The organism is Celeribacter baekdonensis B30 (assembly GCF_000299875.1).
Taxonomy (GTDB): Bacteria; Pseudomonadota; Alphaproteobacteria; order Rhodobacterales; family Rhodobacteraceae; genus Celeribacter; species Celeribacter baekdonensis_A.
Genome location: NZ_AMRK01000002.1, coordinates 1 through 230,686 on the forward strand (window position 1 = coordinate 1; position 230,686 = coordinate 230,686).

214 protein-coding genes and 5 tRNA genes (1 of these 219 cut by a window edge) are annotated in these 230,686 nt (G+C 58.8%); 104 read left to right on the plus strand and 115 right to left on the minus strand.

The features are described from left to right. The first annotated feature begins 290 nt into the window (after positions 1–290). On the plus strand, positions 291–1,109 hold the full coding sequence (locus tag B30_RS21245) for a hypothetical protein (RefSeq protein WP_157789781.1): 819 nt from the start codon (positions 291–293) through the stop codon (positions 1,107–1,109). A 51-nt stretch (positions 1,110–1,160) separates the two neighbouring features. Here B30_RS21245 and B30_RS03510 read toward each other — a convergent pair whose 3' ends face one another. The 8 genes from B30_RS03510 to B30_RS03545 all read right to left on the minus strand — a co-directional run bounded on the left by B30_RS03510 (position 1,161) and on the right by B30_RS03545 (position 8,404). Then, positions 1,161–2,144 (minus strand): ABC transporter substrate-binding protein, encoded by a 984-nt coding sequence (locus tag B30_RS03510; RefSeq protein WP_009570635.1) that lies wholly within the window; start codon positions 2,142–2,144, stop codon positions 1,161–1,163. Between the two features lie 67 nt (positions 2,145–2,211). Further along, positions 2,212–2,988, minus strand: coding sequence for an ABC transporter permease (locus B30_RS03515; RefSeq protein WP_009570636.1), 777 nt, complete (start codon positions 2,986–2,988; stop codon positions 2,212–2,214). Then, positions 2,985–3,854, minus strand: a complete 870-nt coding sequence (locus B30_RS03520; protein ID WP_009570637.1) for an ABC transporter permease — start codon at positions 3,852–3,854, stop codon at positions 2,985–2,987. Before B30_RS03520 ends, B30_RS03515 begins: the two co-directional genes overlap by 4 nt. Continuing rightward, the gene (locus B30_RS03525) at positions 3,851–4,279 is read right to left on the minus strand and encodes a GNAT family N-acetyltransferase (RefSeq protein ID WP_009570638.1); all 429 of its coding nucleotides are present in this window, start codon (positions 4,277–4,279) and stop codon (positions 3,851–3,853) included. The genes B30_RS03520 and B30_RS03525 overlap by 4 nt, the downstream gene beginning before the upstream one ends. After that, the gene (locus B30_RS03530) at positions 4,276–5,052 is read right to left on the minus strand and encodes an ABC transporter ATP-binding protein (RefSeq protein ID WP_009570639.1); all 777 of its coding nucleotides are present in this window, start codon (positions 5,050–5,052) and stop codon (positions 4,276–4,278) included. Before B30_RS03530 ends, B30_RS03525 begins: the two co-directional genes overlap by 4 nt. 63 nt (positions 5,053–5,115) lie before the next feature. Continuing rightward, positions 5,116–5,553, minus strand: coding sequence for a hypothetical protein (locus B30_RS03535; RefSeq protein ID WP_009570640.1), 438 nt, complete (start codon positions 5,551–5,553; stop codon positions 5,116–5,118). Positions 5,554–5,593: 40 nt separating this feature from the next. After that, positions 5,594–7,048: a dihydropyrimidinase gene (gene hydA / locus B30_RS03540; RefSeq protein ID WP_009570641.1), complete on the minus strand. Its 1,455-nt coding sequence runs from the start codon at positions 7,046–7,048 to the stop codon at positions 5,594–5,596. A gap of 105 nt (positions 7,049–7,153) precedes the next feature. Then, on the minus strand, positions 7,154–8,404 hold the full coding sequence (locus B30_RS03545) for a Zn-dependent hydrolase (RefSeq protein WP_009570642.1): 1,251 nt from the start codon (positions 8,402–8,404) through the stop codon (positions 7,154–7,156). Positions 8,405–8,745: 341 nt separating this feature from the next. On the opposite strand from B30_RS03545, the gene B30_RS03550 reads away from it, so the two are divergent. Continuing rightward, positions 8,746–9,360 carry a TetR family transcriptional regulator C-terminal domain-containing protein gene (locus B30_RS03550; protein ID WP_100220048.1) on the plus strand — a complete coding sequence of 205 codons (615 nt, stop codon included), beginning with the start codon at positions 8,746–8,748 and terminating at the stop codon, positions 9,358–9,360. Between the two features lie 334 nt (positions 9,361–9,694). Further along, positions 9,695–10,144, plus strand: a complete 450-nt coding sequence (locus B30_RS03555; protein ID WP_152003627.1) for a hypothetical protein — start codon at positions 9,695–9,697, stop codon at positions 10,142–10,144. A 258-nt stretch (positions 10,145–10,402) separates the two neighbouring features. On the opposite strand, the gene preA is transcribed toward B30_RS03555, so the two are convergent. After that, entirely contained in the window at positions 10,403–11,704 is a 1,302-nt protein-coding gene (gene preA / locus B30_RS03560; RefSeq protein WP_009570645.1) for an NAD-dependent dihydropyrimidine dehydrogenase subunit PreA, read from the minus strand. Between the two features lie 3 nt (positions 11,705–11,707). Continuing rightward, positions 11,708–13,045 carry an NAD(P)-dependent oxidoreductase gene (locus B30_RS03565; protein WP_009570646.1) on the minus strand — a complete coding sequence of 446 codons (1,338 nt, stop codon included), beginning with the start codon at positions 13,043–13,045 and terminating at the stop codon, positions 11,708–11,710. Between the two features lie 280 nt (positions 13,046–13,325). On the opposite strand from B30_RS03565, the gene accB reads away from it, so the two are divergent. The 3 genes from accB (at position 13,326) to aat (ending at position 15,899) form a co-directional block, all read left to right on the plus strand. After that, a complete protein-coding gene (gene accB / locus B30_RS03570; RefSeq protein ID WP_009570647.1) occupies positions 13,326–13,811 on the plus strand; it encodes an acetyl-CoA carboxylase biotin carboxyl carrier protein in 486 nt (161 codons plus the stop codon). 12 nt (positions 13,812–13,823) lie between these two features. Beyond that, positions 13,824–15,170, plus strand: a complete 1,347-nt coding sequence (gene accC, locus B30_RS03575; protein ID WP_009570648.1) for an acetyl-CoA carboxylase biotin carboxylase subunit — start codon at positions 13,824–13,826, stop codon at positions 15,168–15,170. 84 nt (positions 15,171–15,254) lie between these two features. Next, a complete protein-coding gene (aat, locus tag B30_RS03580; RefSeq protein WP_040401886.1) occupies positions 15,255–15,899 on the plus strand; it encodes a leucyl/phenylalanyl-tRNA--protein transferase in 645 nt (214 codons plus the stop codon). Here aat and B30_RS03585 read toward each other — a convergent pair. The 13 genes from B30_RS03585 to B30_RS03645 all read right to left on the minus strand — a co-directional run bounded on the left by B30_RS03585 (position 15,863) and on the right by B30_RS03645 (position 29,069). Further along, the gene (locus B30_RS03585; RefSeq protein WP_009570650.1) at positions 15,863–16,402 is read right to left on the minus strand and encodes a DUF2155 domain-containing protein; all 540 of its coding nucleotides are present in this window, start codon (positions 16,400–16,402) and stop codon (positions 15,863–15,865) included. The genes aat and B30_RS03585 overlap by 37 nt on opposite strands. Beyond that, positions 16,399–16,875 (minus strand): outer membrane lipid asymmetry maintenance protein MlaD, encoded by a 477-nt coding sequence (gene mlaD, locus B30_RS03590; RefSeq protein ID WP_009570651.1) that lies wholly within the window; start codon positions 16,873–16,875, stop codon positions 16,399–16,401. Before mlaD ends, B30_RS03585 begins: the two co-directional genes overlap by 4 nt. A gap of 42 nt (positions 16,876–16,917) precedes the next feature. After that, positions 16,918–17,301 (minus strand): NADH:ubiquinone oxidoreductase subunit NDUFA12, encoded by a 384-nt coding sequence (locus tag B30_RS03595; RefSeq protein WP_009570652.1) that lies wholly within the window; start codon positions 17,299–17,301, stop codon positions 16,918–16,920. 171 nt (positions 17,302–17,472) lie between these two features. After that, the gene (clpX, locus tag B30_RS03600; RefSeq protein WP_009570653.1) at positions 17,473–18,738 is read right to left on the minus strand and encodes an ATP-dependent Clp protease ATP-binding subunit ClpX; all 1,266 of its coding nucleotides are present in this window, start codon (positions 18,736–18,738) and stop codon (positions 17,473–17,475) included. A gap of 247 nt (positions 18,739–18,985) precedes the next feature. After that, complete coding sequence (locus B30_RS03605; RefSeq protein ID WP_009570654.1) at positions 18,986–19,609, minus strand: ATP-dependent Clp protease proteolytic subunit; 624 nt, start codon at positions 19,607–19,609, stop codon at positions 18,986–18,988. A 353-nt stretch (positions 19,610–19,962) separates the two neighbouring features. Further along, entirely contained in the window at positions 19,963–21,054 is a 1,092-nt protein-coding gene (locus B30_RS03610) for a DUF1513 domain-containing protein (protein ID WP_009570655.1), read from the minus strand. A gap of 40 nt (positions 21,055–21,094) precedes the next feature. Then, complete coding sequence (locus tag B30_RS03615; protein WP_085952013.1) at positions 21,095–22,135, minus strand: imelysin family protein; 1,041 nt, start codon at positions 22,133–22,135, stop codon at positions 21,095–21,097. 6 nt (positions 22,136–22,141) lie between these two features. Then, positions 22,142–23,731 carry a di-heme oxidoreductase family protein gene (locus tag B30_RS03620; RefSeq protein WP_009570657.1) on the minus strand — a complete coding sequence of 530 codons (1,590 nt, stop codon included), beginning with the start codon at positions 23,729–23,731 and terminating at the stop codon, positions 22,142–22,144. Positions 23,732–23,828: 97 nt separating this feature from the next. After that, entirely contained in the window at positions 23,829–25,088 is a 1,260-nt protein-coding gene (locus tag B30_RS03625; RefSeq protein ID WP_009570658.1) for an imelysin family protein, read from the minus strand. 198 nt (positions 25,089–25,286) lie between these two features. After that, complete coding sequence (locus B30_RS03630) at positions 25,287–26,432, minus strand: ABC transporter permease (RefSeq protein ID WP_009570659.1); 1,146 nt, start codon at positions 26,430–26,432, stop codon at positions 25,287–25,289. Next, a complete protein-coding gene (locus B30_RS03635) occupies positions 26,429–27,394 on the minus strand; it encodes an ABC transporter ATP-binding protein (protein ID WP_009570660.1) in 966 nt (321 codons plus the stop codon). The genes B30_RS03630 and B30_RS03635 overlap by 4 nt, the downstream gene beginning before the upstream one ends. A 3-nt stretch (positions 27,395–27,397) precedes the next feature. Next, positions 27,398–28,360, minus strand: a complete 963-nt coding sequence (locus B30_RS03640; RefSeq protein WP_009570661.1) for an HlyD family secretion protein — start codon at positions 28,358–28,360, stop codon at positions 27,398–27,400. Continuing rightward, a complete protein-coding gene (locus B30_RS03645) occupies positions 28,353–29,069 on the minus strand; it encodes a TetR/AcrR family transcriptional regulator (protein WP_009570662.1) in 717 nt (238 codons plus the stop codon). Before B30_RS03645 ends, B30_RS03640 begins: the two co-directional genes overlap by 8 nt. Before the next feature lie 301 nt (positions 29,070–29,370). On the opposite strand from B30_RS03645, the gene B30_RS03650 reads away from it, so the two are divergent. The 3 genes from B30_RS03650 (at position 29,371) to B30_RS03660 (ending at position 35,501) form a co-directional block, all read left to right on the plus strand. Continuing rightward, a complete protein-coding gene (locus tag B30_RS03650; protein WP_009570664.1) occupies positions 29,371–31,044 on the plus strand; it encodes an NAD(P)-binding protein in 1,674 nt (557 codons plus the stop codon). After that, positions 31,037–34,642 carry a pyruvate:ferredoxin (flavodoxin) oxidoreductase gene (gene nifJ / locus B30_RS03655; protein WP_009570665.1) on the plus strand — a complete coding sequence of 1,202 codons (3,606 nt, stop codon included), beginning with the start codon at positions 31,037–31,039 and terminating at the stop codon, positions 34,640–34,642. The genes B30_RS03650 and nifJ overlap by 8 nt, the downstream gene beginning before the upstream one ends. A gap of 190 nt (positions 34,643–34,832) precedes the next feature. Further along, a complete protein-coding gene (locus tag B30_RS03660) occupies positions 34,833–35,501 on the plus strand; it encodes a L,D-transpeptidase (protein WP_009570666.1) in 669 nt (222 codons plus the stop codon). A gap of 22 nt (positions 35,502–35,523) precedes the next feature. Here the strand turns inward: B30_RS03660 and B30_RS03665 are convergent, their stop codons facing one another. Together B30_RS03665 and B30_RS03670 are read right to left on the minus strand one after the other, a co-directional pair. Then, positions 35,524–35,805, minus strand: coding sequence for a hypothetical protein (locus tag B30_RS03665; RefSeq protein ID WP_009570667.1), 282 nt, complete (start codon positions 35,803–35,805; stop codon positions 35,524–35,526). Positions 35,806–36,040: 235 nt separating this feature from the next. Next, complete coding sequence (locus B30_RS03670; protein WP_009570668.1) at positions 36,041–37,003, minus strand: 2-hydroxyacid dehydrogenase; 963 nt, start codon at positions 37,001–37,003, stop codon at positions 36,041–36,043. A gap of 46 nt (positions 37,004–37,049) precedes the next feature. Here B30_RS03670 and B30_RS21250 point away from each other — a divergent pair, with 46 nt between their 5' ends. From B30_RS21250 to B30_RS03690, 4 genes are all read left to right on the plus strand, one after another. Further along, on the plus strand, positions 37,050–37,298 hold the full coding sequence (locus B30_RS21250) for a hypothetical protein (protein WP_157789782.1): 249 nt from the start codon (positions 37,050–37,052) through the stop codon (positions 37,296–37,298). Positions 37,299–37,429: 131 nt separating this feature from the next. Beyond that, positions 37,430–37,600 (plus strand): hypothetical protein, encoded by a 171-nt coding sequence (locus tag B30_RS22315; protein WP_176832834.1) that lies wholly within the window; start codon positions 37,430–37,432, stop codon positions 37,598–37,600. Next, the gene (locus B30_RS03685; RefSeq protein ID WP_009570671.1) at positions 37,597–38,226 is read left to right on the plus strand and encodes a ParA family protein; all 630 of its coding nucleotides are present in this window, start codon (positions 37,597–37,599) and stop codon (positions 38,224–38,226) included. Before B30_RS22315 ends, B30_RS03685 begins: the two co-directional genes overlap by 4 nt. A gap of 163 nt (positions 38,227–38,389) precedes the next feature. After that, on the plus strand, positions 38,390–39,334 hold the full coding sequence (locus tag B30_RS03690; protein ID WP_009570672.1) for a PHP domain-containing protein: 945 nt from the start codon (positions 38,390–38,392) through the stop codon (positions 39,332–39,334). Between the two features lie 17 nt (positions 39,335–39,351). Here B30_RS03690 and B30_RS03695 read toward each other — a convergent pair whose 3' ends face one another. Further along, positions 39,352–39,747 carry a RidA family protein gene (locus B30_RS03695; RefSeq protein ID WP_040401891.1) on the minus strand — a complete coding sequence of 132 codons (396 nt, stop codon included), beginning with the start codon at positions 39,745–39,747 and terminating at the stop codon, positions 39,352–39,354. Positions 39,748–39,999: 252 nt separating this feature from the next. Between B30_RS03695 and B30_RS03700 the strand changes: the two genes are divergently transcribed. The 10 genes from B30_RS03700 (at position 40,000) to B30_RS03745 (ending at position 48,842) form a co-directional block, all read left to right on the plus strand. Beyond that, positions 40,000–41,007, plus strand: coding sequence for an ABC transporter substrate-binding protein (locus tag B30_RS03700; protein ID WP_009570674.1), 1,008 nt, complete (start codon positions 40,000–40,002; stop codon positions 41,005–41,007). 90 nt (positions 41,008–41,097) lie between these two features. Then, positions 41,098–41,904, plus strand: coding sequence for an ABC transporter ATP-binding protein (locus B30_RS03705; protein ID WP_040401862.1), 807 nt, complete (start codon positions 41,098–41,100; stop codon positions 41,902–41,904). Then, positions 41,901–42,755, plus strand: a complete 855-nt coding sequence (locus tag B30_RS03710) for an ABC transporter permease (RefSeq protein ID WP_009570676.1) — start codon at positions 41,901–41,903, stop codon at positions 42,753–42,755. The genes B30_RS03705 and B30_RS03710 overlap by 4 nt, the downstream gene beginning before the upstream one ends. A gap of 9 nt (positions 42,756–42,764) precedes the next feature. Further along, positions 42,765–44,060: a cytosine deaminase gene (locus B30_RS03715; RefSeq protein ID WP_009570677.1), complete on the plus strand. Its 1,296-nt coding sequence runs from the start codon at positions 42,765–42,767 to the stop codon at positions 44,058–44,060. After that, the gene (locus B30_RS03720; protein WP_009570678.1) at positions 44,053–45,468 is read left to right on the plus strand and encodes an FAD-binding oxidoreductase; all 1,416 of its coding nucleotides are present in this window, start codon (positions 44,053–44,055) and stop codon (positions 45,466–45,468) included. The genes B30_RS03715 and B30_RS03720 overlap by 8 nt, the downstream gene beginning before the upstream one ends. Then, positions 45,465–46,070 (plus strand): NAD(P)H-dependent oxidoreductase, encoded by a 606-nt coding sequence (locus B30_RS03725; protein WP_009570679.1) that lies wholly within the window; start codon positions 45,465–45,467, stop codon positions 46,068–46,070. Before B30_RS03720 ends, B30_RS03725 begins: the two co-directional genes overlap by 4 nt. Continuing rightward, complete coding sequence (locus B30_RS03730) at positions 46,071–46,688, plus strand: NAD(P)H-dependent oxidoreductase (RefSeq protein WP_009570680.1); 618 nt, start codon at positions 46,071–46,073, stop codon at positions 46,686–46,688. It abuts the gene before it with no gap. Continuing rightward, on the plus strand, positions 46,689–47,615 hold the full coding sequence (locus tag B30_RS03735; protein ID WP_009570681.1) for an isopenicillin N synthase family dioxygenase: 927 nt from the start codon (positions 46,689–46,691) through the stop codon (positions 47,613–47,615). Further along, positions 47,612–48,415 (plus strand): creatininase family protein, encoded by an 804-nt coding sequence (locus B30_RS03740; protein ID WP_009570682.1) that lies wholly within the window; start codon positions 47,612–47,614, stop codon positions 48,413–48,415. The genes B30_RS03735 and B30_RS03740 overlap by 4 nt, the downstream gene beginning before the upstream one ends. A gap of 184 nt (positions 48,416–48,599) precedes the next feature. Next, on the plus strand, positions 48,600–48,842 hold the full coding sequence (locus B30_RS03745) for a hypothetical protein (RefSeq protein WP_009570683.1): 243 nt from the start codon (positions 48,600–48,602) through the stop codon (positions 48,840–48,842). 121 nt (positions 48,843–48,963) lie between these two features. Here the strand turns inward: B30_RS03745 and B30_RS03750 are convergent, their stop codons facing one another. From B30_RS03750 to B30_RS03765, 4 genes are all read right to left on the minus strand, one after another. Then, positions 48,964–50,154 carry an ABC transporter permease gene (locus B30_RS03750; protein WP_009570684.1) on the minus strand — a complete coding sequence of 397 codons (1,191 nt, stop codon included), beginning with the start codon at positions 50,152–50,154 and terminating at the stop codon, positions 48,964–48,966. Then, positions 50,151–51,074, minus strand: a complete 924-nt coding sequence (locus tag B30_RS03755; RefSeq protein ID WP_009570685.1) for an ABC transporter permease — start codon at positions 51,072–51,074, stop codon at positions 50,151–50,153. Before B30_RS03755 ends, B30_RS03750 begins: the two co-directional genes overlap by 4 nt. After that, positions 51,071–52,186, minus strand: coding sequence for an ABC transporter ATP-binding protein (locus B30_RS03760; RefSeq protein ID WP_009570686.1), 1,116 nt, complete (start codon positions 52,184–52,186; stop codon positions 51,071–51,073). The genes B30_RS03755 and B30_RS03760 overlap by 4 nt, the downstream gene beginning before the upstream one ends. A 77-nt stretch (positions 52,187–52,263) precedes the next feature. Then, complete coding sequence (locus B30_RS03765; RefSeq protein WP_009570687.1) at positions 52,264–53,409, minus strand: extracellular solute-binding protein; 1,146 nt, start codon at positions 53,407–53,409, stop codon at positions 52,264–52,266. A gap of 329 nt (positions 53,410–53,738) precedes the next feature. Between B30_RS03765 and B30_RS03770 the strand changes: the two genes are divergently transcribed. Then, a complete protein-coding gene (locus B30_RS03770; RefSeq protein ID WP_009570688.1) occupies positions 53,739–55,208 on the plus strand; it encodes an aminotransferase-like domain-containing protein in 1,470 nt (489 codons plus the stop codon). Here the strand turns inward: B30_RS03770 and B30_RS03775 are convergent. Beyond that, a complete protein-coding gene (locus B30_RS03775) occupies positions 55,205–56,695 on the minus strand; it encodes an aldehyde dehydrogenase family protein (RefSeq protein WP_009570689.1) in 1,491 nt (496 codons plus the stop codon). The two genes, B30_RS03770 and B30_RS03775, sit on opposite strands and share 4 nt — an antisense overlap. Before the next feature lie 167 nt (positions 56,696–56,862). Here B30_RS03775 and B30_RS03780 point away from each other — a divergent pair, with 167 nt between their 5' ends. Further along, the gene (locus B30_RS03780) at positions 56,863–58,236 is read left to right on the plus strand and encodes an aminotransferase family protein (protein WP_009570690.1); all 1,374 of its coding nucleotides are present in this window, start codon (positions 56,863–56,865) and stop codon (positions 58,234–58,236) included. Between the two features lie 32 nt (positions 58,237–58,268). Here B30_RS03780 and eutC read toward each other — a convergent pair whose 3' ends face one another. The 3 genes from eutC to B30_RS03795 all read right to left on the minus strand — a co-directional run bounded on the left by eutC (position 58,269) and on the right by B30_RS03795 (position 61,229). Then, positions 58,269–59,033, minus strand: coding sequence for an ethanolamine ammonia-lyase subunit EutC (gene eutC, locus B30_RS03785; protein ID WP_009570691.1), 765 nt, complete (start codon positions 59,031–59,033; stop codon positions 58,269–58,271). Then, entirely contained in the window at positions 59,030–60,412 is a 1,383-nt protein-coding gene (locus B30_RS03790) for an ethanolamine ammonia-lyase subunit EutB (RefSeq protein ID WP_009570692.1), read from the minus strand. The genes eutC and B30_RS03790 overlap by 4 nt, the downstream gene beginning before the upstream one ends. Positions 60,413–60,557: 145 nt before the next feature. Further along, positions 60,558–61,229 carry a TetR/AcrR family transcriptional regulator gene (locus B30_RS03795; protein WP_009570693.1) on the minus strand — a complete coding sequence of 224 codons (672 nt, stop codon included), beginning with the start codon at positions 61,227–61,229 and terminating at the stop codon, positions 60,558–60,560. A gap of 225 nt (positions 61,230–61,454) precedes the next feature. Here B30_RS03795 and B30_RS03805 point away from each other — a divergent pair, with 225 nt between their 5' ends. Both B30_RS03805 and B30_RS03810 read left to right on the plus strand, forming a co-directional pair. Then, positions 61,455–62,624, plus strand: coding sequence for an efflux RND transporter periplasmic adaptor subunit (locus B30_RS03805; RefSeq protein WP_009570694.1), 1,170 nt, complete (start codon positions 61,455–61,457; stop codon positions 62,622–62,624). 22 nt (positions 62,625–62,646) lie between these two features. Next, complete coding sequence (locus tag B30_RS03810; protein ID WP_009570695.1) at positions 62,647–65,754, plus strand: efflux RND transporter permease subunit; 3,108 nt, start codon at positions 62,647–62,649, stop codon at positions 65,752–65,754. Between the two features lie 80 nt (positions 65,755–65,834). Here B30_RS03810 and B30_RS03815 read toward each other — a convergent pair whose 3' ends face one another. The 10 genes from B30_RS03815 to B30_RS03860 form a co-directional block, all read right to left on the minus strand. Continuing rightward, positions 65,835–66,053 (minus strand): DUF6500 family protein, encoded by a 219-nt coding sequence (locus tag B30_RS03815; RefSeq protein ID WP_009570696.1) that lies wholly within the window; start codon positions 66,051–66,053, stop codon positions 65,835–65,837. Positions 66,054–66,122: 69 nt separating this feature from the next. Beyond that, positions 66,123–67,754 carry an alpha-D-glucose phosphate-specific phosphoglucomutase gene (locus B30_RS03820; protein ID WP_009570697.1) on the minus strand — a complete coding sequence of 544 codons (1,632 nt, stop codon included), beginning with the start codon at positions 67,752–67,754 and terminating at the stop codon, positions 66,123–66,125. A 12-nt stretch (positions 67,755–67,766) separates the two neighbouring features. Beyond that, positions 67,767–69,623 (minus strand): 4-alpha-glucanotransferase, encoded by a 1,857-nt coding sequence (gene malQ / locus B30_RS03825; RefSeq protein ID WP_009570698.1) that lies wholly within the window; start codon positions 69,621–69,623, stop codon positions 67,767–67,769. Beyond that, the gene (gene glgX / locus B30_RS03830; protein ID WP_009570699.1) at positions 69,623–71,707 is read right to left on the minus strand and encodes a glycogen debranching protein GlgX; all 2,085 of its coding nucleotides are present in this window, start codon (positions 71,705–71,707) and stop codon (positions 69,623–69,625) included. The genes malQ and glgX overlap by 1 nt, the downstream gene beginning before the upstream one ends. Beyond that, the gene (gene glgA, locus B30_RS03835; RefSeq protein ID WP_009570700.1) at positions 71,704–73,137 is read right to left on the minus strand and encodes a glycogen synthase GlgA; all 1,434 of its coding nucleotides are present in this window, start codon (positions 73,135–73,137) and stop codon (positions 71,704–71,706) included. Before glgA ends, glgX begins: the two co-directional genes overlap by 4 nt. Continuing rightward, positions 73,134–74,408 carry a glucose-1-phosphate adenylyltransferase gene (glgC, locus tag B30_RS03840; RefSeq protein WP_009570701.1) on the minus strand — a complete coding sequence of 425 codons (1,275 nt, stop codon included), beginning with the start codon at positions 74,406–74,408 and terminating at the stop codon, positions 73,134–73,136. Before glgC ends, glgA begins: the two co-directional genes overlap by 4 nt. 47 nt (positions 74,409–74,455) lie before the next feature. Next, positions 74,456–76,648 (minus strand): 1,4-alpha-glucan branching protein GlgB, encoded by a 2,193-nt coding sequence (gene glgB / locus B30_RS03845; RefSeq protein WP_009570702.1) that lies wholly within the window; start codon positions 76,646–76,648, stop codon positions 74,456–74,458. Positions 76,649–76,710: 62 nt separating this feature from the next. Beyond that, a complete protein-coding gene (locus tag B30_RS03850) occupies positions 76,711–79,104 on the minus strand; it encodes a glycogen/starch/alpha-glucan phosphorylase (protein ID WP_009570703.1) in 2,394 nt (797 codons plus the stop codon). 680 nt (positions 79,105–79,784) lie between these two features. Next, positions 79,785–79,871 (minus strand) — tRNA-Leu (locus B30_RS03855). A gap of 258 nt (positions 79,872–80,129) precedes the next feature. Beyond that, entirely contained in the window at positions 80,130–81,461 is a 1,332-nt protein-coding gene (locus B30_RS03860) for a peptidoglycan-binding domain-containing protein (protein WP_009570704.1), read from the minus strand. 125 nt (positions 81,462–81,586) lie between these two features. On the opposite strand from B30_RS03860, the gene lipB reads away from it, so the two are divergent. The 4 genes from lipB to B30_RS03880 all read left to right on the plus strand — a co-directional run bounded on the left by lipB (position 81,587) and on the right by B30_RS03880 (position 85,758). Then, positions 81,587–82,348, plus strand: coding sequence for a lipoyl(octanoyl) transferase LipB (gene lipB, locus B30_RS03865; protein ID WP_269771037.1), 762 nt, complete (start codon positions 81,587–81,589; stop codon positions 82,346–82,348). 118 nt (positions 82,349–82,466) lie between these two features. Beyond that, entirely contained in the window at positions 82,467–83,027 is a 561-nt protein-coding gene (locus B30_RS03870; protein ID WP_009570706.1) for a c-type cytochrome, read from the plus strand. 328 nt (positions 83,028–83,355) lie between these two features. Beyond that, on the plus strand, positions 83,356–85,047 hold the full coding sequence (locus tag B30_RS03875) for a cytochrome c oxidase subunit I (protein WP_009570707.1): 1,692 nt from the start codon (positions 83,356–83,358) through the stop codon (positions 85,045–85,047). Between the two features lie 162 nt (positions 85,048–85,209). Continuing rightward, a complete protein-coding gene (locus tag B30_RS03880) occupies positions 85,210–85,758 on the plus strand; it encodes a DUF2244 domain-containing protein (RefSeq protein WP_009570708.1) in 549 nt (182 codons plus the stop codon). Between the two features lie 57 nt (positions 85,759–85,815). Here B30_RS03880 and B30_RS03885 read toward each other — a convergent pair whose 3' ends face one another. Further along, positions 85,816–86,274 carry a GatB/YqeY domain-containing protein gene (locus tag B30_RS03885; RefSeq protein ID WP_009570709.1) on the minus strand — a complete coding sequence of 153 codons (459 nt, stop codon included), beginning with the start codon at positions 86,272–86,274 and terminating at the stop codon, positions 85,816–85,818. 198 nt (positions 86,275–86,472) lie between these two features. Between B30_RS03885 and carA the strand changes: the two genes are divergently transcribed. Together carA and B30_RS03895 are read left to right on the plus strand one after the other, a co-directional pair. Further along, entirely contained in the window at positions 86,473–87,636 is a 1,164-nt protein-coding gene (gene carA, locus B30_RS03890) for a glutamine-hydrolyzing carbamoyl-phosphate synthase small subunit (protein ID WP_009570710.1), read from the plus strand. 238 nt (positions 87,637–87,874) lie between these two features. After that, positions 87,875–90,358 (plus strand): glycosyltransferase family 2 protein, encoded by a 2,484-nt coding sequence (locus B30_RS03895; protein WP_193217700.1) that lies wholly within the window; start codon positions 87,875–87,877, stop codon positions 90,356–90,358. A 3-nt stretch (positions 90,359–90,361) separates the two neighbouring features. On the opposite strand, the gene B30_RS03900 is transcribed toward B30_RS03895, so the two are convergent. Then, entirely contained in the window at positions 90,362–91,006 is a 645-nt protein-coding gene (locus B30_RS03900; protein WP_009570712.1) for a GntR family transcriptional regulator, read from the minus strand. Positions 91,007–91,175: 169 nt separating this feature from the next. On the opposite strand from B30_RS03900, the gene B30_RS03905 reads away from it, so the two are divergent. From B30_RS03905 to B30_RS03915, 3 genes are all read left to right on the plus strand, one after another. Then, on the plus strand, positions 91,176–91,829 hold the full coding sequence (locus B30_RS03905) for a pyrimidine 5'-nucleotidase (RefSeq protein WP_009570713.1): 654 nt from the start codon (positions 91,176–91,178) through the stop codon (positions 91,827–91,829). A gap of 153 nt (positions 91,830–91,982) precedes the next feature. Further along, complete coding sequence (locus B30_RS03910) at positions 91,983–92,198, plus strand: hypothetical protein (RefSeq protein ID WP_009570714.1); 216 nt, start codon at positions 91,983–91,985, stop codon at positions 92,196–92,198. A gap of 122 nt (positions 92,199–92,320) precedes the next feature. Continuing rightward, complete coding sequence (locus B30_RS03915; protein WP_009570715.1) at positions 92,321–93,550, plus strand: FAD-dependent monooxygenase; 1,230 nt, start codon at positions 92,321–92,323, stop codon at positions 93,548–93,550. A gap of 86 nt (positions 93,551–93,636) precedes the next feature. On the opposite strand, the gene B30_RS03920 is transcribed toward B30_RS03915, so the two are convergent. Continuing rightward, positions 93,637–94,770, minus strand: a complete 1,134-nt coding sequence (locus B30_RS03920) for an aminotransferase class V-fold PLP-dependent enzyme (RefSeq protein WP_009570716.1) — start codon at positions 94,768–94,770, stop codon at positions 93,637–93,639. Between the two features lie 248 nt (positions 94,771–95,018). Here B30_RS03920 and B30_RS21255 point away from each other — a divergent pair, with 248 nt between their 5' ends. The 4 genes from B30_RS21255 to B30_RS03940 all read left to right on the plus strand — a co-directional run bounded on the left by B30_RS21255 (position 95,019) and on the right by B30_RS03940 (position 98,656). Beyond that, positions 95,019–96,158, plus strand: coding sequence for a Hint domain-containing protein (locus tag B30_RS21255; RefSeq protein ID WP_232616888.1), 1,140 nt, complete (start codon positions 95,019–95,021; stop codon positions 96,156–96,158). Between the two features lie 64 nt (positions 96,159–96,222). Next, entirely contained in the window at positions 96,223–97,737 is a 1,515-nt protein-coding gene (gatB, locus tag B30_RS03930; protein WP_009570718.1) for an Asp-tRNA(Asn)/Glu-tRNA(Gln) amidotransferase subunit GatB, read from the plus strand. A 108-nt stretch (positions 97,738–97,845) separates the two neighbouring features. Then, entirely contained in the window at positions 97,846–98,121 is a 276-nt protein-coding gene (locus B30_RS03935) for a hypothetical protein (protein ID WP_009570719.1), read from the plus strand. Positions 98,122–98,230: 109 nt separating this feature from the next. Continuing rightward, complete coding sequence (locus B30_RS03940) at positions 98,231–98,656, plus strand: DUF4177 domain-containing protein (protein WP_009570720.1); 426 nt, start codon at positions 98,231–98,233, stop codon at positions 98,654–98,656. An 8-nt stretch (positions 98,657–98,664) separates the two neighbouring features. On the opposite strand, the gene B30_RS03945 is transcribed toward B30_RS03940, so the two are convergent. Next, positions 98,665–98,922, minus strand: a complete 258-nt coding sequence (locus B30_RS03945; protein ID WP_040401905.1) for a BolA family protein — start codon at positions 98,920–98,922, stop codon at positions 98,665–98,667. A gap of 89 nt (positions 98,923–99,011) precedes the next feature. On the opposite strand from B30_RS03945, the gene B30_RS03950 reads away from it, so the two are divergent. Continuing rightward, positions 99,012–99,647, plus strand: coding sequence for a J domain-containing protein (locus B30_RS03950; RefSeq protein WP_009570722.1), 636 nt, complete (start codon positions 99,012–99,014; stop codon positions 99,645–99,647). A gap of 90 nt (positions 99,648–99,737) precedes the next feature. Here B30_RS03950 and B30_RS03955 read toward each other — a convergent pair whose 3' ends face one another. Beyond that, positions 99,738–100,715 carry a DUF808 domain-containing protein gene (locus B30_RS03955; RefSeq protein WP_009570723.1) on the minus strand — a complete coding sequence of 326 codons (978 nt, stop codon included), beginning with the start codon at positions 100,713–100,715 and terminating at the stop codon, positions 99,738–99,740. A gap of 158 nt (positions 100,716–100,873) precedes the next feature. Next, complete coding sequence (locus tag B30_RS03960; protein WP_009570724.1) at positions 100,874–101,434, minus strand: fasciclin domain-containing protein; 561 nt, start codon at positions 101,432–101,434, stop codon at positions 100,874–100,876. A gap of 290 nt (positions 101,435–101,724) precedes the next feature. Here B30_RS03960 and cobS point away from each other — a divergent pair, with 290 nt between their 5' ends. The 3 genes from cobS to B30_RS03975 all read left to right on the plus strand — a co-directional run bounded on the left by cobS (position 101,725) and on the right by B30_RS03975 (position 104,156). Further along, complete coding sequence (gene cobS, locus B30_RS03965; protein WP_009570725.1) at positions 101,725–102,693, plus strand: cobaltochelatase subunit CobS; 969 nt, start codon at positions 101,725–101,727, stop codon at positions 102,691–102,693. A gap of 185 nt (positions 102,694–102,878) precedes the next feature. Next, positions 102,879–103,547 (plus strand): metal-binding protein ZinT, encoded by a 669-nt coding sequence (locus B30_RS03970; RefSeq protein ID WP_009570726.1) that lies wholly within the window; start codon positions 102,879–102,881, stop codon positions 103,545–103,547. Positions 103,548–103,805: 258 nt separating this feature from the next. Next, the gene (locus B30_RS03975; protein ID WP_152003600.1) at positions 103,806–104,156 is read left to right on the plus strand and encodes a hypothetical protein; all 351 of its coding nucleotides are present in this window, start codon (positions 103,806–103,808) and stop codon (positions 104,154–104,156) included. Positions 104,157–104,228: 72 nt separating this feature from the next. Here the strand turns inward: B30_RS03975 and B30_RS03980 are convergent, their stop codons facing one another. Then, on the minus strand, positions 104,229–104,822 hold the full coding sequence (locus B30_RS03980; protein WP_009570728.1) for an NADPH-dependent FMN reductase: 594 nt from the start codon (positions 104,820–104,822) through the stop codon (positions 104,229–104,231). 197 nt (positions 104,823–105,019) lie between these two features. Here B30_RS03980 and cobT point away from each other — a divergent pair, with 197 nt between their 5' ends. From cobT to B30_RS03995, 3 genes are all read left to right on the plus strand, one after another. Beyond that, positions 105,020–106,894 (plus strand): cobaltochelatase subunit CobT, encoded by a 1,875-nt coding sequence (gene cobT, locus B30_RS03985; protein ID WP_009570729.1) that lies wholly within the window; start codon positions 105,020–105,022, stop codon positions 106,892–106,894. A gap of 63 nt (positions 106,895–106,957) precedes the next feature. Further along, positions 106,958–108,751: an aminopeptidase P family protein gene (locus B30_RS03990; protein ID WP_009570730.1), complete on the plus strand. Its 1,794-nt coding sequence runs from the start codon at positions 106,958–106,960 to the stop codon at positions 108,749–108,751. A gap of 60 nt (positions 108,752–108,811) precedes the next feature. Beyond that, on the plus strand, positions 108,812–109,153 hold the full coding sequence (locus B30_RS03995) for a DUF427 domain-containing protein (protein WP_009570731.1): 342 nt from the start codon (positions 108,812–108,814) through the stop codon (positions 109,151–109,153). Between the two features lie 61 nt (positions 109,154–109,214). Here the strand turns inward: B30_RS03995 and B30_RS04000 are convergent, their stop codons facing one another. After that, positions 109,215–110,900 (minus strand): chloride channel protein, encoded by a 1,686-nt coding sequence (locus tag B30_RS04000; protein WP_040401906.1) that lies wholly within the window; start codon positions 110,898–110,900, stop codon positions 109,215–109,217. Between the two features lie 155 nt (positions 110,901–111,055). Here B30_RS04000 and B30_RS04005 point away from each other — a divergent pair, with 155 nt between their 5' ends. Next, complete coding sequence (locus B30_RS04005) at positions 111,056–112,423, plus strand: FAD-binding oxidoreductase (protein ID WP_009570733.1); 1,368 nt, start codon at positions 111,056–111,058, stop codon at positions 112,421–112,423. A 62-nt stretch (positions 112,424–112,485) separates the two neighbouring features. Here the strand turns inward: B30_RS04005 and recN are convergent, their stop codons facing one another. From recN to ftsW, 14 genes are all read right to left on the minus strand, one after another. After that, on the minus strand, positions 112,486–114,138 hold the full coding sequence (gene recN, locus B30_RS04010; RefSeq protein ID WP_040401865.1) for a DNA repair protein RecN: 1,653 nt from the start codon (positions 114,136–114,138) through the stop codon (positions 112,486–112,488). Positions 114,139–114,157: 19 nt separating this feature from the next. Next, a complete protein-coding gene (locus B30_RS04015; protein ID WP_009570735.1) occupies positions 114,158–114,994 on the minus strand; it encodes an outer membrane protein assembly factor BamD in 837 nt (278 codons plus the stop codon). Positions 114,995–115,249: 255 nt separating this feature from the next. Then, entirely contained in the window at positions 115,250–116,185 is a 936-nt protein-coding gene (gene lpxC, locus B30_RS04020) for a UDP-3-O-acyl-N-acetylglucosamine deacetylase (RefSeq protein WP_040401866.1), read from the minus strand. A gap of 366 nt (positions 116,186–116,551) precedes the next feature. Continuing rightward, complete coding sequence (gene ftsZ / locus B30_RS04025; protein ID WP_009570737.1) at positions 116,552–118,201, minus strand: cell division protein FtsZ; 1,650 nt, start codon at positions 118,199–118,201, stop codon at positions 116,552–116,554. Positions 118,202–118,668: 467 nt separating this feature from the next. After that, the gene (gene ftsA, locus B30_RS04030; protein ID WP_009570738.1) at positions 118,669–120,000 is read right to left on the minus strand and encodes a cell division protein FtsA; all 1,332 of its coding nucleotides are present in this window, start codon (positions 119,998–120,000) and stop codon (positions 118,669–118,671) included. Further along, positions 119,997–120,983, minus strand: a complete 987-nt coding sequence (locus B30_RS04035) for a cell division protein FtsQ/DivIB (RefSeq protein WP_009570739.1) — start codon at positions 120,981–120,983, stop codon at positions 119,997–119,999. The genes ftsA and B30_RS04035 overlap by 4 nt, the downstream gene beginning before the upstream one ends. After that, positions 120,971–121,882, minus strand: coding sequence for a D-alanine--D-alanine ligase (locus tag B30_RS04040; RefSeq protein WP_009570740.1), 912 nt, complete (start codon positions 121,880–121,882; stop codon positions 120,971–120,973). The genes B30_RS04035 and B30_RS04040 overlap by 13 nt, the downstream gene beginning before the upstream one ends. A gap of 184 nt (positions 121,883–122,066) precedes the next feature. Then, on the minus strand, positions 122,067–123,038 hold the full coding sequence (murB, locus tag B30_RS04045) for a UDP-N-acetylmuramate dehydrogenase (protein WP_009570741.1): 972 nt from the start codon (positions 123,036–123,038) through the stop codon (positions 122,067–122,069). Next, entirely contained in the window at positions 123,035–123,307 is a 273-nt protein-coding gene (locus B30_RS04050) for a DUF2484 family protein (RefSeq protein WP_040401907.1), read from the minus strand. The genes murB and B30_RS04050 overlap by 4 nt, the downstream gene beginning before the upstream one ends. Positions 123,308–123,330: 23 nt before the next feature. Next, positions 123,331–123,606 (minus strand): DUF2484 family protein, encoded by a 276-nt coding sequence (locus B30_RS04055; protein ID WP_009570743.1) that lies wholly within the window; start codon positions 123,604–123,606, stop codon positions 123,331–123,333. Further along, positions 123,606–124,793, minus strand: coding sequence for an APC family permease (locus B30_RS04060; RefSeq protein WP_040401910.1), 1,188 nt, complete (start codon positions 124,791–124,793; stop codon positions 123,606–123,608). Before B30_RS04060 ends, B30_RS04055 begins: the two co-directional genes overlap by 1 nt. A gap of 123 nt (positions 124,794–124,916) precedes the next feature. Continuing rightward, entirely contained in the window at positions 124,917–126,320 is a 1,404-nt protein-coding gene (gene murC, locus B30_RS04065) for a UDP-N-acetylmuramate--L-alanine ligase (RefSeq protein WP_009570745.1), read from the minus strand. A 45-nt stretch (positions 126,321–126,365) separates the two neighbouring features. After that, the gene (murG, locus tag B30_RS04070; protein WP_009570746.1) at positions 126,366–127,466 is read right to left on the minus strand and encodes an undecaprenyldiphospho-muramoylpentapeptide beta-N-acetylglucosaminyltransferase; all 1,101 of its coding nucleotides are present in this window, start codon (positions 127,464–127,466) and stop codon (positions 126,366–126,368) included. A gap of 13 nt (positions 127,467–127,479) precedes the next feature. After that, on the minus strand, positions 127,480–128,646 hold the full coding sequence (gene ftsW / locus B30_RS04075) for a putative lipid II flippase FtsW (RefSeq protein WP_009570747.1): 1,167 nt from the start codon (positions 128,644–128,646) through the stop codon (positions 127,480–127,482). Positions 128,647–128,898: 252 nt separating this feature from the next. On the opposite strand from ftsW, the gene B30_RS04085 reads away from it, so the two are divergent. Then, positions 128,899–129,831 carry an L-lactate dehydrogenase gene (locus tag B30_RS04085; protein WP_009570748.1) on the plus strand — a complete coding sequence of 311 codons (933 nt, stop codon included), beginning with the start codon at positions 128,899–128,901 and terminating at the stop codon, positions 129,829–129,831. Positions 129,832–129,931: 100 nt separating this feature from the next. Here the strand turns inward: B30_RS04085 and B30_RS04090 are convergent, their stop codons facing one another. Beyond that, the gene (locus B30_RS04090) at positions 129,932–130,675 is read right to left on the minus strand and encodes an SDR family oxidoreductase (RefSeq protein WP_009570749.1); all 744 of its coding nucleotides are present in this window, start codon (positions 130,673–130,675) and stop codon (positions 129,932–129,934) included. Between the two features lie 98 nt (positions 130,676–130,773). Here B30_RS04090 and B30_RS04095 point away from each other — a divergent pair, with 98 nt between their 5' ends. After that, positions 130,774–131,706 carry an AraC family transcriptional regulator gene (locus tag B30_RS04095; protein WP_009570750.1) on the plus strand — a complete coding sequence of 311 codons (933 nt, stop codon included), beginning with the start codon at positions 130,774–130,776 and terminating at the stop codon, positions 131,704–131,706. A gap of 109 nt (positions 131,707–131,815) precedes the next feature. On the opposite strand, the gene murD is transcribed toward B30_RS04095, so the two are convergent. The 8 genes from murD to mraZ all read right to left on the minus strand — a co-directional run bounded on the left by murD (position 131,816) and on the right by mraZ (position 141,127). Next, positions 131,816–133,213 carry a UDP-N-acetylmuramoyl-L-alanine--D-glutamate ligase gene (gene murD / locus B30_RS04100; RefSeq protein WP_009570751.1) on the minus strand — a complete coding sequence of 466 codons (1,398 nt, stop codon included), beginning with the start codon at positions 133,211–133,213 and terminating at the stop codon, positions 131,816–131,818. Between the two features lie 196 nt (positions 133,214–133,409). After that, on the minus strand, positions 133,410–134,492 hold the full coding sequence (gene mraY, locus B30_RS04105) for a phospho-N-acetylmuramoyl-pentapeptide-transferase (RefSeq protein WP_009570752.1): 1,083 nt from the start codon (positions 134,490–134,492) through the stop codon (positions 133,410–133,412). Positions 134,493–134,505: 13 nt separating this feature from the next. Next, on the minus strand, positions 134,506–135,909 hold the full coding sequence (locus B30_RS04110) for a UDP-N-acetylmuramoyl-tripeptide--D-alanyl-D-alanine ligase (protein WP_009570753.1): 1,404 nt from the start codon (positions 135,907–135,909) through the stop codon (positions 134,506–134,508). Further along, positions 135,906–137,378, minus strand: coding sequence for a UDP-N-acetylmuramoyl-L-alanyl-D-glutamate--2,6-diaminopimelate ligase (locus B30_RS04115; RefSeq protein ID WP_009570754.1), 1,473 nt, complete (start codon positions 137,376–137,378; stop codon positions 135,906–135,908). The genes B30_RS04110 and B30_RS04115 overlap by 4 nt, the downstream gene beginning before the upstream one ends. Positions 137,379–137,457: 79 nt before the next feature. Continuing rightward, entirely contained in the window at positions 137,458–139,257 is a 1,800-nt protein-coding gene (locus B30_RS04120; protein ID WP_009570755.1) for a peptidoglycan D,D-transpeptidase FtsI family protein, read from the minus strand. Continuing rightward, a complete protein-coding gene (gene ftsL, locus B30_RS04125; RefSeq protein WP_009570756.1) occupies positions 139,254–139,610 on the minus strand; it encodes a cell division protein FtsL in 357 nt (118 codons plus the stop codon). The genes B30_RS04120 and ftsL overlap by 4 nt, the downstream gene beginning before the upstream one ends. Positions 139,611–139,623: 13 nt before the next feature. After that, a complete protein-coding gene (gene rsmH, locus B30_RS04130; protein WP_009570757.1) occupies positions 139,624–140,634 on the minus strand; it encodes a 16S rRNA (cytosine(1402)-N(4))-methyltransferase RsmH in 1,011 nt (336 codons plus the stop codon). Position 140,635: 1 nt separating this feature from the next. Beyond that, complete coding sequence (mraZ, locus tag B30_RS04135; protein ID WP_051130588.1) at positions 140,636–141,127, minus strand: division/cell wall cluster transcriptional repressor MraZ; 492 nt, start codon at positions 141,125–141,127, stop codon at positions 140,636–140,638. Between the two features lie 158 nt (positions 141,128–141,285). Between mraZ and B30_RS04140 the strand changes: the two genes are divergently transcribed. Further along, positions 141,286–141,528, plus strand: coding sequence for a hypothetical protein (locus B30_RS04140; protein WP_009570759.1), 243 nt, complete (start codon positions 141,286–141,288; stop codon positions 141,526–141,528). A 294-nt stretch (positions 141,529–141,822) separates the two neighbouring features. On the opposite strand, the gene B30_RS04145 is transcribed toward B30_RS04140, so the two are convergent. Beyond that, positions 141,823–142,917 (minus strand): Mrp/NBP35 family ATP-binding protein, encoded by a 1,095-nt coding sequence (locus B30_RS04145; protein WP_009570760.1) that lies wholly within the window; start codon positions 142,915–142,917, stop codon positions 141,823–141,825. 342 nt (positions 142,918–143,259) lie between these two features. Here B30_RS04145 and B30_RS04150 point away from each other — a divergent pair, with 342 nt between their 5' ends. Further along, positions 143,260–143,475 (plus strand): DUF1127 domain-containing protein, encoded by a 216-nt coding sequence (locus tag B30_RS04150; RefSeq protein ID WP_009570761.1) that lies wholly within the window; start codon positions 143,260–143,262, stop codon positions 143,473–143,475. A gap of 427 nt (positions 143,476–143,902) precedes the next feature. Here the strand turns inward: B30_RS04150 and B30_RS21260 are convergent, their stop codons facing one another. Beyond that, entirely contained in the window at positions 143,903–145,066 is a 1,164-nt protein-coding gene (locus tag B30_RS21260; RefSeq protein ID WP_009570762.1) for a Hint domain-containing protein, read from the minus strand. Between the two features lie 101 nt (positions 145,067–145,167). Beyond that, positions 145,168–147,675, minus strand: a complete 2,508-nt coding sequence (locus B30_RS04160) for an ATP-dependent helicase (RefSeq protein WP_009570763.1) — start codon at positions 147,673–147,675, stop codon at positions 145,168–145,170. Between the two features lie 171 nt (positions 147,676–147,846). On the opposite strand from B30_RS04160, the gene B30_RS04165 reads away from it, so the two are divergent. Continuing rightward, entirely contained in the window at positions 147,847–148,404 is a 558-nt protein-coding gene (locus B30_RS04165) for a DJ-1/PfpI family protein (RefSeq protein WP_009570764.1), read from the plus strand. Positions 148,405–148,482: 78 nt separating this feature from the next. After that, positions 148,483–148,881 (plus strand): ribbon-helix-helix domain-containing protein, encoded by a 399-nt coding sequence (locus B30_RS04170; RefSeq protein ID WP_009570766.1) that lies wholly within the window; start codon positions 148,483–148,485, stop codon positions 148,879–148,881. Here B30_RS04170 and B30_RS21265 read toward each other — a convergent pair. Beyond that, positions 148,878–149,483 (minus strand): MarR family winged helix-turn-helix transcriptional regulator, encoded by a 606-nt coding sequence (locus tag B30_RS21265; RefSeq protein ID WP_157789783.1) that lies wholly within the window; start codon positions 149,481–149,483, stop codon positions 148,878–148,880. The two genes, B30_RS04170 and B30_RS21265, sit on opposite strands and share 4 nt — an antisense overlap. 166 nt (positions 149,484–149,649) lie before the next feature. Between B30_RS21265 and B30_RS04180 the strand changes: the two genes are divergently transcribed. Together B30_RS04180 and B30_RS04185 are read left to right on the plus strand one after the other, a co-directional pair. Continuing rightward, positions 149,650–151,188: an MDR family MFS transporter gene (locus tag B30_RS04180; RefSeq protein WP_009570771.1), complete on the plus strand. Its 1,539-nt coding sequence runs from the start codon at positions 149,650–149,652 to the stop codon at positions 151,186–151,188. Positions 151,189–151,528: 340 nt separating this feature from the next. Continuing rightward, positions 151,529–154,972 carry a pyruvate carboxylase gene (locus B30_RS04185; RefSeq protein ID WP_009570772.1) on the plus strand — a complete coding sequence of 1,148 codons (3,444 nt, stop codon included), beginning with the start codon at positions 151,529–151,531 and terminating at the stop codon, positions 154,970–154,972. 44 nt (positions 154,973–155,016) lie between these two features. On the opposite strand, the gene B30_RS04190 is transcribed toward B30_RS04185, so the two are convergent. Then, complete coding sequence (locus tag B30_RS04190; RefSeq protein ID WP_009570773.1) at positions 155,017–156,183, minus strand: benzoate/H(+) symporter BenE family transporter; 1,167 nt, start codon at positions 156,181–156,183, stop codon at positions 155,017–155,019. Between the two features lie 126 nt (positions 156,184–156,309). Here B30_RS04190 and B30_RS04195 point away from each other — a divergent pair, with 126 nt between their 5' ends. Then, on the plus strand, positions 156,310–156,885 hold the full coding sequence (locus tag B30_RS04195) for a helix-turn-helix domain-containing protein (RefSeq protein WP_009570774.1): 576 nt from the start codon (positions 156,310–156,312) through the stop codon (positions 156,883–156,885). On the opposite strand, the gene B30_RS04200 is transcribed toward B30_RS04195, so the two are convergent. Beyond that, positions 156,882–158,015, minus strand: coding sequence for an NAD(P)/FAD-dependent oxidoreductase (locus B30_RS04200; protein WP_009570775.1), 1,134 nt, complete (start codon positions 158,013–158,015; stop codon positions 156,882–156,884). The two genes, B30_RS04195 and B30_RS04200, sit on opposite strands and share 4 nt — an antisense overlap. Positions 158,016–158,328: 313 nt before the next feature. On the opposite strand from B30_RS04200, the gene B30_RS04210 reads away from it, so the two are divergent. After that, positions 158,329–158,403: transfer RNA gene (locus B30_RS04210), tRNA-Gly, on the plus strand. 88 nt (positions 158,404–158,491) lie between these two features. Further along, positions 158,492–158,566: transfer RNA gene (locus B30_RS04215), tRNA-Gly, on the plus strand. Between the two features lie 82 nt (positions 158,567–158,648). Here B30_RS04215 and B30_RS04220 read toward each other — a convergent pair. Next, the gene (locus tag B30_RS04220) at positions 158,649–159,218 is read right to left on the minus strand and encodes a hypothetical protein (RefSeq protein ID WP_157789784.1); all 570 of its coding nucleotides are present in this window, start codon (positions 159,216–159,218) and stop codon (positions 158,649–158,651) included. Positions 159,219–159,535: 317 nt separating this feature from the next. On the opposite strand from B30_RS04220, the gene hisB reads away from it, so the two are divergent. Both hisB and hisH read left to right on the plus strand, forming a co-directional pair. Continuing rightward, the gene (gene hisB, locus B30_RS04225) at positions 159,536–160,123 is read left to right on the plus strand and encodes an imidazoleglycerol-phosphate dehydratase HisB (RefSeq protein ID WP_009570777.1); all 588 of its coding nucleotides are present in this window, start codon (positions 159,536–159,538) and stop codon (positions 160,121–160,123) included. Between the two features lie 42 nt (positions 160,124–160,165). Continuing rightward, positions 160,166–160,804 (plus strand): imidazole glycerol phosphate synthase subunit HisH, encoded by a 639-nt coding sequence (hisH, locus tag B30_RS04230; RefSeq protein ID WP_009570778.1) that lies wholly within the window; start codon positions 160,166–160,168, stop codon positions 160,802–160,804. A gap of 68 nt (positions 160,805–160,872) precedes the next feature. On the opposite strand, the gene B30_RS04235 is transcribed toward hisH, so the two are convergent. Together B30_RS04235 and B30_RS04240 are read right to left on the minus strand one after the other, a co-directional pair. Then, the gene (locus tag B30_RS04235; RefSeq protein WP_009570779.1) at positions 160,873–161,199 is read right to left on the minus strand and encodes an antibiotic biosynthesis monooxygenase family protein; all 327 of its coding nucleotides are present in this window, start codon (positions 161,197–161,199) and stop codon (positions 160,873–160,875) included. Beyond that, entirely contained in the window at positions 161,199–161,534 is a 336-nt protein-coding gene (locus tag B30_RS04240) for an NIPSNAP family protein (protein ID WP_009570780.1), read from the minus strand. Before B30_RS04240 ends, B30_RS04235 begins: the two co-directional genes overlap by 1 nt. Before the next feature lie 110 nt (positions 161,535–161,644). Between B30_RS04240 and B30_RS04245 the strand changes: the two genes are divergently transcribed. After that, a complete protein-coding gene (locus B30_RS04245; protein ID WP_009570781.1) occupies positions 161,645–162,334 on the plus strand; it encodes an ArsR/SmtB family transcription factor in 690 nt (229 codons plus the stop codon). On the opposite strand, the gene B30_RS04250 is transcribed toward B30_RS04245, so the two are convergent. Next, complete coding sequence (locus B30_RS04250; RefSeq protein ID WP_009570782.1) at positions 162,327–162,713, minus strand: DUF2147 domain-containing protein; 387 nt, start codon at positions 162,711–162,713, stop codon at positions 162,327–162,329. The two genes, B30_RS04245 and B30_RS04250, sit on opposite strands and share 8 nt — an antisense overlap. Positions 162,714–162,877: 164 nt before the next feature. Here B30_RS04250 and hisA point away from each other — a divergent pair, with 164 nt between their 5' ends. The 4 genes from hisA (at position 162,878) to B30_RS04270 (ending at position 165,434) form a co-directional block, all read left to right on the plus strand. Further along, positions 162,878–163,600, plus strand: coding sequence for a 1-(5-phosphoribosyl)-5-[(5-phosphoribosylamino)methylideneamino]imidazole-4-carboxamide isomerase (hisA, locus tag B30_RS04255; protein WP_009570783.1), 723 nt, complete (start codon positions 162,878–162,880; stop codon positions 163,598–163,600). A gap of 79 nt (positions 163,601–163,679) precedes the next feature. Next, a complete protein-coding gene (locus B30_RS04260; protein ID WP_009570784.1) occupies positions 163,680–164,132 on the plus strand; it encodes a DUF2867 domain-containing protein in 453 nt (150 codons plus the stop codon). Positions 164,133–164,311: 179 nt separating this feature from the next. Then, positions 164,312–165,109, plus strand: coding sequence for an imidazole glycerol phosphate synthase subunit HisF (hisF, locus tag B30_RS04265; RefSeq protein WP_009570785.1), 798 nt, complete (start codon positions 164,312–164,314; stop codon positions 165,107–165,109). A 10-nt stretch (positions 165,110–165,119) separates the two neighbouring features. Continuing rightward, positions 165,120–165,434, plus strand: a complete 315-nt coding sequence (locus tag B30_RS04270; protein WP_009570786.1) for a phosphoribosyl-ATP diphosphatase — start codon at positions 165,120–165,122, stop codon at positions 165,432–165,434. 22 nt (positions 165,435–165,456) lie between these two features. On the opposite strand, the gene B30_RS04275 is transcribed toward B30_RS04270, so the two are convergent. Together B30_RS04275 and rlmB are read right to left on the minus strand one after the other, a co-directional pair. After that, a complete protein-coding gene (locus B30_RS04275; RefSeq protein WP_040401870.1) occupies positions 165,457–165,888 on the minus strand; it encodes a CoA-binding protein in 432 nt (143 codons plus the stop codon). Between the two features lie 204 nt (positions 165,889–166,092). After that, positions 166,093–166,881, minus strand: coding sequence for a 23S rRNA (guanosine(2251)-2'-O)-methyltransferase RlmB (rlmB, locus tag B30_RS04280; protein ID WP_009570788.1), 789 nt, complete (start codon positions 166,879–166,881; stop codon positions 166,093–166,095). 168 nt (positions 166,882–167,049) lie between these two features. Between rlmB and B30_RS22105 the strand changes: the two genes are divergently transcribed. From B30_RS22105 to B30_RS04315, 7 genes are all read left to right on the plus strand, one after another. After that, positions 167,050–167,133, plus strand: a tRNA-Tyr gene (locus tag B30_RS22105). A 313-nt stretch (positions 167,134–167,446) separates the two neighbouring features. Beyond that, positions 167,447–168,406, plus strand: a complete 960-nt coding sequence (locus B30_RS04290) for a TAXI family TRAP transporter solute-binding subunit (protein WP_009570790.1) — start codon at positions 167,447–167,449, stop codon at positions 168,404–168,406. Positions 168,407–168,481: 75 nt separating this feature from the next. Next, positions 168,482–170,560: a TRAP transporter permease gene (locus tag B30_RS04295; RefSeq protein WP_009570791.1), complete on the plus strand. Its 2,079-nt coding sequence runs from the start codon at positions 168,482–168,484 to the stop codon at positions 170,558–170,560. A gap of 59 nt (positions 170,561–170,619) precedes the next feature. Further along, a complete protein-coding gene (locus B30_RS04300; RefSeq protein WP_232616889.1) occupies positions 170,620–170,937 on the plus strand; it encodes a DUF1850 domain-containing protein in 318 nt (105 codons plus the stop codon). After that, positions 170,934–172,703, plus strand: coding sequence for an ATP-binding protein (locus B30_RS04305; protein ID WP_009570793.1), 1,770 nt, complete (start codon positions 170,934–170,936; stop codon positions 172,701–172,703). The genes B30_RS04300 and B30_RS04305 overlap by 4 nt, the downstream gene beginning before the upstream one ends. Continuing rightward, on the plus strand, positions 172,700–174,001 hold the full coding sequence (locus B30_RS04310) for a sigma-54-dependent transcriptional regulator (protein ID WP_040401871.1): 1,302 nt from the start codon (positions 172,700–172,702) through the stop codon (positions 173,999–174,001). Before B30_RS04305 ends, B30_RS04310 begins: the two co-directional genes overlap by 4 nt. Positions 174,002–174,432: 431 nt before the next feature. Beyond that, on the plus strand, positions 174,433–175,617 hold the full coding sequence (locus B30_RS04315; protein WP_040401872.1) for a site-specific integrase: 1,185 nt from the start codon (positions 174,433–174,435) through the stop codon (positions 175,615–175,617). 19 nt (positions 175,618–175,636) lie between these two features. Here B30_RS04315 and B30_RS22110 read toward each other — a convergent pair whose 3' ends face one another. Further along, complete coding sequence (locus tag B30_RS22110) at positions 175,637–176,023, minus strand: hypothetical protein (RefSeq protein ID WP_157789785.1); 387 nt, start codon at positions 176,021–176,023, stop codon at positions 175,637–175,639. A 291-nt stretch (positions 176,024–176,314) separates the two neighbouring features. Between B30_RS22110 and B30_RS04320 the strand changes: the two genes are divergently transcribed. The 6 genes from B30_RS04320 to B30_RS04345 all read left to right on the plus strand — a co-directional run bounded on the left by B30_RS04320 (position 176,315) and on the right by B30_RS04345 (position 181,346). Beyond that, positions 176,315–177,016: a hypothetical protein gene (locus B30_RS04320; RefSeq protein ID WP_009570796.1), complete on the plus strand. Its 702-nt coding sequence runs from the start codon at positions 176,315–176,317 to the stop codon at positions 177,014–177,016. 105 nt (positions 177,017–177,121) lie between these two features. After that, positions 177,122–177,346 carry a helix-turn-helix transcriptional regulator gene (locus B30_RS04325; RefSeq protein ID WP_009570797.1) on the plus strand — a complete coding sequence of 75 codons (225 nt, stop codon included), beginning with the start codon at positions 177,122–177,124 and terminating at the stop codon, positions 177,344–177,346. Between the two features lie 150 nt (positions 177,347–177,496). Beyond that, complete coding sequence (locus B30_RS04330) at positions 177,497–177,718, plus strand: hypothetical protein (RefSeq protein ID WP_009570798.1); 222 nt, start codon at positions 177,497–177,499, stop codon at positions 177,716–177,718. 187 nt (positions 177,719–177,905) lie between these two features. Beyond that, a complete protein-coding gene (locus B30_RS04335) occupies positions 177,906–179,057 on the plus strand; it encodes a hypothetical protein (RefSeq protein ID WP_009570799.1) in 1,152 nt (383 codons plus the stop codon). A 397-nt stretch (positions 179,058–179,454) separates the two neighbouring features. Further along, a complete protein-coding gene (locus tag B30_RS04340; protein ID WP_152003553.1) occupies positions 179,455–180,405 on the plus strand; it encodes a retron St85 family effector protein in 951 nt (316 codons plus the stop codon). Next, entirely contained in the window at positions 180,402–181,346 is a 945-nt protein-coding gene (locus B30_RS04345; RefSeq protein ID WP_009570801.1) for a retron St85 family RNA-directed DNA polymerase, read from the plus strand. The genes B30_RS04340 and B30_RS04345 overlap by 4 nt, the downstream gene beginning before the upstream one ends. 295 nt (positions 181,347–181,641) lie before the next feature. Here the strand turns inward: B30_RS04345 and B30_RS04350 are convergent. Continuing rightward, positions 181,642–181,717, minus strand: a tRNA-Thr gene (locus B30_RS04350). Between the two features lie 74 nt (positions 181,718–181,791). Further along, positions 181,792–183,366, minus strand: a complete 1,575-nt coding sequence (locus B30_RS04355; RefSeq protein WP_232616899.1) for an ABC transporter permease — start codon at positions 183,364–183,366, stop codon at positions 181,792–181,794. Positions 183,367–183,692: 326 nt separating this feature from the next. Between B30_RS04355 and B30_RS04360 the strand changes: the two genes are divergently transcribed. After that, positions 183,693–184,571: a hypothetical protein gene (locus B30_RS04360; RefSeq protein ID WP_009570803.1), complete on the plus strand. Its 879-nt coding sequence runs from the start codon at positions 183,693–183,695 to the stop codon at positions 184,569–184,571. A gap of 45 nt (positions 184,572–184,616) precedes the next feature. On the opposite strand, the gene B30_RS04365 is transcribed toward B30_RS04360, so the two are convergent. Next, positions 184,617–185,309, minus strand: coding sequence for a hypothetical protein (locus B30_RS04365; protein WP_009570804.1), 693 nt, complete (start codon positions 185,307–185,309; stop codon positions 184,617–184,619). A gap of 11 nt (positions 185,310–185,320) precedes the next feature. Beyond that, positions 185,321–185,593, minus strand: coding sequence for a DUF2312 domain-containing protein (locus B30_RS04370; protein WP_009570805.1), 273 nt, complete (start codon positions 185,591–185,593; stop codon positions 185,321–185,323). 180 nt (positions 185,594–185,773) lie between these two features. On the opposite strand from B30_RS04370, the gene B30_RS04375 reads away from it, so the two are divergent. Continuing rightward, complete coding sequence (locus B30_RS04375; protein ID WP_009570806.1) at positions 185,774–185,989, plus strand: hypothetical protein; 216 nt, start codon at positions 185,774–185,776, stop codon at positions 185,987–185,989. 403 nt (positions 185,990–186,392) lie between these two features. Continuing rightward, positions 186,393–187,403 (plus strand): hypothetical protein, encoded by a 1,011-nt coding sequence (locus B30_RS04380; RefSeq protein ID WP_009570807.1) that lies wholly within the window; start codon positions 186,393–186,395, stop codon positions 187,401–187,403. Between the two features lie 8 nt (positions 187,404–187,411). Here the strand turns inward: B30_RS04380 and ureG are convergent, their stop codons facing one another. Genes ureG through B30_RS04395 form a run of 3 tightly spaced genes read right to left on the minus strand, consistent with a single transcriptional unit; the run spans position 187,412 to position 189,276 of the window. Next, on the minus strand, positions 187,412–188,026 hold the full coding sequence (gene ureG, locus B30_RS04385) for an urease accessory protein UreG (RefSeq protein ID WP_009570808.1): 615 nt from the start codon (positions 188,024–188,026) through the stop codon (positions 187,412–187,414). A gap of 43 nt (positions 188,027–188,069) precedes the next feature. After that, entirely contained in the window at positions 188,070–188,705 is a 636-nt protein-coding gene (locus tag B30_RS04390; protein ID WP_009570809.1) for an urease accessory protein UreF, read from the minus strand. After that, positions 188,698–189,276: an urease accessory protein UreE gene (locus B30_RS04395; RefSeq protein ID WP_009570810.1), complete on the minus strand. Its 579-nt coding sequence runs from the start codon at positions 189,274–189,276 to the stop codon at positions 188,698–188,700. Before B30_RS04395 ends, B30_RS04390 begins: the two co-directional genes overlap by 8 nt. A gap of 121 nt (positions 189,277–189,397) precedes the next feature. Here B30_RS04395 and B30_RS04400 point away from each other — a divergent pair, with 121 nt between their 5' ends. Both B30_RS04400 and B30_RS04405 read left to right on the plus strand, forming a co-directional pair. Then, a complete protein-coding gene (locus B30_RS04400) occupies positions 189,398–190,528 on the plus strand; it encodes a hypothetical protein (RefSeq protein ID WP_157789786.1) in 1,131 nt (376 codons plus the stop codon). A gap of 62 nt (positions 190,529–190,590) precedes the next feature. Continuing rightward, complete coding sequence (locus tag B30_RS04405; RefSeq protein ID WP_157789787.1) at positions 190,591–190,914, plus strand: hypothetical protein; 324 nt, start codon at positions 190,591–190,593, stop codon at positions 190,912–190,914. Between the two features lie 33 nt (positions 190,915–190,947). Here B30_RS04405 and ureC read toward each other — a convergent pair whose 3' ends face one another. From ureC to B30_RS04430, 5 genes are read right to left on the minus strand one after another with little or no spacing between them, the layout of a single operon-like run. Beyond that, positions 190,948–192,660 carry an urease subunit alpha gene (gene ureC / locus B30_RS04410; protein ID WP_009570813.1) on the minus strand — a complete coding sequence of 571 codons (1,713 nt, stop codon included), beginning with the start codon at positions 192,658–192,660 and terminating at the stop codon, positions 190,948–190,950. Positions 192,661–192,671: 11 nt separating this feature from the next. After that, the gene (locus tag B30_RS04415) at positions 192,672–193,046 is read right to left on the minus strand and encodes a lysozyme inhibitor LprI family protein (RefSeq protein WP_009570814.1); all 375 of its coding nucleotides are present in this window, start codon (positions 193,044–193,046) and stop codon (positions 192,672–192,674) included. Then, positions 193,043–193,348, minus strand: coding sequence for an urease subunit beta (locus B30_RS04420; protein WP_009570815.1), 306 nt, complete (start codon positions 193,346–193,348; stop codon positions 193,043–193,045). Before B30_RS04420 ends, B30_RS04415 begins: the two co-directional genes overlap by 4 nt. A gap of 10 nt (positions 193,349–193,358) precedes the next feature. Next, the gene (locus B30_RS04425) at positions 193,359–193,661 is read right to left on the minus strand and encodes an urease subunit gamma (RefSeq protein ID WP_009570816.1); all 303 of its coding nucleotides are present in this window, start codon (positions 193,659–193,661) and stop codon (positions 193,359–193,361) included. A gap of 23 nt (positions 193,662–193,684) precedes the next feature. After that, positions 193,685–194,521 (minus strand): urease accessory protein UreD, encoded by an 837-nt coding sequence (locus B30_RS04430; protein WP_009570817.1) that lies wholly within the window; start codon positions 194,519–194,521, stop codon positions 193,685–193,687. A gap of 162 nt (positions 194,522–194,683) precedes the next feature. Here B30_RS04430 and pyrC point away from each other — a divergent pair, with 162 nt between their 5' ends. The 12 genes from pyrC to B30_RS04490 all read left to right on the plus strand — a co-directional run bounded on the left by pyrC (position 194,684) and on the right by B30_RS04490 (position 206,262). Next, entirely contained in the window at positions 194,684–195,724 is a 1,041-nt protein-coding gene (pyrC, locus tag B30_RS04435) for a dihydroorotase (protein ID WP_009570818.1), read from the plus strand. A gap of 18 nt (positions 195,725–195,742) precedes the next feature. Further along, positions 195,743–196,423 (plus strand): orotate phosphoribosyltransferase, encoded by a 681-nt coding sequence (locus tag B30_RS04440; protein ID WP_009570819.1) that lies wholly within the window; start codon positions 195,743–195,745, stop codon positions 196,421–196,423. A 204-nt stretch (positions 196,424–196,627) separates the two neighbouring features. Further along, positions 196,628–198,151, plus strand: a complete 1,524-nt coding sequence (locus tag B30_RS04445) for a replicative DNA helicase (RefSeq protein WP_009570820.1) — start codon at positions 196,628–196,630, stop codon at positions 198,149–198,151. 99 nt (positions 198,152–198,250) lie between these two features. Continuing rightward, on the plus strand, positions 198,251–199,291 hold the full coding sequence (gene alr / locus B30_RS04450) for an alanine racemase (protein ID WP_009570821.1): 1,041 nt from the start codon (positions 198,251–198,253) through the stop codon (positions 199,289–199,291). Then, on the plus strand, positions 199,288–200,091 hold the full coding sequence (locus tag B30_RS04455; RefSeq protein ID WP_009570822.1) for an MlaE family ABC transporter permease: 804 nt from the start codon (positions 199,288–199,290) through the stop codon (positions 200,089–200,091). The genes alr and B30_RS04455 overlap by 4 nt, the downstream gene beginning before the upstream one ends. Then, the gene (locus B30_RS04460; RefSeq protein ID WP_009570823.1) at positions 200,088–200,837 is read left to right on the plus strand and encodes an ABC transporter ATP-binding protein; all 750 of its coding nucleotides are present in this window, start codon (positions 200,088–200,090) and stop codon (positions 200,835–200,837) included. Before B30_RS04455 ends, B30_RS04460 begins: the two co-directional genes overlap by 4 nt. Positions 200,838–200,845: 8 nt before the next feature. After that, the gene (locus tag B30_RS04465) at positions 200,846–201,325 is read left to right on the plus strand and encodes a paraquat-inducible protein A (RefSeq protein WP_009570824.1); all 480 of its coding nucleotides are present in this window, start codon (positions 200,846–200,848) and stop codon (positions 201,323–201,325) included. Between the two features lie 31 nt (positions 201,326–201,356). Continuing rightward, positions 201,357–202,727: a DNA repair protein RadA gene (gene radA, locus B30_RS04470; RefSeq protein ID WP_009570825.1), complete on the plus strand. Its 1,371-nt coding sequence runs from the start codon at positions 201,357–201,359 to the stop codon at positions 202,725–202,727. A gap of 28 nt (positions 202,728–202,755) precedes the next feature. Continuing rightward, a complete protein-coding gene (locus tag B30_RS04475; RefSeq protein WP_009570826.1) occupies positions 202,756–203,310 on the plus strand; it encodes a CvpA family protein in 555 nt (184 codons plus the stop codon). 201 nt (positions 203,311–203,511) lie between these two features. After that, on the plus strand, positions 203,512–204,978 hold the full coding sequence (purF, locus tag B30_RS04480) for an amidophosphoribosyltransferase (RefSeq protein WP_040401921.1): 1,467 nt from the start codon (positions 203,512–203,514) through the stop codon (positions 204,976–204,978). Beyond that, a complete protein-coding gene (locus tag B30_RS04485) occupies positions 204,979–205,485 on the plus strand; it encodes a DUF2199 domain-containing protein (RefSeq protein ID WP_009570828.1) in 507 nt (168 codons plus the stop codon). It begins immediately after the preceding gene. A 108-nt stretch (positions 205,486–205,593) separates the two neighbouring features. After that, positions 205,594–206,262, plus strand: coding sequence for an SDR family NAD(P)-dependent oxidoreductase (locus tag B30_RS04490; RefSeq protein ID WP_009570829.1), 669 nt, complete (start codon positions 205,594–205,596; stop codon positions 206,260–206,262). Positions 206,263–206,285: 23 nt separating this feature from the next. On the opposite strand, the gene B30_RS04495 is transcribed toward B30_RS04490, so the two are convergent. Further along, positions 206,286–206,687, minus strand: coding sequence for a VOC family protein (locus B30_RS04495; protein ID WP_009570830.1), 402 nt, complete (start codon positions 206,685–206,687; stop codon positions 206,286–206,288). 167 nt (positions 206,688–206,854) lie between these two features. Between B30_RS04495 and surE the strand changes: the two genes are divergently transcribed. From surE to B30_RS04510, 3 genes are all read left to right on the plus strand, one after another. Beyond that, positions 206,855–207,646 carry a 5'/3'-nucleotidase SurE gene (gene surE / locus B30_RS04500; RefSeq protein WP_009570831.1) on the plus strand — a complete coding sequence of 264 codons (792 nt, stop codon included), beginning with the start codon at positions 206,855–206,857 and terminating at the stop codon, positions 207,644–207,646. Then, positions 207,646–208,287, plus strand: a complete 642-nt coding sequence (locus B30_RS04505) for a protein-L-isoaspartate(D-aspartate) O-methyltransferase (protein ID WP_009570832.1) — start codon at positions 207,646–207,648, stop codon at positions 208,285–208,287. Before surE ends, B30_RS04505 begins: the two co-directional genes overlap by 1 nt. 88 nt (positions 208,288–208,375) lie before the next feature. Next, complete coding sequence (locus tag B30_RS04510) at positions 208,376–209,572, plus strand: LysM peptidoglycan-binding domain-containing M23 family metallopeptidase (protein ID WP_009570833.1); 1,197 nt, start codon at positions 208,376–208,378, stop codon at positions 209,570–209,572. 268 nt (positions 209,573–209,840) lie between these two features. Here B30_RS04510 and B30_RS04515 read toward each other — a convergent pair whose 3' ends face one another. The 4 genes from B30_RS04515 to B30_RS04530 form a co-directional block, all read right to left on the minus strand. After that, complete coding sequence (locus B30_RS04515; protein ID WP_009570834.1) at positions 209,841–210,683, minus strand: ATP-binding protein; 843 nt, start codon at positions 210,681–210,683, stop codon at positions 209,841–209,843. Positions 210,684–210,694: 11 nt separating this feature from the next. Continuing rightward, complete coding sequence (gene tatC / locus B30_RS04520; protein WP_009570835.1) at positions 210,695–211,588, minus strand: twin-arginine translocase subunit TatC; 894 nt, start codon at positions 211,586–211,588, stop codon at positions 210,695–210,697. Beyond that, positions 211,585–212,256, minus strand: a complete 672-nt coding sequence (tatB, locus tag B30_RS04525) for a Sec-independent protein translocase protein TatB (RefSeq protein WP_009570836.1) — start codon at positions 212,254–212,256, stop codon at positions 211,585–211,587. The genes tatC and tatB overlap by 4 nt, the downstream gene beginning before the upstream one ends. Positions 212,257–212,360: 104 nt before the next feature. After that, on the minus strand, positions 212,361–212,576 hold the full coding sequence (locus B30_RS04530; protein WP_009570837.1) for a twin-arginine translocase TatA/TatE family subunit: 216 nt from the start codon (positions 212,574–212,576) through the stop codon (positions 212,361–212,363). 216 nt (positions 212,577–212,792) lie between these two features. Between B30_RS04530 and B30_RS04535 the strand changes: the two genes are divergently transcribed. Both B30_RS04535 and B30_RS04540 read left to right on the plus strand, forming a co-directional pair. Beyond that, positions 212,793–213,119 (plus strand): hypothetical protein, encoded by a 327-nt coding sequence (locus tag B30_RS04535; RefSeq protein ID WP_009570838.1) that lies wholly within the window; start codon positions 212,793–212,795, stop codon positions 213,117–213,119. A 2-nt stretch (positions 213,120–213,121) separates the two neighbouring features. Next, the gene (locus tag B30_RS04540; RefSeq protein ID WP_009570839.1) at positions 213,122–213,832 is read left to right on the plus strand and encodes a helix-turn-helix transcriptional regulator; all 711 of its coding nucleotides are present in this window, start codon (positions 213,122–213,124) and stop codon (positions 213,830–213,832) included. Between the two features lie 7 nt (positions 213,833–213,839). Here B30_RS04540 and B30_RS04545 read toward each other — a convergent pair whose 3' ends face one another. The 3 genes from B30_RS04545 to B30_RS04555 form a co-directional block, all read right to left on the minus strand. Continuing rightward, a complete protein-coding gene (locus B30_RS04545; protein ID WP_040401873.1) occupies positions 213,840–214,919 on the minus strand; it encodes an ABC transporter ATP-binding protein in 1,080 nt (359 codons plus the stop codon). An 80-nt stretch (positions 214,920–214,999) separates the two neighbouring features. Beyond that, the gene (locus B30_RS04550) at positions 215,000–216,055 is read right to left on the minus strand and encodes a methyltransferase domain-containing protein (RefSeq protein WP_009570841.1); all 1,056 of its coding nucleotides are present in this window, start codon (positions 216,053–216,055) and stop codon (positions 215,000–215,002) included. A 120-nt stretch (positions 216,056–216,175) separates the two neighbouring features. After that, positions 216,176–216,955 carry an SDR family oxidoreductase gene (locus B30_RS04555; RefSeq protein WP_009570842.1) on the minus strand — a complete coding sequence of 260 codons (780 nt, stop codon included), beginning with the start codon at positions 216,953–216,955 and terminating at the stop codon, positions 216,176–216,178. 486 nt (positions 216,956–217,441) lie between these two features. Here B30_RS04555 and B30_RS04560 point away from each other — a divergent pair, with 486 nt between their 5' ends. Next, positions 217,442–218,422 carry a Hint domain-containing protein gene (locus tag B30_RS04560; protein WP_232616890.1) on the plus strand — a complete coding sequence of 327 codons (981 nt, stop codon included), beginning with the start codon at positions 217,442–217,444 and terminating at the stop codon, positions 218,420–218,422. A 293-nt stretch (positions 218,423–218,715) separates the two neighbouring features. After that, positions 218,716–220,323 (plus strand): peptide chain release factor 3, encoded by a 1,608-nt coding sequence (locus B30_RS04565; RefSeq protein WP_009570844.1) that lies wholly within the window; start codon positions 218,716–218,718, stop codon positions 220,321–220,323. Positions 220,324–220,422: 99 nt separating this feature from the next. Here B30_RS04565 and B30_RS04570 read toward each other — a convergent pair whose 3' ends face one another. Beyond that, a complete protein-coding gene (locus B30_RS04570) occupies positions 220,423–220,842 on the minus strand; it encodes an OsmC family protein (protein ID WP_009570845.1) in 420 nt (139 codons plus the stop codon). A gap of 211 nt (positions 220,843–221,053) precedes the next feature. On the opposite strand from B30_RS04570, the gene B30_RS04575 reads away from it, so the two are divergent. Beyond that, on the plus strand, positions 221,054–222,616 hold the full coding sequence (locus B30_RS04575) for a DEAD/DEAH box helicase (RefSeq protein ID WP_040401928.1): 1,563 nt from the start codon (positions 221,054–221,056) through the stop codon (positions 222,614–222,616). 117 nt (positions 222,617–222,733) lie between these two features. On the opposite strand, the gene B30_RS04580 is transcribed toward B30_RS04575, so the two are convergent. The 6 genes in view from B30_RS04580 to nuoL are tightly spaced (at most 12 nt apart) and all read right to left on the minus strand, a layout consistent with a single transcriptional unit that may run on beyond the window. Beyond that, positions 222,734–224,398: a ribonuclease J gene (locus tag B30_RS04580; protein ID WP_009570847.1), complete on the minus strand. Its 1,665-nt coding sequence runs from the start codon at positions 224,396–224,398 to the stop codon at positions 222,734–222,736. Next, positions 224,395–225,174 carry a type III pantothenate kinase gene (locus B30_RS04585; RefSeq protein WP_009570848.1) on the minus strand — a complete coding sequence of 260 codons (780 nt, stop codon included), beginning with the start codon at positions 225,172–225,174 and terminating at the stop codon, positions 224,395–224,397. Before B30_RS04585 ends, B30_RS04580 begins: the two co-directional genes overlap by 4 nt. Next, positions 225,175–225,951, minus strand: coding sequence for a biotin--[acetyl-CoA-carboxylase] ligase (locus tag B30_RS04590; protein WP_051130583.1), 777 nt, complete (start codon positions 225,949–225,951; stop codon positions 225,175–225,177). Then, positions 225,911–227,347: an NADH-quinone oxidoreductase subunit NuoN gene (gene nuoN, locus B30_RS04595; RefSeq protein ID WP_009570850.1), complete on the minus strand. Its 1,437-nt coding sequence runs from the start codon at positions 227,345–227,347 to the stop codon at positions 225,911–225,913. Before nuoN ends, B30_RS04590 begins: the two co-directional genes overlap by 41 nt. Positions 227,348–227,359: 12 nt before the next feature. After that, entirely contained in the window at positions 227,360–228,898 is a 1,539-nt protein-coding gene (locus B30_RS04600; protein ID WP_009570851.1) for an NADH-quinone oxidoreductase subunit M, read from the minus strand. After that, on the minus strand, positions 228,898–230,686 hold the 3' portion of the coding sequence (gene nuoL, locus B30_RS04605; protein ID WP_009570852.1) for an NADH-quinone oxidoreductase subunit L. The gene runs 311 nt beyond the window's last position; the window shows 1,789 of its 2,100 coding nt (coding positions 312–2,100); its start codon lies beyond the right edge, outside the window — the gene reads right to left on this strand; it ends in the stop codon at positions 228,898–228,900. The genes B30_RS04600 and nuoL overlap by 1 nt, the downstream gene beginning before the upstream one ends.

Consider the following 230,686-nt stretch of genomic DNA (forward strand, 5'->3'; position numbering starts at 1 on the left):
AATTGATCAGCAATTCGTTGTATCAAAAAGCCTAAGACAACGGTTTATGGCACAAACAAGGTCGCCCTTCCGGGCGGCCTTTTTCATGCGCTTAGCACCGGCTTGCGCCCCACCCGACGCTTGGCTTTGGGACATCTTACTCCATTTGTCTTGATCGGCTCAGACAGCAGAATTTGAGTATTTTCGCTGCCATGAAAAGGCTTTGTTAACGATGTTTGCCACATATTCCGCGCATGGATGTGCGACAGATCAGCGAGTGCGCCACATGGGAGGCGCTGGCGGACAGGGTGATGGCACCCTTGCCGCAGCGCTGGATTTATGGCGAAACTGCAAAACGATTGGGGCGCGAGGTTCGCAGGCTTTGCATTTTTGATGACACGGGACCGATTGCCACACCGATTGCCATCGCGCAGATCGTTATGCGCACAAAATTTGGCATGCGAACATCTTTACTCACCCGTGGCCCGCTGTTTCTACCAGAGTGTCCCCAGCATATCCAACGCGCCGCGCTCACATCTGTGCGCCGCGCCCTGCCCTTTGGCGTTCACCTGATGACCTGCGAGACGCGGCTCAGGCGGATCGGCCTGACTGCTGCCCCTGAGGTGGTGGAACTGGACCTCTCGCAAGAGCTTGCGAGTCTGCGCGCCGGGATGCATGGCAAATGGCGCAATGCCTTGAAAAATGCCGAGAGTACGCGGCTGAAAGTGGCGCAGTTGCAGCCGTCGCCCGGCGTGCTAATGCCGCTGTTGCGCACTGAAAAAAGCCGGCAGGCGAAGGGGCGGTATCGCGGATTGCCGCCCGAATTCATGCTGGCTGTGCAAGACGTTGCGCCCAAATCTCTGCGGCTGTTCAGCGCCTCGGATGCGCAGATGTTGTTTGTCATTCATGGCACCAGCGCGAGCTATCAAATCGGCCACACCGGCTCTGAGGGACGCGCGCTGAATGCGCATAACCTGATCCTTTGGGAGGCGATCCAACGTTTGAAATCCGAGGGCGTCCTGCGACTTGATCTTGGCACATTGGACCGGGACAAAGCGTCCGATTTGGCCCGGTTTAAGTTGCGCAGCGGTGCCCAGGCGCGTCACCTCGCCCCGGCAGCACTGATGTAAAAGGCCGCGCAAAGATTCCCCTGCGCGGCCTTTATGATCATGACGTCGGACTTATTTCATCGCAGCATCGGTGATCTCAAGTGTATAAGCCCCCATCGGTTCTTTGGTGATGACCGGATCGGAGCCGCCCGACAGCAACGAGGCCACCGTGCGCTCATAATCGGCCACATCCAAAGACCCGTCCGAGCCTTCAAGCAATTTTGCCACTTCGGTCATCATGCGGACCTGATGGGTCATGGTCTGCGCGCCGGTTTCATCATAGTCCAACACGATTTCCGCGGCCTCTTCCGGGTTGGCGGCGGCATAGGTCCAGCCCTCCATCGAGGCTTTCACAAAGCGTGCCATTTTGTCTTTAAACGCCTCATCCGTCAGGCTGTCTTCGAGCACATAAAGACCGTCTTCGAGTGTGGCGACACCTTGGTCTTCGTATTTAAAGGTGATCAGATCGTCGGCGGAAATGCCCGCGTCAATCACCTGCCAATACTCGTTATAGGTCATGGTGGAGATACAGGCGGCCTGTTTTTGCAACAGCGGATCGACGTTGAACCCCTGTTTCAAAACGGTCACGCCGCCCTCGGAGCCATCGGTCGCGAGGCCCAATTTGCCCATCCACGACAGAAACGGATATTCGTTGCCGTAGAACCAAACACCAAGCGTTTTGCCGGGGAAATCTTCGGGGCCGGTGATGCCGCTTTCTTTGAGACAGGTCAGCATCATGCCAGAAGATTTATAGGGCTGGGCGATGTTCACAACCGGCGCGCCGTTTTCACGCGCGGCCAAGGCCGAAGGCATCCAATCGACCATCACATCGGCCCCGCCGCCGAGCAAAACCTGCACAGGGGCCACATCCGGGCCACCCGGTTTGATCGTCACGTTCAGGTCTTCGGCCTCATAAAACCCTTTTTCCAGAGCCACATAGTAGCCGGCGAATTGCGCCTGCGTGACCCATTTGAGTTGCAGCGTCACATCATCGGCGGCAAAGGCGCCAGAGCTCATAGCGGCCAGAGCGGCAGCGCTCGTCAGTAGCTTTTTCATCGAAATACAACCTCCAAGTTGTCGGTAATGCCGGGAGTTTGTCCCCCGGTTCATCGTCTTTGCGGGATCACCCGCGTTGTGATGGGTGCCAGAAGGTCACCCGTTTCTCGATGGCCGACACGATCCCGTAAAGGGCCGTTCCGGTCACCGCGGACACGACAATTTCAGCCCAAACCATATCGGTTGCCAAGCGTCCCATCTCTGTCGAGATGCGAAAGCCCATGCCCCGGATGGGAGAGCCGAAATATTCAGCAACAATCGCCCCGATCAGCGCCAAAGAAGTGGCGATTTTGAGGCCATTGAACAAAAACGGCAGCGCCGCAGGGCCGCGTAATTTCAACAGTGTTTGTGTATGCGAGGCGGCGTAAGTGCGCATCAAATCCCGCTGCATCGTGTCCACTGCGGCCAAACCACCCAGCATGTTCACCAGCATCGGGAAAAATACCATCACCGCAACCACCGCCGCCTTTGAGTGCCAATCAAAGCCGAACCACATCACCATGATCGGCGCGAGGCCGACGATGGGCAATGCGGCAAAGAAATTGGCGACAGGCAACAGCCCGCGTTTCAAAAACACAAATCGGTCGATGATCACGGCCAAGATCAGCGCCGCCAATGTGCCCATCCAAAGCCCATTGAGCGCACCTTTGACGACGGTTTGCACCCAGTCTTCCCAAAGCGTCGGCCCAGAGGACAGGATCGCGGCCAAAATGGCCGAGGGCGGTGGCAAGATTGCGGGAGAGACACCGAACAGGCGCACGCCAAACTCCCACAAAGCAAGGACCAAAACCCCGAAGCCCAGCGGCCAAAGCACCTGTTCGGCGCGTGTGTCCAAGCGGCTCATAGCGCGCGCCCTCCCATGAGATGCCGAGCGGCTTTTTCAAAGCTGCCGACGAGGAAAATCAAAAGACCGGCCAAGATCGCCGCAGCAAACAGCGCCGCCCACATGATCATTGGCTCGCCAAACTGCGACCCAATCAACATCCGCGCGCCAAGCCCCGAGATCGCACTGGTCGACAATTCCGCCACCACCGCGCCAACAAAAGACGCCGCCACCGCCACTTTGAGCGAGGCAAAGAAATAGGGCATCGAAGAGGGCAAGCGCAGTTTCCAAAACACGTCGCTTTGACGCGCGCCATAGGTGCGCAACAGGTCAAGCTGCATCTGATCCGGGCTGGTTAAGCCTTTGACCATGCTCACCAAAACCGGATAAAAACTAAGATAGGCGGCGATGATGGCCTTGGGCACCATCAAAGTCCCGGTCCCCACCGCATTCGAGAGCACGACAATAATCGGCGCAAGCGCGACAATCGGAATGGTCTGAGAAATGATCGCCCAAGGCATCAAAGTCAGTCGCCCGACCCGACTCAATACGATCACCGTGGCCAGAGCCACACCGATGACAATGCCAAAGACAAACCCCAAAAGCGTGGTTTTGAGCGTGATCATGCCCTGATAGACCATCGAGCGTTTCGAGGTGATTTTCTTCTCGACCGTGGTGTTCCACAGCTCGCTGGCGATCTGATGCGGTGCGGGCAAAAGCGGGCGCGATTGCTGCATCGTATCACTGAGCAGATCGGAAAACGTCACCTCCGTGCCCGCCCGTGCGGCTTGGTCATAGGTCCAGGTACTGTTCATTTTAAACGCGGCACCGTACCAGATCACGATCAGTGCAAGCACGATGGTAACGATGGGGAGGATGTTTTTCATGCGCGCCACTCCATCCGATATTGCGCCGGTTCGCCTTCGGCTTCTGGTGCAATTTCTCCAGCAATATCAAAACCTTCACGCAGGTAAAACCGATGCGCCGCGATGTTCGGTTGATGGGTTTGCAACCATAAAAAATCACGCCCGGCTTTGGCGGTACCAACCAACGCTTTGCCAATCCCCTGTCCCTGACGATCGCAATAAAGCGCGCCAATCTTTTGGGTTGCGACATCAATGGACATATAGGCCACGACCGGATCACTCGCGACATAGATCTGACGGTGATCAAACACCTCGTCGATCATCCCGATGACATCACTCTCAATCGTGCCGTCCGGCATCCACTCTGTTGCGGCTTCCCAAGCCACGACAATGCGCGCCATGGCCGGAATATCTGCGCGGGTGGCGCGTCTGATCTCAATTGTCATGCGTCATGCCCCGCGCGCAGGCCCTCACGCACCCGATGGGCGATTTTGATAAACTCTTCGCTGTCGCGAATGTCCAAAGGCCGATCTGGTGGCAGGGTCGATTCAATCACATCGGTGATCCGCCCCGGACGCGGGCTCATCACCACGATCTTGGTCGACAGATACACCGCCTCCGGGATCGAATGGGTGACGAAACCGATGGTTTTTTGCGTCGCGGCCCAGAGTTTCAACAACTCTTCATTGAGCTTGTCGCGCACGATCTCATCCAGCGCGCCAAACGGTTCGTCCATCAACAAAATATCGGCGTCAAAGGCCAGCGCGCGGGCAATGGACGCCCGTTGTTGCATCCCGCCGGAGAGCTGCCATGGGAATTTTTTGCCAAATCCGCGCAGATCGACCAGATCCAGAACCCGATCAATATGGCCTTTCCACTCCGATTTCGGAAAGCCCATGATCTCCAGCGGCAATTGGATATTGCCGCGAATGGTGCGCCATGGATAAAGCCCCGCCGCTTGAAAGACATAGCCATAAGCCCTTGATTTACGGGCTTCTTCCGGGGTCATCCCATTGACAGTCAAACGCCCGCCCGTTGGCGTTTCGAGCCCGGCGATACAGCGCAAAAACGTCGTCTTGCCGCAGCCCGATGGCCCGATAAAAGAGACGAAATCGCCCTTGTTGATCTCAAGATTCACATTCTTGAGCGCATGAACCGGCCCATCATTGGTCTGAAAGGTAAGATCGACGTTCTGCGCGTCGATGACTGGCTTTTTCATTAGCTTATGTCTTCTCTTTTCTTATGCAGCGGCCCGCGAGCCCCCGCCTTTTCCCTGTAGATGTCAGAGCTTTTGGTATTTTGCCCCGTTGATAGCGCCGACCAAAACTGAAATCGCAAGCAAAACAAACATCGTCACTTCTCCACTTGCGAGAACGTCGAGATCCATACCGAAGGCAGCCACAAACGCCCCCCAAGCCACAAGACCGAGCGCCGCACCAGAGATGGCCGTTGCGCCGGACGCGAATCGTGAGGTGTTGAGTGTTCGGCGTACCAGATGGAACACAGGTGCCCCTATAATCCACGTCGCAAATCCGAAGCCCCCCGCAAGACCTAGGCCAACGAAAAAGACTATGAACCAGACGAAAAAAGCTTCGAGACTTAGTCCATGATCCCAAGCAGCAACACCCAAGGTGATGAGAGAAAATATCGTCAGGGTGTGTGCAAAGGACTTGACCACGAAACGCGTGAAGCGCGCGGACCATATCTCGAAAATCACCATGACGTTCCTCCCCGATCTAACGTGTCTTAGTGGCGCGTCATCACACCCCCGTCACCGGAATGCCCCTGCGCGCCACAGGACGCGGGGCGGACAGTTCTTTCCATTTTGAGAGCGCCCTGTTCACCGTCGCATTGGCGTCGCGGGCAACGAATTCACCATGGCCCTCTTTCGCCTTCAACTCGCCCCTATCGACCGCAACATAGCCGCGGGTCAAAACGTACCGCGGCAAGGCCGTGACCTCGATCCCCTCGAACACGTTGTAATCAATCGCGGAGGCTTGCGTATCCGCCGAAATCACTTTGGACATCGACGGGTCCATAACCACAATATCCGCATCCGCCCCGACCAGGATCGCGCCCTTTTTCGGGTAACAATTCAAAATCTTAGCGATGTTGGTTGAGGTCACGGCAACGAATTCATTCATCGTGATCCGCCCGGTCTCGACGCCCATGGTCCACAGCACCGGAAGCCGATCCTCAAGCCCGCCCGTGCCGTTCGGGATCTTGGAAAAATCACCGAGGCCATAACGTTTTTGATCGGTGGTAAAGGCGCAGTGATCGGTGGCGACACAGGACAGAGTGCCCGACGCAAGACCGGCCCAAAGGCTATCCTGATGTTTTTTGTTGCGGAACGGCGGCGACATCACCCGGCGTGCGGCGTGGTCCCAATCTTCGTTGAAATATTCCGTCTCGTCCAAGACCAAATGCTGGATCAAAGGCTCACCCCAGACCCGTTTGCCGTTCATTTTCGCCCGGCGGATCGCCTCATGCGCCTCTTCGCACGAGGTGTGCACAACGTAAAGCGGCGCGCCCGCCATATCGGCCAACATGATCGCGCGGTTGGTGGCTTCGCCCTCCACCTGCGGCGGACGCGAATAGGCGTGGGCCTCGGGGCCGGTGTTGCCTTCGGCCAAAAGCTGTGCCGTGAGTTCCGCGACCACATCGCCATTCTCAGCATGGACAAGCGGCGTCGCGCCCAATTCGGCGCAGCGCTTGAACGAGGCGTAAAGCTCATCGTCATTCACCATCAACGCGCCCTTATAGGCGAGGAAGTGTTTGAATGTATTGATACCTTTTTCCTCGGTGATGAGTTTCATCTCATCAAACACCTGCTCGCCCCACCATGTGATCGCCATATGATAGGAATAATCACAAGCCGCCTGCCCGGATTTGTTGTCCCAGACCTTGAGACTGTCGAGCAGGCTTTCCCCCGGACTCGGCAGGCAGAAATCCACCACCATCGTCGTCCCCCCCGCCAAAGCGGCGCGGGTGCCAGAGGCGAAATCATCGGCGGAATAGGTGCCCATAAACGGCATTTCGAGATGCGTGTGCGGGTCAATCCCGCCCGGCATCACAAAACACCCGGTCGCGTCCAAAATCTCATCGCCTGTCAGGTCTGGCCCGATCTCAACAATCACGCCATCTTCGATTTTCACATCGGCCTTATAGGTCAAATCGGCGGTGACAACCGTGCCGCCTTTGATCACCTTGCTCATGACTTCACTCCTTGTTGCTCGGACGAGGCCGCGCGCGCCTCAGTCTTCTTTGTCTTTAAATATCCTCGGGAGCACGAGGGGCGAGCCCCTCGTCCCTGCCCGCCCTCAGTCCACAATCTGAGCCGTTTCCAAAACCGCATGCAACAACACATCGGTGCCCGCCGCCGCCCATGCCGGGCTGATCTCTTCGGCCTCATTGTGCGACAGACCGTCCACACAGGGGCACATGATCATCGCGGTCGGGGCAACATCGTTGATCCAACAGGCATCGTGCCCCGCGCCGGAGACGATATCCATATGGCTATAGCCCAACCGTTCGGCGGCATTGCGGACCGCACCGACCAAGGTCTCATCAAAGGCAGGTGGTTCGAATTGGCCGGAAATTTCTGAGCTGAACGTGACCCCGATCTCCTCACAGAGTTGTGGCGCGCGCTCATAATACTCCGCCTCCATCGCATGCAAGACCTCCGGTAAATGCGAGCGGAAATCGACGGTGAACACCACCTTTCCGGGTATCACATTGCGCGAATTGGGATAGACGTCGATATGGCCGATGGCACCCACCGCGCCCGGCTGATGTTTCATCGCGATCTCATGGACCAATTCGGTCAACAGGGCCAAACCGCGCCCGGCGTTTTTGCGCATATGCATCGGCGTCGAGCCGGTGTGGCTGTCCTTGCCCTCGACCGTACATTCAATCCAACGCAGGCCCTGCCCATGGGTGACGACGCCAATATCCTTGCCCTCGGCCTCCAAAACCGGCCCCTGTTCGATGTGCAATTCGAACATCGCATGCATCTTGCGCGCACCAACGGGTTCGTCCCCGACCCAGCCGATCCGCTTTAATTCATCGCCAAATTTCAATCCCTTGGCATCCACACGATCATAGGCCCAATCCTGTTCATGCTTGCCCGCAAACACGCCGGAGGCCAGCATCGCGGGGGCAAAACGGGTGCCTTCTTCGTTGGTCCAGTTGGTCAACACGATCGGGTGTTTGGTCTTGATGCCCAGATCGTTCATCGTGCGCACGGCCTCTAATCCGCCCAGCACGCCCAAAATGCCATCGTATTTGCCGCCTGTCGGCTGCGTGTCCAGATGCGAGCCCATGTAAACCGGCAGCGCGTCCGGGTCCGTGCCCGCGCGCGTCATGAACATATTGCCCATGCTGTCGACGCCCATGGTCATCCCGGCCGCTTCGCACCAAGTCTGAAACAAGGCGCGGCCTTGGGCATCCTCATCGGTCAGAGTCTGGCGATTGTTGCCACCCGCGACCCCAGGGCCGATCTTGGCCATCTCCATGAGGCTCTCCCAAAGGCGTTCGGAATTGATTTTGAGGTTCTCGCCGGGTGCCGACATGGATCTTTCCTTTCGTTCATCAAATCGTTTGGGCGATGGACCCGCCCGCCTGTGCGCTGCATGTTCCTGATCACCGCCCTGGTCACCATCTTGATTGCAGTCTGCTCAGGCGGTGCGCGCGTTGCATCCCCTGTGACCTACCCTCAGCAGATTTGACCATTCGGTCAAGAGAAACACTAACAGCACTGTTCAGCCACAAAACCGTACATGTGCCAAAAAACCATGCAAACGGATCACAAGTCCGGTTTTAAGGCGATTCCCCCTTCGGTTTGGCGTTTTTTTTAGCAATTATAGACAGACTAACGCGAGAGGATCGGGGGCGGATGAGAATCGAACCAAAAATGCCGGGACGGCAACCACGCACAAGAATACAAAAAAAGAACACGGAGACCATATTAGAAGCCGCTTTAGAGGTGTTTTCTCAACATGGGTTTCGCGGGGCAACGCTGGATCAAATCGCCAAGGCCGCAGGTTTGTCCAAACCCAATCTGCTCTACTATTTCCCCTCGAAAGTCGCCATTCACCGCGCCTTGATCGACGGGTTGATGAAAACCTGGCTCGATCCTTTGCGTGAAATGAAGGCAGATGGCGATCCTGTCGAGGAAGTCATTGCCTATGTTTTGCGCAAATTGGAGATGGCGCGGGAGTTCCCGCGTGAAAGCCGCCTATTTGCCAATGAGATCGTGCAAGGCGCGCCAAACATCATGGACAAGATCGAAGGTGAGCTGAAAAATCTGGTCGAAGAAAAGGCGGCGGTGATCGAAGGCTGGATTGAACAGGGTAAAATCGCGCCGTGCAATCCCTATCACCTGATCTTTTCGATCTGGTCCACGACGCAACATTACGCCGATTTCGACGCCCAAATCCGGGGCATTCTGCACCCGGAGGGGGACGCGCATTTTGAACAGGCGCGACATCATTTGGAAACCCTGTTCCGCCGGATGTTGACGCCATAAAGGATTTGGAAACCAAGTCGCGCCACCTTGAGGCGCGACAGGATGAATCGTGTTAACCAAAAGCAAATATTTCTGTGGGTCTTAACCCTTGGAAAACCATAATCCGTTATAAAGGGCAATGTGGGGGCTCCTGAAAAGAAGGAGCACGAGCATGACCAATGTAGCGGGAGTGCCAGCCTTTGGGGGAGGTGGTTTTGCCTTTAGACAGCCACCCGATCCGCCAAGGCCCGCTGTGCCTCAGGTCGCTCAAACGGCGACAGATGGCTCAGCAACATTTACAAAAGGGAACGAACTTCCCGGCCAGAACGGCAGCAAATACACCAAAAGTGACCCTGTGAGCGACACCGCGAATGATGCGGCGGCGCCCAAATCAACGGATGCCAAATCTGAGGCGCAGAATCGGATCAAAGAAGATCTGCCAAAAGACATTCTGACCGGGCCTACGCCCGCGTTTCAGGCCTCAGTTCTTGAGGTCGAAAGCGATCTGCGCAATGTCATTGCCCAGTTCGAAGCCCGGCGCAATCAGGTCAGCGATGGGGCCGCCATTTCGGCCACGCCGCGTGGGTCTGAAGCCCGTTCGCAGGCCGCGCAGCCTTTGACATCAGAACGCACGGGGGCTGAAACCCACCACGCCGCCGTCGCAGACGCGACACAGGCCGAGGCGCAAAAAGACGCAACAGAGGCCACGCAGGCCTTGGTGCAGACCTCATCGGAGGCGATGGACCCCGAGACCCGCTATGCCGGTCCGGCGGCCAACCCGCGTAGCCCGTACGATCCGGTCTAATCTACAGCCCGCGTCAGGATGGTGCGGCCTAAGCATATGATATTTTGATGTTTTCTTGACTAGGGCTTCAACCCGGCAGGATATTCACACCGCGCGTGGCCGGTCAGGACACGCGCAGGGTGGCGCTTTGCCCACTCGGTGCGTGAAATCCGCGCGAGATCACATCATCCAAAGTTCTGGACAGGTAAGGTCTGTCCAGGCCGAATGAACTGTGCGCATCGGGACCCGCCCGATGCGCACTTTATTCTTCATTATGTTTCATTCCGCCGAAATGGCAGCCACATTGTTGGGATGCGTGGTCCAGTTGGCATAGTCGCCAACGGGTTTGCCCGTGCGTTCATCCACCTCACCTTTGTCCAATGTTTTCATGGTGATACAGCCCTCAACCGGGCAGACATTGACACAAAGGTTACAGGCCACGCATTCGTCATCCATGACGGTGAACACCCGGTCCGGCGACATCGAAATCGCTTGGTGCGAGGTGTCTTCGCAGGCGGCATAACAGCGCCCGCAATTGATGCAATCGTCCTGATTGATCACCGCTTTGGTCACATGGTTGAGATTGAGATACTGCCAATCGGTGACATTTGGCACCGCGCGGCCGGAAATCTCCGCGACGGAGGTGAATCCCTTTTCATCCATGTATTGCGACAGGCCGGAGATCATTTCTTCAACGATTTTAAACCCATAGGTCATCGCGGCGGTACAGACCTGAACGTTCGATGCGCCCAGGGCCAGGAATTCCGCCGCATCGCGCCATGTGGTCACGCCGCCGATCCCCGAGATCGGCAGGTTTGCCGTGGCCGGATTGCGGGCAATCTCCGCGACCATATTCAACGCAATCGGTTTCACCGCCGGGCCGCAATAGCCGCCATGGGTGCCTTTGCCGTCGATCATCGGTTCGGGCGCAAAGCTATCGAGGTTGACCGAGGTGATCGAATTGATCGTGTTGATCAGCGACACAGCATCCGCGCCGCCACGCAGCGCCGCCTCGGCGGGCAAAATGATATTGGTGATGTTCGGCGTCAGCTTGACGATCACCGGCAAACCCGTCGCCTCTTTGCACCAGCGCGTCACCATTTCGATATACTCGGGCACCTGGCCCACCGCCGCGCCCATGCCGCGTTCGGCCATGCCATGCGGACAGCCAAAGTTCAGCTCGAACCCGTCACAGCCGGTTTCGGCGATGCGCGGGATGATGCTTTTCCAGCTTTCGGCGTCACACGGCACCATGACCGAGGCGATCAGCGCCCGATCCGGGAAATCCTTTTTGACGCGGGTCATTTCCTCAAGGTTGACCTCAAGCGGACGGTCGGTGATCAGCTCGATATTGTTGAGACCCAAAAGACGGCGATCCGCGCCATGAATGGCCCCGTAACGCGGACCGTTGACGTTGACCACCGGCGGGCCTTCTTCGCCCAAGGTTTTCCAAACCACCCCGCCCCATCCGGCCTCAAAGGCGCGGCGGACGTTATATTCTTTGTCGGTGGGCGGCGCAGAGGCCAACCAAAACGGGTTCGGAGAGGTGATACCGCAGAATGTGCTTGTGAGATCGGCCATGTCTTAGCCCTCCATCAGGCTGGCGTGAATGTCTTCGGCCGCATCGCGACCCTCGGCAACGGCGGTGACGGTCAGGTCTTCGCCGCCAGAGGCACAGTCGCCCCCGGCCCAAACCCCCGCCATCGACGTGCGTCCAGTGGCGGATACGGCGATTTTGCCGCCCTCGATTTTGATCCCCTCAGGCGCCCCCACAAGGGTCTGCCCGATGGCTTTGAACACCTGATCCGCGGCCAGACGGAAGGTCTCGCCCGTCCCCGTCAGCTTGCCATCGACCTCGTGAGTGAATTCAAATTCCATCTCGGCACAGGACCCATTGCCATGCACGGCCACAGGCGAGGCGTTATAGATGATCTGCACGCCTTTCGAGGTCGCAAGCTCCTGTTCATACTCAGAAGCCGACATCCGGTCTTTGCCGCGGCGATAGACGATGGTGACGTTTTGTGCGCCCAAAAGTTTGGATTGCACCGCGGCGTCCACGGCGGTCATGCCGCCGCCGATCACCACCACGTTACGGCCCACGGGCAGGGTTGAGAGGTCGGTGGATTGGCGAAGATCGGCGATGAAATCCACCGCGTCCAACACGCCCTCCTTGTCCACACCTTCGGCCCGCAACGCATTCACGCCCGCAAGACCGATGGCCAAAAACACCGCATCATAATCGTCTTGCAGCGCCGCAAGTGTCAGCCCCTCGCCCAGCTTTTTACCATGCTCAACGGTGATCCCGCCGATCTGCAACAGCCAATCGACCTCGCTTTGGGCAAACCCGCCCGGCGCTTTGTAGGACGCGATGCCATACTCATTCAGCCCGCCAGATTTCGGCCGCGCATCAAACATCACCACATCATGGCCTTTCATCGCCAGACGATGTGCGGCGGACAGGCCCGCAGGCCCGGCACCGACCACGGCAACGGTCTTGCCAGTGGCCTCTGCGCGGGCAAAGGGATGGGCGTTTTTCGCCATCAGCGTGTCGGTGGCATAGCGCTGCAAACGACCGATTTCGACCGGCTTGCCTTCCGCCTTTTCACGCACACAGGCCTCTTCGCACAAGGTTTCCGTCGGACAGACCCGCGCGCACATGCCGCCCAGAATATTCTGTTCGAAAATCGTTCTGGCCGCCGCCTCCGGCGTTCCCGTGGCGATTTGGCGGATAAACAATGGCACGTCGATCGAGGTCGGACATGCGGTCATGCACGGCGCATCATGGCAAAAATAACACCGGTCCGAGGCCACAAGCGCCTCGTGATGGTCTAAAACCGGATGCAAATCGGAAAACTGTGCGGTATAGCTTTCCGCCGGCAGGCGCCCTGCGGCGATTGCGGGCGTCATCGGACTGTTGGACATCGGGCTCGCTCCCTGTTAGCTGGCTTTTGTTGGTGTCAGGGTGGCAGGGTTGATTTTTTTATCAAGTGGTAAAATTTACCAACCCGTTATTTTCGAACCTTTCAGGCCTCTCACGCCAAAGAATGATGCGCGAACGCCCAAATCATAGGCAAAGTTTGCGGCACTCCCCCTTGATCGGAGGCCGATATCGGGTTTTCACGCAGCGTAACAACGCCTATATACGAACGATATGAACAACAGCCCGCTTTTAATGACGGGCGGCAGAAACCGAGTTGAACACATGACCAAGCAAAACGACGCCGACGTGGCTTTCATTCAGGCTCTCGCCGAACTGCTGACCGCAAATGACCTCTCCGAAGTGGAAGTCATGCGCGAATATGGCGACAACGACAGCCTCAATGTCCGCGTCAGCCGTGCCCTACCGCAGATGATTCAGACGGTCGCCGCACCAGCCCCCGTGGCCGCACCCGCAGCTCCTGCCGCTGCCATGGCCGCCCCGGTTGTGGCCGCCGCTGCCGATCCGGCCAATGATCCAAACGCTCTGGCCTCACCGATGGTGGGCACTGCCTATCTGGCGGCCGAACCGGGCGCTGCCCCTTTCGCCAAGATCGGCGATCAGGTGTCCGAAGGTCAAACCGTTTTGATCATCGAAGCGATGAAAACCATGAACCACATCCCGGCGCCGAAATCCGGCACCGTCAAACGCATCCTCGTTGAAGATGGCACTCCGGTCGAATTCGGCGCTCCGCTGATGATCATCGAATAAGGGATCTGATCCATGTTCGATAAAATCCTCATCGCCAACCGTGGCGAGATTGCCCTTCGGGTGATCCGCGCCTGCCGCGAGATGGGCATCCAATCCGTTGCGGTGCATTCCACCGCCGACGCGGATGCGATGCATGTGCGCATGGCCGACGAAGCCGTTTGTATCGGCCCTAATTCGTCGACCCTCTCCTATCTCTCTTTCCCCGCGATCATCGCCGCCTGTGAAATCACCGGCGCGCAGGCTATCCATCCGGGCTATGGGTTTCTCTCTGAAAACGCCGCCTTTGTGCAGATCGTCGAAGATCACGGGCTGAGTTTCATTGGACCGTCGGCGGAACACATTCGTCAGATGGGCGACAAAATCACCGCCAAGGAAACCGCCGAACGTTTGGGCATTCCGATTGTTCCGGGTTCCAAAGGCGGCGTGCCGGACGTGGAGAGCGCCAAAAAAGCCGCCGCCGAGATGGGTTATCCGGTCATCATCAAAGCCACCGCCGGTGGTGGCGGGCGCGGCATGAAAGTGGCGCTGAGTGAGGCCGAGCTTGAGGTCGCCTTCCGTACCGCGCGCTCCGAATCCAAAGCCGCTTTTGGCAATGACGAGGTCTATATGGAGAAATATCTCCAAAAGCCGCGTCACATCGAAGTGCAGGTCTTTGGCGACGGCCAGGGTGGCGGCGTCCATTTAGGCGAACGCGATTGCTCGCTGCAACGGCGCCACCAGAAAGTATTTGAGGAAGCCCCCGGCCCCTCGATTTCCCCCGAAGAACGTGCCCGCATTGGCGGTATCTGCGCCAAGGCCATCGCTGAGATGGGCTACAAAGGCGCGGGCACCATCGAGTTCCTCTATGAAGATGGCGAGTTCTATTTCATCGAAATGAACACCCGCCTTCAGGTTGAGCACCCGGTGACCGAAGCAATTTTCCGTCAAGACCTCGTGCGCGAACAAATTCGTGTGGCTGCGGGCGAAAAACTGTCCTTCAGCCAGGAGGATTTGCTGCTCGATGGTCATGCCATCGAAGTGCGGATCAACGCCGAAAAACTGCCGAATTTCACCCCCTGCCCCGGCAAAATCACCCAGTATCACGCTCCCGGCGGTCTGGGTGTCCGGATGGATTCGGCGCTGTATGATGGCTACTCCATTCCGCCCTATTACGACAGTTTGATCGGCAAACTGATCGTACATGGCCGCGACCGCCCCGAAGCTTTGGCACGTCTCAAACGCGCCTTGGGTGAATTGATCGTCGATGGTGTCGATACCACGATCCCGCTGTTTCACGCCCTGCTCGAAGAGAAAGACGTGCAAACTGGCGACTACAACATCCATTGGCTCGAAAAATGGCTTGAGACCAACCTCGGCTAAGGTCTTTGGATCATGTCAAAAAAGGCCGCGCCCCATAGGAGTGCGGCCTTTTCTTTTGCCCAAACTCGCGCCAAAGTCGCCCCCATGGATCACCTTGCCCTCACGCCAGAACTCATCTTGCAGGCCTATGCCAATGGCGTGTTTCCCATGGCCGAGGGGCGCGATGATGATGAGATTTTTTGGGTCGATCCCCGAGCGCGCGGGATCATTCCGCTGGATGGGTTTCACATCTCCCGCTCCTTGGCCAAAGTGATCCGCTCAGGCCACTTTCGAGTCACCTTCAACCATGATTTCGAAGGCGTCATGGAGGGCTGTGCCGATCGCGATGAGACCTGGATCAACGACACGATTTTCGAACTTTACGGCGCGCTGCATGACATGGGCTTTGGGCATTCTTTGGAAATTTGGCAGGGCGAGCGGCTTGTCGGCGGCACCTATGGCCTCACACTCGGCACCGCGTTTTTTGGCGAAAGCATGTTCTCGCGCGCGCCGAATGCCTCAAAGGTCGCGCTGGCCTATATGGTCGCCCGGCTCAAACGCACCGGGTTTACCCTGTTTGACACGCAATTCCTGACGCCGCATCTGGCCTCGCTTGGCGGGATCGAGATCCCACGTGCCGAGTATCGAGACATGCTGCGAAACGCGTTACTGTCGCGCGCCGACATCACTGCGCTGGCGCAAGACCTGACGCCTCAGGACGTGGTGCAGGACAGCGGCCAGATATCGTAACGCTGATGGTCCATTGCATTCAACGCCGGGCTTGAGGCGACCATCCAACCGGAAAAGGCCGGGGCCTCCATGCCCTCGACACGCACCACAAGATAGGCATAGGCATCGCCCGACGGGTTGCCTTTGGGCGAGCGACAATCGCCCAAAAACACCTGAATGCGGCCAAAACTGGCGGTTCCGCCGACATCAAGCGACAGATCTTCAACCGCGCCCGTGAGCTTATCCAGCGCGCGCACCGTGGCACCTGAGGCAGACACCACCTCTTCTTGCAATTCGGTGGTGATGTCTTGCAATTCCTGTTGATAGCCATCGTTGGGCAGGCTTTGCAGATCTTCAAGCGACAAGCCCCCCGTGCCAAACCCGGCCACGTCGCCGTCATCCAAAGGTGTGATCACAATGGAATCCAGATCGGTTTCCAGATCATCGCCAAATCCGGCCTCTTGCGCCGAGATCGGCGTCGAGAGTGACAGCATCAGGATCAAGGCCGGAAGGTGACGCCTCATTCTGTGCTGCTCCCAGAGTCACTTCCTGTGTCGCTTCCGGTGACGAATTTCAACATCAGGTTGATCAGGCTGATCGAGCCTTGGGTGTCAGCGATCACTTGACCATCTTCGAAATTAAACATCGACCCGCCGGGCACAAGCTCGACAAAATTGCCGCCTAATAGCCCCTCAGAGGAAATCAAAGCGGCGGTATCGTCGGGCAAGACCACCGATTTATCAAGCGTGAGCTGCGCCTCAGCGCGGTAAGTCTCGGGGTTGAGATCCAGCGCGGTCACCGTGCCGATTTTCACCCCGGCCAAACGCACATCCGTACCCGCGGAAATACCTTCGGCAGAGCGAAAGGAGGCCGTAAGGTGGTAATCGTCCGTTGCTCCGGAGGCAAAGCCCGTAACCTGTCCGGCATAGATGAGAAAGCCCAGTGCGAGGGCGACAACGCCCGCACCAACGGCAACTTCTGTCATGTTTTCAGACATAAATGGTCCGCCCTTGTTCAGGTTGCTGCGGGTCGGGCGGCCTTATTCAGGCTGCCAAGCCTCATAATCCTGACGCAGAACCGGGTTGGCCTTGCGGATCGAACCCGCAGGCGCGTAAGCGGCGATGGTGCCCGTGAGGTTTTCGACATGAGGTTTCTCCCAAGTCTTGTGCTCAAGCGCCTCATGGCCCGGATGGTTGGCAAACGTGTGGTGCAGCCAGCCATGCCAATCAGGATTCACGCGGGAGGCCTCGACCTCACCGTTGAAAATCACCCAGCGACGGCTGTCATCTTCGTTGCGGAAATAGAAATTGCCTTGGGCGTCTTCGCCGACCTTGATGCCATGGCGCCAGGTGAACAATTGAGTGCCAATGGTTTGGCCCTTCCACCAGACAAGTGCGCGCAGGACAGTGTTCACGATACCCATGGATCCGGTCACCTTTCGTAATTCGCTTGTCGCAATCTATGACCCATCCGCACGCCAAGGTCCAGAGGGCAGCCGCCTGTGCCGGGCGAGTTTTCGCCGCAGAAGGCCAAAAAAAGCCCCCCGCCTCACGCGAAGGCAGGGGGCAAATGTCAGCACACAAGGATCAGCGGATCAGGCTGTCGCTTCCTTGGTCTTTTCGTCCGAGTAGATCATCAACGGCTTGGCCGACGACATCACAGCATCCTCGTTCACAACGACTTCGGTGACATTGTCCATGCCCGGAAGTTCGAACATGGTGTCGAGCAGGATGTCTTCGAGGATTGAGCGCAGACCGCGCGCACCGGTTTTACGTTCAATCGCCCGTTTCGCGATGGAGGTAAGCGCATCCTCGGTGAAGGTCAGCTTGGCGTTTTCCAACTCGAACAGGCGCTGGTATTGCTTCACCAGTGCGTTTTTCGGTTGGGTCAAAATCGTGACCAAGGCGTCCTCATCCAAATCTTCGAGCGTCGCCAGAACGGGCAAACGGCCAACAAATTCCGGGATCAAGCCGAATTTCAACAGGTCTTCCGGTTCGAGCTGCTTGAACATCTCGCCGACGCCTTTGTCTTCGTCGTTTTTCACATCCGCACCAAACCCCATCGCAGTCCCTTTGTTGCGCTGCGCGATGATCCGGTCGAGACCGGCAAAGGCCCCGCCACAGATGAACAGGATGTTGGTGGTGTCCACTTGCAGGAATTCCTGCTGCGGATGCTTGCGCCCGCCTTGCGGCGGCACGGAAGCCACGGTGCCTTCCATGATTTTCAGCAAAGCCTGTTGCACACCCTCGCCCGACACATCGCGAGTGATCGAAGGATTGTCGGATTTGCGGGTGATTTTGTCGACTTCGTCGATGTAAACGATGCCGCGCTGCGCCCGCTCGACGTTATATTCAGACGCCTGAAGCAGTTTCAGGATAATGTTTTCGACATCTTCCCCGACATAGCCCGCCTCGGTCAAAGTCGTCGCATCGGCCATGGTGAAAGGCACGTCGAGAATGCGCGCCAGCGTTTGCGCCAAAAGGGTTTTCCCGCAACCGGTCGGACCGATCAAAAGGATGTTCGACTTCGACAATTCGATGTCGCCATTGCCTTTGGCCGCATGATTAAGGCGCTTGTAATGGTTGTGAACCGCCACAGACAACACGCGTTTCGCGGTCGCCTGACCGATCACATAATCATCGAGAACCTGACAAATGTCGCGCGGGGCAGGCACGCCCTCGGAGGATTTCAGACCAGAGGATTTGGTTTCCTCGCGAATGATATCCATGCACAGTTCGACACATTCGTCACAGATGAAAACGGTCGGGCCCGCAATCAATTTGCGCACCTCGTGCTGGCTCTTACCGCAGAACGAGCAGTAAAGCGTGTTTTTGCTGTCACTACTGGACGAATTGCTCATCACATTCCCCTAAGGACCCGGAACTGGGCCGTCTTTATAAATCTGGCTGAGCCCCAAACGGCGCTCAACTTTGCCCTGAAATAGCAGCCCCCAAAGGGGCCGCCCATTGCCCTTGTTCCCCTGAGTGTAAGACAGCGATTTTTCGGGCACAATGGCAAAATCCCGATCGCACTTAACAGCATTGCGAGGCCAATGGCCCCGCCCCTGACCGGCCCGGATGCATCCAGACCGATCAGAGCCTTTGATCTTACTCTTCCGGCACCGCGCGGCTTTCGACGATTTCGTCGATCAAACCAAAGGCTTTGGCATCTTCCGGCGACATGAAATTGTCGCGTTCAAGCGCATCCACCACGGTACCCATGGTTTGCCCGGTATGTTTGACGTAGATCTCATTGAGCCGATCTTTGAGTTTCTGCGTCTCTTTGGCGTGGATCATGATATCCGTCGCCTGACCTTGGTAGCCACCGGAGGGTTGGTGCACCATGACGCGCGAATTGGGCAGCGAGAAGCGCATGCCTTTTTCGCCCGCAGTCAGCAAAAGAGAGCCCATCGACGCCGCCTGCCCCATCACAAGGGTCGACACTTTCGGGCGGATATATTGCATCGTGTCATAGATCGACAGACCGGAGGTGACGACACCACCCGGGCTGTTGATATACATTGCGATCTCTTTTTTCGGATTCTCGGCCTCAAGGAACAAAAGCTGGGCACAGATCAGCGACGACATGCCGTCATGCACTGGACCGTTGAGGAAAATGATCCGCTCTTTGAGCAGGCGCGAGAAAATATCATAGGCCCGCTCGCCACGGCTGGTCTGTTCAACGACCATGGGAACGAGGGTATTCATGTAGGTATCAATCGGGTCTTTCATATACGCCTGCCTATTGCTTCTATGTGAGGTGTTAGCGCGGAAGTGTTACTTGAGTCTTAGTGTCGGACCGGTGGGGCTGCAAGGGCACCCGGTTCTCAGATCGGCACTGCGCCCTGCCACGATGGCGCCCCCAGCCCCAAAGCCCTCCATGGATTTATCATTTTTTCCTTTTGCGTCAAATGGATGAGAAAATATCCACAGGTGCTTTTGCAGAGGCGCACAGATGTGTGATTTTGCTGTGTTGCCAGTTTGCCGCAAATTTCGATAAAATTTTAGGCAAAGTCTTCCGATCATCCGCCGCAGCTAGCGCCCTGCAATCTGCCAAACCTGCGCCCCGCACCCGCCCAAAGATGTCAGGCCACATGCGCGGGCAAAGCCACCAAATGATTGTCCCAGGCCAGCCCCGGAACCGCCGTCAAAGGCCGCATATCGTCTTTGAGCGCCAAAAGCGCGCCAAAGCCATCAGAGCCAAGATAGCCCGCACCAAAGGGTGCAAGACCACAGAGATCCGCTCGCAACACCGCGCCCAAAAACGTGCCGTCGGCGGCGAAACGTTGTAACCGACCGCCGCGTGGCGACGTGATTGCTACCTCAGAGCCATCGCCCGAAAAGGCAATCGACCCGGCATAGCCCTGCATCATCACATGCTCGGCCAAATCCGCCTCGGCCAAAACCACATCTTCACCACGTCGATGCAGCCCCAAAAGCGGCACGGCCTCGGCGGCATCGCCTTCCCATTGCATCGCAAAACCGACCTGATCGTCGGGGCCCACGGCCAGATGCCGGATCGAATTCTGGTGTAACTCGGGCGCAAGAACATGCTGCTCTGCGAGGCCGAAATCCGCGTTCAGATAGGTCAGAGACGGAGTCATATCTGCGATGTTCAGTTTTTCGCGCCCCTCGCCAATCTCAGGATGGGTGAAAATCCCGCCATTGGCGATCACAAGGCTGCCATCGGACAGCTCGCGAATGTCGTGGGGACCAATGCCATGGCTCGGCACTTCGCCCACACGTTTATAGCCTTTCGCACGATCCCAGATGCCCAAAACACCTTTTTTCTCAGTATAGTGGTTCTCTGGTGTCAGCATCAGATTGCCCTCGCCGACAAACACCCCATGGCCCATGAAATGATGGCCTTGAGGCGCATCCAAACGATGGGTGACGGAGCCGGTGGCGCAATTTACCACCACGGCAAAGGTGCCCGGACGACGAGCAAAGGCCACCGCTTCGGGTTTGCTCGGATGGGCGGCGGCGGCATGGCCGCGGGCGGGCAAAGGCACACGAAACAGAATCTGCGCCGCCTCATCCATGCCATAGAGCGCGTAATCGCCCGAGGCATCGCGCGCCGCCCCCAAATAGGCCGGAGACCCGGCATCGGCCCAACTCAGACGCGGGACAACTGTGGCAGCGATGGCGGCTTTGATGAATGTGCGGCGGGAGGTCATGGGTAGTCCTTTGAGAGGGGGAGAGAGGCGGCGGCAACGATCAATCGCCATCGGAGGCGTTGAACCCGGCGGAGACGCCCAAAGGCAGACCAACGTCATTGGCCAAAGCGCCCAAAAGCGCCTCGATCCGCTGGCCAACAATCTCGGTTTTGAGCCGCTGCATCGGCTCAATGACGCCAGAGAAATCCGGGTCATTCAAGGCCTCGGCCAAGCCGATCACCTCGGCAAACATCTCTTCGCTGGCGCTCATGTCGCCCGGTGCCATGGTGCGGGCCAAATCGCGCGCGGCACTCAGGGACAAGACCACATTGCGCTCGGAGCGGCCCGACCGATAGGCCTCGGCGCGGGTTGGGCGCGGCTTGTCAAACGTTCCCAACGGGCGGGCAATGCGTTTGCCTTTGGTGTCCTCAAGGCCGGACATCAACATGGTATAAAGCGCCTGAACGCTTTCCTGCGGCGTCAGATAGTGAGGTTTTGCCGCCGCTCCCGCCTCGCGCAACGTGTCGGCAAACCCGTCTGGCGCGGTCCATTCCGCGTCAATCACCTGCGCCATCCGGCCCAGATCATGGGTGATCGCCTGAACCAGCTCGCAGGAATAGCTGCCCGCCGCATAGTCATCAAAGGCGTCATCATAGAGCATGTATTCGAGCGCAAAGAACCCGCGTGCGGCAATGGAAACTTGCGAAAACGCCTGTGGGTCCTGCACAACCGGGTCTTTGGCCGCAATCATATCGGCCAGAGCGCGCGGGATCAGGCCCTTTTTATCGGGCCAAAAGGCGATGGTCAGAATACGGCCATTGGTCTCAAGCGGTCCCATATGCAGGTGTTGCAGCCCCATCCACGCGTCAAACGCGGCGTTATAGGCGGGTTTGACAGCCTCGGGCGTGCAATCTGCGGCGGCGGCATCCGACAGGGCCGTGGCGGCGTGATCAAACCGCGCAACCGCCGGAGTCGCATGCTGATCCACCGCCCGCGTAAGCGCGTCTTGCAACGGGTCGGCCAGAACCGGCGCCGCGACACTCAAGGACAGGCCCAGCCCAAGGGAGGTGACAAGCGAAGTGGCCAGAAATCTCATACGCATATGTCCTCACAGACTTTCTAGGAACCGGATCAAAGCGGCACGATCCGATTTTGACATCACCGTCACAGCATCGCGCGCCGCTTGCGCCTCACCGCCATGCCAGAGCACCGCTTCCAAAAGCGAGCGCGCCCGGCCATCGTGGAGGTAGGTCGTAGCCCCGGAAACCTGCGCCGTCAAACCGATCCCCCACAACGGCGGCGTGCGCCACTCGCGCCCGGTGGCGCGGCCCTCGGGGCGATTGTCCGCCAAATCCGGCCCCATGTCATGCAAAAGCAGATCACTATAGGGCCAGATCAGTTGAAACGACTGCGGGGTCGAGGTCGCGCCCTCAAGCCGGTGGGTGACAAATTTCGGCACATGGCACGACGCGCAGCCCGAGGTGTAAAACATCTCCTTGCCGCGCAGGACCTCTGGATCATCCACATCCCGGCGCGCGGGCACGGCCAGATTGCGGGCATAAAACGTCACAAGATCGAGACCGGATTGATCAATCTCATCGCCGCGCACGTCCCCCGCACCATCGGGAGCTGTGCGACAGGCGACCTGTTCCACCGTGCAATCACCAAACGTGGTGGGAAACAGCGGTGTGGAAATGCCAATGTCACCATGAAAGGCGGCGGCGGATTGGTGTTCCACGCGCGGCTCCCCGGCTTTCCAGCCAAACCGACCCAGCATCGGTGCCCCCTCCCGCTCTGACCATACCAGATTAGGCCTGCCCGAAATCCCATCGCCATTCTCATCCTCAGGGTCAGCATGGGCCAAAAGATCAGCTGCCGGAATCGCCTCCAACAGGCCCAGACCGATCATCGGAGTGGCCACACGCGGCGAGATTTGCAGATCCTTGGGCAAAGCACCGTAGCCCGGATTTGAAATGGTGTAATTCGGCCTGCGCAACATCACAACCTCACCGTCAGCTAAGGTCACGGGGATCTCGGTATAGGCGATTTCCATCCGCCCCTCGGCGGCATGGCCCGTGATGGCAAAATCCTGCAACTGGCCGCCATATCCGGGCGCGGGACGTGTGCGCGGCGTGGCGTTTGGCCCGTCAAGATCGGCCAGATAGGCCTCAATCTCGGTCAACGCCGCAGTTTGGGGTGCGGGCACCGAGAGGCGCAAAAACATCGACACGCGGCTGTCGTCTGGGTGTTCTGGCGGATGCCCGCGCCCATCCTTGACATGGCACCTCATGCAGGAACGCGCATTGAACAGCGGCCCCAAACCGTCCGACGCCTTGGTCGAAGACGGCGACGAGACCCAGAGCTTGGCGAACAGCGCATGGCCCAATTCGAAATCGAGCCGATCGTTCAAGGGCAACGTGGTGGGCGGCAGAGAAAACACCGTGTCATCGCCCGTATCCGCCACGGTCCCCGCCCCGCCTTGGTTGGCCTCAAACGGCTCTGGCGTGGTGAAATCAACCGTTGGGGCCGTCACCGCGTTGATCCGCGCCTGCTCCTGCGCCGTGCGGGGGTAGATCGGCAAAGCGGGATCATCTTTGGTTCCATCGGCCCCGCCCGCCTGCCCGGCCAACACCGATAAAACGCACAAAGCCCCGATCAAACGCGGGGCCTGTTTCACATGTGGGGACAGGATAAGCATAGATGTCCTTGCCAAATGGCGGGGGTCAACGCGCGGCGCTTCAGGGGGGCCATAGTGGGGGCCCGAATGCCCCCCACGCATTTGTTTTGCCTCGGGTTTATTCAAACACGGCGGAGGGGTTGTCCAAGCTGTCAGAGCCCTCAACCGAAACCTCGCCCGCTTGCAAAACCGTCACGGCCCGCTCAATCGAGCGTGTTTGCAGCACAAGGGCATCAACCGCCGACATGATCAACTCTTCGCCCGCCGCATTGCCGCGCGCAAGCATTTGGTCATAGGAAAATCCGGCTTCGGCGGCGGCTTTGATCTGACCCAATTCGGCCACGGAATGATCCACCGCCGCGCTCAATTCTGCACCCGCCTCCGGGTCTGCCGCAGTCAACAGATCGGCCAGGCTTTCGCCGCGGATCAACGTGCCATCGCTTCGTACATATTGGCCGGTAAAGACATTGCGCATCCCCAAACCGTCATAGAAATGTGAATTGTGGGTGTTGTCGGAGAAACAATCATGCTCCTCTTCCGGGTCATTGAGCATCAGGCCGAGCTTCATCCGTTCGCCGCCCAATTCGCCGTAGGACAAGGACCCCATGCCCGTGAGCATCGCCACAATACCGGCTGCCGGATCGGCCAGAACTGTCTCACGCGCTTCGCCGCCCTCGGCCCATTTCCCGACCATATATTCGAGGTCCGAGATCAACAGATCGGTGGCCGCAGTCAAATAGTGCCCACGCCGATCACAGTTGCCGTTGGTGCAGCCCTCGCCCACCACATAATCGGTGTAGGGGCGGTTGCCCGCGCCATGCTCAGTGCCGTTCAAATCCTGACCCCAGAGCAGGAATTCGATGGCATGATAGCCGGAGGCGACATTGGCCTCGACCTCATCCGCCTCATGCAATGTCTCGCCGATCAGCTCGGGCGTGATCTCGGTGGCGTCAATCTCGGTACCCGACAGGGTAAATTTCGGCGTGGCGATGACATTGAGCGCGGCATACTCGTTCTCGTCTGTCGGTCCGCCATAGGAGGCGTCGACATAGTCGATCAGCCCTTCGTCAAGCGGCCAGGCGTTCACCTTGCCCTCCCAGTCATCGACGATGGGGTTGCCGAAACGGAAGACTTCAGTTTGCTGATAGGGCACACGAGCGGCGATCCATGCTGTGCGCGCCGCTGTCAGGCCTGCCTCGGACGGCTCGGTCAACAGCGTGTCAATGGCTGTGCGCAACTCCTGCGCCTTGATCAACGCGTCCTCAAACGTGGCGTGGCCGATCTCGACATAGGTGTCCACCACCTCTTTTTCGCCCGCAAAGGCCGGTGCCAGCGGCAGGGTGGCGGCGAACAGTGCCGTCGTCGTCATGCGTTTCATCAGTCTTATCCCTTTCCTGTGCCCCACCGCCTCTTTGGGCGGTCAAGATCACGTTCCATTTGCCCCGCGTTCGGGCGGTGGCTCATGGGGTCAATAACTGACTTTTTTAGTATGTTATGTCAATCCCGATTGTTTTAATTGGAATTGAACACCGCATAGCCCCTGTCAGAAAACGTCGTAAACTACTGTTTTCGCGCCTCAATCCAAGGTCTGCCGATACCGCCGCAAGGCCACAATCACCACCACGACCAAGATCACAGCAATCGCCAACATATCCGGTGCCACCTCGCGCAGACCGCCATCTTTGAGCATCACCTTGCGGACAACCCGCAAAAAATGCGTCGCGGGAATCGCTGTGCCAAGCGCCTGCGCCCAGCCCGGCATCGCCGCAAACGGGAACATGAACCCGGACAAAAGAATGGTCGGCAGGATGGTGAAAAACGACAATTGCATCGCCTGCATTTGCGACCGCGCCATGGTCGAGACCAGAAATCCAATCGCCAGATTGACCACGATATAAAGGTTGAAACCAAGGAAAAACGCCAGAAATGCCCCCTCGAACGGCACATCGAACAACACCCGTGCTGCGATCAAAAACACCAGCGTTTGCACATAGCCGACAAAGACATAGGGGATGATTTTGCCCAACATCACCTCGGCGGGCGTCACTGGCGTGGCAATCAGGCTTTCCATCGTGCCACGTTCGCTTTCGCGCACAATCGCCACCGCCGTGATCATCACCATGGTCATCGACAGGATCACCGCCAAGAGCCCCGGTACGATGTTGGTCGAGGTCTTGCCCTCGGGATTGAACGCCCGGTGGATGACCATATCAAACGGCGCAGGCGCCCCCGCCGCAAAGGCCAGAGGCCCGGTCAGGCTTTGCGCAATCGCGGTGTTGACCACACCATTGATCGCCCCAATCGCGCCCCCCGCCGCCACCGGATCGGAGGCATCCACCGTCAACAAAATCTCGGGGCGCAGCCCCCGGATCATATCGCGATCAAACCCCGGCGGCACGGTCAGGATCACCGTGGCACGGCCATCTCGCAGCGCCAGATCACTTTCCGCCTCAGAGGTCGAAACCCCAATGAAATCAAAATATTCGGAGGTGTCCATCGCCGTCGTCAACGCATGCAAAATCGGGCTTTCCTCGGTCATTTCCACCAAGGTCGGCAGGTGACGCGGATCGGTGTCGATGGCATAGCCAAACAGCAAAAGTTGCACCACCGGAATGCCGATCATCATCGCAAAGGTCACGCGATCACGACGCATTTGGATGAATTCCTTGATCAGAACCCCGGCAAAGCTCGCCCATGAAAAGAACCGCCCCCGCCCGCTCATGATACGACCTCCAACTCAGCGCCAAAGTTGTCGCGCGCCCCCGCCATGAGGTAGATAAATGCCTCCTCAAGCCCGGCTTTTTTGGCGCGCCACTCATGGCTGCCGTGTGCGGTTTCGCGTTTGGCCAGCGCCTCAAGCGCCGCTTTGTCCGTGCCCGACACATGCAATTCCGCGCCAAAGCGGATCACCTGCCCGGCTGCGGCGTCTTGTTTCAAACGCTCTTCCAAAGGTGTCAAATCCGGCCCTGTCACCACGAATGTGTGCAATCCGATCTGGCCGGGGATCTCGGACGCCGCCCCGTCGATCAACTTTTTGCCATAGGCGATATAGGCGATGTGGTCGCATTGCACCGCCTCGTCCATGTAATGGGTCGACACCAAAACCGTCACGCCTTTGGCGCTCAACCGTCTGATTTCATCCCAAAAATCGCGCCGCGCCTTGGGGTCCACCCCCGCTGTCGGTTCGTCCAGAAGCAACAGGTCCGGCGCATGGATCATACAGGCCGCGAGCGCCAAGCGCTGCTTCCAGCCCCCCGACAACGTGCCCGCCAATTGATGCGCCCGGCCCTCAAGCCCGAGATCGCGCACCGCGTCTAAAACCTGTTGCTTGCGGTTCGGCATATCAAACATCCGCGCCACGAAATCGAGGTTCTCCGCGATGGTCAGGTCTTCGTAAAGCGAAAACTTTTGCGTCATGTAGCCGACGCGCTTTTTGATTTCGCGCGACTGTTTGACGATGTCGAGGCCAAGGCAATGTCCCTCGCCCGCATCCGGCGTCAACAACCCGCACATCATTCGAATGGTGGTGGTTTTGCCCGACCCGTTCGGCCCCAGAAAGCCATAAATCGCGCCCTTTTTGACCTCCATATCAAAACCATCGACGACCTTGCGGGTGCCAAAAATCTTGGTCAATCCGCGCACGGAAATGGCAATGTCATCGGCGTGACCAAACCCCGTTTCCATGGCCTATTTCCCCACCGCTGAGGCGGCATCGACCGTGATCGGTTGCCCCGGCAAAACGCCCTTTGGTTCGATCACATCGGCCTCGACCCGGTAAACCAAGCGGCCGCGTTGTTCGCGGGTGTAAAGGATCGGCGGAGTGTATTGCGGGTCCGAGGCCATGCGGGTGATTTTTGCTGTTAAATCAATTGGACAGCCGTCACACCTCAGCTGAACCACATCACCAGACTGCAAATCCGCGCGCTCGGATTCCGGCACGAAAAACAGCGCCGTCAAATCGCCCGGCGGCAACAGCGCCACCACAGGCACGCCTGTGGCGGCCACTTCACCGGCGTCGAAATAGACCTTATCGACCCGCCCCGCCTGAGGCGCGCGCACCTGTCGGTCCTCAAGGTTAGACTGTGCCAAATCGACCTGCGCGCGGGCCGCCTCAACCCCCGCCTCGGCGGCCACACGTTGGGCCGCGCGGGCGGGCAATTCCGCCACTTTCAACTGCGCTTCGAAATTGGCGACCGAGGCGGCGGCCTCGTCCACCGCCGCTTGCCCGTCATCGACCGCCGCCTGCGTGGTTGCCCCTTTGGCCAACAATGCCTTGGCCCGGTCGAGCCGGGTTTGGGCAATGTCATAGGCCACGCGAGCTTGGCGCAACGAGGCGCGGATGACCTCCGTTTCTGCCTCGCGCGATCCGGTGGACAGGTTTTCCAATTCGGCCTGAGCCTGTGCCAATTGCGCCTCGGCACTGCGCAAACTGGCTTTGGCTTGGCCATCCTCAAGGGCAAAAAGCAACGCCCCCGCCGCCACCTCCTGACCTTCCGTCACCGTGATTTGATCAATCCGGCCACTGGCAGCAGCGGCGGCATAGACGTAATCGCCTTCGATATAGCCGTCATAAACATAGGGCGGCGCGGGGGTGAATCCCGGATAAATCGCAGCAATGACAGCGACAATCCAGCTTGGGAGATCAGCCATGGGACATGTCCTTTTGGGGGGAGGGATCGGGCGATGGGTCAGGGTCCAGCCCGGCAAAGAAGATCGACAAATGGGTGTCGAGCAATGTGGCGAGTTTCAGTTCTCCGGGGGCGGCGCCAGAGGGGCGGATGCCAAACACATCCTCCAACATCACATGCATCAAAAATGGTCCGATCAGACAGCGCACTGCCATTTCCGGGTCGATTTTGCGGATATATCCGCCCTCCACCGCCTGCGAAAACAGCGCGGTGAGCGCGGGAAAGGCCGTGCCAATCACCTGTTCGCGGTACATTTCGGCCAGTTTCGGATGGCTCGGCGCCTCTCTGATGATCAGCTTTGGCACCGCCAAAACCCGCGGATCAGAGACGCGTTCCACAAAGATTGGCACGAGCCGGATCAACAGCGGGCGCGGGTCACCGCGCCACGCGGTGATGTGATCCGCCATTTTGCCGACGAAACTGCCGACCGCGCGATGCACCAGCGCTTCGATCACTGCGTCTTTGGACGGGAAATAAAGGTAAACCGCACCTTTCGAGACCCCCGCGCGGCGGGCGATGTCTTCGACCCGGGTGCGGTCAAACCCCTTTTCCGCAAACAGATCGAGCGCCGCGTCCAAAATCTCGTCTGGGCGCGCGTCTTTGCGGCGGCGGAATTTTGGTTCTGGCTCGGTCTGATCTGTCTCGGGCCGATCCTCAGGCTGCGCTGTCACGGGAGGCTCCTGTTGAGTCGCAAATATAAATAACTGACCAGTCATTTATTTATATTAAGCCACCAAGTAAAGATAAATCGTGTCGGGCCGGGTTTGCGCAACACCCCTGCGCCGCCAATAAGGCCTCTCTCGATCACCCTTCGGACCTCAATCGGGAGCGACACAAAACAGCAAATAAGGCCATTGTAAAATCATAAAGTTACAAGCCAAATCAAACCCATGCGAGCCTTGATTTATGTCAACGCCACGTCCGACGAACCCCGCGATGCTGTGTCAGGCCAGACCTCATAAGGCATCTGACATGTCCCATTCTGTAGACCCAAAAGCCGACTCAGCCCCCGGCAGCAAACGCAAAGATTTCACCCCTCTCATTGATCACACCAAGATCGGTGGCACGGGGCCTGTGCGCCGTCAAATCCCACAATATGTGACCTTGACCCCGCCCTGTGCAGCGGCCTGTCCGGCAGGCGAAAACATCCGCGAATGGTTGGCACGCGCAATGGCGGGCGACTACCGCGCCGCTTGGGACATCCTCACAGCCGACAACCCGATGCCCGCCGTGCATGGCCGGGTCTGTTACCACCCCTGCGAGGGCGGTTGTAACCGCGGTGAGGTCGACACCTCCGTGTCGATCCACGCGATTGAGCGGTTTTTGGGCGATATGGCCAATGCAAAAGGCTGGGCCTTCAAAGCGGTGGCCCCGCCCTCCGGCAAAAAAATCCTGATCGTCGGCGCGGGCCCATCCGGCCTGTCCTGCGCCTATCACCTTGCCCGTCTCGGCCATCACGTCGAAATGCGCGAGGCCGGTCCCGTGGCGGGCGGCATGATGCATTTCGGCATTCCCGCCTACCGGATGCCGCGCGCTGAATTGGCCCGCGATATCGCCCGGATCGAAGCGCTTGGGGTGAAAATCGCCCTCAATCATAAGGTCACCGACCTGATGGCGGAAAAGACCGAGGGCGGCTTTGACGCGGTCTATTTGGCGATTGGTGCCGGGGCGGGCAAACATGTCGATATCCCTTTGAGAGAAGCGCCGAAAATCCTTGATGCTGTGCGCCTGTTGTCCGATGCCTCCAAAGGCGACGCGCCGCTTTTGGGCCGTCGGGTCATCGTCTATGGCGGCGGCAACACCGCGATGGATGCGGCACGCACGGCCAAACGGCTGGGTGCAACAGAAACGCTGATCGTCTACCGTCGCGACCGCGCCCATATGCCCGCGCATCAATTTGAGGCCGACGAGGCCATGGCGGAAGGCATTAAAATCAAATGGTTGACGACGATCAAAGAGATCGACGGGGAAGATTTGAAAGTCGAGCGGATGGAAATCGGCGCAGAGGGGCGCGCTCTGCCCACGGGCGAATTTGAAACATTATCCGCCGATGCCGTGGTCTTGGCCTTGGGTCAGGAAACCGACAGCAGCTTTCTCAAGAACGTCCCCGGATTGACCTTCAGTTGGAATGGCACGGTCAAGGTCGATGCCACCCGGATGACCGGCGCGGCGGGCATTTTTGCCGGCGGCGATATGGTCCCCGACCAGCAAAGCGTCACCATCGCCACAGGCCACGGCAAACTGGCCGCCCGCCACATCAACGCTTGGCTTGCGGGCACGGCCTATGTGGCCGACGAGGCCCCCGCCTTGGTCACCGGCGACATGTTGCACCTGCCGGTTTACTCCGATGTTGATCCGAAAGAACAAGCCGCGCTCGCCACCAGCCAACGCCAAAGTTTTGACGAAGTCCTCAGCGGATTGTCCGAGCGCGAGGCCCGCTATGAGGCGTCGCGCTGTTACTCCTGCGGGTCGTGTTACGAATGCGACAATTGCTTTGCCGCCTGCCCCGAAGACGCGATTGTCAAACTGGGAACGGGCTTGGGCTATGAGATCGACCCGGAGAAATGCACCGGCTGCCAAAGCTGTTTCGATCAATGTCCCTGCCATGCGCTTGAGATGATCCCGGAGGATCTTCACCATGCTTGATCACCCCCATACGACGCCCGAACACGCCATCATGGACGGCAACGCCGCCGTGGCGCATGTGGCCTACCGCGTCAACGAGGTCTGTTCGATCTACCCGATCACGCCATCCTCGCCGATGGCCGAATTGGCCGATGATTGGACTGCTTTGGGGGTCAAAAACATCTGGGGCGACATTCCGGTGATTCAGGAAATGCAATCCGAAGGCGGCGCGGCCGGCACAGTCCACGGCGCATTGCAAGCGGGCGCTTTGACCACCACCTTCACCGCCTCGCAGGGCCTGATGTTGATGCTGCCCAATATGTTCAAAATCGCTGGCGAACTGACGCCGACGGTGTTTCACATCGCGGCGCGCTCACTGGCCACCCACGCCCTGTCGATCTTTGGCGACCACTCGGATGTTATGGCCGCGCGCTCCACCGGCTTTGCCATGTTGGCGTCAGCCTCCGTGCAAGAAGCGCATGACATGGCGCTGATTGCGCAGGCCGCCACGTTGAAATCCCGCGTCCCTTTCATGCATTTCTTTGACGGGTTTCGCACAAGCCACGAGGTCAATACGCTCAACCTGATCCCCGACGGGCAAATCCGCATGATGATTGGCGACGATCTCGTGCGGGCGCATCGCAAACGGGCTTTGTCGCCGGAAACCCCGTTTATCCGTGGCACTGCGCAAAACCCCGACGTGTTTTTCCAAGGCCGCGAAGCCTCGAACCTGTTTTACGCCGCCACGCCCGACATTGTTGCGCAGGAAATGACGAAACTTGGCGCGATGACCGGGCGGCACTACAAACCGTTCGATTATATCGGTGCGCCGGACGCCACCCGCGTGGTGATTGCCATGGGCTCGGGCGTCGATGTGATTTCGGCCACGGTGGCGGATCTGGTCGCGAAAGGCGAGAAAATCGGCCTCATCGTGGTACGGCTGTATCGCCCGTTTTCGGCCGCGCATTTCCTTTCCGCACTGCCCGATACTGTAACAAAAATCGCCGTTCTGGACCGCTCGAAAGAAAGCGGGGCCAGTGGCGAGCCGCTCTATCTCGACGTGGTCTCAACCCTGATGGAAGCGGTCGCCACAGGCATCCGCGCCACCCTGCCGCGTGTCATCGGCGGGCGCTACGGCCTCAGCTCCAAAGACTTCACCCCAGCCCAAGCCAAAGCGGTGTTTGACAATCTGTCCGAAGACCCGCCAAAGACGAATTTCACCGTCGGTATCCATGACGATGTGACCTTTACCTCTCTGCCCATTGATCCCAGCTATGACATCGAAAAAGACACCATCGTGCGCGCAGTGTTTTACGGCTTGGGCGCGGATGGCACGGTGGGGGCCAACAAGAACTCGGTCAAAATCATCGCCCATGAGCCGGGCCATTTTGCCCAAGGCTATTTCGTCTATGACAGCCACAAATCCGGCGCGATCACCGAAAGCCACCTGCGCTTTGGTCCCGAGCCCATCGCCGCACCTTATCTGATCGCTTCGGCCAATTTCGTCGCCTGTCATCAGTTCCATTTCCTGATGAAAATGGATGTGCTCAAACTCGCCGCCCCCGGCGCAACCTTCCTGTTGAATTCGCCTTATGGGCCGGAGACCACATGGGACCGCCTGCCGCGCTCCGCACAGCAAACGATCATCGACAAGCGGTTGAAATTCTTCGTCATCGATGCCTCGGCTGCCGCCCGCGATGTGGGCCTAGGCGCCCGCACCAACACCATCCTTCAGACCTGTTTCTTTGCCCTCTCAAACGTCTTGCCGCGTGAGGAAGCGATTGTCAAAATCAAAGCGGCGATTGAGAAAACCTACACCAAAAAGGGCCAACATATCGTTGATATGAACTTTGCCGCCGTCGATGGTGCACTGGCCGGATTGCATGAAATTGCGGTGCCGAGGGCGGCCACAAGCACACTCGAACGCCCCGCCTTGGTGCCTCATGACGCCCCTGATTTCGTCCGCGAAGTCACAGCGAAAATGATGGAGGGCCTCGGCGACGACATTCCAGTCTCCGCCCTGCCCGTCGATGGCACTTTTCCGTCCGGCACCGCCGCGTGGGAAAAACGCAATGTGGCTGAGGATGTGCCGGTCTGGATCGCGGACGAGTGCATTCAATGTGGCCAATGTTCCTTCGTCTGCCCGCATTCGGTCATTCGCGCGAAATATTTTGACGAAGAGCTGCTTTCAAACGCCCCCAAAAGCTTTAAATCCGCACCGATCAACACCCGCGGTTACCCCGGCGCGCAATTCGCGCTTGAGTTCTATTTGGAGGATTGCACCGGCTGCTCGCTATGTGTCGAGGCCTGCCCGGCGGTGTCGCCCGATGACCCGTCTCACAAAGCCATCAACATGGTGATCAAAGGCGATTTGCCCGAAAAGGAACGCGAAAATATTGCGTTTTTTGAAAGCCTTCCGGTCAATGACCGATCCCGCGTCGATTTCGCCAATGTGCGCGGCGTGCAGTTTTTGGAACCGCTGTTCGAATTCCCCGGCGCCTGCGCGGGCTGTGGCGAAACGCCTTACGTCAAACTGCTGTCGCAGCTCTTTGGCGACCGTCTCATGGTGGCCAATGCCACCGGATGTTCGTCTATTTACGGCGGCAATCTGCCCGTCACGCCTTGGACCAAAAACGTCGAGGGGCGCGGTCCAGCCTGGGCCAACTCACTCTTTGAAGACAACGCCGAATTTGGCCTTGGCTTCCGTTTGGCCGTCGACAAACAAACCGATGTGGCGCGCGCGCTATTGACCGGCATGGCAAGTGACGTAGGAGAGAATTTGGTCGACGCCATCCTCACCGCGCCGCAAATCCGCGAAAGTGAAATCCGCACCCAACGCGAACGGGTGGCGGAGCTGCGGGTCAAGCTATTAAGCCTGCCGCAAACCTCTGAGGTCGAGCACCTGTTGTCGCTGTCCGATCACCTCGTCAAACGCGCCATCTGGCTCGTTGGCGGCGATGGTTGGGCCTATGACATCGGCTACGGAGGCCTTGATCACGTCTTGGCCTCGGGCCGCAACGTCAACATTCTGGTGATGGACACCGAGGTCTATTCCAACACCGGAGGGCAGGCCTCAAAGGCCACGCCACTGGGCGCAATCGCCAAATTCGCCGCCGCCGGAAAACGCACCAACCGCAAAGACATGGCGCTGCAAGCCATCGCCTATGGCAATGTCTATGTGGCGCAGGTTGCCTTGGGCGCGAACCCGCAACACACCCTGCGCGCCTTCCGCGAGGCCGAGGCGTGGGACGGGCCGTCGATCATCCTCGCCTACTCTCATTGCATCGCGCATGGGATCGACATGTCGAAAGGCATGGATCAACAAGCCAAGGCAGTGAAATCCGGCTATTGGCCGCTGTTGCGCTATGATCCGGCGCTGCATGGCTCGGGCGAGCCGCCCTTCCGCCTCGACAGCCCGCGCCCGAGCCTGGCCTTCAAAGACTATGCCTACGGCGAGTTGCGGTATCGCGCCCTGACAAAATCGCGCCCCGAAGAGGCGGCGGACCTTTTGGCCTTGGCGCAAAAAGGCATCATCGACAAATACCGCACCTATGAGGAATTCGCCGAGATGGAAAAAGGCCCGGACCCAAGCCGGGTGATGGGCACGGGGTCGTTTTAACCAAACCCTCTGCGGTCAACACAGACAGTCACCTCATCCGACCCCGCGAGGATTTGGGTGAGGCCCTTCTTTATGGAAAAGTTAAAGAGATCGTGAACACGCCCGCAAAAACTTGCGTTTTTATGGGGTTAGCTTAAGTATGACAAAGTTGGGTTGCTGCCGCACCCTGCTGCCCCAAGGAGTCACGCATATGTTCACCCGTCGCCATTTCATTCAAACCTCCACCGCGCTGTTTTCCGCAACTGCCCTCGGCGCGGTGGCGACACCGGCCATGGCCGCGACAAAAAGCGATTGGGAGGCCTGGGATGCGCAGGTGACGCCCGCGAATTTCGATCTTGAAACCACCAACCCTTGGGATCTGCACGATCGGTTTTTGCCGCGCCGGGTTGAAGCCAATGCCGGTCTCGTCCCCGGTGACATCCATGTCGATGCGGTTGCGCGCTATCTCTATCTGATCGAAGAGGGCGGCACCGCGATGCGCTATGGCGTGGCGATTGGGCGGGACGGTCTCTATGAACCCGGCACCTATGCGATCAAACGCAAGGTGAAATGGCCCACTTGGACCCCGACCCCCAACATGATCAAACGCGAGCCGGAAACCTATGCGCAATACGCCGATGGGATGGCGCCGGGCCCGCGCAACGCACTTGGCTCGCGCGCGCTCTATCTCTACGTGGGCAACCGCGACACCTATCTGCGCATCCATGGCACGCCCTACCCGCGTTCTATCGGGTCGCGCGCCAGTTCGGGCTGTGTGCGGATGGTCATGGCCCATGTGATCGACCTCTATGATCGGGTCGACACCGGCGCCACCGCCCATCTTTATCCGGCGGAACGGGTCGTCACAGCGCAAAGCTGATACGACCCGACCCGCCCTCAGATCACATCGCCGTCAGTTGCGGTTCTTGTTGCTGTGCGCAAATCACATTGCCGCGCGGGGTGCGCAACGGCAACATTGTCGTCTCGACCGGGCCAACATGCTGATACCAGAAACAGCCGTCTTTGGGGTTGAGCTGAACGGCATTGAGGTTTTGATCCGGGGCCGCGAGGGCAAGGACGCTCTCGGGCACCTCTTTGAGAAACCCCTCCGGCGTCACCTGTGTCATCGGGTCCGCGCAGCCCGCCAAAGCCACCAATCCCGCCAGTACAAAACCATATTTCATCGACTTTTTCCTTTTGCGTCACTCATCGCCAAAGCGTTTCGAAACCAAGCTGAGACACAACTTATTTACGAAACACATGCAATACCTATAGGGTTTGTGCGTTTCACGCCAAAGCTTTAAGCCAAGTTTGTCGCGAAACGCTTTCACCTCCCCTTTAGGCGTTTCCCGCCCGCCTGTCCCGCAGAAAGACGCCACACCTCTTTCGAGAAAGACAGAGGGCCAGATGTCACCCGTGTCAATTCACGGGCGTGATCAACGCCTCACCGGCAAAAAACGCCGCCAAATTGGCGCATTGCGCCATGGACATATCGCGGCGGGTTTCGACAGTCGAAGACGCCTGATGCGGCTGTAACAACACATTGTCCATCGCGATCAACCGCGCATCGACATGCGGCTCATTGTAAAACACATCCAACCCGGCGCCAGCGATTTTGCCCTGTTGCAACGCCTCGATCAGCGCCTCTTCGTCAATGCATGTGCCGCGCGCGATGTTGATCACCACGCCCTGCGGCCCCAGTGCTTCGATGGCCGCGCGCGAGACATAGCCGCGCGTGCTGTCCCCGCCGACCACGGCGACCACAAGCCAATCGACCGCCGCCGCCAAAGCCACCACATCGGTGTGATAGGTCCAGCCGGGCGTGTCCTTTTCCCCCCGTGAGCAATAGTGGACCTCCATGTTGAATGCCGCCAAACGATCGGCAATGGCACGGCCGATCCGGCCCATCCCAGCAATGCCCACCTTGGCCCCGGACATTTTGCGATTGAGCGGCAATTCGCGCCCCGATGCCCATGTGCCATTGCGCACCCACGCGTCGCCTTGCGGGATTTGGCGCGCCCAGCCCAGCATCATCGCCACCGCCAAATCCGCCACATCTTCGTTCAACACATCCGGTGTATTGGTCACTTTGATCCCACGCGCCGTCGCCGCCGCGACGTCGATCGCATCATAGCCGACGCCAAATTGCGCGATGAGTTTGAGATTGGGAAACAGGTCCATTTGTGCGCCATCAATCGCCCGATGGCCCTTGTTCGCAATGGCTTTGATTGAGGCACGCTGATCCGCAGGCAAGGCTGCGCGGGCTTCTTTGGTTCCGGCACGCAGCGCCGGGGCGACGACCTCGATCCGCGCAATTTCATCCGGGGTGAAGCTGTCAGAAGAAATAAGGGTCACAGGATCAGACAGACGCAGGTCAGACATGTGGCGGGTCCTTTTCAAAACAAGAGAGCATGTATGGCGCGCGGCCTTGCGGACTGTGTCATTTGATCACGGCGAGGAAAAGCGCAAATTGCCCGATGTCCCCTCGGGCTTCCCCTGCGCTGAGCCGCCTTATTCGAAGAACTGGTCGGGATCGACCCGCCCAAATGGCGCTCTGGAGTCGCCATTGATTTGGGAAATGGGCCGGTTCGACAGGTGCATGATGGCCATGGGCGACATTTCCGGCGCTTTGGGGCTGGGCGTGGTCGGCCAGTGGATGACCGACTGCCGGGTCTGATGCTGGATCGGTTCGAAGACCTCACCGGCACGCCGATTTACTCTGTGGCTTTTCTAAAGGTTTTTCGGGAAAGGCGGTTGACGACCGCCTTAAAACGTATATACAAAGATCAACCCGAACCGAGACATCACATGCCCCCCAAAAGCAAAAAAGACAGCAGTTTGATCATTCGCCTGCCCAAGGCAGACCGGGATGACTTTGTCGCGCTTTGCGAGAAAACCGGCACCTCGGCTTCACGCGAATTGCGCGAGCATATTCAGAAATTCATCAAGAAAAACAGTAAGAAAGGATCGTCCTCGTGAAAACGCTACTGGTCGCCAACAGCAAAGGTGGATCCGGCAAAACCATGACGGCGATCACATTGGCCGCGGCGTTGAAAGCGGCGGGGTTCAAGGTCGCTTTGGCTGATGCCGACCCGCAACAATCGGCGCGCCAATGGGGCAAACGCCGCTCCGCCTATGCGCCACATATCCCCTTGCTCGATTGGTCCGGCACGGCGCGGCCTTCGGTGCCCAAAAAGACCGAATGGCTGGTGATCGACAGCGGCGCGGGGCTTGGCGCGGAAGAGGCAAAACCGTTTTTGAAAGACGCCGATGTCATGGTCACCCCGGTGATGGCCTCGATGTTTGACGAATTGGCGGCCAAAGGGTTTTTGAAATCCCTGCGCGAGATCAAACAGATCAAAAAAGGCAAAATCGACATCCTGCCCATTGGGTCACGGATTGATCCAAGGCGCAAAGATGCACGGTTGTTAAAGGAATTCCTGGCGGCCAATGGTCAAGAGCTTGTGACCATGATCTCGGAACGCGCCGCCTATGTCGATTTGGCCCGCGAAGGCCTGTCGATTTTCGACCAAAAACAGGCACGATTCACGCCGATCAAACAGCAATGGCAGCCGGTGCTCAAACGCATGGGTGTCAAACTCTAAATTCAGGCGCTCTGGCCCACAGATTTTGCCCTCTGGCCGCATGACGAAGCAGTAAGAATCGGCCAATCTGCCCCGGCAAAGACGGGTCAGTCGCGCGACTGTCATATTCGCGACACAGCTCGGCGCTACCTCCATGCAACACCGCTTAGAGGACACTACGCGCATGATCCCATCCGCCTTCACCGCCCCCGGCCGTTTTTATCGCGGCAATCTTCACACCCATTCCACGCTCTCCGACGGGATATTGGACCCTGCCGAGGTCTGCCGTCGCTATAAAGCCGAGGGCTATGATTTCATTGCCCTGACGGATCATTTCGTCGGCGTTTACAACTATCCACTGGCCGACACTGTGCCATTCCGCGATGACGCGTTTACCACGATCTTGGGTGCTGAATTGCATTCGGGCGCGATGGAAAATGGCGAGCTTTGGCATATTCTCGCGGTCGGCCTGCCCGCCGATTTCGCGCCCTCCAACAGCCCGGCCTTTGTGCCCGTGGAAGGCCAAGAAACCGGCCCCGAACTTGCCCAACGCGCCCGTGACGCAGGCGCTTTTGTCGCCGTGGCACATCCGCAATGGTCGGGCATGTCGCTCGCAGATGCGCGCTCCATCGAGGCCGCCCATGCGGTCGAGATTTACAACCACGGCTGTGCCATGGGCTGTGATCGCGCAGATGGGGCGTTTTATGCCGATTTGTTGCTCTCGGAAGGTCGCGACCTGACCCTGATCGCCACCGATGACGCACATTTTTCCGAGCCCGACCATTTCGGCGGCTGGGTCATGGTCAAATCCGAAGAGAACACCCCGGAAGCACTTTTGGAGGCGCTCAAACGCGGCGATTTCTATAGCTCGCAAGGCCCGGAATTGCGCCACGTCGAGGTAAGCGACAAAGCGATGACGGTGCAGTGCAGCGCCGTCTCCTCCGTGATCGTGCAGGGCCATGGCAGCGCCGCCACCGCCGTCCACGGCGCAAGCCTGACCCAAGCAGAGGTGCCGTTGGGGCGGTTTTTCAACAGCCCTTGGCTGCGTGTGACGGTGTTGGATCGGGCCGGAAAACGGGCATGGTCCAACCCAATGCCCAACCCGGCCTATAAAATGCCGAAAAAATAGTCATATCCGGTCGCGCCTCAAACGGGCGCGACCGCTGTCACTTCGACCTCGACCAAAAACTCTGCACGGGTGAAGCCCGTGACGATGATCAGGGTGGAGGCGGGTTTGACCGCGACCTGCGCCAACCACGCATCGCGCACCGCCATATAGGTCGCAAAATCTTCGCGCCGGGTGACAAACGCGGAGATGCGGATCACATCGGATCGTCCCGCACCCGCCTCTGTCAAAATCGCGTCAATATTGGCGAAACACTGTTCTGACTGGGCTTTGACGCCCTCGGGACAGGTGCCATCGGGGGCAAGGCCAAGTTGACCCGACGTCACGATGATCCGCCCACCCGGACCCGCATCAATCCCATGCGAATAGGCGCCAAAAGGCGCGGCAATACTCGGGGGCGTCAGGGCTTTTTTCATCGTCGGCACATCCATTTGAGATTCGGTCGCATGCCCTCTGCATGGCAGGTTGCACCGAAAAAGACCCGAATTGTGTACAATGGCGCATCCGAAATCCCCGTCTATCGCATGATATTTGACCATCCGGCCAGAAAATCGCCGCAGAATTGTGCAATTCACGTTTGCCCAATCAAAAGCGCCGCCCCGCCCTACCCTTCCCCCCGGAACCGCTCGCTAGGATGGTCTTCGGAATTTCACCCACGGAGAATTGACATGACACTCAAACGCGTCCTCGCGGGGCTGACACTTGCCGCGACCACGTCCACCGCCGCCCTCACGGGAGCGATGGCCGCCGATCTGACCCCGGTCACCTTTGGCACCAACTGGCTGGCTCAGGCCGAGCACGGTGGCTATTACCAAGCGGTCGCAGATGGCACCTATGCCGAATGCGGTCTGGATGTGACCATCCAATCTGGCGGCCCACAGGTGAACAACCGCGCCTTGTTGCTGGCCAATAAAATTCAGTTTCACATGGGTGGCGATCTTTTGCAGGCTTTCAATGCCGCCAAAGAGGGCATCCCGGTTGTGGCCGTGGCCGCCACGTTTCAAAAACACCCGCAGGTGATCATCGCCCACCCCGGCCAGGCGGACACATTCGCCGACCTGACAAAGCTGACGCTGTTGATCGGCGACAACGGCTTTGCCTCCTATTACCAATGGATGATGGCCGCCTATGGCTTTACCGCTGAACAGCGCGAACCCTACACGTTCAACCCCGCCCCGTTCCTGGCCGATGAAGGCAAGGCGATGCAGGGCTACCTGTCCTCCGAACCCTATGTGATTGAAAAAGAGGGTGGTTTTACCCCTGACGTGTTCCTGATCGCGGATGCGGGCTATTCGACCTATGCCACCACCATCGAAACCATGCAGAACACCATTGAGGAAAGCCCCGAATCTGTGGCCTGTTTCGTCGATGGCTCGGCCAAGGGCTGGTACAATTACATCTATGGCGATCACTCGGCCGCCGATGCGATGATCATGGCCGCCAACCCGGACATGACCCAGGACAAGATCGACTTTGCCATCGAGAAAATGAAATCAGAAGGCATCGTCGACAGTGGCGACGCGCTTGAGCTGGGCATCGGGGCGATGACCGATGAAAAGATCAAAGATTTCTACGACAAAATGGTCGATGCGGGCGTGATCGAGGCGGGGCTGGATTATTCTGCCGCGTACACCTTGGCCTTCACCAACAAAAAGGTCGGGATGGATCTCAAATAAGACCTTTGGCCTGAGACCCTCCCTGACATCTCACACGGGGGCGCGATCCGTTTGTCCCGCCCCCGTGATCTCTAAAACCAGCAGGTAAACATGACCTCCCCCAACATAATTCCGCCCATGGGCCAGCGCGAAAAGCTCTTGGATATGGTGAATGTCGATAAGGTGTTCAACGGCAATGTCGTGGCCCTCAAAGACATGAACCTGACCGTCAATCAGGGCGATTTCATTTCGCTTTTGGGGCCCTCTGGCTGTGGCAAATCCACCGCTTTGCGGCTGATTTCCGGGCTGATGCGGCCCACCTCGGGTCAGATTTCGTGGGAGGGCGGTCAAAACTCTGGCGATCTGGGCGTGGTGTTCCAAGAGCCCACTTTGATGCCCTGGGCCACGGTCGAGCAAAACGTCTGGCTGCCATTTCGCCTGCGCGGCAAATCGCTTTCGGATGTGCAGGACGAGATCATGTGGGCGCTCAACATGGTTGGCCTTGAGAAATTCCAACGCTCTTATCCGCGCGAACTCTCGGGGGGGATGAAAATGCGCGTTTCCATCGCCCGTGCTTTGGTCACAGAGCCGCGGCTGATCCTGATGGATGAACCTTTCGCCGCCTTGGATGAAATCACCCGGCACAAATTGAACAACGATCTGTTGGACCTCAGAGACAAATTGAAATGCACGGTGATTTTCGTCACCCATTCGGTGTTTGAATCGGTGTTTCTTTCGGATCGCATCGTTGTCATGGCGGCGCGTCCGGGGCGGGTGTCCTCGGAGGTCACGGTCGATGCGCCCTACCCGCGCACCGAAGACTTCCGCACCTCCGCCGCCTATGCCGACCTGTGCCGCAAGGCCTCGGACGCATTGCACGGCGCAATGAATCAACATGGCGCGAGGGCTTCCGCATGAGTTTGACCGATATGAACCCACCGCTGGTGGTCGACGAAGAAGAACTGCGCCACGCCCGCGCCCAAAAACGCGAGCGCATCGCCAAATGGGTCCTGCCCGTTGTGGTGATCGCTCTTGCGATTTTCATGTGGGATCGGATCGTGGTCTGGAATGACATCCCGCATTACATTTTGCCCGGTCCCGGCCTTGTGATCACAACCCTGATTGCCGATTGGGGCATGTTGTCCTCTGCCCTTGTTGTGACGTTGAAAATCACTTTGGCCGCTCTGTCGGTGGCGGTGATCGGCGGCGTGGGGCTGGCGATCCTGTTCACCCAATCGCGCTATTTCGAGATGTCGTTTTACCCGTTCGCGGTGATCCTTCAGGTCACGCCCGTGGTCTCGATCGCGCCGTTGATTTTCATCTATGTCGAAAACCGTCTGGCGGGCCTGTTGCTTTGTGCGTGGATCGTGGCGTTTTTCCCGATCCTGTCCAACACCACGCTGGGCCTCAATTCCACCGACCATAACCTGCGCGATCTCTATAAAATCTACGGCGCGACCCGGTGGCAACGCCTGCGCTATCTGCAACTGCCGACCGCGCTGCCGTATTTCTTGGGCGGGCTTCGCATTGCCGGGGGTCTGTCCTTGATCGGGGCAGTGGTGGCCGAATATGTCGCGGGCACGGGTGGCATCGGATCGGGTTTGGCGTTTCGCATCCTTGAGGCGGGGTATCGCCTCAACATTCCGCGCATGTTCGCGGCGCTTCTTTTGATCGCGGCCACAGGCGTCGTGATCTTTACCGCAGCCTCGCTTTTAAGCCACGCGCTGCTTCACAAATGGCACGAAAGTGCGATCAAACGGGAGTCATAAGGAACCTGAATGAGCTTTTGCGTTCTGCCCAGCGGCGCGAAGATACTTGAAAACGTCACCCTCCCGGCCTGCCTTATGGGCCTTGAGGGGGATCTTATCCAAACCAACCTGACCATTGCAGATGGCAAGATCACATCAACGGACGCTGGAGCCTCAGCCGAAACTGTGATCCCCAGATTTGATATGAAAGGCGCAATGGTCTTTCCCTGTTTTGTCGATATGCACACGCATTTGGACAAGGGGCACATTTGGCCACGGGCCTCAAACCCGGACGGCTCTTTCATGGGCGCGCTCAACACAGTGCGTGCAGATCACGGCAATTGGACGGCCGAGGATGTCGCCGCGCGGATGGATTTCGCCCTGCGCTGCGCCTATGCCCATGGCACCAAGGCGATCCGCACCCATATCGACAGCCTGGACAATCTCGCCGCCTCCTCCTTTGGCGTGATTGCCGAGATGCAGGACAGATGGCGTGGCAAGATTGAGCTTCAGGCCTCCTGTCTGGTGGCCGTTGACCGGATTTTCCGTGACGAGGGCGATTTCCCCGCGATTGCGAAAATTGTCGCGGAGGGCGGTCACACGCTTGGGTCGGTCACCTATCCGGTGCCAGACCTGAAAGAGCGGCTGTTGGATTTCTTTCACTTCGCGATACTCTATGATTTGGACGTCGATTTTCACGTCGATGAAACCGACGATCCCACCTCGGACACGCTGCGCACCATCGCCGAAACCGTTTTGGAACTGGGCTTTAAAAACGCCGTCACCGTGGGGCATTGTTGCTCAATCTCGGTGATGCCGGAGGAAACCGCGAACGAAATCATCGCGCTGGTGGCCGAGGCCGGGCTCAACGTCGTCTCCCTACCGATGTGCAACATGTATCTGCAAGACCGCACTCCGGGCCGCACACCGCGGTGGCGCGGTGTGACCATGGCGCATGAGTTGAAAGCCGCCGGGGTCAACGTCTCCTTTGCCTCGGACAACACCCGCGATCCGTTCTACGCCTATGGCGATCTCGACATGATCGAGGTCATGCGCGAAGCCACGCGGATTTGTCATTTGGATCATGGCCGCACCGATTGGGCCGAGGCGTTTTTGACCAATCCGGCCCGCGCCTGTGGCTTTGACGCCCCCTCATTGACCGTCGGCGCCCCTGCCGATCTGGTCCTGTGCAACGCACGAAACTGGACCGAGCTTTTCGCCCGTCCACAGGCCGACCGGGTGGTTTTACGGGACGGAGATCCCATCGACCGCAGCCTGCCGTCCTACAGTGAACTCGATCAAATTGTGAGCAAATCCCATGTCTGACATGAAACCCAATATCGCCGCCGCCAAGGCCGCGCTGTCCCATATTGAAATGGACGAAAGCCCCGTCACCATCCGCAACAAATCCCGCGATTTCTTTTGGTATTCGCCGGTTCTTAAGGCGGAAATGGACCATTTGGAGGCCGATTTCGTCGTCAATCCAAAATCCGAAGCCGAGGTGATCGAGGTCCTCAAGGTCTGCTATGCCCATGACGTCCCCGTCACCATGCGCGGCGGCGGCACCGGCAATTACGGCCAAGCCATGCCCTTGGCGGGCGGCTGTGTCATGCACATCACCGGCATGAATAGGATCAAAGAGATCGGCCAAGGTTATGTCATCGCCGAACCCGGCATCATCATCAAAGAGCTCGACGCCGAACTGAAAGAAAAATCCGGTCAGGAATTGCGCATGTTCCCCTCGACCTATTCCCAAGCCTCGCTTGGCGGCTTTGTCGCCGGTGGCTCCGGCGGGGTTGGATCGGCCAATTGGGGTGCGCTGCGCGATCTGGGCAACATCAACCGGTTGCGCATTGTGACCATGGAGGCCGAGCCGCGCGTGTTGGAGTTCACCGGCGAAGAATTGCACCGGGTCAGCCACGCTTACGGCACCAACGGCATCATCACCGAACTCGAAATGCCGCTCGCCCCCGCCTATGATTGGGTCGAGATGTTCGTGCGCTTTGACACCTTCCGCGCGGCCACAGAATTCGCCGGGACGCTGACCAAGGAGCCGGGCATCCTGATCAAACTCGCCTCGGTCTATGGCGCACCGATTGCGCATAAATATTTCCAGCGCGTCAAAGCCCATGTCACCGAGGACGATCACCTCTGCGGGTTGATGGTCGCGCCACAGTCGATGGACGGGTTCCTGACCCTGTTGGCGCGGTTTGACGAGGGCGAGGTGATTTACCGCTCCGACGATGTGGTTTGGGACCGCCACCCCGGTCCGATCTATGAATATGGCTGGAACCACACCACCCTGCGGGCGCTGAAATTTGAGAAAGACCTGACCTATCTTCAGGTCCGTTACGGTGGCGATGTGGACAAGGTCATGGCCGCCTCAGAGGCCTTTGCGGACAAGCTTTACATGCACCTCGAAGTCATGCGCGAAGGCGGTGGGATTTCCTTTGCTGGCTTGCCCATCGTGCAACCGATGAGCAAGGCGGAGCTGGATCAACTGGTCGCCGATCACGAGGCGATGGGCTGTATGATTTTCAACCCGCATCGCTACACCTTGGAAGAGGGCGGACGGCAATCCGCCGACCAGCGCCAGCTTGATTTCAAACGCGAAGCTGATCCCAAAGGCCTTTTGAATCCTGGCAAAATGATCACCTGGGATGAACCGGATTTCGACTATTCGGATATGTATTCCTACAAAGGCATCCTCCCAAAACCTGAGGCCGCCGAATGACCCAGCCCCGCACAGCCACCAAAGGCCGTGTGCTCGTGCTCTACGCCCACCCCTGCCCCGAAAGCTTTAACGCGGCGGTGCATGAGGTGGTCGTCGGCACGCTGACCGCATCCGGCTGGGAGGTCGATGATTGCGACCTCAATGCCGAAGGCTTTTTCCCGGTGCTCACAGAGATCGAGCGCCGGGGCTATCATGACGAACCCGCAAACATCGAACCGGTCAAAGACTATGTCGCTCGCGTCAAAGCTGCCGATGCGTTGGTCATGGTGTTTCCGGTGTGGAATTTCGGCTATCCCGCAATCCTCAAAGGCTTTTTAGACCGGGTGTTCTTGCCGGGGATCAGTTTCAAACTGGTCGATGGCAAGGTCCGCCCCGGCCTGACCAACATCAAAAAGCTCTACGCCTGCACCACCTATGGCGGCACCCGTTGGCGCGCGATCCAAAACGCCGATCCACCCCGTAAAACCGTCACCCGTGCGGTGTGGTATGCCTGTGGCATGCCAAAAAAGAAATACATCGGCCTCTACGACATGAACCGCAACACCAAGCCAAAGCTCAAAGCGCATCTCGAACGGGTGCGGCGCGAGATGGAGGCGTTTTGAATGCGCGCGCTTGTCATCTACTGCCACCCGCGCGAGACCTCGTTCAACCGCGGCATTCGCGATTTGGTCCTCACGCGGCTCAGCGCCGCCGGGGCCGAGGTGCGCCTACGCGATCTTTATGCCGAAGGGTTCAATCCGGTCATGTCGGCCTATGATCACGAGACCTACGAAACCGTGCCGGAGAACCGCAAGCGGGTCGAGCGCGATTGTACCGACCTTGAATGGTGCGACACGCTGATCTTTATCTACCCGACGTGGTGGTACGGCTTGCCCGCCATGCTCAAGGGCTGGTTGGACCGGGCTTTGGTGCCCGACGTGGCGTTTATCATGCCGAAATCCGAGGGCGAGGACATCAAACCCGGCCTCACCCATATCACCAAACTGGGCGTGTTCACCACCTGCGGCGCCTCCCGTTGGCTGACCTTTCTGGTCGGCGCGCCGGGCAAGCGCACGTTGACGCGCGGGCTGCGGATCATCTTGGCGAAACGCTGTAAAACCGCCTTTGCCGCGCATTTCCTGATGGACAGTTCCACGCCTGAAAGCCGCGCCAAACACCTGACGCGGGTGCAAAAGCGGCTCGACCGGCTCATTGCTGCCCCAACCCCAAAGGAGGGATGAATGGATATTCCTGTTCTCGATTGGCAACGCTTTGCCTCCGGCTCCGATGTCGACGGCTTTGTACGCGACCTGGGCCGGGCGTGCCGCGAAACCGGGTTCTTTTTGATCACCGGCCACGGCATTCCCGACGACTTGATCAAGGATGTCTTTGCCAAGGGTGACACGTTTTTCGCGCGTCCCATGGCCGAAAAATCAAAAGTCGACATTCGCAACAACCCGCACAATCGCGGCTGGGCCTGTGAAGGCTCTGAGGCGCTGGACGAAACCTCCGGCCAAATGGACCGCAAAGAGGCGTTCAATGTCGGGCTTGATCTGGCCGCCAACGATCCGCGTGTTCTCAATGGCGAGCCTTTCCGGGGCGTCAATATCTGGCCCGAAATCGACGGCTTTCGCGACACCATGCTGGCCTATTACGATCAGATCTGGGCCCTGTCGCGCGCGTTGCACCGGGCGTTTGAACTGGACCTGAACCTGCCGCAGGACTATTTTGCGCCCCATTTCACCGCCCCCTTGGCGACCCTGCGCGTGCTCTCTTATCCGGCCGCGACAGACGGGACGGGCATCGGCGCGGGCGCGCATACGGATTATGGCTCTGTCACCCTGCTGATGACCGATGGCGTCGGCGGGTTGCAGGTCAAACCGCGCGGTCTGGATTGGATCGACGCGCCGCATGTGCCCGGCGCTTTCGTGGTCAATATCGGTGACTGTTTGATGCGGTGGAGCAATGACATCTATGTCTCCACCCCGCATCGGGTTTTGCCGCCCAAAACCGCCCGCCGCTCAATCGCCTTTTTCCTCGACCCGAACCCGGACAGCGTGATCACCGCCCTGCCCGGCACCGGCGAGGCCAAATATGCCGCCATAACCGGCGCCGACTATCTGCGCTCGCGCCTGGACGCGACCTATACCCCAAAGGACATCACATGAGCCGTCTTGCAGAAAAAAGATACGACTGGGCCGAGTTCCGCACCACGGAGTTCGCCGATATGGACCCGGAAAAAACCATCGTCATCCTGCCCACCGCCGCCGTTGAACAACACGGGCCACACCTGCCCGTCGGCGTCGATCAGTACATCAACGAAGGCATGTTGGCGCATCTGCGCGCCACCTGCCCCGAGGACATCAATATCCTGATCCTGCCGGTGCAGGCGGTCGGCAAATCCAACGAGCATATCCACGCCAAAGGCACGCTGACCTATACGGCCAAAACCGCGCTTGACGCCTGGACCGAGATCGGGCTGTCGGTGGCGCGGGCGGGGTTGAAAAAGATGGTGATCGTCAATTCCCACGGCGGCAATCTGGACCTGATCTCGATCTTGGGCCGCGAGTTGCGGGTGCAGGCCGGGATGATGGTGGTGAAATGCCAATGGGGCAATTTTGGCAAGCCCGAGGGCCTGTATTCAGCGCAGGAAAGCACCTACGGCATCCATGGCGGTGATCTTGAGACCTCCCTGATGCTGCATTTCAAACCGCATCTGGTGGACATGTCCAAAGCCGAAGATTTCCGCTCAACGGCAGAAACCGCGCCGATCTCACCAATCGGTCCGGTGAACCTCGCGTGGGTGTCCAAAGACCTGAACCCCAAAGGCACAGTCGGCGAAGCGCATCTGGCCACCGCCGAGAAAGGCGTCGCCACCTGCGCCCATCAAGTTTCGGGGTTTATCGACATGCTCAAGGAGTTCCGTGACCTGTCCTCTGAGGGCTACGCGCGCACGATACCGGATTGATCCTGCGGGTGAGAAGCGATGACAAAGGGGGCCGATTGGTCCCCTTTTTGTTGGAGTGTTGTTATGACGCGAAGGGCGGGTTGAAGCCCTTCATTGGCATACCCTGAAGGCCAAAATATGTTTTTTTCAGGCAAAGAGAACTGATGAATTTGTCTCGCTTGCATTCTGATAGAAAGAAATAAAAATGACCACCGAACAACCTGTTGCACACTGGCGCATTATATTGGCAGCAATCTTGGACTTTCTGACTGCATTCTTTGTCTTAGGGTTTGTTATTGCGTCACTATTTGGTGGAATGACTGAAAGTGGCTTTCAACTTAGCGGGTTGCCCGCACTCCTACTATTTGGCCTAATATTTGCTTATTTTTGGGCCGGTAAAAGATATTTTGGTGGAACGCTTTGGAAGCGCATTCTGAAGGTCCGGTAAAGCTGCATCACGACCATACCTTCAAGTTTGGAACGGTAGCTTTGTCCTAAAAGCTGGTCCCCATTCCAAAAGCCCCCCGAATTCCCCTTCATGCGCCTTGCCGCACCTGATCCCCCAAACCTCACTCGCTTGGCGCGGGCGGTGCGATACCCCCGAAGGCGCCGCCAAAGCCGCCCTCGGGTTTCGGAGCTGCGGGCGTGGGTGCCGCTCCGCCCAGTCCCCCAAAAGCGCCACCAAACCCGCCTTCGGGTTTCGGTACGGTGATACCCTGCTCCGTCTCTTGCGCCTCGATCTTGGCCTTTTGCGCGGCGCGCAACTCGGCTTGGCGGTCGAGTTTGTCTTGCAAAATCGCGGCCTCACAGACCGAGCTGTCGTGTTTAGAGCCGATGTAGGACACCGTTGCCACAATCGCCACGAGGATCGCGAACACCACACCCGGATGGGTCAGCGCGCGCGTCACCGGATTGGCGTAGAGCGGCGAGCGGGACGCCTTGCCGCCCAGTTCCGCCTCTTTGCGCCGCTGCACTGCCTCGTTGGTCAAGGCCCCCACAAGCGTGATCGTGATGATGATTACGGCCAAAGCGGAGAGTGACGGGTCCGTGCCATGCCGCACCTTTGAGGCAAGCGCCGTGGTGAATGTGCTTTCCGAGAGGACGGTGAACACCGTGGTGTTGTAATTCTCGAACGACGCCAAAAGCGTGATGAAGGCCGCCGAGCCAATCGCCGGGGCCATAAAGGGCAGCAAAATTTTGCGAAACGCCTGACCCGGCGTAGCGCCAAGATCCAAAGCCGCCTCGGTCTGGGTGGCGTCGAACCGTTGCAACCGGGCGATGAACACCAACATCGCATAGGCGGAGACAAAGGTGATCTGGCCCACGATGGTCAGGAAATAACCGTTGTAGATCCCGGCCTGTACCGCCCCGCCCAGCCCGCGCGAAATCTGCCCCCACAGCACGATGGTCGAGATGCCCAAAACCACACCGGGGATCAGGATCGGCAGGATCAACACCGTGTAAAGCGTGGCGCGCAGTTTGGAGGGCAATTCGGACAAGGCCAAAGCGCCCGCAAGCCCGATCGGCACCGCCAGCGCGACCACGCCCACCCCGATGATCACGGAATTGAGCAAGCCGTCCATCAGCCGTTGGTTGCCAAAGAGTTCGGCAAACCAGCCCGTGGTGAAACATTCCCATGGCACCACGCGGGGGAATTTCGACGAGTTGAAGGCGGTGATCACCATGATGATCAGCGGGCCAAACAAAAAGGAGAAAAACGCGATGGCGTAAGCGCCACCAAAGACAACCGCCCGGCTCATTTTCCGATCTCCCCAACAGAGACCTTAAACACCCGCATCATCAACAAAACAAAAGAGATACAGGTCAAAAGCAACACCACGGCGTAGGCCGAACCACGTGGCCAGTTGGAGCTTTCATTGAACCATTGGTAGATGACTTGGGTGAACCACAGGTTTGACGGCCCGCCCAGAATTTGCGGCGCGGCCAGGGCCCCGGCTGTGAGCATAAACACCATGGTCGCGCCCGACACGATCCCCGGTTTGGCAATCGGCAACACCACCCGCCAATGCACCCGCCAGAGCGGCGCGCCCATGTCGCGGGCGGCTTCGACTTGGGTGTGATCGAGTGCCTCGATGGCGTTGTACATCGGGAAAATCATCAACAGGATATAGGCGTAGGACAGGCCAAAATAGAGCGCGACATCGGCGCGGATGAAATCCACCGGCACGTCCCAAAGCCCCATCTGCATCCCCACCGTGTTGACCACGCCCGTGGCCCCAAACAGCACCCGAAAGGCGAAAGCACGCAGGATCTCATTGATCCAATAGGGGAGGATCAAGCCGATCACCATCAACCGCGCGGCCACGCCTTTGGCCCCATGGGCAAGGATATAGGCGATGGGGTAACAGATCAGCACGTCAATCAGGGTGACGATGGCGGCGGCCAAGAGCGTACGCCCCAAAATGACCAAATCCAACGTGTTGAGCGACCCATCAGCGTTGAAGAAAAAGCTGTGAAAATTCGACAGCGTGTAGTGATCCGCATCCGTGCCGATCTGATCGGCGGGCAGGTTGAAGCGGAAGGAATAATCCAACATCGACAGTTGCGGCAGGGTGATAAACACCACCACCCAAAGCGTCACGGCAATGGCGACAAACAGCGCAGCACCCAAGCCATGCCGATTGGCCAGCGCGCGGTAGGCCTGTGTCAGATGTTTCATGCTTCGCTCGCGATCTGACCCACAGGCAGGATCGTGGCATTCATCGGCGCAAAGCCCAGCGAGAGCGTGTCGCCCTTGGAGCCAACGCTGCCCGCAAGGCCCGCGTTGACCATGGACACGCGCAATTCGGTGTCGCCTGCACGGGCGAACACATGATTGGTGGCACCTTCAAATTCTTGCCGCGACAGCGTGGCCTGAAACGCGTTTTCCGCCTGGCCGGGCACCAATTGTTCGGGCCGCACAAACAGCAACGCCTCATCGCCGGGCTTATATTTGCGCCCGCCACCGACGCGGGCCTCAAAGGTGCCCATCGGGGTTTCAAGCGCGGCCATATCTTCAGATTGCCTCTTAACAACACCCTTCAACGCATTGTTTTCCCCAACAAACGAGGCCACGAAAGACGAACGCGGGCGATTGTAAATCTGATCCGGTGCGCCGACCTGTTCGATCACGCCCTTGCTCATCACCGCCACCCGATCCGACATCGTCAAGGCCTCGCCCTGATCGTGGGTGATGTAGATAAAGGTCACGCCGACCTGTTGTTGAATGGCGCGCAGCTCGGTGCGCATATGTTGGCGCAGCTTGAGATCAAGCGCAGAGAGCGGTTCGTCCAAGAGCAAAATATCCGGCTGCACCGCCAAAGCGCGGGCAATCGCCACGCGCTGTTTTTGTCCGCCCGACAGTTCCGAGACCTTTTTGTCGCCAATCCCCGGCAGGGCAATCATATCAAGCAGCTCTTCGGCTTTCCTGCGGCGCTCTTTCTTGCTCACCCCACGTACTTCCAACGGAAACGCGATATTGTCAGCGACCGACATCAAGGGAAACAACGCCAGATGTTGAAAGATCAAGGCGGTCGGACGTTTGTTCGGCCCCACGCCCTTCATGTCTTTCGCGCCGATTAATACCCGACCTTCGGTGGGATCGGAAAACCCCGAAATACAGCGCAACAGCGTGGTTTTGCCACAGCCGGAAGGGCCGAGAAAGGAAAAGAATTCGCCGGAATTGATTTTGAGATTGGCGTTGTCGACGGCGGTGAAATTGCCAAATCGGATGGAAACATGATCGAGGAGAACGGAGCGGTCAGGGGAATTGACTGGGGAGGTCTCTGGCATGGTATCGCCTTATTATTGTGGGTCATCAAAATGAAAACCGCCCCACGCCAAAAGGCGCAGAGCGGTCGTGACCCAGATCAGGCCGAGAGGAATGTATTGGCATACTCGGTGCGCATTTCCGAATACCAAGGTGCCTCTGCTGGCCATGCATTCAAATTCGCCAAAGCCTCGCCCGGATAGGCATCGGCAAAGTTTTTGGCGTAAACCTCGCCCCCAAAAGCATCCGCGCCCAAAACCGGCGAGTTGTAGCCGTGGGTTTTGATCGCCTCGCCCGCCCATTCCGGGTTATAACAGGCATCGATAAAGGCATAGGCTTGGTCAATATTGGTCGCCCCCGTCGGCATCGCCATGCCATCCACCCACGCCATCGCGCCCTCAATCGGCGCACGGTACATCACCGGCTCGCCTTCGTTTTTCAACGCAATCGGCGGGCCATCCCAGGTCTGTCCCACAATGACACCTTCGTTCAAAAGACCGTTCTTCTGGGTGTCTGAATCGTTCCAAATCAGCTTGATATTGCCCTTCTTTTCAATCGCATGGGCCAAAACGACATCCCAAACTTCGGTCATCTTCTCAGGCGTGGTATAGGCGGCCCACATCGACCCCGGCTCCATCAGGCCAAGGCGCTCCATGCCCAGACCAAGCCCCAACATCATCGAATGCCCCCGGCCCATGGTTTTGCCCGCATTCGCATCATCCCAGATGTCGTAATAGGACGGAAATTCGCCCGCGGGCGTGAATTGATCGGTGCGCCACGCCACGCCTTCGGTGCCCCAGATATGCGGCACCCAGAACGTGCCTTTGCCTTCGAAATTCCAATGTTTCTCACCCAAAGCCATCGCCGGGTTGACTTTATCGATGGCGATTTTGGACATGTCAAACGGCTGCAACAGACCCAGTTCGGCCCACAACAGATTGCGGTTCACGGTCGGGGAGACGATGTCAAACCCCTCGCCGCCGGTGGCTTTGAGTTTGTTGATGATCTCATCGTTGGAACCGATGCCGGTAAAGTTGAGCTTGATGCCCGTAGAACTCTCAAAGGCGGTCACGAAGCTTTCCGGCAAATAATCGGACCACATCATCACGTTGAGTTCGCCCGAGGAAGCAAGCGCGGATCGGCTGACCAGCGCAGGTGCCGCCAGTCCGCCCAGCACTGCGGCGGAGCCTTTGAGGAAACCACGTCGTGCGACGCCTTCGGATTTGGTAAAATTGGGTGTCTTCATGTCACTCCCCGTGAACTTGGTTGGCTGGCTCGCCGCGCTTTTGCGTCATGTTTCTTTGGTCATTCGGTCGAACCACGGCGCAGGATCATCCCATCGCCGCTCATGAGAAAAGCCTAGGGGCGGCCTGTCTGGCGTATTTAGAGCCAGTTGTGCTAAATTATGGGTCCAGAGCGCGTTTCGCCCCTGTACCTTACCGTGATGCTCAATAGAGTGGCGCTATCGGGTCGCCCCTGCACAGCTTGCGGGCGGAGGTGTCATCGCCCTCGCGAAACACAGCGGCGGTGAAAGAGACGCGATGAATGAGACAATGAAAGAAACGGTGCGCCCTTATGTTGGAACGCTATTTTACCCCCGCCTTTGATCAAAGCGCGTCCTTGCAGCATCAGATCCAAGAGCGGCTCATTCAGGCGATCCTCGACGGCGCACTCTCCCCCGTCGATCCGCTGCCCTCCTCGCGCGCCTTCGCGGCCGCCATCGGTGTGTCACGCAACACCATTTCCATCGTCTACGAGCGGCTGAACCAAGACGGGTTCATCACCGCCAAAGCCCGGCGCGGCTATTTCATCGACGAAAACCTCGTGCGCGAAAAACTCAACGTCTCACCGCCACGCCGCTCGCAAGACCGCGCCGTTGCCCCCGATTTCACCCGCGCCTATGCCCGGCGCTACACCACCCAACCCAATATCGCCAAACGCAGCGATTGGCGCACATTCCCCTACCCGTTTGTCTATGGTCAGGTCGGGCGCGATGAGACCTCGGTGGCGCGCTGGCGCGATTGTTTGCGCCGGGCGGGCACCTCGCGCCATGTCGGCACATGGGCCGATGATTTGGTCGACAGCGACGATCCGCTTTTGTTGGAACAGATCGCGCGGCGCGTGCTACCGCAGCGCGGCTTTCGCGCCGATCCCGACGAGATGTTGATCACGGTGGGCGCGCAAAACGCGCTGTGGATGGTGGCGGAATTGTTTGCCGATGCCAGCAAAGAGATCCATATCGAAGACCCGGTCTACGTCGATGCCCGCAATATCTTTGCCGCTCATGGCGCGCAGATCGTCCCCACGCCAGTGGATCGCAAGGGGTTAAAACCCGGTCCAGAATTGGCGAACGCCGATATGGTCTACGTCACGCCGGGGCATCAATCGCCAACCAATGTGACCATGCCGATGGAGCGACGGTTGGCCTTGATCGAAGCGGCCTCACTCCATGATTTCCTGATCCTTGAAGACGATTACGAACATGAGTTGAACTTTTTGGGCGCTCAACATCCGACCTTGAAGGCGCTCGATCCCTGCGGGCGGGTGATCCATGTCGGCTCGCTCACCAAGCCGCTGTTTCCCGGCATCCGACTTGGCTTCATCGCCGCCGACCGCGCGGTGATCAAAGAGCTGCGCGCTCTGAGGCGGTTGATGTATCGCCACCCCTCGGCGCTGGCGCAACGCGCGATGGCGCTGTTCCTCGCGGAAGGCCATTATGACGCCCATATCCGCCGCCACCGCCGCGCCATGTCGGAAAAATGGCACATGATGCTGCGCGAGATAGACCGGCAATTGCCCGACTGTCAGGCGACGATGACCACCGGCGGGTCCGGCATCTGGATGGCCCTGCCCGAAGGCATGGATGCGGGCGACGTATTCACCGCCGCCGAGGCACGCGGCGTTTTGGTGGAAAACGGCACGCTACATTACCTGCGCCTCAACCCGCCGCGCAATCAATTGCGACTGGGGTTTGGGGCGATTGATCTGGCCAAGATCGCGCCGGGGATCGGCGAATTGAAACTGGCGATTGACAGCCTGCGTTAATCGAAATTCATCACGATGGTTTTCGAGCGGGTAAAATGCGCGAGCATCGCCTCCAAAGACGCCTCTTTGCCCAATCCCGATCGCCCAAACCCGCCGTAGGACACATTGGGTTGGATCGTCAGATTTTGGTTCACCTGCACATAGCCCGCGTTGAGCCGGGATGTCGCGTCCAAGGCCATCGACAGGCTTTGGGTCCACACCGTCGCGGCCAAGCCATAGCGGCTGTCATTGGCGCGCGCGATCACGTCCTCATAGTCGGACCACGGTTGGATCACCGCCACGGGGCCAAAGATTTCGTTTTGCACGCAGGGGTGGTCTTCGGGCAAGCCAAGCAGCAGCGTCGGCTGTGCAAAGAGATCAGGCGACAGGCCCGCGCCCTCTGGCATCTTGCCACAGCGGACGACCTTTGCCCCCGGCGCGGCCTCGGCCATGGCGACATAATCCGCCACCACCTTGGCCTGTTTGGCGTTGATGATCGTGCCAATATCTGTGGCCTCATCCAAGGGATCGCCAATCACCAGCCTATCCAATTTGGCGGTCAAGGCGGCGAGGAACCCGTCATACAGGCTGTCATGGACATACATCCGCGACGAAGCCGTACAGCTTTGGCCCTGACGGGTGAACCGCATCCCCGAAATGGCCCCCACCACGGCTTTGGTCAGATCGGCATCGGCACAGATGATCATCGGGCTTTTGCCGCCCAATTCCAAGGAGGCGGGCACGATCCGTTCGGCGGCGGCTTTATAGACGGTTTCACCCACCGCCTCAGACCCGGTAAAGGTGATTTTCGCCACATCTGGATGCGCGGTCAGCGCCGCGCCACAGTCCGGCCCCGTGCCGTTGATCACATTCAACACGCCCGCAGGCAGGTGGTCCATCACGATCTCTGCTGCCAAATAGGTGGCAAAGGGCGCCTCTTCGGAGGCTTTCACCACAACCGTGTTGCCCGCCACCAAAGCCGGTGCGATTTTCAGCATCATCAACACCAAAGGCACGTTCCACGGCACAATCGCCGCCACAACGCCCAAAGGTTCGCGCACCGTCATCGTCAACATACGCGGGTTGAACGGGATGGTTTCGCCTTTGAGTTCCGACCCCAGCCCGCTGTAAAATTCCATGATATCAGCGGACACGGCGACCTCGCCCCGGCATTCGGTGCGGATGGCCTTGCCGGTCTCGCGCGCCAAAACTTGCGCCACCAACTCGGCGTGTTCGGCCAAGGCGCGTCCGGCGCTTGCGACCCGTTTGCCGCGCTCGCGGGCAGGCATCGCAGCCCATGCTGCCCCGGCGGCTTTGGCGGCCTCAACGGCGGCGTTCGTCTCGGCGGCTTTTGACGCGGCAGCCTGTCCCAAAACTGCGCCCGTGGCCGGGTTCAACACGTCCAGTCCCGCCGCCACAGGCACGCGTTCGCCGCCCACAAGATTGAGGTTGCGATAGGCCACGATGACGGCGGCGGCGTCGGGGAATGGGGATGCGATGCTGTTCATCCCCCATCCATCGCCGGAAAGGTCAGACCCGGACAGAGCCAGCCAAATGATTCAATGGGTCCAGATTGGCTTCTTCCTTGAACTGGAGCGCCAAATCGTTTCCGCTGGCCGCATGCACCGCCTCAAGAGGCCGGCTTGAACACCCCATTTTGCCACGGAGTTCCCAAATGTATGACAATGATCTCTCTGCCGTCGTCAGCGCCGATCGCGCTCATGTGTGGCACCATATGTTCCAACACCAACTGCTCGAAAGCCGCGATCCGCGGATCATCGTCGAGGGCAAGGGCATGTTGGTCTGGGATCAAAATGGCCGCGAATTTCTGGACGCGGTGTCGGGCGGCGTGTGGACCGTCAACGTCGGCTACGGGCGCGAACGGATCGCCAATGCGGTACGCGATCAGTTGATCAAAATGAACTATTTCGCGGGCTCTGCCGGATCTATTCCGGCGGCGACCTTTGCCGAGAAACTGACCGAGAAAACCCCCGGCCTGAGCCGCGTTTATTACTGTAACTCCGGGTCGGAAGCCAATGAAAAGGCTTTCAAAATGGTGCGCCAGATTGCGCATCAACGCTATGGCGGCAAGAAATCCAAAATCCTCTATCGCGACCGCGATTATCACGGCACCACCATCGCTACGCTGTCGGCCTGTGGTCAACAACAACGCGCCACGCATTATGGCCCCTTCGTGCCTGATTTCGTCCAGGTGCCGCATTGCCTTGAGTACCGCAAACAATGGGATGTGGAGAATTACGGTCTCCGCGCCGCCGAGGCGATCGAAGAGGTGATCCTGCGCGAAGGCCCCGATACTGTGGGCGCGCTCTGTCTTGAACCCGTGACCGCCGGCGGCGGCGTGATCACTCCGCCAGAGGGCTATTGGGAAAAGGTTCAGGAGATCTGTCAGAAATACGATATTCTGTTGCACATCGACGAGGTGGTGTGTGGCATGGGCCGGACCGGAGAATGGTTTGGCTATCAGAACTACGGCATCAAACCGGACTTCATCACCGCCGCCAAAGGCGTGGCCTCGGGCTATGCCGCCATCGCGGTGTTGATCACCACGGATGAGGTGTTTTCGATGTTCAAGGACGCCCCCGAAGACCAACTCAACCACTTCCGCGACATCTCCACCTTTGGCGGCTGTACGGCGGGTCCGGCGGCGGCACTCGAGAACATGGCAATCATCGAGGAAGAGGGCTTGCTCGCCAACACCACAGCCATGGGCGCGCGCCTGATGGAGGGTTTGGCGATGCTCGAAGACAAACACCCGCTGATTGGCAATATTCGCGGCAAAGGCCTGTTCTGTGGCGCGGAATTGGTGGCGGATCGGGAGACCAAAGAGCCACTGGCCGAAAAGCTGGTGCAGGCGGTTGTGGCCGAATGCGACAAGCAGGGCGTGATCATCGGCGCGACCATGCGCTCGATCCCCGGCTTCAACAACACGCTGTGTTTCTCACCGGCGCTGATCTCTGGGCCGTCCGAGATCGACCGGATTTTGGATGCGGTGGATAACGGGTTGACCACGGTTGAGTCGGCACTTTAAGTTAAAACACTACTGCATTGATCTAAAACGAATTATGCCCCGCCTATGCGCGGGGCATTTTCCGTTTCAACCTGCGCGCTGTCTTCTTTCAATCCGGTGCCCGTGAGGCCCAATGTGAGCGCCGCGCGGGTCAGCCAGGCGATCTTGCGCGCCGCCTCATCCGGGCTCATCCCGCCCTTGCCATGGATGTTGGACAGGCAATTGCGGTCGCTGTCGCGTCGACCAATGCGCGGACCAAAGGTCAAATACGCGCCCAAACTATCGGCGACACTCAACCCCGGTCGTTCACCGACCAAGACCACCACCAACCGTGCCCCCAAGAGATCGCCAATCTCATCGCCAATCGCCACACGGGCCTGCGCAGAGATGACAACCGGGCCGATCCTCAGCCCTGACACTTTCGGCACACAGGCATGCACCACCGCCGCCGCATGGGTTTGCACTGCGGCAGAGGACAGCCCGTCGGCGATGACAAAGGCCACATCACAGGGTGCGCGGGCGTTGAGCTTTTCCGCCTCACCCGAAGCCAGCCTTCGCCCCAAATCCGGGCGGCGCAGATAGGTGCCGCGATCTGGCGCGGCGGAGGCGACGCGGATCACCTCTTGCGGTGCCAAATCCCGCGCCAAAGCCTCGACATCCAGCGCCGAATGCACCGCATCGCGGGCGCGGGCATGGGCGTATTGAAAGCCCAGGTTGGCCCCGGTCGGCAGACCCGCCCCCGTGCGGCCCAACCCGATCCGCGCCACCGTGGCGGCGCGCAGCTTGGCCCATGGATCATGGCTCGGGACATTGCTCATTGCGCCGCCTCCAAAAGCCGTAGCGCCCCTGCTCCGCTCTCCCCCAAATGTCCGGTCTCAGAGACGATCCCCATCGCCATGAGCCAGGCCTCAAACTCCGGCGCGGCCTTTAACCCAAGGCTGTTGCGCAGATAGGCAATGTCATGGAACGACAGGCTTTGGTAATTGAGCATGATGTCATCGGCCCCCGGCACACCGATCAGGAAATGTGCCCGCGCCTCTGCCAGAAGCGTCATCAACACATCCATATCGTTTTGATCTGCCTCGGAATGGTTGGTGTAACAGACATCACAGCCCATCGGCAGGCCTAAGAGTTTGCCGCAAAAATGATCCTCAAGCCCGGCGCGGATGATCTCTTTACCGTCATACAAATACTCAGGCCCGATAAAGCCGACGACCGTATTCACAATCAACGGATCATAGGTGCGGCAGACCGCATAGGCGCGGGTCTCAAGCGTTTGTTGGTCAATGCCATGATGGGCATTGGCGGAGAGCGCCGCCCCCTGCCCGGTTTCGAAATACATCACGTTTTGACCGACCGTGCCGCGCCTTAGTGAGAGCGCGGCCTCATGCGCCTCTTTCAGCATCGAGAGGGTCACACCAAAGCCCTCATTGGCGGCTTGGGTTCCAGCCACCGATTGAAACACCACATCGACCGGCGCACCGCGGTTGATGATCTCGATGGCGTTGGTCACATGGGTGAGAACACAGCTTTGGGTCGGAATGTGGTAGCTTTGCCGCAGATCATCCAACATTTGCAACAGCGCCATGGCGGTGGGAATATTGTCCGTCGCCGGGTTGATCCCGATCACCGCGTCGCCAACGCCAAAGGACAGCCCGTCGAGCGTAGAGGCAACGATGCCTTTGAGATCATCGGCGGGGTGGTTGGGTTGCAGGCGCGACCCCATGCGGCCCTCAAGACCCAAGGTGGTGCGAAACGCGGTGACCACGCGGATTTTGCGCGCCACAGCAATCAGATCGCGGTTGCGCATGAGTTTTGAAACGGCGGCGACCATTTCCGGCATCAACCCCGGCGCAAGCCCGCTCAGCGTCGGCGCGTCAGCCACGTCGGACAACAGCCAATCGCGAAATTGCCCGACGGTCATGTGAGACACCAGCGCAAAGGCCACCGCATCGTGACTGTCGACAATCAGCCGGGTGACATCGTCGATCTCATAGGGGATCAGCAGGTCGGTCAAAAACAGCTTGAGCGGCAAATCGGCCAGCACCATTTGGGCCGCGACCCGTTCGACATCGCTCTCGGCCATCACCCCTGCCAAAGCATCGCCAGAACGCGCGGGCGTGGCCTTGGCCATCACTTCCGCCAAAGAGCCAAAGCTGTGACGTTCACCTGCCAAAAGGGTTTGAAAACGGCTCATTCGGTCCTCTCACATGCGATCCAGTTAAGACCTAAAATGCGCCGTTGCGAAAGCCCCGTGAAAACCGCCCCTGACCCAATGACCGGAGCGCGCATTCTCGTCTGCGCCCTAAAATGAGGCACAGACGCATAATTTATCGCCGCGCCTATGGCCTATGTGTCAGGCAGCCGTTGAGAAAAATCTCAATCGCCGCCTCGCGGCGCAGGGCCATATCGCCCTCAACCGGATAGATATAGTCCGGGTCCAACAGGCTTGGCACCGGATCCCAAAACGCCATATCCATCAAAATCTCCGCTGCCAGCGCCAGCCGACCGGGAGCAATTTTCAACACCCCCTCGCGCACGGCCTCCTCCAACTCGGCACAGATGTACCCGCGCAAGATGCCGCGGCCATTCTGGCACATTTCACGCGCCAGATTGGGGTAGACATGCGCCTTGGCAATCAGGGTGCGCAGGAACTCCCGCTTGCGGTCTTCACTGACCGGCGGCTTGTTCAGCGTGAGCAAAAGCGACAAACGCTCCTTCAAAGGTTTGGTTTTCTCGACCTCATTCAAGGGCAGAAAAATCACCTTGCCAATCTCGGCCATGCTGCGGCGCAGGAGCGCTTCGAGACTGTCAAAATGAGCGTAGATCGTGCGCTTTGACATGCCGGTTTCGCGTGCAATCGCCGCCATCGTGACCTCATCCAAGGACGAACTCATCAACAGCGCTTTGGTGGCACGCACAATTTCCTCTTCGCGTGCAGCACTGTCCATTTGAACCGGGCGACCGCGACGGCGATGAGGCTCACACGCATTCATATCTGTCTCTTTCACCATATGCGCTTCTCCTGCTTGCCATGATCGCCACCATTTCGCCCACAACTGTCCTGCATTTGTGCACAGAGAGGGTGCCGATCACAAACTTTACAAAACCATCCCGTTTCTTTAATGAAAATTCAAGAGCGACATACACCTGTGTGATAAACAGAGCCATCGCAAACGCATCATTCCTGAGACTGGGCCGTTCCTACGCGTGCCCCAATCCCCTTGCCGGAGACCTCCATGCCCAACACCCTCCTCCCCCAAAGCCTGCCTGTGTCGCTGCGCCGGATGTCCACCGCCTTTGCGCTTGCCCTCTGCGCCGCGATGCCCGCCTTCGCGCAAGAATCACCCCCGCCAACGCCTGTGACCGTGGTCACGCTGGAGGCCAAAGACATCACCTTGACCGCCCCTCTGCCCGGTCGCGTTGCCGCCTCAAGTGCCGCCGAAGTGCGTCCCCAGGTCGATGGCATCATCCGCGCCCGTCTGTTTGAAGAGGGTCGCCCGGTTGAAAAAGGCGATGCGCTTTATGAAATCGACGCCGCCTCTTATGAGGCGCAAAAGGCAGTGGCCGAGGCCGGTTTGGCCCAGGCCAAGGCCGCGCTGAAATCGGCGATGATCGAATATGATCGCCAGCAGGAATTGAAATCGCGCAATGTCGTGGCGCAGCAAAACCTCGACAGTGCCATCGCCGCCCGCGATTCCGCAGAAGCCGCGATCAAACTGGCCGAAGCCAATCTTTTGTCCGCCGAGATTGATCTGGACCGCGCCACGATCCGCGCACCGATCGCCGGCGTGGTGGGTCTCAGCCAAATCACCCAAGGGGCGCTTGTCACCTCAGGGCAAGCCAGCCCGCTCACCGTGATCCGCGCGCTCGATCCGGTCTATGTCGATGTCACCCAGGCGGCGGCAGACATGCTGCGCTGGCAGCGCGCCGGAAGCGATGCGGTCTTTGCCGGCAACATCGGCCAAACGGTCGAGCTGCGGCTGACCGATGGCAGCACCTATGAGCAAAAAGGCGAATTGTCCGCCGCAGAGCCCCATGTCGATGAACAAACCGGCTCGATCCTGTTGCGCCTGTCCTTCCCGAACCCGGATCATTTCCTGCTGCCCGGCATGTATGTTCAGGTCGAGATGCCGCAAGGTCTGATCAAGGGCGCGATCCTGGTGCCGCAAGAGGCGGTGACACGGGATCGGCGCGGTCGCCCGATGGTCTTTGTCGTCACGCCCGAACATGTCGTCGAACAGCGCACGCTGACGGTGCAAAGCGATCAAGGCGCGAATTGGGTGGTGACCGAGGGTGTCGCCTCTGGTGAGATGGTGATCGTGGCCGGACTGCAAAAAGTCTCCCCCGGTATGACCGTCGCCCCGCAACCGCAAGAGGCCGTCCCCGCCTCCAGCGACAGCAACTGAGCAAAGCCCGGAAGGACCCCTCATGGCCCGTTTTTTCATTGACCGCCCGGTATTTGCCTGGGTTATTTCGATCCTGATCATGGGCATTGGTGCGCTGTCGATCGTCACCCTGCCCATTGCCCAATACCCGCAAATCGCACCGCCCTCGGTCTCGATCCACGCCACCTATCCGGGGGCATCGGCCGAAACCGTGGCCAACACCGTCACCCAAGTCATCGAACAACAGATGACCGGGTTGGACGGAATGCGATATATGTCATCAAGTTCGACCTCATCGGGGTCGGCCTCGATCACCATGACCTTTGAAACCGGGATTGACCCGGACATCGCGCAGGTTCAGGTGCAAAACAAATTGGCCCAGGCCACGGCGCTTTTGCCCGAAGCGGTGCAGCGCCAAGGCGTGACCGTTCAAAAATCCTCGGCGGGTTTCTTGATGGTGATCGGTCTGATTTCCGAAGATGGCCAGTTGGATCAGGCTGATCTTGCCGATTATCTCAACACCAATCTTGTCGACGCGTTCAGCCGCATCGAAGGTGTCGGCGGCACCCAGATTTTTGGGGCGCAATATGCCATGCGAATCTGGCTCGATCCGTCCAAACTGGCCGCTTTTGACATGACGCCCTCCGATGTCGTCAGCGCGATCTCTTCGCAAAACGCCCAGATTTCGGCGGGGGCCTTTGGCAGTCTGCCCTCCCCCGAGGGTCAGGCCCTGAACGCCACCATCACGGCGCAATCGCTTTTGAAAACGCCGGAAGATTTCCGCAATATCATCCTGCGCTCCGAAGGCGACGGTGGCATTGTGTTGTTGCAAGACGTGGCCCGTGTCGAAGTCGGTGCGGAAAACTACTCCACGATTGCCCAATACAATGGCAACCCCGCCTCCGGCATGGCGATCCAGCTTGCCCCCGGTGCCAATGCGCTCGACACGTCGAAATTGGTGCGTGAAAAAATTAGCGAATATGCACAGTATTTCCCCGAAGGCGTGAGCTACGTCATCCCCTATGACACGACGCCCTTTGTCGAAATCTCGATCCACGAAGTCCAGAAAACCCTGATGGAAGCCATCGTTTTGGTGTTCTTCGTCATGCTGTTGTTCTTGCAAAACCTGCGCGCCACGTTGATCCCGACCTTGGCTGTGCCTGTCGTTTTGCTCGGGACTTTCGCGATCTTGTCGATGTTTGGTTATTCGATCAACGTGCTGACCATGTTGGCGATGGTTCTGGCCATCGGTCTTTTGGTCGATGACGCCATCGTGGTGGTCGAAAACGTCGAACGGATCATGGAAGAAGAGGGCCTCAGCCCACGCGAGGCCACGCGCAAATCCATGGATCAGATCACCGGCGCGCTGATCGGCGTCGCCTTGGTGCTCTCTGCCGTGTTCATTCCGATGGCGTTTTTCGGTGGCTCCACCGGGGTGATTTACCGCCAGTTCTCGATCACCATCGTCTCGGCCATGTTGCTGTCTGTCGTTGTGGCTTTGACCCTGACGCCTGCGCTTTGCGCCACCTTGTTGCGTGGCAAAGACGCCCATCACACCAAACGCGGCCCCTTTGGCCTGTTCAACCGGATGTTTGATAAAATCACCGGCGGCTATGGTGCAACCGTAGGCTATACGGTGCGGCGTCCACTGCGGATGTTGATGATTTATGCCGTCATGGGCGGCGGCATTGTGTGGTTGTTCCTGCAAACCCCCACCGGCTTTTTGCCCGATGAGGATCAGGGCATCATGTTGGCGCTGGTGCAAGGTCCGGCGGGGTCCACCGCCGAAAACACCGCCAAAGCCAATATGCAAATTCAGGAGTATTTCCTCAACGCCGAAAAAGAGGCCGTGGATTCGATCTTTACCATTGTCGGCTTCTCCTTTGCCGGTGCCGGACAAAACAACGGCTTGGCCTTTGTGCGCCTGAAAGATTGGGAAGACCGTCCAAGCCCGGCGCAATCGGTTCAGGCCATCGCAGGCCGTGCCTATGGCGCCTTCATGGGCATCCAGGAAGCCATGGCTTTCCCGATTGTGCCACCTGCGGTCACCGAACTTGGCAACGTTTCGGGTTTTGACTTTTACCTGCAGGCCCCCGGCGGCCAGACCCATGAACAACTCCTGGAAGCCCGCAACATGTTGCTGGGCATGGCGGCGCAAAGCCCGCTGATCGCCTCGGCGCGCCCCTCGGGCCTTGAGGACGCGACCCAGTTCAAATTGGACATCGACTGGCGCGCTGCGGGCGCGATGGGCGTATCTCCCACCAATGTCGGCAACACGCTTTCGATTGCCATGGCCGGGACCTACGTCAACGATTTCGATGACAATGGCAAAACCAAACGCGTCTATGTCCAAGGCGAAGCCGATGCCCGCGCCACCCCGACCGATTTGCAAAAATGGCGGGTCCGCAACAGCACCGGCGATCTTGTGGCCTTTTCCAACTTCGCCTCTGAACGTTGGGTCTATGGTCCGCAGGGTCTGAACCGCTACAACGGCATCCCCGCGATGCAGATCCAGGGCTCCCCCGCCCCCGGTGTCTCCACCGGCGAAGCCATGGCGGAAATCGAGCGTCTGGTCGGCAACCTGCCGCCGGGATTTGCCGTGGCCTGGACCGGTCTGTCGCTGGAAGAACGCGACTCCGGCTCGCAAGCGCCGATGCTCTATGCGCTCTCTTTGGCCGCGATCTTCTTTTGTCTTGCGGCGCTTTATGAAAGCTGGGCGATCCCGTTCTCGGTCATGTTGGCCCTGCCTGTCGGTATCTTGGGCACGCTGTCCACGGCCTACCTGTTCAACTTCCAAAACGGCGTGTTCTTTCAGGTCGGCATGTTGACCGTGATCGGTCTGACCGGGAAAAACGCCATTTTGATCGTGGAATTCGCCCGCGAACAATATGACGCCGGGGCCAATGTGATCGACGCGGTGCTGACCGCCGCGCGCCAGCGTTTCCGCCCGATCATCATGACCTCGCTGGCCTTCTCCTTGGGGGTTGTGCCACTTGTCCTGTCCTCGGGCGCAGGCTCCGGTGGCCGCCGCGCGGTTGGCTCCGCGGTTCTGGGCGGGACGATCTCCGGCACAGTGTTTGGTATCATCTTCGTGCCGCTGTTCTTCGTGCTGGTGATGAAACTCTTTGGCCGTAAAAAACCCGCCGCCTAAGGCTCAGGCGACACACAGATATGAAAACGGCCGGGCTTAAACCCCGGCCGTTTTGGTTCTCTAGGTGGACTCACGCCCCCCTACATCCCCTTCACCACCATCTCCCTCACCTTCACCGCCTTCTCAAAATGATCCAACTGGTGGGTTTTAATCCACCATTCTGCCGCCTCCATCAGCGTCTCGGGGTCGTCGTTTCTATTGGCGAAAAACGCATAAAACGACAGGCCGACCCCCTCGCCTTTTTGGGTAATTTTGGCGTCACATGTGGCGATGATTTTGGCGCGAAGTGTTTGTCGCATTCTCTGCCCTTTCATATGAAAACGGCCGGGAACGCGCCCCGGCCGTGTATTGCGCAACTCTTGCGCGGTTTAGGTGATCACATCGGGCGCGTTGCGGCCCGTGCGGCTGCGGATCTCGGCCAAGCCGTCCGCCGCCGCGATCACCGCCGAGAGCGCATGTTGCGGATTGTCCTGAAGCACGGCCGCCGCCGTTTCCACCCGCTCAAGGTAGACCCGCAGCGTCGCGCCCTCGGTCCCTGTGCCAGACAGGCGGAACACGATGCGCCCGCCGCCGATGAACATAATCCGAATGCCCTGCCCCTCAGAGCGCGACCCATCGACCGGATCATCATAGGCGAACTCATCGGCGGCCTCGATGGTCATGCCCTCGATCACCTGCCCCGGCAAATGTTTCAGCTTGCCGCGCAGCGCCTCCATCACGCCATTGGCCGCCGCACTATCGACCGCCTCATAATCATGACGCGAATAGTAATTGCGGCCATAACGCGCCCAATGATCCGCCATGATCGCGGCCACGGATTGTTTCCGCTCGGCCAGGATATTGAGCCAAAACAACACCGCCCAAAGCCCGTCTTTTTCGCGCACATGGTCTGATCCGGTGCCCGCACTTTCCTCGCCGCACAGCGTCGCACGGCCCGCATCCAACAGGTTGCCAAAGAATTTCCAGCCCGTTGGTGTTTCATAACACGGGATGTCCAGCGCCTCGGCCACGCGGTCGAGCGCCCGCGAGGTTGGCATCGAACGCGCCACGCCTTTGAGCCCACCCGCATAGGCCGGGACCAAGGTGGCATTGGCCGCCAAAACCGCCAAACTGTCCGAGGGCGTCACATAGGCGTTGCGGCCCACGATCATATTGCGGTCGCCGTCACCGTCCGAGGCCGCACCGAAATCCGGGGCTTTACCGGAAAACATCAAATCCATCAAACTCTTGGCCCAAATCGGGTTTGGATCAGGATGCCCGCCGCCAAAATCCGGCAAGGGCACGGCATTGACCACAGAGCCTTTCGGCGCGCCCAGCGTGTCTTCCAAAATCGCCTTGGCATAGGGGCCGGTGATCGCATGCATCGCATCAAAGCGCAGGGTAAAGCCACCGGCAAACAGCGCGCGAATTTTGTCGAAATCGAAAATATCCGCCATCATCAGCGCGTAATCGGCGACCGGATCGACGACCTCGACCTCCATCTCGCCCAACATGGTGGTGCCGATGGTGGAGAGGTCCACATCCTGCGCGTCCACGATGGCATATTCAGTGATGGTTTTGGTGGCTTCAAAGATTTTCTCGGTCACGCCCTCGGCGGCGGGGCCACCATTGGGCGTATTGAATTTCACCCCGAAATCTTCTTTCGGCCCACCCGGATTGTGCGAGGCGGACATGATGATGCCGCCATCCGTGCCACGTTTGCGGATCAAATGCGAGGCCGCAGGCGTAGAGAGCAATGCGTTTTGCCCAACAATCACCTTTTTCGCGCCATTGGCGGCAGCCATGCGCAACATCACCTGCGCGGCGCGGTCATTGAAATACCGACCATCGCCGCCCAACACATAGGTTTTGCCCGCAGCGCCCCCGATCCCATTGAAAATCGCCTGAACGAAATTTTCCAGATACTGCGGCTGCATGAAGACCGGAGTTTTCTTGCGCAGCCCCGAGGTTCCGGGTTTTTGGCCGTCGATCGCATGGGTTTCAACCATGTGGCGGGTCATATGATGTCCTTCCTATCGGTCGTGTGTGCGCATGATCTCGGCCACGCGCACGATGTCACTGTTCATGGTGAGGGTATCAGAAGTTTCGGGCAAACGAATGCGCCAATTTGGATATTCGGTGGTGGTTCCGGGTAGATTTTGCTGGTCCACCATGTCGAGCATGATTTCGGCCTGAACCGCGACCAATCGCGAAGGGGTGCGCGCCAAAAAGTCGTGCAACGTGTCTTGTTCCGCATCCGGCAACAGCCGATCCATCGCCGCCACTTCGCGCGCCCGATGGTCCAATTCATGCGTGGTCTGCTCTGCGTCCAGCCCGCCTGCGGTTTGCCGCGCCGTCACATCTGCCCCCTGACGCCAGCCCTGCCATGTTGGCAAATCATGGGTCGAAAACGACGCAATTGCCGCCTCGTCATAGCGGTCTGCCGATTTGAATTCGGGGTCCTGCCAATTGTCACGCTCAAACACCATCACCCGACAGCCCAACACCCCAGACCCGGCCAAAGCCGCGTGCAGGCCGTCAGGGATCAGGCCCAAATCTTCGCCGACGATGATGCCGCCTGTGCGCGCAGCTTCAATGCGGGCCACGGCCAACATCGCATCGCGTGGCATTTGTACATAGGCACCGGGGGCTTGTTCCGGCACCCAAAACGTGCGCTCAAACCCAAGGATATGATCAATCCGCATCGCCCCCGCAAAACGCAGTTGCCGGGCAAAGGTGTCGCGCAGAGCGCCATAAGAATTTTTACGCAAATTCAGGGGATTAAACGGAGCAAGGCCCCAGTTTTGCCCCTCCGCCGAAAACGCATCGGGCGGGGCGCCCAGCGAGGCACCATAGGCGAAACTGTCGCGATCCTCCCATGTTTCCGCGCCATGCGGATGGGTGCCCACGGCCAAATCGAGGTACAGCCCATGCGCCATCCCGACGGCTTTGGCCTGTGCCTGCGCTTCGGACAAATCGGTATCCGCACGCCATTGCAGCCACGCGTGAAACAGAATTTCGTCGCGTAAATCGCGGCGTGCGGCCTGTGCGGCAGCGCTATTTGGACATTGCAAATCCGGAGGCCAATCGCACCAAAACGGGCCATGGATGGCGGAGAGCGCCTGATGCAAGGCAAAGGTTTCGAGCGACGTGCCCTCTTGCGCCAGATAGGCCAGAAATTCGGGCGATGTCGGGTGGGCTTCAAAGGCCTGACGCAACGCGGTCATCCGCGCGGGCGTGTCGGTTTGGTAGTCGATCAACGCCCCCGGCACGCCGGTCTCGGTCGCCAGATGCAAAACATTCAACCGGCGGCGATGCGACGGCGAATAGGGGCTGAACATATTTGGCACGGTCGGAAATCCGGCATGAACCGGATTGATGCCCAAAAACGCCGCCCCATGCGGCCCAAGCCCGCGCACCAGCGTGCTGAGGTCCTCATAGGTGCCGATGCCACGTTCGGACAGGCCATAAAGCGGCGCGATCAGCCCCCAACAGCGCTCCGGCAACGGAATGGTGGCAGGGGCGGCCAAAAGCGTGATGCGGATCGGCCCGGCAATCAGATGATGGATGCCCATCGGCAACTCCGGCAGGCTGTCCCCGCCCCGGCCCTCGCATGTCTGGCCATCTTCATAGGTCAACACCCACGCGCTGTCGCCAATATCGACCCAAGGCGCAGTGCCCGCCTCACAGACCACGTCCCACGGCAGGCCCGCATCCCAACCCGCCTCAAGATGCGCGCGCGCGGCCTCCTCAGTTTCGGCCTCAAACCCGAGCGCGCGCATCAGCGCCACGGCGGTCTCCACCGAGGTTTCGCGCAAAACCCCCAGTTGATCATAAAACTGGCGGTGAATGCCAATCTGTGCCGCGAGTTCAAGCCGCAGATCGCTCATCAAAAAGCCTCCAGTTCAAGCGCCAAAGTGGTTTCGCGCCCGGCAATAATGATGGATCCGTCGATCACTTCGCCATCAATGTCCGGGTGGCCCGTGTCGATCCAAAGCCGCCAGCGCCGCCCCGGCATACAGGCCGGAAGATGCACGCTCACCGCCTCGCCCCGGTTGAAAATCAGGAACAGAGCCTCTTCGCGTTGGGCATAAAGCGGTGTGCCGGAGGCAATGCGCATTTCGGCACAGAGCGTTTTCAACTCCGGTGCTGTCCAATCCTGGTCCCGCATCAAAACCCCGTCAGGTCGCCACCAAAACAGATCTTCGATCCCATCCATCAACCGTTCGCGCGAATGCAAAAACCGTTTCTGACGCAAAATCGGGTGGTCGCGGCGAAAGGCGATCAGGCGTTTGGTAAACTCCAAAAACTCCGGGTCCACCGCGTTCCAGTCAATCCAACCGATCTCATTGTCCTGACAATAGGCATTGTTGTTGCCCTGCTGGCTATTGCCCAGCTCATCCCCCGCCAAAAGCATTGGCGTGCCTTGGGAAAACAACAGCGTGGCCAAAAGGTTACGCCGCCGTTGCGCGCGAGCCGCGTTGATTTTGACATCCTCGGTCGGCCCGGCCACGCCCATATTGTCGGAGGCGTTGTCATTATGGCCATCGCGGTTGTCCTCGCCATTGGCCTCATTGTGTTTGCCGGTATAGCTGACCACATCCATCAAGGTGAACCCGTCGTGCGCCGTGACAAAATTGACCGACGAGGTGGCCGGACGGCCCGAATGATCGAATTGTAACGCCGATCCGGTCAAGCGATCGGCCAGGACCGGCACATGGCCCGCATCGCCGCGCCAAAACCGGCGAATACCATCGCGAAACTTGTCGTTCCATTCCAAAAACGGCGGAGGAAACCCACCCACGCGGTAACCGCCGGGGCCAATGTCCCATGGTTCCGCGATAAGTTTGACCTTGGTCAGAACCGGGTCCTGCCGGATCGCATCAAAAAAAGACGCACCGCGGTCAAACCCCGTGGGCGTGCGGCCCAACGTGGTGCACAGATCAAAGCGGAAACCATCGACATGCATCACCTCGACCCAATAGCGCAAGCTGTCCAAGACCATGCGCAGCACCATCGGGTGATCAATATTGAGCGTGTTTCCGGTGCCCGTGTCATTGATGTAATAACGCGGATTGTCGGTGAGGCGGTAATAGCTTTTGTTGTCGAGACCTCGAAACGACAGCGTCGGCCCCTGTTCATTGCCCTCGCCGGTGTGGTTGTACACCACATCCATGATCACCTCGATGCCCGCCGAATGCAGCCGCGCGACCATATGCTGGAACTCAGCGATCTGGTGATAGGCGAGGTAGCGCGGATCGGGGGCAAAGAAACTGAGCGTCTGATAGCCCCAGTAATTCACCAAGCCCCTTTCAATCAGAAACCGATCGTTGAGAAAGGCCTGAGCGGGCATAAGCTCGATCGCGGTGATGCCCAGATTCACGAGGTGATCCAAAATCGCATCGGACGCGAGCCCCAAGAATTTGCCCTTGTGCAACACATCCGGGTGCAGCTCGGTCAGGCCTTTGACATGGGCCTCATAGATCACCGTTTGCGAGGTGCGCCGATGCGGCGGTTGATCTTTGCCCCAGGCGAAAAGCACATCTTCGACGACGGAGCGCGGCATGTATTTGGCGCTGTCGCGGGTGTCAAAAGACAGATCGGCGGCCTCGTGCCCGACCTCATAGCCCATCAAGGCGTCATGCCAGTCAGGATGTTTGGTCACGCGTTTGGCGTAGGGGTCCATCAAGAGTTTGTTGTAATTGAACCGATGACCCTGGTCCGGCGCATAGGGTCCATCGGCGCGCAGGCCATACAGTTGCCCCGGACGCAACTCCGGCACAAACCCGTGCCAGACATCGCCGTCACGTTCCGGCAGATCAATCCTCTGGGTCTCGGTCTGACCGTCGTCCGAGAACAAACACAGGGTGATCCGGCGGGCGTGTTGGGAAAAAACCGCGAAATTGACACCTTCGCCATCCACTGTGGCCCCCAGCGGCGCGGCATGGCCGCCCAGGATCGAATATTGCCTCATTTAGGGTGCGCAGCTCCTGTCATCGTCTCAAAAAGATCGGCATAGGTTCCTGCAGAGCTGTCCCACCCCACAGGCTGCGCCATGGCATTGTCCATCATTTTGGTCCAGACATCGGGCTTGCGGTAGAGCGCACAGAGGCGGTTGAGCGCCTGCGTCAGCGCCAAGGCCGTCACCGGGTGAAATTGGATGCCCGTGGCCACGCCTTGCGCCAAGGCGGCGGCATTGGCGTTGATCACCGTATCGGCCAAACCGCCCGTCAGCGAGACCAACGGCAAGGTGCCAAAGCGCAGCCCGTACATTTGCGTCAAGCCGCAGGGCTCAAAGCGCGACGGCACCAAAATCGCGTCCCCGCCTTCGATCAGACGGCGGGCGAAAGCTTCGTCATAGCCGATCCGCACCGCAACGCCCGCATGGCGCAAGGCGGCATCACGAAACGCGGATTCAAACGCACTGTCGCCCGAACCCAAAAGCGCCAATTGCCCGCCCTGCTCCAACAGGGTCGGCAGCGCTTCGAGCAAAAGATCAAAGCCCTTTTGTCCGGTCAACCGTGAGATCACCACGCACAGCGGCCCCTCACTGGCCGGACCGGAATTCGGCAGGCCAAGCTCGTCGCGCAGCGCCGTTTTGAATTTGGCTTTGCCTTTCGGGGTTTTGTAACTTGGCGACCAGACCTCTTCGTCGATGCCATTGAGAATGCCGACAAAATCCGATCCGCGTGCGGCCAAAACGCCCTCCATCCCCATGCCGTATTCGCCCGTCATCAATTCGGCGGCGTAGGTGGGCGAGACGGTGGAGACCTTGGTCGCGCCGATGATCCCGGCTTTGAGCGCCGAAATCTGACCCCAATATTCATAGCCGCCTGGGCTAAATCCGGGGCGCGGCAGGCCCAGTGTGTCGATCAGATCGGCCGAACAACAGCCCTGAAAGGCAATGTTGTGGATGGTCATCAGGGTCTTGACCCGCTCCGCCGCCCCCAATTCGCGCAGGTACACCGGGGTCAATCCGGCCTGCCAATCATGCAGATGCAACACCTCTGGCGTCCAGCTTTCGATCCCATGGGCGGCAATCATCGCCGCCGCCAGCGAGAGCGCGGCAAAGCGTTGCGGGTTGTCGGCCCAATCATAGCCGCCGGGCCCGGTGTAAAGCGATCCGTCACGGTCATAGAGATGCGGCGCGTCCAGGATATAAAGCACGGTGTCGCCCAAGTGCCCGCGTCGAATTTGGGCCGAACCGCCGAAGAAATCATGGATGTCAAACACCGGCGCAGCGTCCGGTTGGGCCGCCAAAACCGCGCGGTAGCCCGGCAAAAGCGTGCGCATGTCTACGCCATGCGCCGCCAATGCACCAGGCAAAGCCCCGGCCACATCGGCCAATCCCCCGGTTTTCACCAAAGGCACACATTCGGACGTGACCGACAGAACCCGTGTCATAGGCCTTTGGCCCTCCGGTCCAACATGTCTTGGGTGATCAAGGTGATCCCGCCCGGCGACACCCGGAACCATTTGGCATCCACTTCGGGATCTTCGCCGACCACAAGCCCCTCTGGGATGTGCACGCCGCGATCAATCACCACATTTTTAAGCCGGGCATGACGCGCCACGTTGACATAGGGCAAGACCACTGCCCCCTCCAAAGAGGCATAGGAATTGGTGGTCACATGGGTGAACAACAGGCTTTCACGGATTTCCGTCCCCGAAATGATGCAGCCGCCCGAGACCATCGAACTCACCGCCGTACCGCGCCGATCCGGGCGGTCATGGATGAATTTTGCCGGTGGCGTGTTCTCGGAATAGCTCCAAATCGGCCAACTGCGGTCCCACAGATCCAGCTCGGGGGTGAAATCTGTCAGGTCAATGTTGGCCTTCCAATAGGCATCAATCGTGCCGACATCGCGCCAGTACGCAGGCGCATCGGGGTGCCGAATGCAACTGTCGGTGAAACGATGCGCCTGGGCTTTGCCCTTGGCGACGATGTCCGGGATCATGTCATTGCCGAAATCGTGGCTGGAGGTTTGATCCTCCATGTCTTCCAACAGCCGCTCACGCAGGAATTTCCAATTGAACACATAGATGCCCATCGAGGCGAGCGCGTTTTTCTCGTCGCCCGGTATGCCCGGCGGATCGGCGGGCTTTTCCAAAAACTCGGTGATCCGGTCCGTGCCGTCCACCGCCATCACGCCAAAGGCCGAGGCTTGTTTGCGGTCTACGGTCAGACAGCCGATGGTCACATCCGCGCCACTGTCGACGTGGTGTTGGATCATCAGCTCGTAATCCATCTTATAGATATGATCGCCCGCCAGGATCAGGATGTAATCGACATCATAACTGTCGATGATGTCGATGTTTTGTGCCACCGCGTCGGCGGTGCCACGATACCATGTGCTTTCTTCATAGCGTTGAGAGGCGGGCAAAATGTCCAAAAACTCATTACGTTCGGCGCGGAAAAATGTCCAACCGCGTTGGATGTGGCGGATCAGCGAGTGGGCCTTGTATTGCGTCGCAATCGCCATTTTACGGATGCCGGAGTTGAGCGCATTGGAGAGCGCAAAATCGACGATCCGGGTTTTACCGCCAAAATAGACCGCAGGCTTCACCCGCGAATTGGTCAGTTCCTGAAGCCGCGAGCCGCGCCCCCCCGCCAAGACGAACGCCATGGTCCGATTGGCCAACCTGTTGCGCGTCTGTGTTTGTGTCTGTGTCATTCCTCCACCTTTCCGCAGCCCGAGGCCTCGCCTTTCGGCTCTGCCCGTTATGCTTTGTCTTTGATAAAGACCATTGTTGAGAGCGGCGGCACGGTGATCTCTGCGCCCGCAGGCTGTCCGTGCCACTCACCCCGCATGGCGGTGATCCGCCCCAAATTGCCACGGCCTCCGCCACCGTAGCATTCTGCATCTGTGTTGATCGCCTCGCGCCAGACCCCCTCTTGCGGAAAACCGAGCTTGTAGGCGCTGCGTTCGAGCGGCGTGAAATTGCACACCACAACGACTTCTGCATCCTCTGGCCCGCCGCGCCTGATCCAGGCATAGACCGACTGCGCCGCATCATTGGCCTCGATCCATTGGAAACCGTCCGGGTCGCAATCCTTGGCGTAAAGCGCGGGCGTGGCGCGGTAGAGCGCGTTCAGATCGCGCACCACGTCCTGAACGCCTTGGTGCATATGATAGACCAGACAGGCCCAATCAATTTCGCCATCGTGGTTCCACTCTTGCCACTGGCCAAATTCCTGTCCCATGAACAAAAGTTTCTTGCCCGGATGCGCCCACATAAACCCATAATAGGCCCGCAGGTTGGCGAATTTTTCCCATTCCGAGCCGGGCATTTTGTGGATCATCGAGCCTTTGCCATGGACCACTTCGTCATGGCTGATCGGCAGGATGAAGTTTTCCGAGAACGCGTAATGCAGACCAAAGGTCATCTGGTGATGATGGTGTTTGCGATGCACCGGATCGAGCGCCATGTAAGACAGCGTGTCGTTCATCCAGCCCATGTTCCATTTGTAGCCAAAGCCAAGCCCGCCCGCGTCCACCGGCGCGGACACCCCCGGATAGGCGGTGCTTTCCTCCGCCACGGTCATGATGCCGGGCACTTCGCCATAGGACAGCGTGTTCATGCTCTGAAGCATATGGATCGCCTCAAGGTTCTCCCGCCCGCCGTGAATATTGGGAATCCATTCGCCCTCTTTGCGCGAATAATCGCGGTAGATCATCGAGGCCACGGCATCGACCCGCAGCCCGTCGATGTGGTATTCTTCAAACCAATAGAGCGCATTCGAGGTCAGGAAATTTTCAACCTCGTGACGTCCGTAATTGTAAATCAGCGTGTTCCAGTCTTGGTGGAACCCCTCGCGCGGATCGGCATGTTCGTACAAGGGCGTGCCGTCGAATTGCGCCAAGCCATGCACGTCGGTCGGGAAATGCCCCGGCACCCAATCGAGCAGAATGCCAAGCCCGGCCTCATGCGCCGCCTCAACCAGATCGCGGAACTCATGTGGCGGACCAAAGCGAATGGTGGGGGCAAAAAGCCCGACGGGTTGATACCCCCAAGAGCCATCAAACGGGTATTCGGAAATCGGCATCAATTCGATATGGGTGAACCCCATGTATTTGACATAGTCGATCAGCTCAACGGCGGCCTCCTTATAGGAGATCGGACGCCCGTCATCCTTGCGCCGCCAAGACCCGAGGTGGACCTCATAGATCGAGATGGGCTGATCGCGGTTTTGCGCCTCGGCGCGGCGCTCCATCCACGGCCCATCGGACCAGCCATAGCCCGAAATGTCACGCACGACAGAGGCGGTTTCCGGCGGGTGCTGAGCGCCAAAGCCGACCGGATCGGCCTTGAGGTGCAGCGCATCCTGCGCACCCAAAATCTCGTATTTATAGGCCGTGCCCTCGCCCACGCCCGGCATGAAGATTTCCCAAACACCGGTGCCGCCGCGTTTGCGCATGACGTGCCGCCGCCCATCCCAGGCGTTGAAATCACCCACCACCGAGACCCGTTTGGCATTTGGTGCCCAAACGGCGAAATGCGTGCCTTGGACGCCCTCATGGGTCATCACATGGGCGCCAAGCGCGGTCCAAAGCCGGTTGTGATTGCCCTCACCCAACAGATACTCGTCCAGCTCGCCCAGCACCGGCCCAAAGCGATAGGCGTCTTCAACCTGCCATTCGACCTTGCCTTTTTTACCGACCAAAACATAGGGCTTGGTGCCAGATACGGCCCCGTGGAACAGACCGCGATAGCCCGCGACCTGAGCCAGAGGCGACAGCGTGCCCGCACTGAGCGCCGACATCGCCTCCGCCCCCGGATCATAACAGGTCACCGTACGAATCCGGCCCTTTTTATGCGGCCCTAAAATGGCGAAAGGATCATCAAACCGCCCCGCACAAATCTGCGCCAGAACCGTGTCATCCGCGAAACTCATCCGATCTGTCTGGGCCATCTGATTTTCCTTTATTCAAAAGCATCTTAGGCGATTCCAGAATCCAATCAACCGTTTGATTTTTAGGGGATAAGGCTCTTGGCCTCCCAGATATCGCACATATAACCCCGAATGGTGCGATCGGAGGAAAACCACCCGGATCGCGCCACATTGAGGGCCGCCATTTTGGCCCATTTTTGCGGCTCTGTGTACACCTGATCGACCTCACGCTGGGCGCGCCAATAGTCGGTGAAATCGGAACAGACAAGGAAGTAGTCCGACCATGTCAGATTGTCAGCGATATGGGTGTAACGGCCTGGATCTTCGGGACTAAAGCGGCCTGAACGCAGCGCATCGAGCGCGCGCGCCAAACGCGGATCGGCGTTGATCGCCTGTTGCGCGTGATCATGCATCATCCGGCGCTGCATCACCTCATCGGCCAACATGCCAAAGAGAAAGAAATTGTCCGCGCCGACCTGTTCGCGGATTTCGACATTGGCCCCATCGAGCGTGCCGATCGTGAGCGCACCGTTGAGGGCAAATTTCATGTTGCCAGTGCCAGAGGCCTCTTTGCCCGCGGTTGAAATCTGTTCGGACAAGTCCGCCGCCGGGATCAGCCGCTCGGCCAATGTGACGTTGTAGTTCGGCAAAAACACCACTTGCAACACATCGCGCGTGTCCACATCGGCATTCGCCACTTTGGCGAAATCATTGATCAGGCGGATGATGTCCTTGGCGAAATAATAGCCCTGTGCTGCCTTCCCGGCAAAGAGTTTGACCCGCGGCACCCAATCAGCCGACGGGTTGTCTTTGATCTCCAACCAATGTGCGATGGTCTCGAGAATATTCAGGTGCTGACGCTTATACTCGTGCATCCGCTTGATCTGAATGTCGAACATCGCCTCCGGGTTCAGGTTGATCCCATGCGCCTTGGACACATAATCGCAAAGCGCCGCCTTGTTGTCGGTTTTCACCTGAGTGAACCGCTCCAACCAGCCCGCCTCTTCAATCGCCGGTTCCAGCTTTTTGAGTTGTTCCAGATCGGCCACCCATTCGTCACCGATGGTTTCAGTGATCAGGGAGGACAGTTTCGGATTGCAGGAATGCAGCCAGCGGCGCGGGGTCACGCCATTGGTTTCATTGACAATCCGCTCCGGGTGCAGCGCGTTGAGCTCTTTGAACACGGTCTTTTTCATCAGATCGGTGTGCAGTGCCGAGACACCGTTGACCCGGTTTGACACCATGAACGACAGCTCGCCCATTTTGACCTGACCATCCGAACGCGCCGAAAGTGTGCGATGCGGGTGGGCTTTGTAATGGGCGTCATCAATCCGGTCAATGATCTGCAAATGGCGCGGCAAAAGCCGACCAAACAGGCGCTCATCCCACCGCTCCAACGCCTCCGGCAGGAGCGTGTGGTTGGTGTAATTCATACAGTGATGGGTGATGTCGAACGCTTCCTCAAAGGACAAGCCGCGCTCATCATGCAAAATGCGCAAAAGCTCGGGCCCCGCGATGGCCGGGTGGGTGTCGTTCGACTGGATCGCCACCTTGGTCGGCAGCAGGCGGATGTCATCATGTTTGCTGTCAAAGCGGCGCAGGATGTCGCGGATCGAGGCGGCGGAGAAGAAATATTCCTGTTTCAGGCGCAGCTCCTTGCCCGCCTCATTGCTGTCCTCGGGGTAGAGCACGCGCGAAATCGACCGCGCCAAGGCTTCGTGTTCGGACGCCGCAGCAAAATCGCCGGAGTTGAACAGACCCAGATCAAACGGATCGACCGCGCGCCCGGCCCAAAGCCGCAGCGTGTTGGCCCACCGCCCCTGCCAGCCAACAATCGGCGTGTCAAAGGCTTCGGCTTGGATCAACTCGGAGGGTTTCCAGATGGTTTTGCCGTTCTCGGAAATCACATCGCCGCCAAAGCCAAGGGTGAAACGCACTTCGGGGCGCTCAAATTCCCAAGGGTGCGGCTCTTGCAACCATGTTTCCGCCGCTTCCACTTGTCGCCCGTCAACAAAGCTTTGTTTGAACAACCCGTTCTCATAGCGGATGCCATAGCCATAGGCCGGGCAGCCGATGGTCGAAAGACTGTCGAGGAAACAGGCGGCCAAACGACCCAAACCGCCGTTGCCAAGTGCCGCGTCCGGTTCATCCATCAAGATGGTGCGGTAGTCCTGACCAAAGCTGTCGAGCGCCTCTTTCGCCTCCTCGGCCAGCCCAAGATTGACGATCCCATCCTCAAGCAAACGCCCGATCAAAAACTCCATCGACAGGTAATAGACCCGCTTGCCATCTTGTTCATAGGTCTTGCGCGTCGAGGCGACCCAATGATCGACAATCCGGTCGCGCACCGCATGGGACAGTGCCATCCGCCAATCAAAAAACTGCGCATGTTCAGGGTCTTTGCCCATCGTATAGGTGAGGTGTTGCAGGAGGGCGTGGCGGAAATCTTGGGAGGACGTAGGGGCTTTGCCGGCCATGGGTCACCTTAAATTATGTTAAGACCCAAAACGGATCTTATGGGGGAGGGTCATTTTTTCCTAAGCCACATCAGCTTAGAAAAGCAAGCTATGGCAAATCCCAGACGATCGCTGGTGCTGCTGTTGCCCTGTTTATAGTCACTTTGTGATACATTCCTTAAAGCGTTCCGCCTTTCCCCTGCCTCAGGTGAAAGGATGACGCTTTAATCCGCCTCAAATGAGGGCCGTTTGAGGTGCTTTTATGCTTTATTTTCAGTATATCTTTTGTCCGTCCCAATAAAAGCCCGCGCCCCAAAAGTGTTTCGGGATTAACTTGAATAACGCGTTTGTCTCGAAACGCCCGCTTCCCAAGTTAGGTTCCGTGCGTTTCGGGTTTAAGTCGTGTCTCAACTTAAATCCGAAACGCTTTAAGGGCTGGGCCATCTATGCCGATGTGGGTCACAATTACATGACACGCACACCAAACTGTCGGGAAAATTCGCGTCTCGCATACGGCCTTTGGCGGCCTCGGCACGGCGCCTGCGCGCCCCGAAAGACGAGCGGATGCGGTTGAGCATTTTCATCGCACCACCGATTGCGGGCGACCGAACACAGTTGAACAGGCCGAAAACCACAGCACCGACGACAGGCCCATTGTGTAAAAAGGGAGGGGAGATTGCACAAACCTAATCGGAAAGTGTTGGTGCGGTCGAGAAGACTCGAACTTCCACGGGTGTTACCCCACAGCGACCTCAACGCTGCGCGTCTACCAATTCCGCCACGACCGCACAGTCTTGACTTGGTGAGGGGCTATGTAGCGAAGCGGTTCAGGGAAGTGAAGAGGAAAAATCGGACGACCCTCACTTTTTCTGATTTTTTTCAAACGGCGGGCTTTGGCGCACAAATCGCGTGAAAAACGCTGGTCTCAGGCGGCGCAACGACGCGTGTCGGCGGGACAGGCCCCGACAACACAGGCGACGGCGTTACAAAAAAGGCCGCCCGCCGGACGACCTTTCAAGACAGAGAGCCTGCCGTGATTGGGGGGCCTATTCTGTAATCGAAAACGCGGGCAAAGCGGGACCAGAGGCCGGAACCACCGGAGCCGGGGCCGCACTCGCACCACCGTTCAAAGACATCGACGCTTTGCGCAACAGACCCGCACGCTCCGCCTGCCCTGGCGCGAAGACCGCGGGCACGCCCGTTGCCAGGGCTGTGAGCGTATCCTCATACCACGCCTGCGCCAGATCGGGCCGCTGGGTGACACCGACGCCTTGGCTCAGGTGATGGCCCAAAAGTTCGCCATAGGCGCGTTCGCCCACAGCCACCAACATCAGAGACGAGGCCAAAGCCACATCCATATTATCGGTGCGGTAGCCCACGGAGAGACAGATTTTCGCCGTTCCCGCCAGTTGCGCCGGAGACATGCCGGAATTCAGCACGAAATTCGAGGTCTCCGCCAAGACCGCATCACGCGGCTTGATCGAGAGGGCCGCGACCTGCGCCGCCATCGGTGGGGCGAGACCTTCGCATTGGGCGGCGATTTGGTCCGGGGTAAAGCCCTGAACCTTGGAAATCATCTCCTCGCCCTGCGAAATCGCATAGGTGCGCGCCAAGCAAAACTGTTCGTTCAAGGCCTGATTGGCATCCACCATGGAGGCCTCGGTGACGAACCCGCCATTGGAATTGGTCAACAGGCTGACCTTGTTGCAATGCGACGCCAGCGACACCTGCGTGCCCGCACCAAGGAAGCTGGGCATGCTCGGCTCCGGCGTCGCCGCCGCGAAACTCGGCAGGGTGGCCGCAGCAGCAGCGGGCGCTTGCGGCGCAGGCATGACCGGGTTCACCACAGCGGCGGTGCCGGGCACAGTTGCCATCGTCGCGCCCCCTGCCCCGCCCGAAGCCATTTCAGAGCGGTACATTTTCAACAAACCGCGCGTGCCTTCAGGATTGGAGGCCACAAGTTGTGTGGTTTGATAGCCACCCGCTTGCGCGCGATTGTACGACGAGATCAAAAGCTCCTGCTCAAAAGGCGACAACTGGCCGGTGACCGGATAGCCAAGATAGACCTGATAGGCGGACACAGCATCGCGGGTCTTTTTACCAAGCTGGCCATCGACGGTGCCCGCATTAAAGCCGAAATAATTGAGCGACGCCTGAATTTCTTTGCCCTCTTGCGTCGAAGGCAAACGAGGGCGGGAATAGGTTGTGGTACTGGTTTTCTTTTTCGGTTGCTGACTGGCCGCGCCAAGCAGCCCTCCGATCACCGCACCGGCAATAAAATCGCCACCATCGGCCTGAACACGCGTCGTTGTGCCCAGCATCATCCCAGCCGCAAGCGCCGCCGATACAAAATGTTTGAAAGCTTTGTGTTTGGACATACTGGTCCCTCCCCGCCAAATGACTCACTAAACTCCTGTTAGGATAGCACACGCTTTCGTGATCCAAAGGATTTATTCGCCGCCGCATTCCCGCAGCGCCTTCATTGCATATTCCGGGTTAGCAAATCGTAAGCAAAACACGAGTTTCCCCCTGCCGCCCCTTTTCTGTCCCTGCCGCACAAGATAAACCCGGACGCAGACCCCCAGACACACAGTCAGGCGCGAAGGATAGAGACATGGTGGAATGGCGCATTTCAGACGGGTTGACCGATTACATGTTCGCAGCCACTGAAATGGAAGCGCGCGCCGATGCCATCGCGCGCGGAGAGGCGGACGAGTTGATTTGGCTGTTGGAACATCCGCCTTTGTACACCGCAGGCAGCTCCGCCAAGCGAGAGGATTTGGTCGATCCGGACCGTTTCCCGGTCTATGACACAAGGCGCGGCGGACAATACACCTATCACGGTCCGGGTCAGCGGGTGGCCTATGCGATGCTCGATCTTAACACACGCGGCAAAGATGTGCGTAAATTCGTCGCCAATATGGAGGCTTGGGTGATCGCCGCTTTGGCCGAATTCAACGTCACGGGCGAAATCCGCGAGGGCCGTGTCGGCGTTTGGGTGGTGCGCGAGGACAAGCCCCTGACCCTCACCGGCCAAAAACCCGAAGACAAGATCGCGGCCATCGGATTGCGGATTCGCAAATGGGTGTCCTTTCACGGGCTGTCGATCAATGTCGACCCGGATTTGAGCCATTTCGACGGCATCGTGCCCTGTGGCATCCGCGAACACGGCGTGACCTCTCTGGTCGATCTGGGCTTGCCGGTGACGATGGAAGACGTGGATGTCGCCCTGAAACGCGCCTTTTCTGAGGTTTTTGGCGACTAAGCCCATATGGCGCAGGATGCGACATTGGTCGAAGGTGCGACAATACTGGACTGGCACAGCGGCCCAGACGCGCTATTGTGACCACTGGACACATGAATCAGTCGGGAGACACAACCCTATGACCAAACTTTCCGGGACCAAACTTTTTGCCCTCACAGCCGCCGCCCTGATGGCAACCTCCGCCGCCGCTTTCGCCGGTGATGCGGAAGCCGGCGCGAAAGAGTTCAACAAATGCAAATCCTGCCACATGATTGCAAGCGCCGATGAAACCATCATCAAAGGCGGCAAAACCGGCCCGAACCTGTACGGCGTGGTTGGTCGTCCGGTTGCCTCCTACGAGGGCTTCAAATATGGCGACGGCATCTTGGCCGTGGGCGCGACAGGCAAGGTTTGGGACGAAGCGTCTTTGATCGAATACGTCGCCGATCCGACCGCCTATATCGACACCCATGGTGGCTCGGGTCGTTCGAAAATGACCTTTAAACTGAAAGATGGCACCAACGTGGTCGCTTTTCTGGCCACCTTCTCGACGATGTCCGATGAGGGTGCATCTGACGAAGGCTCTGAGGCCACTGAGACCATGGACGATGACATGGATGAGACCAAGGGTCAGGAGCACAACCAAGAGGGCGAGCAGAAACAAGAAGGTGAACACACTCAGTCTGGCGCGTCCAACTGATCGAGCCTTTGCTCGCGACAAGATCAAACGCCGCTCCTTTTTGGGGCGGCGTTTTTGGTTGGGGGATGGGCAACATGTGCCCGGATCGCAACCACAAACCAATCCGCAAGCACGCCCAAACCATGCCCCCGACCCCAACCGCAAAGCCAGATTATAGCCCATCTCCCTCACCTCACGCATTTTTCTGTCTTCAAAACGCGTTGACTGATTGCTCTCGGGTTCGTGACCCTCTAAAACATACGGTAATTCCGCCCCAAGACTCCCCGCTAAGGGAACCGGCGGATGTGACGCATACACGCATAGACCACGCACAAATCGGGAGGACCGCATGGCAGACGCAGCCATCCACGGCCACGAACATGGGGACAACCGGGGCTTTTTCACCCGCTGGTTCCTGTCTACAAACCACAAAGACATTGGGATTCTGTACCTCTTCACGGCTGCCGTGGTGGGGTTCATTTCCGTCTGTTTCACCGTTTACATGCGCCTTGAGCTCATGGATCCGGGGGTTCAGTTCATGTGCCTCAACGAATCCGGCGAAGCCGCCGCGCGACTGATTTCGGGCTTTGGTGCCGAAAACTGTGCGCCCAACGGCCACCTTTGGAACGTCATGATCACCTACCACGGTGTCTTGATGATGTTCTTCGTGGTGATTCCGGCGCTGTTTGGCGGTTTCGGCAACTATTTCATGCCGCTGCAAATCGGTGCCCCGGACATGGCCTTCCCGCGCCTGAACAACCTGTCCTACTGGCTCTATGTCTGTGGTGTGGCTTTGGGGATCGCGTCGCTTTTTGCACCGGGTGGCAATGGCCAGCTTGGCTCTGGCGTCGGTTGGGTGCTTTACCCGCCGCTCTCCACCAATGAGGGCGGCTATTCCATGGACCTCGCGATCTTCGCGGTTCACGTTTCTGGTGCCTCCTCGATCTTGGGCGCGATCAACATGATCACCACCATGCTCAACATGCGCGCACCGGGCATGACCATGTTCAAAGTGCCGCTGTTTGCCTGGTCGATCTTTGTCACCTCCTGGCTGATCCTGTTGTCCTTGCCGGTTTTGGCGGGCGCAATCACCATGTTGCTCACAGACCGTAACTTTGGCACCTCCTTCTTCCAACCGGGCGGTGGCGGCGATCCGATCCTGTACCAGCACATCCTGTGGTTCTTCGGTCACCCCGAAGTGTACATCGTGGTTCTGCCGGGCTTTGGTCTGGTCTCCCACATCATCGCAACCTTCTCGAAGAAAGCCGTGTTTGGCTACCTTCCGATGGTTTGGGCGCTGATCGCGATTGGGGTTTTGGGCTTTGTTGTTTGGGCACACCACATGTACACGGTTGGTCTGTCGCTGACGCAGCAGTCCTACTTCATGATGGCCACCATGGTCATCGCGGTGCCGACAGGGGTGAAAATCTTCTCTTGGATCGCAACCATGTGGGGCGGCTCGATTGAGTTCAAAACACCGATGCTCTTTGCCTTCGGGTTCTTGATCCTCTTCACCATCGGCGGCGTGACCGGCATCGTCCTGTCGCAGGCTGGCATCGACCGCGCCTACCATGACACCTACTACGTCGTGGCGCACTTCCACTACACCATGTCGATGGGAGCAGCATTCACCATCTTTGCCGGGATTTACTTCTACATCGGCAAAATGTCCGGGCGTCAGTACCCGGAATGGGCCGGCAAGCTGCACTTCTGGATGTTCTTCATTGGCGTCAACCTGACCTTCTTCCCACAGCACTTCTTGGGTCGTCAGGGCATGCCGCGTCGTTACATCGACTACCCGGAAGCCTTCGCTTACTGGAACAAAATCTCGTCCTACGGCGCGCTCTTGTCCTTCGCTTCCTTCCTGTTGTTCATCGGCATCGTATTCTACACCCTGCTGGCCGGTCGCCGCGTGACCCAGAACAACTACTGGAACGAATACGCAGACACGCTTGAGTGGACCCTGCCCTGCCCGCCGCCGGAGCATACGTTTGAAACGCTCCCGAAGCAGGAAGACTGGGATCACCAGCATTCGCACTAAGCGGATCTGACGGATCAAAATAACAAAGGCCCCACCTCCTCGGTGGGGCCTTTTTCTTTGAGGATTTGCATCGCGGGAAAGACCGTGGAAGCCACACATCAGGGGGCTTTGCAGGCCGCGCCTTGCCGCATAGACTGGCCAAAACACACATAAGAAATGCACATGCCCTATCAATGGACCCCGGACCATCACCGCCTGCCGCAGCAGGCCGCCGCCAATGATGCGCCTTTGGTGCGGCTTGATCTGTGGCCGCATCGTAGCCTCAAGGGCAAAGGCTTTTCCGCCACGATTTGGCTGATGTTTTTCGGCGGTTTGGTCCCGGTCGTACCCTTTATCGGGACAGTTGCATTTTGGATTTTGCTCATCTTTATGATGACCGCTCTGGCGGCCCTTTGGCTGGCGCTGAGGCGGTCAGATCGCGATCATCTGCGCGAAGAGCTTTTGATCTGGCCGGATCGCATCGCGCTGACCCATTGGCCCGCCAAGGGCAAAGCGATGACCTGGGAGGCGAACCCCTATTGGGTGAAACTGTCGTTGCACCCGACGGAGGGGAAGGTCGAACAATACCTGACGCTGAAGGGCGGTGGCCCGGCACAGACGCGCGAAGTGGAACTTGGCGCATTTTTGACGCCCGAAGAACGCGCGCGCCTGCGCGATGATCTTGCGCTGGTTTTAGGGCAACTCAAGGACGGATCACGCGACACATCATAAGCCAAACGAAAAAGGCCGCCCAAAAGAGCGGCCTTTTCAAAGACAGAGCCTCAGGGGTTACCCCAATTTGGCTTTGATCTGTGCACCCACCGCGCCAAAATCCATCTGGCCGGTGTATTTCGTTTTCAGAGCCCCCATCACCTTGCCCATGTCGCGGATACTCTCCGCGCTGGTCTCAGAAATGGCATCAGAGATGGCCTGAGCCACCTCACTCTCTGACAATTGACGCGGCAAAAACTCTTCGATCACAGTGATCTCGGAACGTTCTTTTTCCGCCAATTCAAGTCGCGCGCCTTCTTCAAACGCTTTCGCGCTCTCTTGGCGTTGCTTGACCATTTTGCCAAGAATACCAAGCACATCCGCGTCAGACACGCTTTCTTCTTTGCCCTCACCCCGAGCCGCAATTTCGCGATCCTTGATGGCCGCATTGATCAGACGCAAGGTGGACAAGCGTTCGCTGTCCTTGTCTTTCATCGCCGTTTTCAATGCCGCATTGAGCCGGTTTCGCATATCCATATGGGCCTCATCCCTCATGATGTCGCAAGTGGACAACATAGCGAAAGACGCATCCGTTCTCAACCGTTGATAATTTCCATAACCCATTGAAAACGCTACGTTACATAAAGTGACTGAAAATCCATCACCCGACCTTGACGCCGCCTGTCCCTTTCCTTAGGTTCCGGTGAATTTTGCCCACATCAGGAGAGTCGTGCCATGGCATCCGCTCAGTCGTCCGAGAAACCAACCGCGTGTCTGGCTTTGGCCGATGGCACACTCTTCTACGGTAAGGGGTTCGGGGCGACCGGAACCACCACCGCAGAGCTGTGTTTCAACACCGCCATGACGGGCTACCAAGAGATCATGACCGACCCGTCTTACGCCGGTCAGATCGTCACCTTCACCTTCCCGCATGTCGGCAACACCGGCGTCAACGCCGAGGATGACGAAACCGCCGACCCGGTTGCCGCGGGCATGATCGTCAAATGGGACCCGACCGAGCCATCGAACTGGCGCGCTCAAGAGGAACTTGGTCCTTGGCTTGAAAAACGCGGTCGCATCGGCATGGGCGGGATCGACACCCGCCGCCTGACCCGCGCCATCCGCCAACAAGGCGCGCCGCATGTTGCCTTTGCGCACGATCCCGCGGGCAATTTCGACATCGAAGCGCTGGTCAAACAGGCTCGCGCCTTTTCTGGCCTCGTCGGGCTTGATCTGGCCAAAGACGTCACCTGCGCGCAGTCCTATCAATGGGACGAAATGCGGTGGGCGTGGCCGGATGGCTTTCCGAAACGGGAAGGTAAAGGCTTTAAGGTCGTGGCGATTGATTTCGGCGCGAAACGCAACATCCTGCGGTGCTTGGCCTCGGCGGGCTGCGACGTCACCGTTCTGCCCGCTTCCGCCACTGCGGAAGAGGTCTTGGCCCATGCGCCCGACGGTGTGTTCCTGTCCAACGGCCCCGGCGATCCGGCGGCCACGGGCGCCTACGCCGTGCCGATGATCAAAGGCGTTTTGGACGCCGATCTGCCGGTGTTTGGCATCTGTTTGGGCCACCAAATGTTGGCTCTGGCTCTGGGCGCCAAGACGATCAAAATGAACCACGGCCACCATGGTGCCAACCATCCGGTGAAGGATCTCGACACCGGTAAGGTTGAAATCACCTCGATGAACCATGGCTTTACGGTGGATGCGCAAAGCCTGCCCAAAGGCGTGAAAGAGACCCATGTGTCGCTGTTTGATGGCTCGAATTGTGGCATCGCGGTCGAGGACAAGCCGATCTTTTCGGTGCAATATCACCCCGAAGCCAGCCCCGGCCCGATGGACAGCTACTATCTGTTTGAACGGTTTGCGGCAGCAATGGCGGCACGCGCTGGCGCCTGATCCAACCAGATTATGTCACGGAAAGGCGGGGTTCTCCCCGCCTTTTTGCGTTTATTTACCACATGTAAAGTCCTGGTTAACGCCTTATTAACCTTGCCTGATCAAACTTGTCCGCAAAGGTCTGGGGGTAAACCCGAGCCATTGGGACAGTTGCGTCAGGATGAATATTTAGATGTCCTTTGTCAGACATCCGCTTTTTTCAAACACAAAACTCCACACGGCGCCAGAGAATGCGACCGTGCCGGGATCTGACGCGCCCCGCCATGGTCCCCATAAACCCACACGCAGACCGATCGGACAAATCCTTGTCGATATGGGGGCGGTCGATCCCGGCGATCTGATCCGCGCCGCCGCCATGCGCCAACGCGAAGATGCGCGCATCGGCGATATTCTTTTGGCGCATGGCATGGTCGAAGAAGCCACGCTCTACCGCGCCCTGGCCCAGCAACACCACGCCATCGTCGCAGATTTTGATAAAACCGCACCAGACGTGCGCCTGATTGATATTCTTGGGGCGGATGAATGTCTGCGCCGCGGGCTTTTGCCATGGCGTCAGGTCGGCGGAACGGTGATCATCGCCTCGTGCCGCCCCGAACAATTCGAAGACCTGCGCCCGCGTCTGAGCGCGCTGTTTGGTCCGGTGCGGATGGCCGTGACCTCGGAAACCGCGATGCATGAGGCGCTGTTGCGTTCGCGCCAACGCAAACTTGCGCTCTGCGCCGAAACCCGCGTGGCGGCGCATGAAAGCTGTCGCGAAATGGACATCCGCAAACTGACGCGGATGGTGTCGTCTTTGGCGGTTTTGGGACTCATTCTGGCGCTTTTATCACCGATAAGCGCTGCGATCCTGTTGACCTCATGGGCGGTGTTGACCCTCGTCGTCTCCACCGGCCTCAAAATCGCTGCCGCTTTTGCTCAGGCCAGCACTGCGCGCACCCGGCAAAGCACGTTTAGCAGTCGCCGCACCAGAACCGCCCTGCCAACCGTGTCAATCATGTTGCCCCTGTTCAAAGAGCGCGAGGTCGCGACCCGGCTGATCAAACGGGTGTCGCGGCTGAGCTATCCACGCGAGCTTTTGGATATTTGCCTTGTGGTCGAAGAGGATGACACCGTCACCCAAGAGGCCATTGCCAGCACGGATTTGCCGCGTTGGATGCGGCAGATCATCGTGCCGCGCGGCGGGGTGAAAACCAAACCACGGGCGATGAATTTTGCCCTCGATTTCTGTCGTGGCTCGATCATTGGCATCTATGACGCCGAGGACGCGCCCGAGCCAGAACAGATTCATAAGGTCGTCGCCCATTTCGCCCAAACCGGACCAGAGGTCGCCTGTGTTCAGGGCATTCTGGACTTTTACAACGCCCGCACCAATTGGTTGTCGCGCTGTTTCACCGTCGAATATGCGACATGGTTTCGGGTGATTTTGCCGGGCTATGAGCGTATGGGGCTGGCCGTCCCATTGGGCGGCACCACCTTGTTTTTCCGCCGCGAGGCAATCGAGGAACTGGGCGGATGGGACGCGCACAACGTGACTGAGGATGCCGATTTGGGCATCCGCTTGGCGCGCCACGGCTACCGCACCGAATTGTTGCATACGGTGACAGAGGAAGAGGCCAATTGTCGCCTCTGGCCTTGGGTCAAACAGCGCTCCCGCTGGCTCAAAGGCTATGCGATGACCTATGCAATGCACATGCAAAATCCACGAAAACTCTGGCGTGACCTCGGTGCATGGCGGTTTTTCGGGGTTCAGGCGCTGTTTCTGGGCGCTTTGTCGCAATTTGTACTGGCACCGTTTCTGTGGTCGTTCTGGCTCTTCCCCTTGGGCCTGCCACATCCATTACGCGGGATTTTACCCCATGATGTCTTGGTCGGTTTGGGCGCAACTTTCCTCCTGTCCGAAGTGGTGACGGTCGCTGTGGGCATGGTGGCGACCTCGACCTCGAAACACAAATGGCTTTGGCCCTGGGTGCCGACGCTGCATTTCTATTATCCACTGGCCACTTTGGCTGCGCTCAAAGGGCTGTGGGAGATGGTGACCAAGCCCTATTATTGGGACAAAACCGCCCATGGCGTGCATGATCTGGGCTTTCACGAAGATGAGGCGGAGACCGCCGCAGCCCTCAGCCCGGTGTCCCCAATGCCCCATCCCGCGCCCTTGATGCTTGGCCCGGCGCACCGCATCGCTGCGAGCGCATCGGGTGCAGCCACCCCGCAAAAATCCGCCCACCCGCTGATCCTCTATCCCGCTGACAAACCCAGGCAAAACAGCCAGGAGATCGGTGCAGATCGCGTCCGGGCCTTTGGGGAGGCTCCTAGAGCCTTTGTGTTTGAGCGCCTTGAACAGGATGCGTCGGGGTCAGTGCCCCGGCCGGGGCGGCGTCTGACCTTTGGGCTTGATTTTGAGGGCACCTCCAACACCCCCGCGCTGCGGCGCGCGTTGGAGGCGGCGGCGGTGGCGTTTGACCCCGAACGTCTGCGCCCGGCACCGAAGCCAGACCCAAAGCCAGACTCCGAAACCGTGCGTCCAGATCACACCGAAACCGTCCTAGCCTTGCCGCATCAGATCAAAGACCCGACCCCCCGCATCCCGGTCAACTCAGCGGGCGCGCCCGAATGGGCGCATATGGCAGCCTTTGTTGAGGTGCCTGCGTTCCTTCCAACCACGCCCGCCATAGAGCCACGTCGTATGAGCGGAACCTCTGGGGATCCGGAGGAGGCGTGAGGGTTAACGCACCTTATCGGCGTCGATTTTCAAGCGGGTCACAAAGGCCTTTGAAATATGCTCAGACAGCGCCTTATGCGCAGCGTCACCATCATGCGCTTCAATCGCGGAAACGATCTGATCATGTTCCTTGATCGCCTCCTCGCCCCGGCCTTCGGCGGCCAAAGAGGTGGTGGCGAGCAGGGCCATGGAGCGGTGCACCAGATCAAGCTGTTGCACCAGATAACGGTTGTGCGAGGCAAGGTGGATTTGTTTGTGAAACCGGCGATTGGCCCGTGACATAGCGTCGGGTTTGCCGATCAAGCTGCGATCCTCTTCGACCATATCACGCAGCACCCGCACCTCTTCTGAGGTGGCATGGCGCGCCGCAAGGCGGGCCGCAAGGCCCTCAAGTTCGGTGCGCACCACATAAAGATCCGCCATCTGATTGTGATCCAATGAGGCCACAATCAGTGAGCGCCCATCCCGCGTCAGCATGGATTGGGTCTCCAACCGCTGCAACGCCTCACGAATCGGAGTACGCGAGACGCCAAAGCGGTCGGCCAACTCACTTTCAACAAGCCGGTCCCCCGGTCGATACACTCCGGTGTCGATGGCATCGAGGATCAGCCCATAAGCGTCCTTTTGCCCAGCGCGCGGATCTTTCATCATGTGCCTCTCAGGTCAACAGGGGGAGACCATAGACAGCCCTGCCCCCCACGATCAAGCGCTAACATCGTCGCATGGCACCCATTTTAGCCCCGTAAGCCGATATCACGCCCGACCTTTGCGGATGTCCCGTCTTGCGCCCCGCGCAGACTGAGCCTAACAGGATGCCATGGTAGCTGATCAATTTTCTCACGTGAACACATGGGTCTTTGACCTCGATAATACGCTTTATCCGCCAGAGGCCGCGCTTTTTGCCCAGATCGAGGTCAAAATGGCCGATTGGGTGGCGCGTGAATTGGGCGTGAGTTTAGAGGCGGCCAATGCCTTGCGCAGCGCGTATTGGCGTGACTATGGCACCACCCTCTCGGGGATGATGGCCAAACATGGCACCGACCCGCTGCCCTATCTCACCTATGTCCATGACATCGACTTTTCCGGCCTGCAGCTTGATGCCGAGCTCAAAGCGGCGATCACCGCCCTGCCCGGACGCAAAATCGTTTACACCAACGGCTCCGCCCCCTATGCCGAGCGGGTGTTGGAGGCGCGCGGGTTGACCGGGATTTTCAACGCCGTCTACGGCATTGAACACGCCAAATTTCATCCCAAACCTCTGGCCGAAGCCTTTGACACCGTGCTGACCCTCGATGGGGTCGCCCCCAACACGGCGGCGATGTTCGAAGACGATCCGCGCAACCTCAAAGTCCCGCATGATCTGGGGATGAAGACCGTCTATGTTGCCCCCACGCCGCTTGATCCGCCCGCACCCCATATTCACCACCACACCGACAATCTGTCGGCCTTTTTGCGTGCGCTCGTCGGCTGAATTCTCGCAAAGCGTCAAGAGATCCGTGTCAGGCATTGCCTGCGCCCATATGCCGCGCGGCATCCCGCCACCGTGACCTGATCTGCGCTGCGCCCTATCTGACAGCTTCATTCAAAACGCAGCTGAACACAGCGCGCACCCCGGAGATCGCACATGTCTGATACCATCCTTGATCAATCCTCCTCCCATCACGAGGACGGCGTGGCCTCTCCACGCGGCGTCCTGTTGTTTTTGCTCTTCGTGCTCGTCGTGATCGCGGCAATTGTCTATGGCATGTTCGCGATCGGCCCATGGGTGCTTGGCGTGAGCGCGCTGGCGACGGTTCCGGTGATCTATGTTGTGTTGATCTTGCTCACCACAGGCAAATAAGCGGCGAAATGAATCGTCCTCCTGCGCGGCGCATGAGTTTCCCCTGAGACAGCCTGTCCCTTGGACAATCCCCGCCTTTGCGCCTATCTCTTGGCTATGCCCATAGAGCGGGCGCAAAGGAGATGATCATGCCGACCCAATCCCCCTCGTTTCCACCCCGCGAAACCGTGGATGTTTTGGTCTCAGGCGGCGGCATCGCCGGGATGATCGCGGCGGCGGCCTTTGGCGCTTCCGGGTTCAAAACCCTGATGATCGACCCGACCCCGCCAATCACCAGCGGCACAGAGGACCGATCCGATCTGCGCTCCACCGCATTTTTACGCCCCGCGCGCGATCTCTTTGCCCGGATTGGCATTTGGGAGGCGCTTGCCCCTTACGCCACACCGCTTGAGGCGCTGCGCATCGTCGACACGTTAGGGCAACCGTCCGACATCCGCGCCGAGCGTCAGTTCGAAGGCCGCGAGACCGGCGATGAACCGTTTGGCTGGAATTTTCTCAACTGGGTGATCCGGCGTGAGCTTTTGAAAGCCGTGCCCAACATCCCCAATGTCGACATGCGCTATGGCACCGGGTTTAAATCCATGCTCACCCGCACCAATGAGGCGATCGTCACCCTCGCCGATGGCACACAGGTGCGCGCTAAATTGGTCGTTGCCGCCGATGGCCGCAATTCCCCGGTGCGTGAGGCGGCGGGGATTGGCGTCAAAACCACGCGCTATGGCCAAAAGTCGCTGGCCTTCACCGCCACGCATGATCTGCCGCATCACAATGTTTCGACCGAAATTTACCGCGAAGGCGGCCCTTTCACCATGGTGCCCTTGCCAGACATCGACGGCAAACCTGCCTCGGCGATTGTCTGGATGAACAAGGGCCCCTATGCCACCGAGCTTTTGGCCATGGAGCCTGAGGCGTTCAACGCGGTGATGACCACCCGCTCGGCCGGGCTGTTTGGTCAACTGACCCTGGCCTCCGGGCGCGCGATCTTTCCGATCATCACCCAAGTGGCCGAACGCCTGTCGGGCGAACGCGTCGCGGTGATCGCCGAGGCCGCACATGTGCTGCCACCGATTGGGGCGCAGGGGCTGAACACCTCGCTCAACGATCTGGGCGAACTTTTGGCACTGGCCGAGACCCATCGCACGGATTTGGGCGGACAGGTCATGTTGGACGCTTACGCCAAAACCCGCCACCGCGACATCACCGCGCGCGCCAAAGTGGTCGATCTGTTCAATCGCGTCACCCGTTCGGAAAGTGACATCTTACAAGCGCTGCGCCTGTTGGGCCTGAAAGCCGTGCATGACGTCAAACCGCTGCGTCACGGCGTGATGAAAGCGGGGCTTGGCCCGATTTAACCCGCGCGCGCCTTTACCGTGATCCAAATACTCAAACGGCGCGCCTTTCTCCAAGGGCGCGCCGTTTTTTATTTTATACCAAAGGCTTATTTCGCCAAAACCGCATCCAATGCCGCCTCAAGACGGGCCACAGACGCATCCACGTCATAGAGCTTATCCAGACCAAACAGCCCCAACCGGAAGGATTTATACTCCGGCCCCTCATCGCATTGCAGCGGCACGCCAGCGGCGATTTGCATCCCCAATGCCGCAAAGGCCCGGCCCGATTGAATCTCGGGATCATCGGTGTAACAGACCACCACGCCCGGCGCCTCAACGCCTTCTGCGGCGACCGATTTGAAGCCCCGCGCGCTCAACAGGGCGCGCACCCGGCGGCCCTGCTCCCATTGCGCCTCAGACAGTTTGGCAAAGCCGTAGGCTTTGGTCTCCAACATGGCATCGCGAAAGGCGCGCAGCGCGTCCGTGGGCATCGTCGCGTGATAGGCGTGACCGCCCGCCAAATAGGCCTCCATGATGGTCAACCATTTGCCCAGATCAATCGCAAAAGACGAGGATTGGCGCGATTTCACCACCTTGATGGCGCGCTCAGACAGCATGACCAACCCGGCAGAAGGCTGTGCCGACCAACCCTTTTGCGGCGCGGAGATCAACACATCCACCCCGGTCGCTTTCATGTCGACCCAGGCACAGCCCGAGGCGATACAGTCGAGCACCATCAGCCCGCCCTCTTCGTGCACCGCATCAGACAGCGCGCGGATATAGCCATCCGGCAAAATCATACCAGAGGCGGTTTCCACATGCGGGGCAAAGACCGCGGCGGGTTTGAGCGCGTGAATTTCGGCCACGGCCTCTTCCAATGGGGCGGGAGCGAAAGGTGCGGTGATCTCATTGCCGGTGCGACGGGCTTTGAGCACGGTCTGCGATTTCGGGATCGCGCCCGCGTCAAAAATCTGGCTCCAGCGAAAGGAGAAGAAGCCGTTGCGGATGACCATCACGTCCTCACCACCGGCGATCTGGCGCGCCACGGCCTCCATCGCATAGGTGCCGCCGCCGGGAACGACCACGGCGGTGTCGGCATGATAGACCTCGCACAGGGTGGCGTGGATGTCGGTCATCACGGTTTGAAAGGCTTTCGACATGTGGTTGAGCGAGCGATCAGTGAAGACCACGGAAAATTCCATCAACCCATCGGGGTCGATATCAGAGCGCAATGCGGGCATGATGCCTCCTTAAAGTCATATCAATCATATCAAACGGTGCCAAAGCGACACATTTGGCTGTCCGTTCGGGGACTGGGCGCACAAACGTCTGGACAAGTGCCCTAAGGTTAACAACACTTGCCCAAGCGTCACGCCACGGATCGGGCCAAAAAGAGCACCGGACGGGCGAAAACACAAGCGGTTCAAACCGCATCGGCGCATTGAGGCAGATCCGGGTTACAGACCCAAACCAGACAGGCAGAGCAGTCATGCCAACAGAGAATCTAATTGTGATGGGGTCCTCCCTCGTCAACAATCCGATTGGCTATTCCCAGGACCCTTGGGGAAACGCCAATGACGGGGCCTATATCACCGGCGGCGACAGCGTTTTTGACGACGATGACGTGATCGTTTTCACCGTGCAAAAGGTCAACCATGACGGAACGTTTGACAACCAGACCCAGATCATGGGGATCGAGGTCTATGACAATGCCGCCGACTATGTGAATGGCGTCCCCAAATACACCTATGAGCTGGAAAAAACCGGAGGATGGGGCTGGGGGAACAACACAGGCAGCGGCGATGTCTCCACAAGCGTGCACAATATGGGCGATGCCTATCTGCATTTCCCCGCCGATGGCTTTGTCAGCTCAGACCCCGGCGCGCCGGATCTGGACTATCTGTTTTTGGCGCCGGGCGTGGATTTATCCGAAGCCTACCCGGTTTGGCTCTCGCATGAGCAAGCCATCGACTATAATGAAGACGGCTCCATTGCAGGCAGCGAGGTCGGCGACGGGGTCTTTACCACCGGCAACAACCTGTTTGCCGAAAATGAAATTGCCGCCGCGATTTGTTTGACCCGCGGGACGTTGATTGACACGCCCGAGGGGCCAAAATTTATCGAGACCCTGAGCGAGGGCGATCTTGTGCATACCCTCGATGAGGGGCCGCAACCGATCCGCTGGATCGGATCGCGCCGCGTCGAGGCCACAGGCACACTCGTCCCGATCCGCATCAAAGCCGGAGCTTTGGGCAATTTCCGCGACCTCACGGTCTCGCCCAATCACCGGATGATGATCCGAGGACCCAAAGCCGAAATGCTGTTTGGCGAACGCGATGTCTTGGTGGCGGCGAAACATTTGGTCAATGATGACACGATCCGCTGCGTGCCCGGTGGCACCGTGGAGTATTTCCACATGCTGTTTGACAGCCATCAAATCATCTTTGCCGAGGGCTGCCCGACCGAAAGCCTCTATCCCGGCCAAGAGGCCTTGGGGGCCGTAGCGCCAGAGGCACGGGCCGAAATTTTGATGCTGTTTCCCGAATTCGAACACGGAGCGCAGCAGGCGGAGCTTTCGCGCTATGAATTAAAGGCATGGGAGGCGCAGGCGCTTCGACACGCGAGCTGACACTTGCCCCTGACTGCGGCTGCGTTTAGAACGCAGGGCAACAGGATACGCAGGGAGCCGCGACATGCTCGATCATCTCGAATTCACCACGCCAAAGCCGAAAGTCATTTCGGGGGCAAAAGACGACTGGGAACTGGTGATCGGGATGGAAATCCACGCTCAGGTCGCCTCCAAATCCAAGCTGTTCTCTGGCGCTTCGACGAAATTCGGCAATGAGCCGAACTCGAACGTCTCTTTCGTGGACGCGGCCATGCCCGGCATGTTGCCCGTGATCAACGAATTCTGCGTCGAACAAGCGGTGCGCACGGGGCTGGGCCTCAAAGCTGAGATCAACCTGTTCTCCGCCTTTGACCGGAAAAACTATTTCTACCCGGATCTGCCGCAAGGCTACCAGATTTCGCAGCTCTATCACCCGATCGTGGGCGAAGGCGAAGTGATCGTCGATATGGAACCTGGTGTGGCCCGTTTGGTGCGCATCGAGCGCATCCATTTGGAACAAGACGCTGGCAAATCCATCCATGACATGGACCCGACCATGTCCTTCGTCGACCTGAACCGCACCGGCGTGGCCTTGATGGAAATCGTGTCCCGCCCCGACATTCGTGGCCCCGAAGAAGCCGCCGCCTATGTGCTGAAACTGCGCCAAATCCTGCGCTATTTGGGCACCTGCGACGGCAACATGCAAAACGGCAACCTGCGCGCCGACGTGAACGTCTCTGTCTGTCGTCCGGGCCAGTATGAAAAATATCAAGCCACTCAAGATTTTGGTCATCTCGGCACCCGCTGCGAGATCAAAAACATGAACTCGACGCGGTTCATCCAGATGGCGATTGATTACGAGGCCCGGCGTCAAATCGCGATCCTGGAAGATGGCGGCACGGTCGATCAAGAGACCCGTCTCTATGACGCCGACAAGAACGAAACCCGCTCGATGCGCTCCAAAGAAGAGGCACATGACTACCGCTATTTCCCCTGCCCCGATCTGCTGCCGCTGGAGATCGAACAGGAATGGGTGGATGACATTGCGAAGACCTTGCCCGAATTGCCCGACGAGAAAAAGGCCCGCTTTGTCAAAGAGTTCGGTCTGTCCGAATATGACGCAAACGTGTTGACCGCCGACACCGCGAACGCCAGCTATTTCGAAGGCGTGGCCGCCGGCACCGACGGCAAACTGGCCGCGAACTGGGTGATCAACGAGCTGTTTGGCCGTCTGAAAAAAGATGACAAAGACATCGAAACCTCACCCGTCTCCCCCGAACAACTGGGCGGCATCGTCAAGCTGATCAAATCCGGCGACATCTCCGGCAAGATCGCCAAGGACCTGTTTGAGATCGTCTATACCGAGGGCGGCAACCCGGCCGAGATCGTTGACGCGCGCGGCATGAAACAGGTCACAGACACCGGCGCGATTGAAAAAGCGGTCGATGAGGTGATCGCCGCCAACCCCGGACAGGTCGAAAAAGCTCAACAGAACCCGAAACTTGCGGGTTGGTTTGTGGGCCAAGTGATGAAAGCCACAGGCGGCAAGGCCAATCCTGGCGCAGTCGATGCGCTGGTCAAAGCCAAACTCGGCCTCTAAATCACCCCTCCATCAAAGGCATAAAGGCGTCCCTCATGGGCGCCTTTTTTCATAAACTCGCCCTTAACTTTCGGGGGAGTAGCTTGGGACACATGGAAGGAGCCCATCATGTCCCATTACGAGTACAAAGCCATCCCTGCCCCGCATGAAAGCGAAGCCACCTCCGCCTCGCAAACGCCTGAGGCGCGATTGGCCGACGCGGTGACCGTGCGGCTCAATGCCATGGCAAAAGAGGGCTGGACCTATCTGCGCTCGGACGCATTCGCCCTCACCGGGGTATCGGGCAAACAGGCGGTTTTGGTGTTTCGACGCGAAAGCGATTTTGGCATGTTCGGACAGGATAAACCCAGCTTTGGGACCTTCGGGCCAGAAGCCGCCGAGTGAGGCCAGCGCCGCCCGTGACACACGGCCCATGCCTTGACCTCCGGTGCCCATCCGCTAAACCTGTGCCGCAACGACGCGCCGCCCAACGCGGTCACCACAGGAGACGCATATGCCCCTTTATGAGTACCTCACCGTGCCCGCCCCGCGCAAAGGCGAGAAAACCCGCGGCATCAAGACCCCTGAGGCGCGGATCGCACTGGCGATGCAAAGCGTGCTCAATGAAAAGGGCGCTGAGGGCTGGGAGTATATCCGTGCCGATCTCTTGCCGATGGAAGAGCGCTCCGGGCTGACCTCAAAAGCGATCACCTATCACACGGTTCTGGTGTTTCGCCGGGAACGCGATGCGAATGCCGTGGCGACGGTCTCGACGACGGAACAGGCCGCCGTGCAACCGCGCAAATCCCCGGTCGCGGACCGCACCACGCCGCCGCCCTCTGTGCCCTTTCCGGCCCATGCCGAAAAAGGCGCGGGCGCAAATGCCCGCCGCCTCTCGCCCGAGGTGGCCGACGAGATCGCCGAAGACCGTGAATCATAATCCCGCGCTCACACATCCAGATCCAGCGCCAGCGCATGAATGCGCGGCACCAAATCGCCGAGTGCTTTGTGCACCATCCGGTGGCGCGCCACCCGCGATTGTCCGGCGAAGGCCTCTGAGCGGATCATCACATTAAAATGCGTCTCCCCCGCCCCGCCGGGATTTCCGGCATGTCCGGCATGTGAGGCGCTATCATCTTCGATCTTTAAGGTTTTTGGCGCAAAGGCCGCCTGTAACCTGACGCGCATTTCATCGGAAATTGTCATCTCTCTCTCCCAGTTTTCGGCCCCAAGGCCTTTCCCATTTTGCATTCTTCATCTAAAGTCCTGCGTCCGAGTCGAAAAGGTTGAGGCACATGGATAAAAACGATCCCTTCGGTTTTGATATGTCAGTCACGTCATCAAAAAAGAACAAACGTGGTGGCAGACGCGGCATGTCCGGGGCATTTGAGACCTCTAAACGGGTCTGCGAACATGACGGATGTCAGGAAGCGGGCCAATATCGCGCGCCCCGTTCGCCTGATCATTTGGACGAGTATAAATGGTTTTGTAAGGACCACGTGCGCGAATACAATTTGAAATGGAATTTTTTCACCAACGCCACACCGGAAGAAATGGACGAGCAAATCAAAGCGTCCCAAACCGGCGAACGTCCGACCAAGCCGTTTGGCAAAAAATCGGTCGAACAGAGGGCGTGGGAGCGTCTTGGCATTGATGATGCTCATGAGGTGCTGGGCGAAAACGCGACGCAGAACCCGGGCAAATCGGACCCGGCGGCCTCGACGCGCAAACTGCCGCCGGTGGAGCGGCAGGCGATCGATATTTTGGAGGCCAAGGACCATTGGACCAAGGCCGAAATCAAGAAACAATATCGCGCTTTGATCAAAGTGCTGCACCCGGACGTGAACGGCGGCGATCGCTCGCAAGAGGAGCAGTTGCAACAGGTCGTCTGGGCCTGGGATCAGCTCAAAGAGAGCCGTTGGTTTAAGTAAACTATAGGGTCCAGACTGGGTCAAAACAGCCTCAAAATAGAAAAAGCCGCCTCACATGGGGCGGCTTTTTTGATGGCGTAAGGCGTGGTTTTAATGCGCCGCGCCCGCTTTTTTGCCCGTCACCAAACGGATCAAAGGGTTGATGATCCGGGCCACAATGGGGATCAGGATCAGGCCATAGATCAGCCCAAGGATGCCATCGAAAAACGCCGTCACGACCCAAGCGATAAAGCCGGATGCCCCGACAAAGGCATGCGCGGCCAGTTCGGCGATGTGGTGGATGTCCTCATAGGGATGCGGCTGGCCCAATTCGGACAGGCCATGGATCACGATGGACCCGCCGACCCAAATCATCGCGGCGGTGCCGATAATCATCAAAAGGGTCATCAAGATCGGCATGAATTTCACGATCCCGCGCCCCAAAGCCCGCGTCACGGACAGCCGCCCAACCCGTGCCAACCACAGGCCGACATCATCGGCTTTGACGATCAAAGCGACGCTGCCATAAACCACCACGGTGATGATCACCCCTGCAAGCCCCAAGGTGAAGGCGCGAAAGACGAGACTTGCAGAGGGATCAAGGGCCGCCAAAATGATGGTCATGATCTCGGCGGAAAGGATGAAATCGGTCTTGACCGCGCCCGCCACTTTGGTGGCTTCGAGATGAGCCGGATCGCCTTGCTCGGCAGGTTGGCCATCGGCATGAGGCGCATGGGGTTTGAACAGGTGATAGACCTTTTCCGCCCCCTCAAAACACAAATACGACCCGCCGAGCATCAACAAAGGCGTGACCATCCATGGCGCGAAGGCTGACAAGAGCAACGCCAGAGGCAAAAGGATCAGCAATTTGTTGCGGATCGAACCAAGGGCGATTTTGCCGACGATCGGCAATTCACGCGCGGCGGCGAAGCCATGGACGTATTTCGGCGTGACGGCGGCGTCATCAATCACCGCGCCCGCCGCCTTGGCCGAGGCTTTCGCCGCTTGGCCCGCCACATCATCGACCGAGGCCGCCGCCACTTTGGCGATGCCCGCCACGTCGTCCAATAATGCCAAAAGGCCGCTCATACCTGTGTCCCCGTTTTCATCTTACGTTGAGGCTATGTAGTCACGAATGCGCTCACTGGCAAACCCACCCGCAAACCCAAGTGCAAAAAAGCGGGGCGCCCCAAAGGACGCCCCACCCGCATGATCCCCGAAGGGAGACCTCATTCAAAGTGCCGCGCTTACATCGCCGGCAAAAGCACCTTGTCGATCACATGGATCACACCGTTCGATTGATCAACGTCAGCGATGGTCACAGTGGCCGCGTTGCCCTGTTCGTCTTCGATCATCACCATACCGTCTTTGACCATGGCTTTGAGCGTACAGCCGCCCACGGTCGGCACATCATGCACGCCGCCGTCATCTTCGATCATGCCCACAAGGGCTTCGGACATCACATCAGCGGCAACCACATGGCAGGTCAGAATTTTGGTCAACTGATCTTTGTTTTCCGGCATCAAAAGCGTTTCAACCGTGCCCTCGGGCAAAGCGGCAAACGCGTCATTGGTCGGGGCGAACACGGTGAACGGACCTTCGCCAGCGAGCACATCCACGAGACCCGCAGCCTGGACAGCGGCGACCAGAGTGGTGTGATCGGCGGAGTTCACAGCGTTTTCTACGATGTTTTTCTCGGGGAACATCTCAGCGCCGCCGACCATCGGGTTTTTCATGCCATGGTCGTCCGCAAAGGCGGTGGTGGCGAGAAGAGCGGCAGTGGCAGCGGCAAAAATTGTGCGTTTCATCATAAGTCTCCCTTAAGAACACGCCCCGACCCAGTGTCGAGGTTATAAGGGGTACGGGGCGGATCACCGCATGGATCACCACGCGCCCTTCACGTTCAGTCACACAGGCGTGAGGTGTTTTTTTGCGCCACCTGGCATTCTGAGCGCTGGCTCACGCCCCCGCGACGCCTCGCCCCTTGCACCTGACGCGCCGATAGGGCACGAAGTCACCTAAAGCGTTTTGCCAAAGCCCTGCGAGACCGGTGTGCGGCGGAACAGTTAAGTGAACACATAAGAAAACGGGCCGAACCATGGACGCGAACGCAAAACCGACCGAAACCATTTCTGTACGCGATGTCTTTGGCATTGATACTGACATGACCGTAAAAGGCTTTGCCGAGCGCCTCGACCGCGTGCCGGACGAAGACCCGACCTATAAATTTGACCCGGATACGACGCTGGCGATTCTTGCGGGCTTTGCCCACAACCGCCGCGTGATGATCCAGGGCTACCACGGCACCGGCAAATCGACCCATATCGAACAGGTCGCCGCCCGGCTCAACTGGCCGTCTGTGCGCGTCAACCTCGACAGCCACATCTCGCGCATTGACCTGATCGGCAAAGACGCGATCAAGCTGCGCGACGGCAAACAGGTGACCGAATTCCAAGAGGGCATTCTGCCCTGGGCCCTGCGAAACCCCTGCGCCATCGTGTTTGACGAATATGATGCGGGCCGCGCCGATGTGATGTTTGTGATCCAACGGGTGTTGGAAGCCGATGGGAAGTTGACGTTGATGGACCAAAACGAGGTGATCACCCCGCACCCGTCCTTCCGCCTCTTTGCCACCGCCAACACGGTTGGCCTTGGCGACACCACCGGGCTGTACCACGGCACGCAACAGATCAACCAAGCGCAGATGGACCGTTGGTCTTTGGTGGCGACGTTGAATTATCTCAGCCATGACGCCGAAGCGAATATCGTTTTGGCCAAATGCCCGCATTACAACACCGAAAAAGGCCGCCGCGACATTTCGCAGATGGTGACCGTGGCCGATCTGACCCGCACCGCGTTCATGAATGGCGACCTCTCGACCGTGATGTCGCCGCGCACCGTGATCACCTGGGCGCAGAACGCCGAGATTTTCCGCAACATCGGCTATGCGTTCCGCCTCACCTTCCTCAACAAATGCGATGAGTTGGAACGTCAGACCGTGGCGGAATTCTACCAGCGCTGTTTTGACGAAGAATTGCCGGAATCGGCGGCCTCTGTCGCAAGCTGATAGCGCGTCTTTTAAAACATGAGACTGAAACGGGCCCCTCCTGGGGTCCGTTTTCTTTTGTCCGTATGGAGGTCTTGTATGGGGGCTCTTGTCCTGTGCCGATATCTCGCTTACACAAGATCGTTACGTTATAACGTAACGATTCCAATTCGAGTTTAACGACACAAAGAAAGAGAGTCCCACGAATGCACCGCATGAGTTCGAATACGATCACCGCACTGGCCGCCTCCATTCTGTTGATCTTCGCCACACCAACTATGGCACATGATGCCAAATCCCACGATGCAAGCCCGGAACACGCCCACACCCATGACGTGGATCAAGACATCTACAACGGCTATTTTGAGGACTCTCAAATCAAAGATCGCCCGCTGTCCGATTGGGCCGGGGCATGGCAATCGGTCTACCCTTACTTGCAGGACGGAACGCTTGACCCTGTGATGCAACACAAGGCCGAACAGGGCGACAAAACCGCCGACGCCTATCGCAGCTATTATGACACAGGGTACAAAACCGATGTGGACCATATCGACATAGACGGCAACACGGTGCGCTTTGTCCGTGATGGGAAACCCCTTTCGGCCCAGTATGAAAGCGATGGCCACGAAGTCCTCACCTACGCCAAGGGAAACCGGGGCGTGCGCTACATCTTTGAGAAAACTGACGGGGATGCGGCAGCCCCAGCGTATATTCAGTTTAGCGATCACCGAATTTCTCCCGCAAGCGCCGATCACTACCACCTCTATTGGGGCAATGACCGTGCGGCCCTCCTCAAAGAAGTGACCAACTGGCCGACATATTACCCGGCCTCAATGGATGGCGACGCGATCGTCCATGAAATGCTCGCGCACTAATGGCAGCCCCATGACATAAAGCCCTCTGGCCCACATCGCGCGCATCGCGGTGTGGGCGTTCAGAGACCGGCCTTGACACAAACCAGATCACCTCATCAAACGTATATACGTCCGATAGACAAAAATGGCTTGTCACGACTCGCCTGTCGCGCTTACGTTATTGTAACGTTTTTGCGACAAATTGAGGCTATGACACAGAGAGTCCACAGAGTTATCCACAGGCAAGCCCGCACATCCCTTGCCACCATGAGCGCCCTTTTGAGCGCGCTCAGCCTCTGTGTTGCGGCCCCGGTTCAGGCCCTGCCTGCCACCTCCTCCCCCCTCGCCCGCGATTTCGCCTATTGTGCCGGACGGCTGTCCGCCGAGGCGCAACACCGCGAAGACCAAAGCCTCAATGAGCTTAAACACGCCATGCAGGAACTTTTGGCCGCCGTGATCGCCCCCGAAGAGGCCGAGGCCTACGAAGAATTGCGCTTGGCCGGTCATGTGGCGCAAAGCGAACTTTTGGCGCTGTCGCGGTTTTCCTTTGACCAAGGCGAGGCGGACCGCGCCAGACAACTTGCCCAAGACAGCATTCGCCACTGCCGCGCCATGCTTTTGGGCGCATGATCCAAGACTGAATCCGGGCATGAAAAAGGCCCGCAACACGCGAGCCTTTCCCAAACATTTCAAAACCTTGGATTAACGCGCCGCTTTGGTCGCCTTGGTCCACCAGGCCAAATCGCCCAGCATGGCGGTGACGGATGGCAGGATGTTGGCTTCGATCTCCGACATTTCGGCATTGGCGCCCAGAGGTGAGACTTTGAAAAAATCCGAACCGGAAATATAAACGGCGGCGCGCACCGGCACCATCGACAGGTTGATCGTCACGGCGCGCAAATGTTCGACCGCACGGGCCGCACCGACCGAGCCATAGCCAAAGACGGCGGCGGGTTTGCGCACCCATTCCTTGCCAGCTTGATCCAACGCGTTTTTCAACGAAGCCGGGATCGAGGAGTTGTATTCCGGGGTGACGAAAATATAGCCATCAAATTCGGCCATTTTTTCCTGCCATGTCACGGCTTTTGCGTCCGCGGACGGCATCCACAGGTTAGAGGCCATTTCGTTGAACATCGGCAACGCATAGTCTTTCAGATCGACCAGTTCGAAGTCGAGATCGGTGCTGATCTCTTTGGCTTTTTCCAAAAGCCAGTTTGCCGGTTTATCGGCAAAACGGGCATCGCGGGTGGAACCAATGATGATGGCGATTTTCGGATTAGACTGCGGGGTGGTCATGGGGAACTCCTGTTCTGAGCGCGGGGGATAAGGGGGAGGAAAGGTCCGCGGCTTTGAGGCCTACATAAATTCGCACCCACAACGACTTCAATCCAAATATATGTGCGCCATCGCGCAATTCCTGTGCAAACACATATGCCCCCTGTGTCGCATGTCTTTCTCTTGCCCGACCTGCGCGCGCATGATTTAACGAGCGCATGAACAAGCCCTCTGATAACCCTGCCGATCCGTTCAAAAAGGCGCTGGCCGAAGCCACAAAAGTGCTCGCCAACGATGCGGAGCTGACGATCACCTATTCGATGGACCCCTCTGGTCTGTCGGGCGATACCGTGCGCCTGCCGCAAGTGTCGCGGCGGATGACCAAAGACGAAGTGTTGATCGCGCGCGGCACCGCCGATGCGCTGGCTCTGCGTCACAAATTTCACGACCAACCGACGTTCCAACGCTACGCGCCACAGGGTCAGATGGCGTTTGAGATTTACGACGCCCTGGAAACCGCGCGCTGTGAGGCGGCGGGAGCGCGGCACATGCCCGGCACGGCCAAAAACATCAATGCCAAAATCGGCAATGAGGCAATGCGCCGTGGCTATGATGGCATCACCAAACGTGAAGACGCGCCTTTGGCACAGGCCATGGGCTATTACCTGCGCGAATTGTCCACCGGGCGTGAACTGCCAAAAGGCGCAGACACGGTTTTGAATCTGTGGCGCGATTTCATTGAGGGTCAGACTCAGGGCACATTCGAGGATATTGGCGATCTGTTGGAAGATCAGCGCGGCTTTGCCCGTCTGGCGCGGCGCGTGATCGAAGAGCTGGGATACGGCGACCAATTGGGCGACGACCCCGACGCGACCGATCCCGAAGACGATCAATCCGCCGAAACCGACGAGCAAGAAGAAGAGGCCGAGTCCACCGGCGAAGAGCAGGACAGCTCGGACGAGGAAGAGGCCAGCCCCGAGAGCGCGCAGGACGAACAGCAGGACATGCAAGAGGCCTCGATGTCCTCCGATGACATGGCCGAAGATGAGTTTTCGGATGAGGTCGAGCTGCCGCAAGATGAGGCCGAGGTCGAACCACCGCAACCCGCGCCCTATTCCGACGCCGATCCGAATTACCAAGTGTTTTCCACCGCCAACGATGAAGAGATCGCCGCCGAAGATTTGGCCGAACCGGCTGAATTGGAACGCCTGCGCGCCTATTTGGATCAACAGTTGGAACCGCTCAAAGGGGCTGTGTCGCGCCTGGCCAACAAACTGCAACGCCGCCTTCAGGCGCAACAAAACCGCTCATGGGAATTTGACCGCGAGGAGGGGATTTTGGACGCTGGCCGCTTGGCCCGTGTGATCGCCAACCCCACCACGCCATTGTCCTTCAAGGTCGAAAAAGACACCGAATTCCGCGACACGGTGGTGACGCTCCTGCTCGACAACTCCGGCTCTATGCGCGGTCGTCCGATCTCGATCGCGGCGATCTGTGCCGATGTCTTGGCGCGCACGCTGGAGCGTTGCAACGTCAAGGTTGAGGTGCTGGGCTTTACCACCCGCGCGTGGAAGGGCGGATTGGCGCGCGAAGCGTGGCTGGCCGCTGGGCGTCCGGCGCAACCCGGCCGTTTGAACGATCTGCGCCACATCATCTACAAATCTGCCGACGCGCCGATGCGCCGGACACGGGCCAATTTGGGCCTGATGATGAAAGAGGGCCTGTTGAAAGAAAACATCGACGGCGAGGCGCTTGAATGGGCGCATCGGCGGATGATGGGACGGCCTGAAGCGCGTAAAATCCTCATGGTGATCTCGGATGGGGCACCGGTGGATGACAGCACGCTGTCGGTCAACCCGGCCAATTACCTTGAAAAACACCTGCGCGATGTGATCGGCATGATCGAGAAACGCAAACAGGTTGAACTTTTGGCCATCGGCATCGGCCATGACGTCACGCGCTATTATGATCGCGCCGTGACTATTACCGATGTCGAACAATTGGCGGGCGCGATGACCGAACAACTGGCTTCTCTGTTTGACAGCGACCCGCGCGCCCGCGCACGGGTGATGGGCATCCGCCGCGCGTCCTAAGACCTGCGGCGCCGATCTGCGCGCACCAAATGATTATTTTAAATAGAAAAGGCACATGGCACCATGTTCCAGAGCTTTGACGTGACCTCTCGCCCTGACCAAGCCGCCCCGCGCGTCACCGCCCTGCGCGCCGCAATGGTGGACGCCGGATTGGACGCCTTTATCGTGCCGCGTGGCGACGCCCATCAGGGCGAATATGTTGCGCCCTGTGATGAACGTTTGGCGTGGTTGACCGGGTTCACCGGGTCGGCGGGCTTTGCCGTGATCCTGCGTGACCGCGCGGTGATGTTCACCGATGGCCGCTACACGGTTCAGGTGCGCGCTCAATGCGATCCGGCAGTGTTTGATTTCGTCGCCTGGCCGCAGACCAGCCTTGGCGCATGGTTGAAAGAGACGGATGCGGAAAAGATCGGTTTTGACCCTTGGCTGCACACGATCCGCGAGATCGACGGGCTGCGCCGCACGCTCTCCGACACGCCAAAAGAGATGGTGGCGACGGTCAATCTTGTCGACAAAATCTGGCCCGACCGGCCAGAACGTGGGATGTCACCCGTGAGTGTACACCCCTTTGAACTGGCCGGCAAAACCTCCGAGGAAAAGTTTACTGAGATTGGTGCGGCCGTGAAAAAGGCCGGGGCTGAGGTGGTGGTGCTCACCCTGCCTGACAGCCTGTGTTGGCTGTTGAACATCCGCGGCACGGATATTGCGCATAATCCGGTGGTGCAGGCCTTTGGAATTTTGACCACTACAGGCGACACGGGCGGTAAGCTGACCCTGTTTGACGCCGCGGAAAAATACGCCCATCTCGGCCCCGATCCACGCATCACGATCGAGCCACGCGAGGGTTTCGCCGCCGCGCTTGGGGCGCTGCAAGGTCCGGTGTTGGTCGATCCCGGCACAGCCCCCCATGCGGTCAAAACCATGATGTCGGAGGCGGAGATCATCGAGGGCGATGACCCCTGTATCCTGCCGAAAGCCTGCAAAACCGAGGCGGAAATCAAGGGGATGCGCGAGGCGCATCTGCGCGATGGCGCGGCGATGGTGGAGTTTCTGTGCTGGCTCTCCGAGCAAATGCCCGAAGACCTGACCGAGATCGAAGTGGTCAAACAGCTTGAGGCCTGTCGCGCCGCCACCAACCAACTCAAAGAGATTTCTTTTGATACGATTTGTGGTGCCGGGCCGAATGGCGCGATTGTCCATTACCGTGTGACCGAAGACACCAACCGCGCGCTCAAACGCGGTGAATTGTTGCTGGTGGACAGTGGCGGCCAGTACCAAGACGGCACCACCGACATCACCCGCACCGTCGCGCTTGGCGATGTGGCGGGCGAAGAGCGGGTGAGTTTTACTGCGGTGCTTCAGGGCATGATCGCGATCTCAACCGCGCGCTTTCCGCGCGATGTGTCGGGCGGGCATCTGGACGCTTTGGCGCGTGCGCCATTGTGGCGGATGGGGCGCGATTATGATCACGGCACCGGCCACGGCGTTGGCGCATTTCTGTCCGTCCACGAAGGCCCGCAACGCATTTCACGCAGCTCAACCTTGGCGCTGCGCGAGGGGATGATCCTCTCGAATGAACCCGGCTATTATCGCGAAGGCGCTTACGGCATCCGCATCGAAAACCTGATTGTGGTGCGCCCCGCCGCTGAAATTTCAGGCGCCGATGATCGCGACATGTTGGCGTTTGAGACCCTGACCTTTGTCCCGATTGATCGCTCGTTGATTCTGGTCGATGAATTGGCGCCATGGGAGCGCGATTGGCTCAATGACTATCACGCCGAGGTCTGGGACAAGATCGCGCCGCGTGTGTCAGAGACGGCCCGCGACTGGCTGCGACATGCGGTTGCACCCGTCTGACATATACCTGTCGCAAGAAGCCTGATAAGGTCTGCGAAAATCAACAGAGGGATACGAGACATGCCAGATCATATCAAGATCCGCACAGCCCCGGGGACCTATGTGGTTCGAGCGGGCGGTGCCGTTTTGGGCGAAACATCGCGGGCTTTGGAACTGAGCGAAGGGGACTATCCGCCGGTGATTTATTTCCCGCGTGAAGACCTTGCGATGGCGTTTTTGGACAAGACCGACACCGTCTCCGTCTGCCCGTTCAAAGGCGAGGCCACCTATTATGCGATCCACACGAAATCCGTGGTGATTGCCGATGCGGCATGGTCCTATGAGGACCCGAAACCGCTCGTCTCCGGCCTCAAAGACTATATCGCCTTTTATCCGCGAAAAGCCGCTGTCGAACAGCTTTAAGCCCCAATTTCATCACAAAAACCATTGTAGAAACGCAGGCTTTCGGGCCTGCGTTTTCGCTTTAACTGTGCTCTTCCGCCGCCGTGTCCGCGAGCTTTTTACTAAACACCCGAAGCGCATCGACCTGAAACAGCGCACCGTGAAGTTCGGGACCGCTTTCCTCATGCAGTGTGACGACCGGGACAAACACCAGATTATGCGCCTCAAACAAAGGCATCGCCTTTTCCAAAGTCATATTGGGAGACACATAAATCCCCTGCTGGATCAAATCCTTACAGGCCTCCTCCGAGGCCGCACGTGGCGCATCCGGGGCACGGTAACATTGGTGTACCCGCACCGTCGCCAAAAGATAGGCCTGTGGGCCCGCCGCCAAATGCACATCGCGCCGTTCCAACAGCGTGAGAAAAAACGAGCGATCCACCAACCGCGAAGCCAGGGCCGTGGACAGCGACACCGCCACCATCACTGCCAATCCGGTTTGCCAATCCCCGGTCAGTTCAAATACGATCAACGTGGTCGAAATCGGCGCGCCAAGCACTGCTGCCGCCACCGCCCCCATTCCCGCCAAAGCATAGAGCGTGGCGGTGCCCGACACATTCGGGAACACCGCCGTGGCGATCAGGCCAAAGGCCAGCCCGGTCAAAGCCCCGACCATCAAAGCGGGCGAAAACACGCCCCCGCCCATGCGTCCGGCCATGGTGATGGCGACAGCCACGACCTTGATCACCGCAAAGACGATGGCCTGCCAGATCAGTAATTGCCCGGTGAGCGCGTAAGATGTGGTCTCGTATCCGACCCCGATGATATGCGGAAAAAAGATCGCGATGGTGCCGAGCAATAACCCCGCCACCGCCGGGCGCAAAACCGGCGGCAGGTGCATCCGCTCTTGCGCCCATGAGCCAAAATCATCGGCCATGAAAATCGTCCGCATCATCACCACGGCGACCACACCACAAAGCAACCCAAGCAACAAAAACGCCGGGAGTTCGACGTAAAAGGTCAGCGCCCCTTCGGCAGCCAAGGTAAATTCGGTGACACCGCCAAACTCCAAACGGTTGATCACCGTGCCCGCAGCCGAGGCGATGACAATCGGCGCAAAGGCATGGACCGCGAAATGGCGCAAGACGACTTCAAGCGCAAACAAGGCCCCGGCAATCGGCGCGTTGAAAGACGCCGACACGGCGGCGGCGACAGCACAGCCCAACAGGTCGCGCCCGGTGATGCCGTCGGCATGCAATCGGTTGGACACCCAGCTTGAAATCACCCCCGCCAAGTGGACCACGGGGCCCTCGCGTCCCGACGATCCGCCCGTGGACAGCGTGATCAGCGAGGCGGCGGCCGAGGCCAGACCTGCGCGTTTTTCCACACGACCCTCATTCAAGGCCGCACCTTCGATCACATCCGCCACCGAGCGCACCCGCCCGTCCGGCGTGAACCAGTTGAGGATCACCCCAACCACCAGCCCGCCACAGACCGGCAGGGCCAAAACCCAATACCACGGCAGGCCTCCGGCAAAACTATGCAGGTGGCGCAGATCATCCGTGCCGTAGAAAAAGCCTTGTAACAGGTTGATCCCTTTGCGGAAAAGCAAAGCGGCAAAGCCGGAGGCCACACCGATGCACAGCGCGATGAACCAAAATTGGATTTGGCTGGGGCCGCGCCTGCGGATCAGGGCCACGGTCTCGGCAAGTCCCTCCCGGATCTCAGAGATAGCGCGTTTTGGGTATGAAATTTTATCGTCAGACATGCCCGGCGCTGTCCCCCTGCCCTCAATTATAGGCGTTTTTTGCGCCCAATCGCCCTTGATCGGCGGATTTTGTCCTCTGTCAGGCGGGTCCTGCGCTTTCACTGCCCCGCCGCATCCTCTAAGGTCGATCAGCCGCAACAGACAGCGATTCCGATATGATCTCAGATACTCTCTTCACCGAGCTTTCCTCCGTTCTAGAGGGTCGCCTCACCCGTTCCAAGTCCGATTTGGATCAACATGGCCAGTCCGAGACGTGGTTTCCGCTGACCCCGCCCGAGGCTGTGGCCTATCCCGAAACCACCGAAGAGGTCGCGGCCCTGATGAAACTGTGCCACGCCCATGACATCCCTGTCACGGGCTTTGGCGCGGGCACCTCGCTTGAGGGGCAAACTTTGGCGATCCACGGCGGGATTGTGGTGGATTTTTCCCGGATGAACCGGGTGTTGCGGATCAATGACGCCGATATGGATGTGGTGGTGCAACCGGGCGTGACACGCGAGGCGCTCAATGTCGAATTGCGCACCACCGGGTTGATGTTCCCGGTCGATCCGGGCGCGAATGCCTCGCTGGGCGGTATGGCGATGACGCGGGCGTCGGGCACCACGGCGGTGAAATACGGCACCATGCGCGACAATGTCATCGGGCTTGAGGTCGTTTTGGCCGATGGCACGATTGTGCGCACCGGATCGCGGGCGCGTAAATCGGCAGCGGGCTATGATTTGACCGCTTTGATGGTCGGGTCTGAGGGCACTTTGGGCCTGATCACCGAACTCACCCTGCGGCTGCATGGCCAACCCGAAGCGGTGTCGGCGGCGGTCTGTGCCTTTGACGAGATGGGGCCTGCGGTCGAGGCGGTGATTGCGACGATCCAGATCGGCCTGCCGATGGCCCGGATCGAATTTCTGGATGCGGATTCCGTGAATGCCGTAAACCTCTATTCCGGCTCAGATTTTCCGCTCAAACCACATTTGTTCGTCGAATTCAACGGCTCGGAACAGGCGGTGTCTGAGCAGGTCGATCTGTTTGGCGAGATCGTCCATGATTTCGGCGGCTCAGATTTCAACTGGGCCACCAAACCCGAAGACCGCACCGCCCTTTGGACCATGCGCCACCACGCCTATTGGGCCATTTTGGCGCTCAGAAAAGGTGCAAAAGCCGTGGTCACCGACATCTGTGTGCCGATCTCGAAACTGGCGCAGGCGGTGGAAGAAACGGCAGAAGACATCAAGGCCTCGCCCTTGGACGGTCCGATTTTGGGCCATGTCGGAGATGGCAATTTTCACGCCATTTTGCTGGTCGACCCTAATGACGAGGCCGAGATCAAAGAGGCCAAACGCTTGGCGCATCTGATGGCCGAACGGGCGCTGAAACTTGGCGGCACAATCACCGGCGAACATGGCATCGGCATGGGCAAAAAGAGCCTGATGATCGAGGAACACGGCGAAGCTTGGGCGATGATGGGCGCAATCAAAGCGGCGTTGGATCCCAAAAATATCCTCAATCCGGGCAAGATCGTCCCCTAAGAATGAGAGTATTTGCATCACGGTAAGGACAGGCGAGGCACGAGAGTCTCGTGCCTGTTGTCTTAGCCGATCAAAAGCGCGCGTGCGGCGTCACGCGCGGCTTCGGTGATGGTGTCGCCCGCCAACATCCGCGCCAATTCGTCAATCCGCTCCATGTCGTCCAAAGGCGTGACTTCGGAAAGCGTCATGCCACCTTCGACCCGTTTGGCCACGCGCCAATGATGCCCGCCCAAAGCGGCCACTTGTGGGCTGTGGGTGACGACCAGGACTTGCCCCTCTGAGGCCAGCGCTTTGAGCCGCCGTCCGACCGCATCCGCCGTCGCACCACCGACGCCACGGTCAATTTCATCAAAGATCATCGTAACACCGGATTGATCGCGGGTGAGGCAAACTTTGAGCGCCAAAAGAAAGCGCGACAATTCCCCGCCAGAGGCGATTTTACCGATCGGTCCGGCAGGCGCTCCGGGGTTGGTCGCGACCGTAAAGGCCACGGTATCACGGCCCTCCGCGCCGGGCTCGCCCGCTGTGATTTGAGTCCAAAACACCGCGCGTTCCATTTTCAGCGGGGCGAGTTCTTTGGCCATCATCGAGTCCAACTCGGCGGCGGCTTTGGTGCGAGCCTCTGTCAGGGTGTGCGCCGCCGCCTCATAGGTGGTTTCGGCCGTCTCTACCGCTTTGGCCAGTGCCACAAGATCGCCAGCGCCACGATCAAGAGCGGTCAGTTTAAGCCGCAACGCATCGGCAAAGCCGCCGAGATCATCGGCCAAAACTGAATGCTTGCGGGCCAACCCCCGAATGGCGAACAACCGCTCTTCGACCTCTTCCAACTCATGGGGATTAAACCGCAGCGCATCGATACAGGATTCGACGCCGGACTGGGCATCGGCCAATTCATTGAGCGCGCGGCCCAAGGATTCAATCGCGCCCTCAAGCCGCCCTTCGGCCTTTTCCGCCGCCCCCTCAAGCCAACGCAGAGCATCCGCCAACATCCCCTCACCGCCATCATAGGACAGGGCTTGATGCGCCTTGGCGACATCAGCCGCGATCTTTTCAGAGGACTGCATCAGGCGACGTTGGGCGTCGAGTTTGGCCTCTTCTCCGGGCTCTGGATTGAGTTTGTCAAATTCGGCCACGGCATGACGCAGGAACTCTTCTTCGTCCTTGAGCGCGGCTTGCTCTTTGGTCGCTTTGGCCAAGGCTTTGCGCGCCTCATAGAGCGTTTTCCAAGCCTGACGCGAGGCGGAAACCATGGACTCGAGCCCGCCGAAACTGTCCAAAAGCGCGCGATGGCCGCGCGGGTTCAACAACCCGCGATCATCATGTTGGCCATGCAATTCGACCAAGACATCCGACAGGCGGCGCAACACATCGCCCGACACCCGACGGTCATTGACCCATGCGGTTTTACGCCCGTCAGCGGCATTGACCCGGCGTAGGATCAGCTCGCCATCCTCGGCCTCAATGTCCAATTCTTTCAGCACATCCTCGGCGTCATGGCCGCGCGGCAAATCGAACACCGCCGTGACTTCGCCCTGCGCCGCCCCCGCGCGCACCAAATCGGCACGCCCGCGCCACCCCAGCACAAAGCCGAGACTGTCGAGCAGGATGGATTTGCCCGCGCCGGTTTCGCCGGTCAACACATTGAGACCCGGCTGAAACTCAAGTTCCAGCCGGTCAATGATCAACATGTCCCGGATGTCGAGACTTCTTAACATGAGATGGGCGCTCCGTCCCTCAGAGCCATTCGCCGCGGATCATCTGACGATACACCGCGCCGAGCCAGTTGTTCTCAAAGACTTTTGGTTCAAGCCCCTGCCCGGTCAGCAATTTGTAGCTGTCCTGATACCATTCGGTCGATTGATAATTGTGACCCAAAATCGCCGCCGCGGTTTGTGCCTCTTCGACAAAACCAAGCGACAGGTAGGATTCGACCAACCGGTGCAATGCCTCCGGCGTGTGGCGGGTGGTTTGGAATTGCTCAACCACCACACGGAAGCGGTTGGCCGCCGCAGTGTAGTGTTTGTGTTTGAGGTAATAGCGCCCGATCTCCATCTCTTTGCCCGCAAGGTGGTCAAAGGCGAGGTCGAATTTCAGAATCGCCGAGCGCGCATATTCGCTGTCGGGATAACGTTCGATCACCACACGCAGCGCCTGAAGCGCCTGAAAGGTCAGGCCCTGATCGCGACCGATATCGTCGATCTGGTCATAATAGGACAGCGCCAGCAGGTATTGCGCATAGGCGGCGTCCTCGTCGGCGGGATAGAAATCAAGGAAACGTTGGGCGGACACGCGAGCATTCTCATAGTCGCGATCCCGGTGATAGGAAAAGGCCTGCATGATCAAAGCGCGTTTGGCCCAATCGGAATAGGGATAAAGGCGCTCGACCTCGCCAAAATAGAAGGCAGCGTCACCGAAATCCTTTTGGGTGATCTCATATTCTGCGCGTTTGTAGATCTCTTCCGCCGGGTAGCCTTCGAGATCGGTCGTGGGCGGATTGTCCCCACAGGCCACGAGAAAAGCCATGGAAAGTCCAAGCGTTACACCCAATCCGCGTTTGATACGTGCCGTCATGAAAGGTCCTACCTACACCAGTCATCAGCCCCTTAAACCGGGCCGTGACCTCACTCCTAACACAGAAAAATCCGGTGCAAAACGTCTTTACACCGGAAATAACGTCACGGTGTAGAGGCTTTTGTGTTTTTCCTCTATCGGGGGATTTTGAAATGCTCCGAACCTGTCCCTGAAGCGTGTGGTGTAGGCGCAATCTCGCTCAGATCACAGACATGCCGTCCAACGTAGGAAGGGCCTAAAACGCTTCGGAAAGGGTCAGGCGCAGAACGCCAGATCAGAGCGCGACACGCCCGCCCCTGGAAGACGCGCTGCGGTCGGCGCATCAACGGTGACATAGGCCCACGCACCGCGAGTCGCAAAGAGTTCGCGCAGCAACGCGTTGGTCATCGCGTGACCGGATTTTTCACCGACATAGCGCCCCAAAATTGGCGCACCCGCGAGGTACAAATCGCCCAAAGCGTCCAGCATTTTATGACGCACAGGTTCATCCGCTCGGCGCAAACCGCCGGGGCTCAACACGTCCTGACCATCAACGACAACGGCGTTTTCAAAGGTGCCGCCAAGCGCCAGACCGTTTTGCTGCATATGATCCACATCCGCCTTGCGGCAAAAGGTGCGGCAATTCGACAGTTCACGCACAAAGGCGCCATTGGCCATGACCAACCGCTTGTCCTGCACGCCGATGGCTTCGTCCGCGAAATCAATGTGGAAATCAATTTCCAGGGTCTCTGCCGGCTCAAGACGCGCTTTGGCGGAGCCATTGGTGACCTCAACGGGTTTGAGAATTTTCAGCGCGCGGGTCGGACCCTCCTGGTTGACCAGACCCACAGCCAGCAAGCCATCCACAAAAGGAGCGGCAGAGCCATCAACGATCGGCACCTCAGGCCCATCGACAAAGACCGTGGCGTTGGAGATGCCACAACCCGCAAGCGCAGCCATGATATGTTCGATGGTCGAAACCTCTGCGCCATCTTCGTTGCGGATCAGGGTGCAGAGCTGCGAAGGGACAACATGGTCCCACCGCGCCGGAATGATCGCACCACGCGGATCAGAGGCGTCGGCGTGAATATCAGAGCGCACAAAGGTGATGCCGGTATTGGCCGGTGCAGGCACGACAACCATACACACAGGCGCACCGGAATGGAGACCCACCCCGTCGAACCGAACTTTTCTTGCTACCGTGGTCTGCACCAGAGGCCTCACATTCATTTTCCCACGCAGATGGCGTTTCTCGCAGGTTATAGTCTTGCCGATCTCGCACTGCGCTCGGCGGGAAGTCCCTCACTTGGCTGCAGATACCGGCGCCTCACACCACCCCGGTGCTTGGTTTACATCCTCCTAACCAACAATGGGCCATGGCCTCAACTCAATCTTTGTAACGGATTGAAACATGAGCACCCCCTGAAAGGCAGATTTTCGCGCATATTCACGCCGCATCGCAGCAATGCACTGTTATAAAAAGAAAAAGGCCGCCAAAAGGCGACCTCTTACTTTCATGATTTTCTAAAAATGTGACCTGAATGATGCGCTTATCAGACGCGCGATCACAGATTTATGTCAGTTGGCCTGACGACGCAGGAAAGCCGGAATCTCGATCTTTTCCGCTTCGGGATTCGGATCCTGATCTTCATCATAGGCCTGATGGACCTGCGGGCGGACCTGCGGCTGCGCGCCAAACCGGGCTTGCGGCTGAGCCTGAGGTTGGGGGACCGGACGCGCCTCGGCTTCTGAACCATGTCCGGTCATGCGACCAATCAGGGAGTTGATGCCAAAGCGGCCGGCTTTGCCCGCGTTCGGATCAGCCTGCGGATGCGGGTCAGCCCGCATATCAGCGCGCGGTTGTTTGGCCACAGCGGCTTGCAACCGGGCCAGAGCTTCGGGGGACGGCGTGCCCGCAGAGGGGGCGCGCGGCGCGACAAACGCATCGGCTTCGGGTTCATACATTGCCGGTTGCGGCGCGGGTTGCGGGCGCGGCTGATAGGCCGGAGCCGGAACATCGTCTTCCATGGCACGGAAATCGGCCTGACGCTGCTCATAGCGGGCGTCATGTTGCGGCTCAGCGCGCGCGTTCACTTGCGGGTCGAACACGTCGAGCGTCGGCTGGGCCGGTTCGTCCATGGGCGCAACCTGTGCGGCGACAGGTGCCGCAGGAGCCTGTTCGATTTTCTCTTCAACCTCTGCCGGGGCGGCCAGCGGTTCGGCCAGGCGACGACGTGCCACCGGCATTTCGCCATAAGATTGATTGGCGTCGATGCCCGTTGCCACAACGGACACGCGCATCATGCCTTCGAGAGTGGAATCCATGGTCGAACCAACGATAATATTGGCCTCCGGGTCCACCTCTTCGCGGATGCGGTTGGCGGCTTCGTCCAATTCGAACAGGGTCAAATCGTGACCGCCGGTGATGTTGATCAACACGCCTTTTGCACCGCGCAGGGAAATCTCGTCCAACAACGGGTTGGCAATGGCTTTTTCTGCGGCTTCGATGGCGCGGTTCTCGCCGGACGCTTCGCCCGTGCCCATCATCGCCTTGCCCATCTCGTCCATCACCGCGCGCACGTCGGCGAAGTCGAGGTTGATCAGGCCCGGACGGACCATCAGGTCAGTCACGCCTTTGACGCCCTGATACAGCACGTCATCTGCCATCGAGAAGGCTTCGGTAAAGGTGGTTTTTTCATTGGCCAGACGGAACAGGTTCTGGTTCGGGATGATGATCAACGTGTCGACCATCTTTTGCAGCGCTTCAACGCCCTCTTCGGCCTGACGCATGCGTTTTGCGCCTTCGAATTGGAACGGTTTGGTCACAACGCCCACGGTCAATACACCGAGTTCGCGCGCCGCTTGGGCGATGATCGGAGCGGCCCCTGTGCCCGTGCCCCCGCCCATGCCGGCGGTGATAAAGCACATATGCGCGCCTGCGAGGTGATCGACGATTTGCTCGATGCTTTCCTCGGCCGCGGCAGCCCCAACGGAGGGACGAGCACCTGCGCCCAAGCCCTCGGTGACCTTCACCCCCATCTGGATGCGGGCCGCGGCCTTGGCGTGTTGCAAAGCTTGCGCGTCGGTGTTCGCAACGACGAAATCGACCCCCTCAAGCTCTTTTTCGATCATGTTGTTGACCGCGTTGCCGCCGGCCCCGCCCACACCAAACACTGTGATTTTCGGTTTCAACTCGTCCCGATCGGGCATCGTCAGATTCAAAGCCATGATCTACCGCCTGCTTTCCTATGCGAGCGCGCGTGCTTCTGCCCGTGCTGCCCGTATAACTGTCCCCGCCCCTGAATCGGGGCAAAATTTACCTGTTCACGTTGAATCTTAGGGGGTTTATGACGGTTCGTCATCCCAAAAACATGATTTCGCCACAAAATATAGGGTTCACCCCGCCAAACTCGGCGGGATTTTGCGCAAAACCCCAGATTTAGGGGCAAATGGGACGATCATACCTATGGAACGGACCAAATCCGCTCCAGACCTCTCGAAAAGAGGCGATCTTGCGCGCGTCGCGCTATCGTGTCGGGGCACTGCTCGGTGCCACTTTTGCCGTGTCTTGCCTTATCCGCGCCGGTTTCATGGCGTCGTTGACGTCAAAGGGTCTCGTTTCTACCTCTCGGCGGACGTTGACTCGCCCGCTCTGCTTTTCAATTAGCATAGCCCCGTAGGGCGCTGCAATCCGTTTACCAATTGTCTTTGAACCACCGCATCGCCCGCTTGAGCGAGCGTGCCGGATAGCGTTCGGTCGGGATCTCGAAATCCCACCATTCGTCTTGCGGATTGGCCGCAAACAGACACAGACCAACAGCCGAGGCAAAGGCCGCCCCGGTCGCCGCCTGCGGCAGGCCTTGGACGCGCAAAGGCCGCCCGATGCGCACCTGTTGGCCCAAAATTTTCGGCGCCAACGTATCCAGCCCCGGAATTTGCGAGGCCCCGCCCGTCAACACGATCTGTTGGCTCGGCAGATGTTCAAAACCTGCGGCGTCCAGACACTCGCGCACACCTTCCAGAATTTCTTCGACACGCGGACGGATGATCCCGATCACTTCAGAGCGGCTCACGGTGCGACGATCGCGCTCCCAATCACCACTGTCGCCCCCGACTTCGATCATCTCGCGGTCGTCCATCCCGGTGGCCACGACGCCGCCGTAAAAGGTCTTGATCCGCTCCGCCGTTGCCGCCGGGATTTGCAATCCCATCGCGATGTCGGAGGTGACATGATCGCCGCCCATCCGCACGCTATCGGCGTAAATCATGTGTTTCTTCATGAAGATCGACACATCGGTTGAGCCGCCGCCCATATCGACACAGGCCGCACCCAGCTCTTGTTCGTCCTCAACCAGCGCCGAAATGCCCGACACATAAGCGCCAGAGGCCACACCCGCGACCTCAAGATCACAGCGCTTGATGCAATACAACAGGTTCTGGATCACCGCACCATCGACGGTGAGCATATGCATATCGACGGCAAGGTTTTGCCCGGCTTGACCGCGCGGATCAGACAGACCCGAGCGATGATCGAGCGCAAAGTTGACCGGCTGGGCATGCAGCACCTCACGATGAGGACCATAATCGGGCACCTCAGAGGCGGCCAAAACGCGCGCTACATCTTGTTCGGACACGATGTTTTGTTCGACTTCGACCTGACCGTCCAAGCCATAAGAGCGCGGCTGACCGCCGGAAAAACAGGCGATGACGTGATCGACGCGGGTCTGGGCCATCTTCTGCGCCGCCTGCACGGCGGTGCGAATGGCGCGCTCGGTCTCGGCCATGGCGTCAATCTCGCCAAAGCGTACCCCGCGCGAGCGCGTGGTCGCAGCCCCGATCACCCGAAACGACGATTGCCCGGCCAAAGCACCGACGCCCTCGCCGCCGACAAAACCGTCGCCATCAAAGCGCAACACGAGACAGGCGATTTTAGAGGTGCCAACATCCAAAATGGCAACGACCCCGCGTTGCAACGCGGCTTTGCGCATGTTCCGCATGGCCCGCTGGGCTGCATAAAGATCCGTCATCTGAACGACACTCCAAGTTCCACGCTCTGAAGCCTGCGCATCTCGTCTTGCGCCGCCTCAGTCAATTGTAACGTCGGCCGATTTGGCCGACGCATATCCACCGCTTTGACATCACGGCCCAAAAGGTCTTTGGCCTGATCCAATGCCATCACCTGCGCCATAGCGCCCAGGGGGTTCTCCTCCGGCAACATGATGACTTGATCGCGGTCCAACACCACATTCCAGCGCCGCTCGCCAACCCGCACCAGCCCGCGCAAACGTGGCATGATCGGCTTTGCCGCATTCAAAATCGCCAGCGCTTCGGCCACGTCACGTTCGGCACCAACGCCTGCAATCAACGGCAGATCAGGCCGATCCACCCGGTGCTCCAAAGCCGCAACCCGGTGGCCATCCACGTCGAGCATCTCAAGCCCATGCGGCCCGCGCCAGACCACGGCGGGGGTGCGTTCGGTGATGTCGATCTGTAAAATCCCGCCCGCACGCACCCGAAGACCCGCCTCGGCCACGGCATCCAGGCTTTCGATTTGCTCCAACATCCCCGGCAGGTCGAGATCAAAGGAAGAGAGCGGGAAATCCAGCGAGGTGATCTCACGAATATCCTCGGACAGCTCCCCCGATGCGCCATCAATAGCCATGAGTTTGACCATAAATTCCGGGCGGTTTTGGATGTCGCGCTTGACCTCGGCCACGGTGTCATTGAACGCCATGCGGTTGTCGGCATCGGCAAACCACAGCCCAACACAGCCTGCAATCGCCAAGACCGGGGCGATGCGGCGCATGAAAAACCGGAAAGACGGGGTCAGCCAAAGGCGGTTGAACCGATAAGCCGCGCGCGAAGGTGCGGGGTCGCGTGGACGGGCCGGAGCATGTGATGACGTGTCGCCCAGACGCGTGCGCAAAGCCCGCGCCACGGCTTCGGACACGCGCGCCGATCCGCCCATGGTCGGCGCTTTGGCAAACTCAACCGGGTCTATCGGTCGCATGAGGCGTCCTCCACCATCCAGGCCACAAACTGACCGAATGTCATACCGCATTTCTGCGCTTGCTCGGGCGACAGCGACGTCGGCGTCATCCCCGGCTGGGTGTTGGTTTCCAACAAGATCAGCCCGGCAAGGCCTCTGCTTTCGTCCCAGCGAAAATCGGTGCGCGACACACCACGGCAGCCCAAAGCGTTATGGGCGCGCAGCGCGTAGTCTTGACAGGCTTGGGTGATCTCGTCGGGGATTTCGGCCGGGCAGACATGGCGCGACCCACCCTCTTTGTATTTCGCGTCGTAATCGTACCAGCCATCGGTGAGAATATCGGTGACGCACAGCGCACGATCGCCCATCACCGAACAGGTCAACTCGCGTCCGGGCGCGAATTGTTCGACCATCACAACGGGCGGCATGTCGGCGGCGAGGCGTGGGGCATTTGCGCCCTCATGGACCAAGTAAACGCCCACGGAGGAGCCTTCGTTATAAGGCTTCACCACATAGGGTGGCGCCATCACATGACCGGCCTCAACCTCTTCGCAGCGCGCCAAAACGGATGCCACGATGGGGAGGCCCGCACGGGCGTAAATCTCTTTGGTTTTTTCTTTGTCCATGGCCAAAGCCGAGGCCAGAACGCCGGAGTGGGAATAGGGAATGCGCATCCATTCCAGAATGCCCTGGACACAGCCGTCTTCGCCATAGCGGCCATGCAGCGCGTTGAACACGACATCGGGCTGACAGGCTGTCAGTTGCGCGCAGAGGTCTTCGCCTGCGTCGATCTCGATAACGTCATATCCTTCACCCCGAAGTGCATTGGCGCATTCACGCCCGGAGACCAAAGACACCTCGCGCTCAGCCGAGGGTCCGCCTTTGAGTACCGCCACTTTCGGGGACTGCCTGCTCGACATGCCCACTTGTGCCTCAAATATCTGGAGCCTTATGGTGGCCCCTTTAGGTGTGAGATCTGTTGCGATCTCTTTTATAAACGAGCCCTATGTTTGGCCCTGTCTTTCAGAGGCATATGTGACCCCTGTCATGAAAGAGCCTGATTTTGCGGCTCTTTTCAACTCCCCGTTTGTGGGGAATGCTGTTTTACGCGTTTTGCTCTGTGGATGATTCGGATGCAAGCCCATCTTCGACAGGATCGCCTAAAAATTCACCAACGCGCTTGATTTCCCATTGTAACGCGAGACCGGCGTTTTGGAATACTTTTTTTCGCACCGTCTCTCCCAAAGTTTCAAGATCATGCGCGGTGGCCACACCGGTGTTGATCATGAAATTGGAATGTTTCTCGCTCATCTGCGCGCCGCCAATGGCAAATCCGCGCAGGCCTGCGTCATCAATCACTTTCCACGCCTTCAACTCATGGCTGTCATCCGCCTGCCCGGTCGAGGAAAATCCTGCCGGATTGCGAAAGGTTGAGCCGGCCGAGCGCTCTTTGACGGGCTGGCTCGCATCGCGCTTGGCCAATTGATCCGCCATGCGGGCCTCCAACATCTCTGGATCGGCAGCTTCGGCGTCAAACGTGGCCTCAACGATCACCCAGCCCTCGGGCAACTCGGTTTGACGGTACTGAAATTGCAAATCATTGGCCGTGAGTGTGACCAGTTCCCCTGCCCGCGTCACCGCCTTGGCAGAGACGAAATGATCCGCCACATAAGACCCGTAACAGCCTGCATTCATCCGCACGGCCCCGCCGATGGCCCCCGGAATGGTGCGCAGGAAGGTCAGGTCCAGCCCCGCCGCGGCGGCTTTACGTGCCACATGGGCATCAAGGGCGGCGACCCCGGCGGTGATGCGGGTGCCGTCGATGGCGATGTGATTAAAGCCACGTCCCATGCGGATCACCACAGCGCGGATGCCGCCATCGCGCACGATCAGGTTGGACCCCACCCCCATCGGAAACACCGCCACAGCGGGATCGAGAGCGGCCAAAAAACTTTGTAAATCCGCCAAATCCGCCGGTTGAAACAGCGCATCCGCTGGCCCGCCGACGCGCAACCATGTCAGATCGGCCAAAGCGCGCTGTTCGCTCAACGTGCCACGCACATCAGGATAGGTCATTCGGCAGGGCCTTTTGTCATCGCGCGTTTGATCCTCCGTTTCATTCCCCGGCCCAGATAAATCACCGGCCAGCGCAGGATCGACACCCCCGCCGCAAAGACGATGAGCCCGATCCACGGGCCGTTTTCATAGGTGACATAGCCCAAAAGGGGAACCCCAAGCACGATCAACCCACAGGCTGCGGGCCAATGGGCGCGTTTGGACGGAAACATGGCGATCACATTCGCCAAAATAGCCCAAACACAGGCCAATATGAGGGAAGTCGTCATCGTCATAGCCAAGCCACTTTCTGTCAGCTTTTCCGGAACCATCGCTGGGCGCGTTTCGCAAGAACGCTCAGCGGTTTTCGAAACAAAGACACGGCAGCAGCACATGCACACACAACAGGCCAAGGTCCGTAAACCCGACCTGTCCAAATCAACAGCACGGGGAGCACCAGCAGAAGCGCGAATCCCGGACCGATTTGGTGGCGCAAAGGTAACGGAGCAAGGGCCATGGTGGCAAGAGCCCAAAGGCACAGCGCCACGATCGGCGTCCATGGCACGACGCCAAACAGCACCAGCACCATCACACGGCCCCACCCAAAGCAAAGGCCACCAACGCCAAGAGCGCAAAGATCAACCCGACCCAAGGCACCCAAGGCGCGATGCAAAACGGCGCTTTGGGCGCGTGGCGTTTGAGCAAAATCAGGCTGGCATTGACCAAGGTGAAGACCAGCAACAGGATGGTCGAGGTCACCCCCGCCAAGTTTGATACCGGCAAAGCCAAAGCCGCGCCGATGACAAAACCGCCGATCAGCACCGTGGCCAAAACCGGGGTGCCAAAACGCGGATGGGCATGGTGAAAGATGGACAAAACACCGCCGCTTTTGCCAAGACCAAACATCACCCGCGCGGCCATCACGATCTGCGCCAAAACACCGTTGAGTGCTGCGATCACCGCAATGGCCGACAACAGCGCAATCGGCCCGCCCCCGGCCTCAAACACCAGCGCAAGCGGGCGTTCAGAGGCGGCAAGGTCTTCGATCGGAACTGCGCGCACAGCGATCACGGTGACCCCCGCGTAGAGCAATGTGGTGATGATCAGCGACGCGATGATGGCAATCGGCAAACTGCGCTCGGGGCGCTTGACCTCTTCGGCCATGTTGACGATGTCCTCAAAGCCGATAAAGGCAAAAAACGCCAGCGTCGCCGCCACGCTGATGCCCGGCACATAGGGCGCGGCGGGCATGGACCAGTCGGGTGACACCGGCGCGTGCCAGCCGGTCCAAACAACCAAGGCCAGCCCCGCCACTTCGATCACCGTAAAAACAGCCGCCAGAGCGAGGCTCTCCAACACGCCAATCACGGCAATGATCACAAGAAACGCCCCAAGACCGATGATCGCCCAGATCAACGGAATATCCACAAAGCTGGTCAGATAGCCCGCCCCACCGCGCAAGACGGCGGCGGCGGACACAGCGCCCCCCGCCACAATCGCCAACCCGACAATCCGCCCCAACCAGCGCGCGCGAAACCCGGCCTCAACATAGGCAGCTTCGCCCGCAGCCTCGGGGATGCGGGTGGACAATTCGGCATAAGAGAGAGCCGAGGGCGCCGCGATAAGCCCGGCCAGCAAAAACGCCAAGGGCGCGTAAAGTCCTGCCTCGGCGGCCACCGCGCCGACCAAAACATAGATGCCCGCCCCGACCATGACGCCCACGCCATAGGCCGTGAGCAATCCGGGTCCAATGCGCCGTTTGAGGGTCTCAGCCATTTTGGCCTCTTTCATGAAATGGGCATTGTTGCTGTCATAAGCCGCAAAATAGCGCTGACCGCGCCAGGGCACCGTGACATGGCCCCGTGACGCGGATCAAGACAGCGATCTTTGGCCTTTGATTTATGCTTTTTCGAGCCGCGCGGGCAAGCCATGTGCCCAGGTCGAAATCGTCCCTGCCCCAAGACAGACAACCATATCGCCGGGCCGCGCCTGTTCGCGCACCAGCCGTTCAAGATCCTCCTCGGAGGTCACAGCGCGGGCATGGCGGTGGCCGTGACGGATCAGGCCTGCGACCAAATCATCGCGGGACGCACCGGGGATCGGCTCCTCACCCGCGCCATACACTTCGGCGATACCGACCACATCGGCCTCGTTGAAACAGGTGCAGAAATCATCGAACAGCGAATGCAGACGCGAATAGCGGTGCGGCTGATGCACGGCGATGACGCGGCCCTCAGAAGCCTGGCGTGCGGCTTTGAGAACGGCGGCGATCTCGACCGGGTGATGGCCGTAATCGTCGATGATGGTCACGCCGTTGACTTCACCCACTTTGGTAAAGCGGCGATTGACCCCGGCAAAATGCGCCAGCGCCGCTTTGATCTCGGCGGCTTTCATGCCCAGATGCCGCGCCACGGCGACCGCAGACAGCGCGTTTGAGACGTTGTGATCGCCCGGCATTGGAAGAGTACAGCCCTCGATCACCATATCCTCAGCGGCCAGCACCACATCAAAATGCGCGACCCCTTTTTTATAGGTCAGATTGATCGCGCGCACGTCGGCTTGGGCGTTGAACCCGTAGGTCACAACCCGGCGGTCGGTGATTTTACCGACCAACGCCTGCACTTCCGGGTGATCGGTGCAACACACGGCAAGGCCATAAAACGGGATGCCGGAGACAAAATCATAGAACCCTTGGCGCAGATTTTCGATTGTGCCCCAATGTTCCATGTGCTCCGGGTCAATATTGGTGACAATGGCGATGGTCGCAGGCAGGCGATTGAACGTCCCGTCCGATTCATCCGCCTCCACCACCATCCATTCACCAAGCCCGACGCGCGCATTCGAGCCATAGGCGTGGATGATCCCACCGTTGATCACGGTTGGGTCCAAACCGCCCGCATCCAACAAGGTCGCAACCATCGTGGTGGTCGTGGTTTTGCCATGGGTTCCGGCGATGGCGACGTTGGATTTGAGGCGCATCAATTCGGCCAACATCTCGGCGCGGCGCACCACGGGCAGGCCTTTGAGACGGGCGGCGTCCAATTCCGGGTTGCCCGGTTTGATCGCGCTTGAAATCACCACGACCTCGGCATTGTCCAAATTCTCCGCCCGCTGGCCCTCGTAAATCACCGCGCCGAGTTCTTTCAAACGGTCGGTGATTTTGCTGGCTTTGAGATCGGAGCCTTGCACCTGATAGCCATGGTTGAGCAAGACTTCGGCGATGCCCGACATGCCGATGCCGCCAATGCCGACAAAATGGATGGCGCCCATTTCAATGGGAAGTTTGGTGGCACTCGCGTTCATCTCGTCCTCGTTTCGTCACTTGTCTTATTGTTATCGGATCAGGTCTTATTGCGGGTGGCTAGCGAGATGTTCGACCATATCGGCCAAATCATACGCCGCCTGTGGTTTGGCCACGGACAGCGCCGCCTGCGCCATCATCAAAGCGCCCTCAGGATGGCCCAGAACCATTTGGATCTGTTCGCTCAATGTCTCCGCCGTCAACTGGCTTTCGGGGATCATGATCGCGGCATCCGCCTCGACCAGACCGCGCGCATTGGCCGATTGGTGATCGCCTGCTGCGGCGGCATAGGGGATCAGAATCGAAGGCCGCCCGATGATGGAAATATCCGCCACGGTCGAGGCCCCGGCCCGCGAAATCACCAATTGCGCTTCGCTCATCCGTTTCGGGATGTCGTCAAAAAATGGCCGCACATCGGCTTGGATGCCTTGGGTCTGATAAAATTCCACAACCCGGTCGAAATCCTCGGGGCGGGCCTGTTGGCTGATCCGTAAATTGGCCAACATTGCTTCGGGCAAAGCGGCAATCGCAGCGGGCACCACGTCTGAGAGGATGCGCGCGCCCTGAGAGCCGCCGATCACCAAAATCTCCATCGGATAATCGCCCGGCGCAATATAGGGGGCGGCGTATTTGTCCAGCACGCTCGCGCGCACCGGATTGCCGACATGGACGCCCTGAACCCCTTCGGGCAGATGGGTTGGCCATGTGCCACAGGCGACGCGGTCGACCCGTTTGGCAAAGACCTCGTTGACCCGGCCCAAAATGCCGTTTTGTTCGTGGATCATCCGCGGCAGTTTCATCAACGTCGCCGCCGCCACCGCCGGGATCGCCGGATAGCCGCCAAACCCGACCACAACGGCGGGTTTATCGCGCAGGAATCTGGTCATGGCGGAGAACACCCCGCCGACAAGGCGCAGTGGCACCATCGCTTTGGCCAACAGGCCGCCGCGTGCAAAGGTGGCGGAGGGCACGGTGTCGATTTCGACGGCTTGCGGGAAGGCTCCGGTGTAGCGCGCGCCCCGCGCGTCGGTGGACAATTTGACCCGCCAGCCGCGCGCCAACATCACCTCAGAAAGGGCTTGGGCCGGGAACATATGGCCGCCAGTGCCACCGGCGGCAATGACGATAAGGGGAGCAGATTGGGTCATGGTCTCTCTCTTTTCAGCGACCGCGCCGGAGCAGGAGGTCCCCGATCTCGCCTTGCGGCCGGGTGCGGGTAAAAGCCAAAAGCGCGCCAAGTGCAATCCCAGAGGCGATCACAGATGAGCCACCATAGGACACAAACGGCAACGTCATGCCTTTGGCGGGCAAAAGCCGCACGGCCACGCCCATATTGATAAAGGCCTGAATGCCAAAAGCACAGGCCAGCCCGGTGCCCGCCAAGCGAATGAACGGATCGCGTTCGCGCAACAGCCGCCACAGCGAGCGCACGGTGATTGTGGCATAAAGCGCAATGATGATCAGCACGAGGATCAGACCGTATTCTTCGGCGGCCACGGCGATGATAAAATCGGTATGCGCATCGGGCAGCGACCATTTCACCGTCCCCTCGCCGACACCGACGCCAAAAAAACCGCCCTCGCGGATGGCGTTGGTGGCATAGCCGATCTGGGTGGTCGGGTCGATGGCAGGGTTCAGAAACCCGTCGATGCGCCGGGCAAAGTGTTCGGAATTGTTATAGGCAAACATGCCGCCTAACACGACGATCCCAGCAATGCCCGCAAGCAACAACATCGGCGCACCGGCGACGAAATACATCACGCCCCAAGCAAAGAGGATCAGCGCGGCCTGACCGAAATCGGGCTGCAACGCCAGTGCCACGACGATCACGGTCGCCAACATAAAGGAATAGAGCCGCCCCGGAGGACCACCGATGTCCTGAGCGGCAGCCATCAGCCATGCGGCGGTGATGACAAAGGCGGGTTTGAGAAACTCAGAGGGCTGCACCGACGCGAACCCAAAGGAAAACCACCGGGTCGCACCTTTGCCGAAATCCGTCCCAAAAATGGGCAACAACAACAGCGACACAAAGGCGGCGGCAAAACCCACCACGGCGAAACGACGCACGCGGGCCGGGTCCATCATGGTGATCAGGATCATCACGGCCAGGCCGATTGAGCCAAAGAACGCCTGACGTTGGACGTAATAGAACGAGGCAAAATTGTTTCTCTGCGCCAAGGGCGGCGAGGCCGCAAGCCCCAACAAAAGCCCGATGCCGAACAAGATGAAAACGCAAGACAGCGTCCATTTGTCGATTGTCCGCCACCAACGCGGAAGGACCGGCTCGCCAACCCGATCCGGGATGGAGCCATACACCATTTCTGTCATGGGACCGCCTACTGCCTCGTTTTTGCTCATCTGCCCGATTTTTCGGGTCTATCTGCCCAATCTAGCGTGTTTTGACGCCCCGCGCTACTACAGATTGCACGCTTTGGTGGTGCTGTGCGATCCTTCGCTGACGCCAGATGGCGCCTTGGCACATATCTCGGACTGCGAATTGATCCCGGTCATTGATCCGATGGCGGAAGCGCTCCATGGTGGCGCTAACAGATTTTGCAGCGATAGAAGCGGAGACAAAATATGAAAATCGGCATCGTTGGCGCGGGCATGGTCGGATCGGCGGCAGGCTACGCCATTGCGTTGAAAGGCACCGCCAGCAAAATCGTCTTTGTCGATTACAACGCCGCCTTGGCCAAAGCCCAGGCCGAAGACATCGCCCATGCGGTGCCCTTTGCCTCCTCTACCGTGGTCATGGCGGGCGACTATGCCGACCTCAAGGGCGCAAAAGCGGTGATCTTGGCGGCAGGGGTCGGGCAAAAACCGGGTGAAAGCCGATTGCAACTTTTGGCCCGCAACGCCGAGGTGTTTCGGCAAATCATCGGCAAAGTCCTGGATGCCGCGCCCGACGCGGTGTTGTTGATCGCCACCAACCCGGTCGACATCATGACCCAGATCGCCACAGAGCTCTCCGGTCTGCCGCCCACCCGGGTGATCGGCTCGGGCACGATCCTGGACACGGCGCGGTTTCGGCATTTGATCGGTGAACATCTGGGCGTCTCGCCGCGCTCGGTCCACGCCTATGTGCTGGGCGAACATGGCGACAGCGAAGTGTTGTGTTGGTCGTCTGCACGCGCGGGCGCTTTGTCGGTCAAAGAGTTTTCCGCCCAAATGCGCGTGCCTCTCACCGAAGGCATCAAGGCCAAAATCGACGATGGCGTGCGCAACGCCGCCTATACGATCATCAATGGCAAAGGCGCGACATGGTACGGCATCGGGGCCGGGCTTGAGCGGCTGTTCCGCGCCGTGGCGCGCGATGAACAGACGGTTTTATCCGTGTCCATCGTGACGCCAAAGGTCGAAGGCGTGTCCAACGTCGCCCTCTCCCTCCCCCGCATCGTCGGCGCACAGGGCGTGGTTGCAGACCTGTTCCCAGAATTGGATGACGCCGAACACGAAGCCCTTGGGGCGTCGGCGCGATTGCTCAAAACCACATTGGATGCCTTGGAGTATTGAGAGGAATGCGCCGAAGGGTGATTTGGCGCCTTTTTACAAACAGCCAGCGCATCGGCCTGCACCAGTCACCGCAAAAGCAGGGCGACAGGTGCAGGGCGGTTCAACGCGCTTGGGCCAAGGCAACCGCATCGGGACCAGCCGGGAAGTGCAGGCGCCCCGTCTCGTCAATGGCCGCCTGCCACACGGCCTCGGCTACGTCGCTTTCCTTAGTGGTCAGAGCGGGTTTGGCGTAGGCCGCGAAGATCGGCTTGGCAAAATCGGCATAGGCCTCAGGGATCAGGTCAGCGATGTCGAGTTCGGTGTTCTGGGCAAACCGCGTGCTGGGCGCATATCCGGGCTCAACCAGCTTGGCACGAAGACCAAAGGCGGCAAGCTCGTGCGACAGGGATCCGGTAAACCCCTCGATGGCCTGTTTGCTGGCGGTATAGGCCGCCGCCAGAGGCATTGCCGCCAGCGTTGTGCTGGAGGTGACGTTCACGATCACACCCGACCGGCGCGCGCGCATTTGTGGGATCACCGCTTGGACCATGGCCATAGCACCAAGCGTATTGGTCTCGAACACCTTGCGCACATGGGACATCGGCGTGGCCTCAAAGGCACCGACAACCCCGATGCCCGCATTGTTGACCAAAACGTCGATCGGCCCTGCTACGGCAATGGCGGTGCGGATGCTGTCGGGATCGGTCACATCCAGTGCCAGTATGCGGATCCGCTCAGAGGTGGGAAGCACCCCGTCTCGTGGGGTGCGCATCGTCGCAATGACGCTCCAACCCTGGGCGTGAAAGTACCGCGCGGTTTCAAGCCCATAGCCAGATGAGCAGCCCGTGATGAGGACAGTCTTCATGTCAGTCTCCTATGTTTGATGTTGACGAGACCGATATAACCCGCAACATTTGGACGATCATTGGCCTTAAGTCCAAAAATAGTTTGCAATAGTCCACAATGTCCGATCCTCTCGAACAAATCATCCGACTGCTGCGCCCGCGGGCCGTCTTCTCGAAAGGGATCAGCGGCGCGGGGAATTGGGCCGTGCGCTATGCCGCCTTTGGCCATCCCGGCTTTTGCGCGATGACCCTTGGCAGTTGTCTGCTCGCAGTTGACGGAGAAACGACGGTTCTGTTGCAGGAGGGGGATTTCGTCCTGCTACCGGCGACACCGGCCTTCACCATGTCAAGCCTTGAAGTCGCGCCAGGGCGAAAGGTGGAGCCAGCCCGCATGTACACGCCCGGCGTGGAGCTGAGGCATGGGCAGCAAGACGGCCCATCTGACATGCGGCAATTCGGCGGCTATTTTACGTTTGAGTCGCCAGATTCTTCGTTGCTCGTGTCGCTTCTGCCGCGCGTGATCCATATTCGGGGCGTCCCGCGATTGACCCAATTGGTGCGACTGGTCGGCGAGGAGGCAGAACGAGACGATGTCGGCCGCGACATGATCCTGGAGCGATTGGTCGAGATTCTGTTGATCGAAGCGCTCCGGTCGGTATCGGGCAGTACCGCACAACCGGGCCTGTTGCGCGGCTTGGCAGATGACCGGGTGGTGACCGCTCTGCGCCTGATGCATGGCAATGTCGAGCGGAGCTGGACTGCAACTGAGCTTGCCCGCGAAGTCGGCATGTCACGTTCCGCCTTTTTCGAACGGTTTTCCAGGACGGTTGGCGTCACGCCGATGGACTATCTCTTGAGCTGGCGCATGGCCGTTGCCAAGTCGCTGTTGCGAGCGGGTAAGCTGACACTTGACGAGGTGGCAGGCCGGATTGGCTATGGCTCCGCCAGTACTTTCAGCACTGCGTTCAGCCGCCATGTCGGCCAACCGCCGGGCCGCTTCATGCGCAGCGCGTCTCTTTCGAACGACATAAGAACGGCCTCTGCGGTGTAACGGCCGACCGGCATCCTGTCCGTACAGCGGTCCTGCCCCATCTCCACAAGATGGCCCTTCACGACCTGAAACCACTCCAAAAGCCGAAGGCGGGGCGACCCCGGCCCCGTCACATCAGCTTTTCTACCTCAGCGACAAAGGCGTCGCCACGTTTTTCAAAATTCGGGTATTGGTCAAATGAGGCCGCCGCAGGGGCCAGCAAAACCGTATCGCCCGGCTCCGCCTCGGCGCTCGCTTTGGCCACGGCCACCTCCATGGTTTCGCAAATTTCATAGGGCGTGTCGCCAATTTGCAGCGCGAAATCACGAGCCGAAAAGCCGATGAGATAGGCCTTGGCCACTGCGCCCAAATGCGGCTGCAGCGCCGATATGCCGCCGTCTTTGCCCATCCCGCCTGCGATCCAGCGGATGCGGGGAAAGGCTTGCAACGCTTTGGCGGCGGCGTCGACATTGGTCGCCTTGCTGTCGTTCACATAGCGCACATTGTTCAACTCACCCACAAGCTGCGACCGGTGCGGCAGCCCCTTAAAGGACGCCAGCGCCGTTTCGATCACCTTAGGCGGCAGATTCAGCGCCCGCGCGGCGGCATAGGCACAACAGGCGTTTTGATGGTTATGCGCGCCGGGCAGACCCGACATCTCGCGCAGATCAATCGAGGCCGCCTGCCGCCCCTTGCGCCATTCAGACAAAAACCCTTTGCGCGCGAAAATATTCCACCCCGGTCCACCGAGTTTTTGCCCCGAAGACACACGGATCAGGCGGCTGTCCTCAAACCCTTCGACCAATTGATTGGCCAAATAACGGCCCTCATTCTCATCGACGCCAATCACCGCGCGGTCCGGCCCGCCCTCGGCAAACAACCGGCGTTTGGCGGCGAAATACCCGCCCATCCCGCCGTGGCGGTCCAGATGATCCGGCGACAGATTGGTAAACACCGCCACATCGGGGGTGAGCGAGCGGGCAATATCGGTCTGATAGCTCGACAGCTCCAGCACGATCACCTCGCCCTCTTCCGGCGTCTCGATGTCCAAGACGCCACGCCCGATGTTCCCGGCCAATTGGGTGCGATGACCCGCACTCTCGAAAATATGGTGAATGAGCGCCGAGGTGGTGGATTTGCCGTTCGACCCGGTCACCGCAATAACGCGCGGCGGCGTGTCATTGTCCATCCAATCGCCCGCGCCGAGCGAGCGAAAAAACAGCCCGATGTCATTATCGACCGGCACGCCCGCATCCCAGGCCCGCGCGATGATCTTGTTCGGTTCTGGATAAAGATGCGGAATGCCGGGCGAAACGATGAGCGCGGACACGCCCTCGAACGCATCGGCCTTGGTCAGGTCATGGATGGTCAAACCTTCGGCCTCAGCCGTCTCGCGCGCCTCCACCGAGTCGTCCCAACACAGCGCTTCGGCCTCTCCCGCCTCAAGTGCGCGCGCCGTAGCAAGACCAGAGCGCCCCAACCCCAAAACCGCCACCTTGCGGCCCTCATATCCATACACAGGAATCATGTTTTCACCGTCTCTCTCTTTGCGCTGAACTATGTCGCGCGCCAGCTCAAATGACCAGTGGCACAAGAGATCAAAGCCACGCATCTCCATAAGAAAAGGGCAGAGTTGCCCCTGCCCTTCTTTTATCTGAAAATATCCTGGGGTGACTGCGCTTTGCATAGAGGGACCGTGCCCCTCCCCCTGAAATCAAAGCGGCCTACCGCAGTTTCAGCGTCGCCAGACCGATCAACGCAAGCACCAGAGAAATGATCCAGAACCGGATCACGATGGTCGGTTCGGACCAGCCTTTTTTCTCGTAATGGTGATGGATCGGCGCCATCAGGAACACGCGTTTGCCGGTGCGTTTGAAATAGAGCACCTGGATGATCACAGACAGCGCCTCGACCACAAAGAGGCCGCCGACGATCGCCAAAACGATCTCGTGTTTCGTGGCCACAGCAATCGCCCCCAAAGCGCCGCCAAGCGCCAGTGATCCAGTGTCCCCCATGAACACGGCCGCGGGCGGTGCGTTGAACCACAAAAAGCCCAAGCCCCCGCCGATCAAAGCCGCGGTGAACACAAGGATTTCCCCCGTGCCCGGCACATAATGCAGGCCGAGATAATCGGTAAAATCGACCCGGCCGACAACATAGGCAATCGCGCCCAGCGTCGCCGCCGCGATCATCACCGGCATGATCGCAAGACCATCGAGGCCATCGGTCAGGTTGACCGCATTGGCCGCGCCCACGATGACGATCATCGCGAAAGGGATGAAGGCGAAGGACATATTGACCAAGACATCTTTGAACACCGGAAGGGCCAATTGATAGGCCAATTCATCCGGGTGCACCATCGAGGCCCAGATTGCGGCAATCGCAGCAATCAGAAACCCAAGACCCAAACGGACCTTGCTTGAAACGCCTTTGGTGTTGGCTTTGGAGACTTTCGCATAGTCATCCGCGAACCCGATCAGGCCATAGCCATAGGTCACGAACAGCACGATCCAGACATAGGGATTGTCGAGCCGTGCCCACAAAAGCGTCGAAAGCAACAGCGCGGTCAGGATCAAAAGCCCGCCCATCGTCGGCGTGCCTGCCTTGGCGAAATGGGTTTCGGGACCGTCATCGCGGATCGGCTGACCCTTGCCCTGACGGCGGCGCAGCATGTTGATCAAGGGGCGACCAAAGAGCATCGCAAAGATCAAAGAGGTGAAAAACGCGCCGCCCGACCGCATGGTGATATAGCGAAAGAGGTTGAAAACATCGCCCCCGTCGGACAGTCCGGTTAACCAATACAGCATCTGTGTTTACCTCTTATGCGTCGTTGGGCAGGCCGTGCCCCAATTTGCGCAGCGCGTCAACCAGTAGGCTGACTTTTGCGCCTTTCGAGCCTTTGATCAGGACGACATCGCCCGGCCCAACCAAGGTGTTGAGCGCCTCACGCGCCTCTGTCGCGGTCTCAAACCACGCACCACGCCGCGCCTCTGGCAAGGCCTCATACAGTCCGCGCATCAGCGGCCCGACACAATGCACCACGTTGATCACTGCAAACCATGGCAGAGTGGCGAGGCCTTTGTGGATCGCCGTTTCTTGCGGACCCAATTCCAACATATCGCCCAAAATCGCCACCCGCCGCCCGCCTGTATTGGGCGTGGCTTTGGCCAAGACCTCAAGCGCTGCGCCCATCGAGGTTGGGTTGGCGTTGAACGCGTCGTCAATCAATTCAATCGGCGCGCCCATCGGCAAGCCTACCGTTTCGCGCGCGCCCCGGCCCGCAGGCGGGGCCCAAAGCGTCAAATCCCGTGCCGCCTGTGCCACATCTGCGCCAAGCGCATAGACCACGGCCAAACATCCCACCGCATTGGCGGCAAAATGACGACCGGCGGTGGAAAGGCGAAAGTCGAGGCTTTGGGTGTCGATCTCCGCATGGGCCAAGGTTGCCCCGTCCTCAAGATCGACAGAGATCAACCGCGCGGCACAGGCCTCGTCTTCGCCAAACCGGATCATGTCGCCGGACCAGGCCGCGGCCAAAATATCGGTGACAGCCAGATCACCATTGATCACCGCCACGCCATTGGGTTCCAGCCCCTCAAAGATCGCGGCCTTTTCATGGGCAATACCTTCGATATTCTCGAAGGCCGCCAAATGCGCCGGGGCCACCGTGGTGATCATCGCCACATCGGGGCACGCCATACGGGCCAAAGGAGCAATCTCGCCGGGATGGTTCATCCCGATCTCAAGCACGGCAAATTCTGTGTCGCGCGGCATCCGCGCCAAGGTCAAAGGCACGCCCCAATGATTGTTGTAACTGGCCTCGGCGGCGTGGGTTTTGCCCTGTTGGCTGAGGATCGCGCGCAGCATTTCTTTCGTCGAGGTTTTGCCCACCGAGCCGGTGACGCCAATCACCTTGCCCGCCACGCGGGCGCGGGCGGCAACGCCCAGACGTTCGAGCGCGGGCAAAACATCGTTGACAATCAACAGCGGCGCATTCTCCGTGACGCCTTTGGGCAAGCGCGACACCAAAGCCGCCGCAGCGCCTTTGGCCAAAGCCTGCGCCACAAAGTCATGACCGTCGCGGACATCGGCCAGAGCGACGAACAAATCCCCCGGCTGGATCGTGCGGGTGTCAATCGAAATGCCTGTGATCTCAAAACCTTGCGTGGCGTGGCCGCCCGTGGCCGCCACCGCCTCATCCGAGGTCCATAAAACCCCGTTCACAGCGCGCCATCCAATGCAGACACCGCCAGCGATGCCTGTTCAACATCATCAAACGGGAAAATATCGTCGCCAATCACCTGCCCGCTCTCATGGCCTTTGCCACAAATCAACAGGGCATCACCGGGCTGCAACGCATCGACACCGCGCAGGATCGCCTCGGCGCGATCCGCCACTTCCATCGCATCGGGCGCGCCCGCCATGACCTCGGCGCGGATCGCGGCGGGGTCTTCGGAGCGGGGATTGTCATCGGTGATGATCACCAGATCGGCGTGTTCTTGTGCCGCGCGGCCCATCAACGGGCGTTTCGTTTTATCCCGATCGCCACCCGCACCAACGATGGCAATGATCCGGCCCATGACATGCGGGCGCAGCGCCTGGATCGCGGTGGCAACCGCGTCGGGCGTATGGGCGTAATCGACAAACACCGCCGAGCCGTTGCCGCGCGTCGCCGCGTGTTGCATCCGTCCGCGCACGCCTGTGAGTTCGGGCAGACAGGAAAACACTTCCTCCGGGTCGGCGCCCGAGGCCATGACCAAACCCGCCGCAGCCAAGACGTTTTCGGCCTGAAATCCGCCAATCAGATCAAGCCGGATTTGATAGATATTGCCCACGAAATCGACGCGCAGGTCCTGCCCCGTCGGGTCAAAGCGTTGCCCCATGACGCGCAGATCGGCAGCATCCGAACGCCCAACCCGCATCACATCAATGCCGCGCTCAGCACAGAGGCCCTCGATCTCCATCCCGCGCGCATCGTCAATATTGACCACGGCCACGCCGTCTTCGGGCAAAATCCGCGTAAACAACCCGGCTTTGGCGGCAAAATAGGCTTCGAACGTGGCGTGATAATCCAGGTGGTCTTGGGTGAAATTGGTAAATGCCGCCGCCGTCAAGCCGACCCCATCCAAACGGCGCTGTGCCAGACCGTGGCTCGACGCCTCCATCGCGCCATGGGTGACGCCCGCGTTTGCGGCCTCCGACAACATCCGGTGCAAAGTGATCGGTTCGGGCGTGGTGTGCGGGCTTGGGGCCTGCCAATCGCCTTCGACACCGGTGGTGCCGATGTTGATCGCGCGCATGCCCAAAATCTGCCAAATCTGCCGGGTGAAGGTCGCCACCGAGGTTTTGCCATTGGTGCCGGTGACCGCCACCATGACCTCCGGTTGGCGGCCATAATAAAGCGCTGCGGCATAGGCCAGCGCCTGACGCGGGTCTTCCACAACGACCAAGGCGGGATCGTGATCTTTGATCGCATCCTGCGCGATGCGCGCACCTTCGGGATCGGTCAAAATCGCCCGCGCGCCCATACGCAACGCAATTTGCACAAACTCCGCCCCATGCGCGCGCGCGCCGGGCAAAGCGGCGAACAAATGCCCTTCCATGGTCTGCCGACTGTCAACAGAAAGGCCGGTGATCGTACACTCCCGCCCGCCCTGCGCGGTCAATCCAAGCTCGGATAGCGTTTTCATCATGGCAACACCCGCCCTTTTTTGCGACTTTGGTTTCGATTTGATCCGCATAAAGACCCGAACGGGATCAAAGCAAAACGCTTTAACGTGATGCGGTCAGTGTTAGCGCAGCTTGGGCACCGGTTTCAATCTCGGGTCGCAGCCCCATCAACGGCGCGGTGCGACGGATCACCTCAGCGGCAACCGGCACGGCGGTCCAACCGGCAGTGCGGCGCGGTTTGGGTCCTGAGGTGTCAGAGGCCTCATCCATGGTCACGATCAGCACATATTTCGGGTTTTCCGCCGGAAAGATCGACGCAAAGGTGTTGATGTTGCGGTCGTCATAATAGCCGCCCGTCGGTTTGGGCTTGTTCGCCGTGCCGGTTTTGCCAGCGACATGATAGCCCGGCACCTCGGCAAAACTGGCCGTACCAGCCGGGTTTGACACCACTTGGCGTAGCATGGACCGCGCCGCGATTGAGACCTCTTCGCGCACGACGCGCGGGCCTTTGGGGGTAAAACCCGTGCGCTTGATCAAGGTCGGCTCCACCCGTGTGCCGCCATTGAGCACAGAGGCATAGGCGGTGGCCAGATGCAACGGCGAGGCCGACAGACCGTGACCGAACCCGATGGTGAGTGTCGAAAGCTCTGACCAATGCGGCGGCAAAAGCGGCTTGCCCGAGGGGGCCTCGGACAGTTCCACCGGGGTGGCTTCGAAAAACCCCAGCGATTTGAGAAAGCTCTGTTGCCGCTCCACCCCGATTTGCTGTGCCACATGCGCGGTCGCCACGTTCGAGGATTTGACGATCATGTCATTGAGGCTCAACATCGGCCCGTAGTTGTGGCCCTCGAATTCGCCAATGGTATATTTACCCCAGCGAAACGGCGGCTTGGCCTCAATCAACGTATCCGGGGTGGCGATGCCGATTTCCATCGCCTGAGCGGCGGCAAAGATTTTAAAGGTCGAGCCAAGCTCATAGACCCCCTGCACCGCACGGTTGAACCGCGGGTTTTCGCCGTCTTTTTGCCCGGCAAAGGTCGGGCGTGAATTGGGGTCGAAATCCGGCAGCGACACCATGGCGATGATCTCGCCGGTCTGCGCGTCCATCATCACGGCGGCCGCACCCTTGGCATCCAACATCCGCATCCCGCCATAGAGCACTTCGCGCACGGTCGATTGCACCGTCAGATCAATCGACAATTGCAGCGGTTTGTCGCCATTCGACGGATCGCTCAGATAGCTGTCACGCGCCTTTTCAATGCCGGACTGGCCTACGATCTCGGCACTCATCACGCCCTCGCGGCCAAATTTAGTGCCGCCCAAAATATGCGCCGCCAATTTGCCATTGGGGTAAAGCCGCTCTTCGCGCGGGCCAAACAACAGTCCCGGCTCACCGATGTCATGCACGGCCTGTTGTTGTTCAGGGGCGATTTTTTTCTTGATCCACAGGAACTTACGCTTGCCGGTGAAATCTCGGATCAACCGATCTTGATCAAGATCTGGAAAGATACGCACCAATTCTTGTGCGGCATGCACCGGGTCGATCATCTCTTGCGGTTGGGCGTAAAGCGAATTGGTCACCCGGTTGGTGGCCAGAATGCGCCCGTTGCGGTCCACAATATCGGCACGCTGTGCCAAGATCGGTGTGCCCGAGGCTTCGGCGCGCGGTTCTTCGGGCACAGTGGCCGAGACCTGCCCCATTTTGAGACCGACGACAACAAAAGCCGAGACGAAACACAGACCCAACACCAAAAGCCGCCCTTCGGCACGCAACCGCGAACTGTCGCGCATCTCTTCGTGGCGCAAACGCAGGTTTTCGCGCTCGATCGCGTCGGGGTTTTCACCTTTGGAGCGGGCAGACAGAACACGGGCCAGAGGGCGTAAAGGGGTTCGTATGCTCATGGCTCAATCACCTCCAAAGAGCCCACCACATCGACGGGATTGCTCAGTTCCAACAAAAGGTCTTCTTTGACCGGAAAGCTGATCTGATCGACACGACCGAATTGTTCGGGCAAAAACGGCAAAAGACCCAGCCGGTCAAAGTTGATCTCCGCCAGATCACGCAGACGTTCGGGACGATTCAGATAGGCCCATTCGGCCTTGAGCACGGCCAATTCTTCGCGCTGATGACCAATCTCACGTTGGATTTGGCTGACATCACGCAGCACCTGTTGCGTCGCATAGTTTTCCTGGTAGGCCCAAAAGGCCAACCCCATAACCATCAGAGCAGAAACGATAAAATAAAAGCTACGCATCTCTCACCGGGCCTCACCTTGAACTGACTACGGATTTCGGTAGCCCCAAATCGGACCGATCCACATCGAGGGCCGGCGCATCCGTGCGCCGCGCAACCCGAAGCCGCGCCGAGCGGGCACGCGGGTTGTCTACCAACTCGTCTTCATCGGGACCGATTGCTTTGGACAACTGCTCAAATCCGGGCGTTTTCGCCTCTTGAACCGGGGCATAGCGCGAGCCGCCCCCACCCGTCGAGGCTCTCTGTTGCAAAAACCGTTTGACAACACGGTCTTCGAGCGAATGAAAACTGACAACCGCCAATTGCCCGCCCGGTTTGAGCGCGCGTTCGGCCGCCTCTAACCCTTCGATCAGCTCGCCGAACTCGTCGTTCACGGCAATGCGAATGGCCTGAAACGTGCGTGTCGCCGGGTGGCTTTGACCCGGTTTCTTGCGTGGCAAAAGCCGCTCGATCAGCCCCGCCAATTGCAACGTGGTTTCAAACGGCGCTTTTTCCGTGCGATCCTTCACAATGGCACGGGCGATTTTACGCGACTGCTTTTCTTCGCCGTAATGAAACAGCACCGCCGCGATTTCGCCCTCATCCGCCGTGTTGACAAACTCCGCCGCGGTCATGCCGTCTTGCGACATGCGCATGTCCAACGGCCCGTCGCGCATGAACGAAAAACCGCGTTCGGCAATGTCGAGCTGCATGGACGAGACGCCCAAATCCAACACCACCCCGTCGAGGTCCGAGGCATAGTCATCGAGTTTGGAAAACGTGCCGAGGACCAATTTGATCTTGCCCGCATAGGGCGGCTCATTGATCCAGCTTTGCGCCATCTCATGCGCCAAAGGATCGCGGTCGACACCGTAGACCATCTCCGCACCCTCGGCGATCAGGCCTTTGGTATAGCCGCCCGCGCCAAAGGTGCCATCCAACCAACGGCCATGGATCGGCGCGCATTCGCGCAGCAACGGGCGTAACAGAACGGGAATATGGGGCTTTTTGTCAGGTGCTGCGACGGGAGGGATGTCCGTGGTCATGTCAGACCCCCATATCGTCCAAAAGACTCAGAGGATCGAAATCATCCCCCTGCTCTTCCAGCCATTTTTCCGTCACAGCGGCATCAACCGCGGCATGGGTTTCGGGCTTCCAAATCTCAAAGGTCTCGCCCAGCCCAGCGAAATAGGCGGTACCATCGAGTTCGATCTTGTCGCGCAACGGCTGCGGCAACACCAAACGGCCATCGGCATCGACTTCGGTCGGACGGGCGCGGTTGAGGATCATGCGCTCCATGATCTTGCGCTTTTCCGATCCGCGTGGGAGCGCGGCAATATCGGCGGCAAGGCGGCGATAGCCGTCATAGGTGTGCACGATGAGTTGTTTTTGTTTGTCATGGCCATAGACGATGACCATGCGCGGGCGCCCGGATTGCGCGGCAAGGGGGTCGCCCTCTTCGAGTTCACGACGAAAATCGGCAGGGATCGACACGCGTCCCTTTCCGTCCACCTTAAAGGTGTGTTCGCCAATGAACATGCCGGCCACGCGGCGCTCCTTTACCTGTCCCACCCCAATGTCGGGGCCTTTGAATGCGAAACGGCGGACCGAGCTGCTGCCACTGCTCGATCCGCCGCCCTCGTCCCGGTATCCGGGCTGTCCGACTGCGCGCGCCATCTGGGGGGATGTCTGCTCGCATGCGCGTCGAATCTCTTTGTACGGATGAAAGCGGGGCCTGTATGAAACCTGACTTTGGGGTTTTGTTTGCGGTCTTGAATGCGCCGCTCATTCCCGTCTCATCTGATGCATTCAACTTGCCACGGGAATTCATGGTAATCAATGGATTTCTTACACACAGCCCCCAGATGTTGCCCACAGGGCTGGATGAAAACCAGATGTTGCACCCCGAGATCACAGGTACTTTACCGCATATTGGTTAAGAGCAGATCAATCTAACTACATATAGACAAAAAGGAAGCCGCCGCCGCACAGATCAGAGGAGCGAAAAAATCCACATACCCCCAGCGAAATCACAAAACTCCACCGAGTTATCCACAGGCAAGTGATTCGCCGTGAGGATGAATTGAGCTAAGGCACCCGTGAAATGCCCTGAATTCCCAAAAGTGCCATGAAATCCCACCGCCCCCATGAAATCCCAAAAGGCGGCTGCGCAGCCCAAACAAAAACGCGCGGAGCCCTCGCCCCGCGCGTGTCAAACCCCATGAAAGAGATGATCAGGCCATGCCACCCGCAACCAAGCGCTGCGCCAGTTGCATATAGGGTTCGGCCAGCGGACTGTCGGTCGCGGCAATCGGCACACCCTCATCCCCCGCAATCCGCGCCTCAAGCGCCAAAGGCAATTGCGCCAAGAACGGCACACCGATTTTTTCGGCCTCTTCCGCCACGCCGCCATGGCCAAAAATATGCGCCTCATGGCCGCAGTTCGGACAGATATACATCGACATGTTTTCGATCAGCCCCAGCACCGGCACGTTCAATTTGTTGAACATCGAAATCCCGCGCCGCGCATCCATCAAGGCCACATCCTGCGGTGTCGAGACCACAAGCGCGCCGGTCAGCTCGGTTTTTTGCCCCAGCGTGAGCTGTACATCGCCGGTGCCGGGCGGCATGTCGATCAGAAGCACATCCAGCTCGCCCCAAGCCACCTGACCCAACATCTGTTGCATCGCGCCCATCAACATCGGGCCACGCCAGACCACAGCCTCGCCATCCGGGATCATGAATCCGATCGACATCAAGGTGACGCCATGGGCATGCAGAGGCTCGATGGTTTCGCCATCAGGAGACGCGGGACGTTTGTTCACCCCCATCATCCGCGGCTGTGATGGGCCATAGATGTCCGCATCCAAAAGCCCGACCTTGCGGCCCATTTTGGCCAAAGCGACGGCGAGGTTGGCGGAAACGGTGGACTTACCCACGCCGCCCTTGCCCGAGGCAATGGCGATGACGTTTTTGACGCCAGCGGGTTTGGTCTTGCCTTGCTGCGGCGTTGGGTGGCGGCCAATTTTCAGGCTGGGCGGCTCCTTGCCAGTCGCGGCGGGCGGCGGTGTAGAGCCCGCCGGACCATGGGCAGTCATCACGATGGAGACCTTGCCAACCCCCTCCAAGGCCTCAAGCCGTGCTTTGGCCTCGGCCTCAACCCCGGACCAGGCGCGCGCCGCAGTCGCATCGGGGGCTTCAATAACGAAACGCACCACGTCCCCCTCAACATTCAGGGCGCGCACACGGTCGGACTCCACGAGATTCGTGCCATCAGGCAAAACAATGCCCCTCAAGACCGTCATGATACTGTCGTGTTCTACGGGCATAGATCTTATCCCTCTTTTGCTCTCCCTCCGAAATAGGCCCTTTGCTGACCCAATTCCACCACTCAATCTGCCGCTTTTCGCCCCACCCCACTGGCCGTGCAATCCTGACGTGTAAATAGGTCAGCATGGGTCATGCATTTTCTGCATGGCAGCATTGACGAGGCAAGGGATTGTGCATTCGCAGCAATTCCCCCAAATTGTACTCAAGCAACGAGCGACAGCGCCAAAGCCCAAACCGCTTTAAACCAGCCCCGCAGGGTGGTTCGCAAAGCGGGACCGGCCAAAGTCAGATCGCACTCACTCCGGGCAAATTGCCCGAACGCATACTAAGGTTAAAGTCACATGACTTACGCAAACGACATTCGCAGCGCCGCACCGGCCTCCTCCGCTTCTTTCGGCGGTCTGTTCAAATCTTTGGCAGAACGGTTCGCACGCTACAAAGTCTACCGCGAAACAGTGCTCGAGCTGTCCGGTCTGACCGACCGTGATCTGGCCGATCTGGGCATGTCCCGCGCATCGATTAACGCTGTGGCCTACGAGGCCGCTTACGGCAAATAAGTTTACGACATCACGGCCCTTCCTCCTCCCTGGGCCCTGATAAAAGCGGCGGCGTCTCTCCTCCTCCCTGACGTCGCCGCGCAGATACCGGAATTTGGGGTTCTTCCTCCTCCCTTGGACCCCAAAGACCAGAGCGGCGATGCTTCCTCCTCCCTGCATCGTCGCACCTATACCGGGCGAAAGCCCTCGATATGCGGTCTCTCTTCCTCCTCCCTGAGGGGCCGTTACTGAAGGCGGCGGTGTCTTCCTCCTCCCTGACACCGCCGCATTTCTTTCTGATACGGGTCCATCTCCTCCCTCGTGGCCCGCATACCGAGACACCCGCGCCCTCCTCCTCCCTGGCGCGGGTGTTTTCATGTCTGGCCTTTGGAATTTTGAAATGTCGGATGAGCGCCGTTTGCGCTTTTCCTGGCTCGGCAAAAAGGCTTTAGACGTGGAGCGCGTCCGACTCTGTCACACTCTCAAACGCGGGCAAACCTCCGCCCGCCCGTCCCGGCCCCTTCAACAGATCCAAATGATAAGGCCGGCTGTGCTTGCGCCCCGGCGACAAGAACAGTTTTGGTTTCTGTCTGATATGGCCCGAAATCTGCGCCAAAAGCGCGTGCCCCTCTCGCACAGACAAAAACCGTCGGGCCGGAGTTTGCGCGCCTGACAGGCCCAAAACCCCCATCAGAGTTTCAGCCGCACCACTTTCAGGCGCGCCTTTTGGCGTGACAGATGCTGTATCCATAACCTCGCAGGCCACTTGACCAAGATAAAGGCTTTCACACACCACGTCCTGACAGGAAATCAACTCATGACGCGTAAACAACAGATGTACATAGGTGATACTGTCCCGCGGTCGCAGCCGCACTTGGGTGCCGTCTACGAAGGAAACCGCTGGCAATAGCGCCTGAGAAACACCGTGTTTTTGCACCAGCTCGTCACCCTGCACCAGCACCCGGTGATGTTGACTGACACAAAGCGGGCCAGAATTCCCAATCGCACCGGGTTCAAACACCACGGGCGCATGGCGCCCCCATCCGCGCACGTCGCGGGCCGCGACCCAACGCACCTCTTGCGGGCCATGATCATGGGTCAAAACCCAATCACCGGGGCGAATGTGCGCCACAGGCATCGGCCCGGACGGGGTGTCGATCGGCATGGAGGCCTCGAAACACACAGCTTGATAGGTGGTGGCCGAATTTATATCGGTATTATAAAATTCAGGCGGTTGTCCGCCCACGAAATGGTTGAAATACCATGTTTCAAGATCAAATTCGGGGGTCCAGACCACTTGGGTCAGATCGCCGTTGCTGTCATAGCCTTCAAACACCACGGCAAATCCTTCGTCGCCGTCATAATTGATATAGTCGGATCGAACGACCGTCGCATTTTCGATGGTATCGCCACCCTGCCCTGAAAAGGTCAACGTATAAGTGTCGCCGGGGGAAAAGATGAACGGGCTGTCATCACCCGGTTGCGATTCGATGATCAGGCTATTGGTCGAGGTGGGCGGGTAGTCAAATTTCGAATGACCCGGCGACGAATTCACGTTCGACCCGGTTGACGCCGCAAATTGGCTGTCGATTGCAGTGATGGTTATCGTCATCGTCCTGTCACCCGCTGTGGATGACAGAACGCTAAGTCAGCACGGTTAAAATCCAGATAATTCTAACGCATATCGCGGCCAATGCGGTTCAAAATGGCGGTTCAAAATGGCACATCAGAGGCCTTTTCAGCGGGCAAGACAAAGCCCGCCACCAGCTTTTTCAAACCGGAATGATCGAACTCAATGGCAAGCTTGTCGCCCTCGATCTCCATCACCTCGCCATAGCCGAATTTTTTGTGGAACACCCGGTCGCCAATGGCAAAGGCAACAACGGCTTTTGCATCGATCACGGTGGGATGTTTGCCGATGGATTGCGCCACGCCGCGTTGTCCGGCTTTGGCCTGCTGGCCGCGGCTCTGCATCCGTCGCCAGCCGGGGGACTCATAGGCATCGGCATTGGACACGCGATCATGAAAGGAGGCACGCGGCAGGTCATCGTCCCGATGTCCGCCCATCGAGCCAAAGCCGCCCGGCGTGTTTGACAGCCCCGAAGGCGTCATGACGTCCACATGATCGACCGGCAATTCGTCGATAAACCGCGAGGCCAGTTGCGATTGCCATTGGCCATAAACGCGCCGGTTGGCGGCAAAGGTGATGGTGCAAAGTTCCTCGGCGCGGGTGATGCCGACATAGGCCAGACGGCGCTCTTCTTCGAGCCCCTTGAGGCCGCTTTCATCCATCGAACGCTGTGATGGGAAAAGCCCTTCTTCCCACCCTGGCAGGAACACGACAGGAAACTCAAGCCCCTTGGCCCCGTGCAGGGTCATGATGGTGACTTTCTCGCCATCCTTGCCGCTATCATTGTCCATGATCAGAGCGACGTGTTCCAAGAACCCGGCGAGATTATCAAATTGCTCCAAGGCCTTGACGAGTTCCTTGAGGTTCTCAAGCCGCCCCGGCGCCTCCGGCGTTTTGTCGTTTTGCCACATGGCGGTGTAGCCGGATTCATCCAAGATCATTTCGGCCAGTTCAATGTGGCTGATCTCGGCGGGTTCATAACTCACGTCCTCCACCACCGCGTCCTCATCGGCCACGCCGGGGTAACGGATTTGTTGCGCGCAAAGCCCGGACCAGCGGTCGAGATCGGCCAAAAGCCCCGCGACACCAGACTTGGCTTTGCCCTTGAGCAGCCCATCGGCGATGGCGATTCGCGCGCCTTCGACAAGGTTCACACCATTCGAGCGCGCCGCGATTTGGATGTCCTGCAAAGCCTTATCGCCCACCCCACGTTTGGGCGTGTTGATGATGCGCTCAAAGGCCAGATCGTCCTCGGGCGAAATCACCACGCGGAAATAGGCCATCGCATCGCGGATCTCCATCCGCTCATAGAATCGCGGCCCACCAATGACCCGGTACGGCAGACCGATGGACAAAAACCGATCCTCAAAGGCGCGCATTTGATGCGAGGCACGCACGAGGATGGCCATCTCGTCGAGGGAGAATTGCCGCAACCGGGAGCGCGAGCCGCCATGCATCGCCTCGATCTCTTCCCCGACCCAGCGCGCCTCTTCTTCGCCGTCCCAATGGCCGATAAGGCGCACCTTTTCGCCCTCGGTCTCGGCGGTCCAAAGCTCTTTGCCAAGGCGGTCCCGATTGCCCGCGATCACCGACGAGGCGGCGGCCAGAATATGCGGCGTGGAGCGGTAGTTTTGTTCCAGACGCACGACTTTGGCGCCGGGAAAATCCTTTTCAAACCGAAGGATATTGCCCACTTCGGCCCCGCGCCAGCCATAGATCGACTGATCGTCATCGCCAACGCAACAGATGTTTTTATGTCCGCCCGCCAAAAGCCGCAGCCACAGATATTGCGCGATGTTGGTATCTTGGTACTCGTCCACGAGGATGTATTTGAACCAACGCTGATATTGCTCCAACAGATCCGGGTGGCTTTGGAAAATCGTCACCATATGCAGGAGGAGATCGCCGAAATCCACCGCATTGAGGGTTTGAAGGCGCTCTTGGTATTGGGCGTATAATTTCGGACCGCGATCATTAAACGCCGCCGCTTCCGACCCCGGCAGGGTCTTCGGCGTCAGCGCGCGGTTTTTCCATCCGTCGATGATTCCGGCCAACTGCCGTGCGGGCCAGCGCTTTTCGTCCATGCCCGACGCAACGATCAGTTGCTTCATCAAACGGACCTGATCATCCGTGTCCAAAATCGTAAAATTCGATTTCAACCCAACCAGTTCGGCATGACGGCGCAGCAGTTTGACACAGACCGAGTGGAAGGTGCCAAGCCATGGCATCCCCTCAATCGTGTGGCCCATCAACCCGGCCACGCGCTCTTTCATCTCGCGCGCCGCCTTGTTGGTAAAGGTCACAGCCAAGATTTCGTTCGGACGGGCGCGGCCGGTGTTCAAAAGATGCGCGATGCGGGCGGTCAGCGCCTTGGTCTTGCCGGTGCCCGCGCCCGCGAGCATCAGGACGGGACCGTCCAAGGCCTCAACAGCGGCCCGTTGGGCGGGGTTGAGACCGTCCAGATAATCCATGGGACGCGCACCCATGGCCCCCTGCATCGCCAGTTGCGACAGGGATTGACCCGAGGACGGGCCAGCGGCGGGGCGGGTGACGGCCGCCTCGAAGGCGTCATCTTCATTGAAACTGCTCATGCGCATGAGGATACAGAAGAGCCGCGCCAAGGAAAAGCACGTTCTTTATATGTTCTCATCACAACGGACATCTTTCCAGCGCGCCCCACCGTAGTATCCCCATAACACCCACGCCCGCCCGCTCTGACCTAGGCTGATCGCACGACATTGACAGTCACGGGAGGAGAGACGATGGCCAAAATTCTCATGATCACAGGGGATTTCACCGAAGACTACGAAACCATGGTGCCGTTCCAGTGCCTTTTGGCCTGCGGACATACGGTGGACGCAGTATGCCCCGGCAAAGCCGCCGGAGAGACGGTGAAAACCGCAATCCACGACTTTGAGGGCGATCAGACCTATACGGAAAAGCCCGGTCACAACTTTGCGCTGACCGCAACCTATGCGGAGATTAACGCGTCCGATTACGATGCTTTGGTCATTCCGGGCGGACGGGCGCCGGAGTATTTGCGCCTTGATGCCTCGGTGCTGGACATGATCCGGCATTTCTTTGAGGCCAACAAACCCGTGGCCTCAATCTGTCATGGCGCACAGCTTTTGGCCGCGGCCGGTGTGTTGAAAGATCGGACCTGTTCCGCCTATCCCGCCTGTTCCTTTGAGGTCACAGCCGCCGGGGGCACCTATGCCGACATCGCGGTGAGCGCCGCCGTCACCGACGGCAATCTGGTCACCGCGCCCGCGTGGCCCGCCCATCCTGACTGGCTCGCGCAGTTTATGAAATTGCTGTAAGATCGAGGGATCGGCGGGGGCCTGTGTGTCGCCGCCGATCAGCACGCGAGCATCACCAAACAGGAGGGAGGACCTGAGATGTGTGAACTTTTCATTGGCGCGGACCCAATGCTTTGGCAAAGCCGGACCCGGAGCCTGCGCATTGATGGGGTGGCGACCTCCATTCGGATCGAGACGCATTTTTGGGAAACCCTCGAAGAGATCGGCGCACGCGATGGTCTCTCGCTGGCACAGTTGATCACCAAACTGTGGCATGAGGCGATGGATGCCGATCACGATTTGGGCAATTTCACCTCGTTTTTGCGCGTGTGTTGTTCCCGCTACCATGCGTTGATCGCACTGGGCGAAATTTCGTCTGATCTCAGCCGACCGATCGCCGCCAGCCCGGCGCGGGCGATCTTGGCCCGCGAAGCCGCGCGACGTGCGATGTCGGGCATCACGCCCGCCCCGCTGACCCGGCCCGAGAAAATCAACTAAACTTTGGGTTTAACCGCATCCTGCGTGGGCTCTTGTCCGCCGGACACAACCCCCACAAGGCCCGAGACATAGCGCGCAAACAGGCGCGAAAACGTGGCGATGTCTTCGCCCTCCCACCCCTCGAACACCTCGGAGAGAATGCGCCATTTCGACAGGGTGAATTCGCCCAAAAATGTGCGCGACTTCGGTGTGACCGCCAAAACCGAGCGCCGCGCGTCTTCTTGCGCCGCACGGCGTTCGACAAACCCGCGAGACACCAGTTCGGACACAATCCGAGAAGCGCGAGACGGGTCCACGGCCATCACTTCGGCGACCATGCCGATGGTCGGCTGAACCGGCTCGGTGCGACCGATGCCGGCGGACAATTGCGCAATGGACAACAGTCCCTGAAGCAGCGCCGGCTCCAATGTCTCGGTCACGCCCTCCAACACCTTGCCCTTGAATTCGCCCTTCTCGGCCATGCGTCGCCATTGAAACAACGCCATATCCAATTGCAAAAGCGCCTCAGAGGCATCGGGACTAAACCCTTTGTCTTCAAGGAATTGTGGGATGCCCGCATGGATGCGGGGATCAAAGGAGCGGGGTTTGGATGTATCTGTCATGGCATTCTCGGTCATGCGGCGTGGAATTGCACTTTTATGTGCGCATGTCAACTATGTGATAGTCGCATTTATGTGATGTTGACACATAAATGAATCCGCACTACCTCTCTGCCAAAAGCCCAGCCCCACCCGAGTCGCGGAGGGCGACGGGTCAAAAGGAGTTCCCATGTCGCAATCGCACATGTCGCAATCGCACACCCCGCCCCTCACAGAACCCGCCTCCAATACGGCGGATGAACACAGCTCTGTCCGCCTTGTCATTGCCTCCGTGGCGGTGCTGTTGTTGCTGGCAGCACTTGATCAAACCATCGTCTCAACCGCGCTTCCCACCATTGTTGCCGACCTTGGCGGCCTCGATCACCTCTCTTGGGTGGTCACTGCCTATATCCTCGCCTCCACCATCGTCGCGCCGCTTTATGGCAAACTTGGCGACCTTTATGGTCGGCGTAACATGGTCTTTGTCTCGGTGTCGCTCTTTCTCACCGGCTCGGTGCTCTGTGGCCTGTCCGGCTCCATGGGCTTTTTGATCGGTGCCCGCGCGATACAAGGCCTGGGGGGCGGCGGTCTTTTCGTGCTCGCCCTCTCGATCATTGGCGATGTGATCCCGCCAAAAGAACGCGGCAAAATCCAAGGCGTCTTTGCCGGCGTCTTCGGCATTTCCTCCGTCGCCGGTCCGCTGTTGGGCGGCTGGTTTGTCGATGCGCTCTCCTGGCACTGGATTTTCTTCATCAACCTGCCCTTCGGCCTTTTGGCGCTCGCAGGCTTTGTCTTTGGCTTCAAAGCCCACCCCGACCGCGTCAGCCATAAAATCGACTATGCGGGGGCTGCGGCTTTGACCTTGGCTCTGTCCTCCATCGTCTTGCTCACCGCACTGGGCGGCAAGGAATTTGATCTGACCGGCCCGTTTGGCCTGAGCTTGATGGCTCTGTTTGTCTTCTCCGTGCTCGGTTTTATTGCCATCGAACGGCAAGCCGAAGAACCGATTTTGCCATTGCAACTGTTCTCGATGAACACCTTTGCCGTGACCTCAGCGATCTCATTCGTCTCCGGCGCACTGATGTTTGGGGCTTTGACGTTCATCCCCGTCTTTTTGCAAATGGCACAAGGGGCGACCGCCACAAGCTCCGGTCTGCAACTGATCCCGATGACCTTTGGCATCCTTTCGGCCTCAACAATTGCGGGCCAGTATATGGGCCGCACCGGGCGCTACCGCATCCTGCCGCTGATCGGTCTGAGCCTCACCACCGTGGCGCTTTTGATCCTGACCCGGCTGTCTCCGACCCTGCCCGCCCCCGTGTTATGGGCGGCGCTGGTCGGGCTTGGCGCGGGCATGGGCTGCATCTTCCCGGTGGTCACCACCGCGGTGCAAAACGCCGTGCCGCGCCAACAAATCGGTACGGCCACCGCCGCCGGGTTGATGTTTCGCCAAGTCGGGGCCTCGATTGCTGTGGCCCTGTTTGGGGCGCTCTTTGCCACGCGGATGGCGCACCTGATGGGCGGGGCGCCTGTGGAAGGCCTAGCCAATGTCGCCGAGCTGGGGCCGCAGGTGCTCGCAGGCCTTTCCGTTGAGGCCCGGGAACTGGTGGCCGATACGGTTTCGGTGGCGCTGCACCCAGTCTATTGGATCGCCGCCGGGGTCTCCGCAGGTGGCTTGCTCATCGCCTTTTTGCTAAAAGAAATCCCCCTGACCTCGCGCCAAAGCTAGGCGCGAAGACGGGGTCGCAGACCGAACCTAAACCCTAGCCCCAAAGGGGGAATTTTTCATCTCTTTGGGGCAGCGATTCCCCCTTCTTTGCCCTGCAAAATCTGATCAAATGGCAGGTTTGCAAAATACGGCACCTTCGCAGACCTTATTTGCTAATGAGCTGAATATATTTTGCTAACCTGCAAATTATCATACCGGCACATCCAGTTACGGCACCTTTGTGCAGCTTTTGAACACCTGTTTCCAATGCCTCGGCGACCATCCGTTGTTTTGGGGATTTACTGCACTGCAGAAATCCCTAACCTGATGAAAATTTCAGCGTCACAGGGGAGACTGCGAGATGGCGAACTTCAAAAAAGTCCTGATAGCCAACCGGGGGGAGATCGCGATCCGCGTCATGCGCGCCGCCAATGAAATGGGCAAACGCACGGTCGCCATCTACGCCGAAGAGGACAAGTTGTCGCTGCACCGGTTCAAGGCCGACGAGGCCTATAAAATCGGTGAAGGCATGGGGCCTGTTGCCGCCTATCTCTCCATCGAGGAAATCATCCGCGTCGCCAAATTGTCTGGCGCGGATGCGATCCACCCCGGCTATGGCCTCTTGTCCGAAAACCCCGATTTCGTCGATGCCTGTACCGAAGCGGGGATCACCTTCATCGGCCCCAAAGCCAAAACCATGCGCCAATTGGGCGACAAGGCCAGCGCGCGCAAAGTCGCGATCAAGGCAGGCGTGCCGGTGATCCCGGCAACGGATGTGTTGGGCGACGATTGGGACGCGATCCGCAAAGAGGCGACCGAGATCGGCTTTCCCTTGATGCTCAAGGCCTCTTGGGGCGGCGGCGGGCGCGGCATGCGTCCGATCATGAACGCCGAAGAGCTTGAAGAAAAAGTAAAAGAGGGTCGCCGCGAGGCCGTATCGGCCTTTGGCAATGGCGAAGGTTATCTGGAAAAGATGATCATCCGGGCGCGCCACGTCGAGGTGCAAATACTGGGCGACAGCCAAGGCAACATTTATCACCTCTATGAGCGCGATTGTTCGGTCCAGCGCCGCAACCAAAAGGTCGTCGAACGCGCCCCCGCCCCCTACCTCTCTGAGACCCAGCGCGAAGAGATTTGTAACCTCGGCAAACGCATCTGTGAGCATGTGAATTACGAATGCGCCGGCACGGTCGAATTCCTGATGGATATGGACACGGGCAAATTCTATTTCATCGAGGTCAACCCGCGCGTGCAGGTCGAACACACGGTGACCGAAGAGGTCACGGGCATCGACATCGTGCGGGCACAGATTCTGATTGCCGAGGGCAAATCCTTGGTCGAGGCCACGGGTGTGGCGTCGCAATATGACGTGAAACTCGACGGTCACGCGCTGCAATGCCGGGTCACGACCGAAGACCCAACGAACAATTTCATCCCCGATTATGGCCGCATCACCACCTACCGCTCGGCCACCGGCATGGGCATCCGTCTGGATGGCGGCACGGCCTATTCCGGCGCGGTGATCACCCGCTATTACGACAGTTTGCTCACCAAAGTGACCGCTTGGGCGCCCACACCCGAAGCGGCGATTGCGCGGATGGACCGGGCGCTGCGCGAATTCCGTATTCGCGGCGTCTCCACCAACATCGCCTTTGTTGAAAACCTGCTGAAACACCCGATTTTTCTCGGCAATGAATATACCACCAAGTTTATTGACGAGACGCCCTCGCTGTTTGATTTCAAACCGCGCCGCGACCGGGCCACGAAAATCCTGACCTATCTTTCGGAGATCACGGTCAACGGCCACCCCGAAACCCTGGGCCGGGCCAAACCCGCAGCCGATGCGCGCCAGCCAGTGATCCCGGCCCTGCGGGTGGAAACGCCCGTGCCCGGCACGCGGCAGCTTTTGGACGAAAAAGGCCCGCAAGCGGTGGCCGATTGGATGTTGGCGCAACCGCAGCTTTTGATCACCGACACCACCATGCGCGATGGCCACCAATCGCTGCTGGCCACCCGGATGCGCTCGATCGACATGATCAACGCCGCCCCCGCCTATGCCGCCAATCTGCCGGGCCTGTTTTCGGTCGAATGTTGGGGCGGCGCGACCTTTGATGTGGCCTACCGGTTCTTGCAGGAATGCCCGTGGCAGCGCCTGCGCGACATTCGCGAAAAGATGCCGAACCTGATGACGCAAATGCTTTTGCGCGCCTCAAACGGCGTTGGCTACACCAACTATCCCGACAACGTGGTGCAGTCCTTCGTCAAACAAGCGGCCGAAACCGGCGTCGATGTGTTCCGTGTGTTCGACAGTCTCAACTGGGTCGAAAACATGCGCGTGGCGATGGATGCGGTGATCGAGTCTGGCAAGGTCTGCGAAGGCACGATCTGTTACACGGGTGATTTGTTCGATCCCGCGCGGGCCAAATACGACCTGAAATACTATGTCCAGATGGGCAAGGATTTGAAGGCCGCGGGGGCGCATGTGTTGGGTCTCAAAGACATGGCGGGCCTGTTGAAACCGGCACAGGCGCGGGTTCTGGTCAAGGCGCTGAAAGAAGAAGTCGGCCTGCCGATCCACTTCCATACCCACGACACCTCGGGGGCAGCCGCCGCGACCATTTTGGCCGCAGCCGACGCAGGCGTCGATGCGATTGACGCCGCAATGGACGCCTTCTCGGGCGGCACGTCGCAGGCGTGTTTGGGCTCCATCGTTGAGGCCACACGGTTCACCGAGCGTGACACCGGACTTGATATTTCCGCCATCCGCGAACTGTCCAACTATTGGGAAGCGGTGCGCGGCCAATATGCGGCGTTTGAAAGCGGCCTCAAAGCCCCCGCTTCCGAGGTCTATCTACACGAAATGCCCGGCGGTCAGTTCACCAACCTCAAAGCTCAGGCCCGCTCGCTGGGTTTGGAGGAAAAATGGCATGAGGTCGCCCAGGCCTACGCCGATGTGAACATGATGTTCGGAGACATCGTCAAGGTCACGCCCTCCTCGAAAGTGGTCGGTGACATGGCGTTGATGATGGTCTCCCAAGGCCTGACACGTGCCCAGGTCGAGGACCCGAAACACGACGTGGCCTTCCCGGAGTCGGTGATCGACATGATGCGGGGCAACCTCGGTCAGCCGCCGAAAGGCTTTCCCGACGCGATCCTCAAAAAGGTTCTGGGCAAAGAGAAACCCAACCTTGAACGCCCCGGCAAACACCTGCCGCCGGTGGATATCGAGGCGACGCGCGCAGAGCTGGCCGCTAAATTTGAGGACTGCGTGATTGATGACGAAGATCTCAACGGCTACCTGATGTATCCGAAAGTCTTCACCGATTACATGGACCGCCACGATCAATTCGGTCCGGTGCGCACTCTGCCAACGAAAAACTTTTTCTACGGCATGGAAATGGGCGAAGAGATTTCGGTGTCGATTGATCCCGGCGTGACCTTGGAAATCCGCTGTCAGGCGTTGGGCGAGCCGGATGAAAAGGGCGAGGTCAAACTGTTCTTTGAACTGAACGGCCAGCCGCGCACCGTGCGCGTCAAAGACCGCTCCGCCGCCTCCACCACCACCGCGCGACCCAAGGCCGAACTTGGCAACCCCAAACACATCGGCGCGCCGATGCCGGGAGTTGTGGCCACTGTGGCCGTGGTCGCGGGACAAAAGGTCAAAAAGGGCGATGTGCTCCTGACCATCGAGGCGATGAAAATGGAGACCTCGATCAATGCCGACCAAGACGGCGTGATCAAGGCGGTCAATGTCAGCCCGGCAAGCCAGATCGACGCCAAGGATTTACTGGTCGAATTCGAATAAGTCTCTGAAACCCCATTTAAAAGCCCCGCTCCGGCGGGGCTTTTTCATGCGCGGGTGCTGCGTCGGGTCAAAGCCAGAGAGGTCAAAGCCCCAAACAGCAACGCCCAAACCGGCGCCCCAATGCTCATGAAACTGATGCCTGAGACGGTGGTCATAAAGGTCACCAAAGCGGCGTCACGATGCGCGGGCGCGGCCAGAGCCGCACTCAGGCTTGCACTGATCGTGTTCAAAAGCGCGAGCCCGGCGATGGTGACAACAAGCGCTTTTGGCGCGATGACAAACAGGCTGATCACCGCCGCGCCCATCAGGCCGACCATGCAATAAAGCACGCCGGTGACCATCGCCGCTTTCCACCGGGTTGCGGGATTGTCGTCCGCCTCAGGCCCGGCACAAATTGCCGCCGTGATCGCCGCCAGGTTAAAGGCATAGCCGCCAAACGGCGCGAGGATGAGCGTGGTCAGCCCGGTCACTGTGATGGCGGAGGACACCGGCAACGCGTAGCCCGCCGCCTTCATCGTGACGACGCCGGGCATGTTTTGCGAGCTCATGGTGACGATATAAAGTGGCACGCCAATGCCAATCAGCGCCGAGGGCGAGAAGGACGGCAGGGTAAACACCGGCATGGCAAAGGAGAATTCAAACGCGGTGTCGGTGACAAACGCGCTGGTGAGGGCACAAAACACGATCCCCGCCAAAAGCACCGAGGGAATGGCAAACCGCGCAAACCAGCGCCGCCCGGCCAGATAGACCGCACACATCAGCACCACCAACGGCAGGTTCTCCTCCATCGACGAAAACACCCCAAGCCCAAAGCGAAACAGGATGCCCGCCAACATGGCGCTGCCGATGGCTTCGGGGATGAGATGCGCGACTTTTTCGAACCATCCGGTGAGACCCGTCAGGGTCAAAAGCGCGCCACAAAACAGAAAGGCGCCGATGGCCTCCTCGACGCGCACCCCTTGCAGGCTGAGCACCAAAAGTGCTGCGCCCGGAGTGGACCATGCGGTCAGGATCGGCATCCGGTAGCGCAGGGTGAGGATCAGGGTCGAGAGGCCCATGCCCAGCCCCAGCGCCAACATCCAACTGCTGGCCTGCGCATGGCTGAGGCCCAAAACATCAATGGCCTGAAAGATGATCGCGACGCTGCTGGTGTAGCCCAAAAGCACGGCAATGGCGCCGGAAACGAGGTGGGAGAGTTTCAATCCTGACATGGGTATCGTGCCTTTGACCGGGAGTTTTGCGGCGGGCTTGCGTCGGGGACTGCATCGCCGTATTGTGGACGCTATAGCGCACGAGCGTTATAGCGCACAAGCCCTTTGAAAGCCCTGCCACACAAAATGTCCAATGCCCCCTCCGCCCTGCCCATCCAACTCAACCTCAAATCTATCCGCACCGAGGCCGGCCTCAGCCTATCGCAGGCGGCGGAGCGGACCGGGGTGAGCAAGGCGATGTTGGGACAGATCGAGCGCGGCGAATCTTCACCAACGCTGGCGACATTGTGGAAACTGGCCAAGGGGTTTCACCTGCCGCTCACCGCCCTGATCGAGGACCGGGTGACGCCCACAACCGCCCGCACAGGACCGCGCCCCCGACCTGAGGTGCGGTTTGCCGAGAGCATCAGCTTTCACCCGATTTTTGCCTTTGACCCGATCTTTGGCTCAGAGACATTCTTGATCCGGTTGGAGCCGGGGCAAACCCATGTGTCTCAGCCGCATGACAGCGGTGTGGTCGAGGATATTTTCGTCACCAAAGGCGAGATCGAGCTTATGCTGACAGGGGAATGGACCCGCTATGGCGAGGGCGACGCGGTGCGATTTGCCGCCGATCAACCGCACAACTATCGCAACCCAACCAAACAGCCCGCGCAGTTTCACAACACGTTGCACTATGCGCGCACGCGTGCGTCCCTTTAGCGGCGATAAGCGCGCAAATAATGCCATTCGAAATAGCGTTTGGCCCAATGAAACACCCGACAGCTTGGCAGGGTGATCGCGCGTTTTTCATTGCGAAACACAAGGATGCCCTTGTTGACGGAATCGACAATACACACAAGTTCGGCCTTGAAATCATGGCTGGCTTCGCGCCCGGCCAACACATCACCGATATTGGCCACCGCGGCCTCGGCCTGCAAATCCGCCTGATGCGCCTGCTTGGCCAACCACGACGGCCCCGGATAAGAGCCCGTGTCGCCCACCACATAGGTGTCGGGCCACCCGACCACGCGGCATTTTTCATCGGCTTGAATAAACCCGCCCTCTGAGCGCGGCAGATCGGTGTTATCCAGCCATGTCGGCCCGGTCAGCCCGGACATGAACAGCACCAGATCGGCGAGGATCTCTTCGCGTTCGGTCACCACCTTATCCGCCTCAATGCGGATGGGTTTTGCGCCGATATGGATCGAAACATCGCGTTTGCGCATCTCGTTCAAAAGGCCTTCGACGGCGCGATCCCCCAGCCGTTGACCGGGGCGATCCGAGCCGTTGAAAAACACCAGTTTAAACCGGTCACGCCGCCCCTGTTGCCGCAGCATCGTATCGATACCAAAGAGGAATTCAAACATCGGCCCGCCGCGCACCGCCTGCGGCTCTTTCGGGTTGGTGCCAAAGCCCAGCGCGATGGTGCCGCCGGCCATATCGCGGATGCGGTCGTGGATGATCTGGCCGTTGATCGCCCCTTCGCAGGGGATGATCGCGTGTTCGGCCAGTCCGGGGAGCTTTTTGAGATACCGCCCACCGGTGGCGATGATCAGATGATCATTGGTCAAAGTGCCCGTATCGGTTTCAACCCTGCGGCCATTGTCAGACACGGAGACCACGCGGCCCTCATGCCAATCGACCCGCTCGCGGACAAAGAATCGCGACAGATCGACGTCGATGTCTTTGGCGGTGCGAATGCCGGAGGGCATCCAGATCAGACTGGGCAAATAGGTGAGGTGGGGGTTGGGCGAGACGACGGTGATACGCGCGTCTATCTTGGCCTTGCGAATCTCACGCACGGCGGTAAGCGCGCCAAAACCGCTGCCAAGGATCATGATATGGGTCATTTACGGCCTCCGGGGGCCATCCCCGCATAGCTCTTGGGCAAGCCGTGGCGAACATGGCGCATAGGTGTTCAGATTCATCACGGACATGCACGGGATCGGCCCGTGCTGTCTTTAATCCAAATCAAAGATATATTTTAAAAATACCAAATACACTGCGGCAGAATGCCCCCGCATCTGACGCCGCTGCCCTCTGTGCCCTTCCCCATTGGCCAAACAGCCGCAAATCGACGCAAATCGAAAAAATCCGACCAAAGGCCCATTTTCCTCTTGCAGCTTCGGGCGGGATTTCATATCTCACGCCTCACCCAAGGAAGCGGGCGTAGCTCAGGGGTAGAGCATAACCTTGCCAAGGTTAGGGTCGGGCGTTCGAATCGCCTCGCCCGCTCCAACTTCTCCTAGCGGAGAAGGGAATTTCCCTCCGGTCCCAGATCGGAACCCCAAGGGAAACGTCAGACCCACGTTACGGGACACGCCGAGCGGGCGTAGCTCAGGGGTAGAGCATAACCTTGCCAAGGTTAGGGTCGAGAGTTCGAATCTCTTCGCCCGCTCCAATTCTCTCACACCATCTCCTTGATGGAACAGGTGATGCCGGGTCCATCGGGGATCGACGAAAGTCTCGGCGCATGTCCGATGTTAAGGCATCGGTTCTGAAAGCACGCTTTGTGCCTGCTGCTGACGGCGGCGACGCAATGGAGCGATCATCGGAGCCGCTGGCGCGACCGTCTTTGAGGCGGAGGACTCAGACAGGGCCAGACAACTGTCGCTCAACTCACAAGACGCGCAAATCTGCGGAACGCTTTGGCGCAACAGGTCACATGTGTCCTGCGGTTTGCGCAGGATTTCTTCGGCGATGGTGACCAGATCACGAACCGGCGTCTCGACCCCAAGCACACAGCGCAAACTGGCCAGACGGGCAAAAAGGCCGCTTTCGATTTCGATGTCCTTATATGCGCCCTCCTGATGGCCCGCGATCAGGATCGAACAAATGTTGGGTTGGTGAAATTCCGCCATCAAAGCAACGGCAAGGCCGCTTTCGTGCCCAACCACCAAATCGAAAATAAGCATATCAAAGGATTCAGCGCGCAAATAGTCCATGGCCGCTTCGGAAGAACGAGCACGCCGAACAGTATGGTCATTTTGACCAAACGCGACCTGCCAGCGCGCTGTTGTTTCAATGTTACCATGCCAGACAAGCACACGCATGTGGGCCACCATTTGCTATCAACCCCTTCATGAAACGGGATTATGCTTAACAAAGTCCTAATAACGTCTCAACTTTTTGGAAACCTTTTGTGACCGGGCCACACAGGCAACACCTGTCCCAAACGTGCCAAGTTCCATATCTGCAGCACATTTTCGGACAGCGCCCCCCTGAACCGCGCCCATGTCGGCGAGAACGACAATTTACTTCCCGATTTCAAGCTCTTTGATCGTCAGTCCGGGACAGGCATGGCACAGGCCATCTTGGCAAAACGCCAAAGGCGGGCCTATAAGGGGCGCGAACAGAACATGAGGCCCCCATGCGCCAAGCGACCATCACCCGCAACACGGCGGAAACCAAGATCACGGTTGAGATCAACCTCGACGGGACCGGTGTCTATGACAACCAAACCGGCGTGGGCTTTTTTGACCATATGCTCGATCAACTGTCGCGGCATTCGCTGATCGACATGACGATCCGCGCCAAGGGTGACACTCATATTGACGATCACCACACAGTCGAGGACACGGGCATCGCCATCGGTCAGGCTTTGGTCAAAGCGGTTGGCGACAAAAAGGGCATTTGCCGCTATGGCCACTTTGCTCTGGCGATGGACGACACCCAGGTGTCCACCGCGCTGGACCTGTCGGCGCGGCCATTTTTGGTCTGGAACGTCGATTTCCCGACCGCCAAAATCGGCACGTTTGACACCGAGCTTGTGCGCGAATTCTTTCAGGCGCTCTCCACCCATGGCGGCATCACCTTGCACGTCGATCTGGTACACGGGATCAATTCGCACCACATCGCGGAAGCCGCGTTTAAATCCGTTGCCCGCGCTTTGCGCATGGCGGTCGAGATCGACCCGCGGATGGCGGATAGCCTGCCCTCCACAAAAGGTGCACTTTAACACGCGCGCCCTCCCCGTCCCTCTTTCAGGACAGCCAAAGATATGCTCACAGCCCTCGTTGACTACAACAGCGGAAATTTGCACTCCGCCCACAAAGCCTTTGAACGCATGGCGCGCGAACGTGGAGCGGGCACCATCGTTGTGACCTCTGAACCCGATGTGGTGGCCAAGGCCGACCGCATCGTGTTGCCCGGCGATGGCGCGTTTCCGGCCTGCAAAAACCACCTGTTCACCTATTCCGGTCTGTTTGAAGCGATTGAGGAGGCCGTGGTGCAAAAGGGCCGCCCCTTTATGGGGATTTGCATCGGGATGCAGATGATGGCGTCTTGGGGCCGCGAATATGAGGACACCACGGGCTTTGACTGGATTCCCGGCGAGGTGGTGAAAATCACCCCCTCCGATCCGGCCTTGAAGGTGCCGCATATGGGCTGGAACGATCTGGTGGTCGATCACCCTCACCCGGTGCTGGACGGCGTGGACAGTGGCGATCACGCCTATTTCGTCCACTCCTACCACTTCAAAGTCACGAATCCGGTACATCGCCTCGCCCATGTCGATTACGCTGGCGACATCACCGCCATTGTCGGACGCGACAATATGATCGGCTGTCAGTTCCACCCGGAAAAAAGCCAGCGTGCGGGGCTACGCATTGTGTCGAATTTCCTCGGCTGGGTGCCGTAAAGGTGAGTATTTAGATCACGATAAAGACAAAAGGGGCCGCTCCGAGATCATCGGGCGGCCCTTGTCCTTCAAGGCTGCGGCGCTTGCACGCGATCGTCTTTGCCATAGTCGCGCAGCACATGGGCCACGCGCAGCCGGTAGCCATCAAACACACCGTTGCGTCCTGCGCTCTGAGCCGCTTGGTGATCGGACACCGCTCGCCAGCGCGCCACCGCCGCCTCGTCGGTGAAAAACGACAGCGACAACAGCTTTAACGGATCGGTCAGGCTTTGAAACCGCTCAACGGAGATAAACCCCTCGATCTGTTCCAACTGAGGGCGCAGCGCGGCGGCGTGATCGAGGTAAAGTGCCTCTCGCCCCGCAGCAGGATAGACCTCAAAGATCACCGCGATCATCACAGCTCTCCTGATGTGGACAGGGCATGAGGCGCGGAGGCGAGGCGCAAAAATGTACGGTCCTCGGCGCGAATAAACCCTTCGCGCATGGCAAATTCGTAATTCTCCCGTCCCAAAGGGTCCGCCGCCAAACGAGCGCGATACGCCTCATAGGCGGCAAGGCTCTCAAGAGAGTAGATGCCATAGGCCAGCGTTGCGGAGCCTTCATGCGGGGCAAAATAACCGATCAAATCAGCACCACAGCGCGGAATGCATTGCCCCCATTTGCGAGCATAGAGGTCAAACTGCGCGTGTTTGGTTGGCTCGATCTCATAGCGGATCACACAGGTCAGCATTTTACGTCCTTTCAATTTTCAAACCATCGCCCCTTGATACCGTGGGTGGGATTGGCAATGCTTCGATACGGATCGAAGCATTTGGTGCCGAAAAGGGATAGGTTGACCCGATGAAAGAAGGCCCTGACATTTCCCATCTGGCGGCATTGATCGGAGATCCGGCGCGCGCCAATATGCTGACCGCCTTGATGTCGGGACAGGCGCTGACCGCGCGCGAATTGGCGATGGAAGCCGGGATCACCCCGCAAACCGCCTCGTCGCATCTGAAGAAATTGCAAGAGGGCCGATTGATCGCCCTGCGCCAACAGGGGCGGCACCGCTATTTCGCTTTGGCAGGGCCTGAGGTCAGTGCGGTGCTTGAAAGTTTGATGGGATTGGCCGGGGGCATGGGCCAAAGGCGCAGCCGGGTTGGCCCCAAAGACGCCTCACTTCGGCACGCGCGGGTCTGTTACAACCATCTGGCCGGGCAGCGCGGCGTACAAATGTATGACAGTCTTTTGCGCCAAGACATGCTTGTTCTTACGCCGAATGGGATCACTGTGAGCCCGGCGGGTGAGGCCTTTGTCAGTGCGCTGGGGGTCGATCTGGCGGGTTTGCGCACAGCCCGGCCGCTGTGTCGCGACTGCCTTGATTGGTCCGAACGCCGCTCACATTTGGGCGGGGCCTTGGGGCGGGCTTTGTTGGCGCAGATGGAAGCAAAAGGATGGGCGCGACGGTCCAAAGACAGCCGCGCCATTGTGTTTACCTCGGAAGGAAAGCGCCAGTTTGACCGCGCCTTCCCACCTCAGGGTCTTACTTGACACGTGTCCAGGTCTGTTTCTTACAAATCGGCCCGACACAGCCCGCCACTTTCAGCGTGTCTCCGTTCAACGCCATTTTGGAGCTGAACACTTTGCCCGTCGAAGGCTGCCAGATTTTACCCTTGCCATAGCCACCGCCACCTTGGGGCATCATGTCCCAAACGATGGGTTTGCCGATGTTTTCGGATTTGACCGGGCCGTTGGCATCAAACGCCTTGGCGATGGTGCCGCAAATCTGGGCCCCGCATGGCGCGATGTCGACATAGGCGTAGTGTCCATCATCAACTTGGGTTTTCCATGTCCCGACCACCGGATCGGCGGCAAAGGCCGGGGCGGCAAAAGCGACAGCGGCAAGTGCCGCAAGTGCGAATGTCTTCATTGATATATCCTCCCTATTCTGGTCCGCATCCTGCGAGCAGCCCCTATGATCTGGCAAGTCTGACGTTGGGGCAAATCCCATTGTGGCACGCGCGCAAGAGGTTTTGCATTCATCCTACATTCATGGCAAAGGAGCGGCGACAGTTTTATGAAAGGCCACGCCCGATGATCCTCTACCCCGCCATTGATTTGAAAGACGGCCATGCCGTGCGCCTTTATAAGGGCGAAATGGATCAAGCCACAGTGTTTAATGAAAACCCGGCCGCTCAGGCGCTGGAATTTGTAAACGCGGGCTGTGAGTGGTTGCATCTGGTCGATCTCAACGGTGCCTTTGCCGGTGAGCCGGTGAACGCCGCCCCGGTTGAGGAGATTCTCAAACAGTGCAAAACCCCCGCCCAGCTTGGCGGCGGCATCCGTGATATGGCCACGATCGAGCGGTGGCTGTCCAAGGGCCTTGAGCGGGTGATCTTGGGCACTGTCGCGGTGGAAAACCCCGATCTGGTGCGCGAAGCGGCGCGGGCCTTTCCGGGTCATGTTGCCGTCGGCATTGACGCGCGCAAAGGCATGGTCGCGACCAAAGGCTGGGCGACAGAAACCAACGTGACCGCCACCGATCTGGCCAAATCGTTCGAGGACGCGGGCGTGGCCGCGATCATCTACACCGACATCAACCGCGATGGCGCGATGAAAGGCCCGAATGTCGAAGAAACCGCAGCCCTCGCCCGCGCCGTCTCAATCCCGGTGATTGCCTCGGGCGGCGTGTCGTCCTTGGACGATCTGCGCAACCTCAAAAACTGCGGCGCGGCGCTCAATGGTGCGATCTCAGGCCGCGCCTTGTATGATGGCGCGATTGATCTGGCCGAGGCTTTGGCGGTGCTCAAGGGGTGATCCGCGACACTCTGCACCCTTTCCTCAGCGCGCATCGTGGCGTTTGATGCTCCAAAATCCCTACGCACAGGTCGTCACGATGGTACAGGTTCACAAACGCCCCCTCCCCGCCCAATCACGCCTATGGTCCCATGTCACCCAAGGCGATTTCATCGATGGTTATGCGGTCGAAAGTGCGCTGTCGCCGCGCGATGCGGCAAAGATCGGCCTCTCCATACCCGGCTGGGCCGATGCGCTTTTGGCCCTGCGCAACAGGATCGTCACACCTTTTGGCCTCAAAACCGAGGTGTCAGAGGCCGGAGAGCATGCGATTTTTCCGGTGGAATATGAGGGCGCAGACGAACTGATCATTGGAACCAATGACACCCATCTCAATTTCCGGATCTGCATCCGCCAAGAGGCGGGTCACATCCATATGGCGACATGGGTTCATCGCAACAACGCGCTGGGATACGCCTATCTTATGCTGGTGAAACCCTTTCATGTGCTGATCGTGCGCGATGCCATGCGCCGCATCGCGCAGGTGCGCTGACCAAGAAACCGCAGCATCACCAATCCAATGTTTGCATCACCGCGCGTGCATGGCTAAGAAACGTCAAAGACACCTTCATCTTCTTTTGTCCCCAAATATCCACATTGAAACCTTTGGGGGTGAATGGCGAAGCCAGAGGGGGCGCGAACGCCCCTTTCTCTCGGACGAATAGGCGCATCATGCTCAAAACCCGTATCATCCCCTGTCTCGATGTGGCCGATGGCCGTGTGGTCAAAGGCGTCAATTTCGTCGACCTGATCGACGCGGGCGATCCCGTTGAAAGTGCGCGGGCCTATGATTTGGCCGGTGCCGATGAGCTGTGTTTCCTCGACATTCACGCCACCCATGAGAACCGCGGCACCATGTATGATCTGGCCACCCGCACCGCCGAGCAATGTTTCATGCCGCTGACCATCGGTGGCGGCGTGCGCACGCCTGATGATGTGCGTGATCTGCTTTTGGCCGGCGCAGACAAGGTGTCGTTCAACTCCGCCGCCGTGGCTGACCCGGACGTGATCGCACGCTCTGCCGACCGCTTTGGCAGCCAGTGCATCGTCTGTGCGATTGACGCCAAAACCACCGAGTGGGACGAAGACGGCACGCCAGTGAAATGGACGATTTTCACCCACGGCGGGCGCAAAGCTGCACTGGATGCGGAGGGAAATCCGATTGATGCGGTGGAATTTGCCAAACTCATTGAGCGCAAAGGCGCGGGCGAGATCTTACTCACCTCCATGGACCGCGACGGCACGCGCGCGGGGTTCAACCTTGCGATGACGCGCACCATTGCCGATGCGGTCAACATTCCTGTGATTGCCTCAGGCGGTGTTGGCACGCTCGATCATCTCGTCGAAGGCGTCACCGAAGGCCACGCCAGCGCCGTTCTCGCCGCCTCGATCTTTCACTTCGGGGATTACACCATTCAGGAGGCCAAAGAATATATGGCCGCCAAAGGCATCCCGATGCGGCTGAATTAAGGAACATTCCATGTCCATCCTGCACGATCTCGAACAGGTCATCCTGTCGCGCAAATCCGCCGATCCAGACAGCTCCTGGACCGCAAAACTTTTGTCCAAAGGCCCGGAGAAATGCGCCGAGAAATTTGGCGAAGAGGCGATTGAGGCCATTATTGCTGCGGTCAAAAACGACCGCGAGAACCTCACCTATGAGGCCGCCGATGTGCTCTATCACCTGCTGGTCATGCTGGCGGCGCGTGATGTGGCGCTCGATGATGTCTTGACTGAGTTGGCGCGGCGTCAGGGCCTATCGGGAATTGCCGAAAAAGCGGCGCGCAAACCTTAAAAGGTTTGCTTGCCTCTCCTCCTCACATCCCCAATCGCGGAATCTCAATCGCCGGGCAGCGGTCCATCACCACTTCGGCCCCCTGTGCACGAGCCAAGGCGGCGGCTTTGTCATTGACGATGCCGAGCTGCATCCAAACGTATTTCAACCCTTTGAGCGCGTGCAGCGCCTCGTCGACCACCTGAGCCACCTCTTCAGAACGGCGAAAAATATCGACCATGTCGACGCGTTCATGGATGTCAGACAAAGAGGCCACACAGGTCTGACCAAACAACTCCCGCCCCGCCTGCCCGGGGTTTACCGGAATCACTTTATAACCCCGCGCCGCCAGAAATTTCCCGACCTGGTGCGACGGGCGTTCAGGGCGCGGGCTTGCCCCCACAAGGGCGATCACTTTCGTGTCCTGCAGGATGCGGATGATGTCAGCGTCGGTCAGTTGGTCTATTGTGCTCATGCAGAAATCATAGCCCAGATTGGCACAAGAAAAAAGCCCGGGCACGAGGCCCGGGCATAAGGTGTGGAACGAGGGACAGTTGAGAGCAACGCGCATGTTCCGATGCGCGTCTCACACTCAAAGATAGGGTCTGCGTCTCAGATGTTAAGAGCTTGTAAGAAAAACGTGAACACAATGTGAACTCGTCTCCCCCAAACGCCGCTGTCAGCGCTTTGACGCGGCATACAGCGCCACGGCGGCGGCATTCGAGACGTTGAGCGACCCAAAATCGCGCGCAAACGGGATTTTCACCAGTTGATCCACCGTCTCTTTGGTTTTTTGCCGCAAGCCCGGCCCCTCGGCCCCCATCACCAGCGCCACAGCCCGGCCTGCACAGCCGATCAGCGCCTCATCCAATGTCACCTCTGCCTCGCCATCAAGGCCGAGACAGACAAAGCCCATTTCCTGCAATTTCACGATCGTATCGGACAGGTTGCGCACCCGCAGATAGGGTTGGCGTTCCAGCGCGCCGGAGGCGGTTTTCGCCAAGGCCCCGGTTTCGGGTGCTGCATGGCGTGCGGTGGCGATCACCGCTTCGGCGCCAAACACCTCGGCCGAGCGCAATACTGCGCCGACGTTATGCGGGTCGGTGACCTGATCGAGCAACACCACCGTCGGGGCGCCGCTTTGGCCCGCCCCCGAGGCCAAACAAACCTCTTCGACTGACCCCCAATTGAGCGCTTTGACCTCTAACGCCGCACCTTGGTGCACCGAGCCTTGATCAATCGGCACGCTGAATTTGCGCGGATCGGTCAGCTCGGGCTCCATGCCAGAGGCCTGAATGTCCTCGGCCAATTTGTCATAGGCGTTTTTGGTCACCACGAGGCGCAATTTTTCACGCGCCGGATTGCGCAGCGCATCGCGCACCGCATGAAGCCCAAACAACCACACGGTCGCCGCCTCGGCTTTGCGCTTGGCTTGCTCTTTTTCAACGACCCACTGGGGCTTTTTCATGGCACTCTCTTTCCTCTGCAAAAGGCTTTCCCCTTCCTGCCGCGCGCAATCTCCAAGCACAAGCATCCTTTTGGCATTTTTCCTGTTGACGCCCCCCGATCCCGATTGTATCCAGCCCCCCACACGACGCGGTGCAACACGCACCTTGATGCCTCTGGCATCCTTCGTGGGCGACGGGCTGCAAGGTGCGGCAGCGGACTGTAACTCCGCCGGGGAGACCCACGCCTGGTTCGATTCCAGGGTCGCCCACCATTTCCCTCCCATTGTTCTTTACTAAAAGAAATAGATGCGGCATTGCCCTTTGCGACGTGGCCGCCCGCCGCTTCGATTGCCGTCGCTGGCCTGCGCGGTGGGCGCGTTGATGTCGGCCAAAGCCACACATGCGCGCAAACCGGGCTCTGCAAAGGCGACTGCGGAGCAGGTCCGAGGCGAATATCTGCCAGAGCCGTGGCGGGGCCCCGCCAGATTTTTGCAGAACCCGAATGAAAGTGGTTGATCGGCGGGGCAATTTGCGGCCCCCTGAGAGGGACCCGCGGGAGGCGGGGTAATTTCTGGGAGGATTAGAATGTTTAACAGGATCAAATTCGGCGCGTTGTTCGCCGGAGCACTTGCCGTTTCCACCGTCGCTTCGGCGCCTGCCGCGAAGGCCAGCGAATTCATCAATATTCTGACCGGGGGCACCTCGGGCGTGTATTATCCGCTCGGCGTGGCGCTTTCGACTCTCTACGGGAAGGGGATTGAGGGCGCACGCACGCAGGTGCAATCGACAAAGGCCTCTGTCGAGAACCTCAACCTGCTGCAACAGGGCAAAGGTGAATTGGCCTTTGCACTCGGGGATTCCGTCAAATATGCGTGGGAAGGCAATGCGGATGCAGGATTCAAAGCGCCGCTGACCAAGCTGCGCGCCATTGCGGCAATCTATCCGAACTACGTGCAAATCGCCGCTCTGGGCGAAACAGGTGCCACGACAGTTGCGGATCTCAATGGCAAAAGCCTGTCTGTTGGCGCGGCGAAATCGGGAACCGAGCTGAACGCGCGGGCGATTTTTGGTGCCATGGGAATGAGCTATGACAATCTGGGCAAGCTCGAATATCTGCCCTTCTCGGAATCGGTTGAACTGATGAAAAACCGCCAGTTGGATGCAACGTTGCAATCCTCCGGCCTTGGCAATGCGGCGTTGAAGGATCTCTCTTCCTCGCAAGAGATCACCTTCCTCTCGATCCCGAAAGAGACCGCGGAGGCCCTTGGCGCGCCTTATATTGCGGGCGTTATTCCGGCCGGAACCTATGCGGGCCAAGAGGCGGACGTGCCGACGGTGGCTGTGGTCAACTTCCTCGTGACGCATGAGGATGTGTCTGAAGAAACCGCCTATCAGATGACCAAACTGATGTTCGAGCATCTCGATACGCTGAAAGCGGCCCATTCGGCGGCGGGCGGCATCACTTTGGAAGACGCGGTCAAAGGCTCGCCGATCCCGCTGCATCCGGGGGCAGAACGCTATTACAAAGAGCAAGGCCTCCTGTAAGCGCTCCACATTCCCAATTGACGCTTTTGAGGCGGTCCGGCCGGGTCGGGCCGCCTTTGCAAAAGGATCATCCCCATGACAGAGACTTCCAACAGCCCCGATCAGACCGCTGATCTCGGGCTGCATGACCCCTTGGCCGAAAGCTTCCCCGCAACGCGGGAAGGCCGCGCGCTCTTCTGGCTCGCCGTGGCGTTTTCGGCCTTCCAGATCTCCATCGCCGCGCATTTGATTGACCTACCAAGCCAAGTGACGCGGGTCATTCACGTCGGTTTCCTGCTCGCGCTCGGGATGCCTTTGCTGGCTTTGGCCAAGCGCTACGGGCCTTTGGGCCGCGCGCTTGGCTATGCGATCGCCCTCGCCGGGGTTGCTATCGCGATCTACCAATGGGCTGAATATACCGAACTCCTGCTGCGTGCCGGTGATCCGCTGCCGATTGACATTGCCTTCGGCGCGGTGGCACTGGCCTCGATCTTTGCGGCGGCATGGATGCTGATGGGGCCTGCGCTTCCGATCATCTCCGGCCTGTTCCTGTCCTATGCGCTCTGGGGAGAATATCTGCCCGCGCCGCTCGATCATCGCGGCTATGATATGCGCCAAGTGATCGAGCATCTCTCATACGGAACCGAAGGGATTTACGGGATTCCGACCTATGTGTCCTCGACCTATATCTTCCTGTTCATCCTGTTCGGCGCGTTCCTGGAAAAGGCAGGGATGATCAAGCTGTTCACCGATGTCTCGCTGGGGCTTGTGGGCGACAAGATGGGCGGGGCTGCGAAGGTTTCGGTGCTGTCCTCGGGCCTGATGGGCACGATTTCCGGCTCTGGTGTGGCCAATGTGGTGACCACGGGGCAATTCACCATCCCGCTGATGAAACGCTTCGGCTACCGACCTGCCTTCGCGGGCGGCGTGGAGGCGACCGCCTCGATGGGCGGGCAGATCATGCCGCCCGTCATGGGGGCGGTGGCCTTTGTGATGGCTGAAACCTTGGGCGTGGAATATGTCGAGGTGGTCAAGGCCGCGCTGATCCCCGCGATCCTCTATTTCATGGGCGTGTTCTGGATGGTGCATCTGGAGGCAGGCAAACGCGATCTGCGGGGCCTCTCGAAAGCGGAAATGCCTTCTGCGATGCGCGCGCTCAAGGAGGGGTGGTTCCTGATCCTGCCGCTCGGGGTGCTCGTCTATCTGCTGTTCTCGGGCTATACGCCGCTCTTCGCTGGGACGGTTGGTCTGGCGCTGACGGGCGGGTTGATCCTTGGTGGGACAGTGGCTTTGGGCCTGCCTGCGGGGGTGATCCGCGTGGTCTTCTGGGTCGTGCTGGGCTTTGTTGCGGCGGCGTTCTTTAAATTCGGACTGGAGGTTGTGCTCCTCGCCCTGCTCATTCTGATCGCGATCAACGCGGCCTCCAAGGGGGGGCGCGAGACGCTGGCGCTCTGCCGTGACAGCTTGGCGGACGGCGCGAAAACCGCACTTCCGGTGGGGATCGCCTGCGCGCTTGTGGGGGTGATCATCGGCGTGATGACCCTGACCGGGGCGGCCAATACGTTCGGGCAATTTATCGTCGGCGTCGGCCAGAGCAGCCTGTTCCTCTCGCTGGTTCTGACAATGATCACCTGTATTGTGTTGGGGATGGGGATTCCGACAATCCCGAATTACATCATCACCTCGTCCATCGCCGGGCCTGCGCTATTGGAACTCGGTGTGCCGCTCCTCGTGAGCCATATGTTTGTGTTCTACTTCGGTATTCTGGCCGATCTGACGCCCCCCGTGGCGCTGGCCTGCTTTGCCGCTGCCCCGATTGCGAAGGAAAGCGGGCTGCGGATCAGTTTCGAGGCGGTCAAGGTCGCGGCGGCGGGTTTTGTGGTGCCGTTCATGGCGGTCTACACGCCTGCGTTAATGTTGCAGGATGGCGGACCTATGGCAGAGGCCATCGGCTATTGGCCTGCAGTAGCCTATGTCGTCACCAAAGCGGTGATTGCGCTGGCGCTTTGGGGCGCGGCGGTGATCGGTTGGCTGGGACGACCGCTCGCGATTTGGGAGCGCGCAATTGCAATGGCAAGCGGCTTCTGCCTCGTCGCGGCCTTCGCAATCACCGATGAGATCGGCTTTGCTCTCGCCCTCATCTTCGCCATCCTCTTGTGGCGCAAACGGACATGAGCGCTTGCCTGATGGCGGGCGCACTCTCCCTCGCGCTGGGTAGCGCGGGGGAGTTCCGCATGGAATGGACACATTCCGTCGAAAAAGAAACATGGCGCGAAACTTGGGCGGTCGAAGGCGGCAAGCTATGGCTGCGCCGCGCAGCGGTCAAAGGGTCCGGCGCGGGAATGGAACCGGGGCCGGAGGGATGGTTCGAGGACGGGTATTGGATTTGGGAACCCAAACCTTTGGGGGTAACGGAGCTTGTGCTTGCCTCCTCGGGGGAGACGGTCTCGGGTTGGACGATCTGCGGGACAGACTGCATGACCCTTGGCGCGACTGCGGACGCGCCTATAGTGGTGAGACCTTGTGAGGAGCCAGCGGGAGACGGCGAATGATCACGACACAGGTGCGGCGCGCGCGCGGCCCCGCTTTGGCGGGAATGGTGCTGTTGACCTGTGTCGCGATGCTGGCGGGCGGGCTTGCGTGGCGGACCGCGCTGCGCACGATTGACGCGCGCTTGGAACAAAGCCTGATCCTGACACTGCGCGCCTTGGAGACCGAAATCGACCGCTTCCGCTATCTGCCGCAGGTTGCAGGACAGGATGCGCGGATCGCCGCGACCATTCGCAGCCCGACTGATCCGCTCGGCATCGCCGCCACCAACCGCTATCTGGAAAAAATCACCGCACTTGCCGAGGCGAGCCATCTCTATCTGATGGATGATACGGGGATCACACTGGCCGCGTCGAACTGGGCGCTGGCGGAGAGCTTTGTCGGTCATGATTACAGTTTCCGGCCCTATTTTCAGCAGGCCGTCGCGCAGGGGGATGGCGCATTCTATGCGATTGGCGTCACGACGGGGACGCCGGGGTATTTCCTCGCCGCCAAGATCGTCGCAGGAGCCGATGTGGGCGTCGTTGTTGTAAAGATCGACCTCACCCCATTGGAACACGCATGGATCGCCGCGGATTTGGCCACAGCAGTCGTTGACCCTGACGGGGTGGTGTTCCTCTCCGGCAAGCCCGATTGGCTCTACCGCCCGCTTGCGCCGCTCACGCCGGATATTTTGGCCCGGATCGACGAAGATCGCGCCTATGTCGGGGCGGATCTGGCGGCGGCAAAGCCGCTGCAACGTGGATCACCGGATTGGATTTTCGACGATCATTCGGGGCGTCTGCGGGCGCGCTCGGCGGCCTTCAGCGGCGGCTGGCGGGTGGTCGCGGCAGAGCCCGTGACACCGGCGCTCTATGCGGCGCTTGGCTGGGGCACCGGCATGGCGCTTTTATGTGGTTTCGGGATCGGGCTGGCCAAAATCCAGCGCCAAAGGCGGCAACTGGTGACGCTAAGGCTGCGGCAGTCGGATATGTTGGAGCGAAAAGTGGCGGAGCGCACGGAACGTCTGGCGCTGGAAATCGAGGCGCGGCGACAAATTGAGGCCGAACTGCGCGCGGCCCAGGAAACCCTGATCCATTCGGAAAAAATGGCCGCCCTCGGGCGGATGTCCGCGGCGATTGTGCATGAGATCAGCCAACCCTTGGCGGCGATGGAGGCCAGTTTGGCGGCGGCCGAGCTGTCATTGCAAACGGCCTCTGCCAAGACCGCGCCCCGGATCGAAACGGCACGCAATCTGATCCGGCGGATGCAGCGTACGACCAAGCACCTCAAATCCTTTTCCCGCAAGGAGGAGGGACGTCTTGAAGTCATTGATGCGGTTTTGGTGGTGGAAAGTGCGCTTGATCTGGTGCAGCCGCGCGCGCGCGCCGTCGGGGTGGTGCCGCGACTGATCCGGCCCGCGGCGGCAATGCTGGTGCGCGCGGGCCGGGTGCGGCTGGAACAGGTCTTGGTGAATCTGCTCCTGAATGCGATGGATGCCGTGGAAGGCGAGGCAGGAGGCAAAATCGAAGTGACGCTGGAGGAGAGGGCGGGTGAACTGCGAATTTCGGTCAGCGACACGGGGTCCGGCATCGCGCCCGAAGATCTCGCGCGGGTGACGGAGCCATTCTTCTCGACCAAGACCAACAGCGAGGGGCTGGGCCTCGGGCTGGCCATCTCACAGGCGATCCTGGCCGAGTTCGGCGGGCGCTTCGAGATCCGATCCACACGAGAAACGGGTACGGTGATGACGGCGATTTTACCAAGGTATCAGGGGGGTGCAGAATGACAGCAATGATCCATGTGGTCGAGGATGACGCCGATCATTGCGCGGCTCTGTGCGATCTGATCGAGGCAAGCGGCTACCATGCCCAGGGGTTTTTGAACGGCTCAGAGGCGCTGGCGACGCAGCGCGTGCCCGATCTGGTCGTTACCGATTTGCGGATGCCGGGTATGGACGGGTTCGAGGTCCTGCGTCAGTGGAAGGACCGCGCGGCGGATCTACCACTGATCGTGATCACAGGGCATGGCGATGTGCCGCACGCGGTGCGCGCGATGCGTCAGGGGGCTGAGGATTTTCTGGAAAAACCCTATGATGCCTCGCATCTGATGGCGGTGATCGCGCGGGCTCTCAAAGCGGGACAGATGCGGGCCGAATTGGCGCAGCTTCGCTCCCAGATTGCCGCGCGTGACAGCACGGAGATTCTGGGGCAATCCGCCTCGATCATCGCGCTGAGAGATCGGATCGCGGCATTGGGGCCGCTCGACCTAGATCTGATCGTGACAGGGGAGACCGGCACGGGCAAGGAACTGGTGGCCCGCGCGCTTCATGCCGCCAGCCCGCGCGCGCAGGGGCCTTTCGTTGCGGTAAACTGCGCGGCGCTGCCGGAAAGCCTGTTCGAGATGGAGATGTTCGGCCATGTCGCAGGGGCCTTTCCGGGCGCGCACGATAAAATCGGCAAGCTGGAGGCGGCGGCGGGCGGCACGCTGGTTCTCGATGAAATCGAGGCGATGCCCGCAGCATTGCAGCCCAAGCTGTTGCGGGCCTTGCAAGAGCGGCAAGTGGAGCGACTTGGCGAGAATATACTGCGCCCGCTCGATCTGCGGATCATCGCGCTGTCCAAGAGCGACCTGAGCAAGCGAACGCTTGATGGCAGCTTTCGCGCCGATCTGTTTTACCGCCTGGCCGGTGCACAGATCACCCTCGACCCGCTGCGCGGCTTGGGCGACGACATCACGCTTTTGTTCAGCCATTTCGCGCAAGCGGCGGCCGCACGGTACGGGCGGGACACGCCTGCAATCTCCTACGGGTTTCGCCAGCACCTTGCAAAGCGCGGATGGGCGGGCAATGTGCGCGAGTTGAAGGCGGCGGCGGAGCGGTTTGCCTTGGGGTTGGATCTGCCCGACGGTACCCCCGCAACGCAAGAGGCGGGCAGTTTAGCGGACCGTGTTGCGGCCTATGAGGCACGTGAAATCGCCGCGACTTTGGAACGGTGCCGCGGCAATACCGAACGCACGGCGCAGGCCTTGGGCATCGCGCGACGCACCCTCAACGACAAGATCGCGCGCTATCAAATTCGCATTTGAAGGGTCATGTGATTGCCGCCCGAATGGGCCCTCGTTCACAATGCGAGACTGCGACGGTCTGCTGTGGTTACACCCATGCGGAGGATTGTTCCCTCTATGTCACACTGACGGGGCAAGAGCAGATGGAATGCGGCATGCTGAACACACACTTTTTGACACACTCCCGAGGGATTATAAATCTGGCAGGGTCTAATCCTTTGAAAAATGGTGCCCCCACACGGACTCGAACCGCGGACCTACTGATTACAAAAAAAGTTCAGGGGGTTTCTCCGCATTACGCCAGACTTCGCCACACTGACAAAAATGACTTAAAAACAATTACTTGCATTGACCGCCCCTACTCTCACCCCTCACAATTCACGCTAAGTTTCGGCTCCGCGTGCTTCCGTATTGCTTCCGTTTTTTTGCGGGCCGATTTTTAGGAGGGCAAAATGAGACTTACAAAGCGGTCCGTTGAAGGGCTTGAGACGAGAGAAAAAGACTACTTGATTTGGGATGGCGATGTGCGCGGTTTTGGCGTTCGCGTCTTTCCAACAGGCAAGCGTTCCTATCTGGTGCAATACCGAGCTGGCAGGCGCACACGTCGTCTCACGCTTGGCCAGCACGGCCCTCTTACGACCGATGAAGCCCGCTCTTTAGCCAAGCAACGTCTTGGCGATGTCGCGCGCGGAGATGATCCCTCTGAGACCCGCAAACAAAAGCGCATGGCCCCGACCGTGGCGGCGCTCTGTGATCGCTTCATGGCGGAGTATGTCGCGGAGCATTGCAAGCCCACGACATTCGCGAACTATAAGACCGCTATCACAACACACGTGAAGCCCAAACTTGGCATGTTGCAGATCGCAGATGTGACACGCGCGGACGTGGCCGAGCTTCATCACAACATGAAGGCCACGCCTTACCATGCAAACCGCGTGGTCATGGTCATGTCAAAGATGTTCAACGTGGCCGAAGATTGGGGCTTGCGCGCCGAAGGGACCAACCCGACGCGCCGGATCAAGAAGTATAAGGAAGTCGAGAAAAAGCGCTATCTCAGCGATGACGAACAATCGCGATTGGGCGAGGTGCTTTTCGCGGGTTTGGAACGCGGCGATTATTCCGAATATGTCGTCGCGGCTTTTATGCTCTTGCTGTTGACGGGTTGTCGCTTACGCGAAATTCAGACATTGAAATGGGATTACATCACGCGCACCCATTTGGAGTTGCCGGACAGCAAAACGGGGCGGCGTCGCATCCCCCTGCCCCGTGAGGCTTGGGACGTTCTCGACGCCCTGCCCCGACGCGATGGAAACCCCTACGTGATCTTAGGCGACAAAGCCGACGGCCATTACAACGACCTGCAAAAACCGTGGCGCAAAATTCGTGCGCGCGCGGGCCTAGACGATGTGCGCATTCACGACCTGCGGCATACCTACGCTTCCGTTGCCGTGACCAACGGCATTGATCCGTTCATGCTCAAAGAAATCATGGGCCACAAAAATCTAACGACCACGTTACGCTACGCGCATTTGGCAGACGACGCCGTGCAACGCGCAGCCGGATCGGTCGCGGCGCGTCTCGCGGGGGCGATACGTAAGGATAGGAGAGCGGAACCTACGTTACGAGTGGTACGTTAGGTTTCGTATCGCAAGAAAATCAAAATTGAGGTTCGCTATAGGCCGTACAGGCTCCGTGCCAAATTTCGGTATTACTCTCGAAGCTAGGCACACCGTCAAAATCATTGCGGTGATAGCGGCCTGTGTAGCGGTGTATCTCTACATAGACTGATCGAGCTGTTGTCTGGTCGGGATTTAGTGCGGTTGAGCAATGCCACGTAGCATGTGTTTCAGTGATTACGAATTGAGGCTCATCAACACAATGCGACCGCTTGCCAACCGCTACCAATTCTCCGTCTTCGTAATACAATGGGATAGATTGGCTTTTCTTTTTCGGATTATTCCCAAGACTTTCATATTCGCAAAATAGAAATGAAACGTCTTCCGCTAGAAGCGGTATAGCCGAAAGCGAAATCATCGCTGCCATCCCGAAAGTTCGTATCATCATTTTGTCCCTGAGTTGCCCTAGCTATTAGCATTGAGGATATGCATCGCCATGACAACCCAATGAATGCCAATCGCTATGTTTTGAGATTGGTGAGCAAACATTGCGCATCGTTAGATAGGTAGGTAATTACCTAGGAACGTTGCGGGCCTATTTACCTAGGTAGATATGTGCCGTTTCCCTACGTAGCGTATAGGTATGATACGGGCCGCTAGCTCTCATCGCACCCATTACATATGGATATGTTACGTATCGAATGAAGCGAGGAGTTACATGTCAGACGATTCCCAAGACGGCATGACTTTGCGCCAAGAGGTCGAAGCCGACCTGACTGAAGACTTATCTCAGCGCCTACATAAGTTAATAGACGCGCGAACGGACTTGGGGCTTTTTCGTGAGCGCTTAATCCATATACTAACGCGCTATGAAACGTACGAGATACGCAAACCGAAAGTGACCCGCAAAGCGCGGAAGAGCCAAATCGAAAACCTCAAAGACAAAGCCGAAAAGTTTCTCGCTGCCGCAAGCGCACTTCATCCACAGACTGAACAATCCATCGACCATTCAATTGGTAGCGAAAAGCTGAGAGCTCACTGGCACAAGTTCGGCGTCCTCAATTTAGATGCGCCTGACGTCTCAGAGAGTGATGGCATGTCAGATTGCACCAATGCAGTTTCCGAAGTCATCGCAGCATGTGACGACGAGCTGCGCCAACTTGACGAGACAAAAGGCGAAGGGCGAAAAAGTTCAAATCCCGAAGTTGATCAGCTCATATCAGACTTGGCAGACATTTACGCTACCGAGTCTCAATTAGGGAAATCTCCTATCTATCCCAGCGAAACGTCAGAAGACGGATATGAAGGTGGCCTGTACCTGCTGACAAAAGTTCTTCTCCAAGAGTATGCGCCAACCAATTACGCAAGTTGTGCAGATGGTTTGGGACAGCGCATTAGGCGCGTCCTCAGCACTCTTTGAATGAGGTGACAAATTGGGGTCCACTTTGACCCCTTTCTGTCATTATCTTTGCTCTGTTGCCCTCCTCATACTGGTCCCAATGAAACGCAAGCCATTGAGGACAACATGCAGACACAACGTGATCCAGACTACTACGACCGCCTGATTGGCGAAAAAGAAGCGGCTAGCTACCTTTGCTATTCCGTGCGCGCTTTGCAGAATTGGCGTGTGCGTGGCGGCGGGCCGATGTTCATCAAAGTATCGGGCCGCTCGGTGCGGTACACGCGCGGCGATCTGCAAGAGTGGATCAATGCCAAGCGCGTGGCGAACACCACCTGCCCACCCTCCTAACATATTCAGTTTTGCCCGTTCAGAGTTGGCAGCGCTGAGCGGGATTTTGGGGCCGGATGGCTTCCAATAGGGCGCGAGGTCTCGCGATCTCGCGCCCTTCCTATGTCTGCTGAACACTCAAACCTAACAGGCATTCGAAAAGGAAACCCAATGTCATCAACACCAGCACACAAATTCAAAATCGGCCTGATTACGGCCACCATTTGGAACAACGACGGCTTTTTCTCCGTCGACCTGACACGCTCTTACAAGACGCAGGACGGCGATTGGCGCAATACCAGCAGCTTTGGCCACAATGACCTGCTGAACCTCTCCAAATGCGCGGAACGGTCCGAGACTTGGATCGCAAAGCAACTTGCGGCCAATACCTAATTGGAGCGCCGGACCTCGTGTCCGGCCCCAAAACAATAGCTGCCCCGCCGGAGGCACCTTTGCAGGGCGCTTGCGCCCGTCTCTTTCATAACAACCGATCCAAAATAGCGCGGCAATCGCCGACAAAGGGGGGTGATTGTAGCACCCCCCTCTAGAAATACAGATCATCACACAGGACAAGAAAGCTATGCACATCGTACACCGTGGATTTGACCGTCTGGAATTGGCCATAGGCGTCAATATCCCACCCGAACTCTTTGAATTTCTAAACCCCTTGCGCGAGGAGGCCGAAGAGGCCCGCCAAAAACTGCCCGTGAGTTATGGCGGCGCAGATTTTGACCTCTTTCCCAACGGCGTGCAGGGCTACCGCTTTGTGTTGCAAGGTGGGCCGATGGAGGTGACTTGGTTTTTCAAGAAGCCCAACGCCCGCGACCCGTGGGGCATCCGCATTGTGGTCGGGTCGCTGTTTCTCGCCACCCAAGGGCTTGGAATGGTCCGCGCCTATATCGCCAAGACGTTGGAGCGGCTTGGCGTTCGCTACGGCCCGCATCAAGTCAGCATCGGGCGCACCGATTTTTGCATCGACATTCTGGCCCCATCATTCGAGCTAAACCCTGAGAATTTTGTCATGCATAGCCATGCCAACCGCGCCGACCATCTCACGCCCGAAGAGCATACGCGCAGCAACGGCAAGTCCGGTCGCTTCACCTCCGTGACCGTTGGCAAAACGCCGGGGCGACAAGTAATTATCTACGACAAGCGCCGTGAAGTGATCGACAAGCGCAAGCCGATCTGGTGGGACGTGTGGAACGCCAATCTTGAGGCGGAGGGTTTGCCCCCTCTGGACCCGCAAGAGCGCTCAGAGAGCCAAATCTGGCGCGTAGAGGTTCGTGCGGGCAAGCAGGTTATGAAAGACCGTTGGGGCATCAGCCAATGGGATCATTTTGACATCAAATTTGGTGATGTGATTGCCGAGGGCTTCGAGAAAATCCGCTATTGCGATCCCGCCCCCACCGACACCAACCGCGCCCGTTGGCCTAACCATCCCCTTTGGGACTTGGCAAAGGTAGACGCGGACACCGATCTAAGCGAAATGCGCAGCCACTTGGAAGTGGACAAGGTCAAAGCAGTCCACAAGGCGGACCACATCAAACTGATGATGACCCTCGCTGTCGGCAACTGCACCACCCTAGCAGCCCTTGAGGGCGTCGAGAGCGACGATCTACAAGACTACATGGAACGCATGGGGCAAAGGTTGCGCATGGAGATACAAGCCGACCCTGAGCGCGCCGCGAATAAGCTCAGCAAGGCGAAGGATCGGTATCGGTTTGTGGGGTGAAGAAGGGCGGAAAGCCGACATTCGCTGCAGGAGAAAACCCATCAGTTGTTCTCGTTTGGTTTGGACATTCAAGTAGTTGATGATTGAGTCGCCTTAATCCTAGGACTGATGGGCTAAAAGCCCTTAAAAGGCCGACAGAAATCATTTGGTAGCATGCGCAACTAATTGGATATATCATTGCAAGAAAAAGATATTGGGAATATAATGATTTTGCTCTTTACGCGGATGTGCGGCAACGCACGGTCTGGTGCACAGCCGGACCCTAATTTATTGATCGCATCTTGGCGCGATAAGAACATAAAGTCCTTATCGCTCTTGCAAGTATTCAGAACAATAAGGACTTTATGTTCTTATCGCTTCTTCAAAGGTACTGAGCATACTCAATGCGGGGGGCTTGATGTCTGTACAACTTGACCCCCGCGACAAGTTCTCAAAGCTGATTGATTTGACAGAATCTAGGGTACTTCTAGCGCCCCATATTACATTTATTTGTGGTGGTCCTGTCGATATACGAGTCATGACCAATCATTCTATACGAAATATGTTTATGAACCTGTCTGCTAAGATGCCTGCAAAATCCGAAGGCTTCACGTTGGCAGAAAATTTCAAAGACTGGCAAAACGGGTATAACAACCTCGCTGACTTTGAGAAAGACATAGCGGCGATCTCGTCAGTAATCGTCGTAATCTTGGAAAGCGCTGGTTCGCTTGCTGAGTTAGGTCTGTTCTTCGCCAACGACGCGCTACGCCAAAAGATGATCGTAGTTGTGCATAGTCAACACCACTTGAACGAGTCCTTCATCAAATTTGGTATATTGAAGCCACTGGAAGCTGACAAAGAAGAATCTGTTCTCGTTTATGAGATTGACAGCGACAACATTGATGATGTGGAGGAAAGTGAGGTTGAAGACATACTGGAAGAGGTTTGGGGAATATCCGAAAAAATCGATAAAACATCCTTATTTGACACATCTAACCACGGCCACAGTATTTTTCTCACCTTTCAGATCATTGATCTATTCACGATCCTCACAAAATCAGAAATTGAGAATTATCTTTCGAGCTTAGGAGTACACTTTACTAAAAGGCAACTTCAATCCGCGCTGTATATACTCACGAAGTTCAAATTGCTCAAACAGGAAAAAAGATCATCCCAAACATTCTATTTTGTGCCTCCAGAAATCTCTGATCGCGTGGACTTAGCATTCCGAAAGGATGGGAATAGACGATACGATTCACGTGCCATAAAACTTGAGGTTTTGGAGTATTATCGAGCCGAAGGAACCTCAAACCGTAGCTTCAAGAACCGGATGAACCTATGGGGTCGGCATGTAGAGGTGTCCCCATGAGCGATATCATTCAACGCATAAAGCGCCGCTTTGCATTCTCAGATAGCGAGTTTAATACGTACTTAAACACGGCGCCATTTAGATACAAAAATTACACAATTCCCAAACGGTCTGGCGGGGTCAGATTAATTTCCCAACCCTCTAAAGACCTTAAATCTATTCAACGCTTTATCCTGTCCGAGTTTCTCCTCCCGAAGCTTGAAATTCATGAGTGTGCGACAGCGTATCGCGAAGAACGTAATATAGCAGACAACGCTCGCCCTCATTTACAGAACCAGTTTCTCCTCAAAATGGATTTCAAAGATTTTTTTCCTTCGATAAGGGCGATAGACTTTTCACAATATGCCCTGAGACGCTCTATAGTTGAGTCTGAAGAAGAAGCTACCATGCTCGGAAAGATATTTTTTAAGAGCACGAACAACGGCCTGAGATTAAGCATTGGGTCGCCGGGGTCACCGCCAATATCAAACGCTGTTATGATCAACTTCGATAAACAGATTTCGTCTATGTGCCGAGATTCTGGCATTGCCTTCACCAGGTACTCAGATGACCTCACCTTTTCTAGCAACAGCAAGGGCATCCTATTTGGCATTCCAAATCAGGTTCAAGAGGTGCTTGAAGTTATTCAAAGACCAAAGCTGATGATCAATGCAGAAAAGACGAAGTTCTCATCAAAGAAGTTTAATCGACACGTTACTGGAATTACCATCACAAACGATGGTTTGATGTCTCTGGGACGGCAGACAAAAAGGAGGGTCCGTTCCGAAGTGTACAACGCGCCCAGCATGCAACCCAAAGAGCGGCAAAGGCTTAGAGGATATCTGTCTTACGCTAAACAGTTTGAACCAAGTTTCGTTATCAAGCTTTGGGAGAAATACCCAGCGCAGATGGCCCTGATCAAAAATTCTGCTTTCACAAAACGAAATGGCGATCCGCAGTAGTTACAGCGTTCACCGCCTTACGCCAGCCAAGTTTATGATGTCACGTACCCATTAAATGTCAGCTTAGGGGAAACTGCATCGCAGCGGATAGTGAAGTGACGAAGGTCCGCTCTGGGCCGATAGCGACTATTTAGGCGCTTTCGGATGCTGGCAGCAAAAGGCCCACAAATCTACGTTGCGCAGAAACCACACACAGATTCTCTCACCGCGTGCTTCCGCATTGCTTCCGCATTTCAAAATAGAACAAATGCGAACGAGGAAATTATGCGCAACGTATTGAATTAATTGTGAAAAATGGTGCCCCCACACGGACTCGAACCGCGGACCTACTGATTACAAATCAGTTGCTCTACCAGCTGAGCTATAGGGGCACACGGCGCTCATTTAAGCGTTGGGTTTCGCGGGTGCAAGCGATTTGTGACGGAAAATTCGCTGACACGCCCCGTCAGGTCAAATCGGCGGCATTTTCTGAGCGGGCCATGAGGATCACCGCCAGCAAACTCACGGAAATCACCAAAAGGGCTGCTGGCGAGGCTTCTTCGAGATGTTCGAGCGAAGCCTTTTCAAACACACGGGTGGCGAGCGTGTTGTAGTTGAACGGGCGCAGCAGCAGCGTGGCGGGGAGTTCCTTGACGCAATCGACAAAGACCAGCAAAAGGGCGGTGCCGACGGAGCTGCGGATCAGCGGCACATAGACCCGGCGCAACGTCCCGCCGAGGGTTTGGCCCAGCGAACGTGCCGCCATTGGCAGGGAGGGTGCGACCCGCCCCATCGCCGCGTCGGCGGCACCTTGGGCGATGGCGAAAAACCGCACCATATAGGCCAGCACGATGGCAAAGGCGGAGCCGGTGAGCAACAGGCCGACATCGCGCCCGGTCATCGCCTCGATCGCATCGGCGACGATATTGTCGAGGCCTGCAAGCGGGATCAGGATGCCGATGCCCAAAACAGCACCGGGGGCGGCATAACCCAGCGTGGTCAAAGGCAGGATCATCCGAGGCAATTTGCGCCCGGTCATGCGCACGCCGTAGACCATGAACAGCGCCGCAAGCACGGTCAAAACCGCCGCAGACCCGGCCACAACCAAGGTGTTTTTGAGCGCGATCAAAAGCCCCGGGGCCAGCCATTGATCCGGCTCGCCCAACGCGTGATAGCCCATGACGGACACAGGCAACACAAAACCGATCAGGAATGGCACAGCGCATAACAATGTCGCCAAAAGCCCCTGCCAACCGACCAGTTGAATCTGAGAAATCGGACGGGGATGGCGCGCACCGGAATGAAACCGCGCCCGCCCGCGCGAGGTTTTTTCAAGACCGACCAAAAGGAACACCACAACCAACACCACCGAAGCAATTTGCGCCGCACCGCCCGCGTTGCCGCCCTCAAGCCATGTGGAGAAAATACCGGTGGTCAGCGTCTGGACCGAGAAATAATTCACCGTGCCGTAGTCTGAGACCGTTTCCATCATCACAATCGCCGTGCCCGCCGCAATGGCCGGGCGTGCCAAGGGCAAGCCAACGCGGAAAAACCGCGCGAAAGGCCCCGCCCCCAGCGCGCGCGCGGTTTCATAAACCGAGCCGGATTGTTCGCGAAAAGCGGCACGCGCCATAAGAAAGACATAGGGGGACAAAGCGGCGGCCAGAACGATGATGGCGGAGCCCAAAGAGCGGATCTCCGGCACCCAATAGTCGCGCGCGCTCTGCCAACCAAAGATGCCACGCATCAGAGTTTGAACCGGCCCTGCATATTCAAAGAAATCGACCAACGCATAGGCACCGACATAGGCCGGGATCGCCAAGGGCAACAACAACAACCACTCAAGCGCGCGCGAGCCGGGGAAGCGATACATGGTGACCAGCCACGCCGCCCCCGTCCCCACAGCCCCCGCCAAAGCAGCCACACCAAAGGCCAACCATGCCGTCGTTGCCAGATAGCGTGGCAAGGTCGTGGCCAACAGATGCGGCCAGATATTGTCACTGGGATGAAAGGCGATCCAGATCACGGCCATAAGCGGCATCAACACCACGGCGGCAATCACAAAGGCCCCCACCGACCAGGGTGAAACCTTGGACACACGGGTGAGCGCGCCATGCCGAGGCTCAGGTCGAGGCTCGGAACAGGGGGGAGTTTGCGGCGGAAACTGAGTCATTTGGTCGGTCATTCCGGAGCCATAAGCGAAATCGGTTTCCCTGTCCAGAAAACTGCCTATATTGGGACACGTCTCAAACACCGCCACAGAGCGGTGACAGAGGGGCACTGTTGCACCATGGCCAAACCGGGGGCCAATCCGGGCGGCTGTGGAAAGGCACTCGATCAGAGCAGAACAGGAAAGCAGCCAAACCCATGATTATCTCCATCCATATCGGGGCACATAGCACCAATGGGGCGCAACTCATGCGCGGGCTGTTGAAAAACAAAGCCGTTTTGGCCGATCATGGCGTTGCCGTGCCGAACCCGTCGCTCTACCGCGACGTGCTCCCCGACGTAATGCGCAAGGTCAAAAGTGCCCGCGCCACGCCCGAGACTCAGGAGATGTTGCTCGACCAGATGCTTGAAAGCGATGACTGTACCCGGCTGGTGTTGAGCTATGAGGATGTGATTTGCCTGCCCGCCTTTATCTTTGACAAGGGCAGATTGTACACAAAGGCCAGTTTCAAATTGCCTTGGCTGTGCAATGTCTTTGCCGATCATGAGGTCGAATTCTTTATCGGCCTGCGCAATCCGGCGACGTTTATCCCCGCCGCATTCAGCCAATGCGGCCCCAATCTGACTTATGAAAGCTTTATCGACACCACCGATCTTGAGAGCCTGCGTTGGTCGGATGTATTGACCCTGATCCGCAAATCCTGCCCGAATGCCGCGGTCACCTGTTTCGCCTATGAGGACACACCGCTGACCTGGGCACAGATCATGCGGGACATCGCCGGGATCGGGCCGATGGTGCCGATCTCAGGCGGGCTTGATATTTTGGCGACGATCATGAAACGCGAGGGCATGAAACGCCTGCGCACCTATCTCAACACCCATCGACCGCAAAACGAAGTGCAACGGCGGCGGATTTTGACGGCTTTTCTCGACAAATACGTCGACGAAGACGCGCTTGAGGAAGAAATTGATCTACCGGGTTGGGATGAGGCTTTGATCGAACGTCTGACGGAGCTTTACGAGGACGATCTCGATCTGATCGAAACGATGGAAGGCGTGCATTTTATCGCCCCCTGACGCAACGCGTGACACACTATGACGCAACGCTGCCCAAGCGAGGTGTCAACCAGCCGCCAGATGCACCGCAATCAACCCCTCCAGACCGCTGACCGGGTGCGCCCTGACCCACCGCGCCGCACGGCACCCGGCCTGGCCATAAAACACCGCCTCGCGCGCGCCATCTGAGTGGCGCCACTCCGCCGCCGTTTGCGGCAAAGCCCCCGCCCCCGGATCACAGCTCAACGGGTTCAAATCAAAACGCGGATCGCGCGACACATAGGTGGCGATGCCCTCGTCCACCCAAGCCGGGAAATACCGCATAGCGCGCACGCCAATCTGGCGGTGCAGCGCCACATGGGCCAATTCATGGGCAATGATTTCCGTGTCATGCCCGCTCGGGCCCAGATAAAACAACTGCGCACCATAGGTCAGGGCACGGGTTTGGTGCCCGCCCATGACGGTGTTGCAGGTCTGGGTGTAACACAGGAAAATACGCGGGCGTTTTTCGACCGCCATCGGTCCAAACGCCGCACTCACCCGCGCTTCGGCCAAGCTCAAACGGCGCAGGATCTCCTGATCCGCCGCCGGGGTATTGGCCTCGCTGAACACATTTGGGCCAATGGTTTGAAAGCCAAAACATCCGGGGCAAAACGCGGCGAGAACCGGCGTAAAGCCAAGCGCCAAAAGCCCAATCCCAAAGCCCGCACTCAATGCGATCAGAGACAGGACAAGCCGTTGGCCCCAGCGCCGGGTCACAAAACCACGCCTCAGCTCATGCCCAGCGCTTCTTTATACATGTCGAGAATGGCCTCTTCTTCGGCGATTTCATCCGAGGATTTCTTGCGCAAAGCAATGATTTTACGCATCACTTTGGTGTCGTAACCACGGCCTTTGGCCTCGGCCATCACCTCTTTTTGTTGATCGGCAATGTCCTTTTTCTCCATTTCAAGACGCTCAAAGCGTTCGATGAACTGGCGCAGCTCCTCTGCCGTGACACGGTAAGAGCTGTCGGGGCCGGGGGTATATTCGTCGTCCATCATGTCGGGACCTTCCTGATGCGCAAATGTCGAAATGAGCCTGATCCCTACCCGCCCGGATGCCCCAAAGCAAGCCTTCGGATCATGCAAAGCGGCGCTCTTTTGCCACCTCAGACTTGCCTCATGTCACCGAAGCCGCTAGGCGAAAGCCACGAGAGTTTTGGACAGATAAAGGAGAGTCAGATGGAGTGGTTGATTTGGACCGGCGCAGCCCTTGCGCTTTCGGGCGTGGCGCTGTTGATCTATTGCATCATCGCGGCTTTGAAGGCCAAAAAACTCGGCGGCACTGACGAAGACATCCGCGCGCGCCTGCAAAAAGTCGTGGCGCTGAATCTTATCGCCTTGATGATTTCCGCCATTGGTCTGGGTGCGGTGACGATTGGCATCATTTTAGGCTGACCCGCGACACGAGCGCGGCCCTGCGACGCAGAGCATCGCACAGCCACAGCGAGTCGCAATCCCCACCCCATCCCCAACCAAAACGCTGCATCTGCGCGCATTCTTTTGCCATAATTCTTAGCGTGCCGTCACCAAAACGCTGACGGAACGCACATCGTTTCGCCATTGGCGACAGTCCGCGTATCTCCCAGAGAATTTCTTTTGATCGCCGCCAAAACACCCTATTTGGATAACAGATCGTTAACCAAATTCACGCCTTCTGATCTCACGCAGCCAATCGCACAATCGGGCGGGGTCGCGAGGCAGACAGGCGCGTTGTGGTGAGCGAAAAAGACCATGACGCAGAGGCAATGGACCGGCGAGACAACCGGCCAAACCAGCGACGCAAGGAGAGAACCGCACGATGGACGATCTGGAGACTGACCTGCAAAAGGCCGTGGCGGATTTAGAAGACATCTCCGATTTTTCGCGCGCAGAATGGTGCGACGCGATTGAAGATCTGTCCGAAGAGCTCGGCTATTATCAGCCGCTCGGCTCCGATTTCTCGGCTGCGTTCTTGGATGAAAAACCTCGACTCTTGGTGTGTTTTGACACCTATGAACGCGCAACAGAGCGCACCGATCTGGGCTACCCGCACGGGATGATGCTGGCCGCTCATCACGGTTGGTCCACCCTCACCCTGATCGCCCATGGCCCCGACCCCAAAAACGTCTGGTTCCGCGCGCCTGAAATCACCCGCTATTTCGACCGTCTCGTCGACGAAGGCTTTTTTGAGGATTTCGATCAGGTGGTGTTTTACGGTGCCGGGGCCTGTGGTTACGCCGCAGCCGCCTATTCCGTAGTTGCCCCCGGCGCGACCGTGATCGCCATTGCGCCCCAAGCCACACTGGATGGCCGTCTGGCGTCCTGGGATCATCGTTTCCCGGCCACTCGGCGGATGGATTTCACCTCCCGCTATGGCTTTGCCCCAAATATGGTTGATGGTGCAGATCGGGTGTTTATCCTGTATGATCCAAAGATCGAACTGGACGCAATACACGCCGCCCTGTTTCATCAACCGCATGTCAGCCGCGTCCCCTGCCGCTTGTTTGGCGCCGACCCGGAATTTGAAATGATGGAAATGGGGGCTTTGGCACCAATCTTAGTGGCCGCGATGCAGGGCACTCTCGATCAACGCCGGATGACACAGGCGTTGCGCATGCGGCGCGAGCATTTGGGCTATCTGCGTCGGCTTTTGGGGGAACTGGCCCCGGACAACCGTCCGATGCAAACCGCGCTTTTGTGCCGCCATGTGGTCAAAACCCGCCCCGGCGCGCGCCGGTTCCGCCGTGCGTTGCAAACTGCGACATCCGCTTTGGAAGAGAAAGGCGTGACATTGCCGTGGGAAAAAGAGGCTGAGGGGCTGGGCGCCTAGCCCCTCGCCTAGCCCAACCCGCCCTCGTCTTCGACAAACCGCACCGCCTCGGCCACGCCCAAACCGTTGCGCATCGAGGCCATGATATAAGGCCGCCCCCCACGCGCGCGTTTGGTGTCTGCCTCCAAAAGTGCCGGATCGACGCCGACATAGGGGGCAAGATCGACCTTGTTCACGACCAATAAATCAGACCGCGTCACCCCCGGCCCGCGTTTGCGCGGAATGTCCTGTCCAGCGGCGGTGTCGATCACATAGATCGTCAAATCCGCGAGTTCCGGCGAAAAGGTCGCGGCCAGATTGTCGCCGCCGCTTTCAATCAAAATCACATCGAGATCCGGAAACGCCGCATTCAAATCCGCTACAGCGGCCAGATTGATCGAGGCATCTTCGCGGATCGCCGTATGCGGGCAACCGCCGGTTTCCACGCCGCGAATGCGTTCCATCGGCAAGATTTGTTGCCGCATCAACGCCTCCGCATCCTCGCGGGTGTAGATGTCATTGGTGATCACCGCGACCGAGTAGGTCTCTGACAAAGCCTTGGCCAAAGCCCCGGTCAATGTGGTTTTGCCCGCGCCCACGGGGCCGCCGATTCCAACGCGCAAAGGTCCGTTTGGGGATGCCATCATCTGTCTCCTGTTGATCTTGAGTGGTGATCCTGATGGGCTCTCAGGTTTTAAAAATACGCACATCCATATCTTCGTGTCGCGCCGCCATCAGGTCGGCGGCAAAAGCCCCGGTCGTCAACCCCGCCTCTGTCGCGGCCAAAGCCTCTTCGGCCACTTGCGCGATCACGCTGTGCAGGTTTGACAAAACCGTCTGCCCCACCGCCTGCCCCAAAGGGACAAAGCGCACGGCGGCGGACACAAGATTGGAGGTAAAGCTATGAAGGTAAAGCGAAATCACCGTTTTGACGGGTAGATCAAGCGCGCGCGCCGCCACCCCCACCGCCACCGGCAAAGCCCGCGCCGGGGCCTGAGAGCCGCCCATCTGCGCCACGGTTCTGGCAAAGGCCGCGCCCTGTTCATAGGTTTCGTGCCAGCGCTCGCGCGTGCCAGCCAAAGCCTCTGCCAGTGCCGCCATCTCCTCCACATCCGCGCCCTGCACCACCATCGACAACAGCCAGGCGTCAACCCGGCCACCGCCCTTTTGCAGCGTCAGCGTTAACCATGTCTCAAGGCTTGCGCCATCGCTCACCACTCCCTCCGTGACCGCCAATTCCAGCGCATGGGAATAGGCGAAAGAGCCCAGCGGAAACGCCGGTGAGAGCCATTGGGTCAGGGTGAGCAGGCTTTGGTCAGTCATGGGGGTGATCGTGGGAATGGTCGTGGGCATGCTCGTGGTGGTGATCATGGTTATGCGTATGGGGGTGGTCATGGCCGTGGTCGCCGTGCACATGCCCCATATGTTCATGCCCCCCATGCTCATGCCCCATGGTGCGACCATGACCATAGGCCCCGCCTTCCGGGCTAAACGGCGCAATAATGTCGTGCACCTCTGCCCCCAACTGTTCCAACATCGCCTTCAGCACCGGGTCGCGTTGAATGATCAAACGATCCGGCGCGATTTCGCAAGGCGTATGGCGGTTGCCAATGTGCCACGCGTAGCGCGTCACCGTATCCCCGGTGATGGCCAAAAGCGCCTCTTCAGCGGCCACCACTCCGATGACCCGTCCGTCCTCAAGCCGGATACCATCGCCAGCCTGCAACGAAATGGTCTGCGGCAGATCGAGAAAAATCGCCTCCCCTGCCGCTGTCATCAGCTTTTTGCGGCGCACCAACCGTTGATCATAGGTTAACGCAACCGTGTCGCTGACGGTGTCTGTGGCCCCAGAGCCGCCGCCGGGCAGCACGTCAAAGGCTTTCATCGCGCTCATTTCATACTCTCCTTCAAGAATTGGGACTTTCTTAACCGACTCGCCCCCAAATAGAGGCCAAGGAGACCCAGACCATGAGTTCTAAGCCCATATCCTTTGACCCCATAACCGTTGTGACGCCATGACTTTGCCTCCCCATGATCATCCCGCTTTAGAGGCCGTGGACGAATTGGCCACTGTGCGCGCGCATATCGAACGCCTCCGCAACCGCGAGGCGGAGCTTTGCGACGAAATCCGCAGTTTTGCCACACAGACCGGCGGGATGCGCGTCTGTGGCACCTCCCGCGATGCCGTGATCGAACAGCGCCGCCCGCGCCGGGTTGATCTTGGAAAATTGCCGAAAGAGGTGTTTCTCGATCCAAGCCTTCTCATCGAGCAGGCTGAAACCGTTGTGTTGATCTGGCCGAAAACAACAGCCGCCGCTGTGCCCTCTGCCCTCCCCGCGCCGGTCTCACACCTGGACCCCGCCCTCACCGACACCCCGGAGGCGCGCCCCTCTGATGGGCCTGTCGATGTGCCCCCTGAGCAAAGGGCCGACTCCATGGATTTTCCCGAGATCACAGATGATCTGCCGCAAGAACAGGTTTTCAAGACCGAGGAGATGGACGTCGGGTTCGGAGGTTTGGAGGAAACCTCGGATGATCGCCTCATTGATGATCGCCTCATTGAAGTCAGCATTGCATCAGAACCCGCGACGACAGCCAGAGGCTCTGTGACACCTTCCCCCACCGAAATGCGCACCATCGGGGCGCCCGTGAATGAAGGGGACCCGATCGGTGACATGCTGGACCTCAGCGACAGATTTGAAGCGGTCGACAGCCCTGAAGACATCAATGTCGCAGCACCTGACCTCCCCCCTTTTGCGCGCGACGCACCTGCCCCCCGACCAGAGGAGAAGATCACCGTCACCAGCGAAGATCCATTTGGCCTCAAAGACGCGCCCCAAACGCCGAGCTCCCCAACATACCTGGATGTAACGGCGGATGGAGCCCCCGAATGTGAGACCCCGCGCGATCTGCGTCCCACGACCCATGCGCATCTGCAACCTATGGCCGGTCTGCACGAAGAAGAGATCGCACAGGCCCTTGCGGATGCCGACGCGCCGCTTGATCCGGTGACCTTGTCCGAAGCGCTGAGCGAGGCCCAAAGGCTTGAAACCGAAATGGATTTACAGGTGGAGCTTGGCAAATTTGATCTGAGTGACGACCTGCCCGCCGCCTTCGCCACATCCCGCGCGATCTCGGGCGGTTGACCCGAGCGCAATATCCCGCCCAACCACGCCATGATGAATCCAGAAGGAGACACACGATGTTCATGACCCGATCCCCGGCCGACGAACTGGCCAATATACGCGCCAAAATCGCCGAATTGCGCGCCCGCGAAACCGCGCTGGAGGCGCGCTTTATCGAGATGAACGACACTGGCCGCTTTGTCGGATTTTCCTACGATGTCGTGGTGTCGCGCACCGCCTATCAAGTGTTCGATATTTCCAAGCTGCCGGACAGCATCCTCAACGACAACCGCTTTTACGCGACCAAACACGTCACCTCGATCCGCACCGAACCGCGCGATGAGACCGACGCGTTCATGCTGGCGCAAACCGCGGGAGAAGAGTTTGACGTGATCGAACACCATTGAAATCTCCACCCGCAGATCAGCCAAGCAGGTCGTTCAAAACAGAAAATAGCGCTGCGCCATCGGCAACTCAGAGGCGGGTTCACAGGTCAAAAGCTCGCCATCGGCGCGCACCTCGTATGTTTCCGGGTTGACGTCGATCTTGGGCGTCGCCGTGTTCATCACCATCGACGATTTGCCAATTTTACGGGTGTTCTCCACCGCTACGGTTTGTTTGTGGAGGCCCAAAGAGGCGCCGATGCCTTCGGCCTGAGCGGCGGCAGAGACGAACAACACGGCGGAATGTTCCACCGCGCGCCCCATGGCGCCAAACATCGGGCGGGTATAGACGGGCTGCGGCGTCGGGATCGAGGCATTCGGATCGCCCATTTGCGCCACGGCAATTGAGCCGCCCAAAAGCACCATCTCCGGTTTCACACCAAAGAACGCCGGTGACCACATCACCAAATCGGCGCGTTTGCCGACCTCGATCGACCCGATTTCGCGGCTCATCCCATGGGCAATCGCCGGATTGATCGTATATTTCGCGATGTAGCGTTTCACCCGAACGTTGTCATTGTCGCCAGTCTCATCCGACAAGCGACCGCGTTGTTTTTTCATCTTGTCCGCCGTTTGCCAGGTGCGGATCAAGACTTCGCCCACTCGCCCCATCGCCTGACTGTCAGAGGCGATGATCGAAAACGCGCCCATATCATGCAGGATGTCTTCGGCGGCGATGGTTTCTTTGCGAATGCGCGATTCAGCAAAAGCCACATCTTCGGGAATGGATTTGTCGAGGTGGTGACAGACCATGAGCATGTCGAGATGCTCTTCCAACGTGTTGACCGTGTAGGGCCGTGTCGGGTTGGTGGAGGACGGAATCACATGCTCCTCACCCACCACTTTGATGATGTCGGGGGCGTGCCCCCCGCCCGCGCCTTCGGTGTGAAACGCGTGGATTGTACGGCCTTTCATCGCCTTGACCGTATTCTCGACAAAGCCGGATTCGTTCAATGTATCCGTGTGGATCATCACCTGAACGTCCATGTCATCGGCCACGGACAGACAGCAATCAATCGCACCGGGCGTGGTGCCCCAATCCTCGTGCAGCTTCAGCGCCGCAGCACCCGCTTTGACCATTTCGACCAAAGCCTGGGGTTGGCTCGCGTTGCCCTTACCCGCCAATGCGATGTTCATCGGCACACCGTCCAGCGCCTGCAACATCCGACCGATATGCCACGGACCGGGGGTACAGGTGGTGGCCAACGTGCCATGCGCCGGCCCTGTGCCACCGCCCAACATGGTGGTCAGGCCAGAATGCAGAGCGTCTTCAATCTGTTGCGGGCAAATAAAATGGATGTGGCTGTCAAAGCCGCCCGCCGTGATGATCCGGCCTTCGCCCGCGATCACCTCGGTTCCGGGTCCGACGATGATGTCAACATTCGGCTGGGTGTCGGGGTTCCCGGCCTTACCAATCCCGGCGATGCGCCCGCTTTTGAGGCCAATGTCGGCCTTGAAAATCCCGGTCACATCCAAAATCAACGCGTTGGTGATCACCGTGTCAACGGCGCCTTGGGCGCGCGACAATTGCGACTGTCCCATGCCATCGCGGATCACTTTGCCACCACCAAATTTGACCTCTTCGCCATAAGGGCCCGTCAGGTCGCGCTCGACCTCGATGATCAAATCCGTGTCGGCCAACCGAACCTTGTCGCCTGTGGTGGGGCCAAACATATCGGCATAAGTCGCGCGGGAAATTTTTGCAGGCATCTCGGTCCCTCTCAGTACGTCTGATAGGCAGAGCGCATCTCGTCCGTGCGCTGCCGTGTTAAACTTGCCAAACAACTGCTCATGATCAGCGGCTGGATCGACCCGCCCTCATAGAGCACCGCCTCCGCCTCACAGGCAGCGTCCCGATAGGGAATCCACGCCCGTTGCGCGGTCCTCAACGCATCAGCAGCGGTTTGGCCATAGCCTTTGGCGCGATCCATGGCCCATGCGTAGGTCTCATTAAGCTCCACATCCGCAGCTTGATAATCCTGATAGGAACAGATGTTCATGTCGGTTTGCGTCATTGCATTGTCGCAATCCACCTGCGGCTCTTCCGCCAAGGCAGGTCCGCAAAACGCAATCAGTATCAGAGCTTTACGGATCACAACGCACCCATCACTTGCTGATTGAAGCCGTAGACTTCGCGCTTGCCAGACAGCGGCACAAGGCTGACTTCGCGGGTTTGACCCGGCTCGAACCGCACCGCCGTGCCCGCCGCAATGTCGAGCCGCTTGCCGCGTGCGGCGTCGCGGTCAAAGGACAGCGCGGCGTTGGTCTCATAGAAATGGTAATGTGAGCCGACCTGCACCGGGCGATCGCCGGTGTTGGAGACCTCAAGCACGGTCACCTCAGCGCCCGCGTTCAACTCGATGTCGCCCTCAGCAATGAAATACTCACCTGGAATCATGACGGTCTCCTTAACGAATGGGGTGATGGACGGTGACCAATTTGGTGCCATCCGGGAAAGTCGCCTCGACTTGCACCTCGGGGATCATCTCGGCGATGCCCTCCATACACATGTCTTTGGTCACGACATGTGCCGCAGATTGCATCAGTTCGGACACCATTTTGCCGTCCCGCGCGCCTTCGACGACGAAATCGGTGATCAACGCGATGGCCTCGGGATGGTTCAGCTTCACGCCCCGCGCAAGGCGCCCACGCGCCACCATCGCGGCCAAAGAGATCAATAGTTTGTCCTTTTCCCTCGGGGTCAGGTTCATGGTCGTCCCTCGTTTGATTCAAGTCACATTTGCCAGACGCGCGGCAGGTCCACACCTCTGATCTGCTTCAAAACCCGCGCAACATAGCGCCTCAGCGGATAGCCATCCGGCGCCATCGCTCGGATCACAAGTTTGCCGTTCCAGCCCGACACCCCGGCGCTCACGCCCTCTTGCGCCGTCTGTTTGACCAGATCGGCCAAGGCTTCGGCACCCGGCGCGAACATCCCAATGGTCGCTACCGCGCGCGCCCCGCCGAGCGTCACCGCATGATCGCGCGCGGCCAAAAGGGCGGCGTCGATCTCGAGCGGTTCCAAAAACTCAAGCCGCCCATTGCGGCGGATTTCGCGACGGTCCCGCAGATGCAGCGTTTGCAGCGTCTCACCCATGGCAGCACGGCCAAAGATCAGCGACTCGACAGAGACAAACCGTGCGTCCCCGACGATCTCGGCACAAGTGCGTCGATTGAGACGCGCATTTTCAAACAAGATGGTTTCCTGCGGCAACCAATCGAGCCGCGCCCCCGCCCCGGCAATCAGGCGCACAGAGACATCGGCATCCGCACCATGGGCAACAGAGGCATAGGCGCGCTCGGCGGTTTGTGTGGTGCCAACAAGCGCCGCGCCCGCCTCAACCTCAAGCGTGTAATCCAACTGATCCCCGGCGGTTAACCCACCGGATGTATTGAGAAAAACCACCTCTGGCACTTTGGTGTGCACCCGCGGCAACATTGCTTTTGCGGAGCCGGATTGGTGCAAATCCTTCAACCCATTCATGCCCATGACCACAAGCGCACGCCCACGCACACGCTGCATGGTTGGCACCGCGGTTTGGGGCGGGGTTTGAAGTGAGGTATCGAGCATCCAAGTCTCCAAGTCGTCACCACGCTAGCCTTGGCCCGGCAGAGGCTTCAATCCCGGAGCCGCCCGATTGTACACAATCGCCGCGAAAACTGACCATCCGCTTAAAAAATAAGCACAAACTGCCATCTGGTGCTTTGTGCCGGAACGCGGTAATTCAGGGGCATGATCGATACACTCACCCTCCGCCGCCCCGACGATTGGCATTTGCATCTGCGCGATGGCGCGATGCTCAACGCCATTTTGCCCGAAACCACACGTCATTTTGCCCGCGCAATCGTGATGCCGAACCTTGTGCCCCCCGTGGTCACCGGCGACGATGCAGCCGCCTACCGCGAGCGCATCCTCAAAGCGAACCCGCGCAAAGGTCAGTTTGAGCCGTTGATGACGCTCTATTTGACCGAGCAAACAGACCCTGAAGACGTGGCCATGGCCCATGCCAGCGGCTTGGTGAAAGCGGTGAAATTATATCCGGCGGGGGCGACGACCAATTCGGCCTCGGGTGTCACGAATTTTGAAAACGTGCGCGCCGTGTTGGAAAAAATGGCCGAGATCGGCCTGCCGCTGTGTATCCATGGCGAGGTGGTGACACCAGACGTGGATATTTTTGATCGTGAAAAAGTGTTCATCGACACCGTGCTCGACCCGATCCGCCGCACCACCCCCGGCCTCAAAGTGGTCATGGAGCATATCACCACGAAGGACGGCGTCGATTACGCCCGTTCTGTGGATGAGGGTCTGGGCGCGACGATCACCACGCATCACCTTGTGATCAACCGCAACCACATCCTCGTGGGCGGGATCAAACCGCATTATTATTGCCTGCCCGTGGCCAAACGTGAAACGCATCGTTTGGCTTTGGTGGAGGCGGCGACCTCTGGCGACAAACAGTTCTTTTTGGGCACCGATTCCGCACCGCATTTGGACGGGGCGAAAGAGACCGCATGTGGGTGTGCGGGATGTTTCACCGCCACGAACACCATGTCAATCCTCGCCGAAGTGTTTGAAAAAGAGGGGAAACTGGACGCCCTCGAAGCTTTCACCTCGATCAACGGGCCGACATTCTATGGCCTGCCGCTCAATGAGGCAACGATCACGCTGCGCCGGGGCAATCCGGTCCGCTACCCCGCCAAAATCGACACCGAAAACGGTCCCGTGACCGTATTTGACCCGCAAATGCCGCTCCATTGGAGCGTCGAGGCCTAAGACGAAAGAGACCGCCAGATGATCCCCTCCTCCTTTCCTGACGAGACCGAAATCGCCCGTTTGACGGCGCGGATGTTGTTGGAAATCAAGGCCGTGCATTTCAATGCGCGCGAGCCCTTCACACTGGCCTCCGGCCTGCCCAGCCCGACCTATATCGACTGTCGCAAGCTGATCTCTTACCCGCGCATTCGCTCGACCTTGATGGATTTCCTCTCGGTTTCCGTCATGCGCGAGGCCGGATTTGAGGCGTTTGACAATATCGCGGGCGGCGAAACGGCGGGCATTCCCTTTGCCGCGATGGTGGCCGAACGTTTGGCCCTGCCGATGACCTATGTGCGCAAAAAGCCCAAAGGCTATGGCCGCAATGCCCGGATCGAAGGGCAAATGTCCGAAGGCGAACGGGTGTTGTTGGTCGAGGATTTGACCACAGATGGCGGATCGAAATTGTCTTTCGTGGATGCAATCCGCGAGACGGGCGCGACTTGCGGCTGGACGGCGGTGATTTTTTACTACGGGATTTTCCCGGAGACGGAAAAGACGCTGGGCGATCATGGCGTGAAGCTCATCAGCCTGTGTACATGGTGGGATGTTTTGGCCGAAGCCAAACGCCAACGCGCCTTTGACGCAGAAACGCTCGCAGAGGTGGAGAAATTCCTCAACGCCCCGCGCGAGTGGCAAGAGGCCAATAAAAAGGCATAAAGCGGCGAAAATCCGCGCCCGAAATTTGTGCGTCGCCCTTCGGGGCGGCGTTTTTCTTTGTAAACAGCCGAGTTAGCTCGCCAAGTGCATCTGTGACCCAGTTATCCACACGTTATACATTTTGAAACCCGGCGCGCGGGCGGCTATGAAATCCAAACCCGCGAGCAACACGCGACTCGCAGGATCATAAAGAGGGCCAGCCGGATGAATGACATCGCCACACTTCAGGATGCGCGCAGCGACAAAACGGACGCGGCAACACCGTCGGTGATCACCTCCTATGCGGGGGCGGTGCCCCATAACATCGAGGCCGAACAGCAACTTCTGGGCGCGCTTTTGACCAACAACGACGTGTTCGACAAAATCGCTTCGATCATCTCGCCCGACCATTTTTTCGACCCGGTGCACAAAGACATTTACGAGAAGGCTCAGGAGCGCATTCAAAAGAATATGCTCGCCTCTCCGGTGACGTTGAAAGCCTATATGGAGGACCATGAAGGCCTCAAAGAGTTGGGCGGCCCGGCCTATTTGGCGCGTCTGGCGGCGAGTGCCATTTCGACCTATGCAGTGCGTGATTACGCCCAATTGATCTATGATCTGTTCCTGCGCCGACAGTTGATTGAGCTTGGCAATGAGATTGCGGGTTCTGCCGCCTCCGGCTCCGACATCCGCGATCCGGGCGAACAAATCGTGGCCGCCGAACAGCGGCTCTACACGCTGGCCGAGCAGGGCAAGGGCGAAACGGGCTTCACCTCCTTCCTCTCCGCCGTCACCCAAGCCGTGCTCAACGCCAACGCCGCCTATGAGCGCGGTGGCGGCATGGCGGGGATTCAGACCCACCTCAACGATCTCGACAAAAAGATGGGCGGCTTGCACAAATCCGACTTGATCATCTTGGCCGGACGTCCGTCGATGGGCAAAACCTCGCTCGCCACCAACATCGCCTTCAACATTGCCAAGGCCTATAAAAAGGGCACGCTGCCGGATGGCCGCACGGGCGCGGTCGAAGGCGGGGTTGTTGGGTTCTATTCGCTTGAGATGAGCGCCGAACAGCTGGCGGCGCGGATCCTGGCCGAGGCCTCCGAGATTTCGTCGCATAAAATTCGCCAGGGCGACATGACCGAGGATCAGTTTCGCCGCTTTGTCGAGGCCGCCAAAACGCTTGAGACCTGCCCGCTTTATATCGACGACACCCCGGCCATTCCGATTTCGCAATTGGCGGCGCGCGCCCGGCGGTTGCAGCGCACACATGGGTTGGACCTGTTGATCATCGACTATTTGCAACTGGTGCGCGGCACCGCACGCAGCCAAGGCAACCGGGTGCAGGAGATCGGCGAGATTTCCATGGGTCTCAAAGCCATCGCCAAGGAACTCAATATCCCGGTGATCGCGCTGTCGCAGCTCAGCCGGACGGTGGAGAGCCGCGACGACAAACGACCGCAGCTTTCGGATTTGCGTGAATCCGGTTCGATCGAGCAGGACGCCGATGTGGTGATGTTTGTCTATCGCGGCGAATATTACAAAGAGCGCGAAAAGCCCGAAGAGCATGATATGGAGGCCACAACGCGCTGGGTCGAGGATATGGAACGGCTGCACGGCAAGGCCGAAGTCATCCTTGGCAAACAACGTCACGGTCCGATTGGCACGGTGGAACTGAGCTTTGAGGCGGAATTCACCCGCTTTGGCAACCTTGTTCAGCCTTGGCAACAAAACGAACCCGAATACTAAGACCCATTACATAAGGACATCGGACCCGCCCCCGGCGTGTTTTGAGCTTGCGTCTGGTTTTACGCTTGCACAGAGGCGCGTGGAGGGTCAAAAAACGCCATGGCTACATCTGTTTTACATATTGATCTCACGGCTCTGACCGACAATTGGCGGGCGCTGGATCGTTTGACCGCCCCTTCTGTGGAAACCGCCGCCGTGATCAAAGCGGACGCTTACGGGCTTGGCGTGGCCAAGGTCGGGCGGGCGCTGGTCAAAGCGGGCGTGAAAAAGTTTTTCGTGGCCGCCGCCGAAGAGGGTGTGGCCCTGCGCGCGGCCATCGGTCCCTCGCCCTGGATCGGCGTGTTTGGTGGTCATATGGCCGGTGACACCGACATGATCGCGGATATGCATCTTGTGCCGATGCTCAATTCCCTGGATCAAATCACCCGCCATTTCGAAGCCCTCCCCGGCGCACCCTTCGGCATTCAACTCGACACCGGGATGAACCGTCTGGGCCTTGAGGCGCCCGAATGGGAGGCGGTCAAAGACCTGGTGATCAAAGCCCGCCCCGATCTGATCATGTCGCATCTGGCCTGTGCCGATGAGCCGGACCACCCGATGAATGCGCACCAATTGGCGACCTTCCGCGAGATGACCGAGGGCTTGACCGTGCCGCGCGCCTTGTCGGCCACGGGCGGTATTTTGCTTGGGCCGGACTATCATTTCGATCTGGTGCGTCCGGGCATCGGCCTTTACGGCGGCTTGCCCTATGAGGACAGCAAAGCCGTGGTGCGCCTCGAATGCCCCGTGATCCAGACCCGTGATGTCGCGCCCAATGAAACCGTCGGCTATTCCAACACATGGACCGCCGAGGCCCCCACCCGGATCGCCACGATTTCCGCCGGTTACGCCGATGGTATTTCGCGCAAAATCTCCAACGCTGCGGTGCTGTTTGACGGCGACACCCCCTGCCCGTTGGTCGGCCGGGTGTCGATGGATTTGATCACGGTGGACATCACCCATCTGGACCATGTGCCCAAATCGCTTGATCTCTTGTGCGCGCATCAAACGGTCGATGATCTGGCCGATGTGGCGGGCACGATCGGCTATGAAATCCTGACCTCTTTGGGCGGACGCTATCTGCGGCGGTATATCGGATGAGCACAACGCGCGCGGCCAACCCAATCTTGCACCTGCTGGCCCGTTTGGGGGCTGCGGTGTTGGGGACGTTTGCCGCCGTCGGCCGTTTGACGCTGTTCACGCTCTCGACCTTCCGCCACATGCTCACACCGCCGTTCTACAGCCGGGAATTCTTTCACGCCTTGATGAATGTCGGCTATCTGTCCTTGCCCGTTGTCGGCCTGACCGCGCTGTTTACGGGGGGTGCTTTGGCGTTGCAAATTTATGCCGGTGGCGCACGGTTTTCGGCCGAACAGGTGGTGCCACAAATCGTCGCCTTGGGCGTGGTCCGCGAACTCGGCCCGGTGATGGTCGGACTGATGATGGCAGCACGGGTCACCTCGTCGATTGCTGCCGAAATCGCCACGATGAAAGTCACCGAACAAATCGACGCGCTGGTCACCCTCTCGACCCACCCGATGAAATATCTCACCGCCCCGCGCGTTTTGGCCGGGCTGTTGACCGTGCCGTTTCTGGTCGCAGTGGGCGACACAGTAGGGGTGTTTGGCGGCTGGTTCGTGGCGATCAAGTCGCTCGATTTCAACTCCGCCACCTACCTCAAAAACACCATAGATTTCCTTGAGATGCCCGACATCGTGTCCTCATTGGTCAAGGGCGCAGCGTTTGGCGTCATCGCCACGTTGATGGGCTGTTATTTCGGGATGAATTCGGGCCGGGGCGCACAGGGCGTAGGTCAGGCGACCAAATCCTCTGTCGTTGCCGCCGCCGTATTGATTCTGGCTGCCAACTTCCTTTTGACACAGGCGTTTTTTGCCGCATGATCACGCTCACCGACGTTCATAAATCCTTTGGCGCAAAACAGATCCTGCGCGGTGTCAACCTGACGGTGGAGCGCGGCGAAAGCTGTGTCATCATCGGCGGATCGGGCACCGGGAAATCGGTCATGCTCAAATGCATTCTGGGCCTTGTGACCCCGGATCGAGGCACGATTACGGTCGATGGCGAAGAGGTCAGCGCCAGTGGCGACCGCGATGCGTTTTTGGCCCGGTTTGGCATGTTGTTCCAAGGCGCGGCCCTGTTTGACAGCCTTCCGGTCTGGCAAAACGTCGCCTTTCGCCTGTTGCGCGGCTCGTTGAAACGGCCCCGCCATGAGGCCCGCGAGATCGCGATTGAAAAACTGCGCCGGGTCGGGTTGTCGCCCGATGTGGCCGATCAATTTCCCGCCGAGCTGTCGGGCGGGATGCAAAAACGTGTGGGCCTTGCCCGCGCCATCGCCGCCGATCCCGAGATCATTTTCTTTGACGAACCGACCACCGGATTGGACCCGATCATGGCCGGGGTGATCAATGAATTGATCCGCGAGATCGTGGTGGAAATGGGCGCGACCGCGCTGACCATCACCCATGACATGACCTCGGTGCGCGCGATCGCCGACAAGGTGGCGATGTTGCACGGCGGCAAAATCCGTTGGCACGGCCCCGTGGCGGAAATGGACACGGCAAACGACCCGTATCTCACCCAATTCATCACCGGCTCGGCGCATGGGCCGATTGAAACGGTTCGGTGAGGTTGCTCTTGTCTCGCCGCACCCAGCTTACCCTCCGCCGTCTCAATCTCTCCCTGTTGATCCTGTTCCCCGTTGCTTGGGTCGCGCCGCTGATGCGGGCGGGGTTTTTGCCGCTGTTTGGCCTCTCCGAAATTTCGGTTCTCTCTGGCATTGCGGGTCTTTGGCAGACCGACGTCTTTCTTGCCCTCATCGTTGTGCTCTTCGCCATTCTCGCCCCCATCGCCAAGGTGCTCTCCCTCGAAGCACTGATCTCGAACCGCCTCCCCGCGCGGGTCAAACCCTGGCTGTTTCACCTTGGCCGACTGGCCATGGCGGATGTGTTTTTGATCGCAATTTACATCACGGTCATCAAAGGCATCGGCGTTGGGCGGCTTGAGATCGGTTGGGGGCTTTACCTTTTTACCTTTTGTGTTTTGCTCAGTCTGGCTTTGAGTATTTTCACCACGGTAAAACCCGAAGACTTGCGCAGCGACCCCTTGAAAGACTAGAACGAAGCAAGAACGAACAGGGAGCGCCAGAATGGCCAAGGCACAAAAGAATTTCGTCTGTTCCAATTGCGGGGCGGTGACGACCAAATGGTCCGGGCGCTGTGACGGCTGTGGCGAATGGAACTCCATTTCCGAGGAAAAACCGTTGTCGGCCTCGGGTCCGGCGAAAAAGACGTTGGGTGGGCTGCGCGGCAAGGAAATCCCACTCTCCGCCCTGTCCGACAAAGAAGCCCCGCCCAAACGCACCTCCTGCGGCCTGACCGAGTTCGACCGGGTTTTGGGCGGCGGCTTGGTGCCATCTTCGGCCATCTTGGTCGGCGGCGATCCGGGCATCGGCAAATCAACGCTTTTGCTGCAAGCGGCGGCGAAATTTGCCATGGCGGGACTGAAGGTCATCTATATTTCCGGCGAGGAATCCGCCGCCCAAGTGCGGATGCGGGCGCAACGGTTGGGCCTTGGCAATGCGCCGGTGCGGCTCGGGGCCGAAACCAACCTGCGCGATATTTTGACGACGCTTGAGGCGGAAATGCCCGATTTGGTGATCATCGACTCGATTCAAACCATGTGGGCCGACAATGTCGAAAGCGCACCGGGGTCGGTGTCTCAGGTGCGCGCGGCGGCGCATGAATTGGTGACTTTTGCCAAATCGCGCGGTGTCTCGGTGGTTTTGGTCGGCCATGTCACCAAGGATGGGCAACTCGCCGGGCCGCGCGTGGTCGAGCATATGGTCGATACGGTGCTCTATTTTGAAGGCGAGCGCGGGCATCATTTCCGGCTCTTGCGCGCGGTCAAAAACCGCTTTGGCCCGGCGCATGAGATTGGCGTGTTTGAAATGACCGGCGATGGGTTGCGCGAAGTGACCAACCCCTCCGCGCTCTTTCTGTCCGAACGCGATCAACCAGTGCCGGGATCGGTGGTTTTTGCCGGGATCGAGGGCACGCGGCCGGTGTTGGTCGAATTCCAGGCCCTCGTCGCCCCCTCGCCCCACGCCCAAGCCCGGCGCACAGTTGTGGGCTGGGACGGATCACGTTTGGCGATGATCCTGGCGGTGCTCGAAAGCCGATGTGGTATTCCCTTTGCCGGGCTGGACGTTTATCTGAACGTTGCAGGTGGGATGAAAGTGTCGGAACCTGCCGCCGATCTGGCGGTGGCGGCGGCGTTGATTTCGGCTCGCGAAGATCAGGCTTTGCCAAAAGATTGTGTGGTTTTCGGGGAACTTTCGCTCTCAGGGAGCTTGCGACCCGTTGGTCAGACCGAAAACAGGTTGAAAGAAGCCAAAAAACTTGGTTTTTCATCGGCCATCGCCCCCGCCCGTTCCAAGGCTGGGGAAAAAAGCGGCATGGACGTCCGGCAGATGAGCGATCTGGTGGGGTTTGTCGGAGAGGTTTTTGGCGCGGGCTAACGCGCTCAGAGTTCAAAAGAGAGGCGCCATGGAAGGCTTTACAATCATCGACGGCATCGTCGCATTGGTCATCGTCGTATCGGCGATCCTGGCCTATTCACGCGGGTTTGTGCGCGAAGGCATGGCGATTGCCGGATGGATCGTCGCCGCGATCCTTGGCTACATGTTTGCCCCCAAAGCCGTGCCTTTGGTCAAAGAAGTGCCCTATCTGGGCGATTACATCTCTGGATCTTGCGAACTCTCGGTAATCACTGGCTTTTTCGCGGTGTTCGCCGTGGCTTTGATCGTCGTGTCGATTTTTTCACCGCTGTTTTCCTCCGCCGTGCAACGCTCTGCCTTGGGCGGGGTGGATCAGGGGCTTGGTTTCCTGTTCGGCGTGATCCGTGGCATCATTTTGGTCGCCATCGCTTTGGTCATCGTTGACCGCGTCTCGACTGGCGACCCAATCGCCGTGTTGGAAGACTCGCGCACCGCCAAAGTTTTTGCCCGCTCGCAAGATAAGCTGGACGAGAGCCTGCCCGAGGATGCGCCAGATTGGATCACCTCGCGCTATCAATCCTTGGTTTCGACCTGTACTGAGTAAATCACCATCCCTTCGGGCGGCACCGATCAAAAGCAGCCGCCCTTTTCATAAACCCCACCTTAAGAGCCACGGAACCCGCCCGTCTCACGACTGGAGCACAAGAAGTGATGAAATCTTTTGTGATCCTTTCGTGACACTGGGCCTCTTAGGTCTTAAAGGGTGGGACGAACCGCACAGCGTAGGATTCGGAGCTTGACCGAGATGCTCGAAATGCCCCCCGCTCACCCTTTTGACGATGACAAATTAAAAGAGGAATGCGGCGTTTTCGGCGCCGTTGGCGTTGCCGATGCCGCCTCTTTTATCGCCCTTGGCCTGCATGCGCTTCAGCATCGCGGCCAGGAAGCCGGCGGGATCGTCACCTATGATACCGAGGCCGGGTTTCAATCGGCGCGCCGCTTTGGCTATGTCCGCGACAATTTCACCAGCCAAAAAGTGATGGAAACCCTGCCCGGACCGATCGGCATCGGCCATGTGCGCTATTCCACGGCAGGCTCCAAAGGCAACACCGCGATCCGCGATGTGCAACCGTTCTTTGGTGAATTCGCCATGGGCGGGGCTGCGATTGCCCACAACGGCAATATCACCAACGCCGTCGCCCTGCGCCGCGAGTTGATCGAACGTGGATCGATTTTCCAATCCAGCTCGGATTCGGAATGCATCATCCACCTGATGGCCCGCTCGCTGCAACGCAACATCCCTGAGCGGATGAAAGACGCGCTGCGCCGGGTCGAAGGTGCGTTTTCCGTCGTCGCCATGACCCGCACCAAACTCATTGGTGTCCGCGATCCGCGCGGTGTACGCCCCCTCGTGTTGGGCAAGGTCGGCGACAAAGGCTATGTGCTCTCATCTGAGACCTGCGCGCTCGACATCATCGGCGCGGAATTTGTCCGCGAGATTGAGCCCGGCGAAATGGTGGTGATCTCGGATGGCAAAGTCCAAAGCTCGAAACCATTTGAGCCGAAACCCTCGCGGTTCTGCATCTTTGAGCATGTATATTTTTCCCGTCCCGACAGCATCTTAGAGGGGCGTTCCGTCTATGAAACCCGCCGTCAGATCGGCGTGGAATTGGCGATTGAAGCGCCTGTGGAGGCCGATCTGGTCTGTCCGGTGCCCGACTCCGGCACGCCCGCCGCCATCGGCTATGCGTTTCAATCCGGCATCCCCTACGGCATGGGCATCATCCGCAACCAATATATGGGGCGGACGTTTATTGAGCCATCGGAGCAGATCCGCAACATGGGGGTGCGTCTGAAATTGAACGTCAACCGTGCACTGATCCGCGACAAACGGATCATTCTGGTCGATGACTCGGTGGTGCGCGGCACAACCTCGCAAAAGATCAAAGACATGCTATTGGACGCAGGCGCGGCCGAGGTCCATTTCCGCATCGCCTCTCCGCCGACCATGTGGCCCTGTTTTTACGGCGTCGACACGCCGGATCGCGACAAATTGCTGGCCGCATACATGTCGGTCGAACAAATGCGCGTGCATTTGGGCGTCGATAGCCTTCAGTTCATCTCGCTCGACGGCTTGTATCGCGCTGCAGGCGTGGCCGAAGGCCGCGACGCCAACGCCCCACGCTATTGCGACGCCTGTTTCTCCGGCGAATACCCGGTGGTGCCTTCCGATATGATCGACAAAGGCTTTAAACTGAAGGCCGCCGAATAAGTGGCCTCCATCCTCGATCTTGATCCCCGCTGGCGCGCCCTTATGGCGAAAGGTGGGGTGATTGACATTGGCTTTGATCATCCATCCGAGTGGCCCCATGCGCCGCGTGGCGATCTGGCCTTTGTCAAAGAGGGCGCGGATCAATTGGCCTCGGAACTCTGCCGCTTGGATGAAACACGGTATCTGCGCGCCACGCTTACCCTGCCCATTCGCGGCGCAGAGGATGCTTTGGTGATCGCGCTTTGGGCCGAGGTGCCGCATCCGGTGTTTTACGCCTATCTTCAACATCTTGACGGTGGCCCCCTGCCCGAAAACACACGCGCCACTCTGGCCAATGATCTGTCGCCTCTGGTCGCCCAAGACAGCGCTCTGACGCTCAGCTTTGGCGATGGCTCTGTGCGACCCAGCGTCACCCTGACGGATATCGCGGATATGTCCTTTGACGATCTTCTCGCCCTTTATGAGGCCAGTGGGACACTTGCGCGCGCCGATCTCACCGCCCCTTGACCGCGCCGCGATTTCCCCGCACACATCCCTCTGATTTGGCCTCTAATTTGGCCTCTAATTTGGCGTCCAAACTGGCCTCCCTCCGGCCCTGATGACTGGGAAGAACACATGACAGACCACACAAAAGTCGCCCTCATCACCGGCGCATCACGCGGCCTTGGCTTTTTCCTCGCCGAAGCTCTGGCACCGACCTATCACATCGTCGCCGTGGCCAAGACCACAGGCGCGCTCGAAGAGTTGGACGACCGGATCAAAGCCAAAGGCGGCGACGCCACATTGGCCCCGATGGATGTGACCAATCCGGACGCGATGGCGCATCTGTGTCGCGGCATTTTTGACCGCTGGGGGCATCTCGACCTGTGGGCGCACACGGCGATCTACGCACAGCTTCTGTCGCCTGCCGATCACATCGACCCCAAAGACTTTGACCGCACCATCGGCACCAATGTGACCGCCACGGGCAAGTTGATGCCGATGATTTCGCCGCTTTTGAACATGGCCCCCACCCCCGCCGATGTGCTGTTTTTCGACGATCCGCATGCGGGCGAGAAATTCTTTGGCGCCTACGGGGCATCGAAAGCCGCGCAGATTGCCATGGCCAAAAGTTGGCAGGCCGAGGTCGCACATGTCGAAAAAGCGCCGCGCATTCATGTGCTGTCCCCGCGCCCGATGCCGACGGGCACCCGCGCGCGGTTTTTCCCCGGCGAAGACCGCGCCACGCTGACCCATCCGCGCGACGAAGCGCCGCGTTTGCTCAAAGAGATCGGGCTGATCTGAGTGCCGCTGATGACGGCCACGGATTACAAAGGCGCGAACAGGTCGATCTTGTAGCCATCCGGGTCCGCCACGGTGGCGTAGCGTTGGCCCCAAAACGCATCCCAAGGGGCGTCCACCACGGTGAACCCGGCGCTTGCAATCTCGCCCGCCACCCGGTCCACCTCTGTCGGCGTGGCACAGAGCATGGCAAAACCCGAATGGTTCGCGGGCCGTGGCTTTTCCCCGATCAGTGTTTCCGACAATGTCGCCGCGTCAATCATCAACCGCACTGCCCCCGGCGCCGTGTTGGGTTCGACGTGATCGGCATTGGTCTCGACCCCGTCGAAATCAAACCCCAATAGGCGATAAAACGCCACAGAGCGCGCCATGTCGGTGGCGGTCACGGCGATGGCATCAAGCACGGGGCGTGGGGCGGTTACAGACATACTCTCTCCAGTTCACAAAAGGCGTGTCGCGGCACCTTTAAACCTCAGGTTTTTCCCGAAACGCCATAAATATCAGGGCTGCGGCGGGCCACTGACCTTGCCGCGATTCCGAGCCTGCTTTAAGGAGGAAAGGAAGACAAGTGCCAGTCAGACAAAAGGGCCCCTCCATGCGCATCCTGATCACCAACGATGACGGCATCAATGCGCCGGGCCTCAAAACGCTTGAGGCCATCGCCCATACGGTTGCCGGTCCCGAAGGCGAGGTCTGGGTCGTCGCCCCCGCGTTTGAACAATCCGGCGTCGCGCATTGCATTTCCTATTCTCACCCGACCATGATCACCGAGATTGCCCCGCGCCGCTGGGCTGCCGAAGGCTCGCCTGCCGATTGCGTTTTGGCCGGGCTGCATGACATCTTGCCGCAGCGGCCGGATTTGGTGCTCTCTGGCGTCAACCGGGGCAATAACGCGGGTGAAAACGTGATGTATTCCGGCACGATCGGCGGCGCAATGGAAGCGGCGCTACAAGGCGTGAAAGCCATTGCCTTATCGCAATTCTTCGGACCGCAAAACGCCACACTTGAGGATATGTTTGAAAGCGCTGCCGTGCATGGGGCCGAAGTGGTCAACACGCTTCTGACCCAAGCGCCCTGGGGCGAAGGCGCAGATTACACCTTGTTTTACAACGTGAACTTTCCACCTCTCCCGGCCTCTGAGACCAAAGGCCTCGCCATTTGCCGCCAAGGCCGCCGGAAAACGCCGGGCTTTGGCATCGAAGGCCAAGTCTCGCCCACCGGGCGGCGGTTCTTGTGGGTGCGCGGGTCCGAGCAATCGGTCGACACCGGCCCCGGCACCGATGTGACAGCCAATTTGGCCGGCCATATCTCGGTCACACCAATGCGTGCCGATCTGACCGCGCATGACATGCTCAAAGGCCTCTCCGCCTTGGAAAAAGCCGTCTGATGACCATGAACCCCGAAGCGCAGATGCAGTTCCTCTACACCCTCCGATCCAAAGGGGTAACCGATGGGCGCACGCTTCAGGCCATGGAAAAAATCGACCGCGGCGTCTTTGTCAAAGGCCTGTTTGCCACCCGCGCCTATGAGGATATGCCGCTGCCCATCGCCTGTGGCCAAACGATCTCGCAACCCTCCGTGGTGGGGCTGATGACACAGGCGCTCAATGTGCAACCGCGCGATAAGGTGTTGGAGGTCGGCACCGGCTCCGGCTATCAGGCCGCGATCCTCAGCCAACTGGCCCGCCGCGTCTATACCGTGGACCGCTACCTGCGCCTTGTGCGCGAGGCACAACTCGTGTTTGACAGCCTCGGCATCGTCAATATCACTGCCATGGCGATTGATGGCAGCTACGGCCTACCCGATCAGGCACCGTTTGATCGCATCCTTGTGACCGCCGCCGCGGAGGACCCTCCCGGCCCGCTCTTGGCGCAGCTCAAAACAGGCGGTATCATGGTTTTACCAGTGGGGCAGTCGGACACGGTCCAAAGCCTTATCAAAGTGACACGCACCGAGACCGGGTTTGACTACGAAGAACTCCGTTCCGTGCGCTTCGTGCCCCTCGTCGAGGGGATGGGTCAGGAGTAAACGAACCCTCCGCAAGAGGGGGTGACAGGGGCGGCCATGGGGCCAATCTCCAACAGAGGGCAAAGCCCAAGGACTTGAGGATAGAGCCATGACGATTTCATCTTTGGTACAGACGCGCGGAACTGCGCAAAACAGAATGCGCGCCCTTTTGCTGGGGTCGGCCCTTTTGGCGCTGAGTGCGTGCGACAAACCGATCGACTTTGACATGCGCGGTCTGACCGATGCGTTTTCGACCGCCCCCGCCGCCAACGAGGCCAAAACCGCCGCCAAACCTGTGCCCAACGCGCAGGGCGTGATTTCTTATCCGAATTACCAAGTGGTTGTGGCCAAACGTGGCGACACGATCGGTTCTGTCGCGGCGCGTGTCGGCCTTCCCGTGACGGAATTGGCCCGCTACAACGGCATCCCGGTGGACGTGACCCTGCGCCCCGGCGAAGTGATCGCGTTGCCCCGCCGGATCGGCGACGGCCAATCCACCGCGACCCCAACCGGCACCATTGCCACGGGCGAACGCATCGACATCGCGGCTCTGGCAGATGAGGCCATCACCGACGCTGAGACCAAAACAACCACCACGCCGATTGCCCAGAGCAATCCGTCCGAACCGGTGGCCGGTATGGAACCGATCCGCCACCAGGTTCAGCGCGGCGAAACCGCCTATTCCATCGCCCGCAAATACGGTGTCTCCGTACGCGCCTTGGCCGATTGGAACGGGCTTGGATCGGACCTTGCTGTCACCGAGGGCCGCTATCTTTTGATCCCGGTGAAAACCTCCGAGGGCGTCTCTGAGACCGCCATCACGACCGAGCCGGGCAAAGGGTCGGCCACCCCCACACCGCCCTCTGCCGCCGCCCCCCTGCCGGACCCGGACTTGGCCAAACCGGCCCCTGCGGTCACCAAACCGGCCGCGGACCTTGGCGCGACACAGACGTCAAACTCAGAGATGGCCAAACCCGTCTCCGGCGCAATCATCCGCGATTACGACAAGACCAAATCGAAATTCATCCTGTTTTCCGCCCCCGCAGGCACGCCGGTGAAAGCGGCCAAGGACGGGACGGTCAAATTGATCTCGACCAACGCCGATGGGGTGAAAATCATGGTGGTCGATCACGGCGACGGCCTACAAACCGCCTATAGCTTTATCGACAGCATTTCGGTGAAAAAGGGCGCCAGCGTCAAACGCGGTCAGACCATTGCAAAAGTGACGGCCAACGAATTCAACGCGTTGCAATTCATGGTCTTCAAAGGCACACAAACCGTCGATCCGACGCCCTATTTGAACTGACGGGTTTGAGTATTTTTTCACGGTAAAGACAAAAGGCCGCGCAGAGACATGCGCGGCCTTTTGGGTTTGAAAACGCTGTCTTCACCTTGATCTGATCTATCTCAATCACGGTACAGGCGGGAGCGCCGATGACCGTTCGCGGTAAAGACCTCCCGGCCCGTGGGACCAAACCCCTTCCAAAGACGCTATGGATCGGCGGCCGGAATGCAACACCCTGCAGGCCTTCCACTTTACCGTGATTTGGCTTTACCGTGATTTAAATACTCACTTACCCAAGCGCGACACCCTTGCGCCCAGCCAAGTCCGTGAAATATTGCCACGCCACCCGGCCAGAGCGCGAGCCGCGGGTGGCTTGCCATTCCACCGCCTCGGCGCGCAGCGAATCGTCGTCAATGTCGACCCCATAGGCGTCACAATAACCCCGGATCATTGTCAGATACTCATCTTGCGAACAGGGATGGAAGCCCAGCCATAGACCGAAGCGATCCGAAAGCGAGACTTTTTCCTCTACCGCCTCCGAGGGATTGATCGCAGAAGAGCGTTCGTTTTCAATCATATCGCGCGGCATCAGGTGCCGGCGATTTGAGGTGGCATAGAACAACACATTGTCCGGGCGGCCCTCGATCCCGCCATCCAGCACGGCTTTGAGCGATTTGTAATGTTCGTCATCATGGCTAAACGACAGGTCGTCACAAAACAGCAAAAACCGATACTCGGAGCCGCGCAAAAGCGCCAACAGCCGCGACACAGTGCCAAGGTCTTCGCGCTGCATTTCCACGATCTTGAGGCCCAACCCGTCGGCCACTACAGCCGCATGAACGGATTTCACCAAGGACGATTTGCCCATCCCCCGCGCCCCCCACAACAGCGCATTGTTGGCCGATAGGCCGCGCGCGAATTGGCGGGTGTTTTCAAGCAAGGTGTCACGCGACCGATCCACACCGACGAGCAGAGACAGATCGACCCGCGACACGTTTTGAACCGGCACAAGCGCGTCCGGTTCGGTGTGCCAGACATAGGCATCTGCCCCGTCAAAATCAGGTGCGGCCAGAGGTGCGGGGGCCATACGTTCCAGGGCCTCCGCAATACGTTTGAGGGTCTTTTTGCTCATGGCAACCTCGCTCATTTCTCGTCGTCAAACTCACCGAACAGGTCTTCGTCTTCTCCCAATACGCCAGCGGCGCGCAGCTCTTCGGTGCGTTTCTTTTCAACGCGGGCGACGAGGAAGATGGAGATTTCGTAGAGGCCATAGACCACGACAAACAGGATCAATTGTGTCGTCACATCCGGCGGCGTGACCAGGGCGGCGACGGTCAAGATGCCCACGACCGCATATTTGCGGGTTGAGCGCAGCCCGTGCGCCGTGGCCAATCCGGCCTTACCCATCAGGGTCAACAGCACCGGAAGCTGAAAGCACAACCCAAAGGCCACGATCATTTTCAACGTAATATCAAGGCTCTCATTCACCTTCCCGTTGAACACGATGTCAATGCCCGTGTCCTTGGTCGCGGTCGCCACATCGCCGCCATTGGCAACAAGCGCGCCGACAAAAGAGGGCAGATCGGCAAAGCCCAAAAAGAACGTCATCGCCAGCGGCACAACCACATATTGCGCGAAAGCCGCGCCCATGAGGAACAACACCGGCGAGGCGATGAGAAAGGGCAAGAATGCATTCTTTTCATTGCGGTACAGCCCCGGCGCGACAAAGCGCCAAAGCTGATAGGCGATCACTGGAAAGGCCAGAGCCAGCCCGCCGACCATGGAAATGCGGATCAGGGTAAAGAAATATTCTTGCGGTGCGGTGTATTGCATCACCGGGTTCGGATTGCCCAAGGCGCGCATGGATTTTTCGATCGGGATCAGCAGAAAATCAAGGATCGGACTGGCCACGGTAAAACAGATCACCATCGCCACGACAAAGGCCAAAGCGGCCCGGATCAACCGGGTGCGCAGCTCGGCCAGATGTTCGACCAACGGGGCGGAGCTGTCTTCGATATCGCTGTCAGTTTGGCTCATGCCTCGCCCTCATTCGATGTGGTCATCTTCGCGGCTTTGACGGGTTTGGCCGCCGCTTTTTTAGGGGCGGCTTTCGGGGCCGTTGGCTTTTTTGCAGCGGCGGGTTTGGCCACAGCCGACTTAGCCGCTGTCGCCTTAGCTGCAGGTTTCTTTGCAACAGGCTTTTTTGCCGCCGGTTTCTTCGCCGCAGGCGCCTTTACGGGGGCCGCAGCCGCCTCTGCCTCAGCCGCTTTGCGTTCGGTCGCCTTCTTCGCCGCACTCTCTGAAATTTTCTTGGCCGCCTCAGCTCGCTCGGGGCTCAGCTCATCTTTCTGGAGCGCCGTCGTTTTCGGCGCAGCCTTGCCATCAGAAGACTTCATCGGGTCCCATTTTTCAAAGGTCGATGCCGCCTCGTTGAGCTTATCAAGCCCGAATTTCTTTGGGTTTGTCGCGCCTTTGAAGGCGTCCGAGGCCTCTTTGATCCCACTCTCGTCGGCAGCACTTTCCATCGCCCGCGAAAACTCCCGCGCCATGGATTTCGCCCGCGCCGTGAACCGTCCCAGCGTTCGGAACATCCCCGGCAGGTCCTTTGGGCCGACGACGATCAACGCCACGACCCCGATGACCAAAAGTTCTGACATGCCCATGTCAAAGAAGAGCGGAATGGACGGCATCACGATAGCACTCATGCGCACACGCCTTTTTCACAAAAACCCAAAAGAAGCGGATCGACCCGCCCCAAACGAGGCTCAGATCCGGCGAAGGCGAGACTGGTCCCGCCAAAAGACAGGGTTTAGACCTTGTCTTTTTCTTCTTCGGGGGTGACGTCTTTTGCGACCTGTGCGGCTTCGTCTTCGATCTCTTTGGTGCCCTCAGAAACGCCTTTTTTGAACGACGTGATGCCTTTGCCGACTTCGCCCATGAGGCCGGAAATCTTACCGCGGCCAAACAGGACCAAAACGACGACAGCGATGAGCAGGAGGCCGGGAAGGCCGATATTGTTGAGCATGTGGTTCTCCATCGGTGCGGGCGATGCGCCCGGTGATCAAATCTCGCGAGAAATAGGATTAGGCGGCTCTGAGACCAAGGAAAAGGCCAAAACGACGGATTCCGCCCCGATGCACAACATTGGCGCGATGGGCAGGGGTAGAAAAACACTACTGACAGGTTTATGTCAGTTGAAACAGCCCATGGTGACGGTGTTGAAACTCGAATCGGAGACATTATGTCTGATATTCAAATCATTGAAACTGTTACCTTCCGCACCATCGCCGGGGTGAGCGAGAGCGACCTCACTGCGGTGGCCAAGGGGCTAGACGCCTACCTGGATCGGTGCGAGGGCTTTCGCGCCCGCACTCTTTACAAGGACGCAAGCGGGCTTTGGCATGAGCACTATGTCTGGGCCAATGACGCCGCGGCCAAGGCGGCGGATGCCGGGTTTATGGCCGCCCCTGAGGCACAGGCGTTCATGGCGCTGGTGGACCGCGACACGGTGAGCATGGGCCACGCCCCCATCACCCTCGCCCGCACCACATCGGCCGAGGCGGCATAACCATGGCAGGCGGTCGCAAGCAAACCGGTATCCGGCGCAGCGACCGCCTGTTCGATCTCATTCAAATTCTACGCGACGGCAAGCTGCACAAAGGCCATGAACTGGCCGCAAAACTTGAGGTCTCGGAACGCACGATCTGGCGCGACATGGCCACGCTGCGGGCCTCGGGCGTGCCCGTCGAGGGCGAGCGCGGCGTCGGCTATATGGTCACCTCCCCAATCACCTTGCCGCCGATGAACCTGAGCATGGGGGAATTGGAGGCGCTGCATTTGGCGGTGGCGATTTTGAGCGAGGCGACCGACCCGGAACTGGCGCAAAACGCCCAAAGCCTTGCCGCCAAGATCGACGCCGTGCTGCCCGAAAACTCCGGCCCGCCCAGTGCCGGGTGGGGCTTTGCGGTGTTCCCCTTTGCCGATGCCGCCGCCGGATTTCGCCATATGCCCGGATTGCGTGAAGCGGTGCGGGAGAAAAAGCGGCTGCGGATCACCTATAAGGCACTTGATGATCAGACCAGTACCCGCGTCATCCGCCCGCTTCAGCTAGAATATTGGGGGCGTGTTTGGACCCTCTCGGCATGGTGTGAGACGCGGCAGGATTTTCGGGTGTTTCGGGTGGATCGGATTGAGCGGGTGATCGACACCGGCGCGCGGTTTGTCGATGAACCGGGGAAAACACTTGCGGAGTTTGTCGCCCTGCAAAAGGCCAAATGTTAGCCAAACATTAGGAAGCGACTGGAAAGACGAAACACCGATCCCGGCGCATCATCAGCCACATCGGTGTGCCCGTTTTGGGCAAAAACACCGAGGGCACCGTGGCTTTCAACATCGAGCCGTCAAAATCCATCCGAAATTCCACAAGGCTCTCACGCCCCATGAACCGCGCGCGTTCGACAATGGCACGCGCGGGCGCGCCGTCTTGCGGCGTGGGATTGGGCCCGCGCCCGTCGCGATCAAAGTCGATGCGCAAATGTTGTGGCCGAATGACAATCTCAACCTCCGTGCCATCCGGGCGCGGCGGGCAAAGGAATTCGCCAAAGGCGGTGGTCACGGCCATATTGCGAACCGTGCCGCGGATCACATTGATATCGCTGAAAAACGCGGCGGCCTGACGGTCCACCGGAGCGTTGTAAATATTATAGGGCGCCCCCTGTTGGACGATCTTGCCGTCTCGCATCAGGGCAATCTCATCGGCCATCCGCATCGCCTCATGCGGCTCGTGGGTGACCAGAAGCACCGCGGTGTTTTCGGCCTTGAGCACATCCAGAGTGCTGTCGCGAATGTCATCTTTGAGGCGCTCATCAAGCCCGGAAAACGGCTCATCCATCAGCATGATTGAGGGGCGCGGGGCCAAAGCCCGCGCGAGCGCGATGCGTTGCTGTTCGCCCCCCGACAATTCATGCGGGTATTTGTCGATCGCACGCAAAAGATCGACCTTTTCAAGCAACTCGCGCACCCGCGCTCTTTTGTTCGATTTGTCGCCTTTTATCCCAAAGGCCACGTTGTCTTCGACCGATAAATGCGGGAAAAGTGCAAAGTCTTGAAACATCAAACCGATCGAACGCCGCTCCGGCGGCACCCGAAATTGGGTGTCACAGACCAGATTCCCATCGACATAAATTTCGCCCGTATCCTGCATATCAACGCCCGCGATGATCCGCAGCGTCGTCGATTTGCCGCAGCCAGACGGCCCCAACAGACAGGTCACCTGCCCCGGCATGACGGTGAGCGACACGTCAGATACCACCTCGCGCCCCTCAAAGACGCGGGTGATGTTGCGGATTTCTAACCGGGGGGTGGTCACGGGATCAGTCACAGGATCGGTTGCGCATATATGGTTTGTCTGACGAAAACTCTAAGGCTCCCTATCAGTCCAAACCCGCCTTAGCAACAGGAGGACGCGGGTGCGTCCGCGGTGCTTGCGATCAAACTGTCAAATGGGCTGGTGCCACCACAGCCCGCGAACAGGCCAAAATGGGTTGAAAAATCGCCGATAAAGTCGAAATGCGGCGCAAAGCGCGTGTCTTTGAGCATTTTGAACGTGTTGCCACAGACCGGAAACACCCGCCCCGTATCCATCACATGCCCCGCATCCAGAGCAAAGGCATGTGGCGCGCCGGGCACGGTGCCTTTGTAGATCACCGCCTGACCATAGTCTTCGCACTCCGGTTCAAGATCAAGTTTGAACAGGCGATAGGTGGCGGACATGAAGGAAATCGGCGCTACTTTCGCCTCCAGTTCCGCATTTTCCACAGTCAAAGCGCGATGGGTGACGCGGCGCGGATCGGCAAAGCCAGCTGCCCGCGCCATATGTTCGAAATCAGTCCAATAGAGCGCGCCGGAGAGGCATTCGCCATACAGCACCGGATCGGCCCGCAGCGCCTCAGGCACGCGGCGGTCGGCATAGACATCAGAAAAATACATCTCTCCGCCCGGCTTCAACAACCGATAGGCCTCACGCAACACGGCGGGTTTATCCATTGCAAGGTTCAACACGCAATTGGAGACGATGATGTCAAAAGACCCCGCGTCCAGCGGCACATCATCGAGTTTTTCGATGTAGCCCTCATAAAACGCCACATTTGAGGCGGCATAGCCAAAAGCCTTGGCGTGATAGTCCTGATGGGCACGGGCCACGGCCAATTGTTCTTCGGTCATATCGACACCGGCGACAAACCCGGCCTCGCCCACCATCTGCGCCAGCGCATAGACATCGCGCCCGGCACCACAGCCAAGATCCAAAACCCGTGTGCCTTCAAGCACATCCGGAGCAATCAGACCACAACCATAATAGCGCGTGAGCACATCGTCATGAATGTTGGACAGCGCCTTTTTGAGCGCATCGGGCATGTCCCCCGCCGTGCAACAGGCGTTGGTTTTCAAATCCGAACTGCCCTGAAGTACCTTACCGTAATAGTCCTGAACATCTGCGTGGCTCATGCTGGCCTCTCCCATTGTCGCGGGCTTAGATTTCGCGACTCATGGAACAAGCGCAAGTGAAAACACCACATATGCCAAAGCCGTGATACCCGCCGCCCAAAGTGCGGGCGGCGGAGCGGGTCACATCGTGGTCGTCGTTGCCCCGCCATCCAAGAGGATGTTTTGCCCGACCATAAAGCCCGCGAATTGCGAACACATGAAGGCGCAGGTGGCACCAAACTCCTCAGCCGTGCCGTAACGCCCGGCGGGAATGGCCGCTACTTTTGCAGCGCGAATCTCTGCCGCGGGTTTGCCCGAAGCCTCCGAGGCCGCCTTGTCCAAGGACACCGTGCGGTCGGTGGCATGAAGCCCCGGCAACAGGTTGTTCATGATCACACCCTTGGCCGCCACCTGCCGTGAGGTCCCGGCAACATACCCCGTCAGCCCGGTGCGCGCAGCGTTCGAGAGGCCTAAAACGGCAATCGGCGCCTTGACGGAGACGGAGGTGATATTCACCACCCGGCCCCAGCCCCGGTCCATCATCCCCGGCACCAGCGCTTTGATCAACGCAATCGGCGTCAACATATTGGCATCCAACGCCTTTATGAAATCTTCGCGGTCCCAATCGGTCCACATACCCGGCGGCGGGCCACCCGCATTGGTGACCAAAATATCGACCTCTCCCGCAGCTTTGAGCAGGGCGGCGCGGCCATCGTCCGAGGTCACATCGGCGGCAACGGTGGTGACCGAAACGCCGAAATCCTGGCGAATCCCGGCGGCGGCACGCTCCAACGCCTCGCTCCCGCGCGCATTCATCACCAAATCCACCCCCGCCTCGGCCAAGGCACGGGCACAGCCCAGACCAAGCCCTTTGGAGGAGGCACAGACCAAAGCCCGCTTTCCACTGATCCCAAGATCCATCCTTATCTTCCCTTCGTGATCGTCGCGTTGATGTCGTCGCATATCGCCTTGTTTTAGGGCTCCCCCCGGCGGATGTCACCTTTCATCGCTCTTTTTGGGCCGCGGACCTCGGAGAGGCAGAGCCAAGTATCCGTTATATGAAGCCGATGATGTGGCACTCACGCGTTCACCAAAATGGCACGATTTCCACCCAATCCCCCCGACATTGAACCAGTCCTGACAAAATCCTGCCACTGTTTCCAAATAGCTTGAATGCGTTGTGATGAATGTTGGTGTCACGAGTGTGCGGAGTAGAACAGTGTACAAACAAGACGTTTCCAGACATACTTCTTGCCGGGGGATGGAACAGAACGGATTCGATATGGGCTTGCTCCGCAGGTTCAGAGGGAGCTTTTGTTTCCGCGAAGTGAACGAATGTGGCCGGGGGTGATGATGAACACGCAGATGAGAGGCAAAACACAAAACCACATGGCGCCGACTGGCCCCGTGCAGACACTTCCAGTGTACCGCGCCGTCGATTTTTGTGTCCGAAATGGCATCAATCTTGGCGAACCTATTGGACATGCTGATGAAATCGAACTGGCCGATGCCTATTGCCTGAAAAAAACCGCCAAGCGTGACCGCCTGTCCATTGCGGTGGATGAAACGGGTTTGAGCATTGCGGCAAACTCCCAATTGGGTCAGACCGGAGCCGAACTTCATCTCGATTGCATGGCGACGTTTATGGCCGGTTCAGGCGCGACAGTTGAGGCGCTGATTCTGATTGAAACCGATGCGACAGGCCTGATCGAAGACACCTATCTCTTGCCCTTTGCCCCGATTGATCCCGACATCGAATATGTGCTGGTCAAGATCGACCGGGACGGCGCGCGGGCGCGTCTGGCAGAAGTCGCCTGTGTCGCCTTTACCCAGGGCACAAGGATCACCTTGGCCAATGGGCTACAAAAACCAATCGAAGAGTTGGCCGTGGGCGACCGTGTTTTGACCCGCGACCATGGACCGCGGGAAATCCGTTGGATCGGTCAACAAACCGTCCGCGCCACCGGCGCCTTTGCCCCCATTGTGATCAAACAGGGCGCTTTGAACAACGAACATGATCTGATTGTATCGCCAAACCACCGGATTTTCATCTATCAACGCCGCGACCATGCCCGCGCAGGACGTGCCGAAGTTCTTGTAAAGGCAAAACTTTTGGTCAATGGCGTCAATGTCGTTCAGACCGAAGGCGGGTTTGTCGATTATTTCCAATTGCTGTTTGACAGCCATGAAATCATCTACGCCGAAGGTATCGCCGCCGAGAGCATGTTTGTCGATGGGCAGGTGCGATCCGCCCTCCCCGCAGACATTCAGGCCCGGATCAGAACCACCCACGCCTTCGCTGAGTCGCCACGCGCGTTTGAATTGCATGATGGCATGTTGGAGCCCTCCGTTGCGGCGGAACTGCTGCGCTCGGCCTCGGCGAATTGAGTATTTAAAGCGTCACACCTTTGACCTGAGACAGGGCAAAGGCGTGACGCTGCCAGACATCTCGATGGTGTGGGCGTTCCGCCATAAGCCCGTGAAACAGGTTTATGGCGGAACGTTCTAAGCTGCAATGAAGACAAGAGGCGCTCCCGTTTGGGGGCGTTTTTTGTTAGGCCATAACGCGGCGTCCCCCAAAACCGTCTGGCTGGACGTAGCATCGGTTCGTCAAGATTTGCGAGACATCAGCGTGCATAACCCCATTGCCGCCTCGTCCCCGCCCCGCTATATCCGCCCTCATGTCAAACGCCACACATACCGCCCTTGTCCTGCCTGACGAAATTGCGCGTCGGCGCACCTTTGCCATTATTTCTCACCCGGACGCCGGTAAAACGACGTTGACGGAGAAGTTCCTGTTGTACGGGGGCGCGATCCAGATGGCGGGTCAGGTGCGGGCCAAAGGCGAAGCGCGGCGGACGCGCTCGGACTTTATGCAGATGGAAAAGGACCGCGGGATTTCCGTGTCGGCCTCGGCCATGTCCTTTGATTTTGACGGCTATCGCTTCAATCTTGTCGACACGCCTGGCCACTCGGATTTTTCCGAAGACACCTATCGCACGCTGACGGCGGTGGATGCGGCCGTGATGGTGATTGATGGGGCGAAGGGCGTTGAAAGCCAAACACGCAAGCTGTTTGAAGTGTGTCGCATGCGCGACCTTCCGATCCTGACCTTTTGTAACAAGATGGACCGCGAGAGCCGGGATACTTTTGATATTATTGATGAAATTCAAGAGAATCTGGCGATTGACGTGACCCCGGCAAGCTGGCCCATTGGCGTGGGCCGCGACTTTGTCGGCTGTTATGATGTGATCAATGATCGTCTTGAATTGATGGACCGGGCGGACCGTAACAAGGTCGCAGGCAGCATCAAGATCAACGGCTTGGAGGATCCAAAGCTGGCCGAACATGTGCCTGCGCATCTGTTGGATCAGCTCAAGGAAGAATTGGAAATGGCGCGCGCATTGTTGCCCGCGTTTGACCGTCAGGCGTTCTTGGACGGCACCATGACGCCGATTTGGTTCGGCTCTGCGATCAACTCCTTTGGCGTCCAGGAATTGATGGCCGGGATCGCCAAATTTGGCCCCGAACCACAGGTGCAAAAGGCCACACCGCGCCCAATCAGCCCGGATGAGACCAAGGTCATGGGCTATGTGTTCAAGGTGCAGGCCAATATGGACCCGAAACACCGCGACCGCGTGGCCTTTGTCCGCTTGGCGTCGGGGCATTTCAAACGCGGCATGAAATTGACCCATGTGCGCACGAAAAAGCCAATGGCGATCTCCAACCCGGTGCTGTTTTTGGCCTCTGATCGCGAATTGGCCGAAGAAGCCTGGGCCGGAGACATCATGGGCATCCCGAACCACGGCCAACTGCGCATCGGCGACACCTTGACCGAGGGAGAAGACATCCGCGTCACCGGCATCCCAAGCTTTGCGCCTGAGCTGTTGCAAACGGTGCGCGCCGGCGACCCGATGAAGGCCAAGCATTTGGAAAAAGCCTTGATGCAATTTGCCGAAGAAGGGGCCGCGAAAGTGTTCAAACCCGCAATTGGGTCGGGCTTTATCGTCGGCGTGGTCGGCGCGTTGCAGTTTGAAGTGCTGGCCAGCCGGATTGAATTGGAATACGGGTTGCCGGTGCGGTTTGATGCGTCGCAATTCACCTCGGCGCGCTGGGTCACGGGGCCCAAGGCCGAGATGGACAAGTTCATCAACACCAACAAACAGCATATTTCCTATGACCACGATGGCGACCCGGTGTTCTTGACCCGCTTGCAATGGGACATCGACCGGATCCAACGCGATTACCCGACGCTGACCCTGTCAGCGACCAAGGAAATGATGGTCTGACATCGTTTAAAATGAGACAAATCGAACCAAAAAGGCTGACCACAGTGATACGGTCAGCCTTTTCTTTTCATAATCGAACATTCTTCTGCAAAGCCCACTTTAGGCGATCGTCAGATCCATACTGATCTCACAGTCCAAAACCTTGGACACCGGACAGCCGGTTTCAGCCGCCTTTGCCGCCTCTTCGATCAGCGCCTTGTCACCCTCCGCCCGGATTGAAACCGTCAAATGCGCTTTCACAATCTTCGGCCCACCCTCCATCGACAGGTGAATGGTGGATTTGGTATCGATCTGATCGGCGGTGATGCCGCGTTCCGCCAATTGACCCGACAGCGCCATCGAGAAACAGCCCGCGTGGGCCGCGCCAATCAACTCTTCGGGGTTGGTGCCTGCGCCGTCTTCAAAGCGGGTGTTGAACCCATAGCGCGCGTCCGCGAGTACGCCGCTTTGCGTCGACACACGCCCTTTGCCTTCCTTCAGGTCACCACTCCATGTCGCAGATCCATGCTTTTTAATCATCGTGCATCTCCTCTTTGGTTTCCTCTGACACCACTGTGCCAGACGTACAAAGTGATTCACAGTTGCAATCAGTGCGCAAATCGCAGCATTCCTTGACCTTTTCGTGATTGAAGCGTATGAGGCGTCCCACAGACGTATCGGCAATATGGCCGAACGGGCCGCGCGGGATTTGCGGCCGAAAAAACAGCCGCAATATCGCGAAAGGCACGACTTGACCAAATTTTCCGACTTAAACCTTGCTCCCAAAGTTCTCAAAGCCATTGAGGACGCTGGCTACGAAACGCCGACCCCGATTCAGGCTGGCGCAATTCCCCCCGCCCTTGAGGGCCGGGATGTCTTGGGCATCGCCCAGACCGGGACAGGCAAAACCGCCTCATTCGTTTTGCCAATGATCACGCTCTTGAGCCGTGGACGGGCCCGTGCCCGGATGCCACGCTCGCTCGTGCTCTGTCCGACCCGCGAATTGGCCGCACAGGTGGCGGAAAACTTTGACACCTACACCAAATACATGAAGCTGACCAAAGCTCTGTTGATCGGTGGCGTGTCGTTCAAAGAACAGGACATCCTGATCGACAAGGGCGTGGACGTTTTGATCGCCACTCCGGGTCGGTTGCTCGATCATTTCGAACGCGGCAAATTGATCCTCTCTGACGTCAAAGTCATGGTGGTGGACGAGGCCGACCGGATGCTCGACATGGGGTTCATCCCCGACATCGAACGCATCTTTGGCCTGACGCCGTTCACCCGCCAAACCTTGTTTTTCTCGGCCACAATGGCGCCGGAAATCGAGCGGATCACCAACACCTTTCTGTCAGCCCCGGCCCGCATCGAAGTGGCCCGCCAAGCCAGCTCTGGCGAGAACATCGAACAGCATGTGGTGATGTTCAAAGCCTCGCGTCGCGACCGCGCAGCCTCGGAGAAACGTCAGCTTTTGCGTACGCTGATCGACCTGGAGGGCGAGAAACTCGACAATGCCATCGTGTTTTGTAACCGCAAGACCGATGTCGATATCGTCTCGCAATCCCTGAAAAAATACGGCTATGACGCGGCTCCGATCCATGGCGATCTGGAGCAAAGTCAACGCAACGCCACGCTTGAGGGCTTTCGCGGTGGCAAATTGAAAATCCTCGTGGCCTCCGATGTGGCCGCGCGTGGATTGGATGTGCCCTCCGTGACCCATGTGTTCAACTTTGACGTGCCAAGCCACGCCGAGGACTATGTTCACCGGATCGGCCGCACCGGGCGTGCGGGCCGCGATGGCAAAACCATCATGCTTTGTGAGCCGCGCGACGAAAAGAATTTCGCGGATGTGGAACGTCTGATTGGCAAAGAAATCCCGCGTTTGGACAATCCTTTGGGCACCGTTGCCGAGGCGGAGACCACGACCTCGGATCACGCCCCGGCAGAGGCCAAATCCGAGGACAAACCGAAACGGACCCGCTCGCGCAGCAGCAGAAGCCGCAAATCCGACAAGCCGGAGACGGCGGTCGAGGCGTCAGAGGTGCAGGCCCGTGAGAGCCAGACGCAAGAGGCCCCCGAGGCCACGGTGGCGGCAAAGACGGAATCGCGCACCAGAGAACGCGCTCCGCGTGAACCCCGCGAGTCGTCGCGCACGTCACAGGCCGCCTCCGATAGCAAATCCTCAGAGAACCGCGACCGCAGCAGCAGTTCGCGCAGCCGCGGCCGTCGCGACGATGATAAAAAGGTTGTGGGTCTGGGCGATCACCTGCCCTCTTTCATTGCACTAAGTTTTGACGAACGCAGCGCCAGCTAAAGCCAAAGCACCCTTTGCAAAAATTCAAAAACCCGCGCTATGGCGCGGGTTTTGTTTTGTGCATTTGCAGATTCGGACAAAACCCTCCCCGCAGCCAAAACAGCTGCGGGGGCAAATTTAATTGGACAGGCGGGAGATCACGATTTGGACCTCCGGCTTTTTGCCAGTCTCTTCATGCGTCGATTTACGGATGATGCGGCGCATCTCTTCTTCGAGTTTTCCGTCGTCCGAAAGGGTCTTGGGCTTGGCGCGCATCAGGAATTGGTTCACATCCTCTTCCAACACATCCACCAACGGCGCGCGCGACAGGCCAACTTCAGGCAGGCCACGCACTTCGCACCAGCAATCGCCCAAAGGCTCGTTGTCCTCAATGATCACCGTGGCAACAATCAACCCGTTCATCGCCATGCGAATCCGGTCGCGCACAATGCCATCCATCGCGCCGATTTGGATCGATCCATCGAGATACGTCCGCCCGGTTTCAACATATTCAACCACGCGTGGGGCATTGCCCGCCAGATCAAGACACACACCATTCGGCGCAACCACAGCCTGAAACCCGTTGGATTCCGCAAGTTTCGCATGTTCGCGCAGGTGACGGTGTTCGCCGTGCATCGGGATGACGACCTGCGGTTTAACGACCTCATGCAGCGTCGCAAGATCGGGACGGTTGGCGTGACCTGAGACGTGGAACAAGCCGTCCTGGTCGGAAATCACGTTCACATCCATTTCGGAAAACGCGTTGACGATCCGACCGACAGAAACCTCGTTGCCGGGGATGGTTTTCGAGGAGAAAATCATCGTGTCCCCGGCTGCGAATTTCAGGCCAAGGTATTTGCCACGCGACAATTGTGCGGTGGCCGCACGATGTTCGCCCTGCGACCCTGTGGTCAGCAACATCAGGTTTTCACGCGGAATATCGGTGGCGTTCTCGGGTGATACCGTGGCGGGGAAATCGGAAATGATCCCGGTTTCAATCGCGGCGGTGATCATCCGGCGCATCGCGCGGCCCAAAAGCACCACGGATCGTCCCGCCTGTGCCCCGGCCACGGCCAAGGTTTTGACCCGGGCAATGTTGGAGGCAAATGTGGTGGCGGCAACCATGCCGTCAAGTCCGGCGATCAGCTCGGTGAGCGGGCCGATGACTTCGGATTCGGAGCGCCCCGGATTGGGCGAAAACACATTGGTGGAATCGCACACCATGGCTTTGACGCCGTCTTTGGACACCTCTTCCCACAGCGCGCGATCAAAGGCCTCGCCCACCACCGGGGTCTCGTCGAGTTTGAAATCGCCAGTGTGGATGACCCGTCCGGCAGGCGTGTCGATGACCAAGGCCGAGCTTTCAGGGATCGAATGCGAGATCGGCAGGAAGCCGACGGTAAAGGCCCCAACGGTCGTCGTGTCCGGCCATTTCGAAACCGTTTTGATTTGCAGCTCATCATGACCGTGCTCTTCGAATTTCAACCGCGCGAGGTGGGCGGTGAAGGCGCGGGCATAGATCGGCGCGCCGAGACGGGGCCAAAGATGGCCGACCGCGCCAACGTGGTCTTCATGCGCATGGGTGATGAAAATCGCGTCGATCCGGTCCTTGCGCTCCACCAGCCAAGCGATGTCGGCAAAGATGAGATCAACACCGGGGGTGCCATCCATCGAGGGGAACGTCACGCCGAGATCGACGACGATATAGCGTTCGCTGCCCGCCGGGCCATAGCCGTACACATAACAGTTCATGCCGATTTCGCCGGCGCCGCCTAACGGGAGGTAAAGAAGTCTATCGCTCATATGTTGCCCTGATCCTTATTATATTGGTGAATGACCACGAGGCCGCGAATGGTCAGGAATTCGTCAAATGCGTCAAAGAGTTTGTGGCCCTGATTGAACAAAGGCGCAAGGCCTCCGGTGGCGATGACTTGCATCGGGCGGGCATATTCGTCCTTGATCCGGTTGCAGGTCTCGCGCACGAGGCCGACGTAGCCCCAGAACACCCCCGATTGCATACAGGCGACGGTGTTGGTGCCGATCACCTTTTCCGGCATGGTCACGTCCACATGCGGGAGAGCTGCGGCTTTGAGGTGCAGAGATTCAAGCGAGGTGTTGACCCCGGGAGAGATCACGCCGCCAACATAAGCGCCATCTTCGGCCACGACATCGAATGTGGTGGCCGTGCCGAAATCAACCACGATCAGATCGCCGCCAAAGCGGTCAAACGCGGCGGCGGAATTGACCAGACGGTCGGGGCCGACCGTTGTGCCCTCGTCCACACGCGGCGCATGGGGCAAAAGACATTCGGGTTTGCCGACCACAAGGGGACGACAATCGAAGTAACGATTGGCCAGAACCCGCAGGTTAAACACCACCCGCGGTACGGTGGAGGATATGATCACCTCGGTGATGTCGGCCTCGATTTTTTGAAAATTCATCAAAGTCGCAAGCCAGACATAATATTGATCCGCCGTGCGTTGATGTTCGGTCGAGGTGCGCCATGTGGCGATAAAATCGGTCCCGTCCCAGATGGAAAAGACGGTGTTGGTGTTGCCGGTGTCGATACAGAGAAGCATTTAAAAATAAACCTCAGCGGCGGGGATGGTGAGTTTGCCATTGGATGTGGCGAGCACAAGATTGCCAAAGGCATCGACGGTTTCAAACGTGCCATGGTGCTCTTCGCGCATGGTACGCGCCCGGATCGGTTGGCCCAAACGCGCGGCCCGCGCGAGCCAGGCGGTGCGGATCGGCGCGAAGCCATAGGTGACAAATTGCGCCTCCCAATGGGCGTAAGCCGGGGCAAGCAGGTCCAGGAAATCTTCGGGCACAACCAGAGCACCGGCTTCATCGGCCAGGGAGACCGGGGCCACCGCACCCTCCTCAAGCTGTGCCGGAACGGGGGCTGCGACAAGATTGACGCCAATGCCAATGGCCAAATGCGCAGGCCCACGTTCCAAAAGGATGCCCGCGACCTTGCCGCCATTGAGCAAAACATCATTGGGCCATTTCAGTGAAAACGGATCGGTGCGCCCGGTGGCGGCGACGAAAGCGTCATAAAGCGCCAGCGAGGCCACGAAGGAGCGCAAAGCCACCAGTTCCGGCCGCTCTGTAGGGAACATCAACAAGGTGGCGGCAAAATTGCCCTCGGGCATGGACCAGGCCCGGCCGCGCCGACCGTGGGCGGCGGTTTGCGACAGGGCCAAAATCCATTGCGAAAATGCGGAAGAGGCCGCGACACGCGCGGCCTCCGACATGGTGCTGTCCACCGAGGGCAGGACGGTGCGCCCTACCCCTTCGGGCCATCTGTGCAGATTATTTGACAAGGGCTTCGGCCGCGAGCGCCGCCATACCATCGACGCCAAACATATTGACGATCCCGACCAGCATGATCAGCGCAGAGAGGGTCAAAAGCGCAAAGGTCACTGGCGAGGATACTTTGTCCAAAGGATCGGTTTCAGCGCCGAAGTACATGTAATAGACGATGCGCAGGTAGTAGAACGCGCCGATCACCGACGCAATCACACCGAAGATGGCGAGATAGACGAGACCCGCCCCCCAAGCGGCCTGAAGCACGGCCAGTTTCCCGAAGAACCCAAGCATCGGCGGTACGCCCGCGAGCGAGAACAACAGCACCAGCAAAGCCAGCGCCTTGGCAGGGGAATTGCGCCAGTACAGGTTCAGAGAGGCGATGTCCGTGACCGGCTGACCATCGCGTTCCATTGTCATGATAAAGGCAAAGGTGCCGATGTTCATCGTGACATAGATCGCCATGTAGATCAGCGCCGATTGCACACCCTCGGCATTGCCCGCCGCCAAGCCCATAAGCGCAAAGCCCATGTGGGAGATCGAGGAATAGGCCATCAGGCGTTTGATGTTGGTCTGACCGATCCCGGCAATCGCGCCCAAGAACATCGAGGCCACGGCGATGACCGCAAGCACCTGTTGCCAATCGCCGGTGATACCACCAAAGGCGTCATGCAACACGCGGGCGAAAAGACCCATCGCGGCCAATTTCGGCGCGGTGGCGAAGAAGGCGGTGGTCGGTGTCGGAGCACCCTCGTAGACGTCCGGGGTCCACATGTGAAACGGCACGGCGGAAACTTTGAACGCCAGACCGGTCATGATGAAGACGAGACCAAAGAGCACCCCGAGTGGCGCGTCAACCGAGACGACCGAGAGGATACCGGCGAAAGACGTGGTGCCGGCAAAGCCGTAGACCAAGGACGACCCGTAGAGCAAAAGCCCCGACGAGAGCGAGCCCAACACGAAATATTTCAGGCCCGCTTCGGTCGATTTCACGCTGTCACGGCGGAAGGACGCGATGACATACAAGGACAGAGACATCAACTCGAGGCCCAGGTAGAGCGCCATCAAATCGCCTGCAGAGACCATCACCATCATGCCGATTGTCGAGAACAGCACAAGGATCGGGTATTCGAATTTGGCGAAACCGCGTTTGTCGAGGAAGTCATAAGACATCACCAAAACGGCAGCCCCGGCCAAGAGGATGCCAACCTTGCCAAAGCGCGAGAAGGCGTCGTCGATGAACATGCCGTGAAAAGCGTCCACCGATCCGCCGCCCCCCAAACCGATGAGCAAAGCGACGATGACAAAGACCGCGGCCGTCACCCAAGTGATCGCGCCCGCGAGTTTGTCCTTGCCGGTGTAGACCGCGAAGAGGAGCGCGAGCATGCCGTAAATGGCAAGCAAGGTTTCTGGGAGGACGATGGAGAAATCGTTGGAGGTCATGGTCCTGATCCCTTAGTGGCTTGCCGCTTCGACGACCAGATCGGCCGGCAGAGCTGCGTGATAATTGTCGATGAGGGCGGTGACCGACGGGCTGATGATATCCAGCACCAGCGCGGGGTAGACGCCCAGGAGAAGGGTCATGGCGATCAGCGGCGCAAAAATCCATTTTTCACGCGCGCTCAGATCGGTGATCGCCTTGAGGCTTTCTTTGATCAGATCGCCCAAGACCACGCGGCGGTAGAGCCAGAGCGCGTAGGCGGCGGAGAAGATCACGCCCGAGGTCGCAACCAAAGCGATCCAGGTGTTGGCTTGGAACATGCCGACGAGGGTCAGAAATTCACCAATGAAGCCCGAGGTGCCCGGCAGGCCGACGTTGGCCATGGTGAAGAACATGAACACCAGCGCATAGGCGGGCATCCGGTTCACCAGACCGCCAAAGGCGTCAATCTCGCGGGTGTGCATCCGGTCATAGATCACGCCAACGCAAAGGAAGAGCGCGCCGGAAACAAAGCCGTGCGAGATCATTTGAAAGATCGCACCGTCGAGGCCTTGTTGGTTCATCGAAAAGATACCGGCGGTGACATAGCCCATATGCGCGACCGAGGAATAAGCGATGAGCTTTTTCATATCCTCTTGCACCAAGGCCACCAGCGAGGCGTAGACGATCGCGATCACCGAGAGGACCATGACGAAATCGGCCAGGTTGGCGGAGGCCACCGGGAACATCGGGATCGAGAAACGCAGGAAGCCGTAGCCGCCCATTTTCAACAGGATCGCGGCCAGGACCACGGAGCCCGCTGTCGGGGCCTGAACGTGCGCATCGGGCAACCAGGTGTGCACCGGCCACATCGGCATTTTCACCGCAAACGAGGCGAAGAAGGCCAAGAAGGCAAGGGTTTGGAAACCGCCAACGATGTTAAAGCCCAGCACCTTGATCGTCTCGGAGGAGAAATCATGGGCCAGCAATTGCACGATGTCGGTGGTGCCTGCGTCAATATACATCGCAACCATCGCCACCAGCATGAGCACCGAGCCCAAGAAGGTGTAGAGGAAGAATTTGAACGCCGCGTAGATGCGGTTTTTGCCGCCCCAGATGCCGATGATCAGGAACATCGGGATCAGGCCGCCTTCGAAGAACAGGTAGAACAGCATCAGGTCGAGCGCACAGAACACGCCGAGCATGAGCGTTTCCAACAACAGAAACGCGATCATGTATTCTTTGACGCGCAGCTTGACGTCCCACGCGGACCAGATCGCCAAAGGCATCAAAGCGGTCGTGAGCATGACGAACAGAACCGAAATCCCGTCCACGCCCATTTTGTACTTCATCCCCATGATCCAGCTGTGTTCTTCGACCATCTGGAACCCAGTGTCCGAGGCATCAAAGCCAAAGAGCACGAACAGAGAGATCACAAAGGTGACCACGGTCGCCAAAAGCGCCACGCGTTTTGCGTTGAGTTGAGCCACCGCATCCTCGCCGCGCAGGATAAGCGCGAGCACGAGGGCGGCCATTGTCGGAAGGAAGGTGACGATAGAAAGCACGTTATCCATCAGTGTGCCCCCCCGCCGATCGACATCCAGGTAATCAAGATCACAATCCCCAAGACCATGCTAAATGCATAGGTAAAGATAAAGCCCGACTGCGCCCGGCCAGCAAGGCGGGTGAAGAAGGGCACGATGCCCATGGCGACGCCGTTGATCGCACCATCAATGGTGTCCTCGTCGCCGCGTTTCCAAAAGAACCGCCCCAGTGCCAAAAGCGGACGTACGATGAGCGCGTCATAGATCTCGTCGAAATACCATTTGTTCAGCAAGAACCGGTAGGCGACGGGTTGGCTGTCGGCCAGACGTTTCGGCAGGCTCGGGCTTTTGATGTAGAAAATCCAAGCTGTGATGAAGCCGATGAGCATCGCGATGAAGGGCGAGACCTTGACCCAGGTCGGCGCGTGGTGCGCGTCATCAAGCACGGTGTTTTCAGGCCCAACAAAGATCGCGCCTTGCGGAGCCATCGCCATGTCGCCGTGACCTGCTTCAGCAGCAACCATCGGTTCCCCGTGGGTCGTGGTCGCCGCGTCCCCATGTGCCGGAGCGGCTTCGCCCTCGGCCATGACCTCTTCATGCTGCATGGGAAGACCGAAGAATTCGGTGAATGTCTCATGATCGCCAAAGAAGCTGTTGTACCAGATCATCCCGCCGAACACCGCACCCAACGCCAAGACGCCAAGCGGCACCAGCATGACAAGCGGGCTTTCATGCGCATGATCATGAGCATGATGATCGCCGCGGGCTTTGCCGTAGAAGGTCATGAAAATCAGGCGCCACGAGTAGAAGGAGGTGAACAAGGCCGCGATGACCAGCATCCAGAAGGCATAGCCGACACCGGAGGCATAGGCGCTTTCGATGATGGCGTCTTTCGACAGGAAGCCCGCGAAACCGAAATGCGTCAACGGAATGCCGACCCCGGTGATCGCCAGCGTACCGATGATCATCATCCAGAAGGTAAACGGGATTTTCTTACGCAGCGCGCCATAGTTGCGCATGTCTTGTTCGTGGTGCATCGCGTGGATCACGGAACCCGCAGACAAGAACAACATGGCTTTAAAGAACGCATGCGTCAAAAGGTGGAACATCGCCGGGCCGTAAGCGCCGACACCTGCGGCCACGAACATGTAGCCGAGCTGCGAACAGGTCGAATAGGCGATGACGCGTTTGATGTCGTTTTGCACAAGGCCGACGGTGGCGGCGAAGAACGCCGTGGTGGCCCCGATGTAGATGATGAACATCTGCGCTTGCGGTGCGTATTCAAAGATCGGCGACATGCGGCAGACCAAGAACACACCGGCGGTGACCATGGTCGCGGCGTGGATCAGCGCCGACACAGGCGTCGGGCCTTCCATCGCGTCCGGCAACCAGGTGTGCAAGAACAACTGCGCCGATTTCCCCATCGCACCGACGAACAACAAGAAGCCGATCAGGTTGGCGGCGTTCCAGTCGGTCCACAGGAAATGCAACCGCGTCTGGGCCAACATCGGCCCCGCAGCAAAGACATCATCCAAGCGAATGCTGTCGGTGAGGAAGAACAGACCAAAGATGCCGAGAGAGAAGCCAAAGTCACCCACGCGGTTGACGATAAAGGCTTTCATCGAGGCGGCGCCGGCAGAAGGCTTTTTGAAATAGAAGCCAATCAACAGGTAAGAGGCGAGACCCACGCCTTCCCAGCCAAAGAACATTTGGGCCAGGTTGTCGGCGGTGACCAGCATCAACATGGCGAAGGTGAAGAACGAAAGATAGGCAAAGAAGCGGGCGCGGTAAGGCTCACTGTCTTTGAAATTCTCGTCA

Bases quoted from the DNA above. Each gene is read 5' to 3' on its own strand.
- B30_RS03720 (WP_009570678.1), top strand. From the start codon at position 44,053: ATGTCTGACATGAAACCCAATATCGCCGCCGCCAAGGCCGCGCTGTCC.
- B30_RS04120 (WP_009570755.1), bottom strand. From the start codon at position 139,257: ATGAGCATACGAACCCCTTTACGCCCTCTGGCCCGTGTTCTGTCTGCC.
- B30_RS03810 (WP_009570695.1), top strand. From the start codon at position 62,647: ATGGCCCGTTTTTTCATTGACCGCCCGGTATTTGCCTGGGTTATTTCG.
- B30_RS22315 (WP_176832834.1), top strand. From the start codon at position 37,430: ATGCCCCCCAAAAGCAAAAAAGACAGCAGTTTGATCATTCGCCTGCCC.
- hydA (WP_009570641.1), bottom strand. From the start codon at position 7,048: ATGAGCAAGGTGATCAAAGGCGGCACGGTTGTCACCGCCGATTTGACC.
- B30_RS04570 (WP_009570845.1), bottom strand. From the start codon at position 220,842: ATGATTAAAAAGCATGGATCTGCGACATGGAGTGGTGACCTGAAGGAA.
- B30_RS03935 (WP_009570719.1), top strand. From the start codon at position 97,846: ATGTCCCATTACGAGTACAAAGCCATCCCTGCCCCGCATGAAAGCGAA.
- B30_RS22110 (WP_157789785.1), bottom strand. From the start codon at position 176,023: ATGGCAGCGATGATTTCGCTTTCGGCTATACCGCTTCTAGCGGAAGAC.
- B30_RS21265 (WP_157789783.1), bottom strand. From the start codon at position 149,483: ATGACAGATACATCCAAACCCCGCTCCTTTGATCCCCGCATCCATGCG.
- B30_RS04590 (WP_051130583.1), bottom strand. From the start codon at position 225,951: ATGGTATGGCGGCGCTCGCGGCCGAAGCCCTTGTCAAATAATCTGCAC.
- B30_RS04090 (WP_009570749.1), bottom strand. From the start codon at position 130,675: ATGAAGACTGTCCTCATCACGGGCTGCTCATCTGGCTATGGGCTTGAA.
- B30_RS04330 (WP_009570798.1), top strand. From the start codon at position 177,497: ATGTCATCAACACCAGCACACAAATTCAAAATCGGCCTGATTACGGCC.
- B30_RS03535 (WP_009570640.1), bottom strand. From the start codon at position 5,553: ATGGTGATTTTCGAGATATGGTCCGCGCGCTTCACGCGTTTCGTGGTC.
- B30_RS04270 (WP_009570786.1), top strand. From the start codon at position 165,120: ATGTCCATCCTGCACGATCTCGAACAGGTCATCCTGTCGCGCAAATCC.
- murG (WP_009570746.1), bottom strand. From the start codon at position 127,466: ATGACCCAATCTGCTCCCCTTATCGTCATTGCCGCCGGTGGCACTGGC.
- B30_RS03955 (WP_009570723.1), bottom strand. From the start codon at position 100,715: ATGAGCGGCCTTTTGGCATTATTGGACGACGTGGCGGGCATCGCCAAA.
- B30_RS03805 (WP_009570694.1), top strand. From the start codon at position 61,455: ATGCCCAACACCCTCCTCCCCCAAAGCCTGCCTGTGTCGCTGCGCCGG.
- ftsZ (WP_009570737.1), bottom strand. From the start codon at position 118,201: ATGGCTTTGAATCTGACGATGCCCGATCGGGACGAGTTGAAACCGAAA.
- B30_RS03870 (WP_009570706.1), top strand. From the start codon at position 82,467: ATGACCAAACTTTCCGGGACCAAACTTTTTGCCCTCACAGCCGCCGCC.
- gatB (WP_009570718.1), top strand. From the start codon at position 96,223: ATGCTCGATCATCTCGAATTCACCACGCCAAAGCCGAAAGTCATTTCG.
- hisB (WP_009570777.1), top strand. From the start codon at position 159,536: ATGCGCCAAGCGACCATCACCCGCAACACGGCGGAAACCAAGATCACG.
- B30_RS04440 (WP_009570819.1), top strand. From the start codon at position 195,743: ATGATCCCCTCCTCCTTTCCTGACGAGACCGAAATCGCCCGTTTGACG.
- B30_RS03530 (WP_009570639.1), bottom strand. From the start codon at position 5,052: ATGAAAAAGCCAGTCATCGACGCGCAGAACGTCGATCTTACCTTTCAG.
- B30_RS04445 (WP_009570820.1), top strand. From the start codon at position 196,628: ATGAATGACATCGCCACACTTCAGGATGCGCGCAGCGACAAAACGGAC.
- B30_RS04245 (WP_009570781.1), top strand. From the start codon at position 161,645: ATGAAAGAAGGCCCTGACATTTCCCATCTGGCGGCATTGATCGGAGAT.
- B30_RS03695 (WP_040401891.1), bottom strand. From the start codon at position 39,747: ATGAAAAAAGCCCTGACGCCCCCGAGTATTGCCGCGCCTTTTGGCGCC.
- B30_RS04005 (WP_009570733.1), top strand. From the start codon at position 111,056: ATGATCTCAGATACTCTCTTCACCGAGCTTTCCTCCGTTCTAGAGGGT.
- rsmH (WP_009570757.1), bottom strand. From the start codon at position 140,634: ATGACCACGGACATCCCTCCCGTCGCAGCACCTGACAAAAAGCCCCAT.
- B30_RS03820 (WP_009570697.1), bottom strand. From the start codon at position 67,754: ATGACCCGCCACATGGTTGAAACCCATGCGATCGACGGCCAAAAACCC.
- B30_RS04425 (WP_009570816.1), bottom strand. From the start codon at position 193,661: ATGAACCTGACCCCGAGGGAAAAGGACAAACTATTGATCTCTTTGGCC.
- B30_RS03625 (WP_009570658.1), bottom strand. From the start codon at position 25,088: ATGAAACGCATGACGACGACGGCACTGTTCGCCGCCACCCTGCCGCTG.
- cobS (WP_009570725.1), top strand. From the start codon at position 101,725: ATGGACGCGAACGCAAAACCGACCGAAACCATTTCTGTACGCGATGTC.
- B30_RS04160 (WP_009570763.1), bottom strand. From the start codon at position 147,675: ATGAGCAGTTTCAATGAAGATGACGCCTTCGAGGCGGCCGTCACCCGC.
- B30_RS04310 (WP_040401871.1), top strand. From the start codon at position 172,700: ATGACAGCAATGATCCATGTGGTCGAGGATGACGCCGATCATTGCGCG.
- B30_RS03880 (WP_009570708.1), top strand. From the start codon at position 85,210: ATGCCCTATCAATGGACCCCGGACCATCACCGCCTGCCGCAGCAGGCC.
- B30_RS04345 (WP_009570801.1), top strand. From the start codon at position 180,402: ATGAGCGATATCATTCAACGCATAAAGCGCCGCTTTGCATTCTCAGAT.
- B30_RS04510 (WP_009570833.1), top strand. From the start codon at position 208,376: ATGACGATTTCATCTTTGGTACAGACGCGCGGAACTGCGCAAAACAGA.
- B30_RS03690 (WP_009570672.1), top strand. From the start codon at position 38,390: ATGATCCCATCCGCCTTCACCGCCCCCGGCCGTTTTTATCGCGGCAAT.
- B30_RS03860 (WP_009570704.1), bottom strand. From the start codon at position 81,461: ATGTCCAAACACAAAGCTTTCAAACATTTTGTATCGGCGGCGCTTGCG.
- tatB (WP_009570836.1), bottom strand. From the start codon at position 212,256: ATGAGTGCTATCGTGATGCCGTCCATTCCGCTCTTCTTTGACATGGGC.
- B30_RS04295 (WP_009570791.1), top strand. From the start codon at position 168,482: ATGACAGAGACTTCCAACAGCCCCGATCAGACCGCTGATCTCGGGCTG.
- B30_RS04315 (WP_040401872.1), top strand. From the start codon at position 174,433: ATGAGACTTACAAAGCGGTCCGTTGAAGGGCTTGAGACGAGAGAAAAA.
- B30_RS04095 (WP_009570750.1), top strand. From the start codon at position 130,774: ATGTCCGATCCTCTCGAACAAATCATCCGACTGCTGCGCCCGCGGGCC.
- radA (WP_009570825.1), top strand. From the start codon at position 201,357: ATGGCCAAGGCACAAAAGAATTTCGTCTGTTCCAATTGCGGGGCGGTG.
- B30_RS04055 (WP_009570743.1), bottom strand. From the start codon at position 123,606: ATGGTGCTGGTGCTGTTTGGCGTCGTGCCATGGACGCCGATCGTGGCG.
- B30_RS03950 (WP_009570722.1), top strand. From the start codon at position 99,012: ATGGATAAAAACGATCCCTTCGGTTTTGATATGTCAGTCACGTCATCA.
- B30_RS04195 (WP_009570774.1), top strand. From the start codon at position 156,310: ATGTCCAATGCCCCCTCCGCCCTGCCCATCCAACTCAACCTCAAATCT.
- B30_RS04430 (WP_009570817.1), bottom strand. From the start codon at position 194,521: ATGCTCGATACCTCACTTCAAACCCCGCCCCAAACCGCGGTGCCAACC.
- B30_RS04555 (WP_009570842.1), bottom strand. From the start codon at position 216,955: ATGGATCTTGGGATCAGTGGAAAGCGGGCTTTGGTCTGTGCCTCCTCC.
- B30_RS04185 (WP_009570772.1), top strand. From the start codon at position 151,529: ATGGCGAACTTCAAAAAAGTCCTGATAGCCAACCGGGGGGAGATCGCG.
- B30_RS03885 (WP_009570709.1), bottom strand. From the start codon at position 86,274: ATGGATATGCGAAACCGGCTCAATGCGGCATTGAAAACGGCGATGAAA.
- B30_RS03615 (WP_085952013.1), bottom strand. From the start codon at position 22,135: ATGCGTATGAGATTTCTGGCCACTTCGCTTGTCACCTCCCTTGGGCTG.
- B30_RS04050 (WP_040401907.1), bottom strand. From the start codon at position 123,307: ATGACGACTTCCCTCATATTGGCCTGTGTTTGGGCTATTTTGGCGAAT.
- murC (WP_009570745.1), bottom strand. From the start codon at position 126,320: ATGAACGCGAGTGCCACCAAACTTCCCATTGAAATGGGCGCCATCCAT.
- B30_RS04380 (WP_009570807.1), top strand. From the start codon at position 186,393: ATGGACGATCTGGAGACTGACCTGCAAAAGGCCGTGGCGGATTTAGAA.
- B30_RS03760 (WP_009570686.1), bottom strand. From the start codon at position 52,186: ATGCCAGAGACCTCCCCAGTCAATTCCCCTGACCGCTCCGTTCTCCTC.
- alr (WP_009570821.1), top strand. From the start codon at position 198,251: ATGGCTACATCTGTTTTACATATTGATCTCACGGCTCTGACCGACAAT.
- B30_RS03705 (WP_040401862.1), top strand. From the start codon at position 41,098: ATGACCTCCCCCAACATAATTCCGCCCATGGGCCAGCGCGAAAAGCTC.
- B30_RS04060 (WP_040401910.1), bottom strand. From the start codon at position 124,793: ATGGCTGAGACCCTCAAACGGCGCATTGGACCCGGATTGCTCACGGCC.
- B30_RS04340 (WP_152003553.1), top strand. From the start codon at position 179,455: ATGTCTGTACAACTTGACCCCCGCGACAAGTTCTCAAAGCTGATTGAT.
- B30_RS03770 (WP_009570688.1), top strand. From the start codon at position 53,739: ATGTTGGAACGCTATTTTACCCCCGCCTTTGATCAAAGCGCGTCCTTG.
- B30_RS21245 (WP_157789781.1), top strand. From the start codon at position 291: ATGGCACCCTTGCCGCAGCGCTGGATTTATGGCGAAACTGCAAAACGA.
- B30_RS04400 (WP_157789786.1), top strand. From the start codon at position 189,398: ATGACTTTGCCTCCCCATGATCATCCCGCTTTAGAGGCCGTGGACGAA.
- B30_RS21260 (WP_009570762.1), bottom strand. From the start codon at position 145,066: ATGACGATAACCATCACTGCAATCGACAGCCAATTTGCGGCGTCAACC.
- B30_RS03745 (WP_009570683.1), top strand. From the start codon at position 48,600: ATGACCACCGAACAACCTGTTGCACACTGGCGCATTATATTGGCAGCA.
- B30_RS04300 (WP_232616889.1), top strand. From the start codon at position 170,620: ATGGAATGGACACATTCCGTCGAAAAAGAAACATGGCGCGAAACTTGG.
- B30_RS04355 (WP_232616899.1), bottom strand. From the start codon at position 183,366: ATGCCGCTTATGGCCGTGATCTGGATCGCCTTTCATCCCAGTGACAAT.
- B30_RS03990 (WP_009570730.1), top strand. From the start codon at position 106,958: ATGTTCCAGAGCTTTGACGTGACCTCTCGCCCTGACCAAGCCGCCCCG.
- B30_RS04260 (WP_009570784.1), top strand. From the start codon at position 163,680: ATGGTACAGGTTCACAAACGCCCCCTCCCCGCCCAATCACGCCTATGG.
- B30_RS04370 (WP_009570805.1), bottom strand. From the start codon at position 185,593: ATGATGGACGACGAATATACCCCCGGCCCCGACAGCTCTTACCGTGTC.
- B30_RS04190 (WP_009570773.1), bottom strand. From the start codon at position 156,183: ATGTCAGGATTGAAACTCTCCCACCTCGTTTCCGGCGCCATTGCCGTG.
- B30_RS03790 (WP_009570692.1), bottom strand. From the start codon at position 60,412: ATGAGCCGTTTTCAAACCCTTTTGGCAGGTGAACGTCACAGCTTTGGC.
- hisH (WP_009570778.1), top strand. From the start codon at position 160,166: ATGCTCACAGCCCTCGTTGACTACAACAGCGGAAATTTGCACTCCGCC.
- B30_RS03605 (WP_009570654.1), bottom strand. From the start codon at position 19,609: ATGAAAGACCCGATTGATACCTACATGAATACCCTCGTTCCCATGGTC.
- ftsL (WP_009570756.1), bottom strand. From the start codon at position 139,610: ATGCGTAGCTTTTATTTTATCGTTTCTGCTCTGATGGTTATGGGGTTG.
- ftsA (WP_009570738.1), bottom strand. From the start codon at position 120,000: ATGACGGATCTTTATGCAGCCCAGCGGGCCATGCGGAACATGCGCAAA.
- B30_RS03945 (WP_040401905.1), bottom strand. From the start codon at position 98,922: ATGACAATTTCCGATGAAATGCGCGTCAGGTTACAGGCGGCCTTTGCG.
- B30_RS04250 (WP_009570782.1), bottom strand. From the start codon at position 162,713: ATGAAGACATTCGCACTTGCGGCACTTGCCGCTGTCGCTTTTGCCGCC.
- B30_RS03970 (WP_009570726.1), top strand. From the start codon at position 102,879: ATGCACCGCATGAGTTCGAATACGATCACCGCACTGGCCGCCTCCATT.
- B30_RS03640 (WP_009570661.1), bottom strand. From the start codon at position 28,360: ATGGCTGATCTCCCAAGCTGGATTGTCGCTGTCATTGCTGCGATTTAT.
- B30_RS03700 (WP_009570674.1), top strand. From the start codon at position 40,000: ATGACACTCAAACGCGTCCTCGCGGGGCTGACACTTGCCGCGACCACG.
- surE (WP_009570831.1), top strand. From the start codon at position 206,855: ATGCGCATCCTGATCACCAACGATGACGGCATCAATGCGCCGGGCCTC.
- B30_RS04035 (WP_009570739.1), bottom strand. From the start codon at position 120,983: ATGCGACCGATAGACCCGGTTGAGTTTGCCAAAGCGCCGACCATGGGC.
- glgX (WP_009570699.1), bottom strand. From the start codon at position 71,707: ATGAGGCAATATTCGATCCTGGGCGGCCATGCCGCGCCGCTGGGGGCC.
- B30_RS03545 (WP_009570642.1), bottom strand. From the start codon at position 8,404: ATGTCGGCACCCGGCGAGAACCTCAAAATCAATTCCGAACGCCTTTGG.
- B30_RS04180 (WP_009570771.1), top strand. From the start codon at position 149,650: ATGTCGCAATCGCACATGTCGCAATCGCACACCCCGCCCCTCACAGAA.
- nuoN (WP_009570850.1), bottom strand. From the start codon at position 227,347: ATGACCTCCAACGATTTCTCCATCGTCCTCCCAGAAACCTTGCTTGCC.
- B30_RS03940 (WP_009570720.1), top strand. From the start codon at position 98,231: ATGCCCCTTTATGAGTACCTCACCGTGCCCGCCCCGCGCAAAGGCGAG.
- B30_RS04320 (WP_009570796.1), top strand. From the start codon at position 176,315: ATGTCAGACGATTCCCAAGACGGCATGACTTTGCGCCAAGAGGTCGAA.
- B30_RS04515 (WP_009570834.1), bottom strand. From the start codon at position 210,683: ATGAGCAAAAAGACCCTCAAACGTATTGCGGAGGCCCTGGAACGTATG.
- B30_RS03740 (WP_009570682.1), top strand. From the start codon at position 47,612: ATGAGCCGTCTTGCAGAAAAAAGATACGACTGGGCCGAGTTCCGCACC.
- pyrC (WP_009570818.1), top strand. From the start codon at position 194,684: ATGATCGATACACTCACCCTCCGCCGCCCCGACGATTGGCATTTGCAT.
- B30_RS03565 (WP_009570646.1), bottom strand. From the start codon at position 13,045: ATGTCCAACAGTCCGATGACGCCCGCAATCGCCGCAGGGCGCCTGCCG.
- B30_RS03995 (WP_009570731.1), top strand. From the start codon at position 108,812: ATGCCAGATCATATCAAGATCCGCACAGCCCCGGGGACCTATGTGGTT.
- B30_RS04290 (WP_009570790.1), top strand. From the start codon at position 167,447: ATGTTTAACAGGATCAAATTCGGCGCGTTGTTCGCCGGAGCACTTGCC.
- B30_RS04015 (WP_009570735.1), bottom strand. From the start codon at position 114,994: ATGACGGCACGTATCAAACGCGGATTGGGTGTAACGCTTGGACTTTCC.
- B30_RS03815 (WP_009570696.1), bottom strand. From the start codon at position 66,053: ATGCGACAAACACTTCGCGCCAAAATCATCGCCACATGTGACGCCAAA.
- B30_RS03795 (WP_009570693.1), bottom strand. From the start codon at position 61,229: ATGGTGAAAGAGACAGATATGAATGCGTGTGAGCCTCATCGCCGTCGC.
- B30_RS04140 (WP_009570759.1), top strand. From the start codon at position 141,286: ATGCGCGTCGAATCTCTTTGTACGGATGAAAGCGGGGCCTGTATGAAA.
- B30_RS04565 (WP_009570844.1), top strand. From the start codon at position 218,716: ATGTCAAACGCCACACATACCGCCCTTGTCCTGCCTGACGAAATTGCG.
- hisA (WP_009570783.1), top strand. From the start codon at position 162,878: ATGATCCTCTACCCCGCCATTGATTTGAAAGACGGCCATGCCGTGCGC.
- mraY (WP_009570752.1), bottom strand. From the start codon at position 134,492: ATGCTGTATTGGTTAACCGGACTGTCCGACGGGGGCGATGTTTTCAAC.
- B30_RS04585 (WP_009570848.1), bottom strand. From the start codon at position 225,174: ATGCTTCTCTGTATCGACACCGGCAACACCAACACCGTCTTTTCCATC.
- B30_RS03730 (WP_009570680.1), top strand. From the start codon at position 46,071: ATGCGCGCGCTTGTCATCTACTGCCACCCGCGCGAGACCTCGTTCAAC.
- B30_RS04455 (WP_009570822.1), top strand. From the start codon at position 199,288: ATGAGCACAACGCGCGCGGCCAACCCAATCTTGCACCTGCTGGCCCGT.
- B30_RS04165 (WP_009570764.1), top strand. From the start codon at position 147,847: ATGGCCAAAATTCTCATGATCACAGGGGATTTCACCGAAGACTACGAA.
- B30_RS04375 (WP_009570806.1), top strand. From the start codon at position 185,774: ATGGAGTGGTTGATTTGGACCGGCGCAGCCCTTGCGCTTTCGGGCGTG.
- purF (WP_040401921.1), top strand. From the start codon at position 203,512: ATGCTCGAAATGCCCCCCGCTCACCCTTTTGACGATGACAAATTAAAA.
- ureG (WP_009570808.1), bottom strand. From the start codon at position 188,026: ATGGCATCCCCAAACGGACCTTTGCGCGTTGGAATCGGCGGCCCCGTG.
- B30_RS03905 (WP_009570713.1), top strand. From the start codon at position 91,176: ATGGTAGCTGATCAATTTTCTCACGTGAACACATGGGTCTTTGACCTC.
- B30_RS03980 (WP_009570728.1), bottom strand. From the start codon at position 104,822: ATGACCACCCCGCAGTCTAATCCGAAAATCGCCATCATCATTGGTTCC.
- B30_RS04115 (WP_009570754.1), bottom strand. From the start codon at position 137,378: ATGATGAAAACGCTATCCGAGCTTGGATTGACCGCGCAGGGCGGGCGG.
- murD (WP_009570751.1), bottom strand. From the start codon at position 133,213: ATGATTCCTGTGTATGGATATGAGGGCCGCAAGGTGGCGGTTTTGGGG.
- B30_RS04495 (WP_009570830.1), bottom strand. From the start codon at position 206,687: ATGTCTGTAACCGCCCCACGCCCCGTGCTTGATGCCATCGCCGTGACC.
- ureC (WP_009570813.1), bottom strand. From the start codon at position 192,660: ATGCCTGCAAAAATTTCCCGCGCGACTTATGCCGATATGTTTGGCCCC.
- mraZ (WP_051130588.1), bottom strand. From the start codon at position 141,127: ATGTTCATTGGCGAACACACCTTTAAGGTGGACGGAAAGGGACGCGTG.
- B30_RS03775 (WP_009570689.1), bottom strand. From the start codon at position 56,695: ATGAACAGCATCGCATCCCCATTCCCCGACGCCGCCGCCGTCATCGTG.
- B30_RS03595 (WP_009570652.1), bottom strand. From the start codon at position 17,301: ATGGGTATCGTGAACACTGTCCTGCGCGCACTTGTCTGGTGGAAGGGC.
- B30_RS03755 (WP_009570685.1), bottom strand. From the start codon at position 51,074: ATGAAACATCTGACACAGGCCTACCGCGCGCTGGCCAATCGGCATGGC.
- B30_RS03515 (WP_009570636.1), bottom strand. From the start codon at position 2,988: ATGAGCCGCTTGGACACACGCGCCGAACAGGTGCTTTGGCCGCTGGGC.
- B30_RS04170 (WP_009570766.1), top strand. From the start codon at position 148,483: ATGTGTGAACTTTTCATTGGCGCGGACCCAATGCTTTGGCAAAGCCGG.
- B30_RS03735 (WP_009570681.1), top strand. From the start codon at position 46,689: ATGGATATTCCTGTTCTCGATTGGCAACGCTTTGCCTCCGGCTCCGAT.
- cobT (WP_009570729.1), top strand. From the start codon at position 105,020: ATGAACAAGCCCTCTGATAACCCTGCCGATCCGTTCAAAAAGGCGCTG.
- B30_RS04490 (WP_009570829.1), top strand. From the start codon at position 205,594: ATGACAGACCACACAAAAGTCGCCCTCATCACCGGCGCATCACGCGGC.
- B30_RS03910 (WP_009570714.1), top strand. From the start codon at position 91,983: ATGTCTGATACCATCCTTGATCAATCCTCCTCCCATCACGAGGACGGC.
- B30_RS03670 (WP_009570668.1), bottom strand. From the start codon at position 37,003: ATGTCTGACCTGCGTCTGTCTGATCCTGTGACCCTTATTTCTTCTGAC.
- B30_RS03665 (WP_009570667.1), bottom strand. From the start codon at position 35,805: ATGAAATATGGTTTTGTACTGGCGGGATTGGTGGCTTTGGCGGGCTGC.
- B30_RS04535 (WP_009570838.1), top strand. From the start codon at position 212,793: ATGTCTGATATTCAAATCATTGAAACTGTTACCTTCCGCACCATCGCC.
- B30_RS03875 (WP_009570707.1), top strand. From the start codon at position 83,356: ATGGCAGACGCAGCCATCCACGGCCACGAACATGGGGACAACCGGGGC.
- murB (WP_009570741.1), bottom strand. From the start codon at position 123,038: ATGACCTATCCTGATGTGCGTGGCACGTTGAGCGAACAGCGCGCTTTG.
- B30_RS03960 (WP_009570724.1), bottom strand. From the start codon at position 101,434: ATGAAACGCACAATTTTTGCCGCTGCCACTGCCGCTCTTCTCGCCACC.
- B30_RS04275 (WP_040401870.1), bottom strand. From the start codon at position 165,888: ATGAGCACAATAGACCAACTGACCGACGCTGACATCATCCGCATCCTG.
- recN (WP_040401865.1), bottom strand. From the start codon at position 114,138: ATGTTAAGAAGTCTCGACATCCGGGACATGTTGATCATTGACCGGCTG.
- B30_RS03710 (WP_009570676.1), top strand. From the start codon at position 41,901: ATGAGTTTGACCGATATGAACCCACCGCTGGTGGTCGACGAAGAAGAA.
- B30_RS04540 (WP_009570839.1), top strand. From the start codon at position 213,122: ATGGCAGGCGGTCGCAAGCAAACCGGTATCCGGCGCAGCGACCGCCTG.
- B30_RS04505 (WP_009570832.1), top strand. From the start codon at position 207,646: ATGACCATGAACCCCGAAGCGCAGATGCAGTTCCTCTACACCCTCCGA.
- B30_RS03510 (WP_009570635.1), bottom strand. From the start codon at position 2,144: ATGAAAAAGCTACTGACGAGCGCTGCCGCTCTGGCCGCTATGAGCTCT.
- B30_RS04600 (WP_009570851.1), bottom strand. From the start codon at position 228,898: ATGGATAACGTGCTTTCTATCGTCACCTTCCTTCCGACAATGGCCGCC.
- B30_RS04150 (WP_009570761.1), top strand. From the start codon at position 143,260: ATGACTTACGCAAACGACATTCGCAGCGCCGCACCGGCCTCCTCCGCT.
- B30_RS04550 (WP_009570841.1), bottom strand. From the start codon at position 216,055: ATGAGCCACGCAGATGTTCAGGACTATTACGGTAAGGTACTTCAGGGC.
- clpX (WP_009570653.1), bottom strand. From the start codon at position 18,738: ATGAGCAATTCGTCCAGTAGTGACAGCAAAAACACGCTTTACTGCTCG.
- B30_RS03635 (WP_009570660.1), bottom strand. From the start codon at position 27,394: ATGGAAACGGGGTTTGGTCACGCCGATGACATTGCCATTTCCGTGCGC.
- B30_RS04360 (WP_009570803.1), top strand. From the start codon at position 183,693: ATGATTATCTCCATCCATATCGGGGCACATAGCACCAATGGGGCGCAA.
- malQ (WP_009570698.1), bottom strand. From the start codon at position 69,623: ATGAGCGATCTGCGGCTTGAACTCGCGGCACAGATTGGCATTCACCGC.
- B30_RS03620 (WP_009570657.1), bottom strand. From the start codon at position 23,731: ATGCTTATCCTGTCCCCACATGTGAAACAGGCCCCGCGTTTGATCGGG.
- B30_RS04240 (WP_009570780.1), bottom strand. From the start codon at position 161,534: ATGCTGACCTGTGTGATCCGCTATGAGATCGAGCCAACCAAACACGCG.
- B30_RS04040 (WP_009570740.1), bottom strand. From the start codon at position 121,882: ATGTCGAGCAGGCAGTCCCCGAAAGTGGCGGTACTCAAAGGCGGACCC.
- nifJ (WP_009570665.1), top strand. From the start codon at position 31,037: ATGCTTGATCACCCCCATACGACGCCCGAACACGCCATCATGGACGGC.
- B30_RS04460 (WP_009570823.1), top strand. From the start codon at position 200,088: ATGATCACGCTCACCGACGTTCATAAATCCTTTGGCGCAAAACAGATC.
- B30_RS03780 (WP_009570690.1), top strand. From the start codon at position 56,863: ATGTATGACAATGATCTCTCTGCCGTCGTCAGCGCCGATCGCGCTCAT.
- B30_RS03725 (WP_009570679.1), top strand. From the start codon at position 45,465: ATGACCCAGCCCCGCACAGCCACCAAAGGCCGTGTGCTCGTGCTCTAC.
- B30_RS03525 (WP_009570638.1), bottom strand. From the start codon at position 4,279: ATGACAATTGAGATCAGACGCGCCACCCGCGCAGATATTCCGGCCATG.
- B30_RS03610 (WP_009570655.1), bottom strand. From the start codon at position 21,054: ATGACCTCCCGCCGCACATTCATCAAAGCCGCCATCGCTGCCACAGTT.
- glgA (WP_009570700.1), bottom strand. From the start codon at position 73,137: ATGACACGGGTTCTGTCGGTCACGTCCGAATGTGTGCCTTTGGTGAAA.
- B30_RS04395 (WP_009570810.1), bottom strand. From the start codon at position 189,276: ATGAGCGCGATGAAAGCCTTTGACGTGCTGCCCGGCGGCGGCTCTGGG.
- B30_RS03920 (WP_009570716.1), bottom strand. From the start codon at position 94,770: ATGCCCGCATTGCGCTCTGATATCGACCCCGATGGGTTGATGGAATTT.
- B30_RS03550 (WP_100220048.1), top strand. From the start codon at position 8,746: ATGCCGGGACGGCAACCACGCACAAGAATACAAAAAAAGAACACGGAG.
- eutC (WP_009570691.1), bottom strand. From the start codon at position 59,033: ATGAGCAATGTCCCGAGCCATGATCCATGGGCCAAGCTGCGCGCCGCC.
- B30_RS04145 (WP_009570760.1), bottom strand. From the start codon at position 142,917: ATGCCCGTAGAACACGACAGTATCATGACGGTCTTGAGGGGCATTGTT.
- carA (WP_009570710.1), top strand. From the start codon at position 86,473: ATGGCATCCGCTCAGTCGTCCGAGAAACCAACCGCGTGTCTGGCTTTG.
- B30_RS03520 (WP_009570637.1), bottom strand. From the start codon at position 3,854: ATGAAAAACATCCTCCCCATCGTTACCATCGTGCTTGCACTGATCGTG.
- B30_RS04405 (WP_157789787.1), top strand. From the start codon at position 190,591: ATGACCCGATCCCCGGCCGACGAACTGGCCAATATACGCGCCAAAATC.
- B30_RS04530 (WP_009570837.1), bottom strand. From the start codon at position 212,576: ATGCTCAACAATATCGGCCTTCCCGGCCTCCTGCTCATCGCTGTCGTC.
- B30_RS03850 (WP_009570703.1), bottom strand. From the start codon at position 79,104: ATGGCCGGCAAAGCCCCTACGTCCTCCCAAGATTTCCGCCACGCCCTC.
- B30_RS21255 (WP_232616888.1), top strand. From the start codon at position 95,019: ATGCCAACAGAGAATCTAATTGTGATGGGGTCCTCCCTCGTCAACAAT.
- glgB (WP_009570702.1), bottom strand. From the start codon at position 76,648: ATGGCCCAGACAGATCGGATGAGTTTCGCGGATGACACGGTTCTGGCG.
- rlmB (WP_009570788.1), bottom strand. From the start codon at position 166,881: ATGAAAAAGCCCCAGTGGGTCGTTGAAAAAGAGCAAGCCAAGCGCAAA.
- B30_RS04390 (WP_009570809.1), bottom strand. From the start codon at position 188,705: ATGACTGACCAAAGCCTGCTCACCCTGACCCAATGGCTCTCACCGGCG.
- B30_RS03915 (WP_009570715.1), top strand. From the start codon at position 92,321: ATGATCATGCCGACCCAATCCCCCTCGTTTCCACCCCGCGAAACCGTG.
- tatC (WP_009570835.1), bottom strand. From the start codon at position 211,588: ATGAGCCAAACTGACAGCGATATCGAAGACAGCTCCGCCCCGTTGGTC.
- preA (WP_009570645.1), bottom strand. From the start codon at position 11,704: ATGGCCGATCTCACAAGCACATTCTGCGGTATCACCTCTCCGAACCCG.
- B30_RS03715 (WP_009570677.1), top strand. From the start codon at position 42,765: ATGAGCTTTTGCGTTCTGCCCAGCGGCGCGAAGATACTTGAAAACGTC.
- B30_RS04305 (WP_009570793.1), top strand. From the start codon at position 170,934: ATGATCACGACACAGGTGCGGCGCGCGCGCGGCCCCGCTTTGGCGGGA.
- aat (WP_040401886.1), top strand. From the start codon at position 15,255: ATGGATCACCTTGCCCTCACGCCAGAACTCATCTTGCAGGCCTATGCC.
- B30_RS03750 (WP_009570684.1), bottom strand. From the start codon at position 50,154: ATGAGCCGGGCGGTTGTCTTTGGTGGCGCTTACGCCATCGCGTTTTTC.
- B30_RS03765 (WP_009570687.1), bottom strand. From the start codon at position 53,409: ATGAAGACACCCAATTTTACCAAATCCGAAGGCGTCGCACGACGTGGT.
- B30_RS03630 (WP_009570659.1), bottom strand. From the start codon at position 26,432: ATGAGCGGGCGGGGGCGGTTCTTTTCATGGGCGAGCTTTGCCGGGGTT.
- B30_RS04085 (WP_009570748.1), top strand. From the start codon at position 128,899: ATGAAAATCGGCATCGTTGGCGCGGGCATGGTCGGATCGGCGGCAGGC.
- B30_RS04220 (WP_157789784.1), bottom strand. From the start codon at position 159,218: ATGCGTGTGCTTGTCTGGCATGGTAACATTGAAACAACAGCGCGCTGG.
- B30_RS03660 (WP_009570666.1), top strand. From the start codon at position 34,833: ATGTTCACCCGTCGCCATTTCATTCAAACCTCCACCGCGCTGTTTTCC.
- B30_RS04420 (WP_009570815.1), bottom strand. From the start codon at position 193,348: ATGATTCCAGGTGAGTATTTCATTGCTGAGGGCGACATCGAGTTGAAC.
- glgC (WP_009570701.1), bottom strand. From the start codon at position 74,408: ATGACACAGACACAAACACAGACGCGCAACAGGTTGGCCAATCGGACC.
- hisF (WP_009570785.1), top strand. From the start codon at position 164,312: ATGCTCAAAACCCGTATCATCCCCTGTCTCGATGTGGCCGATGGCCGT.
- ftsW (WP_009570747.1), bottom strand. From the start codon at position 128,646: ATGACAGAAATGGTGTATGGCTCCATCCCGGATCGGGTTGGCGAGCCG.
- B30_RS03585 (WP_009570650.1), bottom strand. From the start codon at position 16,402: ATGAGGCGTCACCTTCCGGCCTTGATCCTGATGCTGTCACTCTCGACG.
- B30_RS04335 (WP_009570799.1), top strand. From the start codon at position 177,906: ATGCACATCGTACACCGTGGATTTGACCGTCTGGAATTGGCCATAGGC.
- B30_RS04325 (WP_009570797.1), top strand. From the start codon at position 177,122: ATGCAGACACAACGTGATCCAGACTACTACGACCGCCTGATTGGCGAA.
- accB (WP_009570647.1), top strand. From the start codon at position 13,326: ATGACCAAGCAAAACGACGCCGACGTGGCTTTCATTCAGGCTCTCGCC.
- accC (WP_009570648.1), top strand. From the start codon at position 13,824: ATGTTCGATAAAATCCTCATCGCCAACCGTGGCGAGATTGCCCTTCGG.
- B30_RS04200 (WP_009570775.1), bottom strand. From the start codon at position 158,015: ATGACCCATATCATGATCCTTGGCAGCGGTTTTGGCGCGCTTACCGCC.
- mlaD (WP_009570651.1), bottom strand. From the start codon at position 16,875: ATGTCTGAAAACATGACAGAAGTTGCCGTTGGTGCGGGCGTTGTCGCC.
- B30_RS03900 (WP_009570712.1), bottom strand. From the start codon at position 91,006: ATGAAAGATCCGCGCGCTGGGCAAAAGGACGCTTATGGGCTGATCCTC.
- B30_RS04475 (WP_009570826.1), top strand. From the start codon at position 202,756: ATGGAAGGCTTTACAATCATCGACGGCATCGTCGCATTGGTCATCGTC.
- B30_RS04000 (WP_040401906.1), bottom strand. From the start codon at position 110,900: ATGTCTGACGATAAAATTTCATACCCAAAACGCGCTATCTCTGAGATC.
- B30_RS03650 (WP_009570664.1), top strand. From the start codon at position 29,371: ATGTCCCATTCTGTAGACCCAAAAGCCGACTCAGCCCCCGGCAGCAAA.
- B30_RS04580 (WP_009570847.1), bottom strand. From the start codon at position 224,398: ATGAGCGATAGACTTCTTTACCTCCCGTTAGGCGGCGCCGGCGAAATC.
- B30_RS04235 (WP_009570779.1), bottom strand. From the start codon at position 161,199: ATGATCGCGGTGATCTTTGAGGTCTATCCTGCTGCGGGGCGAGAGGCA.